The 230,686-nt window shown below is 39.1% G+C and carries 225 protein-coding genes, 4 tRNA genes and 1 riboswitch (1 of these 230 cut by a window edge); of the genes, 125 read left to right on the forward strand and 104 right to left on the reverse strand.

The window, feature by feature from the left end; all coding sequences use genetic code 11:
* Together ABJG98_RS06425 and ABJG98_RS06430 are read left to right on the forward strand one after the other, a co-directional pair.
* On the forward strand, positions 1-3,591 hold a 3,591-nt coding region (locus tag ABJG98_RS06425; protein WP_348278665.1), incomplete at its 5' end, for a gliding motility-associated C-terminal domain-containing protein.
* Between the two features lie 11 nt (positions 3,592-3,602).
* A complete protein-coding gene (locus ABJG98_RS06430; protein WP_348278666.1) occupies positions 3,603-4,526 on the forward strand; it encodes a type IX secretion system membrane protein PorP/SprF in 924 nt (307 codons plus the stop codon).
* On the opposite strand, the gene ABJG98_RS06435 is transcribed toward ABJG98_RS06430, so the two are convergent.
* Positions 4,517-4,864: a phage holin family protein gene (locus ABJG98_RS06435; RefSeq protein WP_348278667.1), complete on the reverse strand. Its 348-nt coding sequence runs from the start codon at positions 4,862-4,864 to the stop codon at positions 4,517-4,519. The genes ABJG98_RS06430 and ABJG98_RS06435 overlap by 10 nt on opposite strands.
* Positions 4,865-4,867: 3 nt before the next feature.
* Positions 4,868-5,383 (reverse strand): gamma carbonic anhydrase family protein, encoded by a 516-nt coding sequence (locus ABJG98_RS06440; RefSeq protein WP_348278668.1) that lies wholly within the window; start codon positions 5,381-5,383, stop codon positions 4,868-4,870.
* A gap of 76 nt (positions 5,384-5,459) precedes the next feature.
* Between ABJG98_RS06440 and miaB the strand changes: the two genes are divergently transcribed.
* From miaB to secG, 5 genes are read left to right on the forward strand one after another with little or no spacing between them, the layout of a single operon-like run.
* Positions 5,460-6,917 (forward strand): tRNA (N6-isopentenyl adenosine(37)-C2)-methylthiotransferase MiaB, encoded by a 1,458-nt coding sequence (miaB, locus tag ABJG98_RS06445; RefSeq protein ID WP_348278669.1) that lies wholly within the window; start codon positions 5,460-5,462, stop codon positions 6,915-6,917.
* The gene (locus tag ABJG98_RS06450; RefSeq protein WP_348278670.1) at positions 6,914-8,197 is read left to right on the forward strand and encodes a sigma-54 dependent transcriptional regulator; all 1,284 of its coding nucleotides are present in this window, start codon (positions 6,914-6,916) and stop codon (positions 8,195-8,197) included. Before miaB ends, ABJG98_RS06450 begins: the two co-directional genes overlap by 4 nt.
* Positions 8,178-8,702 (forward strand): LptE family protein, encoded by a 525-nt coding sequence (locus ABJG98_RS06455; protein WP_348278671.1) that lies wholly within the window; start codon positions 8,178-8,180, stop codon positions 8,700-8,702. Before ABJG98_RS06450 ends, ABJG98_RS06455 begins: the two co-directional genes overlap by 20 nt.
* Positions 8,703-8,740: 38 nt before the next feature.
* Positions 8,741-10,699: a hypothetical protein gene (locus ABJG98_RS06460; RefSeq protein WP_348278672.1), complete on the forward strand. Its 1,959-nt coding sequence runs from the start codon at positions 8,741-8,743 to the stop codon at positions 10,697-10,699.
* Complete coding sequence (secG, locus tag ABJG98_RS06465) at positions 10,700-11,077, forward strand: preprotein translocase subunit SecG (RefSeq protein ID WP_348278673.1); 378 nt, start codon at positions 10,700-10,702, stop codon at positions 11,075-11,077.
* On the opposite strand, the gene ABJG98_RS06470 is transcribed toward secG, so the two are convergent.
* Positions 11,074-11,787 carry a hypothetical protein gene (locus tag ABJG98_RS06470; protein WP_348278674.1) on the reverse strand — a complete coding sequence of 238 codons (714 nt, stop codon included), beginning with the start codon at positions 11,785-11,787 and terminating at the stop codon, positions 11,074-11,076. The two genes, secG and ABJG98_RS06470, sit on opposite strands and share 4 nt — an antisense overlap.
* Positions 11,788-11,988: 201 nt before the next feature.
* Here ABJG98_RS06470 and ABJG98_RS06475 point away from each other — a divergent pair, with 201 nt between their 5' ends.
* Both ABJG98_RS06475 and groL read left to right on the forward strand, forming a co-directional pair.
* Positions 11,989-12,267 (forward strand): co-chaperone GroES, encoded by a 279-nt coding sequence (locus ABJG98_RS06475; protein WP_348278675.1) that lies wholly within the window; start codon positions 11,989-11,991, stop codon positions 12,265-12,267.
* A 30-nt stretch (positions 12,268-12,297) separates the two neighbouring features.
* Entirely contained in the window at positions 12,298-13,932 is a 1,635-nt protein-coding gene (gene groL, locus ABJG98_RS06480) for a chaperonin GroEL (RefSeq protein WP_348278676.1), read from the forward strand.
* A gap of 48 nt (positions 13,933-13,980) precedes the next feature.
* On the opposite strand, the gene thrC is transcribed toward groL, so the two are convergent.
* Genes thrC through thrA form a run of 3 tightly spaced genes read right to left on the reverse strand, consistent with a single transcriptional unit; the run spans position 13,981 to position 18,615 of the window.
* Positions 13,981-15,264 carry a threonine synthase gene (thrC, locus tag ABJG98_RS06485; RefSeq protein ID WP_348278677.1) on the reverse strand — a complete coding sequence of 428 codons (1,284 nt, stop codon included), beginning with the start codon at positions 15,262-15,264 and terminating at the stop codon, positions 13,981-13,983.
* The gene (locus ABJG98_RS06490; RefSeq protein WP_348278678.1) at positions 15,261-16,178 is read right to left on the reverse strand and encodes a homoserine kinase; all 918 of its coding nucleotides are present in this window, start codon (positions 16,176-16,178) and stop codon (positions 15,261-15,263) included. The genes thrC and ABJG98_RS06490 overlap by 4 nt, the downstream gene beginning before the upstream one ends.
* A 7-nt stretch (positions 16,179-16,185) precedes the next feature.
* On the reverse strand, positions 16,186-18,615 hold the full coding sequence (gene thrA / locus ABJG98_RS06495) for a bifunctional aspartate kinase/homoserine dehydrogenase I (protein WP_348278679.1): 2,430 nt from the start codon (positions 18,613-18,615) through the stop codon (positions 16,186-16,188).
* 223 nt (positions 18,616-18,838) lie between these two features.
* On the opposite strand from thrA, the gene ABJG98_RS06500 reads away from it, so the two are divergent.
* From ABJG98_RS06500 to ABJG98_RS06525, 6 genes are all read left to right on the forward strand, one after another.
* Positions 18,839-19,414 carry a hypothetical protein gene (locus tag ABJG98_RS06500; RefSeq protein WP_348278680.1) on the forward strand — a complete coding sequence of 192 codons (576 nt, stop codon included), beginning with the start codon at positions 18,839-18,841 and terminating at the stop codon, positions 19,412-19,414.
* A gap of 44 nt (positions 19,415-19,458) precedes the next feature.
* Entirely contained in the window at positions 19,459-20,952 is a 1,494-nt protein-coding gene (locus tag ABJG98_RS06505; RefSeq protein ID WP_348278681.1) for a sodium:solute symporter family protein, read from the forward strand.
* Positions 20,953-21,061: 109 nt separating this feature from the next.
* Positions 21,062-22,678, forward strand: a complete 1,617-nt coding sequence (gene pckA / locus ABJG98_RS06510; protein WP_348278682.1) for a phosphoenolpyruvate carboxykinase (ATP) — start codon at positions 21,062-21,064, stop codon at positions 22,676-22,678.
* A gap of 125 nt (positions 22,679-22,803) precedes the next feature.
* Positions 22,804-23,334: a sigma-70 family RNA polymerase sigma factor gene (locus tag ABJG98_RS06515; protein WP_348278683.1), complete on the forward strand. Its 531-nt coding sequence runs from the start codon at positions 22,804-22,806 to the stop codon at positions 23,332-23,334.
* Positions 23,324-23,857, forward strand: a complete 534-nt coding sequence (locus ABJG98_RS06520) for a hypothetical protein (protein ID WP_348278684.1) — start codon at positions 23,324-23,326, stop codon at positions 23,855-23,857. Before ABJG98_RS06515 ends, ABJG98_RS06520 begins: the two co-directional genes overlap by 11 nt.
* Complete coding sequence (locus ABJG98_RS06525) at positions 23,823-25,118, forward strand: hypothetical protein (RefSeq protein ID WP_348278685.1); 1,296 nt, start codon at positions 23,823-23,825, stop codon at positions 25,116-25,118. The genes ABJG98_RS06520 and ABJG98_RS06525 overlap by 35 nt, the downstream gene beginning before the upstream one ends.
* Here the strand turns inward: ABJG98_RS06525 and ABJG98_RS06530 are convergent, their stop codons facing one another.
* From ABJG98_RS06530 to ABJG98_RS06550, 5 genes are read right to left on the reverse strand one after another with little or no spacing between them, the layout of a single operon-like run.
* A complete protein-coding gene (locus ABJG98_RS06530) occupies positions 25,119-25,985 on the reverse strand; it encodes an FKBP-type peptidyl-prolyl cis-trans isomerase (protein WP_348278686.1) in 867 nt (288 codons plus the stop codon). It lies immediately after the preceding gene.
* A 4-nt stretch (positions 25,986-25,989) separates the two neighbouring features.
* The gene (locus ABJG98_RS06535; protein WP_348278687.1) at positions 25,990-27,300 is read right to left on the reverse strand and encodes a nucleoside transporter C-terminal domain-containing protein; all 1,311 of its coding nucleotides are present in this window, start codon (positions 27,298-27,300) and stop codon (positions 25,990-25,992) included.
* A gap of 1 nt (position 27,301) precedes the next feature.
* Complete coding sequence (locus ABJG98_RS06540) at positions 27,302-27,883, reverse strand: bifunctional nuclease family protein (RefSeq protein WP_348278688.1); 582 nt, start codon at positions 27,881-27,883, stop codon at positions 27,302-27,304.
* Positions 27,883-28,833, reverse strand: coding sequence for an electron transfer flavoprotein subunit alpha/FixB family protein (locus tag ABJG98_RS06545; RefSeq protein WP_348278689.1), 951 nt, complete (start codon positions 28,831-28,833; stop codon positions 27,883-27,885). Before ABJG98_RS06545 ends, ABJG98_RS06540 begins: the two co-directional genes overlap by 1 nt.
* Before the next feature lies 1 nt (position 28,834).
* Positions 28,835-29,572 carry an electron transfer flavoprotein subunit beta/FixA family protein gene (locus tag ABJG98_RS06550; RefSeq protein WP_348278690.1) on the reverse strand — a complete coding sequence of 246 codons (738 nt, stop codon included), beginning with the start codon at positions 29,570-29,572 and terminating at the stop codon, positions 28,835-28,837.
* Positions 29,573-29,880: 308 nt separating this feature from the next.
* Between ABJG98_RS06550 and ABJG98_RS06555 the strand changes: the two genes are divergently transcribed.
* The 4 genes from ABJG98_RS06555 (at position 29,881) to ABJG98_RS06570 (ending at position 33,101) form a co-directional block, all read left to right on the forward strand.
* Entirely contained in the window at positions 29,881-30,633 is a 753-nt protein-coding gene (locus ABJG98_RS06555) for a M57 family metalloprotease (protein ID WP_348278691.1), read from the forward strand.
* Between the two features lie 238 nt (positions 30,634-30,871).
* Positions 30,872-31,675, forward strand: coding sequence for a helix-turn-helix transcriptional regulator (locus ABJG98_RS06560; protein WP_348278692.1), 804 nt, complete (start codon positions 30,872-30,874; stop codon positions 31,673-31,675).
* A 206-nt stretch (positions 31,676-31,881) separates the two neighbouring features.
* The gene (locus tag ABJG98_RS06565) at positions 31,882-32,853 is read left to right on the forward strand and encodes a YpdA family putative bacillithiol disulfide reductase (RefSeq protein ID WP_348278693.1); all 972 of its coding nucleotides are present in this window, start codon (positions 31,882-31,884) and stop codon (positions 32,851-32,853) included.
* Positions 32,853-33,101: a SemiSWEET transporter gene (locus ABJG98_RS06570; RefSeq protein ID WP_348278694.1), complete on the forward strand. Its 249-nt coding sequence runs from the start codon at positions 32,853-32,855 to the stop codon at positions 33,099-33,101. Before ABJG98_RS06565 ends, ABJG98_RS06570 begins: the two co-directional genes overlap by 1 nt.
* Here the strand turns inward: ABJG98_RS06570 and ABJG98_RS06575 are convergent, their stop codons facing one another.
* Positions 33,102-33,683: a hypothetical protein gene (locus ABJG98_RS06575; protein ID WP_348278695.1), complete on the reverse strand. Its 582-nt coding sequence runs from the start codon at positions 33,681-33,683 to the stop codon at positions 33,102-33,104.
* Positions 33,684-33,794: 111 nt separating this feature from the next.
* Between ABJG98_RS06575 and ABJG98_RS06580 the strand changes: the two genes are divergently transcribed.
* Together ABJG98_RS06580 and ABJG98_RS06585 are read left to right on the forward strand one after the other, a co-directional pair.
* Positions 33,795-34,118: a tetratricopeptide repeat protein gene (locus tag ABJG98_RS06580; RefSeq protein ID WP_348278696.1), complete on the forward strand. Its 324-nt coding sequence runs from the start codon at positions 33,795-33,797 to the stop codon at positions 34,116-34,118.
* A gap of 15 nt (positions 34,119-34,133) precedes the next feature.
* On the forward strand, positions 34,134-34,715 hold the full coding sequence (locus ABJG98_RS06585; RefSeq protein WP_348278697.1) for a DUF1801 domain-containing protein: 582 nt from the start codon (positions 34,134-34,136) through the stop codon (positions 34,713-34,715).
* A gap of 61 nt (positions 34,716-34,776) precedes the next feature.
* Here the strand turns inward: ABJG98_RS06585 and ABJG98_RS06590 are convergent, their stop codons facing one another.
* Positions 34,777-35,760, reverse strand: a complete 984-nt coding sequence (locus tag ABJG98_RS06590; protein ID WP_348278698.1) for a zinc-binding dehydrogenase — start codon at positions 35,758-35,760, stop codon at positions 34,777-34,779.
* Between the two features lie 47 nt (positions 35,761-35,807).
* Positions 35,808-37,331, reverse strand: coding sequence for a replicative DNA helicase (gene dnaB, locus ABJG98_RS06595; RefSeq protein WP_348278699.1), 1,524 nt, complete (start codon positions 37,329-37,331; stop codon positions 35,808-35,810).
* Positions 37,332-37,497: 166 nt separating this feature from the next.
* Here dnaB and ABJG98_RS06600 point away from each other — a divergent pair, with 166 nt between their 5' ends.
* The 5 genes from ABJG98_RS06600 (at position 37,498) to ABJG98_RS06620 (ending at position 42,330) form a co-directional block, all read left to right on the forward strand.
* Entirely contained in the window at positions 37,498-38,301 is an 804-nt protein-coding gene (locus ABJG98_RS06600; protein WP_348278700.1) for a 3'-5' exonuclease, read from the forward strand.
* A 98-nt stretch (positions 38,302-38,399) separates the two neighbouring features.
* Positions 38,400-39,182, forward strand: a complete 783-nt coding sequence (locus ABJG98_RS06605; protein WP_348278954.1) for an ATP-binding cassette domain-containing protein — start codon at positions 38,400-38,402, stop codon at positions 39,180-39,182.
* Entirely contained in the window at positions 39,179-40,735 is a 1,557-nt protein-coding gene (locus ABJG98_RS06610) for an ABC transporter permease/substrate-binding protein (RefSeq protein ID WP_348278701.1), read from the forward strand. Before ABJG98_RS06605 ends, ABJG98_RS06610 begins: the two co-directional genes overlap by 4 nt.
* Positions 40,736-40,807: 72 nt before the next feature.
* On the forward strand, positions 40,808-41,896 hold the full coding sequence (locus ABJG98_RS06615; protein WP_348278702.1) for an ion channel: 1,089 nt from the start codon (positions 40,808-40,810) through the stop codon (positions 41,894-41,896).
* Positions 41,893-42,330, forward strand: coding sequence for a hypothetical protein (locus tag ABJG98_RS06620; protein ID WP_348278703.1), 438 nt, complete (start codon positions 41,893-41,895; stop codon positions 42,328-42,330). The genes ABJG98_RS06615 and ABJG98_RS06620 overlap by 4 nt, the downstream gene beginning before the upstream one ends.
* 28 nt (positions 42,331-42,358) lie before the next feature.
* Here ABJG98_RS06620 and ABJG98_RS06625 read toward each other — a convergent pair whose 3' ends face one another.
* Positions 42,359-42,985, reverse strand: a complete 627-nt coding sequence (locus ABJG98_RS06625; RefSeq protein WP_348278704.1) for a GPP34 family phosphoprotein — start codon at positions 42,983-42,985, stop codon at positions 42,359-42,361.
* A gap of 80 nt (positions 42,986-43,065) precedes the next feature.
* Positions 43,066-44,349: a sodium:proton antiporter gene (locus ABJG98_RS06630; protein ID WP_348278705.1), complete on the reverse strand. Its 1,284-nt coding sequence runs from the start codon at positions 44,347-44,349 to the stop codon at positions 43,066-43,068.
* A 132-nt stretch (positions 44,350-44,481) separates the two neighbouring features.
* Between ABJG98_RS06630 and ABJG98_RS06635 the strand changes: the two genes are divergently transcribed.
* Complete coding sequence (locus ABJG98_RS06635; protein WP_348278706.1) at positions 44,482-45,816, forward strand: D-alanyl-D-alanine carboxypeptidase; 1,335 nt, start codon at positions 44,482-44,484, stop codon at positions 45,814-45,816.
* On the opposite strand, the gene ABJG98_RS06640 is transcribed toward ABJG98_RS06635, so the two are convergent.
* The 3 genes from ABJG98_RS06640 to ABJG98_RS06650 are packed head-to-tail and all read right to left on the reverse strand — an operon-like array spanning position 45,810 to position 51,628.
* A complete protein-coding gene (locus ABJG98_RS06640; RefSeq protein ID WP_348278707.1) occupies positions 45,810-47,165 on the reverse strand; it encodes a TolC family protein in 1,356 nt (451 codons plus the stop codon). The genes ABJG98_RS06635 and ABJG98_RS06640 overlap by 7 nt on opposite strands.
* 24 nt (positions 47,166-47,189) lie before the next feature.
* Positions 47,190-50,399, reverse strand: coding sequence for an efflux RND transporter permease subunit (locus ABJG98_RS06645; RefSeq protein WP_348278708.1), 3,210 nt, complete (start codon positions 50,397-50,399; stop codon positions 47,190-47,192).
* A gap of 11 nt (positions 50,400-50,410) precedes the next feature.
* Positions 50,411-51,628, reverse strand: a complete 1,218-nt coding sequence (locus tag ABJG98_RS06650; protein ID WP_348278709.1) for an efflux RND transporter periplasmic adaptor subunit — start codon at positions 51,626-51,628, stop codon at positions 50,411-50,413.
* Positions 51,629-51,759: 131 nt separating this feature from the next.
* Here ABJG98_RS06650 and msrB (ABJG98_RS06655) point away from each other — a divergent pair, with 131 nt between their 5' ends.
* Positions 51,760-52,152 carry a peptide-methionine (R)-S-oxide reductase MsrB gene (gene msrB / locus ABJG98_RS06655; RefSeq protein ID WP_348278710.1) on the forward strand — a complete coding sequence of 131 codons (393 nt, stop codon included), beginning with the start codon at positions 51,760-51,762 and terminating at the stop codon, positions 52,150-52,152.
* A gap of 1 nt (position 52,153) precedes the next feature.
* Here msrB (ABJG98_RS06655) and ABJG98_RS06660 read toward each other — a convergent pair whose 3' ends face one another.
* Both ABJG98_RS06660 and ABJG98_RS06665 read right to left on the reverse strand, forming a co-directional pair.
* Positions 52,154-53,035, reverse strand: a complete 882-nt coding sequence (locus ABJG98_RS06660; protein ID WP_348278711.1) for a hypothetical protein — start codon at positions 53,033-53,035, stop codon at positions 52,154-52,156.
* A 30-nt stretch (positions 53,036-53,065) separates the two neighbouring features.
* Entirely contained in the window at positions 53,066-53,677 is a 612-nt protein-coding gene (locus tag ABJG98_RS06665; protein ID WP_348278712.1) for a hypothetical protein, read from the reverse strand.
* A 165-nt stretch (positions 53,678-53,842) separates the two neighbouring features.
* On the opposite strand from ABJG98_RS06665, the gene ABJG98_RS06670 reads away from it, so the two are divergent.
* Complete coding sequence (locus ABJG98_RS06670) at positions 53,843-56,956, forward strand: glycosyl hydrolase (protein WP_348278713.1); 3,114 nt, start codon at positions 53,843-53,845, stop codon at positions 56,954-56,956.
* 79 nt (positions 56,957-57,035) lie between these two features.
* Complete coding sequence (locus ABJG98_RS06675; protein ID WP_348278714.1) at positions 57,036-58,037, forward strand: hypothetical protein; 1,002 nt, start codon at positions 57,036-57,038, stop codon at positions 58,035-58,037.
* Between the two features lie 152 nt (positions 58,038-58,189).
* Here ABJG98_RS06675 and ABJG98_RS06680 read toward each other — a convergent pair whose 3' ends face one another.
* Together ABJG98_RS06680 and ABJG98_RS06685 are read right to left on the reverse strand one after the other, a co-directional pair.
* A complete protein-coding gene (locus tag ABJG98_RS06680) occupies positions 58,190-59,233 on the reverse strand; it encodes an SO2930 family diheme c-type cytochrome (RefSeq protein ID WP_348278715.1) in 1,044 nt (347 codons plus the stop codon).
* Positions 59,230-60,450 (reverse strand): parallel beta-helix domain-containing protein, encoded by a 1,221-nt coding sequence (locus ABJG98_RS06685; protein WP_348278716.1) that lies wholly within the window; start codon positions 60,448-60,450, stop codon positions 59,230-59,232. Before ABJG98_RS06685 ends, ABJG98_RS06680 begins: the two co-directional genes overlap by 4 nt.
* On the opposite strand from ABJG98_RS06685, the gene ABJG98_RS06690 reads away from it, so the two are divergent.
* The 11 genes from ABJG98_RS06690 (at position 60,383) to arsM (ending at position 70,292) form a co-directional block, all read left to right on the forward strand.
* Positions 60,383-60,985 (forward strand): YIP1 family protein, encoded by a 603-nt coding sequence (locus ABJG98_RS06690; RefSeq protein ID WP_348278717.1) that lies wholly within the window; start codon positions 60,383-60,385, stop codon positions 60,983-60,985. The two genes, ABJG98_RS06685 and ABJG98_RS06690, sit on opposite strands and share 68 nt — an antisense overlap.
* Positions 60,986-61,130: 145 nt before the next feature.
* On the forward strand, positions 61,131-61,508 hold the full coding sequence (locus ABJG98_RS06695) for a DUF2200 domain-containing protein (RefSeq protein WP_348278718.1): 378 nt from the start codon (positions 61,131-61,133) through the stop codon (positions 61,506-61,508).
* Between the two features lie 244 nt (positions 61,509-61,752).
* Positions 61,753-62,592 carry a methylated-DNA--[protein]-cysteine S-methyltransferase gene (locus ABJG98_RS06700; protein WP_348278719.1) on the forward strand — a complete coding sequence of 280 codons (840 nt, stop codon included), beginning with the start codon at positions 61,753-61,755 and terminating at the stop codon, positions 62,590-62,592.
* Positions 62,593-62,715: 123 nt separating this feature from the next.
* A complete protein-coding gene (locus tag ABJG98_RS06705) occupies positions 62,716-63,444 on the forward strand; it encodes an alpha/beta fold hydrolase (RefSeq protein ID WP_348278720.1) in 729 nt (242 codons plus the stop codon).
* A 13-nt stretch (positions 63,445-63,457) separates the two neighbouring features.
* Positions 63,458-64,156: a 2OG-Fe(II) oxygenase gene (locus tag ABJG98_RS06710; RefSeq protein WP_348278721.1), complete on the forward strand. Its 699-nt coding sequence runs from the start codon at positions 63,458-63,460 to the stop codon at positions 64,154-64,156.
* Positions 64,143-64,409 carry an Ada metal-binding domain-containing protein gene (locus tag ABJG98_RS06715; RefSeq protein ID WP_348278722.1) on the forward strand — a complete coding sequence of 89 codons (267 nt, stop codon included), beginning with the start codon at positions 64,143-64,145 and terminating at the stop codon, positions 64,407-64,409. The genes ABJG98_RS06710 and ABJG98_RS06715 overlap by 14 nt, the downstream gene beginning before the upstream one ends.
* 1 nt (position 64,410) lies before the next feature.
* Entirely contained in the window at positions 64,411-65,028 is a 618-nt protein-coding gene (locus tag ABJG98_RS06720) for an alpha-ketoglutarate-dependent dioxygenase AlkB (RefSeq protein WP_348278723.1), read from the forward strand.
* 246 nt (positions 65,029-65,274) lie between these two features.
* Positions 65,275-67,350: a hypothetical protein gene (locus ABJG98_RS06725; protein ID WP_348278724.1), complete on the forward strand. Its 2,076-nt coding sequence runs from the start codon at positions 65,275-65,277 to the stop codon at positions 67,348-67,350.
* 226 nt (positions 67,351-67,576) lie between these two features.
* Positions 67,577-68,617 (forward strand): adenylate/guanylate cyclase domain-containing protein, encoded by a 1,041-nt coding sequence (locus ABJG98_RS06730; RefSeq protein ID WP_348278725.1) that lies wholly within the window; start codon positions 67,577-67,579, stop codon positions 68,615-68,617.
* 194 nt (positions 68,618-68,811) lie between these two features.
* The gene (locus ABJG98_RS06735) at positions 68,812-69,384 is read left to right on the forward strand and encodes a Crp/Fnr family transcriptional regulator (RefSeq protein ID WP_348278726.1); all 573 of its coding nucleotides are present in this window, start codon (positions 68,812-68,814) and stop codon (positions 69,382-69,384) included.
* A 71-nt stretch (positions 69,385-69,455) separates the two neighbouring features.
* Complete coding sequence (gene arsM / locus ABJG98_RS06740; RefSeq protein ID WP_348278727.1) at positions 69,456-70,292, forward strand: arsenite methyltransferase; 837 nt, start codon at positions 69,456-69,458, stop codon at positions 70,290-70,292.
* A 112-nt stretch (positions 70,293-70,404) separates the two neighbouring features.
* Here the strand turns inward: arsM and ABJG98_RS06745 are convergent, their stop codons facing one another.
* A complete protein-coding gene (locus ABJG98_RS06745) occupies positions 70,405-70,581 on the reverse strand; it encodes a hypothetical protein (RefSeq protein WP_348278728.1) in 177 nt (58 codons plus the stop codon).
* A gap of 218 nt (positions 70,582-70,799) precedes the next feature.
* Here ABJG98_RS06745 and ABJG98_RS06750 point away from each other — a divergent pair, with 218 nt between their 5' ends.
* Positions 70,800-71,276 (forward strand): hypothetical protein, encoded by a 477-nt coding sequence (locus tag ABJG98_RS06750; RefSeq protein ID WP_348278729.1) that lies wholly within the window; start codon positions 70,800-70,802, stop codon positions 71,274-71,276.
* Between the two features lie 60 nt (positions 71,277-71,336).
* Here the strand turns inward: ABJG98_RS06750 and ABJG98_RS06755 are convergent, their stop codons facing one another.
* Together ABJG98_RS06755 and ABJG98_RS06760 are read right to left on the reverse strand one after the other, a co-directional pair.
* Positions 71,337-71,834 (reverse strand): hypothetical protein, encoded by a 498-nt coding sequence (locus tag ABJG98_RS06755; RefSeq protein WP_348278730.1) that lies wholly within the window; start codon positions 71,832-71,834, stop codon positions 71,337-71,339.
* 103 nt (positions 71,835-71,937) lie between these two features.
* Positions 71,938-74,748, reverse strand: a complete 2,811-nt coding sequence (locus ABJG98_RS06760) for a PAS domain S-box protein (RefSeq protein ID WP_348278731.1) — start codon at positions 74,746-74,748, stop codon at positions 71,938-71,940.
* 224 nt (positions 74,749-74,972) lie between these two features.
* Here ABJG98_RS06760 and lhgO point away from each other — a divergent pair, with 224 nt between their 5' ends.
* The 4 genes from lhgO (at position 74,973) to msrB (ABJG98_RS06780) (ending at position 77,735) form a co-directional block, all read left to right on the forward strand.
* Complete coding sequence (lhgO, locus tag ABJG98_RS06765) at positions 74,973-76,169, forward strand: L-2-hydroxyglutarate oxidase (RefSeq protein WP_348278955.1); 1,197 nt, start codon at positions 74,973-74,975, stop codon at positions 76,167-76,169.
* Complete coding sequence (locus ABJG98_RS06770) at positions 76,169-76,633, forward strand: GNAT family N-acetyltransferase (RefSeq protein WP_348278732.1); 465 nt, start codon at positions 76,169-76,171, stop codon at positions 76,631-76,633. The genes lhgO and ABJG98_RS06770 overlap by 1 nt, the downstream gene beginning before the upstream one ends.
* A 24-nt stretch (positions 76,634-76,657) precedes the next feature.
* A complete protein-coding gene (locus ABJG98_RS06775) occupies positions 76,658-77,176 on the forward strand; it encodes a DinB family protein (protein WP_348278733.1) in 519 nt (172 codons plus the stop codon).
* Positions 77,177-77,240: 64 nt separating this feature from the next.
* Entirely contained in the window at positions 77,241-77,735 is a 495-nt protein-coding gene (gene msrB / locus ABJG98_RS06780) for a peptide-methionine (R)-S-oxide reductase MsrB (RefSeq protein ID WP_348278734.1), read from the forward strand.
* Here the strand turns inward: msrB (ABJG98_RS06780) and ABJG98_RS06785 are convergent.
* The gene (locus ABJG98_RS06785; protein ID WP_348278735.1) at positions 77,698-78,687 is read right to left on the reverse strand and encodes an alpha/beta fold hydrolase; all 990 of its coding nucleotides are present in this window, start codon (positions 78,685-78,687) and stop codon (positions 77,698-77,700) included. The two genes, msrB (ABJG98_RS06780) and ABJG98_RS06785, sit on opposite strands and share 38 nt — an antisense overlap.
* Before the next feature lie 56 nt (positions 78,688-78,743).
* Here ABJG98_RS06785 and ABJG98_RS06790 point away from each other — a divergent pair, with 56 nt between their 5' ends.
* A complete protein-coding gene (locus ABJG98_RS06790) occupies positions 78,744-81,140 on the forward strand; it encodes a TonB-dependent receptor (RefSeq protein WP_348278736.1) in 2,397 nt (798 codons plus the stop codon).
* Positions 81,141-81,163: 23 nt separating this feature from the next.
* On the opposite strand, the gene ABJG98_RS06795 is transcribed toward ABJG98_RS06790, so the two are convergent.
* The 6 genes from ABJG98_RS06795 to ABJG98_RS06820 form a co-directional block, all read right to left on the reverse strand.
* Complete coding sequence (locus ABJG98_RS06795) at positions 81,164-82,027, reverse strand: hypothetical protein (RefSeq protein ID WP_348278737.1); 864 nt, start codon at positions 82,025-82,027, stop codon at positions 81,164-81,166.
* A 40-nt stretch (positions 82,028-82,067) separates the two neighbouring features.
* Complete coding sequence (locus ABJG98_RS06800) at positions 82,068-82,937, reverse strand: DUF5777 family beta-barrel protein (RefSeq protein WP_348278738.1); 870 nt, start codon at positions 82,935-82,937, stop codon at positions 82,068-82,070.
* On the reverse strand, positions 82,915-83,454 hold the full coding sequence (locus ABJG98_RS06805; RefSeq protein ID WP_348278739.1) for a YceI family protein: 540 nt from the start codon (positions 83,452-83,454) through the stop codon (positions 82,915-82,917). The genes ABJG98_RS06800 and ABJG98_RS06805 overlap by 23 nt, the downstream gene beginning before the upstream one ends.
* Positions 83,455-83,458: 4 nt before the next feature.
* Positions 83,459-84,250: a hypothetical protein gene (locus tag ABJG98_RS06810; RefSeq protein ID WP_348278740.1), complete on the reverse strand. Its 792-nt coding sequence runs from the start codon at positions 84,248-84,250 to the stop codon at positions 83,459-83,461.
* Between the two features lie 86 nt (positions 84,251-84,336).
* Positions 84,337-85,122 carry a hypothetical protein gene (locus tag ABJG98_RS06815; protein ID WP_348278741.1) on the reverse strand — a complete coding sequence of 262 codons (786 nt, stop codon included), beginning with the start codon at positions 85,120-85,122 and terminating at the stop codon, positions 84,337-84,339.
* Positions 85,123-85,269: 147 nt separating this feature from the next.
* A complete protein-coding gene (locus tag ABJG98_RS06820) occupies positions 85,270-85,743 on the reverse strand; it encodes a DUF2452 domain-containing protein (RefSeq protein ID WP_348278742.1) in 474 nt (157 codons plus the stop codon).
* Between the two features lie 175 nt (positions 85,744-85,918).
* Between ABJG98_RS06820 and ABJG98_RS06825 the strand changes: the two genes are divergently transcribed.
* Positions 85,919-86,281 carry a DUF3127 domain-containing protein gene (locus ABJG98_RS06825; RefSeq protein WP_348278743.1) on the forward strand — a complete coding sequence of 121 codons (363 nt, stop codon included), beginning with the start codon at positions 85,919-85,921 and terminating at the stop codon, positions 86,279-86,281.
* Here ABJG98_RS06825 and ABJG98_RS06830 read toward each other — a convergent pair.
* Complete coding sequence (locus ABJG98_RS06830) at positions 86,278-86,535, reverse strand: hypothetical protein (protein ID WP_348278744.1); 258 nt, start codon at positions 86,533-86,535, stop codon at positions 86,278-86,280. The genes ABJG98_RS06825 and ABJG98_RS06830 overlap by 4 nt on opposite strands.
* 209 nt (positions 86,536-86,744) lie before the next feature.
* On the opposite strand from ABJG98_RS06830, the gene ABJG98_RS06835 reads away from it, so the two are divergent.
* Positions 86,745-87,182 carry a DUF2911 domain-containing protein gene (locus tag ABJG98_RS06835; protein WP_348278745.1) on the forward strand — a complete coding sequence of 146 codons (438 nt, stop codon included), beginning with the start codon at positions 86,745-86,747 and terminating at the stop codon, positions 87,180-87,182.
* Here ABJG98_RS06835 and ABJG98_RS06840 read toward each other — a convergent pair.
* Positions 87,169-87,612 (reverse strand): DUF302 domain-containing protein, encoded by a 444-nt coding sequence (locus ABJG98_RS06840; protein ID WP_348278746.1) that lies wholly within the window; start codon positions 87,610-87,612, stop codon positions 87,169-87,171. The genes ABJG98_RS06835 and ABJG98_RS06840 overlap by 14 nt on opposite strands.
* A 142-nt stretch (positions 87,613-87,754) precedes the next feature.
* On the opposite strand from ABJG98_RS06840, the gene ABJG98_RS06845 reads away from it, so the two are divergent.
* On the forward strand, positions 87,755-89,689 hold the full coding sequence (locus tag ABJG98_RS06845) for a SpoIIE family protein phosphatase (protein WP_348278747.1): 1,935 nt from the start codon (positions 87,755-87,757) through the stop codon (positions 89,687-89,689).
* Between the two features lie 13 nt (positions 89,690-89,702).
* Here the strand turns inward: ABJG98_RS06845 and ABJG98_RS06850 are convergent, their stop codons facing one another.
* From ABJG98_RS06850 to ABJG98_RS06860, 3 genes are read right to left on the reverse strand one after another with little or no spacing between them, the layout of a single operon-like run.
* Positions 89,703-89,942 carry a hypothetical protein gene (locus tag ABJG98_RS06850; protein ID WP_348278748.1) on the reverse strand — a complete coding sequence of 80 codons (240 nt, stop codon included), beginning with the start codon at positions 89,940-89,942 and terminating at the stop codon, positions 89,703-89,705.
* Between the two features lie 6 nt (positions 89,943-89,948).
* Positions 89,949-91,196 carry a response regulator gene (locus ABJG98_RS06855; protein WP_348278749.1) on the reverse strand — a complete coding sequence of 416 codons (1,248 nt, stop codon included), beginning with the start codon at positions 91,194-91,196 and terminating at the stop codon, positions 89,949-89,951.
* 31 nt (positions 91,197-91,227) lie between these two features.
* Positions 91,228-93,129 (reverse strand): ATP-binding protein, encoded by a 1,902-nt coding sequence (locus ABJG98_RS06860; protein ID WP_348278750.1) that lies wholly within the window; start codon positions 93,127-93,129, stop codon positions 91,228-91,230.
* Between the two features lie 413 nt (positions 93,130-93,542).
* Between ABJG98_RS06860 and ABJG98_RS06865 the strand changes: the two genes are divergently transcribed.
* From ABJG98_RS06865 to ABJG98_RS06880, 4 genes are read left to right on the forward strand one after another with little or no spacing between them, the layout of a single operon-like run.
* Positions 93,543-94,106 carry a SiaB family protein kinase gene (locus ABJG98_RS06865; protein ID WP_348278751.1) on the forward strand — a complete coding sequence of 188 codons (564 nt, stop codon included), beginning with the start codon at positions 93,543-93,545 and terminating at the stop codon, positions 94,104-94,106.
* A 36-nt stretch (positions 94,107-94,142) separates the two neighbouring features.
* A complete protein-coding gene (locus ABJG98_RS06870; RefSeq protein WP_348278752.1) occupies positions 94,143-94,532 on the forward strand; it encodes a DUF1987 domain-containing protein in 390 nt (129 codons plus the stop codon).
* Positions 94,533-94,546: 14 nt separating this feature from the next.
* Complete coding sequence (locus ABJG98_RS06875) at positions 94,547-95,050, forward strand: hypothetical protein (protein ID WP_348278753.1); 504 nt, start codon at positions 94,547-94,549, stop codon at positions 95,048-95,050.
* Between the two features lie 3 nt (positions 95,051-95,053).
* Positions 95,054-95,548: a thioesterase gene (locus tag ABJG98_RS06880; protein WP_348278754.1), complete on the forward strand. Its 495-nt coding sequence runs from the start codon at positions 95,054-95,056 to the stop codon at positions 95,546-95,548.
* Here the strand turns inward: ABJG98_RS06880 and ABJG98_RS06885 are convergent.
* From ABJG98_RS06885 to ABJG98_RS06910, 6 genes are all read right to left on the reverse strand, one after another.
* Positions 95,543-96,862 carry a YihY/virulence factor BrkB family protein gene (locus ABJG98_RS06885; RefSeq protein WP_348278755.1) on the reverse strand — a complete coding sequence of 440 codons (1,320 nt, stop codon included), beginning with the start codon at positions 96,860-96,862 and terminating at the stop codon, positions 95,543-95,545. The two genes, ABJG98_RS06880 and ABJG98_RS06885, sit on opposite strands and share 6 nt — an antisense overlap.
* Before the next feature lie 172 nt (positions 96,863-97,034).
* A complete protein-coding gene (locus ABJG98_RS06890; protein WP_348278756.1) occupies positions 97,035-98,267 on the reverse strand; it encodes a metallophosphoesterase in 1,233 nt (410 codons plus the stop codon).
* A 123-nt stretch (positions 98,268-98,390) separates the two neighbouring features.
* The gene (locus ABJG98_RS06895; RefSeq protein WP_348278757.1) at positions 98,391-101,903 is read right to left on the reverse strand and encodes an efflux RND transporter permease subunit; all 3,513 of its coding nucleotides are present in this window, start codon (positions 101,901-101,903) and stop codon (positions 98,391-98,393) included.
* A 5-nt stretch (positions 101,904-101,908) separates the two neighbouring features.
* On the reverse strand, positions 101,909-103,090 hold the full coding sequence (locus ABJG98_RS06900; protein ID WP_348278758.1) for an efflux RND transporter periplasmic adaptor subunit: 1,182 nt from the start codon (positions 103,088-103,090) through the stop codon (positions 101,909-101,911).
* Positions 103,091-103,094: 4 nt separating this feature from the next.
* Positions 103,095-104,456, reverse strand: coding sequence for a TolC family protein (locus ABJG98_RS06905; protein WP_348278759.1), 1,362 nt, complete (start codon positions 104,454-104,456; stop codon positions 103,095-103,097).
* 6 nt (positions 104,457-104,462) lie between these two features.
* Positions 104,463-105,086, reverse strand: a complete 624-nt coding sequence (locus ABJG98_RS06910; RefSeq protein WP_348278760.1) for a helix-turn-helix domain-containing protein — start codon at positions 105,084-105,086, stop codon at positions 104,463-104,465.
* 159 nt (positions 105,087-105,245) lie between these two features.
* On the opposite strand from ABJG98_RS06910, the gene ABJG98_RS06915 reads away from it, so the two are divergent.
* From ABJG98_RS06915 to purL, 3 genes are read left to right on the forward strand one after another with little or no spacing between them, the layout of a single operon-like run.
* Positions 105,246-106,040 (forward strand): alpha/beta hydrolase, encoded by a 795-nt coding sequence (locus ABJG98_RS06915; RefSeq protein WP_348278761.1) that lies wholly within the window; start codon positions 105,246-105,248, stop codon positions 106,038-106,040.
* On the forward strand, positions 106,041-106,574 hold the full coding sequence (locus ABJG98_RS06920) for a TlpA disulfide reductase family protein (RefSeq protein WP_348278762.1): 534 nt from the start codon (positions 106,041-106,043) through the stop codon (positions 106,572-106,574).
* Between the two features lie 53 nt (positions 106,575-106,627).
* Positions 106,628-110,308 (forward strand): phosphoribosylformylglycinamidine synthase, encoded by a 3,681-nt coding sequence (purL, locus tag ABJG98_RS06925; protein ID WP_348278763.1) that lies wholly within the window; start codon positions 106,628-106,630, stop codon positions 110,306-110,308.
* Here the strand turns inward: purL and ABJG98_RS06930 are convergent, their stop codons facing one another.
* A complete protein-coding gene (locus ABJG98_RS06930) occupies positions 110,309-111,235 on the reverse strand; it encodes a hypothetical protein (protein WP_348278764.1) in 927 nt (308 codons plus the stop codon).
* 187 nt (positions 111,236-111,422) lie between these two features.
* Positions 111,423-112,151 carry an alpha/beta fold hydrolase gene (locus ABJG98_RS06935; RefSeq protein ID WP_348278765.1) on the reverse strand — a complete coding sequence of 243 codons (729 nt, stop codon included), beginning with the start codon at positions 112,149-112,151 and terminating at the stop codon, positions 111,423-111,425.
* Positions 112,152-112,448: 297 nt separating this feature from the next.
* Here ABJG98_RS06935 and ABJG98_RS06940 point away from each other — a divergent pair.
* The 4 genes from ABJG98_RS06940 to pth all read left to right on the forward strand — a co-directional run bounded on the left by ABJG98_RS06940 (position 112,449) and on the right by pth (position 114,822).
* Positions 112,449-112,521, forward strand: a tRNA-Gln gene (locus ABJG98_RS06940).
* Between the two features lie 64 nt (positions 112,522-112,585).
* Entirely contained in the window at positions 112,586-113,515 is a 930-nt protein-coding gene (locus ABJG98_RS06945) for a ribose-phosphate pyrophosphokinase (protein ID WP_348278766.1), read from the forward strand.
* 24 nt (positions 113,516-113,539) lie between these two features.
* Positions 113,540-114,205, forward strand: coding sequence for a 50S ribosomal protein L25/general stress protein Ctc (locus ABJG98_RS06950; protein WP_348278767.1), 666 nt, complete (start codon positions 113,540-113,542; stop codon positions 114,203-114,205).
* A 59-nt stretch (positions 114,206-114,264) separates the two neighbouring features.
* Complete coding sequence (pth, locus tag ABJG98_RS06955) at positions 114,265-114,822, forward strand: aminoacyl-tRNA hydrolase (protein ID WP_348278768.1); 558 nt, start codon at positions 114,265-114,267, stop codon at positions 114,820-114,822.
* Positions 114,823-114,827: 5 nt separating this feature from the next.
* On the opposite strand, the gene ABJG98_RS06960 is transcribed toward pth, so the two are convergent.
* The 5 genes from ABJG98_RS06960 to ABJG98_RS06980 form a co-directional block, all read right to left on the reverse strand.
* Positions 114,828-115,499 carry a phosphoadenylyl-sulfate reductase gene (locus ABJG98_RS06960; protein WP_348278769.1) on the reverse strand — a complete coding sequence of 224 codons (672 nt, stop codon included), beginning with the start codon at positions 115,497-115,499 and terminating at the stop codon, positions 114,828-114,830.
* A complete protein-coding gene (locus ABJG98_RS06965; RefSeq protein WP_348278770.1) occupies positions 115,489-116,079 on the reverse strand; it encodes a bifunctional precorrin-2 dehydrogenase/sirohydrochlorin ferrochelatase in 591 nt (196 codons plus the stop codon). The genes ABJG98_RS06960 and ABJG98_RS06965 overlap by 11 nt, the downstream gene beginning before the upstream one ends.
* Positions 116,076-116,825 carry a uroporphyrinogen-III C-methyltransferase gene (gene cobA / locus ABJG98_RS06970; protein WP_348278771.1) on the reverse strand — a complete coding sequence of 250 codons (750 nt, stop codon included), beginning with the start codon at positions 116,823-116,825 and terminating at the stop codon, positions 116,076-116,078. The genes ABJG98_RS06965 and cobA overlap by 4 nt, the downstream gene beginning before the upstream one ends.
* 5 nt (positions 116,826-116,830) lie before the next feature.
* Positions 116,831-118,948 (reverse strand): nitrite/sulfite reductase, encoded by a 2,118-nt coding sequence (locus ABJG98_RS06975; RefSeq protein ID WP_348278772.1) that lies wholly within the window; start codon positions 118,946-118,948, stop codon positions 116,831-116,833.
* A gap of 164 nt (positions 118,949-119,112) precedes the next feature.
* Positions 119,113-120,321, reverse strand: coding sequence for an aminotransferase class I/II-fold pyridoxal phosphate-dependent enzyme (locus ABJG98_RS06980; protein ID WP_348278773.1), 1,209 nt, complete (start codon positions 120,319-120,321; stop codon positions 119,113-119,115).
* Between the two features lie 151 nt (positions 120,322-120,472).
* Positions 120,473-120,573, reverse strand: a riboswitch (SAM riboswitch).
* 177 nt (positions 120,574-120,750) lie between these two features.
* Between ABJG98_RS06980 and ABJG98_RS06985 the strand changes: the two genes are divergently transcribed.
* Positions 120,751-123,117: an ABC transporter permease gene (locus ABJG98_RS06985; RefSeq protein WP_348278774.1), complete on the forward strand. Its 2,367-nt coding sequence runs from the start codon at positions 120,751-120,753 to the stop codon at positions 123,115-123,117.
* A 3-nt stretch (positions 123,118-123,120) separates the two neighbouring features.
* Here ABJG98_RS06985 and ABJG98_RS06990 read toward each other — a convergent pair whose 3' ends face one another.
* From ABJG98_RS06990 to ABJG98_RS07000, 3 genes are read right to left on the reverse strand one after another with little or no spacing between them, the layout of a single operon-like run.
* Entirely contained in the window at positions 123,121-123,999 is an 879-nt protein-coding gene (locus ABJG98_RS06990; protein ID WP_348278775.1) for a VOC family protein, read from the reverse strand.
* 4 nt (positions 124,000-124,003) lie between these two features.
* Positions 124,004-124,558, reverse strand: a complete 555-nt coding sequence (locus tag ABJG98_RS06995) for a hypothetical protein (RefSeq protein ID WP_348278776.1) — start codon at positions 124,556-124,558, stop codon at positions 124,004-124,006.
* Positions 124,559-124,565: 7 nt separating this feature from the next.
* Positions 124,566-125,069 (reverse strand): RNA polymerase sigma factor, encoded by a 504-nt coding sequence (locus ABJG98_RS07000; RefSeq protein ID WP_348278777.1) that lies wholly within the window; start codon positions 125,067-125,069, stop codon positions 124,566-124,568.
* Between the two features lie 109 nt (positions 125,070-125,178).
* Here ABJG98_RS07000 and ABJG98_RS07005 point away from each other — a divergent pair, with 109 nt between their 5' ends.
* Both ABJG98_RS07005 and ABJG98_RS07010 read left to right on the forward strand, forming a co-directional pair.
* On the forward strand, positions 125,179-126,375 hold the full coding sequence (locus tag ABJG98_RS07005; protein WP_348278778.1) for an NAD(P)/FAD-dependent oxidoreductase: 1,197 nt from the start codon (positions 125,179-125,181) through the stop codon (positions 126,373-126,375).
* A gap of 99 nt (positions 126,376-126,474) precedes the next feature.
* Positions 126,475-126,840 carry a glyoxalase gene (locus tag ABJG98_RS07010; protein WP_348278779.1) on the forward strand — a complete coding sequence of 122 codons (366 nt, stop codon included), beginning with the start codon at positions 126,475-126,477 and terminating at the stop codon, positions 126,838-126,840.
* Here the strand turns inward: ABJG98_RS07010 and ABJG98_RS07015 are convergent, their stop codons facing one another.
* Positions 126,841-127,050 carry an RNA-binding S4 domain-containing protein gene (locus tag ABJG98_RS07015; RefSeq protein WP_348278780.1) on the reverse strand — a complete coding sequence of 70 codons (210 nt, stop codon included), beginning with the start codon at positions 127,048-127,050 and terminating at the stop codon, positions 126,841-126,843. It abuts the gene before it with no gap.
* Positions 127,051-127,235: 185 nt separating this feature from the next.
* On the opposite strand from ABJG98_RS07015, the gene ABJG98_RS07020 reads away from it, so the two are divergent.
* The 5 genes from ABJG98_RS07020 to ABJG98_RS07040 all read left to right on the forward strand — a co-directional run bounded on the left by ABJG98_RS07020 (position 127,236) and on the right by ABJG98_RS07040 (position 132,624).
* Positions 127,236-127,562 (forward strand): helix-turn-helix transcriptional regulator, encoded by a 327-nt coding sequence (locus ABJG98_RS07020; RefSeq protein WP_348278781.1) that lies wholly within the window; start codon positions 127,236-127,238, stop codon positions 127,560-127,562.
* Positions 127,559-130,171 (forward strand): FtsX-like permease family protein, encoded by a 2,613-nt coding sequence (locus tag ABJG98_RS07025; RefSeq protein WP_348278782.1) that lies wholly within the window; start codon positions 127,559-127,561, stop codon positions 130,169-130,171. Before ABJG98_RS07020 ends, ABJG98_RS07025 begins: the two co-directional genes overlap by 4 nt.
* Before the next feature lie 33 nt (positions 130,172-130,204).
* Complete coding sequence (locus ABJG98_RS07030; RefSeq protein ID WP_348278783.1) at positions 130,205-130,945, forward strand: methyltransferase; 741 nt, start codon at positions 130,205-130,207, stop codon at positions 130,943-130,945.
* 123 nt (positions 130,946-131,068) lie between these two features.
* The gene (locus ABJG98_RS07035; RefSeq protein WP_348278784.1) at positions 131,069-132,253 is read left to right on the forward strand and encodes a cytochrome c peroxidase; all 1,185 of its coding nucleotides are present in this window, start codon (positions 131,069-131,071) and stop codon (positions 132,251-132,253) included.
* Positions 132,254-132,327: 74 nt separating this feature from the next.
* Positions 132,328-132,624, forward strand: coding sequence for a rhodanese-like domain-containing protein (locus ABJG98_RS07040; RefSeq protein ID WP_348278785.1), 297 nt, complete (start codon positions 132,328-132,330; stop codon positions 132,622-132,624).
* Here the strand turns inward: ABJG98_RS07040 and ABJG98_RS07045 are convergent.
* The gene (locus ABJG98_RS07045) at positions 132,599-133,480 is read right to left on the reverse strand and encodes a sterol desaturase family protein (RefSeq protein WP_348278786.1); all 882 of its coding nucleotides are present in this window, start codon (positions 133,478-133,480) and stop codon (positions 132,599-132,601) included. The two genes, ABJG98_RS07040 and ABJG98_RS07045, sit on opposite strands and share 26 nt — an antisense overlap.
* A 100-nt stretch (positions 133,481-133,580) precedes the next feature.
* Between ABJG98_RS07045 and ABJG98_RS07050 the strand changes: the two genes are divergently transcribed.
* The gene (locus ABJG98_RS07050; RefSeq protein ID WP_348278787.1) at positions 133,581-134,153 is read left to right on the forward strand and encodes a redoxin domain-containing protein; all 573 of its coding nucleotides are present in this window, start codon (positions 133,581-133,583) and stop codon (positions 134,151-134,153) included.
* Here ABJG98_RS07050 and ABJG98_RS07055 read toward each other — a convergent pair.
* Both ABJG98_RS07055 and ABJG98_RS07060 read right to left on the reverse strand, forming a co-directional pair.
* Positions 134,143-135,174 (reverse strand): D-alanine--D-alanine ligase family protein, encoded by a 1,032-nt coding sequence (locus ABJG98_RS07055; RefSeq protein ID WP_348278788.1) that lies wholly within the window; start codon positions 135,172-135,174, stop codon positions 134,143-134,145. The genes ABJG98_RS07050 and ABJG98_RS07055 overlap by 11 nt on opposite strands.
* Before the next feature lie 33 nt (positions 135,175-135,207).
* Positions 135,208-135,417: a hypothetical protein gene (locus tag ABJG98_RS07060; RefSeq protein ID WP_348278789.1), complete on the reverse strand. Its 210-nt coding sequence runs from the start codon at positions 135,415-135,417 to the stop codon at positions 135,208-135,210.
* Between the two features lie 45 nt (positions 135,418-135,462).
* Here ABJG98_RS07060 and ABJG98_RS07065 point away from each other — a divergent pair, with 45 nt between their 5' ends.
* Positions 135,463-135,885 (forward strand): hypothetical protein, encoded by a 423-nt coding sequence (locus ABJG98_RS07065; RefSeq protein ID WP_348278790.1) that lies wholly within the window; start codon positions 135,463-135,465, stop codon positions 135,883-135,885.
* Positions 135,886-136,620: a VIT1/CCC1 transporter family protein gene (locus ABJG98_RS07070; protein ID WP_348278791.1), complete on the forward strand. Its 735-nt coding sequence runs from the start codon at positions 135,886-135,888 to the stop codon at positions 136,618-136,620.
* On the opposite strand, the gene ABJG98_RS07075 is transcribed toward ABJG98_RS07070, so the two are convergent.
* Together ABJG98_RS07075 and ABJG98_RS07080 are read right to left on the reverse strand one after the other, a co-directional pair.
* Complete coding sequence (locus ABJG98_RS07075; RefSeq protein WP_348278792.1) at positions 136,621-137,193, reverse strand: hypothetical protein; 573 nt, start codon at positions 137,191-137,193, stop codon at positions 136,621-136,623. It lies immediately after the preceding gene.
* Positions 137,190-137,591, reverse strand: a complete 402-nt coding sequence (locus tag ABJG98_RS07080; protein WP_348278793.1) for a DoxX family protein — start codon at positions 137,589-137,591, stop codon at positions 137,190-137,192. The genes ABJG98_RS07075 and ABJG98_RS07080 overlap by 4 nt, the downstream gene beginning before the upstream one ends.
* A 35-nt stretch (positions 137,592-137,626) precedes the next feature.
* Between ABJG98_RS07080 and ABJG98_RS07085 the strand changes: the two genes are divergently transcribed.
* The 4 genes from ABJG98_RS07085 to ABJG98_RS07100 all read left to right on the forward strand — a co-directional run bounded on the left by ABJG98_RS07085 (position 137,627) and on the right by ABJG98_RS07100 (position 140,925).
* On the forward strand, positions 137,627-138,055 hold the full coding sequence (locus tag ABJG98_RS07085; RefSeq protein WP_348278794.1) for a response regulator transcription factor: 429 nt from the start codon (positions 137,627-137,629) through the stop codon (positions 138,053-138,055).
* Positions 138,056-138,126: 71 nt separating this feature from the next.
* Positions 138,127-138,633, forward strand: coding sequence for a DUF4199 domain-containing protein (locus ABJG98_RS07090; protein ID WP_348278795.1), 507 nt, complete (start codon positions 138,127-138,129; stop codon positions 138,631-138,633).
* A 20-nt stretch (positions 138,634-138,653) separates the two neighbouring features.
* A complete protein-coding gene (locus ABJG98_RS07095; RefSeq protein ID WP_348278796.1) occupies positions 138,654-139,931 on the forward strand; it encodes a GH32 C-terminal domain-containing protein in 1,278 nt (425 codons plus the stop codon).
* A gap of 112 nt (positions 139,932-140,043) precedes the next feature.
* Positions 140,044-140,925: a hypothetical protein gene (locus ABJG98_RS07100; protein ID WP_348278797.1), complete on the forward strand. Its 882-nt coding sequence runs from the start codon at positions 140,044-140,046 to the stop codon at positions 140,923-140,925.
* Between the two features lie 111 nt (positions 140,926-141,036).
* Here the strand turns inward: ABJG98_RS07100 and ABJG98_RS07105 are convergent, their stop codons facing one another.
* On the reverse strand, positions 141,037-141,435 hold the full coding sequence (locus tag ABJG98_RS07105; protein ID WP_348278798.1) for a hypothetical protein: 399 nt from the start codon (positions 141,433-141,435) through the stop codon (positions 141,037-141,039).
* Positions 141,436-141,508: 73 nt separating this feature from the next.
* Here ABJG98_RS07105 and hisS point away from each other — a divergent pair, with 73 nt between their 5' ends.
* The 7 genes from hisS (at position 141,509) to ABJG98_RS07140 (ending at position 151,065) form a co-directional block, all read left to right on the forward strand.
* Entirely contained in the window at positions 141,509-142,864 is a 1,356-nt protein-coding gene (gene hisS, locus ABJG98_RS07110) for a histidine--tRNA ligase (RefSeq protein ID WP_348278799.1), read from the forward strand.
* Positions 142,865-142,893: 29 nt separating this feature from the next.
* Entirely contained in the window at positions 142,894-144,516 is a 1,623-nt protein-coding gene (locus tag ABJG98_RS07115) for a gliding motility-associated C-terminal domain-containing protein (protein ID WP_348278800.1), read from the forward strand.
* A gap of 6 nt (positions 144,517-144,522) precedes the next feature.
* Positions 144,523-144,855 carry a YbaB/EbfC family nucleoid-associated protein gene (locus ABJG98_RS07120; RefSeq protein WP_348278801.1) on the forward strand — a complete coding sequence of 111 codons (333 nt, stop codon included), beginning with the start codon at positions 144,523-144,525 and terminating at the stop codon, positions 144,853-144,855.
* Complete coding sequence (locus tag ABJG98_RS07125; protein ID WP_348278802.1) at positions 144,856-145,842, forward strand: glycosyltransferase family 2 protein; 987 nt, start codon at positions 144,856-144,858, stop codon at positions 145,840-145,842.
* A 361-nt stretch (positions 145,843-146,203) separates the two neighbouring features.
* Positions 146,204-147,967 carry a hypothetical protein gene (locus ABJG98_RS07130; protein WP_348278803.1) on the forward strand — a complete coding sequence of 588 codons (1,764 nt, stop codon included), beginning with the start codon at positions 146,204-146,206 and terminating at the stop codon, positions 147,965-147,967.
* 153 nt (positions 147,968-148,120) lie between these two features.
* A complete protein-coding gene (locus ABJG98_RS07135; RefSeq protein ID WP_348278804.1) occupies positions 148,121-149,101 on the forward strand; it encodes a pyruvate dehydrogenase complex E1 component subunit beta in 981 nt (326 codons plus the stop codon).
* Between the two features lie 122 nt (positions 149,102-149,223).
* A complete protein-coding gene (locus ABJG98_RS07140) occupies positions 149,224-151,065 on the forward strand; it encodes a cystathionine beta-synthase (RefSeq protein WP_348278805.1) in 1,842 nt (613 codons plus the stop codon).
* Positions 151,066-151,129: 64 nt separating this feature from the next.
* On the opposite strand, the gene ABJG98_RS07145 is transcribed toward ABJG98_RS07140, so the two are convergent.
* Complete coding sequence (locus ABJG98_RS07145; protein ID WP_348278806.1) at positions 151,130-151,981, reverse strand: universal stress protein; 852 nt, start codon at positions 151,979-151,981, stop codon at positions 151,130-151,132.
* A 150-nt stretch (positions 151,982-152,131) separates the two neighbouring features.
* Between ABJG98_RS07145 and ABJG98_RS07150 the strand changes: the two genes are divergently transcribed.
* A complete protein-coding gene (locus tag ABJG98_RS07150) occupies positions 152,132-153,346 on the forward strand; it encodes a M14 family zinc carboxypeptidase (protein WP_348278807.1) in 1,215 nt (404 codons plus the stop codon).
* 1 nt (position 153,347) lies between these two features.
* On the opposite strand, the gene ffh is transcribed toward ABJG98_RS07150, so the two are convergent.
* Positions 153,348-154,676: a signal recognition particle protein gene (gene ffh, locus ABJG98_RS07155; protein ID WP_348278808.1), complete on the reverse strand. Its 1,329-nt coding sequence runs from the start codon at positions 154,674-154,676 to the stop codon at positions 153,348-153,350.
* 135 nt (positions 154,677-154,811) lie between these two features.
* Between ffh and ABJG98_RS07160 the strand changes: the two genes are divergently transcribed.
* A complete protein-coding gene (locus tag ABJG98_RS07160; protein ID WP_348278809.1) occupies positions 154,812-155,276 on the forward strand; it encodes a hypothetical protein in 465 nt (154 codons plus the stop codon).
* 34 nt (positions 155,277-155,310) lie between these two features.
* On the opposite strand, the gene ABJG98_RS07165 is transcribed toward ABJG98_RS07160, so the two are convergent.
* From ABJG98_RS07165 to ABJG98_RS07205, 9 genes are all read right to left on the reverse strand, one after another.
* Positions 155,311-155,715, reverse strand: a complete 405-nt coding sequence (locus tag ABJG98_RS07165; protein ID WP_348278810.1) for a DoxX family protein — start codon at positions 155,713-155,715, stop codon at positions 155,311-155,313.
* Positions 155,708-156,304 (reverse strand): SGNH/GDSL hydrolase family protein, encoded by a 597-nt coding sequence (locus ABJG98_RS07170; protein WP_348278811.1) that lies wholly within the window; start codon positions 156,302-156,304, stop codon positions 155,708-155,710. Before ABJG98_RS07170 ends, ABJG98_RS07165 begins: the two co-directional genes overlap by 8 nt.
* Before the next feature lie 34 nt (positions 156,305-156,338).
* On the reverse strand, positions 156,339-156,809 hold the full coding sequence (locus ABJG98_RS07175; RefSeq protein WP_348278812.1) for a nucleoside triphosphate pyrophosphohydrolase family protein: 471 nt from the start codon (positions 156,807-156,809) through the stop codon (positions 156,339-156,341).
* Entirely contained in the window at positions 156,802-156,912 is a 111-nt protein-coding gene (locus ABJG98_RS07180) for a MetS family NSS transporter small subunit (protein WP_348278813.1), read from the reverse strand. The genes ABJG98_RS07175 and ABJG98_RS07180 overlap by 8 nt, the downstream gene beginning before the upstream one ends.
* Positions 156,909-158,393, reverse strand: a complete 1,485-nt coding sequence (locus ABJG98_RS07185; protein ID WP_348278814.1) for a sodium-dependent transporter — start codon at positions 158,391-158,393, stop codon at positions 156,909-156,911. The genes ABJG98_RS07180 and ABJG98_RS07185 overlap by 4 nt, the downstream gene beginning before the upstream one ends.
* Positions 158,394-158,517: 124 nt before the next feature.
* Positions 158,518-160,947, reverse strand: a complete 2,430-nt coding sequence (locus tag ABJG98_RS07190) for an ABC transporter permease (RefSeq protein ID WP_348278815.1) — start codon at positions 160,945-160,947, stop codon at positions 158,518-158,520.
* Positions 160,948-161,086: 139 nt separating this feature from the next.
* The gene (locus ABJG98_RS07195; RefSeq protein ID WP_348278816.1) at positions 161,087-163,066 is read right to left on the reverse strand and encodes an oligopeptide transporter, OPT family; all 1,980 of its coding nucleotides are present in this window, start codon (positions 163,064-163,066) and stop codon (positions 161,087-161,089) included.
* A 114-nt stretch (positions 163,067-163,180) separates the two neighbouring features.
* On the reverse strand, positions 163,181-164,089 hold the full coding sequence (locus ABJG98_RS07200; RefSeq protein WP_348278817.1) for a DUF4097 family beta strand repeat-containing protein: 909 nt from the start codon (positions 164,087-164,089) through the stop codon (positions 163,181-163,183).
* Positions 164,090-164,136: 47 nt separating this feature from the next.
* Complete coding sequence (locus ABJG98_RS07205) at positions 164,137-166,191, reverse strand: carboxy terminal-processing peptidase (RefSeq protein WP_348278818.1); 2,055 nt, start codon at positions 166,189-166,191, stop codon at positions 164,137-164,139.
* A gap of 117 nt (positions 166,192-166,308) precedes the next feature.
* Here ABJG98_RS07205 and ABJG98_RS07210 point away from each other — a divergent pair, with 117 nt between their 5' ends.
* From ABJG98_RS07210 to ABJG98_RS07230, 5 genes are all read left to right on the forward strand, one after another.
* Entirely contained in the window at positions 166,309-167,034 is a 726-nt protein-coding gene (locus ABJG98_RS07210; protein WP_348278819.1) for a hypothetical protein, read from the forward strand.
* A 6-nt stretch (positions 167,035-167,040) separates the two neighbouring features.
* On the forward strand, positions 167,041-167,289 hold the full coding sequence (locus ABJG98_RS07215) for a hypothetical protein (protein ID WP_348278820.1): 249 nt from the start codon (positions 167,041-167,043) through the stop codon (positions 167,287-167,289).
* Position 167,290: 1 nt separating this feature from the next.
* Entirely contained in the window at positions 167,291-167,533 is a 243-nt protein-coding gene (locus ABJG98_RS07220) for a hypothetical protein (RefSeq protein ID WP_348278821.1), read from the forward strand.
* A gap of 7 nt (positions 167,534-167,540) precedes the next feature.
* Complete coding sequence (locus ABJG98_RS07225; RefSeq protein WP_348278822.1) at positions 167,541-167,792, forward strand: hypothetical protein; 252 nt, start codon at positions 167,541-167,543, stop codon at positions 167,790-167,792.
* 80 nt (positions 167,793-167,872) lie between these two features.
* Positions 167,873-168,265, forward strand: a complete 393-nt coding sequence (locus ABJG98_RS07230; protein WP_348278823.1) for a VOC family protein — start codon at positions 167,873-167,875, stop codon at positions 168,263-168,265.
* A gap of 1 nt (position 168,266) precedes the next feature.
* Here the strand turns inward: ABJG98_RS07230 and ABJG98_RS07235 are convergent, their stop codons facing one another.
* Together ABJG98_RS07235 and ABJG98_RS07240 are read right to left on the reverse strand one after the other, a co-directional pair.
* Positions 168,267-168,608 (reverse strand): hypothetical protein, encoded by a 342-nt coding sequence (locus ABJG98_RS07235; protein WP_348278824.1) that lies wholly within the window; start codon positions 168,606-168,608, stop codon positions 168,267-168,269.
* The gene (locus tag ABJG98_RS07240) at positions 168,605-169,150 is read right to left on the reverse strand and encodes a sigma-70 family RNA polymerase sigma factor (RefSeq protein WP_348278825.1); all 546 of its coding nucleotides are present in this window, start codon (positions 169,148-169,150) and stop codon (positions 168,605-168,607) included. Before ABJG98_RS07240 ends, ABJG98_RS07235 begins: the two co-directional genes overlap by 4 nt.
* 126 nt (positions 169,151-169,276) lie before the next feature.
* Here ABJG98_RS07240 and ABJG98_RS07245 point away from each other — a divergent pair, with 126 nt between their 5' ends.
* The 4 genes from ABJG98_RS07245 (at position 169,277) to ABJG98_RS07260 (ending at position 171,944) form a co-directional block, all read left to right on the forward strand.
* Complete coding sequence (locus tag ABJG98_RS07245; protein ID WP_348278826.1) at positions 169,277-169,609, forward strand: DUF6249 domain-containing protein; 333 nt, start codon at positions 169,277-169,279, stop codon at positions 169,607-169,609.
* Positions 169,610-169,763: 154 nt separating this feature from the next.
* A complete protein-coding gene (locus ABJG98_RS07250; protein WP_348278827.1) occupies positions 169,764-169,910 on the forward strand; it encodes a hypothetical protein in 147 nt (48 codons plus the stop codon).
* A 76-nt stretch (positions 169,911-169,986) separates the two neighbouring features.
* Positions 169,987-171,051, forward strand: a complete 1,065-nt coding sequence (gene fbaA / locus ABJG98_RS07255) for a class II fructose-bisphosphate aldolase (protein ID WP_348278828.1) — start codon at positions 169,987-169,989, stop codon at positions 171,049-171,051.
* A 5-nt stretch (positions 171,052-171,056) separates the two neighbouring features.
* Positions 171,057-171,944: a 3-hydroxybutyryl-CoA dehydrogenase gene (locus ABJG98_RS07260; protein ID WP_348278829.1), complete on the forward strand. Its 888-nt coding sequence runs from the start codon at positions 171,057-171,059 to the stop codon at positions 171,942-171,944.
* Between the two features lie 63 nt (positions 171,945-172,007).
* On the opposite strand, the gene ABJG98_RS07265 is transcribed toward ABJG98_RS07260, so the two are convergent.
* From ABJG98_RS07265 to ABJG98_RS07275, 3 genes are all read right to left on the reverse strand, one after another.
* Complete coding sequence (locus ABJG98_RS07265; RefSeq protein ID WP_348278830.1) at positions 172,008-173,990, reverse strand: tail fiber domain-containing protein; 1,983 nt, start codon at positions 173,988-173,990, stop codon at positions 172,008-172,010.
* Between the two features lie 117 nt (positions 173,991-174,107).
* Complete coding sequence (locus tag ABJG98_RS07270; protein WP_348278831.1) at positions 174,108-174,824, reverse strand: response regulator; 717 nt, start codon at positions 174,822-174,824, stop codon at positions 174,108-174,110.
* On the reverse strand, positions 174,825-176,576 hold the full coding sequence (locus ABJG98_RS07275) for a histidine kinase dimerization/phosphoacceptor domain -containing protein (RefSeq protein WP_348278832.1): 1,752 nt from the start codon (positions 176,574-176,576) through the stop codon (positions 174,825-174,827).
* A 145-nt stretch (positions 176,577-176,721) separates the two neighbouring features.
* On the opposite strand from ABJG98_RS07275, the gene ABJG98_RS07280 reads away from it, so the two are divergent.
* The 7 genes from ABJG98_RS07280 to ABJG98_RS07310 all read left to right on the forward strand — a co-directional run bounded on the left by ABJG98_RS07280 (position 176,722) and on the right by ABJG98_RS07310 (position 185,060).
* Positions 176,722-178,890, forward strand: a complete 2,169-nt coding sequence (locus tag ABJG98_RS07280; RefSeq protein WP_348278833.1) for a S9 family peptidase — start codon at positions 176,722-176,724, stop codon at positions 178,888-178,890.
* Between the two features lie 71 nt (positions 178,891-178,961).
* The gene (locus tag ABJG98_RS07285; RefSeq protein ID WP_348278834.1) at positions 178,962-180,041 is read left to right on the forward strand and encodes a serine hydrolase; all 1,080 of its coding nucleotides are present in this window, start codon (positions 178,962-178,964) and stop codon (positions 180,039-180,041) included.
* Between the two features lie 54 nt (positions 180,042-180,095).
* On the forward strand, positions 180,096-180,344 hold the full coding sequence (locus ABJG98_RS07290; protein WP_348278835.1) for a hypothetical protein: 249 nt from the start codon (positions 180,096-180,098) through the stop codon (positions 180,342-180,344).
* A gap of 370 nt (positions 180,345-180,714) precedes the next feature.
* Positions 180,715-181,299 (forward strand): DUF4389 domain-containing protein, encoded by a 585-nt coding sequence (locus tag ABJG98_RS07295; protein ID WP_348278836.1) that lies wholly within the window; start codon positions 180,715-180,717, stop codon positions 181,297-181,299.
* Positions 181,296-181,781 carry a DUF4870 domain-containing protein gene (locus ABJG98_RS07300; RefSeq protein WP_348278837.1) on the forward strand — a complete coding sequence of 162 codons (486 nt, stop codon included), beginning with the start codon at positions 181,296-181,298 and terminating at the stop codon, positions 181,779-181,781. Before ABJG98_RS07295 ends, ABJG98_RS07300 begins: the two co-directional genes overlap by 4 nt.
* Positions 181,778-182,563, forward strand: a complete 786-nt coding sequence (locus tag ABJG98_RS07305) for a M48 family metallopeptidase (RefSeq protein ID WP_348278838.1) — start codon at positions 181,778-181,780, stop codon at positions 182,561-182,563. Before ABJG98_RS07300 ends, ABJG98_RS07305 begins: the two co-directional genes overlap by 4 nt.
* An 82-nt stretch (positions 182,564-182,645) precedes the next feature.
* On the forward strand, positions 182,646-185,060 hold the full coding sequence (locus tag ABJG98_RS07310; RefSeq protein WP_348278839.1) for an ABC transporter permease: 2,415 nt from the start codon (positions 182,646-182,648) through the stop codon (positions 185,058-185,060).
* Here the strand turns inward: ABJG98_RS07310 and ABJG98_RS07315 are convergent, their stop codons facing one another.
* From ABJG98_RS07315 to ABJG98_RS07340, 6 genes are all read right to left on the reverse strand, one after another.
* On the reverse strand, positions 185,061-185,576 hold the full coding sequence (locus tag ABJG98_RS07315) for a hypothetical protein (RefSeq protein ID WP_348278840.1): 516 nt from the start codon (positions 185,574-185,576) through the stop codon (positions 185,061-185,063).
* A gap of 235 nt (positions 185,577-185,811) precedes the next feature.
* Positions 185,812-186,048 (reverse strand): hypothetical protein, encoded by a 237-nt coding sequence (locus ABJG98_RS07320; RefSeq protein WP_348278841.1) that lies wholly within the window; start codon positions 186,046-186,048, stop codon positions 185,812-185,814.
* 34 nt (positions 186,049-186,082) lie between these two features.
* Positions 186,083-186,156: transfer RNA gene (locus tag ABJG98_RS07325), tRNA-Thr, on the reverse strand.
* 74 nt (positions 186,157-186,230) lie between these two features.
* Positions 186,231-188,369, reverse strand: coding sequence for a DUF349 domain-containing protein (locus tag ABJG98_RS07330; RefSeq protein ID WP_348278842.1), 2,139 nt, complete (start codon positions 188,367-188,369; stop codon positions 186,231-186,233).
* Between the two features lie 50 nt (positions 188,370-188,419).
* The gene (locus tag ABJG98_RS07335) at positions 188,420-188,998 is read right to left on the reverse strand and encodes a YqgE/AlgH family protein (protein WP_348278843.1); all 579 of its coding nucleotides are present in this window, start codon (positions 188,996-188,998) and stop codon (positions 188,420-188,422) included.
* Positions 188,999-189,583: a tRNA-(ms[2]io[6]A)-hydroxylase gene (locus ABJG98_RS07340; RefSeq protein WP_348278844.1), complete on the reverse strand. Its 585-nt coding sequence runs from the start codon at positions 189,581-189,583 to the stop codon at positions 188,999-189,001.
* 67 nt (positions 189,584-189,650) lie between these two features.
* Between ABJG98_RS07340 and pdxH the strand changes: the two genes are divergently transcribed.
* From pdxH to ABJG98_RS07355, 3 genes are read left to right on the forward strand one after another with little or no spacing between them, the layout of a single operon-like run.
* The gene (pdxH, locus tag ABJG98_RS07345; protein ID WP_348278845.1) at positions 189,651-190,292 is read left to right on the forward strand and encodes a pyridoxamine 5'-phosphate oxidase; all 642 of its coding nucleotides are present in this window, start codon (positions 189,651-189,653) and stop codon (positions 190,290-190,292) included.
* Positions 190,292-191,497: a hypothetical protein gene (locus tag ABJG98_RS07350; RefSeq protein ID WP_348278846.1), complete on the forward strand. Its 1,206-nt coding sequence runs from the start codon at positions 190,292-190,294 to the stop codon at positions 191,495-191,497. Before pdxH ends, ABJG98_RS07350 begins: the two co-directional genes overlap by 1 nt.
* Before the next feature lie 42 nt (positions 191,498-191,539).
* Entirely contained in the window at positions 191,540-191,902 is a 363-nt protein-coding gene (locus ABJG98_RS07355; RefSeq protein WP_348278847.1) for a glyoxalase/bleomycin resistance/extradiol dioxygenase family protein, read from the forward strand.
* Here the strand turns inward: ABJG98_RS07355 and bshB1 are convergent, their stop codons facing one another.
* Entirely contained in the window at positions 191,903-192,619 is a 717-nt protein-coding gene (gene bshB1, locus ABJG98_RS07360) for a bacillithiol biosynthesis deacetylase BshB1 (protein WP_348278848.1), read from the reverse strand. It lies immediately after the preceding gene.
* A gap of 174 nt (positions 192,620-192,793) precedes the next feature.
* Here bshB1 and ABJG98_RS07365 point away from each other — a divergent pair, with 174 nt between their 5' ends.
* From ABJG98_RS07365 to ABJG98_RS07385, 5 genes are all read left to right on the forward strand, one after another.
* Complete coding sequence (locus ABJG98_RS07365) at positions 192,794-194,497, forward strand: amidohydrolase family protein (protein ID WP_348278849.1); 1,704 nt, start codon at positions 192,794-192,796, stop codon at positions 194,495-194,497.
* Between the two features lie 8 nt (positions 194,498-194,505).
* On the forward strand, positions 194,506-195,858 hold the full coding sequence (locus ABJG98_RS07370; RefSeq protein ID WP_348278850.1) for an amidohydrolase family protein: 1,353 nt from the start codon (positions 194,506-194,508) through the stop codon (positions 195,856-195,858).
* A 6-nt stretch (positions 195,859-195,864) separates the two neighbouring features.
* Complete coding sequence (locus ABJG98_RS07375) at positions 195,865-197,160, forward strand: amidohydrolase family protein (RefSeq protein ID WP_348278851.1); 1,296 nt, start codon at positions 195,865-195,867, stop codon at positions 197,158-197,160.
* A gap of 106 nt (positions 197,161-197,266) precedes the next feature.
* A complete protein-coding gene (locus tag ABJG98_RS07380) occupies positions 197,267-198,016 on the forward strand; it encodes a patatin-like phospholipase family protein (protein ID WP_348278852.1) in 750 nt (249 codons plus the stop codon).
* Positions 198,017-198,019: 3 nt separating this feature from the next.
* Positions 198,020-198,400 carry an SdpI family protein gene (locus tag ABJG98_RS07385; protein WP_348278853.1) on the forward strand — a complete coding sequence of 127 codons (381 nt, stop codon included), beginning with the start codon at positions 198,020-198,022 and terminating at the stop codon, positions 198,398-198,400.
* 35 nt (positions 198,401-198,435) lie between these two features.
* Here the strand turns inward: ABJG98_RS07385 and ABJG98_RS07390 are convergent, their stop codons facing one another.
* The 7 genes from ABJG98_RS07390 to ABJG98_RS07420 all read right to left on the reverse strand — a co-directional run bounded on the left by ABJG98_RS07390 (position 198,436) and on the right by ABJG98_RS07420 (position 205,319).
* Positions 198,436-198,882, reverse strand: coding sequence for a globin domain-containing protein (locus ABJG98_RS07390; protein WP_348278854.1), 447 nt, complete (start codon positions 198,880-198,882; stop codon positions 198,436-198,438).
* Positions 198,883-198,893: 11 nt separating this feature from the next.
* Positions 198,894-199,244 (reverse strand): hypothetical protein, encoded by a 351-nt coding sequence (locus ABJG98_RS07395; protein WP_348278855.1) that lies wholly within the window; start codon positions 199,242-199,244, stop codon positions 198,894-198,896.
* 230 nt (positions 199,245-199,474) lie between these two features.
* A complete protein-coding gene (trxB, locus tag ABJG98_RS07400; protein ID WP_348278856.1) occupies positions 199,475-200,425 on the reverse strand; it encodes a thioredoxin-disulfide reductase in 951 nt (316 codons plus the stop codon).
* A 106-nt stretch (positions 200,426-200,531) separates the two neighbouring features.
* Positions 200,532-202,691 (reverse strand): polyribonucleotide nucleotidyltransferase, encoded by a 2,160-nt coding sequence (pnp, locus tag ABJG98_RS07405; RefSeq protein ID WP_348278857.1) that lies wholly within the window; start codon positions 202,689-202,691, stop codon positions 200,532-200,534.
* An 83-nt stretch (positions 202,692-202,774) separates the two neighbouring features.
* A complete protein-coding gene (gene rpsO, locus ABJG98_RS07410) occupies positions 202,775-203,044 on the reverse strand; it encodes a 30S ribosomal protein S15 (RefSeq protein WP_348278858.1) in 270 nt (89 codons plus the stop codon).
* A gap of 37 nt (positions 203,045-203,081) precedes the next feature.
* A complete protein-coding gene (locus tag ABJG98_RS07415; protein ID WP_348278859.1) occupies positions 203,082-204,776 on the reverse strand; it encodes an LptF/LptG family permease in 1,695 nt (564 codons plus the stop codon).
* Between the two features lie 156 nt (positions 204,777-204,932).
* Complete coding sequence (locus ABJG98_RS07420) at positions 204,933-205,319, reverse strand: START-like domain-containing protein (protein WP_348278860.1); 387 nt, start codon at positions 205,317-205,319, stop codon at positions 204,933-204,935.
* A gap of 235 nt (positions 205,320-205,554) precedes the next feature.
* Here ABJG98_RS07420 and ABJG98_RS07425 point away from each other — a divergent pair.
* Both ABJG98_RS07425 and ABJG98_RS07430 read left to right on the forward strand, forming a co-directional pair.
* A tRNA-Met gene (locus ABJG98_RS07425) sits at positions 205,555-205,628 on the forward strand.
* 169 nt (positions 205,629-205,797) lie between these two features.
* Complete coding sequence (locus tag ABJG98_RS07430; RefSeq protein WP_348278861.1) at positions 205,798-206,004, forward strand: hypothetical protein; 207 nt, start codon at positions 205,798-205,800, stop codon at positions 206,002-206,004.
* Between the two features lie 62 nt (positions 206,005-206,066).
* On the opposite strand, the gene ABJG98_RS07435 is transcribed toward ABJG98_RS07430, so the two are convergent.
* Genes ABJG98_RS07435 through ABJG98_RS07455 form a run of 5 tightly spaced genes read right to left on the reverse strand, consistent with a single transcriptional unit; the run spans position 206,067 to position 208,613 of the window.
* Positions 206,067-206,924 (reverse strand): putative phage abortive infection protein, encoded by an 858-nt coding sequence (locus ABJG98_RS07435; RefSeq protein WP_348278862.1) that lies wholly within the window; start codon positions 206,922-206,924, stop codon positions 206,067-206,069.
* Between the two features lie 31 nt (positions 206,925-206,955).
* The gene (locus ABJG98_RS07440) at positions 206,956-207,381 is read right to left on the reverse strand and encodes a (4Fe-4S)-binding protein (RefSeq protein ID WP_348278863.1); all 426 of its coding nucleotides are present in this window, start codon (positions 207,379-207,381) and stop codon (positions 206,956-206,958) included.
* A 1-nt stretch (position 207,382) separates the two neighbouring features.
* Positions 207,383-207,688 carry a GNAT family N-acetyltransferase gene (locus tag ABJG98_RS07445; protein ID WP_348278864.1) on the reverse strand — a complete coding sequence of 102 codons (306 nt, stop codon included), beginning with the start codon at positions 207,686-207,688 and terminating at the stop codon, positions 207,383-207,385.
* Entirely contained in the window at positions 207,669-208,307 is a 639-nt protein-coding gene (locus ABJG98_RS07450; protein ID WP_348278865.1) for a pyridoxamine 5'-phosphate oxidase family protein, read from the reverse strand. The genes ABJG98_RS07445 and ABJG98_RS07450 overlap by 20 nt, the downstream gene beginning before the upstream one ends.
* A 3-nt stretch (positions 208,308-208,310) precedes the next feature.
* A complete protein-coding gene (locus ABJG98_RS07455) occupies positions 208,311-208,613 on the reverse strand; it encodes a hypothetical protein (RefSeq protein ID WP_348278866.1) in 303 nt (100 codons plus the stop codon).
* Positions 208,614-208,833: 220 nt separating this feature from the next.
* Between ABJG98_RS07455 and ABJG98_RS07460 the strand changes: the two genes are divergently transcribed.
* Positions 208,834-208,908, forward strand: a tRNA-Pro gene (locus ABJG98_RS07460).
* Positions 208,909-209,091: 183 nt separating this feature from the next.
* On the opposite strand, the gene ABJG98_RS07465 is transcribed toward ABJG98_RS07460, so the two are convergent.
* Complete coding sequence (locus tag ABJG98_RS07465; RefSeq protein ID WP_348278867.1) at positions 209,092-209,637, reverse strand: hypothetical protein; 546 nt, start codon at positions 209,635-209,637, stop codon at positions 209,092-209,094.
* Between the two features lie 107 nt (positions 209,638-209,744).
* Between ABJG98_RS07465 and corA the strand changes: the two genes are divergently transcribed.
* Positions 209,745-210,899, forward strand: coding sequence for a magnesium/cobalt transporter CorA (gene corA / locus ABJG98_RS07470; protein WP_348278868.1), 1,155 nt, complete (start codon positions 209,745-209,747; stop codon positions 210,897-210,899).
* Here the strand turns inward: corA and ABJG98_RS07475 are convergent, their stop codons facing one another.
* On the reverse strand, positions 210,900-212,696 hold the full coding sequence (locus ABJG98_RS07475) for an ATP-binding protein (RefSeq protein ID WP_348278869.1): 1,797 nt from the start codon (positions 212,694-212,696) through the stop codon (positions 210,900-210,902).
* 139 nt (positions 212,697-212,835) lie between these two features.
* Here ABJG98_RS07475 and ABJG98_RS07480 point away from each other — a divergent pair, with 139 nt between their 5' ends.
* The 8 genes from ABJG98_RS07480 (at position 212,836) to ABJG98_RS07515 (ending at position 220,468) form a co-directional block, all read left to right on the forward strand.
* The gene (locus ABJG98_RS07480) at positions 212,836-213,492 is read left to right on the forward strand and encodes a hypothetical protein (RefSeq protein ID WP_348278870.1); all 657 of its coding nucleotides are present in this window, start codon (positions 212,836-212,838) and stop codon (positions 213,490-213,492) included.
* The gene (locus ABJG98_RS07485; protein ID WP_348278871.1) at positions 213,492-214,805 is read left to right on the forward strand and encodes an AarF/UbiB family protein; all 1,314 of its coding nucleotides are present in this window, start codon (positions 213,492-213,494) and stop codon (positions 214,803-214,805) included. The genes ABJG98_RS07480 and ABJG98_RS07485 overlap by 1 nt, the downstream gene beginning before the upstream one ends.
* 124 nt (positions 214,806-214,929) lie before the next feature.
* Entirely contained in the window at positions 214,930-216,420 is a 1,491-nt protein-coding gene (gene nhaC, locus ABJG98_RS07490; RefSeq protein WP_348278872.1) for a Na+/H+ antiporter NhaC, read from the forward strand.
* Entirely contained in the window at positions 216,413-217,003 is a 591-nt protein-coding gene (locus tag ABJG98_RS07495; protein ID WP_348278873.1) for a 3'-5' exonuclease, read from the forward strand. The genes nhaC and ABJG98_RS07495 overlap by 8 nt, the downstream gene beginning before the upstream one ends.
* Before the next feature lie 81 nt (positions 217,004-217,084).
* Positions 217,085-219,298: a DUF5916 domain-containing protein gene (locus ABJG98_RS07500; protein ID WP_348278874.1), complete on the forward strand. Its 2,214-nt coding sequence runs from the start codon at positions 217,085-217,087 to the stop codon at positions 219,296-219,298.
* Between the two features lie 20 nt (positions 219,299-219,318).
* Positions 219,319-219,669: a hypothetical protein gene (locus tag ABJG98_RS07505; RefSeq protein WP_348278875.1), complete on the forward strand. Its 351-nt coding sequence runs from the start codon at positions 219,319-219,321 to the stop codon at positions 219,667-219,669.
* The gene (locus ABJG98_RS07510; RefSeq protein WP_348278876.1) at positions 219,666-220,133 is read left to right on the forward strand and encodes a nuclear transport factor 2 family protein; all 468 of its coding nucleotides are present in this window, start codon (positions 219,666-219,668) and stop codon (positions 220,131-220,133) included. Before ABJG98_RS07505 ends, ABJG98_RS07510 begins: the two co-directional genes overlap by 4 nt.
* Positions 220,134-220,135: 2 nt before the next feature.
* Positions 220,136-220,468, forward strand: coding sequence for a cupin domain-containing protein (locus tag ABJG98_RS07515; RefSeq protein ID WP_348278877.1), 333 nt, complete (start codon positions 220,136-220,138; stop codon positions 220,466-220,468).
* A 45-nt stretch (positions 220,469-220,513) separates the two neighbouring features.
* On the opposite strand, the gene ABJG98_RS07520 is transcribed toward ABJG98_RS07515, so the two are convergent.
* Positions 220,514-221,278 carry a hypothetical protein gene (locus ABJG98_RS07520; protein WP_348278878.1) on the reverse strand — a complete coding sequence of 255 codons (765 nt, stop codon included), beginning with the start codon at positions 221,276-221,278 and terminating at the stop codon, positions 220,514-220,516.
* 94 nt (positions 221,279-221,372) lie between these two features.
* Between ABJG98_RS07520 and ABJG98_RS07525 the strand changes: the two genes are divergently transcribed.
* Both ABJG98_RS07525 and ABJG98_RS07530 read left to right on the forward strand, forming a co-directional pair.
* Complete coding sequence (locus ABJG98_RS07525) at positions 221,373-221,696, forward strand: TraR/DksA C4-type zinc finger protein (RefSeq protein WP_348278879.1); 324 nt, start codon at positions 221,373-221,375, stop codon at positions 221,694-221,696.
* A 76-nt stretch (positions 221,697-221,772) separates the two neighbouring features.
* Positions 221,773-223,512, forward strand: coding sequence for an ABC transporter ATP-binding protein (locus ABJG98_RS07530; RefSeq protein ID WP_348278880.1), 1,740 nt, complete (start codon positions 221,773-221,775; stop codon positions 223,510-223,512).
* A gap of 47 nt (positions 223,513-223,559) precedes the next feature.
* Here the strand turns inward: ABJG98_RS07530 and ABJG98_RS07535 are convergent, their stop codons facing one another.
* Together ABJG98_RS07535 and ABJG98_RS07540 are read right to left on the reverse strand one after the other, a co-directional pair.
* Positions 223,560-226,157: an ABC transporter permease gene (locus tag ABJG98_RS07535; RefSeq protein ID WP_348278881.1), complete on the reverse strand. Its 2,598-nt coding sequence runs from the start codon at positions 226,155-226,157 to the stop codon at positions 223,560-223,562.
* On the reverse strand, positions 226,150-226,488 hold the full coding sequence (locus ABJG98_RS07540) for a PadR family transcriptional regulator (RefSeq protein WP_348278882.1): 339 nt from the start codon (positions 226,486-226,488) through the stop codon (positions 226,150-226,152). The genes ABJG98_RS07535 and ABJG98_RS07540 overlap by 8 nt, the downstream gene beginning before the upstream one ends.
* A 132-nt stretch (positions 226,489-226,620) precedes the next feature.
* Here ABJG98_RS07540 and arfB point away from each other — a divergent pair, with 132 nt between their 5' ends.
* On the forward strand, positions 226,621-227,028 hold the full coding sequence (gene arfB, locus ABJG98_RS07545) for an alternative ribosome rescue aminoacyl-tRNA hydrolase ArfB (protein WP_348278883.1): 408 nt from the start codon (positions 226,621-226,623) through the stop codon (positions 227,026-227,028).
* 1 nt (position 227,029) lies between these two features.
* Here arfB and ABJG98_RS07550 read toward each other — a convergent pair whose 3' ends face one another.
* Entirely contained in the window at positions 227,030-227,257 is a 228-nt protein-coding gene (locus ABJG98_RS07550) for a hypothetical protein (protein ID WP_348278884.1), read from the reverse strand.
* A 122-nt stretch (positions 227,258-227,379) separates the two neighbouring features.
* Between ABJG98_RS07550 and ABJG98_RS07555 the strand changes: the two genes are divergently transcribed.
* On the forward strand, positions 227,380-227,748 hold the full coding sequence (locus tag ABJG98_RS07555; protein ID WP_348278885.1) for a DUF1801 domain-containing protein: 369 nt from the start codon (positions 227,380-227,382) through the stop codon (positions 227,746-227,748).
* 52 nt (positions 227,749-227,800) lie between these two features.
* Here ABJG98_RS07555 and ABJG98_RS07560 read toward each other — a convergent pair whose 3' ends face one another.
* Entirely contained in the window at positions 227,801-229,858 is a 2,058-nt protein-coding gene (locus ABJG98_RS07560; RefSeq protein ID WP_348278886.1) for a M13 family metallopeptidase, read from the reverse strand.
* Between the two features lie 146 nt (positions 229,859-230,004).
* On the reverse strand, positions 230,005-230,686 hold the 3' portion of the coding sequence (locus tag ABJG98_RS07565; RefSeq protein ID WP_348278887.1) for a TraB/GumN family protein. 212 nt of this gene lie beyond the right edge of the window; 682 of the gene's 894 nt are visible here — the last part of the coding sequence; its start codon lies beyond the right edge, outside the window — the gene reads right to left on this strand; the stop codon is at positions 230,005-230,007.

Below are 230,686 nucleotides of genomic sequence, written 5' to 3' on the forward strand. Positions count from 1 at the left end.
GCTGGAGCTAGCCAGGTTGCTGGACTTGCGCCAGATACCTACTATCTACAAATCACTAACGTGGCCGCTGCTAATGGCACGGGATGTGCTCAAGCCGCCAGTGACTTCATCGAGTTCATCATCGAAGATCAGACGGTAACGCCTACAATCAACCTTGCTAGCGCAATTGTTCAAGACACATATTGTGATAATGCTGGAAATGTTGGCGACGGGTCAATCGCGATTTCTATAACTGATGATGGTTTAGTAGCAACACCAACTGATTTCACAATCACCTGGTATAGAGGTACTATAGCTGCTGCAAATGAAATCTACCCTGCTGATGGAGGTACGAGGGGATCTGCAACAACAAATGGAACTTTTACAACCCTCTCAGATTTAGCATCAGGCAACTATACGGTAGTAATTAATAAAGACTTGGGAGATACTCCAGGTACGGGTAATGAGGGCTGTACTGCTACAGCAGTTTATAATGTCGGATCAATGGAAGATACACCAACACTTGATGTCTCTTCTATTCAAGCCAAAACAGAACCTGATTCAATGTGTGTTGGTAGTAGCGGAACATTGATTATTAATGATGCGGATATTAGTGGCATATTAGATGATTATGAGGTAATCATACGACAAGGGTCATCAGGTGGACCAATATCAGGAACATTTACCAATAATGGTTCACCGACCATTACATTGAACAATTTAGCAGCTGATGATTATTATGTTTTTGCTCAAAACACTACCACAGGTTGTTTTGCTGCAACTGCTGTAATTAATGTGAAAGACTCTGTTCGAAATCCACAAATATCATTAGTAAGCGTAACGCCAAATGAAGATTGTGGCGGTGGCATTCAAATTGGTGGACTGGAAGTAATCATTGATAACGTCTATGATGAAAATGATCATTTTAATGTTCAATGGTTTACCAATTCTGGAGCAATTCCAGGAAACGAAATTGGAGCAGCAAATAGCGTTGTTTTATCTGCAGTTTCTGGGGGCAATTATTCAGTGGAAATACAAAATACTAATACTGGATGTATATCCGTGAAAAATTTCACTATCCCTACTCAGGATGAGCTATTATTTATCACAGATTATTCGGTAGATAATGTGAGTTATTGTGTCGATAATGGAAGTTTTGCTGTTCGTAGAATTTCTTTCGGAGGTGTAAATATTGACTCAGCTCAAATGGTTGTTGATGGGGTTTATGACCTTGAAGTTTATACCACTCCTGGAGACGTTCTTTCAGGTACTCCAGCAACTAATCCAAATCAGTTTTTAATAGAAGATTTAGGTGTGGGCTCATACTATGCGCTAATTAGAAAGACTGATTCACAATGTGAGTCTGATCGCATTTTCTTCGATATCGAAGAGAATATAATTCTACCAGATGTTACTATCTCTATAGTTGCAGCGGACTCTACCTGCTCAGCCAGTGGAACACCGGCTGGCTCCCTTTCTGCTGAAGCAGATGGTAATGATGATACAAATACAGACTATACTTTTGAATGGTTCACAGGTTCGGGTGTGGGTTCACCAACAGGTATCACCACATCAACAATTTCAGGATTATCGTCAGGAACATATACTGTGAGAGTAACATATATCCCAAGCGGTTGTTCACAAACAACAGAGCTAAATGTACCTAGTGCACCAGCTGATTTAGAAATAGTTTCTGTAACTGCCACCGGAGCTACTACATGTGTTCCTCCAGATGGTACCATTACAGTGACATCAGTCAGTAGTGGACTAACTACAGATTATGATTTTGACTATTATGATACTGATCCTACTGTCGGTGGAGCTACACCAGTATTTACAGGCGTAGCAGGAGCAGCTTATACAACTGCACAAGCTGGAATTTATTGGATTATTGGAACACATTCCACATTGGATTGTGTAACAGAACCATTCCAGACTACAGTAAATGATAATACAGTGCTACCTGAAATAACACTTGATGATTTTGACTTCCAGACCAATTGCGATCCTAGTAATCCAAATGGCGAATTACTTGTTTTGGCAGACGGACAACCTGAAAACGCAACTTATGACTTTGAATGGTATTTCGGAACTGGAACTGGTAATCCACTAACCTCAGACGATTATACTGGTGGTGGCAATTTGATGGGAGAATCAACGAATGTAGTTTCTGGAATTGCAGCTGGCTTATATACAGTCGAAGTAACGAACACAATTACAGGCTGTATTATTACTGAGACGTATGAAATGGTAGACAATATTCCAAATCCAATTGCTATTTCAACTTCGTCTTCTGCAAACACAAGCTGTATAAACCCGAACGGTAAAGCTGCTGTATCGGTAATATCTCCGGCATTGGGCAGATCAATCAATGATTATAGTTACTATTGGTTTATTGGGGATCTGGCAACAGTTGGAACAAATCCAAACCCTGCAAATGCTGATTACACAGGAACTCTAATAGAAGGAATTGCTAACGGACAATATGTAGTATATGTCATCGATCAAATTGACAATTTCTGTCAATCTGAAGCAGTTGAGGTTACAGTTGAAGATGGAACTAGAAGACCTACATTTGAGCTGACGACTAATGATGTTACAGTTTGTTTTACTGAAAAAGATGGATTCGCATCTGTGAGCGTTCAAGATATATCTACGGTGGACATTGCATGGTATGATGACTCCAACGCGCTTATAGGGACTTCATTCTTTGTAGATAACTTAGATGCTGGAACATATAGATTAGTCTTAACACATGTGGTTACTGGCTGTACCGCTGAAACCAATTTTGATATCTTCAATAATGCAATTACACCAAGTGACCCGTTTGTTCTTGTCAATAATGGAAGAAATAACTGTCAATTTGCGAATGGTAGTGCAATTGCTAATGTAGATGGAGTTACTAATAACTATCTATTTGAATGGTTCGATCCTAGTGATATGACTACTCCATATACTACTGGTTCACAAGTGTTTAACCTTGACACAACAACCTATTTGGTTAGAGCTACCAATCTAGCTACTGGATGTGAATCTGCTTTTACTTCAGTAGAAATTGGCTATGAAGTAATAGACCCTGTTTATGAAGTGATTTTCAATAACTCAGTTTGTCTAAGAACGGAAGATGGTTCTACAAACCAATTTACCGGCACTGCGATAATAAGCTTCGAAGAATTCCAGCTTGCAGGTGATTATGAATGGAGAGATGCGAATGGCGATGTGGTCGGAAATGATTCAAGATTAATTGACGCTTATCCTGGGGATTACACTGTGACGTTTACAGCAGAAAATGGTTGTGATTACTCTGCTTCGTTCACAATTGAAACTTCATTAACAATCTACAATGGAATTTCTGCAAATGGAGACGGTAAGAATGATTTCTTCTTAGTTGACTGTATTGACTACTTCCCTAATAATAACCTGCAGGTATTCAATAGAGCTGGTCAGAAAGTTTACGATATAGATGGCTATAATAACACTTCAATTAGATTTGAAGGTATAAGTAATGTGGGTGGCGGAGGACTTCAATTACCAGTTGGAACATACTTCTACATTATTGATTTGGGCAATGGAGAAGATCCGGTACAAGGATATTTAGAATTAGTTAGGTAATTTTAGCAAGAATGAAAAAATCATTAGTTGCAATTATTCTCATGATTATGGTCAGCTGTGTCTTTTCACAGCAGAGACCAGTCATGTCAACATATATGTTTAATGGACTATCATTAAACCCAGCATATGCAGGGAGTTTAAATATCTTAAGTGCCAGCTTTCTACATCGTAAACAGTGGATAAATGTAGATGGAGCACCTGTTTCAAATATTGTTGCTGTTCATAGCTCATTCTATGGAAATCAAATTGGGTTAGGATTACAGGCATCTCAAGATGTAATTGGGGTTCATAAAGAATCAGCAGTTTATCTAAGTGGTGCTTATAAGATTAAAACAAGTGCCGGCATCCTTGCAATGGGACTATCAGGAGGCTTTGATAATCGACGCTCGGACTTTACTCAGCTCAATATTCTTAATCAAGAAGATGAGTTATTAACCGGAACACCCACCAGATTTACACCAAATTTTGGCACTGGTATTTATTTTGCAAATCCTAAAATGTATGTTGGCATCTCTGTGCCTTACATTCTTGAGAACAGTCTATACCAGGTACAAGCTGACGGAACTACCTCAGACGCAAAGGAAAGTCGCTATTATTATATAACTGGTGGACTTGTTTTAGATATCAATCAAAGTGTAAAATTTAGTCCCTCTGCCTTAATAAGATATCAGGAACAAAGTAGACTTGGATGGGATCTAAATGCAACCATCATCTTTGACGGAATAGCGTATGCGGGAGTATCCTATAGAAGTGGTGACGCATTAGTCTTTCTTACCCAACTAATTCTAAACGAAAACTTTAGACTAGGCTATGCATATGATGCCACCGTAAATGCCTTAAATAATCATTCACGTGGTACACATGAAATTATGCTCAACTACAGAGTTAAGTTGAGGAACTACAAGAAAGATCCTCAATGTCCAGTTTATTTCTGATTTTCTTTGCTTAAGTCCGATAAAAGAGAATTTATCAAGGACAGAACCAAACTGAAAATTAAAGCCCACCAAAAGCTGTGAACTTCAAATCCTGGTATGATGGCATCCGCCATCAAAATGATTAACGCATTAATTACCAGTAAAAACAACCCCAGAGTAAAGACAGTAAGTGGAATCGTTAATATAATTAACAAGGGTTTCACCGTTACATTTAACAGTGAAAGTAAAACCGCAATAATAACCGCAGTAAAAAAGCCATCTACAACAACTCCAGGAAGAAGGTATGAAGCAATTATTACAGCAATTGAGGATAGTAATATTTTTACAAGTATATTCATAAGCTATTTTTCTTTAAACCAACCAGCATACATAGAATAGTTTCCTGCAATTCTACCAAGCATTTCTTTATTTTCCTCATCCATACTTTTCAACTTCTTACCAGGAACACCACCGAAAACCGAATTCTCTTCCACTACAGTTCCTGCTAGCACTACAGTTCCTGCCCCAATAATCGAACCTGACTTTATAACCGCATTGTCAAGAATAATTGCACCAATCCCAATAAGTACATTGTCTTCGATGGTACAACCATGAATAACAGCATTATGACCCAGAGAGACATTATTTCCTATTGTTGTTCCTGATTTTTGATACGTGCCATGAATAGTTACATTGTCTTGAATATTTGTGTTATTCCCTATTCTTATAAAATTCACGTCTCCGCGTACTACTGCACCAAACCAAACAGTACAATTATCTCCCATTTCAACCTCACCAACAATTGTACTATTGGGAGCAAACCAGCAATCCTTACCATGTACTGGGGAAAATCCCCGAACCTCTTGAATGTGAGCCATTTTATTTTTAAAACTAGAGTAAAATTCTATACTTGAAGTGCTGACAAAATGTCACAGTAGTTTCTATCTTTGCGGCATGCGAGGATTGATAGCAGACATAGATATACTAGAGAAAAAGACGAATCAACCTGAATCGTGTGACTTTAAGACCACCGAAGATGACGGAAGCGAAGCTCAGAGGAAGCTTTACATTGAAAGTTATGGTTGTCAAATGAATTTTTCAGATAGTGAAATAGTCACGTCTATTCTACAAAAAGAAGGTTTTGGAACCACGTCCTCGCCAGAACATGCAGACGTGATACTAATTAATACTTGTTCAATTCGTGAGAAAGCGGAACAAACGGTAAGGAATAGACTGAATTTTTTCAACGGTGTAAAGAAAAAAAATCGTGATGTTACAGTTGGTGTACTTGGCTGCATGGCCGAAAGACTAAAATCACAGCTCTTAGAAGAAGAGAAAATCGTAGATCTGGTATTAGGACCAGACGCTTACAGGGATTTACCCAAGTTGGTAAAGCAGGCAGAAGAAGGCGAAAAAGGTATAAACACCTTTCTATCACGTGAAGAAACCTACGCTGATATTTCTCCAGTAAGACTAAATTCTAATGGAGTTACGGCACTGATTTCCATTATGCGAGGCTGCGACAATATGTGCTCTTTCTGCGTAGTACCATTTACCAGAGGGCGTGAAAGAAGCCGAGATCCTCATTCCATTGTTAAAGAAGCTCAAGATCTTTTTGATAAAGGCTATAGAGAAGTAACGCTTCTTGGTCAGAATGTAGATTCGTATAAATGGTCTGCAGAGGAAAATAACAAAGCCCGATTAGACAAAAAGGACGATGTGAGTGAAATTATCACCTTTGCCGATCTCATCGAACTGGTAGCCAGGATTCATCCTGATTTGAGAGTTAGATTCTCAACTTCGCACCCAAAAGACATTACGGACAAGGTGCTTCATACGATGAAACAATATGAAAACATCTGCAACTATATCCACTTACCTGCGCAAAGTGGTAGTACAAGAGTCCTTGAATTAATGAATCGTACCTACGGTCGTGAATGGTATATTAACAGGATTGACGCAATTAGGAATATCCTTGGTCAAGAATGTGGTATTAGTTCAGATATGATTTCCGGTTTTTGCACTGAAACTGAAGCCGAACACGAGGAAACTCTCACTTTGATGGATTATGTTAAGTATGACTTTTCATACATGTTCTTTTATTCAGAGCGACCTGGTACCCTTGCAGCTAAAAAGTATGAGGATGATATTCCTTTAGAAACGAAAAAAAGACGACTCCAGGAAATTATAGATAAGCAAAAAGAAATATCTCTTGAACGAAATAAACTGGATATTGGCAATGAATTTAAGGTTCTTGTAGAAGGTAAGAGCAAGCGATCAAACGACAGAATTCAAGGAAGAAATTCAGCGAATAAAGTAATAATCTTCGAGGGTGACATGCCTAAAGGAACATATGTGAAAGTAAAAGTTACCGATTGCACACCGGCAACACTTTTTGGTGAAATAGTATGAGTTTAAAGATCGATTCCGAGGTTCAAGCAATAAAACAGCGATTTGAGATTGTAGGCAATTCGAGCAAACTCAATAATGCAATTCGTGTGGCCATGCAGGTTGCACCAACAGATATGAGTGTTTTGATTACCGGCGAGAGTGGAGCCGGTAAGGAATCTTTTTCCAAAATCATTCACAGCCTCTCACACCGTAAGCATGGTCAATTTATAGCGATCAACTGTGGTGCAATACCTGAAGGAACAATTGATTCTGAACTTTTCGGACATGAAAAAGGTGCATTTACAGGGGCTACAGGAGATAGAAAGGGGTATTTTGAGGTAACCAACGGAGGTACTATTTTTCTTGATGAAATAGGAGAAATGCCACAAAACACTCAAGCTCGTTTGCTAAGAGTTCTAGAGAACGGTGAATTCATAAAAGTTGGATCATCGAAAGTTCAAAAAACTGATGTTAGAGTTATTGCAGCGACTAATGTCAATCTTCTGGAAGCTGTAAATAGAGGCAAATTTAGAGAAGATCTTTACTATCGCTTAAGCACTGTACCAATTTATGTACCTGCTTTACGAGAACGAGACGATGATATAGTTCTACTCTTTAAAAAATTCGCTTATGACTTTTCAGAGAATTATAAAACAGAGCCAATAAAGCTTTCTGATGACGCAAAAGATTATTTAAAATCCCATCGTTTTCCTGGTAATATTCGCCAGCTAAAAAACCTGGTTGAGCAAATTAGTGTGCTCAGCATCTCACGTGAGATAAATTTAGAACAACTACAGACTTATCTACCACGAACAGGCAATAATCTGCCAGCATTGGTTGACAAAGAAAATTCGAAAGATAACTTCACAGAAAGAGATATTTTGTATAAAGTACTTTTTGACATGAAGTCAGACATGGCTGAGTTAAAAAAACTTGTTTTTAAAATGCTAGATGGGGATGACAATGAAAAAGAAATTCTGGAAGATCATAAAACACTTTTTCAAAATATCGATTCTTCCCACAATAGATTGGACGAATACAAAGAAGAGAAGGAACCACAAAATGAAGAGCCTACTTTGATAATTTCATCTAACCAAGATGATTATGATTCGGAGGTTGAAGATATTACTCATGAGATGGAATTTGAAGATTCTCTATCTCTTGAAAAAAAAGAAAAAGAGCTCATCATTAGAGCTTTGAGGAAAAATAATAATAAACGAAAGTATGCAGCTGAAGATCTGGGTATTTCGGAACGAACTTTGTATAGGAAGATAAAGCAATATGAACTTGAGAACCTTTAGTCTATTACTTCTTCTCTTATCCTTAGGGCTTAGTTCGGGATGTGGTGTGTACAATTTCACCGGAGGTACATTATCTCCCGACATAAAGACAATCTCAATTCAACAATTTTACAACAACGCTCCTCTGGGACCATCCAATATGAGTGCATTATTTACTGAAACTATTAAAGATTACTTTCAGCAAAATTCTAGTTTAGAGCTTATTGAAAACAATGGAGACTTACAATTAGATGGCTTTATTTCAAACTATACTATTACCCCAGTTGCCGCGACAGCTGGTAGTCAAGGTCAAGCCGATTTTTCAGCACTTTCGCGAATCACAATTACTGTTTCTGCCACATATATCAATGTAAACGATCCCACCTTTGATTTTGATAGAAGCTTTTCATTTTTTAAAGACTTTGACAATTCTACCAATTTAGCATCCGATGAGGAGGCCTTTGTTGAAGAGATATTCGATCAAATAGTATTAGATATCTTCAATGCGTCAGTGGCAAATTGGTGATTTTGGTTAATTTTAGCTTAAACACCATCATCTGACCTGTGAATAAGACCGAATTAATCACATTCTTACGCGATCCTAATCGGCTTTCTTCAGAGCAACTGGAAGAGCTTGAAGCAGTTGTGGACGAACATCCGTACTTTTTGAGTGCCCGTTTACTCCTCGCTAAAGCCAGCAAAGAGCAGGGGCATCCAAAAACCAAAAAACGAATTTCCTCAGCAGCCATCTATTCTACAGATCGAGTTCTTCTAAAGAAATACCTAAATGGAAATCTATTCTTCTTAAGCGAGCCTGCTCAAGTAGAAGAAGAACCTCAAGAAAAGGATAAAAAGAAACCTGAACCCGATAAGCAAGAACAAAAAATACCAATTGTAAGTAAGCAAGATCAGGCACCTAAAGAATCCAGTGACCAGGTAAAAGAAAAACCAGAGGTTAAGGAAGTCGAAGAACCTTCCAAGCCCGAGCAAAAAATTGCTAAAGAAGCTTCTAAAGTACCTGATATACCCCCTACTGCAAAGGAAAAGCCAGAACCCAAACCGGAACGTACCGATAAACGGCCTTCCGCTCTTAAAGCCAAAGAAGAAAAACAGCTTCCTGAAGTTCCTGAATTACCCACTGGTGAACTTGATACAATTCTGGAAGAACTCCAAAGGGATATGGAGAATCTGAAAGCCTCTAGACACAAATTTGCTGAGGTTCAGCAAAAAATCGAAGAAGACGATGCGGTTTCTGAAGCACTGAAAAAAGCTTCTACTAAGGATGAATTGGAAGAGGTGCAATCTCAGGAACCCTCACCTGACGAAAGTCAATCAAAGTCTAAAGAAGAACCATCAGAGGAAGTCAAAAGATCCGCTTCCGAAATCACAATGCAAATTCTCGATGCTGCCAAAAAAGCTAAGGAAGAAGTAGCTAGAGAGGATGCTGCAGAAAAAGAACTTACTATTAAGGAAACCTCTGAATCTGATGATGAGACAGAATCTGACAAACAAGCAGATAAAGATGAAGGAATTACAATAAAAGGTGTAGATGAAAAAGATACTGAAGAAAAAGGTGTAGATAAGCCAGATAAAACCATAGAAGACGGAGATTCTGGTCGTGCTGAGCGTGTAATCCGCGAGCCTCGTTTCTCAAGATTCGCTACAAGAAGCTATTTAAAACCTCCAGAAGAAGTTGATCCTTCATCCTTGTTAGGTGATGATGAAAGCAAGCAAAAATCAGAATCCAAGGAAGAAAAGATAAAGAAAGAAGAACCTAATAAAGAAGGGGAATCTTCGAAAGAAGAAAGTCATGATGAAGGTTCTGATAAAATAAAACTCCCTGACCTATCCAAAGCCAAACCTGTTGCCCGCAAAAGTAAACGCAAAAAAAAGGAGGACCAACCTGAAAGTCTAGTTGAAAAACCTAAAACACCTGAAGCAATAAAAGAAGAAGTTAAATCTTCGAAAAAATCACTTGCTGAAGAAAAAGAAGTTGCTTCTGAAACTGAAAAATTGGATAGTAAAGTAAGTGAAGTAAAATCGCCAAAATCTAAGAAAACTGAATCTAAAGCTGTTAAAAAAGAAACAAATACAAAGAAAAAAACATCGACCAAAGCAGCTGTTAAGAAATCTTCTGAGAAGAAAACATCAAAGAAATCTGCGATAAAAAAAGAACCAGCAAAAAAGACATCAAAAGCTAAATCGCCGTCCAAATCTAAACCTGATAGCTCCAAAGAAGAAAAAGACGACGGCAAAGGTGAGCGCAAGTCTCACCAGGATATCATTGACAAATTCATAAAAGAGTCACCTACAATTAAATATCAGCGAAAAGAAGAAAGCACCGCGTCTGATTTGGCAGAGCAAAGTGCTGCCTGGGATCCTAACCTGGCTTCAGAATATCTTGCTGAAATCTATTTACATCAAGGAAATAAAAAGCGTGCGCTTGAAATCTATGAGGCACTAAGCTTGAAATATCCAGAAAAATCATCTTACTTTGCGGACTTAATTTCAAAAATTGAATAGATGTACGGAGTAATTGTAACCTTGATTGTCATAGTAGCTGTGTTGTTGATTCTTGTTGTATTAGCACAAAACCCGAAGGGAGGAGGACTTTCAAGCCAATTTGGAGGTTCTGGAACTTCTCAACTAATGGGAGTCAAAAAAACAGGCGACCTTCTAGAAAAGCTAACGTGGGGATTTGCTATTATCCTTCTTGTACTTTCTGTTTCCACAAACTTCATTCAACCTACTCAAGATCAGGATGTATTATCAAGTCCAAATATTGATAACGCACAGACTTCTCAACCAGCCATTCCACAAGGAATTCAGCCTGCAGATGCTAACTCGTCAGATTTAAATGATCTAACAGAAGGTTCTGCTACAGATAGCACGGATAATTAAGAAACAGATATTCTTCTAACCAGCATTCGCTTGGCTACAGGAAGAACCGTCTCATTTAATGGAAATTTCAGTCTGCTGCTAGCAAGGTAAGTAGCTGGATTAGGTAATTCAGTAAACCTTTTTGTTAAACCCACTTTAATATTCTCAAAGGTCGTACTTATCCCACGAATCTCGTTCATTAAAAACTCAGTAGTCATACTACGATACTTTTCTTCGGCATGCTCAAAAAATGTCATTTGATACCTAAAAATCGATACATCCATTGATGCGTCTTGATTAATAAACAAATAGCCCTCGTCTGAATAAATCGGAGAAACTCCTACTGGCTCCAGTTCGATATGCTCCTCTACAAACTCAAAAAGCTCTTTCCCTTCCTCTAGCATACCTTTCATTTTAGGTATTGCAAATGCGATGATCTCTTCAATCTGCTGCATCACCTCATCATCATTCACAATTTTATCATAGGTAAGTCTGAGCTTATTAAAATCAGCCTTGGTAAGTGTCTCTGGGAAATTGTCATACATCAATTTTTTACTTTCTTTCACTTTTATCAGATTCCGATAATGGAAAATTAAATCAGACATGAATGGGTATAGCTCCGACTGATTAAACCTACTTCCAATGTTCTTCAAATAAGCAAGCAAAATGTATTTCTTATATTCATAGTCAATCAGTCCTTCAGTTAGCCAATCATGTTTTAAGCTGTCCATATTGTATTCTTATTTTAGTAAAAAATTAAACACCAAATGTCAGTTTGTCAAGCAAGCCATGCGTATTTAGAGGAATCTTTCAATCAGTCCTGTAAAAATGTCATATCTACCCATGAAGAAACCTGACATACATGTCTTGGCACGCTAAATGATAATAGAAATGCCAAACAGAAAATCCTATAAACTTAAACGTTTAAAAACATGTCTAAAGTAAATTTCAAACCACTTGCTGACAGAGTTCTAGTAGAACCTGCTGCGGCCGAAGAGAAAACAGCGTCTGGAATTATCATTCCTGATACTGCTAAAGAAAAACCTCAGAAAGGACAAATCGTAGCTATCGGAACTGGTAAGAAAGATGAACCTATCAATGTAAAGGTTGGAGACCAGGTGCTTTATGGTAAGTATTCTGGAACAGAAATTACCATCGATGGTAAAGAGTTCTTGATTATGAAAGAAGCTGACATTTACGGTATAGTATAATTAATCACAAAACTGAAAAATCAATAAATCATGGCAAAAGATATATTCTTTAATACTGACGCAAGAGACAGCATCAAAAAAGGTGTTGACATTCTAGCAGACGCAGTTAAAGTAACATTAGGTCCTAAAGGACGAAATGTAATTCTAGACAAAAAATTTGGCGCTCCTAACGTAACTAAAGATGGAGTTTCTGTAGCAAAAGAAATTGAGCTGAGAGAACCAATCGAAAACATGGGTGCGCAATTAGTAAAAGAAGTAGCTTCTAAGACTGCAGATGACGCAGGAGATGGAACTACTACAGCAACGGTATTGACACAGGCGATTTTTGGTCACGGTATCAAAAACGTGGCAGCTGGTGCTAATCCAATGGATCTTAAAAGGGGCATTGATAAAGCAGTTGCTGCTGTTGTAGAGAACCTTAAGACACAGTCTAAAAACATCAAAACCAATGATGAAATTGCTCAAGTAGCATCTGTTTCTGCAAACAACGATCCTGAGATTGGTAAAATGATTGCTGATGCAATGGAAAAAGTAGGGAAAGATGGAGTAATCACTGTCGAGGAAGCTAAAGGAACTGAAACTGAAGTTAAAACTGTAGAAGGTATGCAGTTTGACAGAGGTTACCTTTCTCCTTATTTCGTAACCAACACTGACAAAATGGAAGCTGAGTTGGAAAGCCCATATATCTTGATTTATGACAAGAAGGTTTCCAATATGAAAGAGCTTCTTCCAATCCTAGAAGCTACAGCCCAAACAGGCAAACCATTGTTGATTATCGCAGAAGATGTAGAAGGTGAAGCTCTTGCTACACTTGTGGTAAATAAAATCAGAGGATCTCTGAAAATTGCTGCTGTAAAAGCTCCAGGTTTTGGTGATCGAAGAAAAGCAATGCTTGAGGATATTGCTATCCTAACTGGTGGAACAGTGATTTCTGAAGAAAGAGGTTATAAGCTAGAAAACGCTACCATCGATTACTTAGGAACTGCTGATAAAATCAACATCGACAAAGACAATACAACTATTGTAAACGGTGCTGGCAAGAAAGCAGATATTACTGCTCGAGTAAATCAAATAAAGCAGCAAATCGAAAACACAAGTTCTGATTACGACAAAGAGAAGCTTCAAGAACGACTTGCTAAGCTTTCTGGTGGTGTGGCTATCCTATACATAGGAGCCGCAACTGAAGTTGAAATGAAAGAAAAGAAAGATCGCGTGGATGATGCGCTTCATGCAACAAGAGCTGCTGTACAAGAAGGCATAGTAGCAGGTGGTGGAGTTGCTTTAATAAGAGCAATTAAGGCCCTTGATGGACTTACGCTTGAAAATGAAGATCAAAATACTGGTGTAACAATTGTTAGAAATGCAATTCAGTCTCCTTTAAGAACTATCGTTGAAAATGCTGGTGGTGAAGCTTCAGTAGTTGTTAATGAAGTTTTAGCAGGAAAAGCTGATTATGGATTCAATGCGGCAAACGGCGAATATGTAAACATGTTCAAAGCTGGTATCATTGATCCTACTAAGGTAACAAGGCTTGCACTTGAAAATGCCTCATCTATTGCTTCTCTTCTACTCACTACCGAATGTGTAGTCGCTGAAGAACCAGAGAAAGAAGGAGCAGCAGCAATGCCTCCAATGCCTGGTGGTGGTATGGGTGGAATGATGTAATCATTCATCAAAACAAATATCAAAGGCTGTTCATATGGACAGCCTTTTTTATGCCATCAATAAATCTTTGAATGCTTGATAGTCACTAGAAATGTTAGTTGATTCTTTATCCTTTTCGAATAAGTAGCTTGTCTTTTCTGGTAGATCTATCGTTGTACCTAGCGCACTATTAACAACGTCCAGAAACTTGCTATGGTGAGCCGTTCCAATAAAAAAGCCTTCCTCTGCCTCTTGCAAACCACTTTTCAATCCTGCGTAAGCAATCGCAGTATGTGGATCTAATACATATTTATTATGATCATAACACTGGCGCATGATCGTTCGAGTATCATGATCATTTAGTACAAAACCAGTTGTTTCTTTAGTTATTGACTCAAACGAATTACTGTGCAGTTCCTGCAGCCGAGAAATATTACTTGGTTTGCTAACATCCATGGCATTGGATATTGTGGTGATCGTTTCTCGTGGTTGATATTTACCATCTTTCAAATATCTAGGCACAACATCATTCACGTTCGTGGATGCAATAAACCTTCTAATAGGCAAGCCCATTGTCTTCGCCAACATTCCCGACGTGACATTTCCGAAATTACCGCTAGGCACGCTAAAAACCAGATTTTCAACAAATCCTCTGCTCATAAAAGGAACATAGTAATAGACAGACTGTGGCAACCACCTTGCGACATTGATTGAATTTGCTGATGAAAGGTTTTGATCCTTCAATTCCGTATCAAGAAATGCCTGTTTTACCATTGACTGGCAGTCGTCAAAATCGCCAGCTACCTCAAAGGCACGAATGTTACCACCTAATGTGGTCATTTGACGTTCTTGAAGAGGCGTTACTTTGCCTTTTGGATAGAGGATCACAACATTAATTCCGGGTTGATTATAAAACCCTGAGGCCACTGCTCCGCCTGTATCTCCCGAGGTGGCTACTAAGATAGTTGTCTCTTGATCATCATACTCTTTGAAAGATGAAAGTACTCTTGCTAAGAACCGAGCTCCTACATCTTTAAAGGCCATTGTAGGCCCATGAAAGAGCTCCAAGCAATTCACTTTATCTTCTACCTGAACTACTGGAATATCGAAAACAAACGTATCAGCTATGATTTGCTCCAGCATACCTCTAGGAATATCCAAAGTACAAAAAGGACTCAATACATGGAAGGCAATTTCATTGAGGCTTAAACTATTTATCTTTTTGATGAATGATTGATCAAACACGGGAATTTTTTCTGGAAAAAAAAGTCCGTTATCCTCAGGTAAGCTTTTCAAAACGGCTTCTCGAAAACTTACTTTTTCTAATTTGTTATTAGTACTATAAAACTTCATGATATCACTTTACAGCCGACCAAATCTATTTTTGAACGATAAATCTTACAATCGAAATCACAATCCTGATAAAGGCCAGAAATATCATCAATGGACTGTTCAATATCTCCGTCTAAATCGAAGAGCGCAAACATGCTAGGTCCAGATCCTGAGATATTAAAACCAACCGATCCATGCTGAAGGACAATTCTTTTGACCTCTTCATACTTAGGAATTGCACTCTTACGAACTGGCTCTGCAATCAAATCCATAATTGATGATCTTAATAGTTTATTATCACCGATATGAAATGCATGGATTAAACCCGCAACATTGCCCCATTGATTTCTGGCCGTCTGCATCGATATATTAGTTGGCAATAACTTCTTTGATTCAGCAGTTTTTACTTCTACATCTGGAAAAATCAGAAGCACCTCTAACTTTGATTTCATTTCCACTCGAAATACATCCAAAGGATTATAACTTCTAATCACTTGAACACCGCCCAATAAAGAAGGTGCTACATTATCTGCATGATAACTGCTAGATGCAAAAGCCTCTCCTTCCAGTGCAAATTGCAACAACTCTTCCCTCTTAAAAGGTCTATTTAGTAGCTCATTAACAGCAAAGACAGCTCCTGCAGCACTGCTTGCACTAGACCCTAACCCACTTCCTGGTTTGAAAAACTTATGAATGGAAATGTCGAAACCTTGAGTTGTCCTCAACGCATCCAGCAATGATTGAATAGCAATAGTGGCCACATTCTGCTCTGGATTATATGAGAGGTCAGCGCCAACAATTTCATTTATCACAAGCTTATCATCCGGCCTTTTAGTAACTTGAATCTCTTCTCCAATCTCGGTAACGGCAAACCCCATTGTATCATACCCACAACCTATGTTGGCAACTGAGGCTGGTGCAAAAACCTTTATCATCTCCATATCAATTATTCGATTGAGCTATTCTTAATACATCCGCAAAAATACCCGAGGCTGTTACCTCAGCTCCGGCTCCAGCACCTTTAATCACCAGCGGTTGTTCAGCATAACGAGTGGTGTAGAATAAGACCACATTATCTTTTCCCTCAAGCTGGTAGAAAGGATGAGTTTCAGGGATTTCCTCCAAAGCAACTCTTCCTTTTCCATTTTGGAACGAAGCAACTAACTTAAGCCTGCTATTACCTGCTTTTGCCTTTTCAAATATTGCCTTAAAATATGGCTCTTCTTGCTCAATTTTATGGTAGAAATCATCTAAGTCCACACTATCTGTGCATGACTTAGGAAGAAAAGAAGTGATTTCGATTTCATCCATTTCCATTTCGTAAGTGCTCTCTCGAATCAATATTAAGAGCTTTCGCATTACATCTTCTCCAGAAATGTCTAATCGAGGATCAGGTTCCGAGTAACCCAATTCCTTTGCTTTCTTTATCACATCGGCAAATGAAATAGTCCCATTGTATTCATTAAATAGGAAATTGAGCGTACCCGAAAGTACAGCTTCTAATTTATTTACCTGATCTCCGCTACGAATAAGATCATTGAGTGTCGAAAGGATCGGTAGCCCAGCGCAGACATTTGTTTCAATCAAAAACTGACTTCCATATCTCCTACTCGCAGCTTTCAGTTCAAGATAATTCTCAAAACTTCGGGTTGCTGCAATTTTGTTTGGAGTAACTACTGAAATGCTCTGAGATAAAATGCTAGCATATAATTCTGAAATATCCTCAGAAGCAGTAATATCAATGAAAATGCTATTTCTGAAATTTACATCATTCATCGTTTCAACAAACACCTCTTTACTAAATACTTCACCTTCATCGAGGTATTTTTGCCATTTAGAAAGTGGTATTCCATCTTTTTGAAAAGCCATCTTGCGTGAATTAGCAACGCCAATGACTTTCACGTTTAGGTGGTGATGCTTTTTTAGAAATAAGAATTGACCTGTGATCTGATCCAGAAAGGCCTTTCCAACGTTACCTGCGCCAATGATGAAAAGATTGAGTCTTCGCATCTCTGATAAAAAGAAACTCTCATGTAAAACATTTAGTGCCTTGCTCAAATCGGCTTTTGGTATGATCGCTGAGATATTTCGTTCAGAGGAACCTTGTGAAATCGCTTTTATACTGATTCCATTCTTGCCTAGAACGTTAAACATTTTCCCACTAACTCCGACCTGATCTTTCATCTTAGATCCAATCAAGGCTAGCAATGAATAGTCTTCCTCTAAAACCTCTGAGTGAATCACTTGGCTTTCATCCTTGTTTCGAAATTCCTTCTTAAGAAAGCTTAGTGCCTTCTTCGCTTCGGAAGCCTTGAAGCCCAATGTGACAGTGTATTCAGCATTACTGTGTGTCATGAATATAATTTCAACTTGATTATCAGCAAGAACCTTAAATAGTCGTGGAAAGAAGTCGATTTTATTCAGCGCTGCATTTCCACTTACCGACATCACAGATACTTCATCTATACTTGAAATTCCCTTGATAAGACTTCCATTGTTATTCTCATCACTAGTAATGAAAGTTCCTGTCATATCTGGCTCAAAAGTATTCTTCACAACCACTGAAATGCCCGCTTTAAAAACGGGGGCAATGCTTTGTGCATAAATCACCTTAGCACCAAAATGGGACAATTCTAGTGCTTCTTCATACGATACTTTATCCAAGGTATGAGAACGCTTAACCTTACTAGGGTCGGCGGTCATGATTCCATTTACATCCGTCCAAATCTCAACGATTTCCGCATTAAGGGAAGCTGCAAGTAACGAGGCAGTATAATCCGAACCTCCCCTACCTAGTGTAGTAATCTCATGGCTTTCAGTTCCGGCGATAAAACCTGCAAAAACATTAATAACCTCAAAGTCATGTTTGGCTTTTTTTATATTAGAATCAGTCTCAAATGAGTGTACATTAGCACTACCAAATTGATCATCGGTTAAGATTATCTTTCTGGAATCAAACCATTTTGCCGACAATCCTTCTGCCAAAAGAAAATTGGATATAATTAACGATGAAAGCAATTCACCGGAACCAAGAATAAAATCCAGACTCCTGTTAGTCAATTCCTTTAACAAAAAAACACCTTCTAACACCCTCAATAGTTTTTCAAACACCTCTTCGAGTTCGGGCAACACTTTTCCACATAACCTTTCAGAAAGTAGGACGTGTAGGTCATGAATTTGATTAAATGTATCAATGTATTTCGAATCTCCCATTTTAGCGAAATTCGCGGCCTCATTCAAATCATCGGTAGTCTTTCCTACGGCGGATACAACTACAACTAATATTGAATCATTTTTGAAAATAATGTCCTTAGCTTGTCTAATGGAAGCTTCATTGCCTAACGAAGTACCTCCAAATTTTAAAACCTTCATAGTTTAAGCATAAAAAAAACGCCATCCTTAATAATTAAGAATGGCGTTTCAGTTTTATTAATTAGCAGCAACTACCATTCTATCCAGCAGGTAATACCTGTGGTAATTGTAATGGTTGCTGTGCTTGAAATTCTCATTTGATTCTAAAAGTAATGGAGTGTTTCATCAATAAAAAACAACAAAGGAATTAATTCCATAATTATCAATTTCTTATTTTAGGAAGATGAAGAAAAAAGCCCTAACTCAAATTGCTTTTGAATTTGCCTCAATTGTTTTTGCTGTTCTACTTGCCTTGGGATTAAGCACATATAAGAATTCAATAGATCTGGAAAATGAGTCTTTGAATGTTCGCCAGAATATTATTAAAGAATTTAAAACCAATCTGCAGAAAATAGATTCTGTCCTCATCAAGAATGTGATATACACCAACTATCTAGATTCTATGGTTAGACTTCAACCTGAAGAGGTTAATTCATTCTATTTTGACTATGAATTTGAGTTGCTCACACACAGTGCTTGGGATATTGCTCAAAATAACAACTCAACCAATCTAATTGAAACTCAATTTTTACTCGATGCAGCAGATATTTACCACATGCAAAATTTTTTAGAGGGCTTTGCTGGCAAAGTATTTGAAAACATTGGAATGGCGTTAATGAGAGCAAATGAACTTCAGGATTTCAACATGGCATTGAGTATGTATTACAATGTAGATCTAATGAACAATGTATCTCAATCTTTGAAAGACTCATATGAAGATTTTCTTACAAAATATGATACATCCAACTCAGAAGATTGATCTGAATTAATCATTATCTTGGCACCCAATTTTAAAAAAGTACCATGACCTATCTTGTTGTAACCATTGGATACATCCTCATTCTTGCTGGAATTATCATCTACAAAAGTCGTTCGGTTAAAAGTGAAGAAGACTTTGTTGTAGCAGGTAGAAATGTGCCTGTTTACTTATTAGTTGGAACTTTGGTGACAACATGGATTGGATCAGGTAGTTTGTTTGGAACAGCAGGACTTACATTTCAAGTAGGCTTTTCAGAATTATGGTTTTCTCTTGGGGCGTGGATAGGAATTTTGGCTGTATATTTTATTGCAGCACGAGTTCGCAGAATTTCACAATATACGCTTACAGACATTCTAGAAAAGCGATACTCGCCTATTGCCAGGCTATTGGGTACCATCACCATCATTGTAGCTTATTTGATTATTGCAGGTTATCAATTTAAAGGAGGAGGTAGATTCCTCTCCATCCTTACTGAAGGTTCTATCTCCGTTGAGCAAGGCACTCTAATCACTTTTCTAATCATCATCTCTTTCACCGCATTGGCTGGAATGGTTTCCATTGTATCTATTGATATTTTCAATGGAATCATAATGATTACGGCCATCATCCTGGCAGTACCATTTGCGATAAATGGTTTTGGTGGCTGGGATAATGTCGTTAATACAATCAATGAAGTTAGTCCCAATCACTTGTCCATCACAGAAGGGCACGATCCGATGTGGTATGTTGGGATCATGTTACCAACACTCATTCTTTTATTAAGTGAGAGCAGTGTTTATCAAAAATTCTCGTCTGCTAAAGATGCTAAATCAGCAAAAAAAGCTGTGATGGGAATGTTTATTGGTGTTGTTGGAATTGAATTTTTGATGTGCTTGCTGGCAGTTGTTGGATTTGCAATTTATGCGCATGATCCACGATTTTTCATGCCAGATGGAACAATAAATGCTCCAATGTCAGAAGAAATTATTCTTCGAATTGGATTTGAAAAGCTCCCTTCATTTGTTGGCTCATTATTATTCGCTGGTGGTGCCGCCATTATACTCTCTACAGGAAATACGTTTCTGATGGTAACATCTACGAACTTCTCGAGGGATATTATGGAAAAATATTATATCAAGAATCCATCTGAAAAAACCAAACTAATTATTCAAAGAAGTGCAATCGTTATTCTAGGATTTATTGCTTATCTCATCATGACTCAATTTGAAGAGATATTATCCATGGCCTTTATTTCATACACGATGATTGGAGCAGCGTTAGCACCTCCTTTATTGGCAACCTTCTTCTGGAAACGTGTGACGAAACAGGGTGGCGTCGCTTCTATCCTATCAGGAATGCTTTCAGTTGTTGCAATAGAGATCTTTACAAGATCAACGGGAGAAAACCCAATGGATCTAGGTTGGTTTTCATTCATCTACGATTCCAAAATGATTGCCATTCCTGCATTGATTACCTCAATCCTTGCTTTGGTCATAGTAAGCCTACTAACTAAGCCAACACCAAAAGAAATAGTCGATCCTTTTTTCGAGAAAGACTGAGTTAAAGTAACTTCGCGCAAACGTTTGAGATGGTTCTTGAGTTCTAGATTAAAAGGTTTCACTTTAAGGACACTCTCACCGATAATATTTGTAACCTCACAAAATAAAAATGCAAGAATACGGCGTAAAATCCAGCAAAAGTGATCTTTCAGATTTAGGAATCAAAGTAAAAGAAGCTCATTGGAATCTGAGTCAATCAGAACTCATTGAAGAAACACTAAAAAGTGGCGAGGGTGTTCTTACCTCAACTGGTGCTCTGATGTGTGACACTGGGAAATTTACCGGACGTTCACCTAAAGACAGATTTGTAGTAAAAGATGCCAAAACCGAAGATTCAGTCTGGTGGGGTAATATAAATATTCCATTCTCTGAGGAAAATTTTGACAACCTTTACCAAAAAATGGTAAAGTTTGTTGAAGACAAAAAAGTTTATGTTCGGGAAGCATATGCAGGTGCAGACAAGACGCATAGATTAAGAGTACGTGTAATCAATACCATGGCATGGCACAACTTGTTTGCTTACAATATGTTCCTGAGACCAGAGGCATATAAAGTCAAAGACTTTGATCCGAATTTCACCATTCTTTGCGTACCTGAATTTCAAGCAGATCCTGAAGTAGATGGCACACGTCAATCAAACTTTGCGATCATCAATTTCACCAAAAGAATGATACTGATTGGTGGTACCGCTTATTCAGGTGAAATGAAAAAAGGTATATTTTCGGTTCTTAATTACCTCCTACCGCATGAACAAAGTGTTCTCAGCATGCACTGTTCGGCAAATATGGGCATTGAAGAAAGAGATACTGCAATTTTCTTTGGACTATCAGGTACTGGTAAAACAACACTTTCTGCTGATCCAAATAGACTTCTCATTGGGGATGACGAACATGGCTGGACGGAGAAAAACGTTTTCAACTTCGAAGGCGGTTGCTATGCGAAGGTGATTGACCTAACAGAAGAAAAAGAGCCAGATATTTACAAAGCCATCCAATATGGAGCAATACTTGAGAATACAAGATTCAAAGATGGCACTCGAGAGGTTGATTATGAAAATTCCACAGTTACGGAAAATACAAGAGCATCATATCCACTGCACCATATCAGAAATGCAATGGAGCCGTCAATTGGTGGAATTCCTAAAAACATTTTCTTTTTGACGTGTGATGCATTTGGTGTAATACCTCCAATTCAGCGACTGAGCAAAGGACAAGCGATGTATCACTTCATCTCCGGTTACACGTCTAAAGTAGCTGGAACAGAAGCTGGAGTAACTGAACCGGAACCTGTGTTCTCTGCATGTTTCGGTGCACCTTTCCTACCGCTGCATCCAACAAAGTATGCAGAAATGTTGGGTGCTAAGATGGATAAGCATGAAGTAAATGTGTGGTTAGTCAATACTGGCTGGACTGGTGGTCCTTATGGCGTTGGAAGCAGAATAAGTTTGAAGTACACCCGAGCAATGATTACTGCAGCGCTAGGTGGTAAACTCAATAATGTGGGATATAGGAAGCACTCGATTTTTGGAGCTGAAATTCCAACTACCTGCCCGGATGTGCCAAGCGAGATTCTTAGCCCAAGAGAAACATGGAGAGATGATAAAGCATTCTACAAGAAAGCTAATGACCTTGCTTTGCGCTTTGTTGAGAACTTTAAGAAGTTTGAAGATTTCGCTAATGATGAAATAATGGCAGGTGCACCCAAACAAAACGAAAACTACAAATAATTGAAACTCTATTTCGTTGAAAACCCTGACCAAACAGTCAGGGTTTTTTTATGCTTAAAAAAAATTAACTTCATACAACCTTTATCATCCTTCCACATCCTACCTATAGAAAACACCAATTAACCGTGGCAGAAACCCATATAGTTTGGATAAATCAATTGAAGAAGGGGAACGAATTGGCAGCTTTCAACTTGTACAATAGCTACTCAAAGGCCATGTATAGCACGCTTACCAGAATGACGAGTGACACAGAGATTGCTAAAGATCTTCTACAGGAGGCATTTATAAAGGCATTCAAGAAGATTAACGATTTAGATGATCCAAAAGCTTTTGGTGGGTGGCTGAAACGAATAGTTGTAAACTTGGGCTTAGAGCATATTCGAAAAAAGAAATACAATTTCGAAGCTATTGAAGACCAATCTGACATAGAAAGTACAGAAATTGATGAATCATTAATAGACAATAAAACCCTGCATGAAGCAATCAAAGAGCTGCCGGGTGGATGCAGAACTGTGCTTTGCTTGCATCTCATGGAAGGTTACAAGCATAAGGAAATTGCTGATAAGCTGGATATATCAGAATCCACTTCTAAAACCCAGTATCGGCATGCAAAGAAATTATTAAAAACTAAACTTCAACATCACTATGAATATTGAAGATCTGATAAAGCAAAGAAAAGAGCAGTTGGATGTAGAAACACCTCCTACTGAAATGTGGGATAAAATCAAAAAGGACTGGAAGTCAGAGAAAAATTTTTCGTGGTGGAAGGTAGCAGCAGTTATTTTTATAGCAACCTCGCTAGGCCTTCTTTTACATAATATTTCCTTGCAAAATCAAGTAGAAGAGCTGGCTACCCTCGGGGACATCTCAGAAGAATATCGCTCGATTGAAAATTCTTATCTAACTCAAATAATTGCCTTAGAGTCAAGCATTGAGATAAATCAAGCCAGATCTCAAGATGATTTTAAATGGATTTTTGAAGAGCTCAATACACTCGAAGAGATCAATAGATTATACAGGAATGACATTGGAAAAATCAATGAAGATCAACTTGTGGGAGTCTTAATTGACTGTTACGAAAAGAAAATTCGATTACTCAGAAAACTAGAATTAGAAATACAAAGGACAAACAAATTCAAAGACGATGAAGAAACTAATAATCATAGCATTCGCATGTAGTTTACCAATAATATTATATGCAAATAATGATGGCGAGACCCGAACAGCCACAGTAAAAACAACAGTATCCGCTTCGGATGTGATTAATATTCAAGCAAAATATACTGAACTACTTGTTGAAACTTGGAATAAAAATGAAGTTCTAATTGAAGCCTCCATACGATTCGACGGGAAAATGACCAGTAAAATGCAATCCTTCTTGGACGACTTTGAGCAAACAGTAAATGATAATATCACCAAAGGCGCAGGTGAACTAAAAATTGATACTGATCTTGATCTCCCAAATAGAATTCAGATTGGGAGTAAAAACATTGGAATAAATATTTCATACGGTGACAAAGACTTGAAAGTAGTTTATAAGATCAAAGCTCCAGGCACCAATAAATACATCATTTCCAACTCATATGAAGATGTTCGCTTGGTAGGCAATTATGACAAAATGGAGTTCACTCAATACTCTGGAGAACTGGAGGCCGGGACTATCAAATCTGCTAAGATGAATATGAAATATGGATCTGCAAACATTGAAAGTTTAGGAAACGCAGACATGGAAATCTATGAACAAAAATTGGATATTAAGAACCTTGGGACCTTGGATCTAAACGCTAAATATTCAGATCTTGAATTAGAGAAGGTTGAAAAAATAGATGCGGTTTCATACGAATCAGATTTTGAGATTGGCTCCATTTACGAATTAAATGGAAACTTTAAATATGGAAAAATCAATATTTCAGGAAAACTGCAAAAGGCAAAATATGAGTTTTATGAAATGGATATTGAAGCTGATGAGATTGGAACTATGGTATCAGAGAATAGCAAATACAGCAAATTCGAATTTGGTAAAGCTGGCTCAATTGCATTTGATCAGTCCTATGAAGATGAGACAACTATTGGGAATTTAGGGACTTTCAGAAGTAAAAATTCTAAGTATGGAAAACATAAAATTGAACTTTTAGAGGGGAGCTTTGAGCTAAATGCATATGAAGATGACGTGGATATTGAAAAAATGGGAACCAATGTCACGGAAATTTCAGTAGATGGAAAGTACCTCAACACAACAATAGGTATAGGAAACGCATCTTTTATTCTAACGACCAATGTAAAATACGGGAAAGCTGAGTATGATGAATCGGAAGTTGATGTGAAACGCTACATCAAAGACAATGATCAACTAGAAGTAGAGGTGCACTCTAAGCGTAAATCTACAAATCCAATTCGCATATCGGTAAAAGGTTATGAGGTGGATGTAGTTTTAAACTAACTACTGAATAGCGTCTAATTCAATTTCGAAAGCAAGAATTGTATTTGGAGGTATTATGTTGCTTCCAGTCGTTCCATAACAATAACCGGAGGGTGAGTAAAATTTAATTTTACCACCTTCTTTCATTACAGGAATTATGATTTGCCATGCCCTGATAAGTCTTTGCAATTCAAAGGAAATTGGCTCACTGTTGCTATCAAACACTTCACCGTTTAGAAAATATCCTTTGTATGTAACGGATACGATATCATTGATGGTTGGAGAATCTCCACTGCCTTCCTCAATAATTGTATATCTAATTCCAGATTCGTGCGTCTGAAAATCGATGCTATTCTCAGTTAAATATTCATCAATAATTGATTCCTCAATGGCTTGCTGATCTGCTGCTGTTTTAATAATTGCCAGTAATTCAATTTCAAAAACTACAACTTCGTTGGGATCAACCAATGAATTACCTGATGCACCATACGCGTAGCCCGATGGTGAATAAATTGTGATCATACCATCTTCTTTAATTTCCGGAAGCATTAAAGCCCATGATCGTATAATGAATTGATCTAATTCAACGGTAAGACCTAGCGTGTCAAATAAGAATACATTTCCCTGCAAATCATAGCCAGTAAATTTCACTACAATGCGATCTCCTACAATCGGACTATCTCCAGAACCTTCATTATTAATGGCGTACCGAATGCCCGATTCATGTACTTCGGCCACAATGTTGTTATCTTCTAGATAATCATCAATAATCTGTATATCCAGTGCAAGTTGCTCTTCGTTAATCAAAGATGGATCAGGGTTATCTCCCAGGCATCCGCTCAACATTAGTGTGAATAAAATCGAAATTAGTAACAGTATATTTTTCATATTCTTATCCAAATAAAGCTCCTGCAATTGTTGCAGTCATCATAGTCGCCAAAGTTGCAGCCACTAAGGCTCTTAATCCTAATCTAGAGAGGTCTGCCTGTCTGGTAGGTGCCATGCCTCCTATACCACCAATCTGAATCGCTATTGAACTAAAGTTAGCAAAACCACATAGGGCATAGGTAGAGATGATAATTGATTTGTTAGAAAGTAGACCAGAAGATTTCATATCTGCAAGGCTTAAGTAAGCAACAAATTCATTTATCACTGTTTTCTGTCCAAGTAAGCTTCCAACTTTGATTGTTTCAGACCACTCAACTCCCATAATAAAGGCAAAAACTCTGAAAATCTGTCCTAAAATATATTGAAGTGAAAATCCATCAAACGCACCATCTGTGGATTGAATAACAAACTCATTAAGTCCTGTCCACTCACCAATTCCATCAACAAGTATCCAATTGATTGCAAAGATTACTGCGATAAATGCCAATAACATCCCTGCAATATTTAACGCAAGTTTAACTCCATCAGATGCTCCTCTAGCTAGTGCATCTACAAGGTTTACGCCAATATTTTCTTTGTTTACTTTCAGACTACTATCAATTTTCTCAGGCTCATTTTCCGGAAGGAATATTTTAGCCATGACAATTGCTGCTGGAGCATTCATAATAGAAGCACTCAAAAGATACGTAGCGAATATTTGTTGCTGCTCTGGATCTCCGCCTCCCAGGAATGAGACATAAGCCCCCAAAACGCTTCCGGCAATGGTTGCCATGCCTCCAGTCATCAAGCAATTCAGCTCTGAGTTGGTCATTTTTCCAATAAACGGACGAACTAAAAGTGGAGCTTCTGTTTGACCTAAAAAAATGTTACCTGCTGCCGATAGGCTTTCTGCTCCAGATAATCTCATTGTTTTAGCCATCAACCAGGCAAATCCATAAACAATCTTTTGAAGTAAACCGAGGTAATACAATCCCGCTGTAACTGCCGAAAAGAAAATAACTGTAGGAAGTGCTTGAAATACAAACAAGAATCCAAGACTATGTTTGGCATCTACTGCATCACTATTTTTTGCTAAGTCACCATAAAGAAACTCCGCTCCTTTAAGACCAAAGTTCAAAAACTTAACAAATCCGGCACTCATCCAGGAAAATAGTTGGTTGATAAAATCAACATTGGCAATCATCAAACCTATGGCTACTTGAATAGCAATTCCGATTCCAACGAGCCTAAAATCAATTTGCTTTCTGTTGCCAGATAGAGCCCAGGCAATGGCCACCAGTCCTATCAATCCAGCAATTCCTCTGATGTACTCCATGTTAGTTGCGCTTGTTTAGCACGTCCCTGATACGGGCAGCTTTCTCATAGTCTTCATTATCCAAAGCATCTGTTAGTAGCTTTTCCAGCTCACTAGATGAAAGATCATCAATGCTTTTGTTTTCTGACTTTGCCGGCTCTGCTTTTGCAATCTCTTCCTCATACTCATCTGTAAGCACAATACCCGCTTCTGTCATTATGCTTTCATTGGTATAAAAATCTACATTGAAGCGAAGACCAATTGCAATTGCATCTGAAGGTCTTGAATCGATCTCGAAGATTTTTCCATTCTGCTCACAGATTATGCGAGCAAAGAAAACTCCCTCTTTAAGATCAGAGATATAAACTTCTTTTATTTCAATATCAAAGTTATGCGAAAAGGCCTTGAAGAGATCATGAGTCATGGGACGATTCGGAACAATTTTCTCAATCTCAATGGCTATTGCCTGAGCTTCGAACATACCAATAATGATCGGTAGTCGTCTATTCCCACCGGATTCCCCTAAGACAAGTGCAAAAGAGCCTGACTGGGACTGACTTGAAGACAGTCCCAATATCTCTAGCTTTATTTTATCATCGGCCATTAACCCTGTGCCTTCTTAATTGCTTCAGTAAGTTTAGGAACCACGTCAAACGCATCCCCAACTACACCATAATCAGCTGCTTTGAAGAAAGGAGCCTCCGGATCTTTGTTGATCACCAAGATGTATTTTGAGGAGTTTACTCCAGCTAAATGCTGAATTGCTCCTGAGATTCCAATAGCAATATACAGAGATGGACTTACTTTAATGCCTGTTTGGCCCACGTGCTCGTGGTGAGGCCGCCAGTCCATATCTGATACCGGCTTGCTACAACCTGTGGCAGCTCCAAGTGTTTTTGCTAAATCCTCAATCATTCCCCAGTTTTCTGGCCCTTTCAAGCCCCTACCACCTGAAACTACAAGATCAGCTTCTGGTAATAGGATATCTCCTTCAGCCTTTTCGACTTTAGTTGTCTTTACACTGAAATCTGCATCATTGGTATTCGGTGAAAAAGCCACCACTTCAGCTGCACCACCGTCTTCTTTAATGGCTATTGCATTTTTCTTTATAATGATAATCTTCTTATCACCTTCCAGATTTGTGTTTGCAAATGCTTTTCCTGTATAGATGCTTTTCTTCACTGAATACCCTCCAGTCATATCAGGAAGGTCAGTGACGTTTGATGCAAGAGCTGCATCTACTTTAATAGATACTCTGGCAGATACTGGATCACCTAATGAGCTTTTTGCCATTACCAAAAGGTCAGCGCCTTCTTGGTTCATTGCTTCAGCAATTGCTGATGCGTATGCCATGATATTTGGAGAAGTTAATTTATCATCGGTGACATGAAGCACTTTATTTGCGCCTGCTTTTCCAATTTCATCTATATCTGACACCTGGCCAAATACAAGTGCAGTCACTTCGCCACCAGCAGCGTGTGCATAGCTGACAGCTTCAAGCGATGATTTCTTAATTTTTCCTTCGTCGGTTTCTACAAATGCTAATGCTGCCATGTTAAATAACTTTTGCTTCGTTTTTCAATAAATTAACTAGTTCGTCCATATTGTCTGGGTCTACCAACTTCACATCTCCTTTGGCTGGTGGCAACTCAAACTTACTTACCTTGGTTTTTGGTGTATCTCCTGTTGGATCCTTTACTTCCAAAGGTTTTGTCCGCGCACTCATAATACCCCTCATATTTGGTATCTTCCACTCAGCAATTGGTTCCTGACACCCGGCAACAAAAGGAAGTGGCAGTTCCATATACTCTTTGCCTCCTTCTATCTCCCGTGAAATTTTTGCTGTACTTCCTTCAATATCCAACGTCATCACTGGAGAAATAGAAGGCATCCCTAGTAGTTCTCCTACCATTCCATGAACCTGCCCCCCATTAAAGTCAATGGATTCGCGTCCCATTAGAATAAGGTCGTATCCTCCGTCCTTGGCAACAGCAGCAATCTGCTTAGAAACAAAAAGAGCATCTTCAGGAAATGCATTGATACGAATTGCGTCATCAGCTCCAATTGCTAATGCTTTTCGAATGGTCGGTTCAGTTTCAGCTTCACCAACATTTAAGACAGTGATGCTACCACTAGATTGTTCCTTCAATTCCACAGCTCTAGCTAATGCATAGTCATCATAAGGACCAATGATGAATTGAACGCCATTCTTATCGAATTTTGTTTCACCATCTGTGAATGCTATGCGCGAGGTGGTATCCGGCACATGCGTAATACAAACTAAAATTTTCATTTATCTATAGAGTGTTTTATAAGAAACAAGCGAGAAGCGAATCGGTTCAGCCCCTCATTTTTTCGAACCTCGAAGTTAGCAATTATGGTGAATTTGGGAAGCCTCAAAACGGGCCTTTTATTGAATTTAAATAATGAAAAAGATCAGAGCAATTCTTTACTTGACAAAACCAGTATATAGAAATATTTTCTTTCATAATGGTTTTATCTCTCGAAACAATTTTTTAAATTGGTTTTAAGAACCAAATATTATTTAATTATGAGAAGATTAAACATGATGGGCGTATTCGCCCTATTGGTAGGATTGCTATGGTCTTCCAAGAAAATTCCGAAAACCAAACACCTGAGCTTGAAGAAATCCCATCTGGGGTATTAGCAAAGATTGCGGATTTAGGCTTCAATGCAACTGAAGTTAAAATGTACAAAGGAGAACTGATTATTGAAGGTGATATTCGTATCACTTTAGATGAGTTAGATCAAATGTCTCCTGGTAACAGCCTACCTGTTGAAGAACATTATCACACGGACAACCTTGTAACCGGAACACCTCGAACAATCAATGTTTATGTGAATATGCCTCAGAAGTATCGAGATGCTACGGACATTGCTATTACTCGTTACAATACTGAGGGTTTGAATCTTACTTTTAATCGAGTAGGCAGTTCAGGTCAAGCTGATATTATAATACGAGCTTCGCCTTGGTATTACTATTTCTTTGGTATTCTTGGGTCAGCAGGTTTTCCATCCAGCGGCAATCCACATGGAACCATACTTATGACAAGGGCATATTATGACAATGTCTCTAACATCAATGGACTTGCTACTACAATCGCTCATGAAATGGGCCATTGTATAGGATTCCGACATACGGACTACATGGATAGAAGCTATAGCTGTGGAGGCTCCTCAGATAATGAGGGTGATGGAGGTGTTGGAGCCAATCATATTCCTGGCACACCAACTGGACCTAGTGCTAGCAGTTGGATGCTAGCATGTGGTAGCCCAGAGGGCGATCGACCATTTACAGCTGATGATAAAACTGCTTTAGGCTATGTCTACTAATCTGAAATATTCACACTCGGTTAGTTAATTGTTGAGGTGCGGAGAAATTCGCACCTTTTTTATATAGAAATCTAAATTCTCAAATAGGAAATCAAAATAGATCTGATGTGATGGTTTTTTCTTGGTAGGAACAGTTCAGTTTAATATGACGGGTAAATGACGGGTATATTGTGATTAGTTTTCTTGTAGAGCATTTACCATTGTGCATAGAATTGCTTCAAAAAAACGAATGGAAGACATGAGACAACCCGAACTCGGAAAAAGACTAACAGAACTACGGCAGCAAAAAAGCTTGACGCAGGAAGAACTTGTAGAAGCATGCAATGTGAGTGTTCGAACAATTCAGCGCATAGAATCTGGTGAAGTGACTCCAAGGACTTCAACAATAAAAATACTATTGACAGCACTGAACGAGGATTTTGAGAATTTTAAAAATTCAGTTGAAGTCAACAAATCTGAAGACTATTTAAGATCAACAGAAACATGGCTTCAAGTGGCCTGGATATGTGGAATTGCTTATTTTGTCTTGGGATTTCTTGATGCTATTCTGGAATACGAGCGTTTTGAAAACCTGTATGAAGTTGAATCTGTACCGTTCTATATTACAGTCAAAATCTTTTACTTTATTTTCTATGCTCTATTCATTTATGGATTTGTTAAACTAGGAGACTATTTTTTAAATTATTTGCTCAAGATTACAGCCTTTATGCTCATAGGCTTATTTTCGATCTGGACCTTCTTCGATATTTTCACTATCTATTATAGCATGAGCGATGAAAATTTGATCTCATTAGGAGCTGGTGAATCCATTTGCTATGGCGCGCTAACCATTGTTTTTGGAATCGGGCTGATGAGACTTCAGGATGGCATGGGCCAATTAGCTAAAATTGCCGGTTTGCTCGAAATAGTTGCAGGATCTTTTTTCGCAATCGTAATACTATTCTTTCTTGGATATCTAATGCTAGTTCCTGCTACAATCATAGAGATCATCCTACTCTATAAAGGCTTTGAGTTTATCAAATCCGAACGTCTAAAAGGCTGAGTCACATGAAAATATCAAGTTTTTTACCTGGCCTAATCGACATGAATTTTTGGTTGGGATACAATTCCAAAGGTTGTGCTAAATGCCAAATTCGAGGGGGTTGAAAAACCCAAACTGCAGCTGAGAGATTAGCTTCATAACTCCAATTGCAAATGCTTTTTAAAAAATCAATCGATGAAAACAACTCTTAGATTTACCTTCGCAGAATGAGCGAAAAAGTAGATGTTATGATTGTTGGTGCAGGTCCAATTGGACTTGCGTGTGGCATCAAAGCAGAAAAGACCGGTTTATCTTACGTCATTGTTGATAAAGGTTGTCTTGTAAATTCACTTTACAATTATCCAAGCAATATGACTTTCTTTTCCACTTCTGATCGACTGGAGATCGGTGGTGTTCCTTTCATTTCGCATAACCCTAAGCCAACCAGACCAGAAGCATTGGAGTATTACCGGAGAGTAGCCTCCTCCTGGAATCTTAATACCAGACTTTATGAACAGATAGAGCTTGTGAATAAACAACAGGAGAGTTTTAACATAAAGTCAAGTAAACAAACCTACTCGGCTAAAAGCATAATCATTGCAACAGGATTTTATGATCTCCCCTACTTACTTAATGTTCCAGGAGAAGATTTATCAAAGGTGAAACACTACTATGATGAGCCTCATCCGTACTTCGATATGAATGTAGTTGTCGTTGGAGCTGCCAACTCATCAGTAGACGTGGCGCTTGAGGTCTATAGAAAAGGGGCAAAAAGTGTAACCATGGTTATCAGGGAGGAAGAAATTAGCCCCAGAGTGAAGTATTGGGTGCGACCAGACATAGATAATAGAATCAAAGAAGGTTCCATAAAAGCCTACTTTGAAAGCAACATTACCAAGATCACCGAGCAATCGGTCGATGTGATGACGCCAGATGGAGGTATTACCATTCCCAACGATTTTGTATTAGCTATGACCGGTTACCAACCAAATTTTTCATTTCTTGAGCGCATAGGAATTGAAATTGGTGATGATGAATTCAAAACTCCTGTATATGACGAAACTACTATGGAAACGAATGTATCCGGCGTTTATTTGGCTGGAGTAATCTGTGGTGGTTTAAAAACGAATGCCTGGTTTATTGAAAACTCACGCGAACATGCAGAGTTAATTATTAATCACATTTCTAAAAGACCGTGATGGAACAATATATAGGCTTCATTGCAGCTTTTCTCACAACTATTTCTTTTGCACCTCAGGCACTCAAAACAATTCGAACAAAAAATACAGAAGGAATCTCTCTTGTGATGTACATATTGTTTACTTCAGGAATATTCTGTTGGCTGATTTATGGTTTATATCTTGATGATTTACCAATTATTCTAGCAAATTCAATCACACTCATACTCTCAGCTACTATTTTGATTATGAAAGTCAAATACCGCTAACTATCCCCTCACTGTTCCTCTTAATACACTGATGTTCTGGTTATATGGATTTCCGTTGGTTCGCCTAATCGAGATAATTTGTCCTACATGATTAATGGCATCTGCTACAGGTCCATTGAGTAAATTCCAAAACGGAAACTCACCACCAGAACCAAATATCATATCATACTTAGCAAGATCAGCGCCTGATGACGTTTTGAGTTTTTCACTAGCCATTCTGATATTCTCCAATGTTAAATTTCTTTTCTCCTGGTAAGACATTCCTTCTATATCCACACCTTCAAACGATTTTTCATTCACCGCATTTAAAAGAATCTGAGTCAATGAAACAATATGATCAATTGTCTCTTCGATGGTTCGAGCCTCTTCACTCGGTTTAAAGGCTAAATCTCCAGAATTCAAACCTTCTGTGGCCCAATAATATCGAAAGCCCAATCCATCCACTACCCTGGCTGCAACATTGCCCGCAGTATATTCTTTTGGATTATCAGGGATTTCATAATAGTAATCTTCTTTATTGCCCTGACCCAAAGCTGACTCCAAAAAGATCAAAAGTAGCGTGCAGATAAATATTGATTTCATTTGATAAACTTAACTCATGTCAATCAATATGTTATTCAATGAACATGTTTGAATGAAAATGAACTTTTAAATCTTCAAGCGGAGCTCTTTTGTATTTATTAGATTCGTATCATGAATAATGAGCGAATAAAATTGCTTGAAGAATACATTTCAGAGGAGCCATCCAATCCATTCAATAAGTATGCGCTTGCAATGGAATTTTACGAAAGTCAGCCAGAGAAATCACTCGATATTCTTAAGCTTCTTCTCACAGAACATCCCACCTATCTTCCATCCTACTTTAAGGCTGCTCATTTACTGTGGGATAATGAGTGTTGGGACGATGCAGATTCAGTATTTCGAAAGGGTATTGATTTAGCGGCAGAGCTAGAGGATAAAAAAGCTTTACATGAATTGAAATCTACATACCAGAATTTTCAACTTGAGAGAGATTAAATTTAAGCTATGAAAATGGCCAAATCTCCTGAGGAATACTTCGCGTCTGTACCCGAACATCAAGCTATCCTTGAAAAACTCCGATCAATCCTTCTTTCTTCAGAGCTGGAGGAGAAAATGAAATGGGGTATACCTACCTATTGCTTAGAAAATAAAAATGTAGCTGGGATTGGTGCATTTAAGACGTACGCTGGAATTTGGTTTTTCAATGGTGTGTTTCTTAAAGATGAAACGAACGTTCTCATCAATGCACAGGAAGGCAAAACAAAAGGAATGCGTCAGTGGCGATTTGAATCACTAAAAGACATAGATGAACAATTGGTCAAGTCTTACATAGAAGAAGCCATTCAAAACCAAAAGGAGGGTAAGGAAATTAAGCCAGAGAAAAAGTCATTAGTCATACCTGATGAATTGAAAGAGGCACTAGCTTCGAATAGTCATCTTTCAGAAACGTTTGAATCGCTTTCTCTCTCTTGCAAGCGCGAATACGCTGAATACATCGAAGAAGCAAAACGTGAAGAAACTAAGCAAAAACGCTTAGTGAAAATAATCCCGATGATCATGGAAAAGGTTGGGTTAAATGATAAGTACAAGTAGCCTTCCTAATAGAATTTGAACCCCCTTCTCGTTCTAATCACATGTAAGTGTAGCTTTATAACTAACCAAACTTTACTACTATCTTCCCAAATGAATCTGGCTCCTTGAATCTATCAAAGGCGAGTAGGTAATTATCCAGATCAAATACCTTATCTACTGTTGGTCTTATTTGATATTTAGTGATCCATTCCAGCATTTCTGTAAACTCATCGTCACTGCCCATAGTAGACCCCATGATTTGAGCTTGTGACCAGAATAATCGGAATACATCTAATTTCTCAGGGTGACCAGTTGTACTCCCATACATCACAATACGACCTGAAGGTTTGATGATTTTCAAGTAGTTGTTTAATTGATTCCCCCCGGCACTATCGATAATGGAGTCAAATCCTCCCAAAGCTACAGCGGCCTTATACCATTTCTCATCACGATAGTTGAATCCGCCTTTGACTCCCATTTCTTTCACTCGCTCAATCTTGTCTTCATTCCCACTTGTTACATAAACTTCTGCTCCTGATGCGACAGCAAAAGCAATCGCAAATTGACTTACTCCACCCCCAGCACCCGTAACAAGTACCCTTTTTTGGGCATTTACAGCTCCTTTATTTATAGTAGCTCTAAAAGCTGTAAGTCCAGCAAGTGGCAATGCGGCTGCCTCGTTATTAGTTAGATGAACAGGTTTTTTGTGCAAGCGGTGTGTTGGTACCTTGATGTATTCAGCTAGTGTTCCATTGGTCGGCATTCCCAAAACACTGTACTTATCTGACTGAACTTCCGGGTTGTCTCCCCACGCTACATTTGGGTTAATAATCACTTCTTTTCCCTTCCACTCAACAGGTCCTTCCTCTACCACGCCGCAACCATCGGAACCAAGCACTGTTCCAAATTGAATGCCTGGATACATACCTTCTCTGATCCATTGATCTCTACGGTTAAGAGCCGCCGCTGAAAGTTTTACCAGGCACTCATCTCCAGAAATTTCAGGTTTTGATATATCTGCTAATTGTATCGGTTCCGATTCTTGTGTAATCGTGATTGCTTTCATTAATCTAGAAGGGTATAAATCTCGAATTGTGAGTACAGAACTTAATTCTAAAAAGGAGTTTCATCGTCACCTTCTTCATTAGCCTTGCTTGGCAAAGTGATTGTGAAGTCTGAATTAGAAGGACCAGAAGTCGGGAAAGAACCAAATCCATTTCCTTGATCTCCATCCCAGTCTGTAAACTTGGTGAATTTTCCAATGAACTTGAGATTGACTGTATCCAGGGATCCATTTCTATGTTTCGCAATGATCACTTCTCCCAGGCCTTGCAGTGGCATCCCTGACTCGTCAGTATCTAAACCATAGTATTCTGGTCGGTAAAGGAACATTACCATATCTGCATCTTGCTCAATCGATCCTGATTCCCTCAAATCCGAAAGCTGTGGTCGCTTATCTCCTCCTCTGGTTTCTACTGCTCTACTCAACTGTGACAGAGCCAATACTGGCACATTAAGCTCTTTGGCTATTCCCTTCAAGGCTCTTGAGATTGAAGCAATTTCCTGCTCTCTATTTCCGCCGCCCTTGCTACTGTCTCCGCTCATTAGCTGGAGGTAGTCTATGATGATTAGTTTCACCCCATGCTGCGCTGCAAGTCTTCGACACTTGGCCCTTAGTTCCAGAATACTAAGTGCTGGTGTATCATCGATGAAGATCGGAGCCTCTGAGAGTTTGCGGGTTTTGTGAATCATTTGTTCCCACTCATAGTCAGCCAAATCACCTTTTTTAATTTTTTCACTCGGCAGCTCTGCTTCTGAAGAAATTAAACGATTGACCAACTGAACGGACGACATTTCAAGCGAGAAAATGGCTACAGGTGTATTGAAGTCTATGGCAGCATTTCTTAAAGCTGAAACCACAAAAGCTGTTTTACCCATACCTGGACGAGCGGCGATAATGACAAGGTCTGAAGGCTGCCAACCTGAGGTTACTCGATCCAAGGCAGAGAATCCACTTGGTACTCCAGTAAGACCATCCTTTCGATCTTTTCTTATCTGAATTTCATCAATGGCTTGATGCATCAGAGAACTCATCTTATCATAGTTCTTTCGGATATGAGATTCTGATACATCAAATAGTGATTGTTCTGCACGATCCAATAACTTAAATACATCGATAGTGTCTTCGTAAGCATCTTTCTGAATCTCCGATGAGATACGTATAAGCTCGCGCTTGATGGACTGCTCAGCAATAATCCTGGCATGATACTCGATGTTTGCAGCAGAGTTTACCTTGGTGGTTAGTTCTGCAACAAAGTGAGCTCCGCCCACTACTTCTAGCTTGGCCACCTTTCTCAGCTCATGCGTTACCGTTTTTATATCTATCGGCTGACTATCATTGAATAGCGTAACAATTGCGGCGTAGATTTCCTGATGTGCATCTTTGTAAAAACTCTCAGGATGTAAAATATCAATGACATTGGAAAGGGCATCTCTTTCAAGCATCAAAGCTCCGAGAACCGCTTCTTCTATTTCCACAGCTTGCGGTGGAAGTTTTCCTAAATGTTCGGTAACTGTGGAAAGACCTATTCGTCGGCTTTTAACGGATGTAGTAGATGATTGCTTGGCTCCTTCCATTCAGGGTGTGATTATAGCGTTTGATTGGCAACACAAACTTAGCTTGACATTGTCCGTCAAGCCTAGAAGTATTCCACAATTTTCTCTCCACTTATCCACAACGAATATTCAGTCCCTTTGGTGCTTTATACTATCTTTGATCGCTCACCATTTTAAACTCAACATTTTGTTTAAACTCAATCTTAAAAATCCTTTGGTAGTCTTCGATTTAGAAACTACCGGAACAACTATTTCTCAAGACCGAATCGTCGAAATGGCTATGGTCAAAATCATGCCTGATGGTACCGTCGATGAAAAGTGCAGAAAGATCAATCCAACGATTCCAATACCACTTGAAACCAGCCTGATTCACGGCATTTATGATGAAGATGTAAAAGACGAGCCTACGTTTGCACAAGTTGCTAAATCGCTAGCTCAATACCTGGAGGGTTGCGATTTGTCCGGCTTCAATGTGCTTGGTTTTGACGTTCCTATGCTAGTAGAAGAGTTTCTCCGAGCAAACGTTGATTTTGATACAGAGAACCGCAAGATCGTAGATGCACAAAAGATTTTTCACCTGATGGAAAAACGAAATCTTACAGCTGCGTACAAATTCTACTGCGGTAAAGATTTAGAAAATGCTCACTCTGCCTTAGCCGATACAAAAGCGACTCATGAAGTACTTGTATCTCAGATTGAAAGGTATGAGGGTCAGGATGCTTTTGACACTTTAGGAAAAAAACTTGCTACTATTGAGAATGACATGGGTGCATTGCATGAACTCACAACCTCTTCTCGCGTGGATTTCGCAGGACGCATGATCTATAAGGATGGGATCGAAGTGTTCAATTTCGGGAAGCATCGAGGGAAACCTGTCAGGGAAATTCTAAAGAAAGAGCCCAGTTTTTATGATTGGATAATGAAAGGAGACTTCCCATTAGACACAAAAAGAAAGCTTACCAAGATAAAGTTGAGTGGGTTTAATCAATAGAATGATTAAGTTTAGATAGTTCTAAAGCTAATCTTATCGAATCACTCAGACTCCAAAATATTTATAAATCGTATGGAGATAAACCTGTTTTAAAAGGTATTTCACTAGCGATCAGCCCATCCGAAACCATCGCACTACTTGGTCCAAGTGGATGTGGTAAAACAACGCTACTGAAGTTAATTAACCGGTTGATAGAACCTGATTCTGGTGACATTGAGATTGGTGAAAAATCAAACCAGCTCATTGAAAAACACATTCTGCGACGAAACATTGGCTACGTCATTCAAGACGTTGGATTATTGCCTCACTTAACGATTGAACAAAACATATCGTTGGTAAATCGCATTGACCGAAAGGTATTGACACATGAAAAACTTAACGAGTTGATTGAGCTGACAGGCCTCTCCACTGATTTACTCGAAAAATATCCCTCTCAACTTAGCGGAGGTCAGCAACAGCGAGTTGGAATTGCAAGAGCCCTGGCCAATGACCCAAATCTTATTTTGATGGATGAGCCATTTAGTGCTCTTGACAACATCACTAGAAACGAGCTTCAGGATGATTTTCTCAATATTCCACTCTTGAAGGAAAAAACAATTGTTATGGTCACCCATGATGTTCAAGAAGCATTTAAACTTGGTGATCGAATCGCATTATTGGATCAAGGTGAAATTCAGCATTTTGGAACTCCCGCTGAATTCCTCACCAATCCTGCGAATGATTTCGTTAGCTCTTTTCTTAGCAAAGACCGATTGATCTTATTCTTACAAAACCAGAAGATTGGTAATAAAACAGCCGCAGAATTTCTTAAAGATGACACCATTGAGACTGATGAAAAGCGGAACAGATTAGCGGAAATTTTAAGTAACTATCAACCGTGAGCTTTTGGGAGTTTGTCATATCGCACTGGGACGAAGTAGTAGATCAAACAGCTCAGCATTTGAAGTTGACTATGATCTCCATGATGATTGCATCGCTTGTGGGAATATTGATTGGTGTGCTGATCACCCGAATTGAAAAGGTAGCTTCTATAACGCTTGGGTTTGTTGGCGTGATTCAGACAATACCCAGTTTGGCCTTATTAGGATTCCTGCTACCTATTGTAGGAATAGGAACCACTCCTGCAATTATTGCGCTGTTTCTATATGCTTTGCTTCCAATAGTGCGCAATACTTATACGGGCATCAAAGGAATTGAGCCATCCATTAAGGAAGCCTCTGCGGGTATGGGAATGACTCAGCGACAGCTATTGAGATATGTAGAATTACCGCTTGCTTTTCCTGTCATTCTTGCTGGCATACGAACATCAGCGGTGATTAATGTCGGGGTAGCCACGCTATGCGCCTTGATAGCAGCAGGTGGACTAGGTGAATTTATCTTCAGGGGCATATCATTAAACAATACACAAATGATTCTTGCCGGTGCGATTCCTGCATCTATCCTTGCTATTCTACTTGATGGTACACTTGGGTTGATTCAACGCTTTTATAGAAGCAAAGCACTTTGGCTAACGTTCTTCAGTTTGACTTTAATTCTGTTTGGTTTAAATATTTTCAGCAAGGCGGATAAAGAGTCAAAACTAGTTGCTGGTTTTAATTCTGAGTTTATCGAGCGCGCAGATGGTTATATGGGTCTACACTCAATGTACAATCTTCCTTTTGAAATTAAGGAAATGGAGATTGCACTCATGTATCGGGCACTTTACAATGGAGACGTAGATGTCATTGACGGTTTCAGCACTGACGGACGCATCAAGGAGTTCAATTTGAAATCTTTAATAGATGACAAAGGCTACTTCCCTCCATACTATGCAGTTCCATTACTCAACATAAATACATTAAATAAGTATCCTGAACTATCCCAATGTTTTCAAATACTGGCTGGTCAAATGAGTGATTCATTAATGGCGGCACTTAATTTTGAAATAGACGGCAATAAGCGATCTTTAAATGCTGTAGCCAATGAATACTTAAGGTCCATCAACATTTTTGCTAACAAGAATGCGGGATCATCAGATGTTCCTGACCTTGTCATTGGATCAAAGGCATTTACCGAAAACTTTCTACTCGCACATATATTCGCACAGCTGATAGAAAATAAAACGAAACTGAAGACAAAACTTCAAATTGGCTTTGGAGGTACTAAACTGGTGTTCGATGCATTGAGATTTGGCGAAATAGACATTTATCCGGAATATACAGGAACTGCATACTTGGTTCTTTTGAACAAGCAACCAGGAGACATTGAGAATTTCAATGACCCACAAAGTTTATTAAGTATTGTCAGCGAGGATCTAGCCAATCTACATGACATTGAAGTAATGCCGCCGCTTGGATTTAACAATACCTTTGCACTAATGATGCGGCAAGAACACTCAGATTCTCTTAAAATTTCTACAATCAGTGAATTATCTGATTATCTTAGAAGAGATTAATGTTTGTATATCACCGTAATTTCTAAGTCAAAAAACATCTTTAATATGTTATATTTGATTTTTACCTAACCTATGTCTACTACCTTTAAAAAGAACGCAAGCCTCCGCCTATTCCTACTTGTTACACTCGTCATTATTATCTATTTGACGTTAGTATGGCTTCTTGTTTATGTAGAGAAGGATAGTGATCAATCAGCACTCAACAATTATTCTAATGCTTTCTGGTATTCATTGGTGACGCTAACTACTGTTGGTTATGGTGATATTTTCCCAGCCACTGTATATGGACGTTACATATCACTCATATTTATACTTACTAGTATTGGTATTTTCGGTATTTTAATTGGACAACTTACTACGCTTATGACAACAATAAAGGAAAACAAAAAGCTTGGCTATTCCGGAACCAACTTCTCTAACCATGCAGTCATTATAGGCTGGAATGAATTCGGATGGCATGTGGTAGACCAGCTAGTAGGTGTCGGCAGGCGAGTAGCCGTAGTTACCAATAAAAAAGATGACGTAGATCTGATTCGTGAAAAGTATAATTCAAAAAATGTATTTGTGCTTTTTAGTGATTATAACAATCATGAAATGATTAAGAAGTCAAATGTTGAAGAAGCTACAATTGTTTTTGTCAATATGATGGACGACACGGATAAGCTCGTTTATGTCCTGAATTTGAAAAAAGTATTCCCAGAAACAGAATTTGTGGTGACATTAGAAAATGGCGATTTGAAGAATACCTTCCTGGCAGCTGGTGTCAGCAATACCATTTCCACCCAAGAAATTTCATCTAAACTTTTAGCATCATACATGTTTGAGCCAGATGTTGCTACCTATAGCGAATCGATACTATCCTATGCTAAATCTGATAGCGATTACGATATAAAGCAATTATTAATCACCCCAAACAATCCATACAATGGGAAGGCTTATCAAGATGTTTTCTTTGACCTAAAGAAGCGATACAACTCTGTTTTGATAGGAATTACAAAGAGAGACAAGTTTGGTCAAAAGAAGCTCATCAAAAACCCGCTTGGAGATCTGAAGATCCACTCTGGTGACTACCTAATTATCATTCTTAATGGCAAAGCATTTAAACTACTGAGACGAGTATTTGGCGTTGAAGAGGGTACTGTAAAAGACAGGAATAAATGAAAAAGCTAACATTCATCAGTTTGTTTATTATACTTCTTGGCTGTGATAACCGGGACATCAATGAAGGTGAGGAATTTCGCCCCAGAGCTGTAAAAGATAGTTTTGAGGATACACATTTCACTAAGGTTGTTGTTGATGGTGTGGAATACATTTTGACAGAGAGGGATAATAACAACCCACATGAAGGATTTGGATTCATGGCATTTCGTGCCAACAAACTGATGGAAAAACAAGATACGATCATTTCGTACTTGAAAACCATGTCATATTATCAAAGTAAGATGTATGCGCGGATGTATGGTATATCCGAAGATTCAGCGCGAGCCGAATACAATACTATGTTTTTGGAATTTCTGGCTTCAGAAACAAAAGAGTTGGAAGAACTCGAGCGGGAAGATTTAGTGAACACTAAACGCTCAAATGAAGAAGAGTAAGATTACTCTTCTTTATTTGAAAAGTATCTTATCCGAAATATGTCTTTAATTCACGAAGAGCATTCGCTAGTTCAGGTTCAACACCAGATCTGTCAACGACCTCTTTCCCAACTTTTTCAGCGTCGATCAATTCATCTTTATCTTTAAACACTTCACTAAGTATGTTACAATCATCGATAAGTGAATATAATACTGTAAAGGCAGGTGATGGCTTAGCGCTCTTAAATACGATTGCTTTCAGGTTATTTCTAATTTCTTGTTCAAACGCATAATTGGCATTGTCCATTCGATCAGAAAGTGGAATCCAAAGTAGTTTAGTCTCTTCTTTCTTAAGAATGCCTCTCTGTGCAAGTAACGCATTCAAGTCTTCCTGGATATCCTTAAACTTACCTGAAAGAGATTTGATTTGATCAATTAGCGATGGTCCTGTCTGTAGCTTCTTAAGGACATTGTCCAAGATTCCATTACCCGTACCAATTGTGTCTATTACTGAAATATTACCGCCATCCAGCTTAATTTTCTTCAGAAGATAGAGCTCAAGAATACATGCTGATATTACACCAGGAACAACAGTTTTCTCAGCTGCTGCCAAAATCCGTCCTTCTTCGTCATCTAAAGCGATTAGATAAAATCCTTCAGCGATACTTAATTTCATAGTTGGTTATTTTTAAAAAATGCAAAGTTCTCAATCAGCGAATTTCATAAATTTTACTGAAAAGAGAACAGCCCGAAAGATTATTTTTTCAGTAGAGCTCCTATTGTTAATCCTTGTACCAAAATTGAGAAGACCACCACACAGTAGGTTGTGAATAGTATGGTATCCTTAATAGTTCCATCAATCCACTCTAAATCAGTCAAAGAAAGTGCCAGAGCAACCGATATTCCGCCACGAAGACCTCCCCAAGTTAAAATGATAATTGTTTTCGGCTCAAACGTTCTGAACGGACGCATGGCAGTGATCGGAATACTAACACCCAAGAACCTGGCTGTCAACACGATTAAAATACCTATGCCTCCAATCGCTAGATTACTCATTGTAAACGACTCGGCAATCACCATCATTTCCAAACCTACGAGAATGAACAATATTGCGTTGAGCGCTTCATCCAGCAAATGCCAAAATTTAAATACGTATTCCCCTGTCGCGTTGGCAAGTTTTTCATCTCGCCCCTGGTTTCCGATAAACAGTCCTAATACCACCATCGCCAGCGGAGCTGAAACATGTAACATTTCAGAAACTCTACCACCAATCATTACAAGTGTTAACGTCACAAGAACTTCGAGTTCCACATGATCATTATCAATGAAGTCGAGCAACTTAAAGCCTACAAACCCCAATACCGATCCTAAAAGCAACCCTCCAAACACTTCTTTACTGAAGAGAAGAGCAACATTTGCTGCCGTTATTTCACCCGCACCGTGGCCTCCTACTTCATGAATACCTGCTTGAGATTTAGCAATCCCTAAAATCGTTAAGAATACAACTACTCCTACTCCATCATTGAATAAAGACTCACCAGCAATCTTAATTTCCAGCTTTTTGGATAGTCCTGCTTTCTTAGTCAATGCAAGTACCGCAATTGGATCTGTAGGTGAAATCAATGCGCCAAAGAGTAGGCAATAGATTAAATCAATCTCATACCCTACCATTGGAAATATTTTGTATACAAGGAAACCTACTATGAAAGTAGACATCAAGGTACCAAGAGTAGCAAGCACCAAAACAGGCACGCGCTCTTCCATCAGCTTATTTAGGTTGATGGATAATGCACCTGCAAATAGTAGGAAGTTAAGCATGACATTCATCAGCACTTCCTCAAAGTCAAATTCAGCAATAATATGTTCCGCTCCTTCGGTGATTGATGGGACGAAGTATCCCAAAATCAGGATAGTAACTGACATGATCAATGCGATGAACATCAGTCCAATGGTTGAAGGAAGCTTAAGTACCGTTATGTTAATCAGTGTAAACGCGGCGGCAAGAAAAATGAGAAGCGTGATTAGTTCTAAAATACTCATTGGTTCAGCGGGTAGAAGTTTCTTTTGGTTTAGATTAGTGAGAGCAAAATAAATAAATTAAGAGTACGAAAAAAATAGTGCTCTGAGAGCGGAAAAATAGCTCTAAAAAAGCTTAAGTCACCCATTTAACCTATGAATCAGTATTATTTTCCTGTAAATAATCTTAACAGATCATGTGTAAAATTAGTATTACTTATACTGGTTTTATTTCTATCTGGATGTGCAAGCGTAAAGCAGTTGGCTGTTGAGAATGATGCCGAAAGGTTATTGAAACAATCAGAGGTATTTTCCAGTCAGTTTACCGGGTTTAGTTTGTTCGATATCGAAACCAATGCGTATGTCGCAGGGTACAACTCGACACTCAAGTTTACTCCAGCTTCAAATACCAAACTATTAACGATGTATGCGGTAATGAAATCATTTTCAGATAGCATCCCGTCATTGGTTTATCAAGTATTAGATTCTTCTGTTTTAGTTTCACCTACTGGCGAGCCTACATTTCTGTATGAGCCACTTAAAAGTCAAAAAACATTAGATTTTTTAAATCGATTCCCACTCGTTGAAATCTCCTGGCCTGATAAAGAGCCTGAAGCCTTTGGCCCAGGGTGGGCTTGGGATGATTACATCTACGATTTTCAGCCACAACGCTCCTGGTGGCCTATTTATGGCAATACTGTCAGTATAAAAAAATCAAGTGATACACTTGTTGTGACACCTACATTTTTTCATGAATATGTTGAAGTTTTAAATCAAACCGATCCGGGTGAACGAGTCGATCGTGAATTGAAGTTTAATGTATTCAAGGCCTATTTGGATAATGACACTTCAAATTTTGAGCGAATTATTCCATTTGAATATTCAAGAGAACTATTTGCCCAATTGCTTCAGGATACCCTGAACTCTAAAATTATATTTACCGATAAATCAGCAGTTGATCCCGACACGCTTTACACCCAGCTCACCGATACTGTCTTATTCAAAATGCTAAAGCCCAGTGACAATTTCCTTGCGGAACAGTTATTATTGATGGCAGCTAGGCAGCATGGTTTTGACGAAGTAAAGCCATTTATTAAACAAATAAAGGACACCTGGCTCATAAGCCTCAATGAGATGATTTGGGTAGATGGCTCAGGATTGTCCCGCTACAACCTAATAGCTCCTGTGGATCAGGTCCGCCTACTCAGGATGTGTCTGGATGAGTTCGGGTGGGAAAGAATGATCACAATCCTTCCTACTGGAGGAGAGGGAACGCTTGAAGAAAGATTTCTTCCCGATGAAGATCAGCCTCCATACATATTTGCAAAGACGGGCACATTAAGTAATAATCATAATCTCAGTGGCTATTTAATCACACGTTCTGGTAAGCGTATGATCTTTTCTTTCATGAGCAATCATTACACGCGACCAACTGACGAGGTGAAGAAAGCTATGGAGCAATTCATTCTTGAAATTAGAAATGCTTACTGATTATATTCTCTGATCAACCCTCCTGTCAACCTCATCAACTCAATTTTGGAATTGACCAAATTATAGGTAGCCTGAAGCTTTAAAATTGAAGAGGACAAATAATTGTTTTGCACGTCTCGATAATCGAATGAATTGATACTTCCGTTTTTAAACTTCTCTTCAGATAGGTCCAGATTTGTTTTTGATGATGCTTCGCGTCGAACATTGATTGCGTATAGTTGTCGTCTGATATTGTATCTATCCAGGGCAGTAAGTAAGTCTCTATCTAGTGAATTCTCCAGTTGATCTACTCTCAACTCTCCTATTCGTTCGTTTACAATGGCATTTTTAATGGCTCTTTTTATGCGTCCTCCATTAAATAAAGTGTACGATAGCGAGAAGGCTGCTGTATAATTATCCGTGACACTATTCAATCGCGTATCAGGACCACTGGAAAAACCACTTCCTGTAAAGAAAATAGCTTCAGATAAATCTAAACTATTTCGACTTTCTGAAAATGAAGCATTCAATGACAATGTAGGATATCGATCTGCTGTGCTCAGTTTTGTAGCCTGGCCAAGTAGCGTTTGTGTGATATACTGTTTTTGCAAATCCACATTTTCTGTCATCATCTGTCCGCGCAAATCTTCATAAGTATACTGCTCATCTGGAATGATCAATGAATCAGTAAATGTGTATGTTTTGGTTACGTTCTCCTCTGCGAGCACCACATTTAAATCTCGAATAGCATTTCTAAAAACCAGCTGTTGATTGATGAAGTTAATAGAGTCGGTCAGGTAATTACCTTCTTCCAGCAATACGTCTGTCGTAACAGCTCCACCCAAATCGGATTTAATCTTGATGTATTGAAATTTATCTCTAGACAATCCAAGCTGCTTTTCAAACTCCTCCAGTCGTTCTTGCTCCAATACGGCTAGGTAATATCCAAGAATAATACTCTGAAGGGTATTGGCAACTACTATCGATGCATTTCCTTCAGTTTCTGCCTGAAGTAGTTCAAGTCTTTTCTTACTGATTTTTACGCGGAATCCATCGAAAATAGTCCAGTTAACGTTGATGGCAGGATTCAAAGAATTGGATAGTGTCTGCCCTTGGGTTGCCGTTGGGAAGGCTACTTTCACATTGTCTGTCAGGTTGTTATTTTGATTAACATTCAGAGTGATTGTAGGCCACCTGCCGGCTTCACCCCAGTTGTTATTGTTCTGAGCAACCTCTACATTCCCTTTCTCTATTTGAATGCCGTAGTTGCGCTGTAGCCCTACTTGAATCGCATCAGATAGCGAAAGTGATTCCTGGCTGTTTGCCTGAAAAAGGCATAGTATTCCAAGTGAAAAAATTAGTTTCTTCATGTTGAGTTGTAGTCTAGGTGATGATTAAGCTGATTCCTTGTATTTTTCTATTCTTCGCTCGTCGATAAGTACTCGTTCGACATCTTCTCGAGTAGGTTTTTTGCCAGTCCAAAGCCACTTAGCCGCTCGCCTAATATCATTAAACATGACTATGAACACTGGAAAATAGAGAAGAATAATGAACGTTCCTATCAATACTCCATACGCCACTGAGATGGCCATTGGAATAAGGAACTGAGCCTGAAAACTTGTTTCTTTTATCAGTGGATACAAACCTAAAACAGTGGTTAAAGACGTGAGCATGATCGGACGAAACCTAGATAGTCCAGCGTTGTATGCCGCCTGGTACACCGTCATTCCCTCATTTTTTACCATTGAATTAAACTTGGATAGAAACACAACTGCATCATTAATGATCACTCCTGAAAGGGCTACCATTCCCCAGGCACTCAACAGTGACACCGGCAGTTCTTTAGCAGGTGATATCCAGTCTTCAATTCCATGACCTAATATCGCACCAAACCAGCCCAATGGAATCATCATAATGATTAACACGGCCTGATAGTACGACCGGAACGTAATCATAAGGATGAAGAAAATAAGCAGGAAAGCGCCTCCAAAATACAATCCAATCTCCTGCCCAGCTCTCGCGCTTTGCTGAGATTGGCCTCCATAATCAACAATCACAGAAGGATACTTTGCGTTGAGCGCGGGTACAATTTCTTCTTTGATCTTCTTCAAAATGGGCGGCACTTCACCAAATGGATCGATCATCTCAGCCTCTACAGTAATAGCTCTCGACGTGTTGTAATGCTTGATGCCTGACACACCTCTTTCAATCTTATAATCCGCCAATTGAGTCAGCGGGAATTCCTGGCCTGTAGGCGTCTTAATCTTGATATCCTCCAGCTGATTAATGCTCCTTCTACCTGATTCAGGATAGCGAACCCACACTCTGATCTCATCATTACCTTTCATGAATCGCTGAACTTCCTCACCAAAGAAACCCTGACGCATTTGCTTGGTTATGTCATTGTGATTAAGCCCCAGGAAGTATGCTTCCGGTCTCAAATCAAATAACATCTCTCGCCTACCCACCGGCACATTATCTTCGATTTCTTTTAGATCGGCAATACCAGCCAACTCATCCTTAAGGAACTGTTTCGCTTCACCTAGTTCTTCATAGTTTTTGCCCATCAGCCTCATAGAAACTGGCTTACCAAACCGATTGCCTCCACCAATGGCAAACTTCTCAGCTTCAGTAATCGGACCAATTTCTGCCGTTATTTTGTTGATCAAATCAAATTGATTGATTCCATAATCATCAAGCTCCTTATAGAAGATATTAATTGAGCCCGCATGTGACCCTGATTCCCACTGAGAGAATCCAACATTTGTAAATGTGTTGTTAACTATGTCTTCATCAATGCCCAGCTCGGCTTTTAGGTCATCGTTCACTTTCCAAATGGCATCTTCAAATTTGCTAAGGTACTTCTCAACTTTTTGCTCTCGCTCTCCAGGTTTAAATGCGATGTTAACATTGAAGCTGTTGAAGGGTATCTGTGGAAAAAAAGTCGCTTTAATCTGTCCTCCTGCAAGCAGTCCCATAATGATAATAAGAAATCCAGCAAGCATTGATAGGGAAACCCATCGGTTTTGCATGGTAAATCTCAACCCTCTGCCGTAGACATTGTCCCGTATGTAGTCAATGACACCATTCAGCGTTTTTCTCACCTTATAGCTTCTGGTATTTTCTTTCTTGACCTTCAACACACGCTTGCTTGCTAAGTGAGCGGGCAGCACAAAGAAGGCTTCGAGTAATGAGAAACCCAGACTGAAACACACAACAAACGCCATATCTCTGAGGAATTCAAAACCTCCCGTGAGAAGCAATAGCGGTGTAAATGCAACGATAGTTGTGGTAACAGAGGTAAATACAGCAGGTAGCACCTCGATGGTACCATTCACGGCAGCCTTGATCGGGTTGCCATGCTTCTCAAAATGTGAATAGATGTTTTCTGCAATTACTATCCCATCATCAACAAGAATTCCGATTACCAGAATCATTCCGAACAATGAAATCATGTTGATGGTAAGGCCTACAAAAGTTCCAATGATGAACATTCCTAGAAAGGATGACGGTATACCCCAGGCTACCCAAAATGAGAGTCTCAAGCTTAAGAACAACCCCAGTGATATCAATACAAGAAATAATCCAAGAATGCCATTATTCGTAAGTAGATCAAGTCGTTGGTTGAGCATGCTCATAAAGTCCCATGTCATGTGCAACTCTACCGAATTGTTCTTGGCATTGAAGTCATCTACATAAGCATTGACAACTTCGGAAATTTCTTCTAAATCTTCTGTTTCAAGTTTTCTAACCTCAATAAATACGGCTTCTTTTCCACTCAACATTGCTTTAGATGGAACGTCCGCAAATTGTTCTTTAATAACCGCGATATCTTTTAACAGAACTTCGCTACCGTCTTGATTGCTTCTAACTACAATATTTGAAATATCGGAGGCTTCCGTTTCTTTGGCTTTCGATCGAATCAAAATCTCCTCTTTAGAGGATTTTACGGATCCCGCGGAAATGTCCCGGTTGTTTTGCCGTACCGCGTTGGCAACCTGATCAAAAGTCAGGTTATATCTCAAAAGATCCTGCTCGCTTACCTCGATGGAAACTTCCAATGCAGGGAACCCAGTGACATTTACCTGCGAAATTGCTTCCATAGCAAGCAAATCATCTTCTATTTCTTCTGCAAATCTCTTAAGTGTCTTTAGGTCAACATCACCTGTGAGCCCTAGCCACTGTGCTGTGGAACGTTGTTTCTGTTTGAATACAATAGGTTTTTCTGCACCAACCGGAAAAGAATTAATGCCATCGACCGCATTCTTTACTTCCGTATAGATGTCATCTATATCGTAGTTATCAAATGTGACCAGGGTAATATTGGCTGAATTCTCGGATGAGGTAGACATGATCTCATCAATACCCGGAATCGAGTTGATCGCTTCTTCGATCTTTAGTGTCACGCCCTCCTCCATTTCTTCAGGAGAAGCTCCCGGATACGTAACAGTAATATTGATGTTACGATCACTTCTGGTAGGAAAAAAGGATTTCTTGGTATTGACAATTGATACCACTCCACCTATGAGCGTAAGCGCAATAATGATATTCGCCAGGATCGGAAACTTGACAAAATACTCTACTAGATTTTTTATAAACGTCATCTCTATTCAGTTTAGTTTGATGAAGCAGGTGATTGACCTGTGCTAGCTGTTTCGTTTGCATCACCTAATTCAAGATCAATATCTTTTACCTCTTGCTTCTCCACTACCATGTTATTGAATCCACCAATAAGCGGTTCTATCACTAAGTCTTGGCCACGATCGAGTCCGCTTATTATGGCTTCTTCATCGGCCAATCGTATAACGTTGATCTTCCTTACTTTTAAAAGTGTGTCTTCTACAACAAACACTTCATTACCATTAAAGATGGCATTCCGCGGCATGATCATGCCGTCTTTCACTGTTCTGGCTGGAATCGCCGCCTGAAAGAATTGCCCATCGTAAATTTTCTTATCTGACGAAGATTGAATAGCTATAAACACATCTACTGATTGTGTATTTTGATTGACAAAATCACTGATTCGCGTTACTCTTCCTTCCCAATACTGATCCATTTCGTCCGAGTAGATTTTAACTGGAGAATCGGATTTGATCCATGGAATGTCTCTGGTCTCTATTGCAATTTTTAGCTCATGGACACCCCGACGCATTATTTTCCCAATACTCACTCCGGGATTGATGAATGAACCTGATTGAAGGTTTACTTGCATAATACTGCCATCAAATGGCGCATAATATCTATGCTTGTCAAGTCTCGCTTCTACACTCTTGATGGTGTAGTATGCACTATAGATTCCTTTTGTCGCAAGAAATATTTTTTCCTTCTCCGACCCAGCTTCAGGGAATGGTCCAAATTTCTTATCAATATCAAGTGAGTTAAAGTAAGAATTCCACGCATTGAAATTGCCAGTAAAATCAACCTTCAAATCAGGCAGAATACCTGCCAGATCTCTTAAAAAATTGCTTTTTTGTGACTTCAGATTTAATGCGGGTTCCTTATCGTCAATGTAAAAAAGAAGGTCTCCTTTTTTGAACTTCTCTCCTTCTTTCAACCTCACACGGCCTTGATACATCCGACCAGAAACTTCTGAAAGCAAGTCAAGTGTTTGCGCGGTTTGAACGCGTCCATATGAAATCACGTCTGTTTGAATGGTTTGATAACTAACCTTTTTCGTCTGAACAGTCTTTACAACTGCTACCGGTCGTTTATCCTTAGGGTCTTCTTTTTGATCCGCGAAAATCCCGGCAAGTAGGAAGGCCAATAATAAAATGCCGATGGATGAGACAATGATGATAAGTTTTCTCTTCATGATAAGTAGTGTCGTGTCCATTACTTAATGCTGAAAGTGTCCTTTTAGTTACACGAATTAATACATATATGATAAGTGGACAATTCAGCCCTTGAACTGTTTTATCTTTGTATTAGTTGGTATTACCCAGAACGCCTTAAAAGTCTTATAAAATGGAAAAAATCAATAAGAGTGAAGAAGAATGGAAGAAAGAGCTTTCAGACGAACAGTACAACATTTTAAGAGAAAAGGGTACGGAGCGACCGTGGACGGGAGCTCTTTTGGAGAATAAAGAAACAGGTGTATATGAATGTGCCGCATGTGGAAACGAGCTGTATTCATCCGAGACAAAATATGATTCCGGATCCGGATGGCCCAGTTTCACTGATCCAATTACAGCAGAAGCCATAGATCTAGAAAAAGACAAATCCTTTGGCATGATACGGACAGAAGTGAAATGTGGAAGATGTAGCAGCCACTTAGGACATATTTTCCCAGATGGTCCACAACCAAGTGGTCAGCGATATTGCATGAACTCTGGAGCTTTAACGTTCAAGAAAACCTAAGCTAATTGCATCCATAATACCTCCTGCCACTGTAATGTTCTGCTTCTTGCTCGAAGAAATTGCAGTTGTGTCTATTATCCTGAAACTTGTATGCAAAAAAGAAGATGGGCCCATTCAAATCGAAGTAGATATATTTCGATAGCTTATGGTAAATAGTAAATTTTTCCTTGGCTTTTTTATCCACTCTGATCATGAAAGCATTGCCAGCTACTTTTCTATCGAATTGCATTATGTGTGCCATTTCATGGGCAAAGACATCATAATATTCCTGATCTGAAGTAAAAATATCTGATCGCATTCCAACGGAACTAACCTGACCTGTAGCAGCTCCTTCTACAAGTGAGGAGCGAAAATTTTGATTTGAATCGAAATAAATTATTCCGGACTGCAAAGATTTCATCAAATCAAGTTTCGCGTCCCTTGATGTCACGATGATACCATAAATAGAAGAAGTGAACAGTCTTGCTTGAAATTTCTTTGAATAAGGATAATAATCAAGTCTTGACACAAAAAGATTAAAGTGTAAATTTTCCAGCATTCTATTATTAGATGCAGCATTCTGCACAATTGAAGCTCCGAATGAATTGACTAATCGCGCAGGCCAGGCGTAGGCAATATTCCTTTTTGTTCTAATCTGGCTTGTTAAAGAAAAGCCAACATGACTAACCGCTCCACCAATAGCTCCTTTGTAGAAGCCTTTTGCAAACGCATTCCAAAAGTCTTGATTCTCACTTTTATTTATCCAACTTCCGACTCCTCCCACTAGCCCATTAAAACCAACATTAAAAGCAATAAACTGCGCACGTTGTTTTTCAAAACTCTGTCCAGATATAACAAGACAAATTGAAAGTAAAAGAGAGAAAACAATGACTCTATACTTCATGCAGGTAGGTTTGACCCAAAAATGCAAATATTAAGCCACAGTATTTAACTTGGTGATACGGATGAAGTTTCCGTCTATCATCCATAGAAAGTGAGGCGCAATGTTTACAACCGTTCCATCAAGCGTAGAATTAACAAAAAAACTGGTTTGGTTGAGCTCATTTTCATTCTCTAAATAAGGGTTTACCAATTCGCCTTTCATGTTTCTAACAATCGGTACCTCTCCAGTTACTTGTACGCCAAGAAATTCGGAAAGTGCCGCAATTGACATGTTAGCGATAAGGTTCTCTATCTCAGACATGAAATCGTGTTTCATCATCTTGGTGTGACTGTTACGTGAACCTGTGATATCATCTGGAAGGCAAACGCTATTGATGAGGTCCATTTCATGATTGTTAATGATAAAATAGAAGGCCCCATTGATCTCCCCATGAAAAGCCACCTTCATCAAATTGACCTTGAATCTCCCTAAATCATCAAACTCTTTTAGACTTCTTAATTGTCCTTCTCCGTATTGAATGAGTTTTGGCTTTACGCGAATTCTCAACATCTGTTCCATGGATTGTGCGGCTTTACTCAGCGATTCAGCGATCATTTCCTCAATGATTTCCAGATGTATTTCAGACAAATTCCCTTTACTCACAACTTATTTGATGATGTAATTACTTCAAAACTAGGGAACATAAAATTAATTATCCCAGAAAAGTTCCTCACTCCATCCAAATGAATAAATAACCTCTAGTGTAGGTTACTATAAATTTTCTATCGCCTAAATCATTAACTTGAAATCAAACTAAAACCTATACTTATGAAGAAGATACTTGTAGTTCTATTGCTGGTGACTTTTGTCGCTATCGATGGAACGGCGCAACGCAGGAAAAGTAAATCCTCAAGCAACACTCCAAGCTATGACAGCAAACTCTATGATGGAATACAATGGAGAAACATTGGTCCCTTTAGAGGTGGACGTTCCGCAGCAGTAACTGGTGTTCCTGGCAAACCTAATCTCTATTACATGGGTGCTACAGGAGGTGGTGTGTGGCGCACCAATGATGCAGGAAGCACGTGGGAGAATATATCCGACGGATTCTTTGGAGGATCCATTGGAGCTGTCGCAGTAAGTGAATGGGATAATAATGTCATCTACGCTGGTGGAGGTGAAGTAACGGTAAGAGGAAACGTGTCTTCTGGCTGGGGAATGTGGAAGTCCGTAGATGCAGGTACAACCTGGCAGGAAATAGGCTTGAAAAATTCACGACACATTCCGCGTATTCGCGTTCATCCAAAGAACCCGGATTTGGTATATGCTGCTGTTATGGGCGATTTGTATAAGTCGTCAACTGAAAGAGGCGTATATCGCAGTAAGGATGGCGGAAAGTCCTGGGAGCGCATTCTATATGCCAATGCAGATGCAGGTGCCGTAGACCTTACATTCGATCCAAACAATCCTCGCATTCTCTATGCATCAACCTGGAGAATAAGACGCACGCCTTATAGTCTGGAGAGTGGTGGTGACGGATCAGCACTTTGGAAAAGTACAGATGGTGGCGATACATGGACCAATATTTCCAAGAATGAAGGACTACCTGGTGGACTCTGGGGCATCTCCGGTGTCACCGTTTCACCAGTGAATTCAAATCGCGTATGGGCGATCATAGAAAACAAAGCAGGCGGAGTTTACAGATCGGATGATGCTGGCAAAACCTGGAGACTTATCAATAAGGAACGAAAATTGAGACAAAGAGCGTGGTACTACACCAGAATCTATGCAGACACGCAGGATGAAGATGGCGTGTATGTAATGAACGTTCGGTACCATAAATCAACAGATGGTGGAAGAACCTATGAAACATACAACGCACCTCATGGCGATCATCATGATTTTTGGATTGCTCCAGAAGACAATCAACGCATGGTTATCGGTGACGATGGTGGCGCTCAGGTAAGCTTCGATGCTGGTGAAAATTGGTCGACGTATCAAAATCAGCCGACCGCTCAATTTTATCGGGTAACTACAGACGACTCATTCCCCTATCGAATATATGGAGCACAGCAAGACAACTCTACTGTGAGAATAGATCACCGCTCCGGCGGACGGTACATTGGTGATGACGATTGGGAGTCTACCGCAGGTGGAGAAAGTGCGCACATTGCACCCAAGCCTGACAATAATGACATTGTATATGGAGGTAGCTACGACGGATTTTTAACCCGCGTTGATCATTCGAAAGATCAAGTGAGAGCGGTGAATGTATGGCCAGACAACCCGATGGGACATGGAGCCGAAGGATTTGAGTACCGTTTCCAGTGGAACTTTCCTATTTTCTTCTCTCCGCACAATCCTAATAAGTTGTACACAGCATCCAATCAGCTTCATGTAACAACCAATGAAGGACAAACCTGGGAAATCATAAGCCCGGATTTAACACGCAATGATCCAAGTAAGCTTGGCTCTTCCGGTGGGCCGATCACTAAAGACAACACGAGCGTAGAGTACTATTGTACCATTTTCGCTGCGACAGAGTCGTACCATGAAGAAGGTGTAATTTGGATAGGATCTGATGACGGGTTGGTTCATATCACCAAAGATGGTGGTGACAACTGGACCAACGTCACTCCTGCTGGCATGCCTGAGTGGATGATGATCAACAGCGTGGAAATCGATCCTTTCAACAAAGGAGGGCTGTACATTGCAGGAACACGCTATAAACTGGGCGACTACACTCCTTACCTGTATAAAACGGAGGATTACGGTCAAACCTGGAAAAAGATTACCAACGGAATTCCTGCGGAACACTTTACGCGGGTAGTAAGAGCAGATCCAAATCAAAAAGGCTTATTGTATGCCGGGACAGAAGCTGGAATGTATGTTTCATTCGACGATGGAGCCAGCTGGAAACCATTCCAGATGAATCTACCTATCGTACCTATCACGGACCTTGCAGTTAAAAACAACAACCTGATAGCGGCTACTCAGGGAAGAAGTTTTTGGATGATTGATGATTTAACGCCTCTTCATCAGCTCTCAGCAGCCAACGGGAAGTCTCATTATCTGTACAAGCCGATGGACAGCTATCGCATGGGTGGAGGAAATGGCCGAACGTCTAAAACCGCAGGTACCGATCATCCGGGAGGTGTATTGGTCAATTACTTTGTAAGAGATACGTCTAAAACAGACACTATCTCAATCAGCTTTCTCGAAAGTGATGGTGATGTAATCAAGCGATATTCCACGCATCCTGATAAGGATGAAAATGAAGAGAAGCTAGATGTAAAGCAAGGCTATAACACCATGAACTGGGGCATGCGCTACAATGGAGCCAAAACATTCGATGGCATGATCTTGTGGTGGGCCACCACGGGTGGACCGATAGCAATACCAGGAGCTTATGCAGTAAAAATGGAAGTCAATGGCGCCGAAAGCACGCAAGACTTCAACATTCTTGCCGACCCTCGGGCGGAAGCAACTCAATCGGACTATCAGGCTCAGTTTGATTTTCTGATCAAGGTGCGAGATAAGCTGACTGAGACACATGAAGGAATCATCAACATTCGCAAGGCGAAAAGCCAGATCAGTGATGTAATGAAAAAGGCAGAGAATGATGAAATATCCGAGCTCGGAAAAGCCATCATCAAGGACATGTCTGAAATTGAAAAAGCGCTGTATCAGACACAGAATGAAAGCGGACAAGATCCACTCAACTTCCCGATCCGATTGAACAATAAGCTGGGACACCTGGCGTCATTGTCAGGCGTAGGAAGCTACAAGCCAACGGATTCTGCTTTGGCATTCTATGATCAGGTGACGGCCAAAATTGATGAGCAACTCAAAATGTTGAATGCGATTCTAGATACAAGAATCGATGAATTCAATCAAAAGGTGAAAGAAGCAGAAGTTGATGCTGTGAAGCTGGGTAAATAGTTAATTGTACAAAAAAGTGAAAGGGGGTGTAATAAACACCCCTTTTTTGTTACCTACTCTTTAAACAACAATTAAGGAGATGGTACATTTAATCAATTTAAGAAACCTGCTATTCCTCATCCCTGTTGCGATCATACTCGGATGCATATTCGTAGCAAAGTCACCTCTATTTGCTGAAAACCCCCACCAACTTTCGCTGGCAATCACGTTCGACCTGCTGATCAGCACACCTGTGATCTACTTGTTGATTATACGAAAAAGAGACCTCCCGAAAACAACCGTTGTTCCGATCTTCATCCTGGGAATTGTGGTCGCCTCCCTCATTCTACCTGCGGAACACCAGTTTTATCTTTCCCTGGTAAAGACCTGGATTCTCCCCTTTCTTGAGATCGCCATCATTACTTACCTGGTAGTCACTATTCGGAAAGCCTTCAAAAAAATAAAGCAAAGCCAGACGGCCACTCCTGACTTCTTTTCGGCAGCAAGGACCGCAGCAGCGGATATTTTACCCAAAAAAGTAAGTACGGCATTTGCTACAGAGCTCTCCCTCTTCTACTATGGTTTCTTTCACTGGAAAAAGCACAAGCTTAGAGCAGGTGAGTTCACCTATCACCAGACAACAAGCACACGCATGGTATTGGGTGTATTTGTCTTCCTCATTATCATAGAAGCCTTTGCGGTACACTTATTGGTCCGAAACTACAGCACGATAGCGGCCTGGATTCTGACTATTCTCAGCATGTATGCATGTTTTCAGATTTATGGAATCTTGCGTTCACTCAGCAAGCGGCCTGTTGCGATAGAAGATGACAACCTTGTGCTTAAATACGGGGTAATGGCAGAAACGCGCATTCCACTCAACCAAATACAAGCCATCAAAGAACAAACGACTTCTTTAGAAAAGGAAGAGGGCCTTGTTTACCTGTCGCCGTTCAAAGACATGGAAGGCCACAACGTGCTAATCGAGGTGAATGAACCCATGAAGCTAACCGGATTCTACGGATTCAAAAAAGAGTTCACCAGCATCGCCATCTATGTAGACGCGCCAAAACAATTCGTTGCTGAATTAAAAGTAGGTTGATCTATCAAACCGATGAATATTTATCCGTGGATATCCTATCGATGCGCAGCATCACACTGTCAAAATCACGTGTAGGGATTGCGGGCAAACTGGATTGATTTTTGGCAAAGACTTTTTGTTTCGTTTTTGGTCTTTCAAAAATGAAAGAAAATTTATTCCATCTCCAACACCCAGTCCCTAATCAGCTGAATACCCTCTTGATGAGTCAAACTCCTCCCCAACTCCGGCATCATCTCACCGGGCTCCAGTGAAGTGATGCGGTGCACCAAAATGGATTGGTCCGGACTGCCGGGCACGATGCTATACTTAAGACCGCCAGACCCTTTGCCTGCTGCTATGGGGGGTTTGTTTACTCCCAGACGATACGGATCGGTTTGCGATGCCAACAGGTACAATCCGGAGTTCTTTGCCGGGCCTTCCCTCCTGTGACAATGCGCACAGTTGACCTCCAACCATGCGCGTGCGCGCAGGTCAAGTGACTCTGAGGTGTCTTCGTAATCCACAAGTGTCGGAAACGCTGCATTCGCATCGGCTTTGAGCCAGCCCTTGCTGATCCATTCACTGAGCTGACCCTCCCGATTCAGCTGGCGAGCAGAAGGGCCAATGGGCATCAGCTCCCCTCCCAGATCGTGGCAGCTCTTGCACTGAGGTTGTGAGGGAATGTGGTACTTGATTCGCTGCAGTGTGGCATTCTTATCTTTCCATTCCACGGGCACTTTCTTTCCGAGCAGCACTCGTTTAGCCCCTGTCTGTTCCTCGTTCCATTGATAGACAATCGCCTTCCACCCTTTTGCCTCATGGATCAGCAATCGCGTTTCCATGATGCGTCGTTCTCCCTCCGGCTGATTAAAATCCAGTGGATAAAAGAAGTTTTTAATCAATATGGTTTGCTTGGGGAAGTTCAATACTTCCGTATCATGATACTCAATTTTACCTTGAGCCGGCAGCTGTATGAAACGAGCTTTGAATGCATAGTCCGAGAAGAGTGCTGCGTTGATTTCGTAGGGAAACATCCGATCACCTTTAGGTATGAGTTCCTTCATCGGTTCCTTAAAAAAATTCCATTCGCTCAGCTGCTTTGGATAGTCCGAGGCTTCCTTTACCCCCAGACTCACTTGCTGGATGACAGGTTGCTTCTTCTCCGGCTGTGCGCATGCAATGAGCGTTGCGATCCATATGAAAGCAATCGTTCTCATTGAAAAATGGGATCGATGGTTCCGAAATCACAAGCATAGGCACTCCAATCGGTAGACCTGTTTTCAAAGTCGTTTTCCGCATCTATGTTGGCAAAGTTGAACTCTCCGTTGTTGCTCAGGCACAGCACAAAGTCTTTGTCTGGAGGAAGTATCCCATCCATGGCGAAATCAGGAAGGCTGAAGGTGAAGTACGTCAAAAAGAGTAGCCCAAAATCATTTTTGAGGGTTGGGAGCACGTGTTTGTTTTTAAATTCATTGTGATGAAAGTAGACCTGATTGGGATACGGATCATAGTCTTCGTTAATCGTTTGATTGACCTCTTCCAATTGTGACCCTTCTTCCGCACCCAGTGCCTCTACCAGCACGTAGCTGGCAAGCGCGGTTCCTATGGTCCTGTTGTGGTGGATGCGGTTATTGAACACCTCGATGTTCCGGGTGGCCATCATCATGATGCCCGTGCCGGGAGGTACGACCGCCACCACGTTGCCTTCCGGCGCGAAGTTGTCGTGATTGTTGGAGATCACATCGTTATCATACACGCGTGTGGTATGCCCGCTTTGCGTAAGACCCGGCATGTCGAAGATGAGGATGCCTCCGGTGTTGTCGTGCGCGTTGTTGCCATAGATCTCCACCCATCGGCTGTTCTCACTTTCGATGCCCGCCACGTTGTGGTAGACCTCATTGTTGCGGATGATCACACGGTCCGACTGCCCCACATAAATACCTGCATCCGACGAGCCGATGGCCAGACAGTTCTCCACGATCACGCGTTTGCACAGTACCGGATAGAATGCATAAGCACCGTTCTCTTCGCTGGGCTCACCACTCCATTTTGAGGTGACCCGGGCAAAGCGAACACCATCCGTATCCGTCACCTTAATGTTATCGCCGGGTGCGTCCTGAATGGTGAAGTCCCGGAAGGTGAGGTTGGTACAGTTAGCTGCGCGTATGCCCTCCGCTCCGCTCTCCTGCATCTCAAAAGACAAGATGGTTTCATCCATGCCTTGCCCTTGAAACACCAGGTTGGATATGCCATCCAGGATGAGCGGGTTGGTAAACATGTAATAGCCTGCAGGAATATTGATGGTATCTCCGTCTTGCGCCTGGATCAGGAGCGTTTGCAGATCGTCTTCGATGGACTGCCAGTAGATGGTCTCTTCCCGTTGCGGACCGCATGCAAAAGCAAGCACGAGGAGTAAAATTGGTGCGTATTTCATAGCTGATAATGTCTATATCAAAGATAAGGGATTTGCCAATATTGCGCTAAAAGATGAACAGCCACTATTTGCTTGGCCAATTGTAATATTGGGCTTAAGTCTCAGCTTGGACATGGCTCCTGATATAAGTGCCTTAATCGATGTAGGATTCGTCTGGTGGAGCTTGTTAATTGCACTACCAATTGGAATTGGGGCTGCATTCTTGATTCTTGGCTTAATTATGCCGGGTCTTGTCAGGCTGTTTGGTCGTATGTGGGCTGGCCAGGCAACAATGCGTCAGATGGTTAACGTTTACTCAATTTCGTCTGCTCCTTTTTGCATTACGATCATTTACCAACTTTTCCAATTCTTTTTTTTAGAAGATCCATCGCTAGAAAATGTAAATCAAGGATTGAGCTATATTATATGGTTATGGGGATTCGGATTATTGATAATTGGAGTTTCTAAGGTTCAGAAGTTCAGCTACGGAATGGCATTGCTTAACATCATGCTTAGCTATTTACCAATTCTAGTGCTTGGACTGATCAGGAACTAACAACAGACCCGCGCTGGGGCAAGTTTGCAACTTGTGCCTATACATAAATGAAGATACCGGATCAAGTCCGGTAGGACACCTCCAGCTAGTAAAGTATTATTTTTATATTGAGGTTTATATAATTGCTAGCGATAATCAAGTAAAAATGAAAGTTACGGCCGAAAAAAACGAAAAGGTTGCCAATATGATATTTGCATCCATTTATCCACTTTACCTGGATAGATTGGAGAAAAATGGTAGAACAAAAGAAGAACTCAACCAAGTAATCAATTGGTTCACTGGTTTTGATCAAGATTCTTTACAAGCACTTATTGATGAGAAAGCTACTTTTAGAACATTTTTTCAAAAAGCTAAAATAAATCCAAACGCTCACTTGATTAAAGGAGTCGTTTGTGGTTATCGAATCGAAGAAATAGAGGATGAATTTGAATTGTATAAACAATGCCGACGTATGGAAAAGCTGATTGATGAATTGGCAAAAGGTCGTAAAATGGAGAAAATTTTGCGTGAAGAAAATAAGTAGAAACTCCCCCGCTGGCGCAAGTTTGTAAGTTGTGCCTTTACTTAAGGATCAAGCCCGGCATGACACTTCCAACTACTCTACTGAGTTATTTAAAACCGTACAAAACAGATACTTTAGTAGCTATTGAAAAATCCAGATACGTACCATATTTGGATCGTTATAAGCTATGCAACTCCGCAAGAATCGGGTATTTTTAGCCTGAGTACCGTTGTAGTTTTACATCAAGAGACACCGCAATAACAAGATGAAAACACAAAACAACGTCAATTTTCAACGAATAGAAGAGGCAATAGGATACCTCCGAAACAACTTCAGGCAACAGCCCAATCTGGATGAGGTAGCTGAACATGTACATCTGAGTCCGTATCATTTCCAGCGAATGTTTACTGATTGGGCGGGTGTGAGTCCGAAAAAATTTCTGCAGTACATCAGTACAGCTTATGCGAAGAAGCTGTTGAAAGAAGAGCAGGCCACTTTGTCTGAAGTTGCGTACGAAACAGGACTTTCAGGGACCAGTCGATTACATGATCTCTTCATGAACATTGAAGGAATGACGCCAGCAGAGTATAAAAATGGAGGCAAGAGCCTGGTCATCAACTACAGCTTCGCTGACAGTCCTTTTGGAGAGATCATGGTGGCATCTACTAAAAAGGGGATCTGTCATTTGGCCTTCTCAGTCGACGAGGAGCGATCTCTTAATGGATTAAGAAATCAATTTCCAAATGCCCAATTCAATCAGCATTTAGATATGATCCAGCAGAATGCACTGTTCCTCTTCACACATGACTGGAGTAAACTGAACGAAATAAAACTGCACCTAAAAGGCACGGACTTTCAATTAAAAGTCTGGGAGACATTAATCAAAATCCCCTCAGGTGGACTCTCAACTTATGGACAGATTGCCAGGCAAATCAGCAATCCCAAAGCATCGCGAGCAGTCGGGTCTGCCGTGGGTGACAATCCAGTAGCTTATCTTATTCCTTGCCATAGAGTGATTCAGTCTACTGGGCAAATTGGTGAATACCATTGGGGTAGCAATCGGAAAACCGCAATGATTGGCTGGGAAGCCGTACAAACGAACTAACAATCATTTATAACTTGACAATTTTCAAGGATGTGAACAATCCCTAAACAGGTAAGGTACGTCCTCACGACAATCTCAATTTTTTTCTTAACACAATCATCTCAAAAAAAAGCAAACAATCCTATGCAAAGCAAAACATTCATTTTGATTCACGGCTCTTGGCATAGTGCCTGGAACTGGCATAAAGTTACTCCACTACTAGAAGCGCAAGGACATACGGTTCATGCCATTGACCTACCGGGAATGGGGAGAGATAAGACTCCTATTCAGGAGGTCACATTCGAAAAAACGGTACAAGGAATTTGCGAGCTCATTGACCGTATAGAAGGGGAAGTTATTCTGGTGGGGCATAGCAAAAATGGCATCATGATCTCACAAGCGGCTGAATACCGACCGGGGAAGATTGAGAAGCTCATATACCTGGCTGCCTATCTCATTCCTAGCGGAAAGACACAAAAAGATTATTCTGCTCAAGACTCTGAGGGTTGGCTTAAAGGGTACGTTGACGTTCATGTGAAATCCAAGTCTCACACACTCCAACCTGAAATTTTTAAGGAAGGACTATATCATGATTGCCAGGAGGATATAATAGAAATGGCGAAGGTTATCCTGAATCACGAACCAATTGAATCTGGCATGGCCAAGCTTCATCTGACCAATGAAAATTTTGGGAGAGTCCCCAGGTACTACATTGAATGCACAGAAGATAGAGCAGTCACTCCATTTATTCAGCAGAAAATGTATGAGGAAACACCTTGCGAAGAAGTCTACATGATGGCAGCCAGTCACTCTCCATTTTTTAGTAAATCCGCTGAGCTAGTCGACATTTTTCTTGAAATAGCAAACCGTTAATCTTCTTTCTACTATGAAAATAGAATCTTTACCATGGGAACTGATTCGTGATGAACTGAATGAAAAGGGTTTCGCTACTATTCCCGGATTGTTAGATGTTACGGCATGTGATCAATTGATTGCGAGCTATGCGAAGAAAAATCTTTACCGAAAAACAGTCGTGATGGAGCGTCATCGATTTGGATTTGGTGAATATAAGTATTTCAATTACCCCCTACCCACAATCATCCAGGAACTACGTACAAAGCTGTATCCTAATCTGGTGAGCATCGCCAATCAGTGGATGAGGGTATTTAATATTGACAGGCAATACCCTTATGATCATGAAACGTTTCTTTCATCCTGCCATAAGCATGGACAGCAAAAGCCCACTCCCCTGATTTTGAAATATGGAAGCGGCGGATACAACACCTTACATCAAGATCTATATGGGTCGGAGTACTTCCCGCTCCAATTGGTAGTCTTTCTTTCCCAACAAGGAACAGACTATGAAGGAGGGGAATTTGTGATCACCGAGCAGGTGCCCCGATCGCAATCAAAAGCCACTGTGATCAACCTGCAAAAAGGGGATGCACTTTTATTCGCTACCTCCTATCGGCCGGTCAAAGGGACACGGGGTTATTACCGTGCAAATCTCCGCCATGGAGTGAGCGAAGTATCTTCAGGAAATAGATACGCAATGGGAATTATCTTTCACGATGCAACAAGTTAATGTGATAGCTCAAAGCTCCCTATCTGACCGATCCCTCTTTCGGTTAATCCGATCCGGCAAAATTAAATTTGGAGGTAACCGGAAGTTGAAAATCTATGGTAACTTAAATTGCAAGTCTGGCAAACGAATGACAAAACAAAACAGAGTGCTCTTTGCTACCGAAAAAGCGGCGATTGCTTCTGGTTATCGACCATGTGGTCACTGCATGCGCTTGCAATATGCTGCATGGAAAGCTTCGTTTAATAAAGTATAATATGGAATTGTTTGAGCGAGAAATAGATTCGAATAAGAACTGGCTTCCGTACGATGGCGAGGTTAATTACCATGGCAAAATATACGATTCGTCTGAAGCTGATAGGTTACTTCATATTCTGCTTAGCACCATCGAATGGCAACCAGATCAAGCTGTGATTTTTGGGAAGATCATCGAAACAAAAAGGAATGTAGCCTGGTATGCAGAAAGACCATTCCCTTATCGTTACTCCGGCACTACTAAAGTAGCACTCCCTTGGACAGAAGAACTTCAAACCATTAAGGAGTTGGCAGAAAACCATTCAGGAGAACGATATAATTCATGCCTGCTAAATATGTACCATACAGGCAGTGAAGGCATGGCCTGGCATAGTGATGGAGAATCGGAATTGAGGAAAAACGGAGCAATTGCTTCACTTAGTTTTGGTGCTGAACGTAAGTTTTCTTTCAAACATAAACGGACAAAAGAGCGTCTAGACCTAAAACTTGAAAACGGAAGTCTTATGATAATGAAAGGTAGCACACAAAGCAACTGGTTTCACCGCTTACCTCCCACAAAAAAAGTTAATCAACCAAGAGTAAATCTTACATTTCGGCAAATGAGACAAATGAAAGAGTAAAATACGCTGATAACAAACTCTATCATCGATAAGCTAACTGAGCTACTACCGCCGGGCGCGTTTGCTACGCACGCCAAATTCATTCCAACAACCGCATCCCCCTAGCCACTCATTTATCATCCAATTGGAGATTAAAACTGCATTGGACGATAAAAAAAGGTTGAGGTATGTGCAAAGCATTTTTTCTATATTGCGTTTTAATATAGTTGTTCTATGCCATTACTCCTTCTATAAAACTATTCTCATATGAAAAAAATATTCTCCATATCAATTCTTGCAATTTGCATTTCCTGCTCTGAGGAAAATCTTAAACTTAACAAAAACCCAGAAATTTCACCAAATGCTCCAGCGTCCGCTACAATCAGTGATATCGACGCAGGATATAATTCCGCGTTGAACATTGGGCAACTGATGACAAACACAAGTATGACTGCAACAGACGCAATAAAATATGCAATTGCCTCTGATAGCTCTATTTTTTTTCCTAATGGAGAATATATTATTGATGAAAGAATTAGTTTTTCGTCCGCCAATTCTCATTACCTAGGGGAATCGAAATCTGGAGTGATATTAAAATATAATATTCCTAAAGACAATTCCATGTGGGATAACTATCTTGGAGTGATAACTGCCCACAACGTCAAATTTGAAAACATTACATTTTCAGGGAATAACTTAGATGTAAATGTTGCCCTATTGGAGGTAGGCAACCCCGACGTGACATTAACCTATAAAACCTCCAATACTCAATTCGATAATTGTGTAATAAAAGATATTAAAGGCACAGACACAGAAAGTACTGGAAGTATTCCAGGTTCTGAGAACATCTATGGTGTTCGTGTTTGGCTTACAAAAGCAAGAAATTTTTCCTTCAACAATGTCACCTTTGAAAACATTAGTGCCTATGGAGATGATGAACCTGTTAAAGCAGGATTTGCAGGTGGAGTCCTCTTATGGTCAAATCTACCTGGTGAAAATATTGGCGAATCAATAAATGGTAGTATCATAGATTGTCATTTCAAGAACATTTTTACCGAGAATAATAATGGGGATATAAATCTTTCTGATGCGGACGGAATTAGATTATTTGCAGACGGTTCAGATAACACATCAATAATTGTCCCATTTAACTTAACCATTAAAGATAATGTATTTGAAGGGGTTGAGAAGTCTGCGGTTAAGATAGCAGCTGGCAAAGGAATTGTTATTGAAAATACAACCGTTAGGAGTACTGAACCTGCAGGTATCGCAGACATGATGGCTGCTATCAGAGTTCAACCTGCAATTGATGTTACAATTGATAATACTACCGTCGAAGGTCACTTCAAATATATTATGAACCTAGTAGGTCAAAATATAGAAGTTGATGGTATTCAAAAAGGCATCAATGATTATACGGTGGACGATGGTTTTGCTGGTGGCAGTTCAATAATACAGATTCAACAACTTTGTAATATTCAAAATGATAGTATTTCAATCAGGAATATTGAAGATGGGAATCAAATTAGAAAAGTATTGAAGCTATCTCCCAATAATTCATGTCAGCAGACTAATCTTAATATTTCACTAGAAAATGTGAATCTTAATCTCAATATGACTTACAATTCTGAAAATCTTGGTGGTGGAGATGGCCGAATTTCAATCAAAAACGTTGATGGATTAATAATCGATAATGTTAAGATTTTAGATTGGGGCACTAATACAATTTGTGTCTCTCTAACTGACTCGAAGAACATTACCATTTTAAATTCTAACTTCTATGCAAGAGAGGTCGGACTTGAGACTCGTTACACAACAGATTCTGACATTTTCGACAATGTAACTATCGATGGAACCACTTTTAAGCGATCAAATTATACCGCATCTACTTTAGGTTTTGCATACCTGAGACCTCTAAAAATTGGAGCAGTCGAATGGGGGAAAATTGGAAAGGTAAGTATTACCAATTCAAAGTTTTATTCACATGGATTTGACACCAAATCCAATCAGGAACCTGTTTTAATTGGTGCTGATGAAGTTGAGTTGGATAGTGTTGACGTCTATTTCACTCCAGATCCAAATGATTTCTTGCCTAATTCAGGTGTTCAAATCAGGAATGCCTCCAAAATATCTATCCAAAATGTAGAACTTCATGCAGATCCTCATTTTAGCAGTCTCTGGACAGTTTTAGCAGTTGGGTCGTCCGATTCAGATTCTTCCATCGACATTCTAGACATAGCATCAGATAATAATGACGGAATATGGTTATTGTCTTGCACAGATATTGACGTTGATGAAACGAGCATATTTTGTGACAATGGAGTGAAACTAAAAGAAAACTAAAAACAGCAAGAACAAATGCTAAAATGAACCCCCGCTGGTGCAAGTTTGCAACTTGTGCCTACCTAACTGAAGATACCGGATCAGGTCCGGTATGACACCCCAAACATTGGTTTGCAACTTATATTTCTATAACATCCCAAATTTTTAACTTGCTTTAATATAAATGTGTGTGATTAATACAGATTCACAGCTAAATGGCATTTATAAGTAACACAGCAAAGTAAAAATGACCGTTAAAAACAAGCGCAGATGGCTTATCATTCTGCAATACTGTATCGGCTGGACCATAGCGTTTCTGTTCCTCAGTATTGTGAGAGGAGAAGGCACCATTGAGCAAGGTTCCGTTCAGTTTGAATTTTGGGATTCGGTAATCACTTCTATGGTCATGGGGCCTTTTTTTGGCAGCATCTCAGGAGCCGCCCTTATCCTGACCGAAGAATATGGATACAAGCATGTCTCCTTTCCAAAGCTACTTGTGCTACGAGTCGTTTACTGTATCTTATTTGTGACACTGATGGTGCTCGTAGCCTATTGGGTTTATGGTGAAAATTTGACACTGATTGAATTTGCCTTCGAACCCGGAAGCTTTGCTATTTATTTCTACATCGTAACTGTGGATATTTTCATGTTTGGACTCAGACAAGTCAGCCTACATTTTGGAAGCAATAATCTTTCAAAACTAATGTTTGGCAAGTTTTACAATCCGAGAGAAGAAGAACGGATATTCATGTTTCTGGATCTGCAATCTTCAACTACACATGCTGAAAGATTGGGTCACATCAAATACAGTAAAATGATTCAGGATTGCTTCAATGACCTTGGGGTAGTCGTAGAAAATGAGTCGGAAATTTATCAATATGTAGGCGACGAAGTGGTCCTGACATGGAAGCTTCAGGATGGTCTGAGGAACCAAAATTGCTTGAAGGCTTATTTTAATTTCAAAGGGCAGCTGGACAAAAGATCTCAGCATTACCTGGATCAATACAATTGTCAGCCTCATTTTAAGGCAGGCATTAACCATGGTCTTGTCACAGTTGCAGAAATAGGTAAATACAAAAAAGAGATTGCTTATCACGGAGACGCAATAAATACTGCAGCCAGAATACAGGCAAAGTGCAATGAATTTAAGCAGGCTTTATTAATATCAGAAAGCCTGAAGGAAAAACTGAATCTATCGGGTTTTTCATGTGAAGAGCTGGGTAGCATCCCATTGAAAGGGAAAAAAGAGAAGGTGCTTATCTATTCTGTTCATCAATTGAACGCTTAGCAATTCTTCGTTGCATTTACTTATCACTTATCCACCGCTGGCACAAGTTTATAACTTTGTGCCTTTGCATAAATGAAGCTATCGGATCAGGTCCGGCATTCAAGCTGCATTGGACAATAAAACAAGGCTGAATGTGTGCACAAAGCATTTTCTATATTGCGCATATGTAATTATCATCAGCAAGCTGCAAATTCATGGAAGCATTCAATAAATATTTACAGCAATTCCCTCATTATACACCCAATGTTTACAAAAATGCCTATCCATTTCTTTCTAAAAAGGTGTTAGGGCCTGGTGACTATTTGTTGCATCTGGGTAAAATTTGCAAAAACATTGCATTTATTGAAAGTGGCTTATTAAGGCAGTACTACCTCAATGATGGCAAAGAAATTATCAATTGTTTTTGTAGGGAAAACTCTCTCACCACTTCATACAAGAGTTTGATAATTCAACAAAAAAGTGATATTGCAATTCAGGCAGTTGAGGAATCGGAATTGATTATCCTTTCCTATGATTCTCTTCAAAAGTTATTCAACCAAGACCCGTTTTGGCAACAAGTTGGCAGGTTGGCAGCAGAAAATGAGTTTGTTACTTCTGAATCACATAATCGATTTCTTAGAGACTTATCAGCAACCGACAGGTACCTACATATAATGAAAAATGATAAAGAGCTTCTGCAAAGAGTTCCCTTGACCGATTTAGCATCCTACTTACAAATTGCTCCAGAAACTTTAAGTAGAATTAGAAACAAAATAACACGAACTTGACCTAGATCAATTGATAGGACCTATCATAAACTGAAATTTGGATCATCTATTAAATCTAAAAAAAGATAAAGATGAATACAGAATCAGTAAAGCAATCAGTTGTAGATAGCTATGGAAAACTTGCTAAATCTACCCAAAGTGGACTATTCTCAAAATTATTTGCATGTTGCGACTTATCGGATAATGCCAATCAAGTAGGTGAAACAATAGGCTATTCGAAGGAAGAATTGAGTGCCGTACCGGAAGGCTCAAATCTAGGTGTTGGATGCGGAAATCCATCAGCATTAGCCAAAATCAAAAAAGGCCAAACAGTACTGGATTTAGGATCAGGAGCAGGTTTTGACGCCTTTTTAGCATCCCCACTTGTAGGAGATCATGGAAAAGTAATTGGTGTGGATTTATCGGAGGATATGCTTTCCCTGGCAACAAGGAATGCTAAAAAAGGGAAATATGCGAATGTGGAATTTATAAATGGAGATATTGAAGACTTACCGATTGATGACGCTACTGTTGATCACATCATTTCAAATTGTGTCATCAACCTTTCCTTAAACAAGGGAGATGTTTATAAAGAAGCATTTAGAGTCTTAAAAAAAGGAGGCAAATTGTCGATCAGTGATATTGTTTTGGAAAAGGAGCTTCCTGAAGTGATAAAAAATTCACTGGCAGGTCATATCGCTTGTGTGTCAGGTGCAGAGAAGTTGGAGACTTATCTTCAATATGTCGAACAAGCCGGATTTAAAGACATTAGGATTGATGCGAAAGCAAACTTCCCACTTGAATTGATGCTGACCGACCCTCAGGTAATGAAAATAGCAAAAGAAATGAATTTCAATCTGAATAGTGAAGAAGCTAAAGATATAGCTTCAAGAGTAAGTAGTATTTCAATTAGTGCCAACAAGTACTGAAAAAGAAGTGGAAAGCAGCTGATATTTGTGAAACCACAGAAAGCCAAAAAAACCCGGCAAACGCAGGGTCTTTATGCTTAACTAGATTTAACTAACTACTTAATAATAATTTCTACTTACAAGTTTCTTCAAAGGCCACTTCCTCCACTTTCCATGTATCATTGAGGTAATCATGGCTGGAGTCATACTGTGAAATATCGCTGAATGATTTTTCGATTTGTAGCACCTGATCGTAGTAATGATCAGTTAAAATCTGAGCCTCTTGTGATTGTTGAATTGCCGTTTCCATGATTCTGTCGTTTAATTGTGTGAGATGTTTCTTTGAATGATGGGATAAAGTTAGAGAGGGGTAACAGGTGAATTATACGTAAAATACGTATTGTGAAAAATGCGTAAATCTACACGGCATGATACATCCCTCCCCTCCACCGACAGTAGTTTGCAACTACACTTCCTATTCCCAAAAAGCGTATTATATCTATACCTACATTTGCTTAAAATTCAGCAATGGAAAAAGAGCACATAGAGATCATACCTGGAGTGGGGCTAGGCAAACTAAAGTTTGGGATGAGTCGAGAAGACGTGAAGGCGATCTTGGGAGATCCCGACCATCAGGATATCACGCACTATGGAGAAGATGCCGCTGACAAAAGTGATGCGTGGGAATATCATCCGCTACGACTGGACTTGAGTTTTGAAGAAGCAGAGGACTGGAGACTTGTAATCATTTCTGTTTCGTCCGAAGATTATCACCTGAAAGGCTCATCACTGATGGGATTGGATACAGATGAATTGATGGAAGAACTCGACATGCTGGGGGTGAAAGATTTGGAAATTGAAGATTTATCTTCAGAAGATCATCCGGACCAAAAACTGATCTCCTCAGAAGAGCTGGCACTAAACTTTTGGTTGCATCAGGATATACTCGAAGAAATCCAATGGGGACCACAGTTTATTGATGATGAAACCATTCAGTGGCCTTAAAGTCATTGTTCTAAATTAAGCCACTATTGAAATGGGGTGTTCTAACTCCGAATTGGCGTCCTAAGCTGCCTCCCTACCTGAATTGGCAATTACGATCTTAAGTTGGCTATTTATATACTTAGCTCTGTTCCTCACTCTTAAGATTTTGGATTGCTGAAACTCTCCCGCCTGCCACTCATTTTGAATCAAATTAAGGTCATTTAATAGTGCATAGTCTCCTACCATCTCAATGGTTGGTTTTAGCATGTGTTTCAACCTTTTAAAGGCTTCCAGATTTCTAGCAAAGTAAAGATCCGGAAGTTGATTCTCGAGGTTTTCCATGTTTATAGAAATGTATCTGGCAAATTCAGCAATGAATTCTGTGTCTCCTTCCATAAATTCCTCAAGCTGAGCTCGCATGTTCGATGCATTCCTTTCTTCGATGTACCAAGTGTCGTTGATATAATCCAAGCTCGTATCGTACTGTGAAATATCAAAGCATGATGTTTCCGTGCTTAGTGCCTGATCATAATAATCAGAAACCTGAGTGTCTTTCGATTTTTGATCGCCTGTTTTCATTTTTTGTAACGTTTATTCCCGGCATAATTGTCTTTGGATCATACGGCTACTCCCCTGCTTTTCCGGTAATCCAATTTGTCTTTTCTATGTGAACTCTCATGCTTTAGGCGACTTGATTGAGCAGGGAAGACTGCTCGTCAAGAATCACATTGAGTTCTTCTTCTATTTGGTCTACTTCTTTTAAAACATTAACTACCTGTAACTCTTGATACTCTTCTGAAGCCCATTCACCTTTCATTGAATAGAGTTTTTCCACCAGTTCATTCTTTGCCAGAATCTCAAGAGTAGGCTTTATCATATGCAATAACTCTCCAAATTCATCCACATTCTGCGATTGAAAATGCTTCGGTAGATCGGTCTTTATTGTATCAAGGTTCCCCAATATGTTCTTGATAAATTCAATCATAAAGTCAGGATCTCCTTCGGTATATTCATTCAATTGCGACCTAATATCTGTCCCTACGGAATCTGATATGGCTACATCTTTTACAGAATCAAAAGCAATCGTTCCGTCGTTTGTTGGGCTTATGGATGCATATTTGGACAAAATCTTCAGGAAATCTTTGGGATTGAATGGCTTTCCGAGATAGTCATCGAACAGGTATCCTGTTCCCTCTTTTCTTAAATCGAGTATGGCGGAGGCGGTCAAAGCCACAATAGGAAGGTTTTTGAAATACTCATCCTCCTTTTCTCTAATAGCAGCTGCAGCAGTTGGCCCATCCATTATTGGCATTCGTATGTCCATCAATACGACATCAAATGCCTTGTCTTCCAAATATTGAAGGGCCTCTTTACCATTATTGGCTATTTTAAAAGACACGCCCCACTTCTCCATGAAGCTTGCAGCTATGAATTGGTTCGCAGCATTGTCTTCTACCAACAATACATTCAGATTGAGACTGGCATTGCTTATGTCTTCTGTTGCAGCGTCGGAATTGTTGATGTCTCCCTGCTCCATCTTCACGGAGAAAAAGAACCTTGAACCAAACCCTTCACTACTTTCCAACTCAAGTCCCGATCCCATCAGTTGCAGTAGTTTCTCACATATAGGCAGTCCCAATCCAGTACCTCCTTTGTCAAGAGTATCTTCACTATTTACTTGTTGGAAGCTTTGGAAAACCACTTCATGCATATGTTTGGGAATGCCGATCCCAGTGTCTTTGATTTCAAACTTGATCTGATTTGTTGATTCGTCAGGCGAAACCTTCAAGTGCACAAACCCTTCTTCCGTAAACTTCAGGGCATTGTTTATGAGGTTGTTTAGTATTTGCGAAAGTCTCACCCTATCTCCGATCACTACTTCCGGCAGGTGTTCATCCCATTTCAGTGAAAGCTCCACATTTTTTCGTTCCGCAGTTGGCTTCCAGGAATTCACCAGATTGCAGCATAGGTCACGGAGGTCAAAATCCTTTTCTTCAATTAAAATATTGCCTGAGTCAATCTTACTGAAGTCCAATACATTGTTAATCAATGACAACAGATTATTACTACTAAACTTCAGAAGTTTAAATTGTTCATTTTCTTTCAAGGACGGATTTTCATCCAGCATAAGATTGGTTGTACCTATTATGGCATTGAGGGGCGTTCTTATTTCATGACTCATGTTGGATAGAAACTCCTCTTTGATCTTGCCTAGCTCTAAGGCTTCTTCCTTAGCTCGCTTCAGTTCACCTTCATGTTCTACGATTTGGGTGACATCATCTGCGTAGACAATAATCCCCCCGATTGATCCGTCAGTCGTATTATTCCATGGCGTTGCCACCCATTTGACCCACTTTTTATTTCCTTCTTCATCAACAATCAGGTCGCTTTCACTGCTGACAGATTCACCATCCAGTACCTTCTTTTTCAGAGCCAACAAAAGTTCTTTTCTTTCAGGGCTTGGCTCAGAATCACCCACACCGATGGTTTGCTCATTCACACTCTTGCCTGACATCCACTTTTCGCTAAATGCCAGGTAGTTCAATTCCTTTCCAAACATCGCAATGGCTGCTGGTGAAGAAAACACCATTGTTCTAAGCAGGGTCTTTTCTGCTAGAATCTGCTCTTCGGTTTCCTTGAGTCTTAACCTGGTGTCTATAAGCTCAGTGATGTCTTTCGCAATAACGTAGGCTCGCTTAGCCGTACCATTCACGTAAGTATAATCTACGCTCTGTCCTAACCAGATGATCTTTCCTTTCTTACTCGCAATTGGAAATTCATAATAGATAGAGGTTTCTCTCTTTTTAATTCTATCCTGATAGTATGCTTTTACTTGCTCTTTTTCAGTTTCTATCACCAGGTCCCAGCAAGTCCTGGACTTCAACTCTTCAAATGTGTAACCAGTCTTACTAATCAAGGAAGTATTGGCGAAAAGGAATCTGCCATGCTCATCCAATTCATAAATCATATCCTGACTGGATTCTATCAGTGTTTCGTAGCTAAGGCTGTTTTTTCTTAAATTGAGAATTTCAATGGTCTGAAAGGCTAGTGCCTTCAGTCCTTCTTTTTGTTTTTTACTCAATCGAATGGATTCAGCATTCATAATGCACAGTGTGCCCAATATATGACCCTCACCTGAAGTCAGCGGAACTGCAGCGAAGTATTTTTTATCACCTTTACTACATGCAGGGAGCTGCTTTAATCTTTGATCTGAAGTGATATCATCAACCTCAATAAATTCACCCTTCTCTAATACAAATTGGCATAATGCCTGAGTCTGTTGCTCTTCCTGTCTTTTTGCATCTGCTCCAGATTTTATCCAAACCCGATTATGATCTACAAACGTGATAAACGCGGTATCAACCTGGCAGAGGTCCTTCGCCATGGTCGATATGTTATCATAAATAGCTTCTGGCTCTGTATCTAGAATTTGATAACCATACAACGCTGAGAGCCTTTGCTTTTCATTTTCAGTAATTTGTGAATCCTTCATGACATGGTTTCAATGTATTGAGTTGGTTTCTTTTGTAAAACTAGAAGACCAAAACCATGTATTTATGCGTGAATAACGTAATGAAAAAAATACGTAAAATCCCTTCACTATGCCTTTAATAGAACAAATCTTTACTCATTACAGCAAACCAAACTTGATTTTCAAATATTCTTTCGCTATCCAAAATGAAGCACCGATATTTGCGATTGATATTCATCAGGTATATGTATAATGTTGTTGTGATCGGTGGTGGCATCGTTGGGCTTGCCTCCGCACTTAAGATCAAAGAAAAGAATCCCAACTATAAAGTAGCTGTCGTTGAGAAAGAGCGTACCATAGCGCAGCATCAGACAGGGCACAACAGCGGAGTGATCCATTCAGGGTTATACTATAAACCGGGAAGTTTCAAGGCCCAAAATTGTGTAGACGGCTATCAAATGTTGATAGACTTCTGCAATGAAGAAGAAATACCGTACGAGCTGTGTGGCAAGGTGGTGGTAGCTACAAGAGAATCTCAGCTGGATGCACTGAATACACTCTATGAGCGAGGCAATGCAAATGGCTTGCGAAACATTAAAAAACTGAATGCCGGGGAACTGAAGGAATATGAGCCAAATATTGCCGGAGTAAGTGGATTGTACGTACCACAAACAGGAATCATTGATTACAAAGTAGTAGCTGATAAGTACGCTGAAAAGTTTAAACACTTCGGCGGTGAGATCTTTTCTTCAAATAAGTTCATGAGTTTTAAGGAAGAACGAGGTTTTATTCACGTACATACCGAAAATGAGCGGTTGACTACCCGAGTTGTTGTCAACTGTTCAGGCCTTTACACCGATAAAATTGCCAAGCTGACGGGAGCTAAAATTGATTTTAAGATAGTCCCATTCAGAGGTGAGTATTACAAGATCAAACCGGAGAAAGAACACCTGGTAAAAAATCTGATCTATCCTGTTCCAGATCCAAATTTTCCTTTTCTGGGAGTTCACTTCACTCGTCACATAGACGGTGGCATAGAGGCAGGGCCAAATGCGGTACTGGCTTTCGCCAGAGAAGGCTACAAAAAAAGCCAGGTAAATATGAAGGAATTGCTAGGGACTCTTTTATATCCAGGCTTCATGCGGGTGGCATACAAATATTGGAAAACCGGATTTGGTGAAATGTATCGCTCGTATTCCAAGGGTGCTTTCACCAAGGCCTTGCAAGAACTGATCCCTGAAATACAGAAGAGAGACCTAATCAAAGGTGGTGCCGGAGTACGAGCTCAGGCTTGTGACAGGAAAGGTGGACTTATAGATGATTTTCTGGTCGTGGAACATGACAAATTTATTAATGTAGGAAATGCCCCTTCCCCAGCGGCTACATCTTCTTTAGCCATTGGTGATCGAGTAGCTCAGATGGCAATTGATCGGTTAAAGTAGTGGATATCAGAGCAGCCAAATCGGATGACCTGGACCAAATTCTGGAATTATTCCGGGATACCATTCAGCATGTAAATTCACAAGACTATTCTCCTGAACAAATTGAGGTCTGGCAACATGCTACCGACAGAAAAGTTTGGCTAAACAAGATTAAGGAACAATCATTCTTTGTGGCGCTCATGTCCAACCAGATTGTTGGTTTCAGCTCTGTTGATGCTGATGGCTACGTTGACTTTATGTATACGCACCGGGATCATCAGGGTGAAGGTATCGCCAAAGCACTTCTGGAGGCGGTGGAAAAACGTACCCTTGAAAATAAATTGGACAGGATATGGGCATCTGTAAGCATTACTGCACAGCCATTTTTTAAGAAGAATGGTTACAACCACTATGAAAATGAGCACAAAATGATTTCCGGTGTCCATTTCAAAAATGCCTTAATGGAGAAAATGCTCATTCAATAAGACAGGTTTTGATAACTTTATTCTATGCAATATGATAAGGATAAAGCCATTGAAATACTTGAACGTACCCCGAAAGTTTTAAACGAATTACTTCGCAGCATCTCTGATAAATGGACGTTAAACAACGAAGGTGAAAACACCTGGAGTCCCTTTGATGTCGTCGGGCATTTGATTCACGGCGAAAAGACCGATTGGGTACCACGCGCAAAAATCATTCTTGAATATGGTGCTGAAAAACCATTCGAACCCTTCGATCGCTTTGCACAAAATGAAATAAGCAAAGGCCAATCGATGAATGAATTGCTCTCTGAGTTTGAAAAGCTTAGAACTGAAAATCTGAAAGCATTCAAATCACTTAGCATTCGTGATAATTTGGATAAGAAAGGCAAACATCCTGAATTGGGAGATGTTACACTTAGGAATTTACTTTCAAGTTGGGTAGTGCATGACCTGGGGCACATCTCCCAGATTGCCCGCGTAATGGCCAAACAATACACGGAAGAAGTTGGTATTTGGACCAGATACATGGGCATATTGAAATAGTCTCTTTCAAGACGTTTTGTTTGAGTAGCGAAACTGATTGTATCACCAAAATCGTTTATTAAATATGAAAAATGTAATCGTCCTATTATCCATCACCTTTTCATTCATTTCTTGCGCACAGCAGCAGAATACAGAAAAGAAGACCAAAGCTGAAAATTTACCCTTTGATAAGGTAGAAAAACCAGAATCCGAATGGAAGGCACAGCTCTCAGATTTTGAATACTATGTATTGAGAGAAAAAGGTACAGAAAGAGCCTTTACCAGTGACCTTTTGAATAATAAGAAAGAAGGTACTTATGTGTGTACTGCATGCGCTCTTCCATTATTCACTTCTACTACCAAGTTTAAATCTGGAACCGGATGGCCTTCTTTTTATGAGCCTATCAATGAAGTCAACGTAGCTGAAGAAGACGACGTATCCTACGGCATGGTACGAACGGAGGTATTATGTGCTAGATGTGATGGCCACCTGGGGCATGTGTTTGCGGACGGCCCGGCTCCTACAGGACTCAGGTATTGCATCAATGGGGCAGCCTTGAAGTTTGCTGAGAAAGAATAACCTCATCAATGAATCCATCTGCCGCAAATTCCATATAGCTCCACGAGCTTCCTGGAATAGTAAAACCGACATGTCCGCCCTTTTTAGGCATTTCAAGGTAGATGTTTTTACTTTTTTGGGCTAACTCTATTGGATAGCATGGATCGCCAAGCATTGGGTCATTGATGGCATTTACTATTAACAGAGGGATTTTGATATTTGGTAAAAACTGATCGCTGGTTATCCGGGTGTAAAAATCATTCGCATTTTTATATTCCGGATGAACCTTGAGCGTAAAAGCTTCGTCAAGCTCTTTAAAGCTGCGAACCTTTTTTATTACTTCAAGATCCACCGGCATTTCAACATGCTCCGATTTTTCTAAGACCTTTTGTTTGAGTTTAGAAATGAATCGATTTTCATAAATTCTATTCGCACCAATCTTCAGCATCTCCGCGCTGTTCTGCACATTGCATGGTACAGAAAATGAAACAGCCCCAATAATTCTTTGATCAGGGATTCGCTCGCCAAGATACTTTTGTTGCATCCCGGCTCCCATAGAAAAACCTATCAAAATGACTTCTTCATATTTGGCAGCCAACCCTTGATCAATTACCGCAGCGATATCTTCCGTAGCACCATGATGATAAAAACGCGGCAATCGATTCATCTCTCCACTACAGCTTCGATTATTCCAAGCCAGGATATCCCAACCTTTCTGAGAAAAATAATGTGCGGGTCGTTTAATATAATGTCTATCTGCGCTTCCCTCCAGTCCATGACTTAAAACGATCAAACGCTTATTTCCACCACGTACCCAGTCCAAATCCAAGAAATCACCATCCGGTAATTCCAATCGTTCACGTTCATAATTCACTCCTCCCACCTCATAAAAAAGAGAAGGAATAATGGTTTCAAAATGACCGTTGAAAAAATACCATGGCCTCCTGTTATATTTTGACTTTATTAATGGCATGAACGGCTCAATTTTTGCTTAATTGTTTGAAATTCAAAACCGAAATTAACGACTGAATGAGACTTAATCATAAGATTACCTTTCTTCTTCTTTTTGCCAGTACTTTCTCCTATTCTCAAAATGCACTTATTGTTGATGAAGCTACAGGCAAACCAGTCGTTGATGTATTCATTTACCATGAAAATAAGGAAGATGTCACTTATACCAATGAAAAAGGGATCGCTGACATTTCGACCTTTCCAAAAGGACTGATATTCTTTCAACATCCGTCTTTTCACCAACAATCAATAGCATATTTGGGAAATGATCTCAAGGTCTCATTGAAAGAAAAAATCATGTCCTTCAATGAAGTAGTGATCTCCGCCAACAAATGGGAGCAAGAAGAAGAAAGCGTTTCCCAAAAGATCATGACTGTCAATAAGAAAACGATTCAGTTTCAAAATCCACAAACATCAGCAGATCTTCTGGCCAATACTGGCCAAGTCTTTGTCCAAAAAAGTCAATTGGGTGGTGGTTCTCCAAAAATCAGAGGTTTTGCAGCAAATTCTGTTTTGCTTGTCGTAGATGGAGTTCGGATGAATAATGCCATTTTCCGCAGTGGAAATCTTCAAAATGTGATTAACATCGATCCAAATGCTTTGGAAAGCTCCGAGGTAATCTTTGGCCCAGGGTCTGTTATTTATGGAAGCGATGCATTGGGTGGCGTCATGGACTTTCATACCATCGAGCCTAAATGGTCTTCCGATGATATAACTGATATTTCAGCAAATGGACTTGCCAGATATGGCACAGCCGCTAATGAGCGAACCGGTCATATCGATGTTTCGGTTGCGCAAGAAAAGTTTACATTTTTTCACTCGTCATCCTACACCAAATTTGGTGATTTACGTGCAGGTGGTAGACGTACCGGAGACTATGAAGGCGAATTTGAACGGAAGTTTTATGTTCAGCGAATTGATGGTCAAGATCAGCTTATTAGAAATGAGGATGTGAATGTTCAGAAGTTTTCAGGTTATGATTTGTTCAACACCATTTCGAAAGTAAAGTATCGGTTAGGCCCCGACTCGGAAGTCAGTTATGGTTTTTACTTTAGCACAACTTCAGATATTCCCAGATATGACAACCTGTCTGAAACCCTAGGACCTAATACGGACTCATTAAGCGCTGCAGAATGGTACTATGGTCCCCAGAAGTGGCAGATGCATAACTTAAAGTTCAGCATCTATGAAAGTAACGCGCTATTTGATCAGGCCCGCGTGACACTAGCATATCAAAAATTTGAAGAAAGTAGAAATGATCGTGATTTTGCAGATGATCGCTTACGCACACGATCAGAATTTGTAGATATGTATTCAGTCTCTATTGATTTTGACAAAGACTACTCTAGATCGAACTTATATTACGGTATTGACTTTTACTACAATGATGTCAAGTCAGAAGGGTACAGAAGGAATCTTGAAACGAACGAAATAACTGAGACAAGTAGCAGGTACCCGAATGGCGGAAGTGACTTTAAATCATTCGCTGTTTATGGTAGTTACGTATACCAACTATCAGACGAAGTGACAATTAATAGTGGACTTAGATTCAATACAATCGGATTGAATGCAACCACTACTGATGCTCAAGCCTTATCTACTAATTCAGCGGAGCTGGATCTTCAAAATTCAGCCCTAAACGGTTCGTTGGGGTTAGCTATCAATCTCAACACTAACAACAAGATTAGCTACAATATTTCAACAGGCTTTAGATCACCGAACGTAGATGATGTAGGAAAGGTATTTGATGTTGGGAACAGTATAGTGGTGCCTAACCCCGAGCTTAATCCAGAGTATTCGGTCAGCAACGAAATAGCTTACCAGCGCAAAACAGATCGCGCGTTATTTAAGGTTGTTGCATTCCATAGCCGATTATTTGACGCCATTGTGGATGGCCCATTTATGCTGGATGGAAACAGTACAGCTACTATTGATGGTGAGACTTTGGAGGTCTTCTCAAAAGTAAACGCCGGAGATGCGGAGATATACGGTGGGAGCTTGATTGTAACAGCGGAGATTGCAGATAATTGGGCTTTTTCGAAAATGATCAGCTATACTGGAGGTAAGGATATCACTAATGATGAACCTCTTAGGCATACCACTCCTATTTTTGGAAAAGCCACACTTACCTATCAACATAAAAAGTTGAGATCAGAATTTTACATTGATTATAATGGTGAGAGAAGTCGGGAAGACATTCCTTCCTCTGAGATTGACAGAAAACCCTATCTATACACAGCATCGGGCTCACCAGCATGGTATACCCTGAATTTGAAATCAAGCTATCAGGTGAATGAATATATAAACGTAAATGCTGGTGTAGAAAATATTTTAGATAAACACTATCGACCGTATTCTTCTGGTATTAGTGCTCCAGGAAGGAATTTTATTGTAGCTGTTCGAGCAAGTATTTGATAGCTTCACTGCTTGGAAAGCTTTTATTGAAATAGTCGGATACCAATAGTTAGATCCAATCTGGTAAGGCTAAAATCGGAAATGACTATTGTTCCATTATTATCAAATTCAGACAATCGGGCAAAATTAATTTCTGCTCCAAAACCTAATCCGAAATTTTTAACCAGGATAAAATCATAGCTCACTCCCAAAACCAATCCAAATGTGTCTCCCTTCTGATAAAATGGGATACCGTCCCCAAATCCATCCGTTCGATACCTGATCATACCACCCGAAATAAAATAGTTCATCACCTGATCGTCATAATAAAAATTACGAAATAGAAGTGATAGACCAACGTAACTGAATCTTATTCGCTCATCTCTTAAGCTGGAAAAACCAAATGCTGTGCTAAATGGTGGTACAAAATCTTCGTTAGCTTTTGTCTGAATTCGATTGTACTTAACTCCAACTCCGATCTTTTCAGATAAGAAATAGTTAAACTCCCCTCCAAAATTCCAGAGGGATTGCACCTGTTTTTTATATGTATCAGGCATCCCTTCATAACCTCCCAATTGATACGTATATCCTGTATTCAGTGACAACCTGAACGTGGCAGGCTCAGATTCGTCCACATATACCTCTGGCTCTCTTGATTCAGACTCGGTTTTCAAATTACCCTTGTCATTAGGATCTGATTGCTCGTAATGAGTCACTTTTGATAACGGTAACCTCGATCTCATAAGGAGAACTCCACTCTTATCAATTACGGAAAAGTGAATGAATTCGCTTGTAATTCGAGTGATTTTGCAATCAATCGTATCTCCTTCACTCGTAACAATTATATCCTGAGCAGTTGCACAATGAAAAACCAGTAAGAGTACGAATAAAAACAGATATCGCTTCATTTATCAGGATTCAACCCTGAATATAACAATAAAGCTTCCTTTAACGCTTATTTGGACGAAGATCAAATACTCTGGTAATATTAAACCCGTAATGGATATCACCATCCCAGAAACTATCTGTTGTCTCCCCAATAAAACCCTTTTCGTTCATCTGTATTGCATTGGTAAAATGCAACTGAAAGACATGACCTCCAGTTTCAATATCTACACCTACAGCAAAAGAATCTTCAAATTCTGTAGACTTATTTGAGAACTGTGGATAATACTCTGTTACAATTGCTATTCTATTTGATAGCTTATATCTAGCGCCTAGTCCAACCGCAATCAATAAATTATCATCCTGAAGAGTAGGCACCAAATTTCGCTGGATAATGGTTGGAGAAATCTGAAAGCTGAAATTTGAATTGAACTTACGAGCTATCAACAGCTGAGCTGTATAAGTATTGCGATCAATACCATCCAGTCCGAGCTGTTCTACTGTTTTCCTGGTAATAGAAGCAAATGCTGTCGCTGTAAATGGAAAATCTTTGGATTGCCTAAGCAATCGATATTTTACAAATGCATCCACAACCTTATCAAAAGAAGCTCGGCCCACTCCAATATTTAAATCATCAGTAATTCCATATTCAAGACCCAATCGAATGGTAGAAAAATCTAATCCATAAAATTCATCATATCCAGAATTTATCTTTCCGAAACGATGACTAATAATAAACTCAAGCACGCCATTTGAGCGAGTTTCTATGGAATGACCATTTATCACTCTAGTACTCTTAAATGTAGCTGAAACATAACCTTTATCGTCAGCTTCATCTGATGAGAGAAGTTCCAATAATTCTTGATCTTGCCCAGCTGCATTCAGGCAAATAATGAGTAATAATAGTGAGCTAATTCTTTGTATAAGGTGCATATGCTAATTTGGCTGTTACTTCTACCTCTTCAGCTATTTTATAAAAAACAGCTTTTGGTATTTTAATATTATAATCTTCAAGACTAATGCTGAAGACAGTTGATAATTTTAAGGAATTCTTACTGTAATCTAAATCTCCGGAAATTGTCACATCCTTGATCACTCCGTGAAGTTCAAGTGTGCCTTCAGCTAATGCTGTTGAAGAGCCTTCTGAACCATTCCAATCTATTAGTTTTCCTTTAAAAATAGCATTAGGGAAATCATCAGACTCCAGATAGTTTTCATTGAAGTGCTCCTGCATTAGTTTCTTCTTAAAGCTGAATGATTTGATCGGAACGACAATTACAATTGTCTTGCTACCAATATCCACAATACTCGTTGCGGATTCATTGATAGCTTCGATATCTTCCATCGGCGCATCAGAATAGAACCTGATGGACGTATCGTTGGTCTTAAATTTTTGAGAATACCCTGCCAAGCAGGACATCAAAATTGATAGAAATATTAATTTTCTCATTGTATTAGTTATCCTTTGCTCCATCGTCTACCCAGCAGGCAATAAGGTCAATTTCAGCCTGGGTTAAAACGCCTGGCGACCGTGGCATGGACCCACTCTGAGTTCTGGATTTTATGTTAGCTGCTTTGGCAAGAACATCCTCCTTTTCAGTCCAATTTCTACTTGATCCATTATCACCATTGTGACAACCTGAAAATGTGCATTGTGCTAACAAGAGAGGCATAATGTCTGAACTTAAGCTTACGTCCGAACTAACATAAACATCTGTGGTAGCCGAACATCCGGTGCCGTCAACAACCGTTATTTCATGATCTCCTGCAGAAACAGATGAAAAGGAATTTTCAGTTTGAGCCGTACCACCATCCAAAGAATAAGTATATGTGCCATCACCATCAGAAGCTGTTACTTCAATTGTTCCTGTTGCATTCAGGCACTCAGAGTTAGTTGTAAGAGCATCAATCGAGATGCCACCATCAGAGTTCAGAACAGAACTTAATCTGGCTGTGCATCCATCATCATCCATTACGGTAATGGATAGATTACCAGCTACCAAATCAGTAAATGATCCTGAGGTTTGAAAGTTAGTCCCGTCTAAGCTAAATGAGTAAGGTGCCGTTCCACCTGATCCTTGAACCACAATGCTTCCTGCTACCTCACAAGTAGGAAGAACTGATGAGGTAATTGAGACATCTAAATCTGATTGACTGCAATCCAAACCTGGATCTTCGCTGTTGCTTGAGCATCCCATATATATGATAAAGGATGCTAATAATGAGTATAGGGTAATTCGTTTCATATTCGTTAGATAGAGTTGTATATAGAAAGTTACATATTAAATGTAACAACATTTAAAGTACATACCTTTAGTTTAAGTTTTGTCAGCTAGTTGTCTTCTGCACCATCATCTACCCAGCAGGCAATTAGATCTATTTCTGTTTGAGTCAAAGTCCGATCTCTAGGCATACTGCCAGCTTGCGTTTCTGCTTTTATTCTAGACGCATTTGCAATTACTTCTGATTTTGAAATTAATCTTGGAGACTGACTTCCATTGTGACATCCAGATATTGCACAATCTTTTATGACGATTGGCATTATGTCATTTGAAAGCCTCGTCATTGTTTTAATTTGAATGGTCTTTGAAACCCCACATTCTTCATCGTCCTTCACAGTAACTGTATGAATTCCTGGACTAACACTTAGGAATTCATTGATTTCGCTAAAATCACCTCCATCAAGTGCAAATCGAAGAACACCTACTCCACCTGATGCCTCTGCGGATATAGTACCGGTATTACTAGTACAATTAGATTGACTTCCACTTAAATCCATTGTGATACCTGTTGGCTCTGATTCAAGTGTAAAGCGAAGATTCGCTGTACAACCAATGTCATCTTTTACAGAAAAAGTAAAATTACCAGCAAAGAGATTCTCAAAAATCGATGAACTCTGGAAATCATCATTGTCAATTGAATAGGTATAATCACCCTCACCTCCAGACGCAGAAATCGAAACTGATCCAGGTACATCACAATCTGATTTAATAAAATCAATAACTTCTAAGGACAAATCTGATCCCGAGCAATCGATCCCCGGTGTATCAGAATTGCTATTGCAATTGATTAAAGTAGACAAACATGTAATTATCATAAGTGCTGAGAACCTGTTCATTAGTTATATATCCGATAGTTATTTCTATAACCAATATAACAAACGAAAAATTTTATGGTTTTAGATTCAGCAAATCTTATAAATGATTGAAATAAGAGAATTTTTATCGATAGACATAAAGTAGACGAGCGAGGAACAATAGGTTACTCAATATTGGTAATCCTTATTATTTGTCTGAACAATCTCCCATGTATGATCTGACAACAATCTAACTTCAGCTTCAAATATTTCGTATGGAAAGCCTTTACCCCACTCTTCAGGACTTACCATAGACAAGAGATCTGTTCCGTCCTTCTTCTTATATAAAAAATAGATTTTGCCAATAACTGGTTGAAAAGGAACCGTAGCTTGGTAAATCCTTTCCGAAACTTCAACTCTGCTTTTCAGGTATTTCGCTTGTTCAATTAAAGTTTGCATTTGTTCATAAAGCTGATGAAACTGCCGATCGGTTTGATCATGCATCGCTGCCACTGCGTTGCCTTTTATTCTTCCTTTATCCTCAGGTTTTATTATTGCACTTCCGGCATGATGTGCATACTCAATCAATCCTGGTATGTCTGTAATCTTCTCCTTCTCTTTTTCAAGATCTATAAGTGATATATCAACCTTATTTTTGCTCATCCTTTTGTTCGACTTTATTTCTTTCCCAAGGAGCAATGGTTCTACTGCTAATATCAATTACGATTATTATCATGATTATAACGAAAATGATTGCTCCAATCAGGAAATATTTCCTAGACTTTGTCATACTTGCAGATTGAACCATCAAATTTGTACAATAGTTTAGAAAATTCACATGATAGTAGAAGGTAAGATCGTTGAGAAATACGATACACAAACAATTAAAGACACTTTTAAAAAAAGAGAATTTGTACTCGAGTACGCTGAAAATCCTCAGTATCCAGAGTATGTGAAGTTTGAATTGATTCAAAGTAATTGCGATCAACTCGACGCACTGGAAATTGGAGATGAGGTTACAGTGAACTTTAACTTAAAAGGTAGAAAGTGGACAGACCCTCAAGGTGAGGTTAAATACTTCAACAGCCTGCAGGCCTGGAGAGTTGATAAAAAATCAGGAGCAACTCAAGACACTCCCCCTACGCCAACTCAAGAATGGACCAAGGAGGATTTTTCTCAAGATGACGACCTTCCGTTCTAGCGTCTCTTTCTAAAAGTAATAGGAATGTAATCGTCAGTTGGTAGTCCGATATGAGCAAGGTCCCACTTGTCGTCATATCCATTTACGAGCTGACGAATACATTCTACTCTATCTTCTGTTGGATACGGACAATCATCCCAGTGAAAGATTTCAACCCTGTATTGATATTGTTTTTTTATTCCGTTTACACGTACTTCAACTTCAATATCCTGTTCTTCGTTAAGTTGGGGTATTTCAATGCCTATAATTCCCATATGATTAATAATTTTTATATTCAGAACGCAAATAATATACCCAAATCTGTAACCTACTATTTTTCAGCGCGTTATCGTCTATCCTAATGAAATTACATTTTCAATTTCGGACATATTTACGTTCAAAATCAATCAACGCATCAATTATACCATTGTGCTGCCTAATTGCGCTCAGCTGTTCGACAGATCCTCAAAAAAGGCCTTCTCCCTTGCGATCAGATAGTACAACAGTACATGGTACAACTGCATATATTGAGTTTAGTAGTCCTGGAGTAAAAGACAGAAAAATATTTGGAGATGGTCCTGATTACCTTGTTCCCTTTGGAGAAATGTGGAGAACTGGGGCAAATCATGCAACCTATATAAGCATAGCAGGTGATTTAGAAATAGATACCTTCAAGATAGATAGTGGTAGCTATTCAATTTTTACAATTCCCAATCAAGATGAATGGGTTGTAATCTTCAATAGAGAGTGGGATCAATGGGGGTCCTATAGTTATAAAGACTCTCTGGAGTCTTTTAGACTAAATGTGACTCCTAAATATGCAGATCAATCACAAGAGCGAATGCTCTTCTACTTTGCAGATGACTCATTAAAGTTTAGATGGGATAAGGTAAGATGGGCAATACCAATCAACCGTCCCTAAGTGCTTCATTAACCACTCTGATTTTTAGTCTTGACATACTGGAAATAATGTCATCACATTCCTGAAGCATAAACCGCTTTTTCATCACTTTCGGATCAAAGAATCCGATGTAAACATCCTCATTCTCTTCCCAAACCAAAATTTTCATTGGCAAGTCAAGAGCTGTCGTTTGTCGACATGAAACTAGCTCAATCATTAGGTTTGGATCCTCGAACAAGATCATTCTTGTAGGTGGAATGTCCACACCATATTCTTTTGCTACTTTATCATGTGCAACAGTTTCAAAGTAGGCAAGCTTCTTATTCTTTATTATCTGAACCAACCGCTCAACAGTTTCATCTACTGTTCTGGAGCTTCTATAGATGGTCATGTTCTGCGCATCTATACTGGAAGAGACAAGTATTACTAGGGCGAAAATGTAAATTCTCATTGGCGGTGTTTTCTTTACTTCGCTAAGATAATATGCCTAAATGTAAGAAACGGAATATTGCTAGCTCGACTTTCAATCATATCAAATAGATTAGCAAATTGAAAAGATTTATTTTTACTGCGTCAACGGTTAAACACAATCTATGAACATATACGCCAAACTCACTATCCTTTGTCTATTTCTTGTTTTGTTCACTGCAGGTGTATTGTCATTCTTCGCGGATCAAAAAGTAGAACAGACGCTAAAAGAGGAAATTGTGAGTAGTATGACTCAACAATCTAAAGGTATAAGCTCTGATATTGGCAGATTTATGTTCTCCCGTTTAAATGATATAAGGATGGCTTCAAAAAATCCTTTTTTCAGAAACCTAAATACAAATCCTGAACAGTTGACATTGAGGCTACAAGAGCTTGAAAACCTAAACGACCTCTACTATTCATTTTCTCTATTTGATAAGAATAGGGTAAGAATTGCTGATAGCAAAAGAATTTCTATCGGAAAACAACATACTAACGACTTATATTGGACCAAATTGAATGAGGGTCAAACTATGGCTGTTGATGTTTCAAAGTCAGAGTCTGTTGGCCGAGTTGTCATGCATTTTGCGGCAAAAGTGAACAGCTTCTCAGATAATTCAGAAGTAGGTGTCCTTGTCGGCAGAATCCTTGTAGATGAACTGTTCAAAATTGTTGGCGAATATTCGCTTAGTTCAGACACTTCTAGAAATCTAGATATCAATCTAATTGATAGCGAAGGCACTGTCCTTTATTCCAATACGGACCCTTCCAATATATTGAACTCAACGTACAGAAATTATAATTTAGTTTCCAGTCTAAATGAGCCAGGGGTAAACTTCCTTGAAACGCAGGATGCGATTTACTTTATTTCAAGAGAGATGAACTACCTATCCTTTAATGGAAATGATTGGACTCTCATTCTAAGTATTCCAAAGGACAAAGCATTTTCACCGCTTACACAGATTCGTGAACAGATACTTCTCGCGGTGCTCCCAGTATTAATATTGACAATTGTCCTCGCGTTAGTAGCAGCCAATATATTTGTAAAACCTATTGTGAAATTGAGCCAAGCTGCTGAAGAACTGAGCAAAGGAAATTTAGACATTGAATTACCAACTGGGTCTAAAGACGAAATTGGAAAGCTGGCCAAGCAAATGGCACAAACGTCACAAAGTCTTATTGGTCAGATCGAAGAACAAAGACAAACGAATAAGCAGCTAATCGATCAGAAAACGCAAATTGAAATGCAAAAGAATCAGCTAGTATCAGTTTCTTCTCAAATAAGAGACAGTATTAGCTATGCAGAACGAATCCAACGATCTACGCTCCCACCAATCAGTACACTTCAGTCTGTATTTCCTGAATCTTTCGTCACCTACAAACCTAAGGACATTATAGGTGGAGACTTCTATTGGTTTGAGCGAGTAAGGAGAGGCAATAATGAATATATGATTGTAGCATGTGGTGACTGTACCGGACATGGAGTACCAGGAGCCATTATGTCGATTATGGGAAGCAATCAGCTAACTAATATTATCTATTATCAAAATTATCTCGATCCTAAGAAGATTATTTCACGACTCGATAAGGTAATTAAATTTGAACTTCAGCGTGATACAGATGAAGTGAACCGCGATGGTATGGAAATTGGCATCTGCGTTATAGATCTAGATACCTTAAAAATGGAATATGCAGGTGCTGGCATCCCACTTAGAATAATGAAGCACGGTAGCGAAGAACTCACAATATACAAAAGCCCCAGACAAATGGTTGGTGGAATAGAAGGTGATGAACAAGAAGTTCACGCTCAGCTTACCAAAGAGACAATTCAACTTGATGTGAAAGATCGAATCTTTCTATCTTCAGATGGTTTTCAAGATCAGTTTGGTGGTGAATTTGATAAGAAATACATGTCAAAAAATTTCAATAGATTAATTGAAAAGTCATCTGCTCATCCCATTGAAGAACAGAAAAAGATAATTGAGAAAACATTCAGTGAATGGTCTAAAAATACAAGTCAGACTGATGATGTCTGTGTATTAGGATTCGAAATTAAATAAGTATTTGGAAGGTCTAATGAGTAGCAAGTAATGCTTCGTCGACAGTCATTTCATAAAGCTCAGATAATGCTTCATTAAGCGAATCTAATAGCTCGCCATCCATTTCAATATCAGGAGTCAAGTCCTCCATCTCCTTCAATGTGTATCCCTTCCCCCGGATATCATCTACTCGTTTAAGGCAAATTCTAGTCCATGATTGCGGACTAATATTTTCCGTACACCAATTCTTAAAACTGCTAGCTTTTGCTGCCATCAAATATTATAGTTTAAAGCCTATGATAGATATATCATCATTTAAACTTGATCCCGCCTTCCATGTTTGTAAATTACTCATCAAGAATTCACGTTGTTCTCCCATGGACTTACCTTGTACTGACTTTAGCATTTCTTCAAATTTTTCGTAAGAAAATTTAACACCGTCTTCGTTCATTTGATTGTAGTATCCATTCGAATACATATAATAAGAAGCATCTGGTTCTATTCCAATCTTATCGGCAATTGCATCTTCAAAATGATCACCTTCATCACCTTTAAGAAGTATGGTTTTCTGTCCATTCAAGACAATCATATCTTGATTGACACCACTAAACTGGAGTGTCCCAGCGTTGTGATCAAATACGGCAACAGAAACCTTCAAGTCACACTGCAATTCATCAGAACCTGCAGCATCAAGCTCGTATTTCAACTCATTTATAATTTCTCCAGAATGAAAAATCTTCCTATCATGTGTCAAGTAATTAAGTACCGAATCAGCTATCAAAGTTTTAAGTGACCCCACGATCCCTTTGCCATCAAATTCTATCAATGATACTACCGTATAGTCTTCCGATCTAAAGTTTAGGCGAGTTGTCCAAACGAACTCTTCACTAAATAGATACTTAGTTTCAAAAATTACAAAATGGTCTTTGAATTGTCTACTTAAATACCTGTCATTTGGAAGCATGGACTGTTGTAACAATCCTGCATATCTAATGCTGTCGATGAGACGTTTATTGATTTTATTTAGTTCCTGTGTCCGCTCTTTTACTCTACTCTCAAGCTCTACATTGCTATCCTCCAGCTCCTTAATATGCTCCTCACTCTCTGCTGCTTGTTGATAAGTATCTATTGCTCGTTCAAGCACGCCTTTCATCTCATCGAAATTCCAGGGCTTGGTGATGTACTTAAATATTCCACACCTATTTATTCCGTCCTTAATCGCTTCAATATCAGTGAATCCTGTAAGAATAATTTTAATCACATCGGGGTGATCAGGGAGTATTTTTTCCAAGAATTGGGTACCTGTCATCTCAGGCATTCGCTGATCTGTTACAATCACTTGAATATCTTCTTGGTTTAGGATGTCTATTGCCTCAATCGGGTTTGTTGATGTATGTACATTAAAGAACTTTCTGAAGTTGGCTTTAAATACTCTCAGGTTAGTTGCTTCATCATCTACATAGAGTAACGAGAACTTCTTCTTTTTAACTGAGTTGTCTAACTGTTGCTGGTCATGAATCTCTTCCATCCTTCTTCCCTTAGTATAATGTTGTTAATGATTAATTACTTTCGGCTACCTCTTTATCCTCTTTCTTCTTAATCGGGGTGATTTTCTTTGGTAATGTTATTACAAATTCAGTTCCTTTTCCTACTTCACTAGATAGATCGATTTTTCCACCATGTTTTTCGATAATACCATATGTAATCGACATTCCTAAACCTGTACCTACACCAACTTCTTTGGTGGTAAAGAAAGGTTCCCAAATTCTATTTTTAAGTTCATCTGGAATCCCAACTCCATTATCTTTTATTCTAACGAATACTTCGTTATCTGCCTCTTCGGTGTAGATGGTAATTTCTGCATCTTTCTTCTCTTCAGGCATGGCTTGAACAGCGTTGTTCAATATGTTCATGAATACCTGATTTAACTGACCAGGATAGCATTCAATATCATGCATGCTCTCATCGTAATGTTTGGTAATCTCGATTTTACCTTTTGTTTTATTTCTTAGAAGTGTAAGCGTTGCATCAATGTTCTCATTGACATTTGCATTCTTAGCTTCCTCTTCATCAAGTCTTGAGAAAACACGGAGACCTTTAACAATTTCAATTGTTCTTGTTACCCCGTAGTTGATATCGTTGATCAAGTCGTCAAGCTCATCTACGATCTCATCATACTCATGCTCTTCTTTTAATTCTTTCACAGACTCCAGAACCTCATTAGGATCATCTCCATCATCAATTCTAGTATACTCTTCAGCAATTTCCCGCATCGCTTCAATTGACATTTTAAGTGATACCATGCCACTAGATATGAAGTTAATCGGATTGTTAATCTCATGTGCAATACCTGCAGTCAACTGCCCCAATGATGCCATCTTTTCAGAGTGTACAAGCTGTGACTGTGCGCCTTTAAGTGAATCGAGGGCATTGGATAATTCTTCCCTTGATTTTTGCTCATTTTCAAGTAATGATTGAAGTTTCTTCTCAGCAAGGAATAGTTTTTCATTATCCTGCAACTGTTTATCCGCAAGTTCTCTGATTTCAACCTCAGAATCCTGAAGCTTCTTATATGCCAGATTCAATTCGTCCTGAGCAGAGATCAATCTTTCGTTAATCTTAATCTGTTCTTCAGAAGATTTCAGCAACTTAGACTCGGACTCCTCCAACTTAAGGTTTTTCTCCTCAAGTTCTTTCCGAGAAAGGTAAAGTTTCTTGTTAATTAGTTTTTGCTTCTGGAAGTTAATTTTTAATTGCTGCTCTGATTTCTTAACCTTAATGAAGGCCTTGTTTGCTGACAAGTAGTTATCACTTGCGAGTTTTACAAGCGGTCTAAAAATGAAGAATCCTTGAACAAGGAAAATACCAACGAATATTGAGAATCCCACATATTCAGCCAGCCCAAGACTTGCTCCCCTATTCTGAGCATTGTCAACAAAATAGTTCGTTACATCTTCTGTAGCTGTATCATATCTCCTTATGGTATTAACCAATGCTTCAAATGATCGCTGCAAAGACAAGAAGTTTACATCAGATTTACTATCGGTATACTTAACCTCCAGAATATTGGAGGTATTTGTATTCATATCAAAATACAAGAACTTCAGAGCTTCTTGCAGAGCCAAATACTCATCGGTTTGTATGGGCTGTGAAAGGCTTAAATCAGCATCACCATTAATAAGTGCCTGATGGCCTTTTTGCCATTGTGGATATACCCTTCTTAGTTCATTTCTAAAGAAATCAAAATTACCCTGACTTTCCGCATACCTCATTCCCATTGCAGCTTTAACCATCTGTTGCCCCATAGTTGTCTGTTTAGCAGACACCTGAACAACTTTTGGGTCTTGGTTGAATGAGTTAGTTATTTCTTTCTGTAGGACGAAAACATAGTAAGCTACAGCCCCTATCAAGACCAATGCAGTTAAAATATAGACATTGGCATATAAATCCTTCTTTAACATACCTTAAACATAGTTGGTTTAAACTCTTAACTAGTTAATCTCTTCATTGCCGTTCGAATTGAAAAAATCCTATTGGCAAGTCCCTCAAATCTATACTAAAAATACAATTATTGGAAATATCACATTTTTATACCGATTTTCCTCTAGGAACAGCTAACAATAATACCTACCTCCTTTTCGGCATTCGCCTCCTATACTAAAGTAATAAAGAAAACCATAATTTGCCTTTTGATAAAGTTTTAATCTTTTAAGTCTAGGACATAACATAATTTTACATTCAGAATAATTTAGGGTTGGAATGCTGGCGACCTTAATCGATTGATAATCACCGTCAAGTTTTAGGTGCTTAAACATTTGGTTTAATTAGTCATAAGTTCTTACTTTTCCAGCCCAAAGAAAATTACCCCCATTATATGGATTATCTGAGGAGCTATAAAAATATTTATGACCAAAACATTATTCTGATGTTCAAGGGTGAACTCACCTTTGATCTGGTGACGGCCATGATTGGAACATTGGAGGAAAGACTAGAGGAGCTGGAAGAAAATAGGAAGGTGAAGAAGAAGTTTTATAATGTAGCTACCGAATGTATTCAGAACCTGTATTATCATCTGGATGAAATAAACGCAGATGACATGAAGGTGAGCAGTTATGACTCTAACTCGGCACTCATTATGATTGCTGCAAGAAAGAGATTTTATAGTTTACAAACGGGTAATTACATTCCAGCAGATAAAACAAAAGAGATTCAAAAAAGACTTGACGATATCAACGCCGTTGACGCTGATGAATTAAGAGCTCTATATAAGAAGGTGCTCGCTGAGCAGGAATTTTCTGATAAGGGAACTGGCGGACTTGGCTTTATTGATATTGCAAGAAAGACAGGTGGGCAAAAACTTAGATATAAGTTTCAGCCAGTAACTGATAAGGTGAGTTATTTCACTTTTCAAATACGATTACCAAGAATTGAAGGATAGTACCAAAAGATTAACATCCAAACCGTAGAGAGATTTATGGAAAAAGTATTCATCGAACCAACACGCACAACACCCCTGATCAATTTTGATCCGGATGAAGGAATACTGGAAATGAAAGGGAGATCCAGTCCGGAAAACTCTATCCAGTTTTATCAGCGAGTGCTGGATAACCTTGATGAATTTATTGCTTCCGGAGGCCCAGAATTTACAACCAACATTGCGTTTGAATATTTCAACACAAGCTCATCTAAATGCCTATTTGACATATTCAAACGATTAAGCAAAATTGAGAATAGTGGAAAAAAAATTACCATCAATTGGTACTATGAAGAAGGTGATGATGATATGATGGAAGCTGGCGAGGATTACAGTGATTTACTAGATTTGGATTTTAACTTCTTCGAAATAGAAGAAGACGATTTGTGATCGCGAACAGTTAGATGGAGAAAAACCACGAGCTTTACTACGATGAGATAGATAGTCTCAGAAAATTTCGAGCCAAGATTGAGACTCATGCGATCTATAAAGAAGACCTTGATTCATTCTCAGATGAGTATGAAGAACTTGTTGCACAGGCTAAAGTAATTACTCGGGTATCTGACAGACTTCAGAAAAAACTCGATAATGCTAACCTCCAGATTAGAGAGCAGAACGAAGAAATCAAAGATAAGAATGTTGAACTTGGAAAAACGATAGATCAACTTGCAGTCGCGAAGGTTGGCAGAAAAGCTTCTACCATTATGTTGACTGTAGCTCTCGTCTTATTCATGCTAGAGCAGATTTTTATTGAACCAATCATTGAGCAAAATATTGATATTCCATATGTTGGACTAGGTATCTTAGCCATATTATTCTTCATTATTAAATTTTTTGAAGGTGGGTTAGAAAAATACTTTCTCAATCAGGAGAAGAAGAAAATACTCGAAAAGGAAGAAAAAAAATAGGTGATGAATCTAAACCCTAAACAGCAAAAGTTGGCCAGTCAGGTCACGAGTGGCTTTAAATTCCCTTTTTATTTGATGAAGAGCTTGCCGATGGGCTGGATTGCAGGTTTGAGAGTAAGAGAACTAACTCCTGAAAGATGTACAACGTCTGTTCCTTTCAAAAATCTGAATAAGAATCCATTTAAATCTATATACTTCGCTGTACAAAGCATGGCTGCTGAGCTATCAACTGCCTCTCCTTGCCTTCTGGCAATCACAGGTAAAAAGCCTTCAGTAGCCTTCATTATTGTTGATCTTAAAGCAAATTTCACCAAAAAAGCTTCCGACCGTGTTTACTTCACGTGCGAAGATGGTGCAAAAGCTTTTGAAGCTGTTGATCAATGTATCTCCTCCGGAGAGGCTACAGAATCAACTTTTAAAACGGTTGGTAAAATGAAAGACGGGACAATTGTCTCTGAGTTTGAATTCACCTGGTCGTTCAAACAACGAAAATCATAGGTCCTTAATCAGCACGTTACTTTCGCTATTTTTCCATCTTGCCTGAATATCCTCTAAGGCTTTTTCGATACTTTGAAACGCTTTAGTTTTTCTAGGATCAAAATCTCGCATGCCTTCTGTTTCATATTTCTTCAGCACCGTATACAAATCCATTTTGTTGATATCAAAACTAGGCTGGTAGGCAACATCATCTCCATCAACTCGAGTTATTAACTTCGATTTTTCCAATTCGTAGCAAATATCAACGACATACCTTCTCGGAATATTTACACTGCTGGCCAAGTCGTTCAAAGAGTATGGACCCTCTCCCATTTCAAAGTTTTTCACTACTCTGTATAATAGTAAAAGCATCAGTTTACGTCGATGTGTTAAACTAATTTTAAGCTTCTCAGAATTCAATTCCCATTGATTTATATACTGAACTCCATAGCAAACTTCAGCTCCAAATAATACAATTAACCAACTGATTTGTAGCCAGATTAAGAATAATGGAAGAAATGCTATACTACCGTAGATGGCATCATATCGTGCAAAAGCGAACTGCAAGGAAATAAATGCTTGTTGGTTTAGCTGGTACAATGTTCCCGCAACAATTCCTGCAAATAAAGCAGGCCAAAACTTCACACGTGTGTTTGGAAAGATCAAGTACAATCCGAACAGTAACAACCAAAGTATCGTGTATGGTAAAAGTTTTAATAGAAATACAATCCCTGAACGAAATTGACCCAGAAACTCAAAACCTGTAATGAATTCCTGAATGGCGTCCTTTACAAAAATGGTTGCGCTACTTGCCACAATGAGTAAAACAGGTCCAAGCAAAATGACAGCTACGTAATCAGATATTTTCCTCTCCCATCTTCTGTTTTGTTTAATATCCCACATATCGTTAAATGCAGCTTCTATATTCATTAAAAGCCGGATGACCGTGAATATCAAAAACACAATTGAAACTCCTGTGACAATTCCTCCACTAGAGCCACTTAGCATCTTATCTGCAAAGGGCATCACATTCTCCAGTACTGCTTCCTGACCACTAAAGTATTTCGCCAACTCTTTTTCCATGAGTGCTCTTACCCCAAAAGCATTGGCTATCGCGACAACCATTGCTATTACAGGGACAAGGGAAAGCATTGAGAAATAGGTTAAAGCAGAAGCCTTCTCGGCACATTTATCATGATTGAATTCTTTAATGGCAATCACCCATACTCGAATAAAGCCAAAGAATATTCTCTTTCTTTTTGGAAGAGATTTAAGTCGAATTCGCCATAAATCCACCTCAATAAATTGGCGTACCTGATTCAGCTTTTTAGTCATAGGTATTGATTTGGGCGAAAAGATAAAAAGGAAAGTTAACGAATCAACTGAATTCTCAATAAACACAGAAAGAGGGACGTGTGTCCCTCTTTCGCCTAATCACCTGTAAAATCACCTATTGTCCTATGACATGAAGATGTAGTTATAACACCTTCAGGTTGTCAACCCCTATTTAGGATTTCTTTAACTCTAAGATTGTGATCTCCGGCAAAATACCAATACGACCAGGATAGCCTATAAAGCCATACCCACGATTGACATAAAGCGACTGATTACCTTCTTGATAGAGATCGGCCCATTGTTTATACCTGTATTTCGCAGGGCTCCATCGGAAGTTACCTATCTCTATTCCAAATTGCATCCCATGGGTATGTCCTGCAAGCATTAAATCAATTTCTGGATATTCTACTCTAATTTGTGCATCCCAGTGACTGGGGTCATGTGACAACAATAGTTTGAAAGGCTTTTCATCAGTACCTACTACCGTTTGCTTCATATCACCATATTTTGAAAATCTACCTTCTCCCCAGTTTTCACATCCTAGAATGGCAATTTCCTCTCCGTCTACTTTGAGTGTTCTGTTTTCATTGAGCAATAGATCATAGCCCATATATCGATGCATTTCATGCAAATTATTGATATCAGTCTGTTTGGCTTGAGGTGAAGACCAACTCGTGTAGTCTCCGTAATCGTGATTGCCCATTACAGAAAAGACTCCTAATGGAGCTGAGACTTTCTTGAAGATATCTAAATAGTCTTTGGCCTCCTCGCTTCGATTATTTACCAAATCCCCAGTGAAAAAGGCTATATCTGGCTTTTGAGCATTCAATAAATCCACACCACCAGCTACCGCTATCTTATTAAAGAAACTACCCGTGTGAATATCTGAAATTTGAGCTATTCGAATTCCGTCAAACGCCTTGGGCAAGTTTGGAGAATGAATTGTTCGTTTTCTAACCCTATAGTCATGTGCGCCAGAGATAATCCCGAATGACATAGTGGCGACTGGAATTGCTCCGGCAATTAATGCCGTTTTCTGCATGAAGTCCGATCTTGAAGTTGAATGCTTTTCTTCTACAAATGGAAATAAATTTGCCAGCCATGTGACACCCCGTCTGATGTCCTCCAATAGGAGAAAAACAGTAGAAAATAGCTTTCCTATAAAAAGGACAAAAAAGAACGTTGTAATGTAAAGACGAAGATTACCCAGCAGCTTAGGATCAATCTGTCGGTACAACAAAACGCCAGTCAATGAAACTATACTCACAACCCAGTAACCTATTAGAATCGCTCGTCTCCAAATTGGGTTCATTCCTTCAGTGATGGACCGAAGCGCCAGAAAGACATAAACATCCAATACAAGGTAAATGGATATTAGAAATACAACGAAATAAATGCGACTCATACCTACAAAAAATCCCCCCGAGAACCGGGGGGAATTACTATTAACTTAAACCTAACCGATGATATTCTTTAATAGAAGAATATTAAATATGTGTAACGAACAAACTAGCGAAAGGTTGATCATTTAGGCTGCTTCCTTACTATACGTCATTTCCGCCTCCGCTTCTTTATTTGCTTTTTTGGCAAACAATTTGTACTTCATTCTATATGAGATTGTAAACAGAACAGGGACAATTATCAACGTTAAGAAGGTTGCTACAATTAAGCCGAAGATCACTGTCCAAGCAAGGGGTCCCCAGAAAATTACATTATCACCTCCAACATATATTTTCGGATCAAATTCTGTGAATAAAGAGAAAAAGTCAATGTTCAAGCCAATGGCTAATGGTATTAAGCCAAGCACAGTTGTGATGGCTGTCAGAATCACAGGTCTTAACCTTGCCTTACCACTTTGAACAGTCAATCTCATCACTTCATCTTTATCTAAAAACCCTGTCTCATCCATTCCTAGTTCTTCTTTCTTTCTATCAATGAGTATTTGAGTATAATCGAGTAACACCACTCCATTATTCACCACAATTCCAGCTAGTGAAATGATTCCCATCATAGTCATCATAATTACAAATGGCCAGCCAGTAATCATAAGCCCGCCAAACACACCAATCAAACTCAGGAAGATTGCAATCATGATAATCATTGGTTTGGATAACCCACCAAACTGAAATACTAGCAATAAAGCGATGAGTCCCAAACCCGCGAAGAACGCACCCATCAAGAATGCCATCTGCTTGTTTTGCTCTTCTATTTGCCCTGTATAGTCAATACTGACACCTCTTGGCAAACCATCAAAATTCTCCATGACCTCTTCAATTTGAGCCACAATGGCGGATGGATCAGTAAAACCTGGTTTAAGGCCTGAATAAACAGTCACTACTCGTTTGGTATCTCTATGTTTGATAGCACTGAAACCCGAGGTATTCTTTTGTGAAGCCACAGCAGAAACCGGAATCTCCTTAATCTTACCGGTAGACTGATCTCTGAAAGTTATGTTTTGATTGAATAGTGCACTTGTATTATATCGCAGGTCTTCATTGAAACGAACATTGATATCATAGTCCTCACCGTCCTTCTTATAAACTCCCGCCTTTTCACCAAATATGGCTCTTCGCAATTGATTACCCACCTGACCCACTGCTACGCCAAGTTCGCCAGCCTTCTCACGATCCACAACTACCTGCATGGTAGGCTTGCCTTTGTTTACGTCGATCTTAAGCTCTTCGATTCCTCCAATGTTCTTGCTGTTAATGAAGTTTCTCATTCGCTCAGCCGTTTGAATCAGCTCATCATAGTCCCTTCCCTCAAGCTCTATGTTTATCGGATATCCAGCCGGAGGTCCTACCGGATCCTTCTCTACGGAAATAGCAACTCCGGGATAGATACCAGTTAATGTTTCCTGAACCTTACCCCTGAGCTTTTCCGAATCCAAACCTTGTCGATATTTGAACTCTCGCATTGATGCTGTGATCTTGCCTCGATGTGGCATCTCGGCTGCAGAACCACCATCTGTAAATGGATTGCCTGCACCTTCACCGACCTGCGATACTGCAGACTCTACAAGTATGTTTCTACCGTCCTGAACATATACTTCGTTTTGGATGATATTATAAACTCGACCTTCAATTTCTTTGGTAATGGCATTGGTCTTGTTAATTGCGGTTCCTTCCGGATACTCGATATAAACAATTATCTGATTCGGAGTATTGTCCGGGAAGAACTCGACTTTAGTGTCACCTTCTATCATAGATCTTATGAACAGTCCGAAAACTAAGATTAGAAGGAAAAAAGTTGATCCAAAATACCAATACACATTGCTACCTCTAATGGCATGCTTGATTCTTCGCTCATACATGTTTTCAAATCGAGTCAGTATTCTTTTCTGGAATCCCAAGGCCATGCCTTTGATCACGTACTTGTAGAGCCAAAACATGATATTGGTGAATATCAAAAGTGTTCCTAAGCCTCTCATGGCACCGCCGAATATCATTATAAGTATTCCGAAACCTGAAAGTATGATAGTCATTCTCCACAAGGCTTTTCGAGATAGCTCGCGTTCACTGGTCTCCATGAATTGGGAAACCAGCATAGAGTTCATGAAAATTGCCACAAACAAGGATGATCCTAATACAATCGATAAGGTGATAGGGAAGTATTTCATAAACTCTCCCATGACACCTGGCCACATTCCCAGCGGTACGAAAGCCGCCACTGTGGTAGCAGTAGAAATCATAATTGGATATGCAATTTCTCCGATTCCTTTTTTGGCAGCCTGTAGTCGAGACATGCCTTCTTGATCCATGAGCCTATAAACATTCTCAACCACTACAATACCATTATCTACCAGCATACCAAGACCCATGATCAGCCCGAAAAGAATCATTGTATTCATGGTATAGCCAAGAGCATTGATGATCATGAAAGACATGAACATAGACATTGGAATCGCAAATCCAACGAACAATGCATTCCTGAATCCAAGGAAAAACATCAGTACTGTAACAACCAGAATAATACCAAATATGATGTTATTGATCAGGTCGCTTACTTGATTTAATGTACGCTCTGATGAATCATTGGAAATGGAAATTTTAAGATCTGATGGGAAATAATCAGCTTCAGCTACAGTGATTATATTCTTAATCTTGTTTACAGCTTCGATCATATTTTTTCCTGATCGTTTCTTGATATCCAACATCACTACGCTTGAGCCGAATTCTCTTGCGTAAGTAGTTTTATCTTCCGGACGGAAACTCACCGTTGCGATATCTTTGAGATAGACTGGTGAATTATTTTCCGATTTCACGACAAAGTTTTCCAGCTCTGAAGGCTTCTGAATTTCACCGAGAATTCGAATTGTGCGACGCTGACCACTAGCCTTTAGATTACCAGCAGACATTGTCATGTTACCATTTGCAATGGCTCCAAGGATATCATCGAAGCTGACTTTGGCTGCCATCATCTTATAAATGTCGACGGCAACTTCAACTTCTTTTTCCTGAGCACCACGGATATCAGCTGCTTTAATTTCCGGCAAATCTTCAATTTCATCCTGGAGGTATTCTGCGTATTCTTTGAGCTTGTCAACCGGATAGTCCCCTGTAATATTGATATTCATAATCGGAAACTCTTCCGACATTTTGAGATCAAAGACATTGGGCTCAACCTTAGCGCCATTAAACAATGGCCAATCTTCGCCTGAAGTTTCACTGTCTACCTCATCTTTTGCTCGCTGCTTTGCTTCCTCTACTGAAATATTTTCATCAAACTCCACGGTGATCATTGAGTAATCTTCCTGAGAGGTAGATATTATTTCAACAACGTTCGTCACGTTCTTAAGCTTATCTTCTAGTGGATCGGTAATCAACCGCTCCATATCCTCAGCTGTATTGCCTGGAAAAGGTGTACTTATATAAATCTTTGTTTCCTTGATCTCTGGGAAGTCTTCTCTGGGCATAGCAAAATATGCAGAGAGCCCCATAATCAAGAAAAGGCCAATGATCAGATATATAACCGAAGGATTTCTAATGGCCCAGGATGAAGGCTTGAATTCCTTATCTACTTTACTGTTTTTAGTAGCCATCTATTTTAATAGTTTAAAATTTTAACTCCTTGACCGTCTTTAACACTTCGTGCTCCCTCGATAATGATACTCTGACCATCACTTATTCCTGACAAAACTTCAATTATATCACCTTGAGTTTTACCGGTTGTTATGATGGTTTTCTTAGCAACAGCCACATTGTCTTTGTTGATGTTGGTCACTACATATGCATATTGCTCGCCTTCGGAATTCTCCGAAATTGCGCTTTGCGGAATCAAGAGTGCAGCATCTTTTCTATAATCGTTGATATGTACTCTTGCTGTAAGATTTGGCTTAACATTGCCGCTTTTATTAGGAACTGGAATTTGTACTGCAAATGACCTGTTATTGGGATTGATGTAGTTGCCTGTTTCCCGAACGAATGACTCTATTGTCTCATTGAGTATTGGGAAGAAGACTTTTACTTTTTTCCCTTTGGTCACAGATGTGATGTAAGTTTCTGGAACTAAAGTCTCAATGTACATTTTGGAAAGGTTTACTACACGAAAAACTTCTGACCCAGGTCCGCCAGGTGCAACTACAGTACCCTGATCCTTGATAACATCGTCTACTATACCATCAAATGGTGCGCGCATTGAAAATTTCCGAAGCTGAGACTCCATCTGGTCTACAGCAGCTTTCTGAGATTCATAACTGGCTTTTGCTTGTAAATACTGAATTTCAGAACCAATTTTCTGATCCCATAGCCTCTTTTGACGTTCATATGTTGTTTCAGCCAAAGAGAGTTGGGTTTTCATTTGTATGAGTTGATTGCTGAGGCCACCATCATCGATTGTTGCTAACAACTGTCCCTTCTTCACTTTGTCACCCTCTTCTACGTATGTTTTTATCATTACACCAGCAACCTCTGGGTAGATCAGCACATTCTGTCTGGTAGTTACATCTCCTTGCAACTCTACGTAATGAACAAATTCCTGTGCTTTTACTTCTAGAGCAGTAATTAAAGGGATATTACTATCACCACTATTAGCTTCGATGGCTGAATCCAGTAAAGCGATATCCACCTCTACTTTTTTTAGTTGTGTAGTCAGTTCCTTTTTCTTAGCTCGAATGCTTTCCATATCTCCATCAGCAAGAATTGTACTGATGGTAGAAGATTCATTTCCTCCGCATGCTACTATTGCAAACGCGAGGAATATATTTAGTATATGATTGATCTTACGCATGATCTTAGTTATTATAAAGAGTTCCAAGTGCTTTCTTAAGTTCGATTTGTGATGTGATCGCCTGAAATAGCGAATTCAAATAATTTGTTTGTGATTCTTTGAGTGAGGTGTCGGCATTGATTACCTCAATATTTGAGCCTACACCTTCTTGATATTTAATTTTTGAAATGTCATAAACTTCTTGTGCCAGCTCCATATTTTGCTTCTGTACCTCAAGTGTTTCGATCTGACTGTTTAAACTAATTTGAGATTGTTCTATTTCCAGATCAATACTTTTTTTCACATATGACATCTGATTTTCAATTTGTTTTACCTGTAGTTTATTTTGTTGGATTTTATTGCTCTTAAGGAACCCGTCAAATATTGGAATAGAGGCTGTAATGCCAACTGCTCCATTGTCCAGCCACCTTCTTGACACAAACAAATCTCCGCCATTAGAGGCTGCAGTATTCCACCCATAGCCTAATCTGGCATATAGTTTTGGTAAATATTGAACTCGATTATTTTTCATATCCAGATGTGCCAGGCTTCTATTAGTCTCTAGCTGAGAAAACTCAATTCGCTGATTGTAATCAAAAGATTCTGAGGGGATTACAGGTACATCTACATTTACCTCTTCCAGGCTCTCTTCTAACTCAATCGGCTGATTTAAATCCATACCCATCTGAAACTTGAGAAGCTTTCGACTAATATTTCTTAATTGGTTGGTTCTGCTATACTCAACCTTCAGGTTGTTATAGTTTACTCGTATTCTGTCTACATCAACTTTTTCTGCAAAACCTGCCAGATACATTTGATCTGTTTCTCTCAAAAGCGTGTCTAATCTTGACATGTTTTTTTCCAACAATTCCAGTTGTTCTTCAGCAATTAATGCATTGTAATATGCCTTACTTACAGCCTCTACAATATCAATTTGAGATTTGACATGCTCTTTAGTGGACAATTCTCTATATGTTCTGGCTGCTTGTAAACCCACGAAATATGATCCGTCAAATATTAGTTGATTTACAACCAGGCCAATATTTCCGTCATATTTTTGCTGGAATGAAAGTTCAATATCTTCCTGCACCATTCCCGGCATAGCGGAGGAGTCTCCTCCAGGAAAACTACTAGGGTCAAGTAAACTTCTTTGTGGCTCAAAATTGTAATTCAACCCAGCATTTACGTTTGCCTGAGGCAAGCCCATTGAAATGGTCTTTCTAACTTCAGCTTCAGCAATCTCCTTGTCGAGTTGCTTGATTTTCAATTGTTCATTATTGCCCAACGCAAAGTTGATGCAATCCTCCAGGGAAAGGATGACCTTCTCCTGTGCATGCACTCCAATCGAAGTGCCAATAATCATTATTAGTATAAATATGCCTCTCATAAAGTATTAGAGTATGTGATTGGTTGATTCTAGATTTATATATTCTTCGTATTTCTTTCGTCCTTCATCCGTCAACAGACCATGAACGAAATGATCAAGTATTTGTAACTGGACTGTAGGAAAATCGAATTCATCACGTGGAAATATCTTCGTATTGAATACGAGCTGAACACCTTCTACTCTGAGTATTGATAATACTTTCGCGTCCAATTCCTCTCTGAAGTAACCTTCCTTTTTGCCTCGCTCAATATTTCTTTCGATATGTCCTCGGATCGTTGAGTGTTTAAACTCCAGATATTTGTCCCATGCCTGCCCATGATACTTCTGCATATCATATAGCAATGACGGATTCATTCGAAATACATGCTTTCTCAAACATTGAGAAACCAGTAAAATCTCATGGATCGAATCTTTCGACTGGCTGTACATTTCCTCAAACTCCTTCGTTTCCTTTTCAAAATGATTCAATGCAACTTCTGATACCAAGCCATCTTTATTATCGAAGTATTGGTAAAGTGTTTTTTTAGACATGGATGCATCCCTGGCCACGTCATCCATTGTCACACTTCGAATTCCGTATTGGATAAAAAGCTCCTCCGCACTGTTCAATATCTTTTCCTTTGCTTTCAAATCTTCTCTTTACATTGTTTAATCGTTACTAAAACACCAAGGAAACTTTAAGCTTACCAAAAGTTTCCATCGTGCAAAACAACGTATTGAAAATGTATTTGTTCCCTATTTCATTGATTTTTTTTTACAGAACGGAATATTGTCCGATTTATCAAGCAAATGACGAGTATTCAAACAGATAATGGACAGCTATTTTATTTCAAGTTTGGAGATGGAGATAAAATATTATTAGCCTTTCATGGCTTTGGACAAGACAATAAAATATTTCAAGATTGGACCAAAGAATTAGGCAAAGAGTATACTATTTACTCCTTTGATCTTTTCTATCATGGCAAGAGTACCAGAGTATACAATAGCCTTTCTAAAAATGACTGGAAGTTTTATTTAGAGCAATTTTTAGCAACCGAAAAGATCACTGAATTTTCAGTAATCGGATTTAGTCTTGGAGGTAGGTTTGCAATAGCTTCAGCCTTGACTTTTCCAAAAAAAACGAAAGAAATCACCCTTATAGCTCCCGATGGGGTTTTCTTAACCATTTGGTTTAAACTGGCTACTACACCTATTATTCGATTACTTTTTAAGCACCTATTGTTAAATCCATCAGCATTAGATGGATTGATTGCCTTTAATGACAAGTATCGTATTGTAAGTCCATATTTAGGCAATTTCGTGCGGAAGGAATTAGGTGATGCTGCTAATAGAAAGCGTGTCTACATATCATGGAATCATTTTAAACCACTAGGCTACTCAAAAAAACAGCTTGCGTCGTTATTCAATCAGGCTGAATTTAAACGAAGAATAATTCTGGGAAGTAAAGACCATATCATTAAACCTGAGAAGATATTACCGATAATCAGAAAGATGGGTGGTTTTGAGGTAGACGTTTTACCATTGAAACATCATCAGCTTATTAAGCAAGAAGTGGCTAAATTGATTCGGGATAAACACTCTTGAATGCAAAAACTAGGTATACTTATTTTCTTGATCGCTCCATTCCTTTCATTCTCTCAACCAACAGAAGAGCAAATCCAACAAGTAGCAGAAGCTAAAAAGGAGGTGAAAAAAATGAAAGGTAAATCGTTCCCAGATTTTACACTAACCACGTTAGATGGTACATCTTACACAAAGGAGGAACTCAAAGGGAAGATACTATTAGTTAATTTCTGGTTTTCACGGTGTACGCCTTGTATCATGGAAATGCCAGAGATGAATGAGATGGTTTCCGAATTTAAAAATGAAAATATTGTTTTTCTAGCGCCTACTTTCGATGATTTAGAGAAAGTAAATAAGTTTTTAGGGAAGCGAGAATTTCTCTATGAAATCGTTCCAGACGTAAAGGACTTTTGCTTAGCCTTAAATGTAAGGTCTTACCCAACACACTTTGTAGTGAATAGAGATGGAGTTATTGAAAAAGTGATCATTGGTTACTCATCTGTAACAGTTGGAGCTCTTCGCAAATCCATTAGGAAATTGTTGAAATCCGAGTGAGTCAAAGCAGACAAAAAGGTTAATTTTGCGGACTTCAAAAAGAGGTTCCTTCAATGATTCAATTCTTCCAAAATTCTGAAGACGCAATTATCGCCGTAGGCGTTTCCACTCCGCTTACATCTGATGAAATCAACAAACTCGAATGGCTTTTTTCCGGAGCAAAGCCTGTTAGCCACAAAACCATAACCGGCAAATTTATTGGCCCGCGAAAAGAGATGATCTCTCCATGGAGCACCAATGCTACAGATATTGCTCATAATGCGGCAATTCATTCCATCACTAGAATTGAAACTTACCTTACTGATTCATCTGTTGGAGCCTTTGATCCCATGCTGCAGCAGGTCTATGAAAATTTGGATCAATCTATTTTTACTCTGGATCGCACTTCAGAGCCCATCAAACACATTGATGATATTTCTTCCTATAACAAGCAAGAAGGATTGGCACTTAGCAGTGAAGAAATTGACTACTTAGAAGGAGTTTCTAAGGAAATTGGAAGGCCACTTACAGATTCTGAAGTATTCGGATTTTCACAGATTAACTCAGAACACTGTCGTCATAAAATCTTCAATGGAACATTTATTATTGATGGCAAAGAGCAAGAGCTATCTCTGTTCCAGTGGATTAAGAAGACGTCTAAAGAAAATCCTAATTATCTGGTTTCGGCATACAAGGATAATGTTGCTTTCATTCAAGGTCCTAGTGTTCAGCAATTTGCACCAGCAACGCAAGACAAGCCAGACTGGTTTGACACAAAGGAATTTGAGTCTGTAATTTCACTCAAAGCAGAAACACACAACTTCCCAACTACCGTAGAACCATTCAATGGAGCGGCTACCGGATCGGGTGGAGAAATTAGAGATCGTATGGCTGGCGGTCAGGGCAGCATTCCTCTTGCAGGAACTGCAGTATATATGACTTCTTATTCCCGATTGGAAGATCCTCAAACCTGGGAAAAACCTGCACGAAAATGGCTTTATCAAACACCTCAAGAGATTCTAACGAAAGCTTCTAATGGGGCAAGTGATTATGGGAACAAATTTGGACAACCACTAATCTGTGGCAGTGTGCTCACTTTTGAGCATGAAGAAAGTGGAAAAAAATATGGCTATGACAAAGTAATCATGCAGGCAGGTGGTGTTGGCTATGGTAAGCAAAAGGATGCACAGAAAAAGCCAGTAAGTCCCGGAGAAAAGATAGTGGTAATGGGTGGTGATAACTACCGGATTGGAATGGGTGGTAGCGCTGTGTCTTCGGTGGATACCGGGGCATTCAATCAGTCGCTTGAACTTAACGCTGTTCAACGATCCAACCCAGAAATGCAGAAACGTGTTGCGAATGCGGTGAGAGCAATGGTAGAGTTGGATGACAACACAATTACTTCCATTCACGATCATGGTGCCGGCGGTCACTTAAACTGTCTATCAGAACTGGTGGAAGAAACTGGTGGAGTTATTAATCTGAAGAAACTTCCTGTAGGTGATGAAACACTTTCGGCGAAGGAAGTGCTAGGTAATGAATCTCAGGAACGCATGGGATTAGTCATCAATGAGCAAGATGCAGAGTATCTAAAAAAAGTATCTGAGCGGGAACGAGCGCCCTATTACGAAGTAGGAGAAGCTGGCTCCAACAATGAATTGAGATTTGTAAACGACGGAGAATCCTCTCCTTTTGATTTAAAACTTCATCATCTTTTTGGGTCATCACCAAAAACCATTCTTGAAGACAAGAGTCAAAATTCAAACTTTGAAGACCTTAGTTATTCAGAAGAAAAAGTGGATACATACCTGAATGCAGTACTTCAATTGGAAGCAGTGGCTTGTAAGGATTGGCTCACTAACAAAGTGGATCGATGTGTCTCAGGGAGAGTTGCAACACAGCAGACTTGCGGTGAACTTCAACTGCCACTCAACAATGTAGGCGTAATGGCATTGGACTTTAAAACGAACAAAGGAATTGCCACATCGATAGGTCACTCACCTGTCCCAGGCTTGATTGACTCTGGAGCCGGCTCTAGATTATCTATTACAGAATCCTTAACCAATTTGGTATGGGCACCTCTCTCCTATGGACTGAAAGGTGTGTCACTAAGTGCTAACTGGATGTGGCCAGCCAAAAATGAAGGAGAAAATGCTCGATTGTATAGAGGAGTTAAGGCCATTAGTGACTTTGCTTGTGAACTTGGCATCAATGTGCCGACGGGAAAAGACTCCATGTCTATGACACAAAAGTACCCTGATGGTGAAAAAGTATATGCTCCAGGAACCGTCATCATCAGCTCCGTAGCTGAGGTTTCTGATGTTAATAAGACGGTAAGTCCTGTAATTGACTTTTCACAAAAAGGTTCGAAGCTTCTCTATATTGATTTCTCTGGTAGTGATTTTGAATTAGGAGGTTCCTCCTTCGCGCAGACGCAATCAAAGATTGGTAGTAAAACACCGGAAGCGAGTGCTCAGACTGTTGCGAGTGCTTTCAATACAGTACAAAAGCTGATTAATAAGGGGCTTATCATAGCTGGTCATGACATTTCTGCTGGTGGTCTGATTACTGCTTTACTAGAAATGAACTTTGCCAATACTCAAGGAGGCTTGCAAGTTGATCTATCAGGGTTAAATGAAACTGACAGTATCAGGGTGCTTTTTTCTGAAAAGCCAGCATTGTTAATTCAGTTTACAGATTCAAGTGTGACTGAAATTTTGACTGAAAACGGTGTTGGTTTTCATGAAATTGGAGAACTGACAAATGCGCGTAAAGTAGACGTTAAGAATGGAAGCTTTTCTCATTCGTTTGATATAGATCAAGCTCGTCAACTCTGGTTCAAAACATCGGCGTTGCTTGATTTAAAGCAAACAGAAACAACTGTCTCAAAAACTAGAACTGCTAACCGATTTAATCAACCACTCTCCTACTCCTATCCAAAACGATACGACGGTAAAGCCTCTACACTAAATTTAGACTTTAACCGAAAAGGTAAATCTGGCGTCAAAGCAGCTATCATTCGAGAACAAGGCGTCAACAGTGACAGGGAAATGGCTTATGCACTCTGGCTAGCCGGCTTTGATGTGAAAGACGTTCACATGACTGACCTTATCACAGGAAGAGAAGACTTGAGTGAAGTCAATGTAATTGTCTTTGTGGGTGGTTTTTCCAATTCGGATGTACTTGGGTCTGCCAAAGGATGGGCAGGTTCTTTTCTATTTAATGAGAAAGCCAAAGCAGCACTAGATAGTTTCTATGCTCGCACGGATACATTGAGTTTAGGTGTTTGTAATGGTTGTCAACTGATGATGGAGCTGGGGCTTATCTATCCGGAATTGGGCGATAGCCATCCAAGGATGCATCACAATTCTTCAGAAAAGTTTGAATGTGGATTTGTAAATGTTGACATCCAGGAGACTAATTCCATAATGCTTCAATCCATGATCGGATCGAAATTAGGAATCTGGCTTGCTCATGGTGAAGGTAAGTTTGAATTGCCGGGCAACGAGACTGATTACTTAATTCCGGTTAAATATTCATATTCAGAATTTCCTGGCAATACCAACGGAAGTGATTTCAACACAGCTGCGTTAGCATCAAAAGATGGAAGACACTTAGCAATTATGCCACACCTTGAGCGCTCGCTTTTCCAATGGAACTGGCCATATAAAGCCGGTCTAGAAAGTGCAGAAGTATCTCCGTGGATGGAGCCATTTGTAAATGCATTTGATTGGGTGAAGGAGCACGCCAAGTAATCAATCAAGGTTTTGATTGAGCCATTTCATGAACTTTACCTCACTCCCAACTTTTCTAAGTTTAGGATAATTATCAAATTGAGAAGCGTAAAATGCTTTTTTGATCGAAGCTTTATTGAAAAGGAATTCGGTAAGTATCTTTTTATTGCTTGCAATGTAATAGTCCTTTTCGTCAAACATGAAAATACTCTTGTGCTGACTGAGCGATACCGATCCTATTTGTGCTACTTTTTTAAAGTGGTGTTTTACAACAGTGAAAGATTCATGCTCAAATAGCACCTCAACATAGGTGTTTTCATTGAGCTCTGGAATCAAATATTCTGAATCCACATTGGCAATAGCATCATGCTTAATCAGATAGTTTTTTAGCTTAAAAATGGCTTGACTAGACTTTGTTTCCAGCTCGATTGATAACTTATGATTACGAGCCCTTTTTTCAATACTTAAAAGTCGAATGCTTATTGACTCAAAGTCTGGGTAATCTTTCAAATAAGTCAGAATTTCTTGATGCCTGAGTGAAGTTGTTACTTCGACAATGCCCTCATAAGGCAATCCAAATCCTTTTCTGAATTGCAATTCGCCATCTGCTCCATCGATAATGAATCCACTTATGGTCGAATTTGATGCTTTAAAGTGTTTATTGTTGGCCTTTAGATATACACTGTTATCAAACACATTAAACTTGAGTTTAATACCATTTAGCTGATAACCAGATTTTAAAACGATACTTCCATCAAACCATTTAGGTACACCATTGTCAGAGTTTAAATAAAGGAATTGTCTGATATTTTGTGTCAATGTAGCTGAATCAACCTCCGTTACACTTCTCTGAAGAAAAGACTCCATTTCTTGCACGTTGGTCTGCGCAAACATTTGATGGAATGCTAAGAATAGAAGCGCTACATTAAAGTATTTTGCAGGGTTCATGCTATGTGATATCATTCACTTTTTTATCATCAAAAGGCAAATTATATGAAACACAACATAAAAATATCATTGCTTCAGATGCATTGTAAGAAAGAAGATGTGTCGTTAAAATAATGAAGTCCTTAGGCAACAAGCGCGGTATAATCACTACAAACGGATATAAACAGTAGTTATTAAAATATTGCTATTATTCATTGTATTCCAATAGAAATCGAAATGCTACTTCCAAGCTGGCTTCTTTGGCGGCCTCATCATAATTCCCACCCGCATTAAATAGCTTTTGCGCAAAGGCATGACGCGCATTTGGATATATGAAGAGTCTAGCTGTCCCTGATGCCTTATTCACATTGTTGAAGAAGTTGATCGCTCCATCAGGGTTATCCTTGGCACCCATAACCATCAATGTAGGAAAGGTGATCTTGGCTATTTGCTCCTGATCTTGGGTGACATTGCCATAAAACAGAATCATCCCATCCACAATCTCGTTATTCTTAATTGCCGTTTGGGAAGCTGGAATGGTTCCTAGGCTAAATCCCCAAATGAAAATATTCTCATGTTTTTTACCTGCGATTTTTAATACCTCATCAATGTATTCCCACATGTTAGCCTGGTCAATGGAGTTCATAAGTCCTCCTGCTTCTTGATTTGTTTTAGCCGATTTTCCTTTATATAAATCCATTATTACTACATCCATTCCTGCTTCACTTATTCTATCTGCCATTTCATAGCTCAAGTCCGATACCCCAAACCAATCATGAAAAAGCAGAACTACAGCATCAGACTTTTCTTCTGAGGTGTAATAATAGAAAGATGTATTGCCAGTTTTGACTTCTTTTTTTTCAAGAGTTATGCCTTGAGCCACTCCAGAATTGAGTGCCAAAACGAAATATAAGAGCACTACTATTATTCTTTTCATTTTGATGTTGTTTTTGATTCGCATTATAATGTATACTGTGCACCAGCCAATATGGTTAGAAAGAGTAATATTAATTCCAACTAAACCTTAATTTAATGTTGGCCAGCCATGTAGCTTTTGTTTGTAATTTTAAGAATTCATATCAATCCATTCAACTTTTTTTCACGAACATATTTCTCATAAGTTTAAACAGCCAAAATCCAAAGTTTAGTCTTTTGTTTTAACAATTAATAAACTAATTTTGCCGTCCGATAAAACGGAAGTGAGGGATTGACACTTTAAAAAATATTCCGGTATTGGCCTATGGTGTAACTGGCAACACGTCTGTTTTTGGTACAGAAGAGTCTAGGTTCGAGCCCTAGTAGGCCAACTTGTTCCAAATGGAACTCCAAACTAAAATCCCGCTAACAAAGGCGGGATTTATTTTAAGTAAGATGTCATCAGTAAAGATATTCTCAGGCTCAGCGAATCCAGAACTAGCAAATGCAATTGCTAATAATTACGGTAAGCCTCTGGGTCTTAGCGAAAAGCAAACCTTTAGTGATGGCGAAATGGGCGTTTACTTTACCGAATCGGTGAGAGGCTCAGATGTCTTCCTCATCCAATCTACCGTTCCCCCTGCCGACAATATTTGGGAACTCCTTTTACTAATTGACGCTGCAAGAAGAGCAAGTGCAAAATACGTAACTGTCGTTGTTCCATACTTCGGATATGCAAGGCAGGACAGAAAAGACAAACCAAGAGTTTCGATAGCTGCTAAGCTTGCTGCTAATGTATTAACATCAGCTGGAGCAGACAGAATCATGACGTGTGACCTACACGCTGGTCAAATACAAGGATTTTTCGATATCCCGGTTGACCATTTGGACGCATCTGCAATCTTCTATCCATATTTGAAAAATCTGAAGCTTGACAATATGATCATTGCTTCTCCTGATGTAGGAGGAACAGCTCGTGCACGATCATACGCGAAGCTTTTCGAAGTAGATATGGTGATTTGTGACAAGCATAGAAAACGCGCAAATGAAGTAGCATCCATGCAAGTAATTGGAGATGTAGAAGGCAAAGACGTAGTTCTGGTTGATGACATGGTAGATACTGCCGGAACCATTAGTAAAGCTGGAACTCTATTAAAAGAAAAAGGTGCCAACTCTGTAAGAGCCATCGCAACACATGGAGTACTTTCAGGAAATGCACATAAGAATATTGAAGAATCTGCTCTGGAAGAATTGATCATCACCGATACAATTCCTCAAAAGCAAGAAACTTCAAAAATCAAAGTACTGACCGTGGCAGAGCTTTTTGCAAAAGCAATTCGTAAGATCCACGATCACGAATCCATTAGTTCATTATTTATTAAATAATCATATTTTAAATCAAATTCAATTATGAAAACTGTTGAGATTATAGGGTATAAAAGAGCAAATCTCGGCAAGACAGAAGCGAAGCGCTTAAGAGAAGAAGGAATGGTACCATGCGTAGTATACGGTGGTGATCATCAGATTCATTTCTACGCTCCAATGATCTTGTTTAGAGACCTAGTATACACTGACGAAGCGCACTTTGCTTTATTGACAATTGAAGGAGAACCAGAACCATTCGAAGCTATCATTCAGGATGTTCAGTTCCACCCAGTAAGTGAAATCATCATGCATGCTGATTTCCTTCAGCTATTTAGAGGAACGCCTATTAAGATGAACATTCCTGTTCACCCAGTAGGAACAGCACCTGGAATCCAGCAAGGTGGTAAGCTGATCAGAAAGGTAAAATACTTGCAGATCAAAGCATTGCCTAAAAATATGCCTGAATACATCGAAGTAGATGTGTCCAAGCTAGGTTTAGGAAAGTCTATTAAAGTTGGTGAACTTGAAGTAGGAGAATATGAAATTTTAAACAGCCCACTAGTGACTCTTGCAGGTATCGAAGTACCACGAGCTCTTAGAGGTAAAGATGCGGAGGACGAAGAAGGTGAAGAAGAAGAAGGTGAAGAAGGAGCAACTGAAGGAGCTGAAGGCGGAGATGCACCAGCTGCAGAGGAGTCTTCTGAATCATAAAGATTTCAAAACTATAATTTTAATCCCGACCTTCGCGTCGGGATTTTTTTTGTTCAAAAATGAAATACTTAATCGTTGGTCTTGGTAATATCGGAGCTGAATATGAGCTGACAAGACATAACATTGGCTTTCTAGTACTTGATCGAATGGCCGATGAACAAGGTGTAAAGTTCGAGATGAACAAGTTGGCCTTTACTACTGAACTCAAGCACAAAGGACGAACACTTCATCTTGTGAAACCTACCACCTACATGAATCTCAGCGGCAAAGCTGTAAATCACTATTTACAACAACACAAAATACCCAAGGAAAACCTTCTTGTAATCACGGATGACATTGCCTTGCCTTATGGTAAAATTAGATTGAAGCCTCGTGGTTCTGCTGGTGGACACAATGGACTAAAAAACATTGAACAGTTAAACGGTGGTCAGAACTATCCACGGCTCAGATTTGGAGTTGGAGATGCTTTTCATAAAGGGCAGCAGGTCGATTATGTACTTAGTCCTTTTTCTCAGCAAGAGCTTGATGAGCTTGTACTCAACATGGACAGAGCTATAGAAGCGATTCATTCTTTCTGCACCATTGGTTTGGAAAGAACCATGAATCACTTCAACTAAGCATTTTATAAATGTAAGCCACATTCTGTTTTTTTATTGTTTAGCCACCTACCCTCACGTTGATCTCCTTTTTCCGTACAATGTGTACATCCCACAGAGCCAAATCCTTGATAATAGAGTTTGTTTTGAGGAAGCTCATATATTGTAGTATATAAACTCACTTCTTCGGGCGTCATATCAATGATTGGATGAAACTTAAGCAGTTCATTTCTAGGCTCAAATATTCTTAAGTGTTGCCTGTTTTCATTTTGAAACCGAAGCAACCCCGAAATCCAGACATCCTTTCCTTTTTTTAATTGATTGGTAGGGTCCACTTTATTGATAAAACAGCAGAGATCATTCTGATATTTCCATGTTTGGTTTTCTCTGGTGAATCGATGTTTATTCTCACTTGCTCCCACTTCAATAATATTCAGCCCTAATCGCTTCTCAATCTCATTTTTATATTGCAGGGTTTCTTCAAACAAGAATCCTGTATTTACTAGATGTACTGGTTGTTCAGGTGCAACCTTGCTAATCATATGAAGAATAATTGCTGAAGTGGTGCCGAAAGAGGAAGTGACCAATATTCGATCAGATTCAAAATCTTGAAAGAGTAGTCCCATTCTATCCAGGGGGCTTAGTGACTTATAGCTCTCATTTAATTGAATCAAATTTTCTTTTCTCTCAGATTTCATTGCGATCAATTAAAGATTTTGTTATTCCATTTAAGGCTTTCACTTTGTAGGAAAAATCACCTTTTAACCGATCACGTATCTCGCTCAAGTTTTGAAGCAAAGCATTCGTTTCATCCGGAATGGTCTCATTCAATACTTCTTTCAATCGCTTAGCAAAAGTTGGTGATTTACCATTGGTACTAATGCCAATCTTTAGATCACCTTTCTTTAATGTGGAACCGAGATAGAAATCACATAAGTGTGGTGTATCTGCGACATTTACCAATAACCGATATTTTCGAGCTAGAGACCTGATCTTTAAATTGAGTAACTGATCGTTGGTGGCTAAAATCACCAGGTCAACATCTTGAAGGTCTTCTTTTCTAAACTTTCTTCTTTTTACCTTCACTCCACAAGAAAGCTCTTCTCGAATGTAAATTTCAGACTTGACCTTTGGCGCCACCAGCGTCACTTTTGCTTCATGATCATTTCTAAGCAATGCGTCAAGTTTTTCTAAGCCCACGTTACCACCTCCTACTACGAGCACATGGATTTGATCCAGTTTTAAAAAAACTGGAAACAATGAATTACCTATTGTCATATAATTCCTGCTTTCTGTTTTAAATTATTTAATCGAATTGCATTGGATGCACCTTCTCCAAAAATTAAGAGTGCCGGGGAAGCTGGCCTTTGATCTCCGATTTCATCAAGTATTGAATCCACCGTACCAGCCACTACCTGTGCGTGAGTATGCGAGCCATTGCTAACTATCGCCACAGGAAGATCACCCCGACCCTCTTTTAAATAGTGAGCAATCACCTCTCCCAACTTTGACAGACCCATAAATATCAAAGCTGTAGAAGCATGCCTCGCGGCTTTGCTCACTTCCTTTGTAACCGAACCGTCAGCAGCAGTTGCTGTCAGGACGGAAAACCCTTGATTGACACCTCTACACGTCAGTGGAATACCGTAAAGTCCTGGTAGCATGATGCTACTGATACCAATCACTACCTCCGTTTCAATTCCATGACTTTGAGCATATATGAGCTCTTCAAAGCCTCTTCCGAAAACAAAAGGATCACCTCCTTTTAGTCGGACTACATGCCCTTTACTGATCGCCTTTTGTACGATCAATTGATTAATTGTTTTTTGAGTTACGCTTGCCTTTCCGGCGCGTTTACCTACTGAAATATGTTCAGCGCATGGCGCAAATCGCAATAATTCCTCAGACACAAGCGCGTCGTAAAGCACGACATCTGCCTGCTCCAATGCTTTCACACCCTTTACTGTTATTAAATCAGGATCGCCAGGACCAGCGCCTACTAATGTTAATTTTTGCTCACCCATTCCACTTATGCTTTATAGTAATCACTAACAACCAGTTTCTCTTTCAAGTCAGCATCATTCGTACGAGTAAGACTGATACTTCCAATGAACTGAGTCGCCTCAGTCAAGTATGATTTTGCAAAAGCAGCATTCGGAGCGTACCGATTTATTTTCAATACTTCATTGGAAAAAGAGGCAGCAATAGGAAATGATGGATCATCAGCAAAAGCAGACTCAAAATCATCAATAATTCCCTTGTGGGTATTGCATTGATTATCCTTACTCAGCAATAGAGCCTTCGCTCCAATCACAAATGCATTGTAACTGTGATAAATAGTATTGGCCCATTTCTGTTTGTCAAAGTCCTCTACCGCGCAGCCAATTCGCTCTTTGGCATCTGCAAGGATCGTATCCACCAGGTCAAACACAACGCCAGCACACTCTCCCACTCCCACCTCTGGCACAAATGCCTGTTCACTTCCCCAATCAAGAAATTCTGAATCCTGGAGGTTTGATAAGTCTGCAAGCGGTTTGAGCAATTCGTAGAAGTATTTCTTTCCTTCTCTTCGATAATATTGATTGAAATAATCTGTTTCCTCTGCATTGGATTCATAGTCATCAAGAAGAAGTCTCACTGCATCTGGTATCCGCTTGGTTGGGATTTTGATCACTTTTTCAGCTATGTGTCCTTTAAGATCCGGCTCTATACCTCCACCAATCACAACTTGCATGGCAGGAAGAGTTAGGTCTCCACTTTTAATGCTACTCCCATGAAATCCTATATTGGCTATCATATGCTGCCCACACGAATTCATGCAACCGCTGATCTTTATTTTAATCTGCGACTCGTCTATCAAGTGTGGGTATTCTTCCCGAATGACCTTTTCAAGCTCGTTGGCCAATTTCGTACTACTTGTTACACCTAAAGCGCATGTATCTGTGCCTGGGCAAGAAGTCACATCAGCAAGGGTGTCAAACCCTGGACTGGCTAATCCAAGCTCATTTAATGATGCATATAATGCCCCGAGACTTTCCTTATTTACATATCTGAAAAGAAGTCCCTGATTGATGCTCAATCTAATATCTGAAGCTGCGTAGGATTCTACAATCAAAGCAATCTTTCTGGCTACCTTCGATGAAACATTACCCAGGGGAACTTTTACTTTTACTGCGTAGAACCCGGTTTGTTTTTGCTCCAACACATTCATCCGTTTCCATTTTTCAAAAGAAGCTTTATCCTTAATTTGATAATTTGCGTAGGGTCTTTTACGCTGATTGGTAGTTTTCTCTGAGTACTCAATTGGATAGATCTGATCTGGCAACGCTTTATATTCTTCGTCGACTAGCTTTAGGAAACCTCCGAGTCCCAACCCCTTTTTAGAATCCAAAAGATATTTCAGTCTCGCCTTATGTCTCCGCTCCCTTTCTCCATGTCTATCAAACACTCTCAAGGCTGCTTCGAGGAATGGGATTACTTTTTCTTCTGGCAAGAAATTAAATGCTTCCTGACCAAAAAATGTTTGCGCTCCAAGCCCACCTCCAATCAAAACTTTAAATCCCCGAATACCGCTCTTTACTTTTGGAATAAATCCAAAATCATGAATATAAGTAAGGGCATCATCCTTATCACTCGACGAAAAGGCTATCTTGATTTTTCTTCCCATATCCTGGCAGATCGGATTTCTCAGAAAGTATTGAAAGACAGCATCCGCATGTGGAGTAACATCAAAGGGTTCGTCTGGATCGACTCCTGCCAATGCTGATGCTGTAACGTTTCGTACGGTATTGCCGCATGATTCTCGCAAAGTAACTTTTACCTGCTCTAACTTAGCCCATATTTCGGGCGTTTCATCAAGAGGAATGTGATGCAGTTGGATGTTTTGTCTGGTTGTTAAATGAAGATTACCGTTGGTATAATCTTCAGCTATATCTGCAATCACCCTGAGTTGATTTGGTGTCACTTTTCCATAAGGAAGTTTGATACGGAGCATTTGCACTCCTTGCTGACGCTGCCCATAGACCCCACGTGTAAGTCTGAATGCTTTGAATCTTTCCTCCGGAATATCTCCCGTGTGAAAGTTGTCTATTTTATTGGTTAGCTCACTAATATCGAGTTGAGCTTCTTTTGATATTGATATTGACATTTTCTTATTTTTTTTGGTATAAAAAAACCCTGATGTCCTTGGCCATCAGGGTTTGTATTTGTTTTCATATGTATTTTACAAATACCTCTTTTTTGATGGCTGAAATATACTTTTCCACTGCATATGCATTAAACAACAGACTTTTAAACTCAATTTTGACATTCTCATGATGTTACAAGTTTTTTAATCCTGGCATTCAATTCATTCAGTTTACTGGCCTGTAACGCTTGTTCAATGTCATTGAGGATATCGTTCACGTTTTCCAATCCAACCGAAATTCTTACTAGTCCAGGAGCAATCCCAACGCTTGCACGTTCCTCTTCTGTCAGCTTGCTGTGAGTAGTGCTTGCGGGGTGTGTTACAGTGGTTCGGGTATCACCTAAGTTTGGTGTTAGACTTAGCATTTGCAGGTTATCTAAAAATTCAACTCCTCTTTCCAAGCCTCCTTTTACTATGAAAGTAACAATGGCGCCGCCGTGCTTCATTTGCTTTTTTGCAAGCACATGCTGTGGGTGACTTTCTAAAAATGGATATTTCACCAGTTCAAGTTCTTCGTGCCCCTCGAGGTAAGAAGCAATTTTCGCTGCGTTCTCACAATGTTTTTCCATCCTCACTGCTAATGTCTCCAGGCTCTTGCTCAATACCCATGCATTGAATGGAGATAAACTTGGACCTGTATGGCGTGCAAAAAACCGAAGCTCTTCTATCAACTCTTTTTTACCGACAATGGCTCCTCCCAACGTGCGTCCCTGTCCATCGATAAATTTGGTGGCAGAATGAGTGACGATGTGAGCACCCCATTCAATTGGATTTTGTAGGTATGGTGTTGCAAAGCAATTGTCCACATTTAAAATAAGGTTATGTTTTTCTGCCAGCTGACCTAAATATTCTAAATCCACAATATCCAATCCGGGATTCGAAGGAGTTTCCACGAAAATCATTTTGGTATTGGGGGTAATAAGACTTTCCCATTTTTCCGGACGGTGGATGTTGAAGTACGAATGTTCGATTCCCCATTTCGGTAAAATTTTTGTGAAAAGTTGGTGCGTAGACCCAAACAGTGCACGAGAGGCTAATACATGGTCTCCGTGCTGAAGCAAACCTGCCAGACTTGTAAACATAGCAGACATACCAGTGGCAGTGGCCAGCCCATCATCTGCTCCTTCCAGCAGACAGAGTTTTTCAATAAACTCATCTGTGTTAGGATTGGAATAACGGGAATAGATATTCCCTGGAATTTCATCATTGAACTTAGCCCTTGCCTCTTCCGCATTTTGGAAGGTGAAAGAGCTGGTAAGATAGATTGGTGCTGAATGCTCGCTCTGAGATGCATTCGATAATTGCGTACGAATTGCTTGCGTTTCAAAATTCATTTTGAAAGAAAGATTAAGAAATTGGAAAAAGGAAAAAGTACAGACAGATCTCTTTTTTGAGATCAGAAAATTAACTGCAACAACAGCACATGGATCTGGCGTGCGTGTTCAGCAATTGGATGTACGGAATGTGTTTGTGTGCTTTTTTCATAATTTATATTCACTTTAAAAGTTCAGGAATTAGCACCTTGGTTTGGTTACCAGGTTGCTAGCACTTCGACGAGCCTGTCTCTCCGTGCTTCTTTATAAATTTTACCTCTTCATTTCTGAAAAGATGTGCCAAAGCTGAAACAAAGTTTTTGAACTTCCAAAAACTTTTTTAGAAAAAAATTCATCAACGAATTGTAACTCTTGCAAAATGTGAGAGTATTTCAAAGGCCAATGCATCCTTTTGGAAATGCATATGTCTTTACACAAAACACACTGACCATGAACCTTAAATACCACCTTAAAATTACGCTACGCAACTTTTTCCGTCACAAAGTCTCTTCCATTGTCAACCTGATCGGGCTCACGACAGGCCTTACGTGTGCCTTCTTTATTTACCTGTGGGTACAGGATGAATTGAGCGTAAATAAATTTCACGAAAAGGATGACCGACTCTTTCGTGTCATGGAATTTCAGACATATTCTAACGAAATGTTTGCAACTAATTCCACTCCTGGGATACTCGCTGAAAATATAAAAATTGACTTCCCTGATATCAAATACGCAGCAACTACTACCTGGATAGGAAAGAATCTACTTTCATACAACAACGACAAGAATTTTAAGGAAGACGGTTTTCATGTAGGTGAGGATTATTTCAACATTTTTACCTATCCGCTTTTAGCTGGCAATCCGGATGAAGTGCTTAAAGACAAGTCATCGATTTGCATTTCCAGAAATCTAGCAGAAAAATTCTTCGGCGCTGTAGAAAGTGCGGTTGGTAAAACTCTTCGCTATGAAAACGATCGAGACTTTATCGTCACCGGAGTATTTGAAAACATCCCCAAAAACTCTACCTATCGCTTCGATTTTGTCTTACCATTTGAAGACTTCAAAGATGATAATGACTGGGTGAAAAGTTGGGGGAACAATGGTCCTCACACGTATGTGATTTTGGAAGAAGGAGCTGAACAGCAGGCGGTTACAGAAAAAATTTCAGGCTATGTAAAAAGTAAAAATGAAGACGGTGATAGTAATGTCGATTTGTTCTTAAAAAAGTATTCTGAGCAATATTTATATGGTAAGTATACAAATGGTGTTCAGGATGGAGGTAGAATTGAATACGTCAGACTGTTCACTATAATTGCAATTTTTATTTTGATCATTGCCTGTATCAATTTCATGAATTTGTCCACCGCTCGTGCTTCAAAACGAGCTCATGAGGTAGGTGTGCGAAAGGCAATTGGTGCCGATAGGCAAACGTTGATCAGACAGTTCATTGGAGAATCGCTCTTGATCACGTTCTTTTCAATGATTTTGGCATACATGCTAGTCCTGTTTTTGGTACCTCAATTCAATTTCATTACAGATAAAGAAATTTCACTGGAACTGACTCAAGAAATCATCACATTTTCTATTGCCACAGTGATCTTAACTGGATTTTTGGCAGGGAGTTATCCAGCTTTATACCTCACCCATTTCAATCCTGTCAAAGTTCTTAAAGGTGAAATTAAAAGTTCTGGCGGCGAAATTTGGGCTCGAAAAGGGTTGGTAATCTTTCAGTTTACCATTACAATCATTCTGATTGTAGGTGTTATTGTAATACACAGACAAACCAATTATGCACTAACAAAAAATCTTGGATATGACAGGGATAATGTCGTCTTCTTCAGTCAGGAGGGGACAATTCAAGACCGAAGAGATGCTTTTTTTGCAGAGTTAAGAAAAATCCCCGGAGTAGTCTCTGCCGCTGGAACCAGCCACACCTTGTTGCATCAAATGAATAACACCAGCGGTTTAGATTGGCGGACAAAACTGCCAGAAGAACGCATCCTTTTTGAGAACATTCGGGTGGATCATGAATTCCAAAAAACGATGGGAATGGAGCTGGTTGCAGGGCGTTGGTTTGATAAGCAATTTGGAGCTGATAGTAGTAAAATTGTGATGAACGAAGCAGCAGTAAAGGTGATGGGATTCACACCGGAGGAAGCCATTGGTGAAACCATAAAACTTTGGGATGAGTATGACTTACAAATAGTCGGAGTGTTGAAAGATTTTCATTATCAGTCTATCCACCGAGAAGTTGATCCTGCTTTCTTTTGGCTGGGTGGTACCTGGAATGCTGCTGTGCGTTTGGAAGCAGGGAAAGAAGTGCTTGCCATGGCCAAAGTGCAGGAATTGTATGAAACCTTTTGCCCAGGATTCATTTTCGATTATGAGTTTTTGGACCAAAGCTATCAGGAACTATACGAGTCAGAAACACGAATTGGGACGCTCTCCTCCTACTTTGCAGGGTTTGCAATCCTTATTTCATGTCTTGGTTTATTTGGGCTTGCTACTTTTACAGCCGAACGTCGACTGAAGGAAATTGGAATTAGAAAAGTGCTTGGTGCCTCTGTAACCAACATTGTTATGATGCTTTCCAAAGACTTCACACGGTTAGTTGGTATTTCAATCATAATTGCGATCCCGATTTCATACTATTTCATGAATAAGTGGCTCGAGAGCTTTGCCTATAAAATCGAATTGAGCTTTTGGATTTTCATCAGTACTGCGGCTATCTCTTTACTAATTGCCTGGTTGACCGTAAGTTCACAGGCAATGAGAGCCGCACACATTAATCCATCCAAATGCTTGAAAGACGAATAGCAGTTATCGCATTTCTACCACTTCAATTGTGTTTTCATTGGTGTCTCTAACTAGGATTCTACCTTCCTTCATAAGGTATTTTCTATCGATCGAATTAAGGAATTTGGCATATGCTGATATATCAACTGTTTGGAGCATAAGAACTACTCCAGGGGATGTACCAAACTCTAAAGTGGATGGCAAAAGATTGTTGTCTTGATGAAGCATAAATGCAAAGCTTCCGTCCGAATGTTTAAGCGGGAGAGCATCTGGAAGGTAATCGCGTGACCAATCTAAAAGCCCGAATTGTTGCTTGTAAAACCCTTCAGCTTCTTTCATATTATTGATCGTCATACCCGAATTGTAGAGCCTGAAACCATTAAAGTTTGGTTGCTTTCCAATTTGCACTTCCATCAGATGCAGCAAATTGCCGGAAGGATCCGTGATTGGAATGTGTATTCCTATTCCATTACGTGACAGCAACGTATCGTATATTTTTACTTTCGACTCTCTGGCTTTATCGATGGAAGGCAAAAGCTTGCTTGTCAAAAATGAAATACCATAATGCGATTCAACTAGCAAATCCCTTTCAACATGCCTGCCTGATTGAATAAGATAAATGGGATATTGGCCAGTATTTAATTCAACAACGTTGGCTTTCCTATTTTCAATTTCTAATCCTAAAAATGAAGTATAAAAGTCTTCTGCTTCTTCTAAATCTTTTACAAAAACTTTCACACCATGTATCTGTACCTTTGGCGTTTCTTGATGGATTTCAATGGAATTAGTTAAATAGCTCTTTTCATTTTTATCACAAGTTCCTTCCAGTGAAAAGGACAATACCAGCATCATGCATGCAAGCATTACAATTTGAGCACTTCGTTTTTGGTTAATAATTTTCATGCTGTTATCTTTTTCTAAAGCGTTTCAGTTGAATCTTTCCGCCATATTTCAGATGAGGATTTTCCCTCGCAATTGCTAAAGCCTCATCATCAGATTTTGCTTCTAATACAAAATACCCGGTTATCCTATTTGCATGATCGGCCTCTAAAAGTGTAACCTCTCCATTGGATATTTCATGGCCGATATTTCTTAGCTCCTGACCATGCAGTTTTATGCCCGACTGTTTAACCAATTGGCTCCATTGCCCATATTCTTTGGCTGCTTCCGCGGAATTACCTACGTAAAAGTTTTCATCCTCAAAAAGGATCATCATATAGGTGGAATCCTCATTTAGCGAAGAGTTCATGTAATTGGCGCTGATGAAACCCAATGAAAAAATTAAGCTAGCGGCCACTGGATACGCGATCCAGCTTAGCTTTTTTCGCTCCTTCTGTTGAATTATATTCTTGGACTTTAATTCTTTAATAATCTCTTTTTCTAAATTCTGCGGTGGCATCGCTTGCCTTGGAAGCGAATCGAACGCCTTTCTTTCCTCTGGTAATAAATCATCATTTTCCATTGTCTTCTTATTTTAAAAATTCCCTCATGGATTTACGGGCATGAGACAGCTGGCTCTTACTTGTCCCTTCGGTTATATCAAGTATTTCAGCTATTTCTCTATGTTTGTATCCTTCAATATCATGTAGAATAAGTATCTGTCGATAGCCAGGAGGTAGCTGAGCAATTGCCTCTTCTAAATCAATTTTATCATTGATGACTGGGTAAGCAGTTGAGTTTGTTGTTGTTTCAGTCAGTTTAATTTCACGCTCTTGTTTCTTTCGCAAAGCACGATAGAGATTGAATAAAATTCCGATGAGCCATGTTTTCAATTCGGACCTCCATTCAAAGCCATCTATTTTTGAAATTGCGATGATCCACATTTGCTGCACCAATTCCCGGGCAATGACATCATCTTGTGATAGCCTGAGAGCCACTTGATAGATTTGGGGAGTCTTAGCTCTATAAAGAGCCTGAAATGATTTCTCACTTCTGTTTTTTAAGAAATTTGAAACAAGTAATTGATCTTTCAATGCAATTCAATTTACTATGAGTGGACGCAAGTACTAAAAAGGTTGGTTTGCTATCATAAATAAGTCTGCGCATACAGCCAGTCTCTTACATTTTCATTTACTTGGCAAGGTGAAAGTTATTGTCATCGGAGGTGGTGCTGCGGGCTTCTTTACCGCCATAAATATTGCAGAGAAGCATCCCGACTATCAGGTTACTATTTTGGAAAAGACCAGTAAACTGCTCCAAAAGGTGAAAGTATCCGGAGGTGGTAGATGTAATGTAACCAATGAAAGAAATAAACCTTCCGAGCTTGTTCAGTATTATCCCAGAGGATCTAAAAAACTACACCAGTTATTTCGACAATTTACTACTTCCGATATGGTTGATTGGTTGGCAAAGCGTGAAGTACAAACAAAAGCTGAAGTCGATAAAAGGATGTTTCCTGTTAGTGATTCTTCGCAAACAATTATAGACTGCTTCATTGACCAAGCTCGACGATATAAGGTAGAAGTGATTCAAAATCAATCGCTAATGACACTGAATCATAATAATGGCAAATGGGAGTTAACCACACCGTCACAAAAATTCAAGGCAGACAAGGTTGTTGTTGCAACAGGCTCTTCGCCATTGACATGGAAAGTTCTTGAACAGACAGGACTAGAAATTACTCCGGGTGTTCCTTCTCTCTTTACCTTCAATATCAAAGACGATAGGTTGAAAGATCTTCAAGGAATCTCATTTGAGGAGACACAAATTAAAATCGTAGGTAGCAAACTCTCAGAAAGTGGACCCCTTCTCATTACTCATTGGGGCCTGAGCGGTCCAGCTGTATTAAAGCTGTCAGCTTGGGGTGCATACGAGTTGGCTGACAAAAACTATAAGTTTCAGGTCCTTATTAATTTCACCAACCTCAAACCGGATGAAATACGATCAAATCTTATCAATTATAAGACAGCTAATCCGAAACGGAAAATAGTTAATTATCCTCTGTTCGATTTACCTAAGCGGTTCTGGGAACGAATGGTAAACTATTGTGATATCACCAATGAAACTCCATTTGGAGAGCTGTCTAAAAAACATATCAATAAACTAGTAGAGGAACTCGGTCAGGGGAAATATACTGTCAATGGTAAAAGTACTTTTAAAGAGGAATTCGTAACTGCAGGTGGCATTAAACTATCCGAAGTAAATCTGGAAACCTTCGAATGTAGAAGATTCCCCAATCTTTACATCGCAGGAGAAGCCTTAGATATAGATGCATTAACCGGCGGATTCAACTTTCAAGCGTGCTGGTCTGCAGGATGGGTGATTTCTGAATGTATTTGAACATACCATAAATCGGCTTTTAGCAATTCTTATGACAAAAAATTCACAATTGAGAAAAAGGAACGAAATTACAAGCTGTCACCATCTCTTTTTACCAATATGAAACCAGCTATAGAATCAATTCGGGCATTTGTTGGAGCTAAGAATTACCAGCAATCAAGAGAGTTTTATGAGACTTGGGGTTTTAGCGAGGTTGTCACGTCCCCAAAGATGTCATATTTCTCAATTGAGAATTTTGGTTTTTATCTGCAAGACTTTTACGTAAAAGATTGGGTTGAAAACACCATGTTGTTTCTTGAGGTAGAAAACCTTTCCGACTATTGGGAAATACTGAAAGGAAAAAATCTTGATAAAAAATTTAAAGGAGTAAAACTTGTTGAGCCTACTACATTTGATTGGGGCAATGAAGGATTTGTCTACGATCCTTCTGGCGTTCTCTGGCACATTGGTGAATTTACTCGATAGCTATTTAATAGCTACTTCATTTCCTTCGAATAATACCTTATCACCAGATCTCAATTTCTTTCTTCGCTGTGTTTCTACCTGACCGTTTACCTGAACTAAACCTTCATCAATAAACTGCTTAGCCTCGCCCCCAGATCCAACTAACTGCATGATTTTCATAAGCTTATTTAGCTCAATAAAGTCGTGTCCTTCCAGCTTAAAAATATTCATCTTGTAAATTTACTCTAACTGAATTCAATATTATTTCTTAAAAATAGAAACATATTGAATAAACTTGTCGTATTATTAATTCTTAAAAGTAGAAAGTAATGATCGACCATGTCATAGTGAATTACTATAGCATCTACTTAGACCTTGAAACAGGTTCAGGGTGAAAACCTAAAAAAGAGAAAACAATGAAAGGATATATTGGAGAATTTGAAGAGCTCGTGCTCCTGACTATCGCCAACCTGGCGAAAAATGCATACGGTGTTGGTATATTAAACGACATCACTGAACGTGCCAACAGAAAACTGAGTATTGGAGCTTTACATTCTACACTTACACGTCTGGAAGAAAAAGGCTACATCTCTTCCTATCTGGGAGAACCTACTAATGAACGGGGTGGACGCAGAAAACGCTACTTCGAACTAACAGATAGTGCAGTCACAGAACTGAATAACATGAAAGCACTCAGAGATCAACTGTGGGCTGGCTCAAAGGTTAACCTTTCTCTTAAATGAAAACCCAACCTCCAATTCTTGCCCAGCGATTACTGAAATGGTATGCTGGTAAAGCCGAATTAGAAGATATTCAAGGCGACCTTGATGAGGTCTATGGACTAAACCTTGAAGATACTGGTAAGCTTAAAAGTGACCTTAAATACTGGTCTCAGGTGCTATCTCTCCTTTTTTCTTATGGACTAAAAAAGCGGAAATCAAAAGCCGCTTATTCACCTTTTTATCACAAAAACTCATTTGCTATGTTCAAAAACTACTTCAAGATTGCCATTCGTAATTTCTCCAAACACAAACTATTCACATCCCTCAACATCCTCGGATTAGCACTTGGCATGTCCATCTGTCTTTTGGCACTTTCCATCTCTGTCTCCATTTATCAGTCAGATGGCTGGCAGGAGCATAAGGATCGGATCTTTCAGATTAACACGCACATTGCCGACCAAGAGAGTGACCGAACATTTGGGTCCACATTTAACGCCATGGGTAATCACCTCAAGGAGCAATACCCATTTGTTGAAAATGCCGTTACCATTAAGGCTAATTTTAGACCTGAGGTAAACCATCATGGCAACCTGATGAATTTTCAAGGTTACTTCACTGATCAGTCATTTCTGGATATCTTCAGCTTCAAGCTGGTAAAGGGTGATCAAAAAACTGCGCTCACCTCCCCTTCGAGCATTGTCATTACTGAGAAAGTAGCACAGAAACTCTTTAGAGATGAGGATCCAATTGGCAAAACTTTGGATACTGATTACGGAGTACTGAACGTCACTGGAGTGATGGAAAATTTAAAGCAAACACACTTTTATTTTGAAATGCTCACCTCTCTTGAAAATCATCCGCAGGCGAACGCCACTAATTTTGAGGATGATTGGGTTAATCATAGTAGAAACTATGTCTATGCATTGCTGGATAATCCAGATTCAGAACCACTTCTGGATGAAGCGCTGGATCAGATCACAGCTCGAGCTGCCTCATTCAACCCGGACAAAGAAATAGCATTGAAATACATTAACCTCGATGGTGTAGTTCCGCGCTGGAATATCAGTCAGGCAATTGGCATAGGATGGGCTGAGCCTGATATACTCTTTTTTCTTTTCGTAGGCATGTTAGTCTTGCTGCCGGCTGTTTTCAACTACACAAATATGTCTGTTGCTCGTGCGTTAAAACGTGCGAAAGAAATAGGCATACGTAAGGTTGTTGGAGCAGAAAAGCACCAAATCAAAGCCCAGTTTATCATCGAGACCATCATCCTCTCTGTCTTGGCTCTTCTTGGCTCATTGATCATCCTATATCCCATGAAACGAGAGTTTTTATCCATGATCGTTGCAGCTGAGGTATTGGATACTAGCCCAAGTATCGTTCAGATATTAACCTTTCTAATCTTTTCTATTCTCGTTGGCTTATTTGCGGGCATCTTCCCCGCCCAGTACTTCTCGAGATTGAATCCGATTCAGACCATGAAAGGAGAAATAAAAAATGGAAAAAGTAACGTTTCTGGTTTCAAAAAAGGCTTATTTGTTTTTCAATTTTTCCTATCCTTAGTCTTCGTTATTGGAGTTGTAGCAATTGCTCGTCAGCATGCCTACGTACTAAACAACAATCATGGTTTTGAATCACAAAATATCTTATCCGTTCCATTTGAAGGAATTGACAAACAAATAGCTATCAATGAACTAATAGGACATCCGGACGTGAAGGCAATTACAACTTCTTCCAATCTACCCGGACTTTTTCTTGGAGCACAAGTAGAAGCTACCTCCAACATGCTTGATACGATCCCTGTCAATGAGGTTTTCATTGGCGACAACTTTATTGAGAATATGAAAATGGAGTTGGCATGGGGAGAAAGCAAATCCCTTAATCAATCTACCCAGAATGAAGAATTGGTGTTGGTAAACGAGCAATTCATTCAATCCATGAAAGTGTTTAATGTCCAAAAAGATACGCTAAGATTTACGCTCTCAGATGGCACCAACTGCCGAATCATTGGCATTTTAGAGGACTTCAACTTTGAGCCCTTAAGCGAAACGATTAATCCGCTACTTTTTAGGTATTCATTTGATGAAAGTCAGTACGCACTCCTGACAGTTAGTTCAACAAATATCAAAAGGACCATCAATGAACTCGATGGTATATGGCAAGGAATCGATCAGGGAATTTCATTTCAAGCTACATTCCTTGATGATGAAATTGCTGACGCATACTACTTTCTACGTGTGCAGATCAAATTCTTTAGCGTATTGAGTGCCCTGGCTATAACCATTTCTTGCCTGGGGCTTTTGGGAATGGTCTCATACACCACTGAAAACCGAACCAAGGAAATAGCCATTCGAAAGATTATGGGAGCAACAAACAGGAGTCTCTACTACCTGCTTACTAAGGATTTTATCAAACTCATATTGATATCCGCCTTGATTGCCATACCAATCTCTTACGTATTTTACGATAAGTTATTTCTGTATTTTCTAATTAGATACGGAACAGGGCTTGGTATCATTGAAATCTTCGTGAGTATTGCTTTTCTATTTCTGGTTGGTCTTTCCTCAATATACTGGCAGGCATCCAGAGTAACGAAGGCTAATCCAGCTACCAAACTGAGATATGAATAAATAACGTTAGGCATCTGAGTTATCTTCGCTTGCATGCCTAACTCCTATTTTCAATTCAAACGATTTCGTGTTGATCAGGCACTGTCAGGAATGAAGGTGACCACCGATGCATCTTTGTTTGGTGCATGGGTTGCAAGTGAAATTAGCAGGTGTGAACAAAAACCCAAACGAATTCTAGACATAGGAACCGGAACTGGGCTGCTTGCTTTGATGATAGCTCAAATACTGAGAGAGAGTCAAATTGATGGAATAGAAGTCAACAAAGAAGCGTACTGTGAAGCCATTGTTAACTTTCAAAAATCACCTTGGAACAGTCAGTTGACATGTATACATACCTCCATTCAAGATTTCCGAGCGGACACGTATGACATCATCCTTTGCAACCCGCCGTTCTTCAAAGGAAGCCCTTTAGGTAAGGTCATTAATAAAAACGAGGCAGTACATTCAACCCTATTGCCTGCTGAGGATTTATTGAATTCTGTCTCAAGATTGCTTTCTGAAAACGGAACCTTTTTCCTCCTTTACCCAGATCATGAAATGAATAAGTTTATTACTCTCGCCGAAAAATTGGAATTATCCACTGCTCAATTGGTGACGGTGAGAAACAAAGAGGGAGCGTCTGTTTTTCGAAAGATGGCAAAGTTTGAATTTCAACCGATTAAATGTAATTCTTCTGAACTTATCATTCGAAAAAAAAATCGAAAATATACAGATGACTTTTGGGCTCTTCTGAAGGAGTATTATCTCGAATACAACAATCCTTCACTTTTGTGAATTAGACCGTTCCTCATCAATCCATGAGTTTAGTCTAGACAGAAGTCTTATTGGTCGAAGGCTATATACGATATCGCTAGTTTGAATATTAACATATCATCTAAAAGCAAAACTCAAGATGGTATGATAAATAAATGGTTCCTACTTCTCTCGTTGGTTTACTTCTTTTCTGCATGTAGTTCTACTGAAATAGAAGAAACGGTAGTGGTCTCCGATCAGGATGCTGTGTTAGAACAATTCAATGGGAAAATTGACCTGAATGATCTTCCTAATTATGCCAATCAGGAAATACCGGATTATATATCCAAAGACAATACCGCTGACAATCCAATCACTAACAAAGGAGCCATATTGGGTCGAATTTTATTTTACGACAAAAACTTATCTAGTAGCAACACGATAGCTTGTGCTAGCTGTCACAAGCAGGCATTTGCTTTTGGAGATAATGATATTGCATCAACTGGCGTAAATGGCACCACAGGACGTCATTCCATGCGATTGATCAATGCACGGTTTGCTGAGGAGGATAACTTCTTTTGGGACGAACGAGCAGCTACATTGGAAGTGCAAACAACCCAGCCTATTCAAGATCATATAGAAATGGGCTTTAGCGGAGACGATGGTGATGATGACATTAATAGCTTGTTTGAAAAATTAGAGTCTTTTGAATATTACAATGAACTTTTCACTTTCGCCTATGGAGACACTCAAGTAACAGAAGAGCGAATGCAGAATGCATTGGCCCAATTCATTAGAAGTATTCAATCGTTTGATTCAAAATACGATGAAGGCAGAGTCTTGGCGGGAAATAACAACTTGGATTTCTCAAACTTCACTGATGAGGAAAATGAAGGCAAAGCTCTGTTCATGAGACGGCCAGATTTCAACAATAACGGCGTCCGAATTGGAGGAGGACTGGGTTGTAATATCTGCCATCGCGCACCCGAATTTGACATTGACCCGAACAGTAGAAACAATGGAATTATAGCTGCATTAGCTAGTTCCAACGAGCTGGATACAGATGTAACACGCTCTCCAACATTGAGAGATTTATTTAATACTGATGCGAATCTGAACGGACCAATGATGCACACTGGATTTACGGAAGACTTTGGAGAGGTTCTGGAACATTACAATAACATTCCTGATAATGGTAATGGACTCGACAATCGATTAAGCCCGCAAGGAAATCCACAAAAACTTTCTCTTACGGCTAGTGAAAAGGAAGCTGTCATTGCATTTATCATGACATTAAGTGGGTCAGATGTATACAACAACGAAAAATGGAGTGATCCTTTTAGTGAATAGAGCACTTTTGAACTATATGAATCACCTCACAGTTTGAGTCATCAAATTGCTTTTATAGCTTTAAAGAAAAAAACATGCTAGGAATACTCACAGGAAAAACGAAAAAATTAAAGCAGTATATAAACGCTGGTGCCACAATAGTAGATGTGCGTACCAAAACAGAATATGAAGGAGGTCATCTCAGAAATTCAATCAATATCCCCTTAGATAGCTTACCAAAGCACTTAGGTGATTTAGACAAAAATAAGCCTGTAATTACTTGCTGTGCTTCAGGAATTAGAAGTGGATCGGCCAAACGCATGCTAAAGGCTCGGGGATTTGAAGTTGTTAACGGTGGAGGCTGGGCTAGTCTTCAGAAGTATGAGGTATAATTCCGTGCGTAATCTGTCCAGTAAAATTTTGTGGAAATTCTTCATCTCCCGGAAAGCCTAATTCTATATCTCTTCCACTTTTCGGAATGTAATTTGTCTTAAAAAGGTAATCCCAAATACTGAGCGTCAATCCAAAATTGACACCATAACTACGGTTTTCAGGCAAGGCTTTGGCATGATGCCATATGTGCATCTGCGGATTATTGAAGATATACCTGAGCACACCTAAATTCAACTTGAAATTGGAATGATTGAAGTGACCAACACCCAACGTGAAAATATGAATGATAAAAAAATCCCGAAGCCCAATTCCAATGAGCGCCAGAGGGAGGTACTCTATAGTTCGATAAACTACGGTTTCCATCCAATGATAGCGAAGATGGGCAGCGAAACCCATTTCCTTTACACTGTGATGAACTTTATGAAATTCCCAAAGAAATGGCACTCGATGCAATAAACGATGCGTCCACCATTGCACAAAATCCCGAACCACAAATCCTAAAATTAAATGCGCCCATGTTGGCCATCTCATCACTTCAAAGGCCAAAAGGTTAGTAATGCCCATAGATGCCAATACGTTATTGAAAAAATGAACAACAACATCTGAGGCCGCATTAAAAACAATGAGCGAGAATATGAAGAAGTTGAAAAACATATAGAAAAAATCCAGCCAAAAGTCTTTTCGAAACCTAGCCTGCTCCTTCCTCCAAGGTCTCAACCACTCCAAAATCAAAAAAAACAGCGACACACCAATAAGCCAATAGAAATAGCTGTGCCATTGCGGTTGGGAGATTTCGCGCCACAAATAACCTGCATACCCCGCATATGCATCTCTAATAAGCTGCCAATATTCCATAAAAGGTAAAGCTAAAAAGGGTTGACATAGTTCGAAAGTCAATAAAGAAGCCTAACCATTAGAAACTTCGTATGTTAGTACACTATCAATCCACCAACTTATGACTAATACACCTGAGGGTAGAATTACTCTGGATCTCAATGCTCCAGCACCAATTTTCAAACTGGATGACATTTTCAATCGTGAAATAAATTTAGAAAAATACAAAGGAAAAAAAGTATTAATAGCCTTTTTCAGGCATGCTGGATGCCCATTTTGTAATACAAGGGTGCACAATTTGCAAAAACATCACGAAGAATTAAAGCACAATGGTCTTGAAATGATATTCTTTTTTGAGTCCAAAAAAGAACTCTTACTTTCAAGCAATTTTCATCAAAGCATCTCCCCTATTCCGTTGATTTCAGATCCTGATAAGATTTGGTATGACGCCTACGGAGTAGAAAGTTCAGCACTAAAATCAGCAAAAAGTCACTTTACATCTTTTTTCCAACAAGTTTTTGAAGCAAAGAAAAAGAAGCTGCCAGTTCATTGGATGGCTGGTAATGAATCCATTAAAACGATACCTGCAGAATTTTTAATGGATGAGCGAGGGATCATCCGAAAGGTCCACTATGCCAAAGGTCTGAGAGATCGTATGGCAGTGGACGATATTTTAACTTTTGTCAAGAGTTAATATGAGCACTTTGCATGGCTAACTCAATCAATTCATCAAGTAAATCAGGATAACTTAGTCCGGCCTCCTCCCATAGTTTAGGATACATGCTGATGCTTGTGAAGCCTGGAATGGTATTAACCTCATTGACAAATATTTCTCCTTCCAGTGTCAAAAACATATCTACACGAGACATCCCTTTACAGTCAAGTGACTTGTATGCTAGAATTGCCGTTTGCTTTAAATCCGGCAAATACCTCTCATCAATCTTAGCAGGTATATCTATTTCAGCTCCTGAACTTGCATCATATTTTTCATCAAACGAATAAAAATTACCGGAGCGAACCTCTCCCACACCACTTGCTTTTGGTGAATCATTGCCCAATACAGCACATTCCAGCTCCCTACCTGCTACAGATCTCTCTACCAATACCTTACGATCATATTTTAAGGCATCAAGCACCGCTAACTCCCATTCCTCTATACCTGAAACACGATGCACACCAACCGAGGAACCCATATTTGCCGGTTTCACAAATACCACATCGCCTAACCGATTTTGAACATCATTGTATAGTGGAAGCTTTTCCCCTTTACTAATCAAAATCCAATCCGCTACTTTAATCCCAGAATCTCTAAGCAACCTCTTTGTCATATCTTTATCCATAGACACAGCAGAACCCAACACATCTGGACCTACAAATGGGATTTTAAGCAACCGAAACAAACCTTGAACCGTGCCATCTTCCCCATTTGGTCCATGAAGGATTGGAAATATCACATCAAACTTCCCAAGGGAATTTTCGCCGCTGTAAAAACAGTCTGTACCTCCTGGGAGAATAGTTACGATCTCGCCTTGTGATTCTATCCGCTCTCCCATGTCCTCCAGACTTATCAATCTCCAGGAGCCTGATTTTGAGATACCTATTATTGTCACATTATATTTTGAATAATTGAGTGCTTTCAAAATATTTCGAGCTGACCGGATCGAAATCTCATGCTCAGGAGACTGACCACCACAAAGGACAAGTAGGTTTTTCATTCGATATTCTAATTAAGACGAACTTAATACATTTCACTCATGTATTTCGCGTAGCTCAAAATCTTCTCCCTTCCCATACTGAATCAGATCGCTCATGAGGTAGTTTTCCATGGAGGCAAGATCTTTTAGTTTGTAATCATTTCTTCCAATTACTTCCATTAGGGTAAAATCATTCCTCTCTCCATAGTTAACCAGACGATACTTTTTTCCTACACGCATACTTGAAAATGCCATTCCACTCATAATTACAGCAATATTATTGAGGTGATTTTGATTTATTTTTACATTATGAAAAAAATTATTCCATTTCTTCTAATATCATGCATTTGGTTTATCGGATGCGGAGATGATGACTCCTCAGGCAATTTGATTGGAACCTGGGTTGCAACAAGTATTCTAGTTTCTGATTGTCAGGATGGTAATAGAAACGGAGCAAATGATGTTTCGTGTGATGAAGTGTCTTGCTACAGATTAGCACTTAATGGGGATGATACTTATTCATTTCAAAGAGGTCTGGGAACTGATAATGGAACTTGGGATGTTGGTGATTTTCTGCGCTTATGTATGACAGAAGAAGGCGAAACCTCCTGTGAACAATTTGCAGTCCAATTTAGTGGAATTAGCATGATTTTAATCGCTGATTCAACTTCAGCTGGGTGTGTATCTACTTATTTTTTCAATCCCGAAACTCAAGCGGATACCATACAATAGATGAGCCATCAAACTCAGGAAGCTAAGATTCATGGAGAAAATAGCATTTTCAGCAGAATTCAAAATTATCTGGGTGAATTCGTATACGGAGGCATTGATGGGAGCATTACCACCTTTGCTGTAGTAGCAGGGGCTGCCGGTGCAAACCTCGAAAGCTCCATCGTAATTATACTAGGCTTTGCTAACCTGATTGCTGATGGTTTCGCCATGTCTGTTGGAAGCTATTTATCAACTAAATCTGAAAAAGAAACCTATCAGAAACACAAGGAAATAGAATATTGGGAAGTAGATAACCTTCCCGAAAAAGAGCGCGAGGAAGTTCGTGAAATATATGCGGCCAAAGGATTTGATGGTGAGCTACTCGAAAAAGTCGTTGATGTAATCACAGCCGATAAGGATAGGTGGGTAGATCTGATGATGAAAGAAGAATTGGAAATGGCAGAAGAGACAAAATCACCAATCAAAATGGGAGCCATCACGTTCCTTAGCTTTATACTTTTTGGATTTATCCCGCTTGTGATTTATGTAATAGACTATTTTAATCCTTTGGGTTACAATCTTTTTCTTATTTCTTCAACCCTTACCGGACTCTGTTTTGTTGGAATTGGCTTTCTCAAAAGTCTGGCGACAAACACCAAACGATTGAAGAGCGTAATGGAAACACTCCTTCTGGGTGGAGCAGCAGCCACATTATCCTACTTTGTTGGAGATTTTTTGGAAAAACTAGTTAGGTAGTTACTTATCAACTAATTCTCCCATATCATACTCATATTCTATGGTGAGATTACCCTCTTCATCATACCACCTCGCAACACCGTCTATTTTTCCACTTACGAAATTCTTCTCCTCCATCTTGGTGCCGTCAACATAAAAACGCTCCTGCAGACCATGCAATGCTCCACTTGCATAATTCCTACGTTCTACAATCTTACGACGATTATACACAAGGTATTCGCCGCTGAGCTGATCATTGTGATAAGATGCTTTTGTTTGTACATACCCTGTATTATCAAAAAGTAACTGAACACCTTGTTTCTTTCCTTCGAAGTAGGTGGTTAGAGATTGAAGCCTGCCATCCACTCCGTAACTTGTCCAGGTTCCATGATACATCCCGTTTAAAAAATCGCCCTCGCCAATGGTGATATCTTCAGCTTTGATGATTGCTTTCTGAAGGCCAGGTATTGCTTCATAATCCTGCAGGATGGCTCCTCCTGGAATTTGGCTCACATTAGCTGATGAGGATGAGGTACTATTTGAATCTCCGCAAGCGCCGATTATAAATGCTAAAACCCAAATGTATTTTTTCATTTTTTGTTCAAAATTTTAGGTAAAACGTCAGTCAAAATCTTGTCTTTATTATGGAACACAACATACAATCCACTAAGGAAAACGATAAGTGCATAATAAAACAATTGGCCCTTATCATCCATCACCTCAATACCGAGTATGGTGAGATGCATCCCGATCGCTCCAACCATAAGTCCTACGGCTAAGAGACCTCCTGTCCATGCTGTTTTGGGGATTAACAGTAAGACTGACGCTACCAATTCCAACATTCCTATTAACCATCTTCCCCAAGGTTCCATGTCGACCATTTTAAAAATGTAAATGGACTCAGGAGAACCTGTAAATTTGAAATAAAGGGTTTGTCCCATTATAAATGCTGCAGCAAGTCGTGCAACGATGTAAGCGATTTTTCTTAACATAGGAGTGATTTTAGAATGCAAAAATTATAAAAATTTTGAAAAGGCTTCAAAAGTTAAATAGAATCTATTGGATTTACGGAGGGGTGATGGGACTATTAATGATCACTCTTCAGGTGATTCATTACAAAACCATGATTCGTGATATTGAGATCGAACTGTATGGGGGTATCATCGGACTACTCTTTTTACTCTTTGGTATCTGGCTCGGCACAAGTCTTTATCGTAAAAAAAGTGCAGACAAATACGATCGAAATAAACTTGGCTTAAGTAAAAGAGAATTAGAGGTATTGGAGTTGCTTGCTCAAGGGTTATCCAATCAGGAAATTGCGGACAAACTGTTTGTGTCATTAAACACAGCCAAAACACACATTTCTAGTATTTATTCCAAATTGAACGTAAAACGCAGAACTCAAGCAATTCAGAAAGCCCGCGATATGGCTTTGATTCTTCCTCAGAAAGAGTGATATTTTGTAAATCACCCAAAAGGATGAACAGAAATCCTCTGGTTTGATCGTGCTTTGAAAGCAAAAAAGATATGAAAACAAAAATTGCATTAAAATACGGATTGATTAGCGGAGGCTTGATCGTAGCTTCTTGGTTTATAACAATAGGATTCGGCGAAAAACCTGATTTTGTTTTAGGCGAAATACTTGGCTACGCAATCATGATAGCTGCACTTTCCGCTGTTTTCCTAGGCATAAAACGAATTCGAGATGAGAACGGATCCTTGTCATTTAAAGACGCGTTTTTTAATGGCTTAGGAATCACTCTGGTAGCATCTTTGATTTATGTAATTGGCTGGATGATCTACATGCCTAATTTTGCACCAGACTTTGCAGATAAATACAGTGCAGCTCAAGTAGAATTGATCCAACAAATGGATATCGAAGAAGAAGAAAAACAAAAGCAAATTAAAGACATCAATGAGTGGAATGAGAGCTACAAACAGCCCCATGTGATGGCCGCCATGACTTTTACCGAAATCTTCCCGATCGGACTACTTGTAACACTAATTTCTTCGCTGATTTTGAAACGGAAATAGATTCTATCTAACTTTCCTGCATGATCAGACAACTAGTTATTATTTGCTCAGCACTAATCATTTTTAGCTGCAGCACTTCCGAAAAAGAACAACGTCAACGAATACCTGATGGTACGTATAGACCATCAGGTTTTCATGCTTTTATCAGTCATGGTGAAGGAAACACACCCATTAGCCTAATCAAAGTTGATTCCATATATCATTTGTTTTACACCACCGGTACAGACGAGTGGGGACACCTATCAAGCAATGATTTACTAAACTGGAAAGCTGATATTTCTTTTCCTATCGCTGCACATGGAAATGGAGCAGTCATTTGGGATGACAAAAACTTCACAGGCTTTAATTCACCATGGAATATAATAGTAAGTGATGGCGATCAACTTTCATTAAGCTATAGCCAAGACGGAGTTGATTGGATTGAATTTGAAGACAACCCCATTCTTACCACAAAGGGTAATCCTTCAGTAAGCTGGAGCTCAGATCTAGAAGAATGGATTCTTACAATCACGAAAGAAAATGAAGTTTCCTTTTATTCATCACAGAACTTGATAGAATGGAAAAAGTACTCATCGGTTTCACTAAACGATTTAGCGAGCAAATCTTCACTTTTGAATCTTGAAGGACAATGGATTCTATTATCTCAAAAAGAAAAACTTAACTATCAGATGATATCTTTTGATGGATCAACTTTTCAAACTGTAGGTGACCCTGTCTACTTAGATGGATGCAATACAGACTTTGGTGCATTATTAATTACGGAAGAAAATACTGCATTTATTTCAAAAAATAGAACCACTAATCCACAGTTGCCTACTTTTTCAACTCCACTATCAATCTCTTTGTCTGACGGTAGACTAAATCTCAACCCAAGCATAACTTTTCAAAGCCAGATTATTGGGAAGAGAAGAGCTAAGTTGAGCAAATTATTGACTGATGGTCCATCTTGGTACAACTTTACTATTGAAGAAAGTTTTGAAGAATTAGAGATTGTCTTATCTGATAACACCTCTGAAGTGCGGATATTATGGAATGTAACGAGCCAAAAGATGATCATTACTGGTTCAGCGTTACCATCAAATGAAATCATAGAACTTAATCTTCAATCGGAAATTTCTCCAGAAAACTTAATGACTGATATTCTGATTGATCACGCCAGCGTAGATCTGTTTTTTAACAAAGGAGCTTTTGCAACCAGTATTTTGACTTTACCAGATTCATTCTTCTCTAAGGTTGAAGTCTATCTGGATAAAGAAAATTATGATGCCAAGGCAGTTTTATATGATATTGGCATCTAAGAGAGAAAGTACACTTTTAGATTACTTAACTATTAGATTTTAATCGCTTGTAAACGCCTCTTTTAGCTCAAAAAAGATTAAACTTGAATTAAGAACCGAGAAAAAATAGCCTATGAAGTCACTAAGCAAAGTCCTAACCTTTTTATCCTTGGCAGCATTCATTGCAAGTTGCAGCGGATCCTCATCAAGCGGGAACGAAAAGTCTAAAGAAGAGATCGCAGAAGAAAAAACCATTCATGACTTAGAAAAGCTAATGGAAGACCTTCCCGATCCATCTCTAGTACCGTTCACCTTGAAGTCTATCGGTGCTGATTTCGATAAGGCCCATATCAATTCAATTGACAATATCGAGTCATACAAGAGCAACAGAGATAAGATGGCTTTAAATATGGGTGTTTATGCTTCAGACATCAGCTATCTGGCAGCATACGGTCACGAAGATGATTGTATTGATTATCTAAGAGCTTCGCATGGCATGGCTGAATTCCTGGGTGATTCGGCAATTTATAATGAAAGTGATCTCGAGGAATTTCGAGGACACATTACATCACAAAATGAACAAGAGATCTCTCGCATCCTTGGCAGACTTTTTCTTGAAACCAGCGTGAAAATGGAGGAAGATCACCATTTAACAATGGCAGGACTTGCACTAACGGGAAGTTTCGTTGAGGGTCTTTATCAAGCGGTTCTTACCATTGAAAGCTACCCGGATACAGAAGAAAATCAACTGCTGCTTGAGCCGCTTGTCAAGATTGTACTTGGTGAAGAACAAGCGCTTTTGGATATCATAGAAGTTTTGAACGACCTTCCTTTCGATGATACCATTGCTGAAATGATTACAGAGCTATCAATACTCGATCGACTTTATAAAGGAGATTTAAAGGAAATCGAAGAAAAAATGGAGAATGATCCTGATTTTGTTTTAACAAAATCAGCAATGAGAGACATCACCTTAGAGGTAAAAGGCATTAGAAAAAGAATTACGAAGATGTAATACACTTAATCTACCTAATCACTAAGCACTGACTCGTCAGTGCTTTTTTTATGCCACAAAAAAACCTTCCGAATATCGGAAGGTTCTGTTTGGCTTGATAAATAAGGATAATTACTTATCCTCAGTTTTCTTTGGAGCAGCTTTCTTCTTAGGAGCAGCCTTCTTTGTTTCTTTCTTCTCTGCCTTTGGAGCCACTTCTGTCTTTTCAGCTTTTACTTTCGGAGCTGCTTTTTTTGTTTCCTTCTTAGGAGAAGCCTTCTTACTTTCTTTCTTAGGGGCTTCTGCTACTTCTACCTTCTCAGCTTTCGGAGCAGCCTCCTTAGGAGCAGCTTTCTCAGCTTTTGGCTCTTCCTTCTTAGACTTGGATTTCTTAGCAAATTCAGCCTTTATCTCTTCAATGTCTACATTTACAATAGAAGGAACAGCGTTTAGACGCTTCATTGTGTTCACTCTATTCTTTGCGACATTCTTATTTTTTCTTCCTTTTCTTTCTAATCTTGTTACGGCCATTTTCTTGGTCTTCTTACGTGAAATGAGCCGCAAATTTAGGTTATTATGTAGTTTTGTCCAAAACGAATTCTCAATGTCGAAAAGTAAGCCATCACTTCCACGTGGTACAAGGGACTTTGGTCCTGAAATTTCTGCTAAAAGGAGCTTCATTATTGATCAAATAAAGCAGAACTTTATCAAATATGGCTTCAGTCAGCTACAGACTCCAGCTATGGAAAATCTCTCCACACTTACAGGAAAATACGGCGATGAAGGCGATCAACTTCTTTTCAAAATCCTGAATTCAGGTGATTATTTGAATAAAGCTACTGCAGAAGACTATTCAGCAGGAAGCAAGCAGCTGACCCCAAAAATTGCAGACAAAGGGTTACGCTATGACTTGACTGTCCCCTTTGCTCGTTTTGTAGTTATGAATCAAAACGAAATCTCTTTCCCTTTTAAGAGGTTTCAAATACAGCCAGTTTGGAGAGCGGATCGTCCACAAAAAGGACGCTACCGAGAATTCTATCAATGTGATGCTGACATTGTTGGCAGTAAGGCGATATGGAATGAAGCAGAGCTTACCCTCCTAATCAACGATGTATTCAATGATCTTAACCTAGATGATTATATCATCAAAGTCAATCATAGAGATATCCTGTTTATGCTTGCTGCACATGTAGGCTTAAGCGAAAAAACGATTGCTTTCTGCGCGGAGATAGATAAGCTTGATAAAATTGGTAAAGAGAAAGTAATAGAAAATGTTATTTCATTAGGCGGAGACAATGACAAGGTGAGCGAAGTAATGGAATTAATATCAATCACCAATAGACAAGAGCTCATACAAAAAGTAAAGTCTATAGATTCTGAAAACCAGGGGGTAAAGGAAATCATTTCTTATTTCGAAACTTTGGATCGGTTCAAAGAAAAAATAATCAAGGTGGAGCTAGACCTCTCACTCGCAAGAGGACTTTCATACTACACAGGTGTTATTTACGAAGTAAAGCCAACAAGCGTAAGCATGGGAAGTATTTGTGGCGGCGGGCGATATGATAACCTTACTGGCTTTTTCGGCCTTAATGGGATTTCAGGGATCGGCATCTCCTTTGGCCTTGATCGAATCTATGATGTGCTGGAAGAGCTAAAGCTGTTTCCAGAGGATATCACCAAACCACTCGATGTGCTAATTGTTCATTTTAGCGAAGAAAATTTAAAACATGGTCAAGAAGTAGTGATGAAGTTGAGAGCTGATGGAATAAAAGCTGATCTATATCCTGATTCAGATAAGATGAAGAAGCAATTCAACTACGCCGATAAGATTAAGACACCATATACCTTGGTAATTGGCGACAATGAAATGGATTCAGGTCAGTATATGCTCAAAAACATGCAGTCAGGAGAACAAAAACCAATGAATCTGGATAAAATAATCCAGCATTTTAAAGGTTAACTTTACGATACTTGTTCGTATACTGATAGATGTACCGCTGGAAACATATCCTCATTATTATTCTACTGCCTTTTCTTGCAGAGGCACAGGTGTTTAGCAGTAAAGGTCGCTTTTCAGTGGCTTTCGATCGTGGATGTAATCCGATGACTGTAAATATTACTGAGCAAGACACCTTTGGAGTTGTCACTCGACAATATTATTATTTTGAAGGTGCGGGCATTACAAATAATCAGACATTTACCTATCAGGATGCAGGGGTTTATCAGATTGTACAAGTTGTAGGCGTCGATGGAATCGACGACAAAACCGATACACTCTTTGTCGAAGCTTTGGAGCCTTTCAAACCCCAGGTACAAATTCAAAAATGTAATGGACTACAAGTGGCCGTTACATCACAGGACACCTATTACGATAGCATACGTGTTTATTTCAGCATGACTGACTCCGCTACCCTTCTTACTGGGGAAACTGCGGAGTTTACTTATTTGACTGGGCAGAGTGAGGTGGTCTCCTTGAAAGGATTTTTTGATAATGCAGATGAAGTATGTTCCACATACTTCGAAGAAATCGTTCCAATTTCCACCCTCCAAACACCAACTATAGTAGAAGCCTCAATTAAAGAAGCATGTAAAGACCTCTTTAGCTTATACCTAGAATTAGATGCCGTCGATACACTCATAAACTATCGAATCAACCTCATTCAGGGAGTTTCCACAAAAATATTTGATGGATTTATAAAGCAAACATCAATCATATTATCTGACATTTCATTTGCCAGAGAAGATTACTGTCTAAACATAGAAGCCTACGATCCGTGCAATGGTACATCTGCATTTAGTACTGATTTTTGTGCTGAATCATCAGACCTTTCCCTATCACCTTTTGAATCTCTATACTCGACATATGGCTCATCAGGCATTTACATTAATCTGGACTCTGTCACAAGTGGCACCTTTAATATTTACAGAAAATTAGATGGTGAAGATTTTCAATTAAGATCAGAGCAATTCGAATCATTTACCGATCCAATAGGTTCAAAAGGGAGAAAATATTTCTATAAAATAGATTACGTTGATAGTTGTGGACAGCTTCTATACGCAGCTGAAACAAATCCTCCTTTGGTAGAAGCCTTCGAAGAAGGTACGAATCAATATCAAGTAGTTTTTATCTCACCGGTTAATTCTTTGTTGGACATTCCAGAAAATGCATATCAATCTGGTAACGATTTCTCACAAACTGAAAATCCAATCACATCTTCTGAGTTTTCAATTCAATTAGACGCTAAAGATGGTAGTCCACGACAGTTTATTACTGCAAGTTCAACATACGCAAATGGTACAGTATTAAATTCAAATGCAGTAACTGTACGATATGAACTGGTCATTTATGTACCAACAGCTTTCACTCCCAATGGTGACGGCCTTAATGACACACTTGTATTATTTGGATTACCAACAGAGGTAGCCACTACCAACATATATACACGTTGGGGACAATTGATCTATACATCTGACCAACCCACCACAGGTTGGGATGGAACCATTAATGGATCAATTGCAGCTGAAGGAACTTATCTCTACGAAATAATCTTTGAAACAGCAGACGGTGATAAACGAATGCAAAAAGGTACTTTTGCACTGATCAAAAAATAGAAGGATATGTTCGATATGATGAAAATGATGGGCAAAGTGAAGGAAATGCAATCCAAAATGAAAGAAGCCCAGGATCAACTCAAAGACATCACAGCTGATGGAGAATCTGGTGGCGGATTGGTGAAAGCACGAGCTAACGGCAATAAAGAATTAATCGGACTTGAAATAGATGAAAGCCTTGTAAATGTCACTGATAAAGACATGATGCGAGATTTGATTATCGCCGCTGTAAACAAGGCCGTGAACGAAGCGGACATGAAAGCGAAAGAGCATATAAAAAAATCCACGGATGGATTGATGCCAAATATTCCAGGAATGGATCTGTCAGGAATGATGTAAATGGCAAAAACTGCAGTAGTTATACTTAATTACAATGGCCGAGCTTACCTGGAGAAGTTCCTGCCATCTGTGCTTTCACATACTGCAAATGCTGATATTATAGTAGCAGATAATGCCTCCACAGATGATTCTGTTGAAATACTTAAAACAAAATTCCCGGAGATAAAACTCATTATCCTTAATAGGAATCATGGCTATGCAGGAGGTTACAACGAAGCTTTGAAGCATGTGGATGCAGAGTACTTCTTGTTGCTCAATTCAGATGTAGAGGTGACTAATAAATGGCTTTTACCAATGGAAAATTTCCTGGACAGCCATCCAAATTACGCTGCGTGTCAGCCCAAGATTAAAGATTACAGCCACAAAACATTGTTTGAATATGCTGGCGCATGTGGTGGCTTTGTTGATTTTTTAGGCTACCCTTTTTGTCGGGGAAGAATTTTCAACCAAATAGAATCTGATTCTGGACAATACAACAAAAAAATTGATATTTTCTGGTCTTCTGGAGCGTGTATGATGATTCGTTCAGAAGTATTCTTTAAAGCAGGCGGTTTCGATGAGGGCTTTTTTGCACACATGGAAGAAATTGACTTATGCTGGAGAATACACAGTTTAGGATATCAAATAAAGTGTATCCCAGAATCTTCGGTATATCATGTTGGTGGTGGTACCCTCGCCAAATCAAGTCCTTTTAAGACTTATCTCAATTTTCGCAATGGACAGTACCTCTTACTTAAGAACCTTCCTATCAGCAAGTTAGTAGTGAAGTTTCCGGTCAGAATCCTTTTAGATTGGGTTGCTGCAGTGAAATTTCTTTTCGAGGGGAATCTCTATCATGGCCTTGCGGTATTTAAGGCACACTTTGCGGTCTTTGTAAACATGGCTAAAACTTTGAAAAAGAGAGATTTAACTTCATCACCTCCAAAATCGAAGCTTATGATCTACGAGTATTACGTGAAAGGGAATAAAAAATTCAGTGATTTATAATTAATAATACCAAAGTGTATTATTTCTTCTTCTGAGAAGCTTTCGAAAATTCATCACAAAAGCGAGTCCTAAATAAATGATCACCGGTGACCCAAACGTCAAAAATGAAGTGTAGATGAAGAATAGTCGAATACTTGACGTAGGTATACGGAGCTTTTCCCCTAAACGAGTACAAACTCCAAACGCATATTTTTCAAAATAATCTTGCATATCCAATTGTATCAAGGCAAAGATAAACAATACATCTTTTAGATAGTTGGTTTAATAGTATACGAAAATCATAAATTCGATTAATTTTGCGTGCACTATAAACTAAGAATTATACTATTTATTGTTTGTACAATTAAAAAAACTGAATCAAATGAAAAAATTTAACCTAGCCATGGCTTTTGCAGCAGGAGCAATTTTGCTTTCTGGTTGTAAGCTTGATAAGATGATAAAATTGGCTCAGGAGAATGACCTTCAAGTAAACCCTAACCCGCTTGAAGTACATGGTGGAAACGTTCCTTTCGAAATGAGCGCAGTTCTTCCTCCAAAAATTCTTCCTTCTAACACAAGCTTCACATTGAATACAATTTATGTATATGGTGATCAGGAAGTTGCTGTTGGATCGGTAGAATTCCAAGCTTCTGATTTTCCAAACAGCTCAACTACTACTTCAAGAAAAGCTGCAAACTTTACATTCCCATACCAAGAGGGAATGAATCCAGGAACACTATATGTCCAGGGAGTTGCAACTGACCTCAAAAATGGTAAAACAGCTGAAACCGATCGTTTAGCAGTAGCACAAGGTCTTATTATGACTTCTGCTTGGGTTAAGGATGTTGCTTTAACATCTTACGCTGCTCACGGATACAATGACAAAGAGGAGCTTATCCCAACAAATGTTAACTTCTATTTCGATCAAGGAAGATCAAATTTGAGAACGTCTTTATCTTATGATGGCAAAACCAATGCTTCTCAAAGAGATATGTTAAGTGGCTTCATTGCGGAGAAAAACGTAACGAGAACTGTTACTATCACTGGTACTCACTCACCAGAAGGTACTGAAACTATAAATAGTGATCTATCTAAAGACAGAGCTGCTACTATTGAGAAATACTATAGAAATAGAATGGATCGATATGATTACAAAGGAGCTGCTGATTCAATTGACTTCATACTTAAGCCAATTGTTCAGGACTGGAGCGCTTTCAAAGCTGCTTTAGCTTCTTATGAAGGTATTAGCGCTGATGAAAAGTCTAAGTATACAAACATCATCAATGGTTCTGGATCTTTCGTTGAGAAAGAAAAAGAAATGAAAAAGCTTTCTACTTACAAGAAAGTATTCAATGATGTGTACCCTGGTTTGAGATCAGCTAAAACAGAAGTATTGACTGTTAAGCCTAAGAAATCAAATGCACAAATTGCTGTTCTTGCTAAAGCTATCGTAGGCGGTGAGGCAGATGCAGATACGTTGACTACAGAAGAATTGATGTTTAGCGCTACTCTTACACCTTCTCTTGAAGAAAAAGCGGGTATCTACAAAGCTGCTGCTGATAAGTCCGGCATGTGGCAAGCACACAACAACCTTGCTGCTACTCATATCGAGATGGCTAAAAGAGGTGATGCATCTAAGCTAGATGGTGCTGCTACTCAGTTGGAAATCGCTATGAACAAAATGTCTAGTTCTGCTGAAGTACAGTCTAACATGGCTGCATTACAAGTTCTTCAAGGAGAATATGATGCTGCTTACGAAACACTTAATGGTGTAAGCTCATCTTCTAATGACATTAACGGTAAAGTAAGTGCCATGAAAGGTGCTGTTGAAGTTAGGATGTCTGAGTATGACAAAGCCAAAGCTTCTTTCGCTTCAGCAACTAACAATGAAAACGTAATGGTTGACAGAGGACTTGCTCACCTGCTAAGCGGTGACTACTCTATGGCCGACGCAGAATTCAAGCAAGTAGAAAGAGCTGATGCTTACTACCTACTCGCTGTTTCAGCTGCAAGACAAAACAATGCTTCAGGTGTTGGTTCTAATCTTAAGAAAGCGGTAGATGCTGAGCCTTCTTACAAGGACATGGCATTGAACGATCTTGAGTTCACCAACTTTGCCGACGCTGTAAATGAGGCAGTGAAATAATTTACGATTCAGAATAAAATTGAAGCCCTGCCTTTTCGGCAGGGCTTTTTTTTATTTTCTGTCCCAGAAGAACCATTTTAAAAAGCGGTCATAAAAGCTCAATAATCACGCATTCATCATTAATTTAGCACACCGAAAAATACTTAGCGAACAATGAGAGAAATTCAATTCAGAGAAGCCCTTGGTGAAGCAATGAGTGAAGAAATGAGAAGAGACGAAAATGTCTTTCTTATGGGAGAAGAAGTAGCCGAATACAATGGAGCTTATAAAGTAAGCCAGGGCATGCTGGATGAGTTTGGAGCTAAACGTATAATTGATACACCAATTACAGAGTTAGGATTTGCTGGCGTTGGCGTTGGTGCAGCAATGAACGGCCTCCGTCCCATTATTGAATTCATGACGTTTAACTTTTCGCTGGTAGCAATTGATCAAGTAATCAACAGTGCTGCAAAGATGCTTTCCATGTCTGGCGGCCAATATAATATTCCTATTGTATTTAGAGGTCCTACAGGAAATGCTGGCCAACTCAGTCAACAACACTCTCAAAATTTTGAAAATTGGTATGCCAACACTGCTGGCTTGAAAGTGGTGGTTCCATCCAATCCTTATGACGCAAAAGGGCTTTTAAAGACAGCCATAAGGGATGATAATCCAGTTATTTTCATGGAGTCTGAGTTGATGTATGGAGATAAAGGTGAAGTGCCAGAGGAAGAATATCTACTTGAAATTGGTCAGGCTAACGTGGTGAGAGAGGGCTCTGATGTGACGCTATTATCCTTTGGCAAAATGATGAAGGTAGCAAATCAAGCGGCCGATGAATTAGCTAAGGAAGGAACTGAAGCAGAAGTGATAGACCTGAGATCTGTAAGACCCATAGACTATCACACTATTGTTGAATCTGTAAAGAAAACCAATAGACTTGTTATCCTTGAAGAAGCATGGCCTTTGGCATCAATCTCTTCTGAAATAAGTCATCATGTACAGCGTAATGCATTTGATTGGCTAGATGCTCCTATACATAGGATCACAAACAAAGACGTTTCACTTCCTTACGCACCGACGCTTATCGAGGAGATTTTACCAAATGTATCTCGAACTGTGGAGGCCATTAAGGCTGTGACCTATCAGTCGTAAAGGGAACTATATTCATTGTTAAAGGCTTTCGTATTGAAAGCCTTTTTCATTCCTCACACCTAATAAAATTGGTTGAGTTTTAAAATGCACCTATTTCAAGACCTATCCTATTCAACTAGATTATGAAAGCAAACAATACGCTAAATTATCTTGCAGATGTCTTAGAAAATATGCCGATGGACTGGTTAAAACTAACTACCCATCGACTAGACATTTATAATGAGGAGCTGGCTAAAACTGAATTCTTGAATGAATTTGAAGCTCTTTACCAAGACAATAATGCTGAAACATCCGCGCTTACTGAATTACCAACATCATATGACTATATTCGATTAGGTCATCCTTTATCATCCACACTCGAATGGGCAATTGCCAAACTGAACGACCTCCACCCTGATAATGTAATTAGTTTTTCATCAAAGATGGCTCCTATTCTAGCCATTCTTCGCATGAATTTATTCGATAAAAAGAATACGCTAATCACATACTCAGGTCAACTTCCCCTCAATTTTGATACTGACCTGGTTCGAAAGGTATACGGATACACATTTGATTTAAAAGAGGTGAAAAATGCCGATGAAATTCCTGAGGTTGCCGACAGTGTCATTTTCATCTCACAGCAGGATTTAAAAGAGCCAATCAGCTTTCCATCTAGTGCTGACTTCATGATAAATCTGCATGATTCCCTTGGAAGTATCGTAATGGTCAAGGGAAAGGAGAATAAAAAGTATATCTCTGAAATTCAGCATGTTCGCAGACGAGAGACCATTGCAATGACTCCTGCTGATTGCCTTAAGGCAATCCAGCTCCTCTTAGGAACGGGCTCCAATCACAACGAGAAAAGTCAGGGTGATAGTAAGAAGATTGTTATCGATACAATTCAAGAAATAACTGGCACAAAAACAAAACCCCTTCTTGGTTCGAGCGGATTATCTGTTCAATACGCAATCATGATGGGGCTAATAGATGATGCGTTGGAAAAGCATCCCGGAAAGGAGGTTAAAATTGTTGTCCCGCCAAACTGTTATGGGGGAACCAACGATCAGGCAAGAAGAGTAGCCGCATGTATAGATAATGTTGAAGTGGTAGACCTTCTTGTCGACGGGGACAATGATATGGTTCGAAGTATCAATACCGTCTTGGATAAAGTGGCCAATGAAGATGCTGTCCCGTTCATTATCGCAGAAATTCCAACAAACCCAAGGGTAGAAGTGCCGAATCTAAAAGAACTGAAAGAAGTTTTGGACATGAAGCGTAGGACGAAAAATGATGAAATGGCAATTGATCCGGTATTTATTTTAGATCAAACATTTTGTCCTAATATTCAATTCTTATCGGTAGGAGGAATACTTTCATCGATCCGATCCATTTCCTACGTCAGCGGTTCTAAATTTCCAAGTGGAGGAAAGTGCACAGCAGGTTACTGTGTGGCTAATCAAAAAGCTGAGGTATTAATGAAAAAAATTGACCAGCATCTTCAGCTTTGTGACAACGAAGCAACCGACCTTCAAGTTGAAATACTGGCGGAGCAACTACCTTCGATGAATCAGCGCATTCACGATGCTTATAAGAACACTCGCCAATTTGTAAATTATATCAAAGAGAAGTTACCAGCAGCTAAAATCAATTTTGTATCAGAGGAATTGGCTCAGGAAGGATTTACGCCTTCTGTATTTTCATTGGATCTTCCCACCAAAGGAAGTACGGATAAAGAACGAGAATCTTACAAAAGAGCATTGAATGATCAGCTAATAAACTTGATGATTTCAGAAATTCCGAGTGAGAGCAAATACTGTGTGAGCTATGGTCAATTAAAAGGATGCTACTGGACGATACCCGCCACTTCTACTCAAGGGACAACTAAAGAGGACGACAAAGATTATATCGCTCGTGTGGCAGTTTCACCTAATATGGATATACAGCGGCATAAAGAGGTCTTTTCGAAATTCGTCAAAAACATTTGACTCTGATCTGAGTGTGTCTAAAATGAACAAAGGATCATTAGGTGAGCCTTTGTTCATTGCGCATCTATAGATGCGCTTTATTAACAGTGAGAATGGGTATCGTTGACTTCTTAGTCAATCGCGTAGCAAAAGAGTGTTGAATAAATCTATTCAAACCTCCTTTGGCTTCTGAAAGAATAATAATGAGTCCTGCACCCGTACCTTCTGCATAATCAAGCAGTGCAGTATTAGAGTCTTTATCTTCAATCACATCTACAAGGTAATTTGTAAGACCGGCAATTTTTGCAATCTTATCAAGCATACCCATCATCTTTTCATCATCCTTTGATTTGGTAACATCAATGACGTGCAGTGTTGATCCTAAAGCATCACATATCACTTTTACTTTTTCAAAAGCTTTTCGTGTATATTTTTCATCTTCAATATCAAGACCAAGAACTATATCTTCTATTGGGTGAAATTGTTGATCTTGAATTGAAACAACCGGAACATTTAAGTGTTCGATTAATTGTTCTGTATGATTACCACTAAAGAATTCTTGAATACTCTCCTCTCCTGTTGTGCCAATAACAACTAAATCAACATCATTTTCTGACGTATAATGTTGCATTCCTTTCAGGAATCCGCCTCCGATTTGAAACGCTTTCACCGCGACTTCATCCGTACTGTATTCTTCTTTCAATGTATTCAGTTTTTGCTTGTTTGCTCTGAGCAATTGTGCAGCATAAAGTGAGTCGTGGGAGACCGTACTACCTCCGGCTTCACCGGAAAGATGTAGTGACAAGTCACCCAGAGGAACCTCTTCTAAATGTATTACCTCTATACTTGCTTTGAGAGGCTTGGCTAGTTGAATAGCAAAATCCAATGCATGCTCTGACAGGCTGGAAAAATCGGTAGGAACTAATATTTTTTTCATGGCATTTATCTATTGGTTAGAAACCTCAAAATAGGTATCAAAAGCAGACTACAATAGGATATATATCAGAACTACATGTGTTTTTGGTCAGATTTAAAAATGCATTTCAGTGTAAAAAGCTACCTTTAACTAAAGGCATTTATTCCAAGTATGATAAGAAGTACAATTGCTTTCTTGATTGTCGTAATGATTTCAAGTTGCGGAATTAAGCTAAAGCAACACGATTTTCCCAATCCGGTTGACACTAACTCTAAGCTGATATCTCCACAGCCAAAAGTCAGCTATCAAATTGGTAAGCATCTGACTATAGATAATCAATTTAAGGGTGCTCGACTTAATGATTTGGTATTGCAGAATGATTCAGTCATTTCCATAACAACAAAACCAGAAAATGAACCAATAAACTCAAGTCCGTGGTATGCATTTCGAATCGTTGCTAGAGACAGTCTGACCATTCAAAACCTAACCATTGACATCAGATATCCAAAGGACCACAAACACAGGTATTGGCCAAACGTAAGCTTGGATATGAAAAAATGGGCACGCATGGATTCCGTCGATACCCAGGTCGCTGATGATACATTATCGGTATCTGTTCGGCTGAAATTAATATCCGATACTATATGGATCGCAGCACAGCCGGTCATCTCATCTGAGCATGTCCAATTATGGTGTGATAGTTTGTCGAAACATGTAGCTGTACGCTCAACTTCGGCTGGAATCAGTAAAGAAGGAAGATCACTGCCCTTTCTTAAAATAGGTCAAGGCAAGAAAGCAATCATCATATTTAGTAGACAGCATCCCCCAGAGGTTACGGGGTTTCTAGCACTTCAGTTTTTCCTTAATGAATTATTAACAAATGATCTAAGTAGTACATTTCTTAATGAATACTGTCTATTAGTGTATCCGCTTATGAATCCAGACGGTGTTGACCTGGGGCACTGGAGGCACAATGCGGCAGGAGTAGATTTGAATAGAGATTGGGCATACTATAGACAGCCAGAAGTAAAAGCTGTTGCTGATCATATTGTCAATACCATTAATACAGCCAAACTTGATGTGGTGCTGGGGCTTGATTTTCATAGCACATGGCATGATGTTTACTATACAACAGACAGATCGCTAAAAACCAAAAATCCTACATTTACTGACAAATGGTTTCAATACCTTGAAGCAAATATCGCGGGCTATAAGGTTAAGGATGCACCCTCTGGTTTGAGGGCGCCAGTGTCAAAAGGGTGGTTTGTTTCTCAGTTTAATATTCCTGGAATCACTTATGAGATTGGAGATAACACCTCGCTTGAGTTCAATAAGAAAAAATCTTCCGTTGCCGCTGAAGGGTTGATGAAAATCTTGCTGAAATAGTTTATTTCATTCCTCCGAGCATGCTTGCCAACGCTCGCTTACCGCCAGATTTATTCATCATCTTCATCATCTTACGCATCTGCTCAAATTGTTTCAATAGCTGGTTTACTTCCTGAATAGATGTTCCACTTCCTTTAGCTATACGTTGTTTTCTGGCACCATTAAGTATTTCTGGCTGTGTGCGTTCAGAAGGGGTCATTGACTTAATAATCGCTTCTATTGGTTTTAGTGAATCATCGTCTATGTCAATATCCTTTATGGCTTTCCCCATTCCTGGAATCATGCCTAAAAGATCTTTCATACTACCCATTTTCTTCATCTGCTCCATCTGAGCAAGGAAGTCATCGAATCCAAATTGATTTTTACGAATTTTCTTGTTGATCCGTCGTGCTTCCTCCTCGTCATAGTTCTCTTGTGCACGCTCCACCAAGCTGATCACATCACCCATACCAAGAATTCTACTGGCCATCCTGTCCGGATGAAATAGATCAATGGCGTCCATTTTCTCTCCTGTAGAAATGTATTTGATTGGCTTCTCTACTTCTTTTCGAATAGAAAGCGCTGCACCTCCTCTTGTATCACCATCTAATTTGGTAAGAACAACACCATCAAAGTCCAATCGTTCATTGAAGGTCGCTGCTGTATTGACCGCATCCTGACCGGTCATTGAGTCAACAACAAATAGAGTTTCTGCGGGATTTACTGCCTTTTTTAAGTCAGAAATTTCATTCATCATCTGCTCATCTACGGCCAATCGGCCAGCTGTATCTATGATAAGCGTCTTTTTCCCATTAGCCTTGGCGTGCTTTATTGCATTCTTAGCTATCTGAACAGCATCTTTATTCTCCGGTTCAGCATATACTTCTACTCCTACTTGTTCGCCAAGCACTTTTAGCTGATCTATCGCTGCTGGACGATAAATATCGCATGCCGCAAGTAACACTGTACGACCCTGCTTCTTCATTAAGTGCGCAAGCTTTCCTGTAAAAGTTGTCTTACCAGAACCCTGAAGACCAGAGATTAAAATAATATTAGGATTACCCTCTAGACTAACGGGCACGTTGGTATCGCCCATAAGCTTGGTCAGCTCTTCGGAAACAATTTTCGTAAGTAATTGCCCCGGCGAAACCGATATAAGAACATCACGACCAAGTGCCTCTTCTTTAATTTTATCAGTTACATCCTTGGCTACTTTATAGTTCACATCAGCATCAACCAATGCCCTTCTGATCTCCTTCACTGTCGCAGCGATATTGATCTCTGTGATCTGTCCTTGTCCTTTTAGCGTCTTAAACGCCCTATCCAGCTTTACACTTAAACTATCAAACATAATTCTCTCTAAAAAATGTACTCGCAAAGGTATAAAATAGTGCGTAGTGAAACGATAGTTTGAACCAAATGAAACCTTTCGTCCGGAATTCTAGTATATCTAGTACCTTGCATAACAAAATACAATCAAAATAAAATGAAAAGGACACTCGCACTATTCACTACAGCACTATGTCTAGCTATGGTAGTTCAGGCTCAAAAAGTGCAGGAAAAAGATATTATTGGTACTTGGAAACTTGTCATAGACATTGAAGAGGAAATGGATGAAGAAGCTGAAGAAGCTGACACCATGCTTGAAGAAGTCTTTATTAAAGCTATATCGGGATTTGTCGGCGGTATCATGGAAGACATTGAAATTTATTTTGAATTTCGACGTGCTAACGAAGTAAGGATCACCGTTAATGCATACGATGAGACAGAAACAGAAAAAGGCACCTGGTATATCAATAAAAGAGGTTATCTAGTCATTGAAGATATTGAAGACGACGATGATGATTTCAGCATAAGTACAGACGATGACGAATGGAAATTAATTGACGGCATTCTTGTCAGTGATGAACACGAAAAAAATAGATCTGTCTATATGACTAAAGTAGATTAAGGATTTAATCCTTCAATTCATATATAAAAGCGACTTAACTGTCGCTTTTTTTTATTCCAAACTTAGCATCCAGGCTTATCGAACCAGATCCATTTAGCATCATAAAGATTGCTCCGGCAAGCATTGATATTGCAGGATAGATGTTAGGGTAAGGATCATTTAAGTGAACGAGCAAAATAGCAACGATGAAATTAAAGATCATAACAGCTCCAGCATAACGAACCTTCCAACCAAGAATAAATAGAATGCCGCAGGTAAATTGTGCATAAACCGAGACGATTGCAGACATCAAAGGAAAAGGTGCACCGTATACCTCTAGAAAATCTCTAAACTCCAGCATTCGTCCCCAAGAGAAAACATTGTCCTGGGTCCCATAAATCAAATGGAAACCAACGGCCAGCCTTATCGGAAGGTCTGCATACTTTTTTAGGTTATTCATTTTTAAAAAGGGTATCTACAATAACTTCCGCCGCGAGTCTACTTCCTTTGGGAGACGGATGAAAACCATCAGTTCCGTATAAAGAATAGTCATCTGTACTTTCGAAATAAACCTTCCATGCTTCACCAACAGGGCATAAGATTGCTCCATTTTGTTTAGCCGCATCACGGTGGTTTTTAATTACACCTTCAAAAGTATGATAATAGGTTTGTGAAGGCCATACCATAAAATAGACCAGCTTAGATCCGCTCTGATCACAAAGCTTTTGAAATAGACTTCCATCTTCGATTAGCATCCTCCTACCTTCACTTTGTGAAGAAGGTCCTTGCTGTATTACAACAAAATCGTATTTTTCACTCTTAATATATTTCTGAACCTCACCATCATTCCAATGATCAATTATGGCATAATTAGGGAAGGCAATGGTCAATGTTTTTACTTTCACTCCCCTACTCTTTGCCTCCTCCTCTACTAATGAGGGAAGGTTATTAGTATATGTGAGGCTATTGCCTACAAATAAAACTTTGGTAGTTTGAGCTGTAAGGGATATTGCGAACCCTATAAAAATTACAAAAAGTGTATATCGCATTATGGTTCTAAAACAACACACACTATTTTTATCCTTATCGCTCAATGATAGACTTTAAATCGGCTGGGGAATAATTTATTGACTTGAGTGTTTTATTATCCCCTTTGCGATACACTAACCACTTACCATCTCGTTGTTCGTAGTAAGCCTCCGTATCTTTTTTAGTTTTATAATGTGCCACTGTCTGCTGAGCTTCATTCTCTGTGTCACACGCTTTGCTCATGTTGGAGCGTTGCACTTCTTCAAAGAGTTCCTTAAATTTTTCTCCCATCCCAAATTCAAGAATTGCACCTGATAAAACATATTGAATATCACAAAGAGCATCGGCTATTTCAACGATATCTTTATCATCAATAGCTTCCTGGAGTTCTTTCAATTCTTCAGCAATCAGCGATACTCTGAGTTTGCATCTATCCTCTGAAGGTATCTGTGGAGTACTTAGAATAGGGTGTTTGAAGGTTTTATGAAATTCTGCTACCTGATTTAGTGGGTCGATTTTATCCATTGATATTTCGTTCTTTTTTAATTGCTTTAGTTAAAAAATAAATGAAGCCTCCCACCACTATTGTGAGAATGACAATCATACTTATGACAGCTCCTGTGCTCATTGTTTTACAAATTTCTTAAATAAATATCCATTCAATATCAGACCTGCAATAATTACTATTCCCCACTGGGTAATGGTTGATGCATTGCTATAAACTCCAAATAGGTCCCATTGTCCTGCTTCATTGAACCATGTGGAGCTGTAATCTTGAGAAAGCCACCAATAGATCAAGAAGAATCCAATTACGATATTAGCAAAGATGGCAAATTTGAAAAATCCAGAAGGAAGGATCATATCAGATCCGACATCAATTGTAGACTCTTTAAACTTTATTGGATTATTCATTGCAACTCCTATTAGGATGAATAGACCAGTAACAATCAAACCCACTCCCCAGACCCAATCCTGATTAGAAAAATAATCAAGTGACCAAGCTGATGGGAATCCAAATGCAATGAAACAGACTATGACAAATACCAATGTTTTCCTTTTAGAAATGTTGAGATCAGCTACATTCTGCATAAATAACTCAATCATTGGTAGCAGCGAACTAAATGCCGCAACAAACAGTGCTAAAAAGAAAAGTACTGAGAGGTAATCCCCGCCTGGGACATTTGCAAAAAGCATAGGAATTATTGTGAATGTCAGCGCTTGATTTCCAGATTGCAAATAAGATATCGCTTCTGCATCAGATGCTGCAAGAGCGAAGACTGCTGGAAGAATGGCCATGCCTGACAATAAGGACGCCGTATTGTTTCCAAACGCACCAATGAATGTATTGAGTGTCACATCTTCATTGTCTCTAGAAAAAGCAGAGAGAGTCATCATTAAGCCCCAACCAGCTCCTGTACTCCAGGCAGATTGTGATAAGGCTTCTATCCAAATAGTAGAATCGCTAAATAAAGTCCAGTCTATTGCAAACATGTACTCCAACCCTCTTACACCACCCTCCATATTAAGTGAGACAGCTACAATGACTAAAAGCAATACAAAAAGACTGGGGATAAGTAGCTTATTTGCTTTCTCAAGGCCATTTTTAACACCGCGAATTAAAATAAAAGCAGCAAGAAAAATAACACAGATATAAACGATGACTGTGACCCAATCTCCATTTGAAATTCCATTCCAGAAATTGGTAAGGTAATCTGGATCAGACTGCATTGTTTCAAGGAGTGTAGCTTCACTGAAGATATTACCCAGGGAGAATGTGAGGTATCGAAATGACCATGCAGTCACGATGGAATAATAGAAAGCAATCCCCAACGTACACATAGTAATGAAGAAACCCATCCATGCATATTTCTTACCCGCAAATAGGGCAAAACTTCCTATGACTCCCTTTTTGAATTTCTTACCGATTGCGAACTCTGAAAGTAAAAGTGGGATGGACCAGATAAAAAGAAATAATATCCATAGGAGAATAAATGAGCCACCATATTGGCCAGCTAATCGAGGAAACCTCCATAAGTTTCCAGCTCCTATAGCCATACCTAGAGCGGCCAGTACAATACCCCATCTATTGCTAAATTGTTCTTTACTCATAAGCGACTTGTTGCAAAATGCGAATCCGTCAAATATATGTAAAGTTTAGCAGGCCTGATGCTCCATTTTTTATAAAGGGTTAGGGCTCAGAAATTTCTATCAGGGACTTGCCCAAAGACCTGAATCATTCGTCTTTAAGTGTAGTTGCTGGATTAATCAATGCGGTACTTATTGTTCTATGGCTTACAGTAATCGCAGCGATAACCAGTGTTACTAAAAACGCCAATAAAAAGAATCCGACTCCAATATCTATTCGAAACTCATAGTCATTTAACCATTGATTAAGAATGTAATATGCGACTGGTGCAGCAATTAGAAAGGCCACAATAACCAGTATGAATACTTCTTTTGTAAACTTCCCAATGATGCTTAATATGGATGCACCCAATACTTTTCGAATACCAACTTCCTTTGTTCTATTGGCAGAAATAAAGGCGATCAACCCATAAAGGCCAAGGCATCCAATTATGATTGAAACTGCTGAAAACGTACTCATTAGTGTAGCTACACTCTGCTCTTGTTCGTAGTTGTTTGCCAACTCTTCATCATAGAATTCCCAATCCAATACAAACTCTGGATATACTTTCTCCCAGGTATTCTCAAAATGTGTGATCGCTGAATTAACGTTAGCGCCATCTTTTGTTTTGAATGCAACTTCATAGTATATACGTGGATCTCTAAGTAGCAAGACATACTGAAACCCTTCACTCAGATCCCTTGAATGAAAGTCCTTCATTACTCCTATAACGGTAAGATCTGACCTGGTCCATCCAGAAGTTAAGCGTTCACCAATTGCACCAGCATAGTTGTCTTTAAAACCCATTAAGTCTGCAATCTGCTGGTTAATTACAACATGATTTGAACTATCATTTTTTCTAATGTCTCTTCCTGCTAATATCTCCAACCCATACAGTTTCATATATTCTTCATCTGCAGGTTTATAGCTCGCATTAAAGTCTTCTTCAATATCCAGCGGTGGGTAGTTAAAATTTGAATGGGAATTGGAATTACCCGTTGGAGAGCTCAGCGAAAATGTAACGTTTTCGATTGCTGGATCTTCAAGCATCATTGATTTAAATCGAGCATTCTTCACATCATCTCTCTCTGGAAGATAACTTTTAACTATTGCTTCTTTATCAAAACCCAAGTCCTTCTCCATGAAGTACCTCATTTGAGCAGCAATAATTACTGTTCCAATAATCAAAAATTGTGAAATAGTAAACTGAGCAATAACCAGCGTCTTTCTTAGATTGAGGCCTCCAGAATGATCTTTAGCTGTAATTTTACTCTTTAAGGCCTTCACTGTGTTCATTCCACTTAATAAAATGGATGGATAAAATCCCGACAAGAAGCTTACCAAGACAAGAAGGATAAATAAGAAGCTGATTGTCTCAAGACTTGAAAACAGATCTAAGCTTAATCGGGTACTAATTACATCCTCAAGCTGCACAAATAGAAACTCAGCAATTGCTAATGAGCAAAACAATGACACAAGAGTAATTAATGTTATTTCTGTGAAAAATTGGAATACTAACTGGCCTGAATAACCCCCAATCGCTTTTCTTATACCAATTTCTTTGGAGCGATTGGCTGCCTGTGCTGTCGCAAGGTTGATGAAATTAATACAAGCAGTAAGTACCAGAAAGATGGCGATAACGGTCAGTGCATTGATCAATGCAGGTGAAGTTGAATAAATATAATTTCCGTATTCATCATCAAAGTGGATTTCTGATAATCGTTGAGTGACGTATCTTCTTCTTTCAGAAGCACCTTCTTCGTAGTGCTTATCGACAAAATCAATCAGCTTAGAGTTAAAAGCCTCCTGATTAAAACCTTTGTTGACTAGAATGTAGGCATTTGTACTAGAACTGGTTGAATTCCATCTTTTCCCTTCGTCGTAATAAGGGTTGCTTGCTGCCTGGGAATCGTAATCCAATAAAATGGAAAATGGAAAATTGGTAGATTCTGGAGGATCCGAAATGACGCCCACAATTTTATAATCCTGAAGATTCCCGACATTGATGGTTTTACCAACTGCCTTTATTTCTTCGCCCACATTAAAGCCAAAAAGTTTTGTGCTTTGTGAAGCAGAAATAACAGCAGTATTGGGTTCTGTCAATGCTGAAGTTGGATCTCCAGCAAGAAATTTTATCGTAAATATTTTAAAAAAAGAATTGTCTAAATAAGCTATGCCATCATCTAAAAGAAATTTCTTTATTTCATTGCCTTCTTTGACATTGACTTGATCGCCCCATACATAATGTGTTCGTACCACCTCGCCAACATCCGGGTAATCTTCACTTAGGGTAGGTCCTACAGGATGTGGTACGCCCGCTCCCTTACTTACCTCTCCAGCACGTATAGAGTGTGATACTACTCTGTAAATATTGTCATAGTTTTTCTGGTGCTTATCAAAGCTATTTTCAAAGACGATTACCTTATAAATAACCAATGCGCATCCAATGCCTAATGCAAGACCTAGCACATTGAGAATGCTATAAACCTTATTTCTGACAAGGTTTCTAAGGGCAGTTTTGAGATAATTCTTTAGCATGGGTTCATGGTTTTCATATTATTAGTAAATCAAAACCATGCCAGATTGGTTAACTCACTGATACACAAAAAAATACACCTGAATCGATATTCAAAAATGGATTCAGGTGTACACTGTTTACGTTCGTTTTCGAACAAAGCTATTCTTCTTCTTTAGAAACTTTAATGACTGATTTATAAATAAAATATATGATTGCGCAGAAGATGATCAAGCCTGGCCAACTCGAAGCTTCTTGCAATATTTTCATAGAATTAGGATCGCCGCCCGACTTCATTATCCCTACTGTAAGCCCTGCACCTAGAATTCCCATTAAGGCTTCTCCAGTTATTAATCCTGAGGCTAATAACAAGCCTGCGTTATTTCCTCTTTCTATATTCTTATTGCCCTTCGTTGCCTTAGTAAGGAAATAGGCTAAAACTCCACCAACAAAAATTGATGAGTCTAATTCGAATGGGAGATAAAGACCGACGGCTACTGCCAAAACTGGCATTCTAAATCCGGACCCCTTAGATTTCAAGTATTGATCGATTATAATAATCGCTATGGCAATTCCAGCTCCAACATATATGATGTTCCATGGTAATCCCCCACTGAATATACCTTGAGCAACACTCATCATTAATGTGGCTTGTGGTGCCGCCAATGAATCTGGTTGTTCTGGTGTGGGTGCGCCAATACCATTACCAATCAATAAGATATTTAATATAATCGGTATTACTAATGCTCCTGCAACAACTCCAACAACTTGCATGATTTGCTGCTTATATGGTGTTGCGCCTAGGATATGCCCAGCTTTCAGATCCTGCATATTGTCACCAGCAATAGCTGCTGCACAACAGACTACAGCTCCAATTAGAATTGCACCTGCAGCACCTGCCAGCTCATTGCCTGTACCCATCAAAGTCAATAATAAAATTGAGGCAAATAGTATAGTTGCTATCGTTACACCGGATATTGGATTGTTAGAACTACCAACCAGTCCAGCCATGTATCCAGCAACAGCTGCAAATAGAAAACCTGCAACAACCATAATTAAGGTCATTGTAATGGTCACAGTCACATCATTGATCGCCGATAAGTAAATCAAGAAAATAGGAACAACAAGTGCGCCGATACCAATAAGCACCCAAGACATTGGCGTATCCATTTCCGTCCTGATTTGATCTTTAATGGAAGTCCCTCCTGCCTTAAATGCTTGTACTCCTGCTTTAAAAGCTGTGCCTAAAGAGTTTGCTAAGCTCATCAATGCCCAAAGTCCTCCTACAACCATCGCTCCAACACCCAAATACCTCATTTTAGCACTCCAAAGAGCTCCTCCAATATTATCTGCATTTACATCACCAACACTTGTGAATTTTCCTAACTCTACAAGCTCGGCCGCAACTACTTCAAATCCATTTGATCCAATGTAAATGGGCATTCCAATCCACCAGGTTATTACACCTCCCAGAAATACCAAAAAGGCAATATTAAGTCCTACAATGTATCCTACTGCTACCAGAGCCGGAGATAGATTTAAACTAAAATACCCGTAGAATTTTTGACCAATTAGAGTTGCTTTTTCAAATAATCCACTCCATAAATTGAGTGTAGAATCGGCCAATTTAAAAATAGCTCCTATGACAGAACCCCACACTAGATACTTTACTGACTTACCTCCCTCTTCTCCAGTTTTTAATACCTCGGCTGTTGCAACGCCTTCTGGAAACTTCAAGTTTTCTTCCACTATTAATGCTCTCCGAAGGGGTATGGTGAATAAAATTCCAAGTACACCACCACATAGAGCAATTGCCATTGTTTCAAAGTAATTAAACTCTTCCCAATATCCCATGATGACAAGTGCAGGTATGGTGAAAATAACACCTGCAGCTAATGACTCGCCCGCCGAAGCAGCGGTTTGTACCAAGTTATTTTCTAGGATATTGGAGTTTTTGAAAACTTTCAATAACGCCATTGAAATAACAGCTGCTGGGATCGAAGCAGAGACTGTAAGCCCGGCAAAGAGTCCGAAATAGGCATTTGCAGCTGAAAGCACCACCGAAAGTAAGGCTCCAAGAACTACCGCTTTTACCGTAATTTCTGGCAAGCTGGTATTAGAATCAATATAAGGTTTTTCCATTCTGTTGGTTTGGGTTAGGTTTTAGTTGATCACCGACAAAAATGTCTATTTGTATGGATAAAACAAAAAAAGGGTAACCAATGGTTACCCTTACTTCTTAATAAGAATCTTATCTTATTCGTATTCCTGTCCTCCGCTTGATGTGGTCCCTGTTATTTTGATACCTCCTCTATCAATAACTAGCCTCTTTTCTCCTGAGCGATTACCTACTTCTAAATCTCCCGACGTGGCAGTAAGATCAAAACTGAGGTCATCTAAATCATTAACAAAATCAATTTCAATATCACCAGAGGTGGCATCAAAGTAGCAATTATCATTTACTTCAATTCCATAACCATCAATGTTACCGGAAGACGTGCGGGCTTTTATGGCTCCTACTCCCTTCCTAATTTCAACATCTCCTGATGTAGCTTGAACTTCAATTTTTCCACTGAATCCGGAAATGGTAATATCACCAGAGCTGGCTCGTGTTTCAATGTTTCCTTTGGTATTAAATATATCCTGATCTCCGCTTGTCGACTCAATTTCAGAGTCTCCTGTAAGTCCGTCAATATCGATATCACCACTTGAGGTTTCTACATCTAGATTTGCAACGATGCTTCTCAGCCTGATGTCTCCGCTCGAAGCTTCAATCTTAGAAGATGAAGCTCTAAGATTGGCAACGTTTACATCTCCAGACGAGTTATCGATATCTAATTTAACTCCATCTACTATTGTGAGGTCAATTCGAGATTCGTTTATTCGATAATTTCTCCAGCTCTTATCTCTTTGCCTATCTACACGGATTACCAAGGTTTTACCCACAATCTCTGTTTCAAAACGATAATCTCCCTTGTCTCCACTTCCTGTAATTATGCCTTTAAAATAAACCTTTTCCCCTCTGTTGACATAAACATCTACAAAGGATCCTTCAATTCGAACTTCATCTACATTTTCCGCTTCTAGCTCAGCTTTAGCTAATGTGTTTTGAGCAAAAATGGGCACGGATGTAATTAGTACGAAAGCAAATATTAATTTCTTCATTACTTATCTAGTTTATTATAAAGATGAAGATTTATTCAAATGGTTGCTCAACCAACCTTGAATTTTTTTATGGCAGCAAGTAGCCTGAGTCCTTCTTTTAAATAAGGATCTTTCTTCAACTTCTCATTAATCTCATCCCTTTCTAAAACTTCTCCATTGTCCACTGGAGTTGCTAGGTCATCTTCACCATTATTTGTATTCGCCCGTCTTATTTCCAGGTTAAGCGAAACCGACTTTCTATTTCTATTTCCTTTAGCATCTTCTATATCACGTACAAGTTTTTGAAGATCTGGATCATTGTTAAGGTCTTCTCGATACAAGGAATTTAGATAATCCAAGAGTTCTTCTGAAATCGTATTTGTCGGCTTAAAGTTTGCGCTTGCTATTTCATCCCATGGTAAGGCATTTTCCCGACTTGCTTCGCCAAAATCCTCTTGAGAGTAAATCGATGGAAAGTGTACATCAGGAGCAATTCCAACCCGCTGATTACTACTTCCAGTGACTCTATAAAACTTAGCTAATGTCATTTTAATTTGACCGAGGTTCAATTCAGGGTTTCTAATATATCTACTCAGGTCAATTACATTTTGTACAGTACCTTTTCCAAAAGTGCTTTCACCAATAATTACACCTCGTCTATAGTCTTGAATAGCTCCTGAAAAAATTTCCGACGCTGAGGCACTGCCTCTATTTACTAAAACTGCCAATGGGCCGTCATAAAAGACCTCACCACCATCTTCGTCATCCATTTTATCTACTGACTGATCATAGTTACGCACCTGAACTACCGGACCATCTGGAATAAATAAACCACTCAGATCAATGGCTTCTTTCAGAGAACCCCCTCCGTTAAATCGCAAATCGATCATCAGGCCGTCCATCCCTTGCTCTTGAAGTTCGGTTATTAATTTTTTAACATCTCGGGTCGTGCTTCTATAGTCTTCTTTACCTGAACTAAGCTCTTCAAAATTCAGGTAAAAACTTGGAACCGTAATTACTCCAAGATTATAAGTTGTATTTCCTTCTGTAATTGGAATCATTTCTGCTTTTGCAGCCTGTTGTTCCAGATTAATTTTATCTCGAACTAAACGTAGCGTATCAGGAAGTGCATTGATGCCTTCGCTTGATTTAAGAATTTGTAATCTTACAATCGATCCTTTAGGGCCACGTATTTTAGATACTACATCATCCAGCCTCCAGCCTATGACATCTAAAAATTCACCATCGTCTCCTTGTGCTACTCCTATAATTCGATCGTCTTTTTGCAGTTGTTTACTCTTGTAAGCAGGACCGCCTGGAATAATTTCTGCCACTTGCGTATAGTCTAGGTTCTGCATCAAACGAGCACCTATTCCTTCAAGCGAAAGACTCATGTCTATTTGGAAGTTTTCTGCATCAGGTGGTGAAAAATAATCTGTATGCGGATCGTACGCGTTTGTGTATGCATTCATATAGCTCTGGAATACATCTTCGCTATTGTATTGGTAAATGGCTTTTTGAATACGTTGGTATCTCTTTTTTAAACTTGAAGAAATGTCTTCCCAATCTCTACCAGCCAGCTTATAGCTCAATGCTGCGTTCTTAATGATTTTTCTCCAAACTTCATTTTGTTCTTCTTGGCTGGTTGGCCAGCTTGCATCTTCTCTATCAAACACATAAATCTCTTCCTTGGTAAAATCAAATTCAGTTTCAAGGAGTGTAAACACATAATCAATTTGACTTAGGGCACGTCTACGATACACATCAAACACATCGAATGCAAATTGTAATTCTCCAGCTGGAATCTGATCATCAAGTTCAAATCTCATCTGTTCAAACTTGGCTACATCTGATGCAAAGAAATATGCTTTGTTAGGATCTAACGATTCAAAGTAATTATTGAAAATAACGGACGAAATAGAATCTGATAATGCAAGTTTGCGGTAATGTATCCGCTTCAATAGATTCGTAATAACATAGGCTTCACTTGGATGTTCTTCCTTTGGCTTAAGTACTTTAAGAGAATCACTATCGAGATATGATCTTAAATCATTTCCATACTCAGTGGATACTCCAAATGAGGTGAGAATAACAAACCCGGCAATCAACAACAACTTATTCATATAGATAATTTTTAGACGTACTCTTTCAACGCAATGTTGAAAAAATTGATTTTAAAAATAGCTGATTTTTTGTGAGCGGTATAGTCACAAAGATTAAACCACTATTTTTATAGTCGAATGAAAGATTTCATTAGATATGGGCTGCCACTGATATTTTTAATTTTAGTGTCATTGATTAATAATGTCTTAGAATTGGGTTTATCGGATTATTTGTTTCCAATAGTGATCGGCGTAATTGTAGCCTATTATTTCAACCTGGATAATCTACATCTTCCTTATATTAAACATGTGACTATCGCTTTGTTAATATGGTGGTTGTCATTTCAAGCTAAAACAGTATTCTATCCATTTATTGATACGTGGCTTCTGGCGCTTACCGCAGCCATCTTCAGCTATGTCTATTTTCAACGATTTAAGGCAAGAAACGAAAAGCATTGGATTGATTATTTAAAGCTGACAGGGGTGATTATCTTAGTACCAAGTACCTATTTAGATACCTTAATTGCCCCAGTAATTACACCGCTAGCATGTTTGTTTCTTACTTTAATTTTTCTCTTTGACCGGCTTATAATCAGACGAAACATGAATAAAACAACCCAAATAATCACTTTTAGCATCATGGTGCTGGTGTGTTTATCATTTCTTATCTACTCTTTTATTAAGGCTGATGAAGCCAATAAAGCGAGAGTAATGGCAGAAGAGCAGAGACTAGAGGCTGTGAGATTACAAGAAATGGCCGTGGAACTGCAAATGAGAGCACAAGAGGCGGCAGCAGAAGCTAAGCGTCAGGAAGCAATCAGCCTGGAATTGAAAGATGCATTAGAGCTTTGTAAATCCAGATAAATTAACATGAAGAAAAATGTCTTAATCATCATTTTACTTCTGATTTCTTCATTCTCACTTTTTTATGCGTATGCAAAAACTAGTGAAGCAAATTTTGCCCGTAATCAAGCGAATCAATTACAAGAGCACGTAGAAACTCTCCGTGATGAGGCCAAACAGATGCAAGCCATGGCACAAGAAGCATCTAAGGAAGCTAGGAGACAAGTAGGACTCACACTTGAAGCAATGGATAATTGTCAATCAAAAAAACAATAATATGGCAAAGAATGTAATAATCGTAATTTTGATTTTGATAACCGCTTTCTCAATGATATATGCTTTTATAAAAGCTGATGAAGCTGGGAAATCAAGAATAATAGCAGAACAACAGCGATTGGAGGCTGAAAAATTAAGAGATGAGGCAGTCATATTGCAGCTAAGAGCCCAAGAGTCTGCTGCCGAGGCTCTTCGACAGCACCAGCTTGCTGAGGAAGCTTTGCGTGATTGTCAATCAAAATAAAATAACGATGAAAAAAAATATTCTAATAATCATTTTGTTCCTGACAACGAGCATCAGCACATTTTACTCGTACATTAAAGCAAATGAAGCTGAAAAGCTAGCGTTAGAAATTGACAAGTATAAAACCATCGCAGATCAGCAGAAGATGGAGGCTGAGAGACAAGCAGAGTTAGCTGTGATGACTGCCGCAGAAGCAAAACGTCAGGAGGCTTTAGCACTTCAACTTGAAGATCGACTTACAAAATGTCAATCTAAATGACTCACCCTTTCAGGTGATTTTCATTTTTCTTTTTTGAGACCCGGTATTTCTCACTTTATTTGGATCAAAACACATCCGATATGAAAAAAAGAGTAACAGGAATCGGAGGTATTTTCTTTAAGACGGAAGATCCTCAAAAAATGAAAGATTGGTATCGATCACATCTGGGTATTGAATCTGATCAATATGGTGGTCTATTTAAGTGGAGAGATCATGATGATAAGGAGCAAGTATGTACCACAGCCTGGAGTCCATTCGACAAAGACACTACTTACTTTGGTCCGAGTAAAAAAGAATACATGTTCAACTATCGGGTAGAAAACCTTGTTGAATTGCTTGATCAATTGAAGAAAGAAGGTGTAGAAGTGGTAGGCGAGATTGAGGAATTTGAATATGGAAAGTTTGGTTGGATAATGGATCCTGAAGGTAGAAAAATAGAGCTGTGGGAACCGATAGATGCACCCTTTCTCTAGATCATATATTCATTATTATCTTATTCTTCACCAATCGCTTGTCCAGGTATTGAACAACTGTAATTAATAAGCCAATTAATACTGCCAGCGGGATTATACCTGAAACACCATCATTGAAGGTCTTTAAACTATCCAGTGTACCTGGTAAGAAATATGCGATAGTTCCGTAACCGAAACCAAAAATTATCAGAGTTCCTAAAGCCATCCAGATGTACAATTTTCTCTGGCTGGCTTTTTCTTGTTTCCTGATGGCCTGAACTACTCGATCCTTAAAGTCTTTCCTTAGCTGGAAATCAGGTTCGGTTTTTAAAACCTCATCAATTAAATCTTCAATTTTTTTCATATCAATGCTACCTCCTTTCGTGCGTGTTCTTCAATGATTTTTTTAAGCTTTGATTTAGCTCTATGAATGTAATTTTTGACTGTCCCTTCAGGCATACCTGTAATCTTCACAATCTCTGGATAGCTAAATCCATCCAAATAAAACAAGGTAAGCACAGTCTTATAACTAACTGGCAATTGGTCAATCAACCCATGAATAAATAGCTTCATATCTTCTTTCTCTGTCACTTGAAATTCTCCACCTACTTTGAATTCAATATGATCCAAATCCACCTGATCTAGTTTTTTCTTTTTGGCAAAATTAACTGCCATACGATATGCAATAGTTGCAATCCAGGTCGACAACTTAGCGTCAAAATTGAATCCATTTAATTTGTTAATGACCTTGACAAATACGTCCTGACATAACTCCTCTCGATCCATATTATCAGAAACTACACGAGCAACCATGTGGATCACCAATCTCTCATACTTAGAGATAAGTAATCTTATCGCCGAATCGCTCCCGCTTAAAACCTGCCTTACAAGCTGCTTTTCATCCATGGATATTTATTAGTCAGTTTCCCGAACTAAAATGTTGCACAGAAAAATATTTTTTCTCAACCTGCAACATTTTGAATCCACCTACTTGTCAAAAGGAAAAATGTTCAACTTAAAAATTAGACAATTATGAACGACTTAATACCAATAGTAGCTATTATATCCGTTTTTGGATCAGTAATACTTTTTGTTACCATTTTGACGAATTACGCATTGAAAAAGAAACTAATAGACAAAGACATGGTAAACAATGAAACAACAAATCTTTTCAGTAAGAAAGAAAGTAGACAAAACGCTTTAAAATGGGGGCTTATCATATTTTTTGGAGGTTTAGGCTTAATTGTGATTGATTCTATGAATCTAGACAATGATGAAGCCATGCCATATGGAATTGAGGCCGTAAGCATCGCACTCGGATTTCTGGTTTACTACTTTATGATAAAGAAAGAAATAGAGGACTAACGTAGATAATGGCGCAGCTCAAAGGTCAAAAGCTTAAAATACTGCGTTGCGCCATATCGAATTTCGTCTAAGAAAACTGGTCATTCATCTATAATACCACTTATTCTAAAACCTTTTTAAACCATTGGCACACAGGTTGGGTCTAAAGAATCCTATGAAGTGGAGAATCCTAATCAAGCTACTTTATTTAATTACCTTATTTGGCCTTGCTGCCTATAAGTGGGACAAGGAATCACAACTTATCGATTCTGATCCAAATGTTGACCCTTCATCTATACAGCAAGCTTATAACGAAGCTTAAGTTCGTTTTCATTCCATTGGCTAGAAGTTATATTTGCAGAACAAAATTCTGTTTATAACTCTCAAAAATCTACACAATGAAATTTAGACCTGGTGTACTGACCGGACAGGAAGTCACAGACCTTCTCAACTATGCCAATGAAAATGACTTTGCATTACCTGCCGTAAACGTTACAAGCTCTAGCACGGTAAATGCAGTTCTTGAATCAGCAAAAGACATCAATTCACCTGTAATGATCCAATTTTCCAATGGTGGAGCAGCATTTATGGCTGGTAAGGGTCTTTCCAACGACGGACAAGCTGCGGCAATTGCTGGTGGTGTAGCGGGTGCTCATCATGTTCATCAATTAGCAGAAGCTTATGGTGTAACTGTTGTACTTCATACTGATCACGCAGCTAGAAAACTATTACCTTGGATTGATGGGCTTTTAGACGCTGGCGAAAAGCATTTTGAGCAAACTGGAAAAGCATTATACTCCTCGCATATGTTGGATCTTTCAGAAGAGCCGATCGAGGAAAACATCGACACATGTGTAGAATATTTCAAACGAATGGCCAAAATGGGCATGACGCTTGAAATAGAGCTTGGTGTAACTGGCGGTGAGGAAGATGGAGTGGATAATTCAGACGTAGATAACTCCATGCTATATACCCAACCTGAAGAAGTGGCATATGCTTACGAGAAGCTCAAAGAAGTTAGCGATAACTTCACAATAGCAGCTGCCTTTGGGAATGTTCATGGAGTTTATAAGCCTGGAAACGTAAAGCTGACACCAATCATACTTAAGAACTCTCAAGATCATATCCAGCAAAAACACAACACTTCAACCAACCCGGTAAATTTTGTATTTCATGGTGGATCAGGTTCTTCAAGAGCTGAAATTAGAGAAGCCATATCTTATGGAGCTATCAAAATGAATATCGATACGGACCTCCAATGGGCTTATTGGGATGGTGTTAGAGGTTACTATCAGGATAAGGAAGGTTATTTACAAGCACAAATTGGAAACCCGGAAGGAGATGATAAGCCTAACAAGAAATTTTATGATCCACGAGTTTGGGTTCGTGAGGCAGAAAAATCGTTTGCTGAGCGCTTAAAGCTCGCTTTTGAAGACTTGAATTGTGTAGGAAAGAACGCTTAAATCAAATGAAGAATATTTCAGTAATTGGTAGTGGGACAATGGGTAATGGTATTGCTCATGTTTTTGCACAAAGTGGATTCAAAGTTTCGTTAATTGATATCAATGAAGCTGCACTCGAAAAAGCCATAGCTACAATATCAAAAAACCTGGACCGCATGGTTCAAAAAGAGAAGATTAGCGAAGGTGAAAAAAATGATGCGCTAAAAAATATAGCCACCTATACTTCAACGGAAGAAGGTGTGAAAAATGCAGATCTAGTAGTAGAAGCAGCAACAGAAAACTTCGAGATAAAAAAGAAGATTTTCGAAACCATGGACACATTTGCTCCAGAAGGAGCAATTCTTTCCACCAATACATCATCTATTTCAATTACCCAAATTGCCGCTTCGACAAAGCGTCCAAACAAGGTAATAGGCATGCACTTTATGAATCCTGTTCCGGTCATGAAGCTCATTGAAGTAATTCGTGGATATGCAACATCTAACGAAACCACTTCCACGATCATGGAGATGAGCAAGAAGTTGGGCAAAGTACCTGTAGAAGTTAATGACTATCCAGGATTTGTTGCTAATCGTATCTTGATGCCAATGATCAATGAGGCTATCATAACTTTACATGAAGGTGTAGCTGGTGTTGAGGAAATAGACACAGTAATGAAGCTGGGAATGGCGCATCCAATGGGTCCTTTGCATCTGGCTGATTTTATTGGACTGGATGTTTGTCTATCGATCATGAATGTACTTTATGATGGATTTGGTAATCCAAAATATGCACCTTGTCCTTTATTGGTAAACATGGTAACAGCAGGGTATCTTGGAGCCAAGACACGAGAAGGATTTTATAAGTACACGCCTGGTTCAAAAGACCTGGTGGTCAGCGAAATGTTCAAATAAAAGAATTAAAGCCCCTTGAGAACCAAGGGGCTTTTTACTACTCGGACGGTATAATCGACCATACTATTCCAAGAGCATCTTTTTTGTTTCCACAATCTGATTGTCTACAACTAAACTGTAATGGAATAGTCCGGTTCCAATTTCGGACTTACTAAGATTCAATTCATTTCTACCAGGAAGCAGACCTTCAATCTCAGTAACTTTTTTCCCTTGTAAGTCGAATACAACCAGTCGTGCTTTGCCAATGAATTCAGATGGAATTTGATATACAATTGTTGTCTGACCATCGGCAGGATTTGGGTAGTTCTGTTCTATACCAAATCCACGCAAATCATTCAAGACACCATTGTTATTTATTGATTCTATCTCTTCGGAATTGGAATGAGCTGCTGATTTCATATTCTCAATCTCACCTGACAGCTCCTTTATTGCCTCAACTAGTAGCGGTACAACCTTAGAATAATCAACAGCAAGTGATCCGTCTTTGAGCTCTGCAACCGCCTCTGGCAATACTTCTTTCAGCTCTTGAGCCATAAACCCCACCTGCTTTCCTTTCGGAAGATTGATCTTCTGATCTGACTTGTAAGTGTAGGTAACGCCCTTAATTTTTCTTACTTTGTCAAGTGCACCGGTAATGACTTGTCTGTTCTTTTTGAGACGAGCATCTGAAGACTGCCAAAAACCTGTTGCATATGCATCGCCATCTACATATAAAGTGTACTTATCCTGATAAGCTGTAGGTGGAATAGTACCAATGGCGACATGATTTTTGCTGAAATCTCCATAGATCAGGTTAGAGAATCTATCATTGGCGATGTGGAGTTTATTTGACTCCTCTTCAAAATACCCTGCTTCGTACCCAAGAAATACATTTCTAAATGCTCTTTGCCCTTTGTTTCCTGCATTGTACCCCACGTATACATTGTCTTCTCCTACCACATTATGATAACCGGAATACACGCCTAGGTAGGTGTTGCGACTGCCATCCAAGTTTTTGTTTCCAGAATATTTTCCGAGAAAAGTGTTTTGCTCACCACGCTCGTTAAATGTTCCAGATAGCCCACCGACAAAAGTGTTATCGTGTGCTGTTTTATTGGAATTACCAGCCCATGTTCCAATAAATACATTGTCAACTCCAGTTTCATTCAAATTACCTGCTAGATGACCAATGAAGGTGTTTTGAGATCCTACTGTGGTTTTATGACCGGCCTGATGTCCGACGAAAGTATTGCCATCTGCAGTGGTCAAATTACCAGTTTTAAACCCTACAAATGTGTTTGCATTTCCGCTTGCATTGGCCTCTCCAGAGGCATAGCCGATATATGTATTGGCTCCTGTCTCATTATTGTATCCTGCGTGATATCCAACAAACGTATTGTTTTCTCCTTCCCTATTTTTATATCCACTCTCCTTGCCAATAAAAGTATTTGATGAACCGAATGTATTATTGATGCCCGTGGACTGTCCCACAAATACATTATTTGCTCCTGCTGTATTGTTGCGTCCCGCCGTATGACCAATAAATGTATTTGCGTCGGCTGAATTGTTTTCACCAGCATAACCTCCAAAAAAGGTGTTGTAGCTCCCGGTAGCCTGATATCCGGCATATGCACCAGTATACGTATTACCGCCTCCGGTACCGTTATTTGCTCCGGTTCCGGTTCCTAAAAATGTATTATGAGTTCCTGAAGTGCTGAATTGACCAGCTCCATTCCCGATGAAGGTATTCCATTTTCCGGTCGTATGATATCGTCCAGACGAAATACCAAAAAAGGCATTCCCCGCTCCTGTTGTATTTGATTGACCAGAGAAACTGCCGACGAATGTATTGGAACTACCGAAGGTATTGAAGCCTGCATTGAAGCCAATGAGCGTGTTGTTGGTGCTTACAATAGATAGACTATTTCCGGCGGCAATACCTACCGAAGTATTCTGCATTCCACTATCTCCATTTCCAGCGCTGGCCGTTGGATAGCTTGCATTTGTTTGCGCAAAGAGCGCCATCGATATGCAAGTGGAGATTAGGGTGAGTATTAATTTTTTCATGTGAATAGGATTTTGATTCTCACATGAAGCTAGGTTCTAATCAAATGTGTATTGAACAAAAACAAGTGAACTCATAGATCTAACAAGTGAACCTCAGAAATTTATAAGTGAAGGTTCTTAGACATTAAGGAAATCCAGCAGTTTTTGCTTGTATGCTTTTCCAATTGGAATTTCATCGTCTCCAATATGGATCGTATCGGATGAAATCTTGCGAATATGGGTAGCTGACACTAAAAATGATCGGTGTACTCTTATGAAATAATCCGGAAGCTTTTCATTAAATTCTTTTAAAAGTAAGTTCACCAGATAATACTCATCAGTGAGATGAACTTTACAGTAACTATCATAGGCTTGGATCCACAGAATGTCATCAAATTTTAGCTGAACCAACCCAGATCCATCCTTTACAAAAATGGAATCGGTAGGTCTATCAGAATCCTTTTTAGGAAGAATGATTGCGTTTGCATGATTGTGTATAGCCAGCTGGATGGCATTTCTCAAATCTGCATCTTTAAAAGGTTTGGAAACGTATCCAAAGGGATTGATGGATACTGCTTTATTAAATGTTTGTGAATCTGTATGCGCAGAAAGAAATACAACTGGTATTTGCCAATTGATCATTACTTCTTCAGCCAGACCAATTCCTTCATCTCCTCCTTTTAAGTTGATGTCCATCAAAACCAAGTCCGGTTTTTCAGTTTGTAAATGAGTAATGGCTTCTGAAGGGCTACCCACGGCGGCTTGGACCAAAAAGTCCATTGCTATTAGGCGCATCTCAATATCCATGGCAATGGCTGCCTCATCCTCAACAATTAAAATGGTGCGTTTTTCCATCTATGGTGTAAATGAAATTTGATAAGCTGTTCCCTTCATACTCAACCGTTCGATAGATCCGTTGATTTGACGAACCAAAGACTTAACGAGCCTTAGTCCAATCGACTGGCTATTGCCTTGTTCATCAAATCCACATCCATTATCAGCTATTCTAAGGTGATACATACCCTCTGCCTTCTCTCCCTTTATATCAATGGTCGGATTTTCAGATTTTTCGAAGGCGTATTTAATACTATTTGTAACTAACTCATTGACAATCAATCCGCAGGGTATAAGCTGATCTAGATCTAAGTCTACTTCTTCTACATTTGTTTGAAAACGTAGGTTTTCTACGGAGTAAGAAGTGGAAAAATGTTCGATTAAATCGACTATGTAAGACTTAAAATTGATCTCTTTCAAATTGCTGGATTGATACAACTTGTCATGGATTGCTGAAATGGCATGGATTCTATCCTGACTTACCTTCAAGAGTTCCTCTGGCTTTCTATTCCCCTTGGTTTGTTCCTGTAGACTCAATAAACTCTCGATAATTTGAAGGTTATTCTTTACCCGGTGATGAATCTCTTTCAACAAAACCTCTTTCTCCTCTGCACTCCGCTTTTTCAGCTTATATCTATTAAATAAAATAAGAACCAAGACGAGAAAGATGACTGAGCCCCCGATTAGTACTATCAAAAATATTCTTTGTTGACCAAGACGTGCATCCTTTAGTTCATTCGAAGCATTAAGAAGTGCAATATCATCTTCTCTTTGTTTGGTTTCGTAAGCAACTTTTAGCTCTTCTATCTGACTGAGTTTCTCTTCTTTGAAGATACTGTCTTTGAGAAGTTGAAATTCCTTGAGTGTCAATAAGGCTTTCTCAAAATCTCCTTGATTTTGGTAGATCCTACTAAGTATCTCAATCGTATACTTCTTCTCATTGGCTAATAGAAGTTCATCTGCGATTGCAATAGATATGAGTGCATTTTCTTCAGCTTCATTTAGCCTACCTAAAATCAAATTAGTCTCTGCAAGATTTGTATGAATGACACATAGTGCGGCTTTATGTCCTAGCTTTTCAAAAACGACCTGAGCTTCTTCAAAAGCTTTCAACCCCTCAGAAAATTTCTCCAGCGATATATAAGCTGTGCCAATATTCATATCAATATTGGCAACTCCTTCTTCAAAATCCAACCTGCGCATGACCTCTTTGGCTTTCTGATAGTTTGCTATCTCAGACTCTACGTCACCTAAAATTCCTTTTACAAGTCCAATATTCTGAAGTGCATTGGCGGCCTCTAGCTCATTATTTTCCTTCAGCGCAACCTTATAGCAACGGTCAAAATACTCAGCTGCCTTTATCAAATCATCCAGGTAATAAAAATTTATTGCCTGGGCATTAAGTGCCTTCATCAAGGCTCCCTTGTCTTCAAGCTTTTCTCCTTCTTCAATAGCTCGATAACCAATCACTACGGCGGTATCAAACTTTCCAAGGAAATTGTAAGCCGTTACAATTCTATGCAGTGCGGAAGCCTTTTGGTCTTCCATGGATTTTTCCAATGTTATGTTAAAAGCTAATTGTGCCGTCTTTAACGAACTATCCGGATCTACCTGGCGTAATTCATCAGCTAAACTGAACAATAGTTCAACATGCTTATCAGATTTTTTCTTCGCATTATTAAGCAGCATAACTAATGAGTCAATACTACTTGTCTGACTAGTGGCTAGTTTGGCAACAGCAAAAAAGAATATGCAGAAGATAAATCTCTTCATACGTTTGGTGAGTAAGAATTCTTAAATGTAGAAACATTCGATGTGATCATAAACTATCTGCTTGTTTCAATACCAATTATATAAACGGATTAGGAATATTTTGATTGAATGGGGAACTTACCGCCTTTAAATCCACTTCAACAAAATGAACAAGTTCAAATCACTTGCATTACTTGCCGGAATCATTACTCTGGGAGCATGTACAAACCAAACAACAGAAAAGAAACCTATGAGACCTGATGCACCTGTTGCAGCTAAGGCTGATACTATACTCAAAGAGCATGGACAAACCAGAGTCGATCCATATTTCTGGATGCGTCTAACAGATGAGCAAAAAAGAGCTGAAAAGGCAGATGATCATACCAAGGAAGTTTTGGCCTACCTCAATGCCGAAAATGGCTATACCAAAACAGTAATGTCTCATACAGCGACATTACAAGAAAAGCTATATGATGAAATCGTAGGACGAATAAAACAGACTGATGAGTCTGTCCCTTACTTATCCAACGGATACTGGTATTATGCACGATATGAAGAAGGTGGTGAATATCCAATTTATTGTCGCAAAAAAGGATCATTAGAAGCAGCAGAGGAAGTATTAATCAATGTAAATGAGCTAGCTGAAGAATATGATTTCTATACAGCTGGAGGATTAATTGTAAGCCCTGATAACAAAATCCTCGCTTTTGCAGAAGACACACTAAGCAGGAGAATCTATACGATTCGCTTCAAAAATCTCGAGACCGGTGAAATGATCGAGGACCAGATTGCAAACACAACTGGAGGAGGTGCATGGGCGAATGATAACAAAACATTCTTTTACACTTCTAAGAATAAGGTTTCCTTACTTTCCGAAAAAATTTACCGGCATGAACTTGGTACGCAACCAGAAACAGATGTCATGGTTTACCATGAAAAAGATCCATCATTCTACATTGGTGTATATAAATCTAAATCAGATGATTATGTAATAATCTGGAACAGTAGCACCCTGGTTAGCGATTATCATATTTTGGATGCAAACAATCCCCGTGGTGATTTTCAGCAATTTATCCCTAGAGATGAAAAGGCACATGAATACAGCATCGCACACTTTGAAGATAAGTTCTACATTGTAACTAATTGGGATGCAACCAACTTCCGACTAATGGAGACTCCTACCAGCTCCACGGGGAAAGAAAATTGGAAAGAAGTGATCGCTCATCGAGAAGATGTACTATTGGAAGGTATCGAACTCTTTAATGATTATATGGTAGTAGAAGAGCGTAATAATGGCTTAAGTAATCTCAGAATCATCAATCAAACTTCAGGTGATGAACATTATCTAGATTTTGGTGAACCTGCATACAATGCTTACACTTCAGTAAATGCAGAATTCAATACTAACATTCTTAGATTTGGATATACCTCGATGACTACTCCCAACTCCACATTTGATTACAATATGGAGACTCGTGAGAAAACACTTAAAAAGCAACAAGAAGTAGTCGGTGGACATAATCCTGAAGATTACGTGACAGAAAGGCTTTGGGCAACTGTGCGAGATGGCGAGAAAGTTCCAATTTCTATTGTTTACAAAAAGGGATTTGAGAAGGACGGTTCAGGACCACTTCTTCAATACGGCTATGGCTCATATGGTGCAACAATTGATGCAAGTTTCAGTTCTGATCGATTAAGTCTGCTGGATCGGGGTTTTGCATTTGCCATCGCTCATATACGTGGTGGTCAATTGATGGGGAGACAATGGTATGAAGACGGCAAAATGTTTAAGAAAATGAACACATTCAATGATTTTATTGATTGCTCAAAATTCTTAATTGAAGAAAAGTACACTTCTTCAGAGCATCTTTATGCACAAGGTGGAAGTGCCGGTGGATTGCTTATGGGTGCAGTTGTAAATCTAGCTCCAGAACTATACAATGGTGTGCTGGCAGCGGTTCCATTTGTGGATGTGGTTTCTACAATGTGGGATGAATCCATTCCACTAACCACCAATGAATTTGATGAGTGGGGCAACCCTAAAAATCTAGAATCATACGAGTATATGATGTCTTATTCTCCATATGATCAAGTTTCTGCCCAAGCCTATCCAAACATGCTTGTTACTACTGGCTTGTTTGATTCACAGGTACAATATTGGGAGCCTGCGAAGTGGGTGGCAAAGTTGCGTGACATGAAGACTGATGACAACACTCTCCTTCTTGACACAGACATGGAGGCCGGTCATGGAGGTGCATCAGGAAGGTTTAAAAGATATAAAACCACGTCACTACAATACGCCTTCTTACTTGATCTGGAAGGCTTAAAAGAATAGGCATTAAATAAGTTCTTAGAAATAGCCTCGGAGAGATTCGAGGCTTTTTTAATATCATTAACTTACAAACCATGCCCCGTTTACAGATTTGGCTATCCTTTGTTATTCTTCTTTTCATTTCCTGCAACCAGGAAAATGAAATCGAGGTAATTGAAAACAAGGTAATTGACTTGAGTTTTACTTGGGAAGCAACTTCACCATTGGCTGTTGGTGTGGATTTGGGATCAATTGAAAGGGCGGTGAATCATGCAAGTGAAATAGATCTCATTAGAAGTTTAATCATTGTGAAAAATGGTCGTCTAATTAGTGAAAACTATTTTAAAGATACCGACCATTCCACCTTGTTTGACACACGATCCATTACAAAAAGCATCGTATCAACACTTACATTAATAGCTCTAGATAAAGGAGACCTAACTACTTTAGATCAAAAAATCGATTTAGGTTCCTCATACACTTTAAACCAGCAACAAAAACAAATCTCATACGCACACCTTTTGTCCATGACATCCGGCTTTGCCTGGGACGAATGGACAAACACCTCATATATCGACTGGTTAGGTAGTGCTGATCAAATAGAATTTCTTTTAGCGCTTGAACTTCTTAATGAGCCAGGAACACAATTCACATACAATTCAGGTGCCGTGCATTTGCTTGGAAGGGCATTGGCTAATGAATTAGGGATTTCACTTGAAGATTATGCAAAAATCACACTATTCAACCCTATAGGAATAGATATTGTCGCATGGGAACAATTATCAAGTGGACCAAATGGTGGTGCTGGGATTGATCTTCGAGCAAGAGATTTAGCTAAAGTTGGTCAACTATTCCTCCAGAATGGTGTATCAGGAGAGAAAAGAATTATCTCAAAGGAATCCATTGAACAGCTAACTACGACTAAGATAGCCTTGAATTGGACTTTCGGTCAAATTTCATCACTATCATATGGATATCTTTGGTGGATAGTAGAAGCCCCTGTAAAGGCGTTCATGGCCTGGGGCTATGGCGGTCAATTTATTGTCGTTATTCCGGAAAAAAATATGGTAATTGTTGCAACTACTGATTGGCAATCCCTCGCTGGAGGTCAAGACGCAACCGAGCTTGAGCAAGAAGTTCTAGATTTGATAATCAGCGAACTAACCATCCTGTAAGGTTATCGTGAATGTTAATAATCAAATAAACTTCAAGTTCTTTAAAATGGAAGTATGCCCAAAATAATTGGAACTCGTTATGTATTAGCTGTTAAGGATCTCAAAAAATCTGCTGCGTATTACTGTAATCAATTGAAATTTTCAACAGTCTGGGATAGTGAAGATTGGGTATTCCTAAAAAGAGATTCATGCTTTTTGATGCTTGGCGAATGTAAGAACGATATCTCGGCCCATGAGACCAACAATCATTCGTACTTCGCTTATATTGAAATGAAGACATTGACACCTTTTACAAAGAATTGAAAAAAAATAAGGTTGAGATCATAAGTGAGATAGAAAGTAAACCCTGGAGCCAGCGTGAATTCGCTATCAGAACGATAGATGGTCATCGAATTATGTTTGGCGAAGAATTGTAGATATCGAATGAATTATATTAAGCACAACCAATCAAAACAAAACTCGTCTATTATTATTGAAAAGATTAAATTATTGCAATTACGGCACCTTTTTTGCTGTTTCAAAAGCACATCTATCACCACTCATAATACGATTAGGTTAAGCTATTAAGAGCTGATAGATTTAGCCCTGAAGTGATTCAGGGCTTTTTTTGTTTCAATTTTCAGATATTTCTCAGCTTATTTATCTTACCAGTCTAAACCTAACCTTATCCACAATGAAAATTGACATTAAGTATCAGGAAGAATACTCTAGATTAGAGTTATTGCTTCGATCCCTCTTTGGTGCTATTTATATAGCACTTCCTCATTTATTTCTTCTCATTTTTGTTTCTCTCTGGGGCGCTATCCTATCGTTTATTTCGTGGTGGATTGTTCTATTTACAGGAAAATACCCTCAAAGCTTCTTCGAATTTCAAGAAGGTCTTTTACGATGGAACTTGAGGCTAAATGCAAGGCTCAACAACTTGTGTGACGGATATCCTCCTTTCGGAATTAATGCAAAGGACGATTTTGTTACACTTGAGATACCGTATCCTGAAAAACTGAGTCGTGGAGTTCTTTTACTACGTTTGCTTTTTGGTGGTATTTATGTAATCCTTCCGCATGGTTTCCTTCTTATATTTAGAACGATTGCCTCACTTGTATTGCAATTTCTTGCTTGGTGGGCCGTGCTATTCACAGGAAACTATCCTCAAAGCTGGCATGAGTTCAACGTTGGAACCATCAGATGGAGCATGAGAGTGAATATCTATATGTCATTCATGACAGACGATTATCCGCCATTTTCAGGAAAACCATGAACGAAGCATATCATCCAATTCCACAACCAAGTGAATTAAGTGATAGAGAGAAAGATGATGCAATGGGCTCTTACCTTATGATGTTTGCATCAGTTGCGGTAGGTCTGCCACTTCCCATCATCAATCTTATCGCTGCAATAGTCTATTATTATACAAACAGATCGAAAGGTCTGTTTGTACATTTTCATTCACTACAATCATTGATCAGCCAGCTTCCTACCACCATCATTAACGCGATTGGTGTTTTTTGGGCAGTAAGAATCTACTTTTTCGATTGGGAGCTCACAGATAACTTTAAAGGCTACCTAATCATGGCGCTGATCTTTAACCTTGCTTATTTTATTTTCAGTATCGTTGGAGCTGTGAAAGCTCGAAAAGGTCGTATGTACTACTTTCTATTCTTTGGCAGACTTTCATACGAAGCTGTTTTCAAAAAGAAAGATTCTACCACTATTGTTATTCAAAATCTACCTCCTAAATGAAAATTTGGCGCGAGCTACTCATTCTTGTTTTAATTTTTGGTTTGATTTGGCTTGCCTTTACGTGGAGACCATTGAGTCTCCCTGGCACCGAGTTAAAGTTGAGCAAAGAGCGTGAAAAAGATCTTGCCGAGCTCATAATGGATAACCTGGAAGATGAATATGAATTCTACGATGACTCAGTAGTAAATAAGGTTTTGAAGCCCGTTACCACAAGGCTTCTGGATTCATTGAAGCCTCAGAAATATGAATATAAATTTTACTTACTCGACGATAGTAATGAAATCAATGCTTTTGCTACACTAGATGGAAACATCTATGTCTTTTCCGGTCTACTCAAATTTGTAGATAATCCTGAGCAGCTTGCCGGCATATTGGCTCATGAGATAGGGCACCATGAAAATGGTGATCTGGTGGATAGGCTTATGAAAGAATTGGGTTTAAGCGTCTTGGCTGCTGTACTTACTGGAGGTGATGCAGTAATGATTTCGGAAATTTCTAATCTTCTGCTTTCCACTGGATTTGACCGCAAACAAGAGCGTGAAGCTGATGAATTTGCTTACGATTTGATGGTGAAATCTCAGGTAAATCCAGCTCGGCTTGCTCATTTCTTCACTAAGTTAAAAGCGGAAGAAAAATCTTATCCAGATGATCTTGAAATTATCATGACTCATCCAAACTCAAAAAACAGAATTGAAGGTGCGCTTTCATATCCACTGCCGAAAGACTTTCAAGAAAAAGAATTCACTTTGCAATGGGAAATGTTGATAGAGACTAACTTATAGATCAACACCCTACAACTATTCTAATTTTGTAACATCCTTTTATGGGTGGTTGTCTAACAACCAGAACCCAAAACTTAAAAGGATGCTAAAGAATTACTTAACCATTGCTTTCAGGAATTTATGGAAGCATAAACTATTTACTGGACTAAATATCTTTGGATTGTCACTTAGCATGTCTATCTGCTTGGTCCTTATCTTACTTGTATATGACCATTTTCAGTATGATAAATTTCACCCTGAGGTAGACAAGACGTATCGGATCACATCCCTCTATAAAGGTCAAGAAGGAGCTTTTGACGAAGCTTACGCTACTTCCTCACTCCTTTTCAAAAAACACCTGATTGACAACTATTCATTTGTCAAAACAGCTACGAATCTCAATAGCAGCTTTAGAGGTGAGATTAGATCTCCTCATAAAATACTAGACATTAACTCACTTTATGCAGATGAACATTTTTTCAATGTATTTGGATTTCAATTATTTGAGGGGGATCCTGTAACTGCATTAAAAAATCCATTTAGTGTGGTGCTGAGTCATGATTTAGCTAATAAACTATTTCCTGATCAATCTGCAATTGGCCAAACAGTTGATTTTGAAGATCATGGTAGCTATCAGGTTACTGGAGTACTTAATAAAGTAACGTCCAATACTCATCTTGAATTTGAGGCACTTGGGTCTTTCAGCACCATTCCTATCCTTGTCGAGAAAGAGGTCTTTAGCGATTCATATGATTCTTGGCGGAATATTTGGGATAATTACAATTACCTCGTGCTAAATAGCTCATCTGACAGAGCTAAAACTGAACGCATAATCAATGAATTGGCTGAAGCCAACCTGGAGGTATCTGAAAAGCATCCTGGTTGGATTTTTCGCCTGCAGGCATTGGATGAAATTGTTCCTGGTAGATCAATGTCTAATGAAATAGGTTTTTCTCTCCCATGGTTTGTATTAGCATTTTTTGGCTTGCTGGGATTGATTGTATTGATTACTGCATCAATCAATTACACCAATCTTTCAATTGCTAAATCATTAAGTCGGGCAAAAGAGATTGGCATACGAAAAGTCAATGGTGCCAGTAAGAGTCAAATAATTTCCCAATTTTTAACCGAATCTGTTCTTACCGCTCTCATCTCATTGGTTCTTTCTGTATTTATATATCGCTATCTCATTCTGGTATTCAATGAAATATGGATATTCAATCAGGTCGGTGTTTCGCTTGAAGATTCACTTGGGACCTACGGCTATTTCATTCTTTTCACAATTATTATTGGACTGTTTACTGGAATTGGGCCGGCATTGTTTTTATCTCGCTTAAAAGCGATCAATACCTTGAAAGGTTCTGTTTCCTTGTCCAAATCTCACAGACGTTCCATTTTATCATACATTACTGGTAAACGAACACTGATTAGCATACAATTCTGTCTTTCTATTCTGATGTTGGTCACGATATTAATTTTGCACAAGCAGGCCAACTATCTGACTGGAGCTACTTATGGATTCAATGAAACGGAAGTTTTCTATGTGAATACGCGTGATCATGATCCTGAATTATTAAAGCAGCATTATGGTACGATGGCGGGTGTTGAAAATGTAACATTCACCTCACATCATCCAGCAATTGGTCGCTCGCATGGCAATGGTGCCAAATGGAAAAAAGATCAAGAGCCGATTACGCTATATCATTTTTCGGTTGATCATAATTATCTAAACGTGATGGATTTGGAGTTAATTGCAGGAAATGACTTTCCTAAAGAAGCGCCTGACACAAACGAGAAGTTCTTGATTATCAACGAAACTGCCGTTGCTACCTACGGATTTGAATCTATAAACCAAGCATTGGGTGAGACTTTAACAGTAGACACATTGGCAATGACAATCATAGGTGTTGTGAAAGATTACCACTGGGAGCCGTTAATGAAATCAATCCGCCCTCTTGGATTGAGAATTCAACCAGAAAGATATGAATACGTGTATTTAAAAATCAAAAGTGATAACCTAATTAAAGAAGGTGATCGGTTCGAAGAAGCGTGGACTGAGTTTGATCCGGCACGTGAGTTTGAAGGGGGATTTCTAAACAAACAGCTTGATGAGTTTTATCAGTTTTTTTATGACCTTGGTAACATTCTCACATACATAGCAATGATTGCCTTGTCTATTACAGGGCTTGGATTTTTAGGCATGGTTAGTTTCGAACTTAAGACCAAAATAAAAGAGATTGGCATCCGTAAAGTGTTAGGTGCTTCTTTTAGATCGTTAACATTTTCAATGTCGAAGGGTTTTATCATCATGATCATGGTTACTTCCATTTTGACGATTCCACTTGGGATATGGATCAATAGTTTATGGGTAAATCTTATGGCTTTTCATGCTCCATTGGATGTAACCATCATCATTCCAACTGTATTAATAGTACTTGGCATTGCAGGAGCTACGATAATTTCTCAGGTGTGGATTAATGCCAATAAGAACCCTACTGAAACCCTCAGGGCAGAATGATTATTTAAAAATACATTCAGCGTTAGCTTTAGAAATTTCAACTACCGCTTCTGGCACGACTTGATCGCTGAATGTATTTTTCATTTCCATGATTCGAATGAAGACAATTCCCGATTCAGTAATATCCTTCATGTCTTGCTCAGTCATTTGAAAAGTAATGTCATAACGTGAAATTTTAGTACCAAAATCATTAATAATCTCTGGGACTGAACGCTCAATGGATTGCATCTTGAGGACTGCTCCATTTCCAGCTCTCATTACCAATTCACTACCTTTTGGAATCACTGTATCCAATTCGCCATAATCCCCTACTTCAACATTAAATTTAAAATCGCTTCCATTGCGGATATAGGAGAAAAAGTAAAATGGTGTGGGGCCTGTGAGTCTTGTGCGAACTGTACGAATGATATCATCCGTTATTGGATCTTTCTCGTTCACGATATATTTACATATCTGTGCATTAGCAGCAAATCCCAAAAATATTAGCCCTACAATTAATGATGCTTTCAGTTTCATGAGTGATTACTTGTGAGTCTAAACTAAAACAATTCAGAATGAGAGATCAAGTATTTCTCAACAAAAAACGTATTTTAAAATAAATCTGAGACGTAAAAAAACTCTGACAAGCCTATATCAAACCTCTTATTAGAAGGATTATGAGCCAGTCTACGCGTTCAATGATCCCAAAAAGGGCGTGATTTAGCGCGCAGAACAAACCCATTTATTGTTACATTCTCAGATTTGTATATTGCTATGTCAGAGTAATTTCAAAGGTAATATGAATGACAGAATTCATTGCATAAAAAACATTCATATGGATGAAGAATTCTTGCATGATCATCGCGATGGACATAAAAAAAACCCTGACATTTCTGTCAGGGTTTTGAGAGCCTCCAGTCGGATTACTCATACGCTTTGCCATGCACACACTCCCTCGTGAAGCTTCGCTTTCAAACCAACTTCGTTGATTCTCATCCGTGATGGACATAAAAAAACCCTGACATTTCTGTCAGGGTTTTGAGAGCCTCCAGTCGGATTCGAACCAACGACCCGCGCATTACAAGTGCGCTGCTCTGGCCAACTGAGCTATGGAGGCCTTTCATCCTTTTAGCAAGGCTGAAAATCGGTTTGCAAAAATAGCAGTGTGTAGCTATTTCGCAAACCTATTTATCAATTTTGTGAATAAATTATTGCAAGTTGTGATTTAAGATCTTCTAACTCCTCAGCTGCCATGTCTATCTTTTTCTGCATATCTGCTTTTAGCTTATCTGCTGTAGGTGAATTGGCAAAAAATTCCATATTAGTATTCCAGGTAGATATGTCATTTTCAAGAGAAGAAATCTTGCGTTTTATCGAATGTTCCTTGCGATTGAGTTTTTGAGCTCCGCCAGGCGTATTCTTTAATCTACCCATTGAAATGTGATTTCGTAAATCTGTTCGATCTCCCTCATTAATTGCATCGTTAGATAGCACCTTTTCCTTCACTTCGTCAAATCTATTTCTAATCTTCTTGATTGCATTTTTTGGTACAAACCCAACTGCCGTAAAGTTATCTATCAGGTCATATAGATCATCTAGATTGGCATTATCTCCTGTCCCTGCTGCTTCTATTTGATCGCAAATCTGAAGTTTCAGTTGAAGGTTATCTTCATAAGCTTTAAACTGTTCCTTATTTTGATCTCTTCTATTATTAAAGAAATGATCGCAAGCTGCTTTGAATTGCTTATAAGTTTCGCTTCTGACTTTCTCAGGTACAGGCCCTATATCTTTCCATTGTGACTGCAGGTGCTTTAATTTGTCGGCTGTAGAGTTCCAATCTTCACTATCTTTCAGTTCTTCTGCTTTCGTGATTAGCTCTTTTTTCTTGGCGAGGTTTTCCTCTCTCTTTGATTCTAGATCTTTGAAAAACTGATTCTTATTGGCAAAAAAAGCTTTGAATGAATTCCAAAATGCTTTATTGGTTTCTTTTGCCTTTTCTCTGGGTACTCCGCCGATAGCTTCCCATTGTTTCTGAACTTCTAGAAGTTCTTTTGTTTTACCATTCCAATCAGTAATTCTATCTGAACTGAATTTAGTAAACTCTTCAATCTTATTTATAAGCTCTTGCTTCTTGATAAGGTTGACTTCAAATTCAGCTTTTAGTTCTTCGAAGTAGTCTTTTCTCTTTGCATAAATTGCGTCAGAAGCAGCTTTAAATCTTTGCCAAAGAGGCTCTTGATCTTCCTTTGATACTGGCCCAATGTGTTTATACTCTTCATGTAGCTCATTTAACTGAATAATAGCAGACTTCATGTCTTCCATATCATTCAGCGCCTCAGCCTTTTCACAAAGTTCTTCTTTGAGCTTGAGGTTCTTCTTTCTATCAAGATCTTTGAGCTCAAAGTAGATACTACGATTGTCGTAGTATCGATCAAGCAGCGCGTTGTAGTTTGCCCACAGCGTCTTATTTTGTGCACCGGGAACCGGACCAACTTTCTTCCACTCTGTTTGAAGGTCTCGAACTGAGTTTATACTATTTGCAGATTCTTCACCATCCACAATCTCTCGAAGTTGTTCAAGTAGGTTTTCTTTCTTCTTAAGATTACTTTCTTTTTGACTTTCTAAATCCTTATAGTGCTTATTTCGCTTAGTTCTAAGCTGCCCATGAAGGGTGAAAAACTCTTTGTCTAATTCATCTCCATGAAACTCGAATGAGTCCGCTTCATTTCCCTCTGAAACAAATTTTTGCAATGCTTCATTTTTGGAGATTTCATATAGCTCATCAAACCTAGGCTTGATCGCTTTTAATACTCGATCGAGCAACCGAATATCGTCTTCATTTTTGACTTCCCGAATTTTGACCAGAATTTCCTCTTTTGAGGCTTGGTCAAAGTCCAGTTCTTCCTCTTGATTCTCCTCGTCTTCTGATTCAGAAGAATCATCTTCTTCCTTATCAACAACCTTTGAGTCATCTGCTCCTTGAGCCTTATCCAACACTTCCTCTTGAGATACCACCGGATCTATGTCTTCGGTTTGTGCTTCCGATTCGACATTCTCAGAAGAATCATCTTCTTCCTTATCAACATCCTTTGAATCATCAACTACTTCAGTCTCATTCAACACTTCCACTTCAGATACATCCGAATCCGTGTCTTCGGTTTGTACTTCTGCTTCAACTTCTTTTGCCACTTCAACTAACTCCTCATCCTTCGCTTCTTTGCTCATCTCAGATTGACTTTCGTTATTTAATTCAGCTTCATTCTGAACTTCTTCAGGCGTTTCATTCGTGACATTATCCGAAACGTCCTGCAATTTCTCTGCATTATCCATTCTTGGAACCGGTTACTTTTATCTCTATGACACAAAGCTAACCAAATACCCTAATTCATTCGGGGATCTTTTGGATAGTTTGATATGAGTCGGTATTTCCCACCCATGGTTTTTAGACACGCTTTCCATAGGTCTTGGTTGTCCCAATCAAAAATCATTTCTGGTGTGGTACCTTTAAGGACAATCCATGATTTAGCTTTCATTTCATCTATCAATTGACCTGCTGCCCATCCAGAATAGCCAACATAGAATCTGACATCTTTTGATGGAATAGCTCTGGTGTTCATCATTTCTGTCAACTGGTTAAAGTCTCCTCCCCAAAAAACGCCCGGAACTACTTCACGTGAAGAATTGGCCAGTGCTGGCTCTCTATGTAAGAAATGTAAAGTATCATGCTCCACAGGTCCTCCCACAAAAAGTTTGGCTGGATAATTACCCACTTCGTCTACAAGCTCCTTTAATTCCACATGTGCCTTATTATTCAGAACAAAACCAAATGTTCCATTCTCATCATGCTCGCATAAAAACACAACCGTACGATCAAAATTTGGATCTGGCAAGTATGGCTCCGAAATAAGGAGATCTCCCTTTTCCGGCAAAATCAATTGATCTGATGAGAAAAAATCCATTTAATGTAATGCGGGTCTTATAGGGAGTGCGTTCAATATGACTCCCTCTTTTTGTTTCATTTCTTCCAATCTATCGTATACCTCTTGTTCATCAAAATAATTCAATGCCATCCGTACAAATACTTCTCCATGACGTGCTTCTGAGGCCCATAGCCTATGATAAAACTGTTTCATCTCGTCATCCCCCAATGCCTCATATACTAACCTGAATCTCTCTGCTCCTCTTGTTTCGACGAGAGATGCCAATAATAATCGATCCATGAAGCGTTCATTTCTTCCATCACGGCAAATCTTTAGTAATTGCTTGATGTACATATCCTGAGGGATTTCATGACTTAATTGAATACCACGTTCTTGCATAATTGCATATACATCCCGAAAGTGCTCAAGCTCCTCAACAGATGTCTCAATCAATTCAGGAATAATTTCCGTTCTGTTTGGATACTTGGCTACCAGGCTTAATGCCATCGCTGATGCCTTTCGCTCACAGTCTGCATGATCTTGAAGGAACGCATCGAAATCGTCAATAACAGCTTCCACCCATTCCCTTTTTGTGTCTACCGTTAAGTCAATTCTAAACTTCATCGCTTTTTGATTTTAACCTTTTTACCTTCGCTACAGTTGAGTTTCAAAAGTAAACGGAAAGCTGAACATGAGAGAAGATATTGCTTCTATTCGCAAAGAATATACACAAGCAGAGTTAGATGAAAAATCTGTGCTTAAAAATCCATTTGAGCAATTTGAAAAATGGTTTCAGGAAGCATTAGATAGTCACATAGTGGAACCTACAGCCATGATACTTTCAACTGTAAATCCTGACGGGCAACCATTTCAACGGACTGTACTCTTGAAGACGTTTAATAAAGATGGATTTGTTTTTTATACCAATTATGAAAGTAGAAAAGCGGGTCATTTGAAAAATAATCCTAGAGTATCTCTCTTGTTTCCATGGTATTCACTTGAGCGTCAGGTTGCAATTACTGGGAAGGCAGAAAAAATATCAACTAAAGAATCTCTTAAATATTTTCTATCCAGACCACAAGGAAGCCAGCTAGGTGCATGGGTTTCCAATCAAAGCGAGATAATCACCTCCAGAAATATTCTTGAGACTAAACTTTCTCAAATGAAGCAGAAATTTAAAGATGGAAAAATTCCTCTTCCTGATCATTGGGGTGGCTATCGGGTCATTCCAGACTCTATTGAATTTTGGCAAGGAAGAAAAAGTCGATTGCATGATCGCATTTTCTTTCAAAAGCAAACCGAGGACTGGGATATAAGTAGACTATCTCCCTGATGTCATTATACCTGGAGCGGTACGCTTGGCAACACGAGCTATTTCCAGACTATCAACCTCCTGATAACTTATCGATGGTGGTGGTAATTCCCTGCTTTAAAGAGCCTGACATAAAAGGTGCGCTTGATTCATTGAATGCCTGTAAACCACCTTCAAATCAGATTTTAATTATTGTAATTGTAAATGAATCTGAAAAAGCCACAAAGGAGACAAAAAAAGAAACCCTAAATACATTGTCGCAACTTGAGAGATACAACAGTAATTATTCAATGTTGGTGTCTCATCAAATACTGCCGGATAAAAAGGCCGGCGTAGGGTTGGCTCGAAAAATTGGAATGGATGAGGCGGTTAGAATACTTAGAAAAGTAGGTAATGATGGGGCCATTGTTTGTTATGATGCGGATTGTCGCTGTGACACTAATTATCTCGACGAAATAGAATTGGCATATTCAATACCTGAAACACAATCAGGTATTGTTTTTTACGAGCATCAGTTACATCGTGAAAATCATCAAGCCATCATTGATTATGAGTTATACCTCAGGTATTACATTGCATCACTCAGACATGCTAAATTTCCTTACGCTCATCAAACACTTGGGTCTTGTATTACTGTACGAGCTTCCATGTATGAAAAGGTAGGTGGGATGAATACTCGAAAAGCTGGTGAAGATTTCTATTTCCTCAATAAAACAATTCCTCATGGAGGATTTGTGGAGATAAATTCCACAACCATTCGACCTTCGGATCGTGTGTCTGACCGAGTTCCATTTGGCACGGGGAAAGCTGTTAACGCACTATTGAATTCACGTGAGGTCTATGAAGTCTATCATCCGAATACTTTCGAGGATCTTAGACTATTTTTCAGTAAGATCGATTTATTTTGGAATGAGGAAGACTGGAAACTTCCTATGACATTATCAACATTTTTGGGTGATGATTGGAAAGAAAAGATAAATGAAATAAAAAATCAGGTGAGCTCATTTGAAGCTTTCAAAAAGCGATTTTTCCATTGGTTCGATGCATTCAAGGTTTTAAAGTTCGTACACTTCTGTAGAGATGAGTTTTATCAAAATGTAGAGCTAGAAGAAGCACTAGATTGGCTCAGAACTAAGCATTTTTTTCTGAAGGGGTCTAAAGAGTCGTATTTGGTGCAGCTGAGATATTTGGATCGTAATACTAAATGGAATTTAGCCAAGATGTGATAGAAACATATCCATGCTAGCCATAATCCGTACACTCATGATATGATTACACCTTCCCCCCTTTACATCATCCCTGTTCTTTCATCGGCAAATATTGAGCGAGATATTGATTGGTATGAAAAGAATGTTGGTTTTAAATATGTCTTTGGAGATGATGGATATGTTGGTCTTCAGCGAGATGGGTATGAATTTCACCTACAATTCCACCATGATAATGAAGACGATCCAGTATTTCCCTCAGTGATTAAAATCTTTGTTCCGGACATTCAACCCTACTTTGAAGAATTTCTAAAAAGAGGCTCAATAAAAAAGGAAAGACTACGAATGAACACGCCATGGGGAACCCATGAGTTTGGATTTTATGATCTAAACAAGAATGCTATTTTCATAGTCCAGGATGCCTAGTTAGAGAAGATCATATAAGCTTTTCACTCCTAGAGAGTGTTTGACTTTAAAGCCTTCGGCATGTTCCACTCCAATTCGCTGACCCCATTCGCGTGTGCGTGATTCTAGCATTGTCATAAATCCCTTGGAGCTAATAAATGTATTTGGCTCTTTACTGTTTGGATCGTAGAATTGAGATTTGAACGCCTGAATTGCTTCTCTTCTTTCTTGAACCACATCCGAAATGTCGACCAAAATGTCTGGCTCATGTGCTGTACTTTGAATCGAGAAGTACAAGCGCTCTGGCCTGGCAGCCATTTGTCTCTTACCCTCCCATTCTGTTTTCACGGCCTTCAGTCCTGCAATGAAACAGGCAGTTTCAACCAATTGAGAGCCTCGGGTGTGATCGGGATGACGATCATAGATTGCGTTAGTAATCACAATTTTGGGTTCAAACCTTCTGATTTGTTGTGCCACCTTTAATTGGTTCGTTTTGCTATTTTCAAAAAAAACATCTTCTAGTCCCAAATTTTCGCGTACTGATAGCTTTAATATTTTGCTTGCTGCAATGGCCTCTTTCGCCCTTATCTCTGGTGTACCTCTGGTACCCAACTCGCCCTGAGTCAGATCCAAAATTCCTGTCTTATAACCCATCCTTTGATGAGCAAGTAGTGTTCCTCCAAAAGATAGCTCTACATCATCAGGATGAGCAACAATAGCTAATATGTCCAGTTTCATTGAGGTCGTGTTTAATATTGATGGTACAAAGAAATACTATTGAAGTTTAATTGCTGATTGAAGTTTAAAAGCTAACAAAATACTTCTAACACCACTTATATAATAATGGTTTTCAAGCAATGAGAATTTCCTAACTTCAATCTCCATTATTAAAAAACCTAAAGTAAATAACCTATGCGAAAACGTGACAGCTTATTCAGAAGCGTCATCCTGACTTTGCTAATCGGCCTAGTGCCTTTCATTGGCTGGTCTCAGGATAGCGATCTGAAGCCTGTAACTAACAAGTATGCGATTAAAAATGCGACAATTGTGCAGGCACCGGGAAAAACCATTCAAAATGGTACAATCCTGATCGAAAACGGAATTATTAAAGCAGTGGGATCAAGTGTAACTATACCAGCAGATGCTTGGGTAGTCGATGCTGATTCCATGTTTGTTTATGCCGGTTTCATTAGTGGTTTATCAAACATTGGAGTAAAAAAACCTGAAGATAAAGACGGAGGAGATGACCGTAAGTTAACTGGCACTCCCACTGACGAACGTGCAGGAATCACGCCAGGAAACTCTGCAAGAGAAATGCTAAACGTAAGTGACAAGTCAGTTGACGATTTCAGGAAACTTGGATTTACAGCTTCACACAGCGTACCTCATAATGGCATGCTGCCAGGAACTGGAACCATCATCATCCTTGGTGGCGACAATGATCAAGACATGGTTGTAAAGGATCAAGTCACTATGTATTCTCAATTTTCGGGTGCTGGTGGTGTTTATCCCAACACAGTGATTGGAGTTATGGCCAAATATCGGGATCTATACAGAAAAGCATCTCAAGCTAGTGACTATCAAAACAAATACAATGCGAGTCCAAATGGAATGGAGCGACCCGCTCCAAATGCAACACTAGAAGCATTGTATCCTATAGTATCGAAACAAATGACTGTTGCCTTCAAGGCAGAAGGCATAAAAGATGTTATGCGTGCCATTGTCTTGCAGCGAGATCTTGGATTCAAAATGATGCTTGGGGAAGTAAAACAAGGATGGGATGCAATCCCTGCAATTAAAGCGACTGGCGCTCCAGTCTTTCTATCGTTGGATCTTCCTGAGTGGAAAGAACAAGAAAAGAAAGAAGATAAAGATGATGAAGAAAAAGAAGAAAAAGAGCCCACAGAATCTGAACTTGAAGAAAAGGCATTACAAGAAAGGCAATATGCCATGATAAAGAATTACTACACCCAAGCTGGAAAATTCAGCTCTAATGGTGTGAAATTCGGTTTCTCTACAATGGAAGTAAAATCAAAAGACTTCCGAACAAACCTATTAAAAGTCATTGAGAATGGTTTGTCAGAAGACAAAGCTCTTGCCGCTCTAACAACTGAGCCTGCAAGCATCTTAGGCTTATCAAGCTTGATGGGTACAATAGAGACAGGTAAGATGGCCAACTTGGTAGTTTCTGATACCGCATATTTCACAAAAGATGCCAACGTTCGGTACGTTTTTGTAGATGGCATCAAATATGATTTTGAAGCGAAAAAGAAGAAAAAGAAGAAAAGTAGTGATGGCGAAGGCGTTGACGCAGCCGGCGTTTGGAACTATACGACCGAAACTCCACAAGGAAACGGTAGCGGAGTGATCACGCTAAAAGGAACTCCTGGTGATTACAGTGGAACAATCTCGGTAAGTTTCAATGGTAGTACCAATGAAATAGAAAATGTAGAGGTGGACGGGAATAATGTTTCCTTCTCATTTAAACTGAATATGGGTGAAGAAATTACGGTCGATATTAGTATGGATATTGATGGTGATACATTCGAAGGAACCTTATCTGTTGCAGCTTTTGGTAGCTTCCCAATGGAAGGATCTAAAGAACCAAATAATTAAGATTTAACATGAAGAAAATAAATATAATCATAGCCTTAATGCTGACTGTCACTTTTGTGATGGCACAGAAAAAAGGTAGTGTGCTCATTAAAAGCGGAACGGTATTGACTGTAACCAACGGCACACTTGAGAACACGGATGTTCTAATCAGAGATGGTAAAATATCGAAGATTGGAAAAGGGTTGAGCGCACCAAGTGGCTCGAAAATAATTGATGCCAGCGGGATGTTTGTCATGCCTGGCATTATTGATGCTCACTCTCATCTTGCATTAGATGCGGTGAATGAGGCAACCAGCCCTGTCACGGCAGAAGTTTGGGTAGGTGATGCGTTGGATCCATTAGACGTTGGCATCTACCAAGCACTGGCCGGGGGTGTAACCTCCGCTCATTCTATGCATGGCTCAGCCAATGCCATCGGTGGCCAATGTGAAACGGTGAAGTTTAGATATGGAGAAATCGAACCCGATAAATTACGAATGGCAGGAGCTCCGCGTACAATCAAATTTGCACTCGGAGAAAATCCAACTCGCGTACATGGTAGTGGAAATGGCATTCAGCCACGCACAAGAATGGGCGTAGAGCATGTTATCAGGAGCTCATTTCAGCAGGCCAAGGAATACAAGGCAGCATGGGATGAATACAATGCAAAAAAGAAAGACAAACGATATAAGGGTAAAGCGCCAGCCTATGATTTGAGGCTTGAGACTTTAGCAGATATCTTAAGAGGAGATATCATCATCCATTGTCACTCTTATCGTGCAGACGAAATCTATATGCTGATGCAGGTTTGCAAGGATTATGGAATAAAACGACTAGTCTTTCAACATGTGAATGAAGGCTTTAAAGTGGCTCCCGAACTAGCCAAGTTTGGTGCAGGTGCATCAGTCTTTGCAGATTGGTGGGCATATAAATTCGAGGTGTATTACAGTACAGCATACAATGCTGCGATCCTAACAAAAAATGGAGTTACCACATCAATTAATTCTGATTCAGGAGAGCTAATTCGACATTTGTATCATGAAGCCGCTAAATCACAAAAGTATGGCGGATTGACAGATGATCAAGCATTGTCGTTAATTACTATCAATCCTGCTAAACAACTCGGCATTGCTGATCGAGTAGGTTCATTGGAAGAAGGCAAAGAAGGTGATGTGGCGATTTTCAAGAATCATCCACTTTCAATCTATGCAATTCCAACAGTCACAATTGTAGACGGAATTGTTCGATTTGATCGGGAAAATGACCCAGCAGACATGCGTCTCTATCCAGATCCGGAAGAGAAGATTGATGTAACTCTTTGGGAAGCTGAAGATCATGACCGGTGCATGGCCAATACAGAATTTTTGTTCACTGATAAATAAGATATCATGATAAAGAACATAAAAAACATATTAACATTAGTACTTGCCTTAACTACTGGATTGGCCTTTGGCCAAATTCCAAGTGCTGAGACTGGTACTTTTGCTTTGACAAATGCAAAAATAGAAACCGTAACAAACGGTACCATTCAAAACGGAATTGTTATCATTTCCGATGGAAAAATAGCTGAAGTAGGATCGAATGTAACCATCCCGCAAGGAGCTAAAACAATTGATTGCTCTGGAATGACGATTTACCCTGGAATGATTGATGGCGGAACACAGGTTGGTCTTGTTGAAGTTAGCTCTGATCCAAGGACAAGAGATAATAATGAGATTGGAGACGTAATTCCACATATTCAAGCACTGACAGCTGTAAACCCTAGTTCCGTCATTCACCCAGTCACAAGAGTGAACGGAGTAACTACGGTTCTTACTATGCCTTCAGGGGGGTTATTTCCAGGAACTGCAGCATTGATCAATTTGCATGGTTATACACCAGATCAAATGTATGCAGGATTTAAAGGTGTGGTTTTGAATTTCCCAACAACTGGTAGAAGAGGACGATGGGACCGAAGATCTGATGATGACATCAAGAAGGCTGCTGAGAAAGCACTGAAACAATTGAACGATGTTTGGGCCAAGGCGACCCAATATCACAAGATAGATTCTGCTACGAATGGAAAAGATCAACCATATTACCCGGAAATGAAGGCTTTACTCCCAGTGGTTAGAGGTGAAATGAAATTATTAGTAAACGTAAATTCTGCTAATGATATCAAGGAAGCTTTAAAATGGATTGAAAAGAACGGCGCAGACGCTGTTCTCTGTGGGGTGTCCGAAGGCTGGAGAGCAGCAGAAGATATTGCAAAAGCCGGTGTTCCTGTCATTACAGGTCCAGTATTAAGTAATCCAACGAGAGGTTACGATCGATACGATCGGCCATACGCCAATGCTGGAGCAATGCAAAAAGCCGGAGTTAAGGTTGCGATTCGTACAAATGAAGTTGAAAATGCAAGAAACCTCCCCTATCATGCCGGATTCGCTGCTACATATGGAATGGGAAAAGAAGAAGCGTTGAAAGCGGTAACTATTGTACCAGCTGAAATCTTTGGAGTTTCAGATATGTATGGTTCTATTGAGAAAGGAAAGGTGGCCAACTTGTTTGTAACTTCAGGTGACCCTTTCGAAACCAAAACTCAGATAAAATATGTCTTTATTGATGGTTGGAATATTCCTATGATTAGCAGACATACACAGCTTTATGAAGAATATCTAAATAGAGCTCCAGGAGTAGAGAAATAAGTTTAACGATACCCATTTTTTATGAACCCCTTAGAATTCTTTTCTAAGGGGTTTTTTTATCACGTAGTTGGATTGTTACTTTAGAAGTTTAAATGATGAAGAAGGAATGAAATATAAATTAGGAATTGCGCTTGGTGGTGGTGGTGCAAGAGGTTTTGCACACTTAGGAATTCTTGAGGCATTAAATGAAAAAGGAATTAAACCAGATATTATATCAGGTGTAAGTGCAGGTGCCATTGCTGGTGCATTTATCGCTTCAGGCCATACACCTAGGGAAGCATTTGAAATAATAAAAAAATACAAATTCACCGGTATTTCTGAATTTAACATTCCCAAAACCGGACTTTTGAGTTCAGATAAAATGAAGTCTGGCTTACTTAAAAAAATACCTACTGAGAAGCTTGAAGATTTAGATATCCCTTTAATCATTTGTGTGAGTAATATGCTTGATGGGAAGCCAGAATACATGAGTGAGGGTCCAATAGCCGATATAGTCCAAGCGTCTGCTTCCATACCTGTTTTATTCAGTCCTGTGAAGCTTAATGGAAAACTCTATTCAGATGGTGGAATATTCGACAATGTACCAATAAAAGTACTTAAGGATAAGTGTGAGAAAGTTATCGGAGTAAGTATCAGTCCTATTCAAGAAATCGAAGAACTCACAAGTTTGATACAGGTTTCATCGCGCATGTTTCAGCTAGCAGTAAACCGCAGTAGAAGTGAGCTACAAAGCCAATGTGACATTTTTATTGAGCCTCTGGATCTCTGTAATTATGACATTATGGACACCAAACATGCTCAAGAAATTTTTGACATTGGATACAGCTATACCAAGGAGTTAGATATAAAATTGTAGAATATGAACACCACTCTCATTTTAAGCAATCTGGCAATAGGACCCCTATTATTGATTTTAGCTTTCATTATTAAAACTTATCCACCAAAAAATATCAATTGGGCATATGGCTATCGTACCACTAGGTCAAAAAAGACTCAAGAAACATGGGATGCTGCAAATAAGTATGCGAATGAGTTAATGGTCTGGGTTGCAATTCTTACTACTATGGCTCAAACCATCTTGTACTTCCTTTTCTCTCCTACAACAGCACTATTGATCGCTTGTGCGGTGATTTCTATTCTTCTAATTCTAATGATAATAATGGTCGAAAAGTATTTGAAAGAGACTTTTGATGATGAAGGTCAAAGGAAAATGAGCCAACATAAAAAAAGGAGTGAATAAACCATCACTCCTTCTCTATCAAATTCGAAATTCTACTATTTACTAAATAACCTCTTAAACAAGGATTTCCTTTGAGGTTTCCTTTCTCCCGGAGCATTTATCATTAGCCCAGCTATATAACTTAATGCTGCATCCCATGCTTGGATAGTGGTTGTATTATCACCGACAATAGCCTCATCAATTGTAATCAAAAGCGCATCTTTGACATACCCATATTCCTCATCCTTAATCTTCAACTTCCGATGCGTTCGCCCAAGTTCTTCTACTGCCTCTTGGATGTCTTCAAGTCGATCCAGGTTGCCAACCACAAAGCCGAGCGTGTACGCTAGTTTTTCACTTTGCTTAGTAAGGTCGCTTGGAAAATAATGTTTAGTCTGTGGCGCTATTTCGAAAAGCTTACCATAGAAGTTCTGAATCAAGTTGGGATCTTGTGATACTTTTTCCCATGAGGTAGTAATGGCCTCAATTTGTTGTGGTGTCATTTAGACTGTATTTAATATTTAAAAAGATTTTTTAATTGGGTTCTAATGCTTTTAAAGTTTTTTTGAGCTCCCTCTAGGAAGGAAAAGCCTTCTAGTTCCCAAAGGTTTACTTGAACTGATGTAGCATCATCCAGAACTTTCTCCGGCATATCAAGCTTATACAACTTCAATAGGTACCACCTGAGAACAAATATTTCATCAGAGCCCCATTTGGTGTTTTTACCGACATAGAATGCACTAAATCGTGGATTTACTTCAAGAAGTTCAGGCATTGCCCTTGCAACCAACGTACTCCAACCTATAGGTGAAATAGTTTGAATTAACCACCCCTTAATTAAAAATGCATTGTATTTAATTTCCATACACTAACTGCGATTAATTCAGATTTAAAAAGAATTATGAATTAGTTTCTAATTGATAAGCAAGGTGCTTTTAGAAGCTTAGGAGCGCAATTATGTGAGGTGTACAAATGGTTTACTTACTGAAACATCTGGCTTAAAAATTATCTTTTCGGATTATAAATCGATTTAATAGGGCATAAAAAAACCTCAGATCGCTCTGAGGTTTTTTATTTCTATGGCCTATTAAAAACTTACGCTTCCTGCATCTCAACTTCTTTTTCTGCAATCCATTTTTCTGCATCTAAAGCTCCCATACAACCACTTCCTGCAGCTGTTACCGCTTGCCTATATATTTTATCTTGTGCATCTCCAGTCGCAAATACACCCGGAATATTTGTTTTCGAAGTTCCCGGAATGGTTTTGATATAGCCCTGCTCATCCATATCAAGCCAATCTTTGAAAATATCAGTATTTGGTTTATGGCCGATAGCTACAAAGAATCCTTGAGCGTTCAATACCCTTTCTTCACCCGTTTCACGGTTTACAACTTTCACACCATCTACTTCTTCATCTCCAAGAACTTCTTTGGTCTCTGTATTCCAAAGTATTTCAATGTTTGGTGCATTCTTTACACGCTGTTGCATGATCTTAGATGCCCGCATCTCGCCTCGTCTAACAAGCATGTACACTTTGTTTACAATCTTAGATAGGTAGCTTGCCTCCTCAGCAGCAGTATCTCCAGCACCAACAATTACTACATCTTGTCCTCTAAAGAAAAATCCATCGCAAACAGCGCATGCAGATACTCCTTTGCCATTTAATCTTTGCTCACTTTCTAAACCAAGCCATTTGGCCGAAGCTCCTGTAGAGATGATTACGGATTCAGCTTCAATTTCTGTTTTCTCATCCACGATTACTTTATGTGGCCATCCACTGAAATCGACAGAAGTGATCATTCCACTTCGTACGTCAGTTCCGAACCTTTCCGCTTGCTTTTGAAAATCGATCATCATCTGAGGTCCCACTACTCCTTCAGGATATCCAGGATAGTTTTCTACATCATTGGTGATGGTGAGTTGACCTCCGGGCTGACCTCCTTGATATAAAACCGGTTTCATTCCTGCCCTTGCTGCATAAACTGCTGCGGTAAATCCTGCAGGACCAGAACCTATAATTAATACTTTTACTTTTTCTGTAGGCATATTTCTATTAATATCTTCTTATAAAAAAATGGTGTCCTGATCAGAACACCATCATATTATCTTTCGTGCCACAAGGGCTAATAAAAATTCTAAAGTGTCCTTCAGCTTACTCTTCAGCCTTCTCAACCTCTTTCTCCTCTCTTGGAGGACGAGGTAAAAGAACCTTTCGTGAGAGCTTGAATTTACCAGTTCGTTTATCGATATCGATAAGTTTTACTTTGATCTCTTCTCCTTCTTCCATCACATCAGCAACGTTTTCTACACGCTCCCATTTGATTTCTGAGATATGAAGTAAACCATCTTTGCCAGGAAGGAATTCAACAAATGCCCCGAAAGGCATAATTGATTTCACTTTTCCATCGTAAACTTCTCCAACTTCTGGTTGTTGAACAATCGCCTTAATACGAGCCATTGCATTATCCAACGATTCTCCGTCCACTGCAAATATGCTTACTTTTCCACCCTTTTCATCTTCCTCGATGTTCACAGTAGCTCCAGATTCTTTCTGGATTTCTTGAATGATTTTCCCTCCAGGTCCAATTACTGCACCGATCAATTCTCTATCAATTCTCAATTGTTCCATTCGTGGTGCATGCGACTTGAGCTGAGTACGTGGCTCTGTGATTGTCTTAGCCATTTCACCTAAAATATGAAGTCTTCCTTTCTTTGCTTGCTCCAATGCCTGTGCAAGCACATCATATGACAAGCCGTCCACTTTGATATCCATTTGACAAGCAGTGATTCCTTCAGAAGTACCTGTTACTTTGAAGTCCATATCACCCAGATGATCTTCATCACCCAGAATATCAGACAAGATTGCATACTTTCCGCTTTCACTATCAGAGATCATTCCCATTGCGATACCAGAAACCGGGCGTTTCAATTTGATTCCTGCATCCATTAATGCTAGAGTTCCAGCACAAACAGTAGCCATTGAAGACGAACCATTTGACTCAAGAATATCTGATACTACACGGATGGTGTAGGGGTTTCCTTCGTCTTCGGTTGGAATCATAGGCTTAAGGGCCCGCATTGCCAGATTTCCGTGACCTACTTCTCTACGCCCTGGACCTCTATTCGGTCTAACTTCGCCAGTTGAGAAGCCAGGAAAATTATAATGTAAAATGAATTTGTTATATCCAGAGAACATAGCTCCATCAATCATTTGCTCATCCAGCTTGGTTCCAAGTGTTACAGATGTCAACGATTGGGTTTCACCTCTTGTAAATACCGCAGATCCGTGAGCTGAAGGAAGGTAATCTGCCTCTGACCAAATTGGCCTAATTTCATCAGGTTTTCTACCATCTATACGTTCTTGTGAATCAAGAACAAAGTTTCTTACTGCTTCTTTCTCTATATCGTGGAAATACTTTCCAAGTAAGAAGTCGTTCATCTCTTCCAATTGTTCTTCAGAGAATTGACTAATATACTCTTCATATACTGCTTTGAAGTCAACTTTTCTCTCTGACTTACTTGGATTCTTTTTCGCAGCTACATCGTATAGCTTTTGATAAACGGCTTTATGCATGGATGCTTTTAGCTCTTCGTCTTTTGGCTCATGATCGTACTCACGCTTTTCAGTAGCTCCAACTTCTTCTGCTAGTTCCTTCTGGATTGCACATTGTACTTTAATTTCCTCATGTGCTTTCTTGATACCTTCAAGCATTTCAGACTCGTCTACTTCTTTAGATTCTCCCTCCACCATCATAATGTTGTCAGAGGTTCCAGCAACTATTAAGTCTAATGTTGCATTTTGCAATGCTTCAGGAGAAGGGTTTACCTTGTATTCTCCATCTATTTTAGCCACTCTTACTTCTGATATTGGTCCGCCAAATGGGATGTCAGAAACAGAAATAGCTGCTGATGCCGCTAGTGCTGCAAGTGCATCTGGCATAATATCTTTGTCTGCAGAAATCAGTTGTATAAATACCTGAGTGTCTGCATGGTAATCAGACGGAAACAAGGGTCGCAGTGCTCGATCTACCAATCGGCATATTAATACTTCATAATCTGAGAGCCTTGACTCTCTTTTCAAAAAGCCACCTGGTATTTTACCAGCAGCAGCAAATTTTTCCTGATAGTCAACAGAAAGCGGCAAGAAATCCACTCCCTCTTTGGCTTCTTTCGAAGAAACCACGGTTGCCAAGATTTTGGCATTTCCCATACTAACAACAACAGATCCATTTGCTTGCTTTGCAAGCTTTCCTGTCTCAATGGATACTTCCCTGCCGTCCGATAGTTGAAAGGTTTTTGTAATTACGTTCATAATAAATTGATAATAAGGACACGTTTTGTCCTTAGATGTTTACAATCAAAAAAGGGAATCAGAAATATGATCCCCTTTAATTTTTATTTTCTGATGTTAAGCTTCGCAATGATGCTACGATATCTTTCGATATCATTCTTGTGTAGATAGTCAAGAAGTCTTCTTCGCTTACCTACCAATCTTAAAAGACCTAATCGTGATGCATGGTCTTTTTTCTGTGTTTTCAAGTGGTCAGTCAAATGGTTGATTCGGGTTGTGAATAACGCGATTTGGGACTCAGGCGATCCTGTGTCTTTAGCTGACTTTCCGTGCTCTTTAAAAATTTCTTCCTTTTTTTCTTTTGCTAGATACATTCTAAAATCGTCTACCTCTTTTAATTAAAGCGCAAATTTACGCTTTGTTCTTATTCCGAGCAAATCTACGCCTAAGCTTTTCGATACCTATCCGATATGCGTCCATCTCGAATAGTCTAGCATCTACTCTTGCTTGCCTAAGGAAGAACAGTCCAAATGGTAATAAAATCGCATCAGACATCCATGCTGCTACAATAGGATCCATAGCTCCTTCTTTAGCCTGCTTCTCTCCAATGCTTGAAAAAACATAATAAACAATGAAAAAGAAGATGGCAATTATTGTAGGCACTCCCAATCCTCCCTTTTTAATAATGGCACCCAGAGGTGCTCCTACCAAAAACATAAGAATGCAAGCTAATGCTTGGGCATATTTCTTCTGCATTTCGATGGTGTAAAGGTTTGCGTCTTTTTGATATTGATAAAGTCGAGTTTTAGCAGAGTTCAAATTCACTTTTACATTTCGTGCTTTATTCAAAGCTTCAGAAATAACAGGTTTTCTGTTTCTGTATTTTTCATCCAGGTAACCATCGATATCTGACCATTCTAATGTATCTACAATGCCAACCTGTAGTTCATTTTTTCTAAGCACTTTCGAAATAATTTTTTTTCCTTTTAAGGTTGGTCTTTCCCTTTGCTTCTCATTCTTAAGATCTAGTTTTTTCTCATCAGCTAGCGTGTCTTGCTCAATCTGCTTCACTCGTGGTATTTTCTTTTCTTGTCTATTCTTAATCATACTGATCAAGAATGTTGGCACAACGGAAGCCTCAATGACTTTAGATTGAGTAGATGGCTTATCTGCCTTGATGATTTCACCTTTCTTTATGATTTCCTTTTTATTGCTAAAATGAAAATCAAAATAACGTTCAGTTGTCTGAATGAAACTAGCCTTTTGCTTAATGATCATGTGTTGAAAAGAATCAATATCCAAGGCAAGCTCACTGATATTTTTCATTTGTCTGTTATTCTGAAAAAGTTCTTCCTTTCTTCTCTTAAGGTCAAAGGATGCCAGGCTAAAGACCATATCCATTTTGTCGTATTCAGTACGGTAAAATCTATCAATTGAAGTTTTAGAACTTGCCTCTTCTGAATAGTAGTGCCCATTATATAACTCAAGTTTTAAGTATCTATCATCCATTATGGTATACATCAAACTTGAATCTGCCATTATTACGGCCTTATTCCCCCTACCAGCCGTATGATCGTAGATGATCACATCAAGCAACGTTTTGCCATCTGGCAATTTATCCTTCGCTTTTATGCTATAATTCGGGATTCCACCATAAAATGCTCCAGACTTGATGTCTAGTGCTGGTTTTGTGTGCTTGATGTCATATAATAAACTATATGCTTTAAGATTGGCTGCAGGGATGGTGTAGTTATTAAAGAAATATGCCCCTATGGAAAGGACAACAACAAAAAGAAAAATTGGCCTCAATGTTCGAAGCAAAGAAATACCTGAGCTTTTAATTGCTGTTAGCTCAAATTGTTCTCCGAGGTTTCCAAAAGTCATAAGTGATGCTACGAGAACTCCGAGAGGGAGTGCTATTTGAAGCATGTTGAGAGAAAAGTAAAAAAGAAGTTCTGCAAAAACTGTAAAGCCTAGATTTTTACCAACAAAATCATCGAAGTATTTTAATAGGTACTGAATCAATAAGATAAAGTTGGAAACTGCTGTCGTAAGCAGAAAGGGTCCAATAAAGGATCTGAGCATTAGTACATCCAACTTTTTCATGTGCAGGTAAGTAATTTTCAATGGCACACATGGAATTCACATGAATTAAACTCAACTTTTTTTAATGTCAAGTATATCACTCATGCTCATTTCATAGAATGGCAAAATTAGAAAATTGGAAGGTAGCAAGAAAGGTACCAAACTGGCTTTCAAAAATTATCCACCAACAATCTCTTTCAAATCATGAATCAAGGATCCCCAAAGTTCGTTTGCTTCTTCATCATCCATGTCTGAATAATCCGTAATGCGGACATAAACAGATTGCGTTAATTCGTTCATGTCAATTTTGAATTCGAAATAGTTGTTGTCATCATCATCCTCATCTACAACATCAAACCGTACATGATGATTGGTGCGATTCGAGGTTAGTTTGGCCTTTGTCTCGTCTCCGTCCCAGATAAATGTGTATACTTTATCTTCATTGTTGATGTTCACGTCATCAGCAAACCACTGGGCCAAGCCTGATGCAGTGCTGAAATATGGATATAGCATCTTCTTAGATGCATTGAACTCAAACTCTCCTACATATTTATGCTTAGCCATACGCTGTGAAATTTTTGATAAGGTAAAAAAAAAATCTATTTCAACAAGCCCATGTCAGAAAGAAATCTTTTATAGATTTGCGTTCCTTTTTGAGGCGAGTATCTGAAAAGTAGTTAAAGTGCCTTCAAAAAAACATAACAGCGAGGTGGCTCAGGCTACTCGCCCGGTTGATCAGAACGGCGGATTTATAATCCGGAGGCCAGAAAGGATTCAACCGAAAGAGTGACAACATAATGGCGAGGTAGCTCAGTTGGTTAGAGCGTCGGATTCATAACCCGGAGGTCAGGGGTTCAACTCCCCTCCTCGCTACTTAATTCAGACCACATTAATCTCCGTTTTATTCTTTAAAAATTTACTACTTAAACACCTACATAAGTAGTGTCTCCTTGTGTCCACCTTATGTACACCAAGGAATTTTTCATTCCATTTTCCTAATCTCTAAACTTGTCTCCATTATTCAACTTAGAACACGTAAAAGATGGATATCCAAAAAAGACAACAGCTAAATAAAGTAGAAAATGTGCTGTATATAATTATAGTCAGTGCAATTGTAACAGACATTTTAAGTGGCCAAACTCACGCTTTAATTTTTCTTTTTTCAACAATTATTCTTGTTACAGGGATTTTAGGAATTATCTCCATAGAGCTTATCAAACTTCAATGGAAGTTAAAGCAGCGTAATTAACTCATTTGTATCAGCTTGGATTTAAGAGCCTGATGGAAGGGATTTGCTCACCACTTTTTAGCTTAATATTCCTTCCTGAAGGCTTCTTTATCTACCTTTTGAAGGTGGTATGGGTCCACTTCAGAAACTGCCCGTTCATTTATTTTCTCAAACAAGTGATGATCTTCAATGATCTTAATTAATTCCGGATTTTTGGACACAAGGATAATGTAGTAAAAGTGAACTTGAACTTCTTGTTCAGTAAAGTGCGACTTTACAATATTGTAATAGAAGGATGGATCATGGCTTTTGTTTTTTATAAATAGCAAAAGTGCCTTGTAGTTTTCCAGGTAATGTTGAAAAGTATTTTTATAACCTTCAAAGACCGCAATGAAGGTATTTTCGAATGACTCATCTGAAAGACTTAATGACCCCGCATCAGCTTTTCTTCGTTTTTTGAGTTTAGTTGTCTCCTTTCTAAATTCAATGTATAACTCATCGAATGCATTCTGAGATTTGGAATTGGTACTGATCTTGGTGTTTCGAATGTGATTAGCTGCATTGATATGAAAATTAAGGAGCTGGAAGAAGGTGTTCTCAAATTGTTGAATAGCAATGGTTCTTGACTGATCTTCCATAATCTTCCTGCTCTCGTGGAGTTCCATCCGCTGAAGAACAAGTTCTCTTTTTTGATAGATCAGAGCCAGAAAAAATAGTATCACTCCGGCTAATGCCCAAATGGAGCCTACAGTTCCGCCCAGAAACTCACCTGCCATCCCGAGCAACGTTCTATCTTGCCATACCTCGGGACTGAAACCATTCATTTTGACAATGAATATATAGCATAGCCATAATCCAAGTCCAATAGCAATAAATGCACAGAGGGCTAGCAGATTGGCAAAAATATCCCCCCAGTTTAGGTTAGGTTTTGAGATTTTCATACGTATTTGCTGGTTTTATAAAGAAAGGTATTTAACCTTCAAATTCTATCGATTTATGACTTCCGTCACAATATGGCTTGTTTGATGAGTCGCCACATCGACAGAAGGCAGTAACACGGTGTTTGGATGTTTCTGCACCGTCGTGATGTTTTACTTTAATATTTCCATAAACCATCAGAGGACCACCTTTCACAACTTCCACAAGTTGTTCATCTTCTATTACATTTTCAGCATGAGGTTCACCTTTTAATTTATAGGACAGTGCTCCAGATGGACACTTATCAATCTGATCTTTGATCGTTGAATCGGAAGCTCCATTGACATTCACCCAAGGTCTTGCTTTCGGATCGAACACATCAGGTAATCCTTTAAAGCAAATTTCTGAATGAATACATTTCTCTGCCTTCCATACGACTGTAAGGTCTTCGCTTTCGTATTCTTTTATTTTTTCTGCCATATTACAATTTAACTCCTTCTGCCAATAATAGCTGATAATCCTCCTGATGATTTTTAATAAATGACCTAACGAATGGGCATAATGGGATGATCTTAGTATTTGCTTTTTCTATGATTTCCAAAGACTCTCGCACAAGTTTATGTCCAACTCCCTGCCCTTCCATCACCTCAGGCACTTCAGTATGAACCAAATACATCGCCCCACTTTTACCCATTTTATAAACAATGAATGCTTTAGCACCTTCCAGATTTAATTCGAAGCGTTTTTTTTCGATGTTGTTTTGCGTTTTAAGACTTGCGAGATCCATCGATTAACTGTTTAATGTAGTCTGGGGTCACCTTGTTAGGGTCTAATTGATCATCAAGCTGTGGTGGTCCATAACATCGTTCAACAGGTATGATGCCACACCATGAAGCATCTTTCGATAAATTAACGTTTACATCTCCTGACCTAACTTTCGCTGCGGCATTCTCCAGAGATAATCGGGCAATTTTAGTAATGCTAACCTGCTCATCGGTAGGCTCTCCAATGTCTGCTATCCGCCCTGGAATGTATCTGTCTGTAAACAGGTTAAAAAAATTTCTCTTCTCATCAAGGTCTGTTATTTCTTCAACTTCGGAAAAACCAATAACCGAACGATAGTTAAACGAATGATCAAATGCTGTTGGTGCTAACACTAACGCATCTAAATGCGTAATTGAAAAACTAACTTGCTCACCAATGATGTTATCTATGAATTTACTCTTTGCTGAAGCATGTATGTAGATGTGGTTGTCAACACGAGCAAATCCTGTAGGTATCTGATGTGCGATCCCGTCTCGAATGAATGCTACGTTGCAAAAAAGACCTTCATCAATGATCTGATGCAAGGCCTTTTTATCTTGTGTTCCCCTACTTGGGTATCTGGATGGAGTCGTATTCGCCATCTATTATGTTAAAAGGATGAGTAGCAATAATATGATAATGATTGCTCCTATAGAAATAGATACTTTGTTATCAAGGCCTGTCTGCTTGAGTTCTTTTTTTATTTCTTTTACTTCAATTTTTAGTGCAGCCTTTTCTTCCTTATCCATATCAGAGAAATCCATTTCCCATATTTCGTGAACTCTATTTTGTAGTTTTTCAACTCTTTCTTGAGGATCGATCTCCTTTTTTGAATTTATCTCAGAAGCTGAAGCAAATGAGGCTAATAAAAATGCGCAGACGAATGATAAGTATTTGATCTTTTTCATAGACTATTATTTAATGATTGAATCTGACTTAAATCTAATGAAATCAACATTATCTCGTTGATTATGTTTCGAATTATTGACCCTTAAAATGCGAGCTCATTTTATGTAGAAAAAATTTGAGTTCAATGCTGAATTTTAATGATTGAATTTCTACATTTGCGTTCCGTTTTTAAGAACGGACTTCTATCTAGTCTTTGGGCGACGATGGATTTGTATTGATCGGGGTATAGCGCAGTCCGGTTAGCGTACCTGCTTTGGGAGCAGGGGGTCGTAGGTTCGAATCCTACTACCCCGACAAAATAAAGCCTTCATGCAATGTGTATGGAGGCTTTTTTTAATACCTTTTAATTAATGGACCTAGTACATGTAACAGGACCTTCTCATATCGTAGTTTGCAACTACGATTCTCTATGTTGTTGGTTGAAAACACAAATATGTGGGCTAGCTGACAGAGCGAATATGAGGTGATACGCTGTGGTTAAGCCACTCCGATGAAGAGTAACCAAACTGCTCCAAGAAAATGCCAAAACATAAAAACATTGTAGGCGTATTGCCTCGATCGGGAGTGAACGCGGTATTCTCTGATTTTTCTGAAGACAGAAATTAATAGGGTCAACCCCACTGATACATGGATAAAATGAATGAGCGAAAATGGGAAAAGAATGTTTCTGAACGATAAATTCGTACTCAGGAGTTCATACCATCCAACTACTTGAAGGGTACAGAAGAGCAAGCCGAAAAACAGACCTAAGCCTGTAAAACGAAATGCTTTTTCAATATCATCTTCTCGTATTTTCAATTGTCCCATCACTATCAGAGCACTACTAACTAACATAAACAAGGTTGCCACTTCATATATAGTAGGAATCGAAATGGATGGAAGGTTTTGAAAAATCCATACGACAATCAATGTGAAAAAGATCAGAGAACTTGTGACAATAAACAGTCTTGTCATATGCTTTCCAGCACTGATCAACTTTTGTTTCTCCTGTAACCTTTCCTGGATAATTTCTTTTTCGCTCATACTTCTCTTATGCCATTTCTTTAACTGTCGATTATTAAACAATGTTTCATGGACAAACCATGATTTTTAACTTTTCTTTTTCATTTCCAATGGACTAATTTGGAGGTATGGGAAAGAAAAGAAAGAAGATTAACCCAATCGATTTAGTGAGGCCAGATAAACTACTTATCACCGGCTTGAAGACACTCACTGAGTTAACACTTACTCCGTTAAATATGTATGCAGACCTGAAGGCTCAAGCCAAAGGAAAGGCCGAAATCACTTTTATTGGAGAGAAGAAACTTGAGGAAGCTAAAGTCCAGCTTTTCACCTTTAATGAGAACGAAGCTGTGGAATCTGATGAAAAGGATTTTAACCCAATGACTGATCCTAAAGATTCTCATATCTACTGGCTCAATATCCATGGCTTACATGAGGTTGACCTGATTCAAGACCTAGCTACTGTGATGAATTTGGATCGATTGGCCGTACGCCAGTTACTGGATACAACGCAACGACCTAAAGTTGAGGAATTTGATGATTATCTTTTTTTCAACGTAAAATCCATTCTACTGGATGAAGATGATCAGCTTGATGTGGAGCAACTTTCATTCTTTCTGGGGAAAAACTATGTGGTTTCGTTTCAAGAGAAGGAAAGTGATCACTTTGACGACATCAGATATAAGATTAGAGAAGGTATAGGTTTTGTAAGAAAACGTACCTCAGATTATTTATTGATACAATTGTTGGATGCCATTCTCGACAATTACTTTGAGACCATAGAAGATATCAATGAAGACATTGCTGAACTCGAAAATGATGTATATAAAGACCCGAAACAAGAAACCTTGTTCGATCTTGAAAAGAGTAAGAAAAGAGCTGACTTAATAAAAAAGTCGCTTACCCCAATGGCAGAAGCCATCAACTATATTCTTAATAATCGAACCTCCTTCTTTCAGAAGCCTAATATCAAGTATATCAATGACTTGCGCATGAGTTGTACCAATGCTTTGGAAGAAGTAGAGTCTACTTCCAGGTCCCTGGAAAGTCTTACCAATATCTATTATGCTTCGCTCAGTCAGAAAATGAATGAGACCATGAAGGTGCTGACAACAGTAGCTACTATATTCATTCCATTGACTTTCATTGCAGGTATCTATGGAATGAATTTCGAATACATGCCAGAACTTCAATACAGGAATGGATACTTTATTATCTGGGGCATTATGGGAGCGGTGTTTATCGGAATGGTGATCTACTTCAAAAGAAAAAAGTGGTTGTAGCTATGCTGTTAGTTTGACAAAAAAAGTGCTTCCTTTTCCTTCTTCTGACTCAACCCACACTTTACCTCCAAGGTCCTGAACATACTTTTTCACTATCGAGAGTCCCAAACCAGTAGACACCTCACCTCCCGTCGGCCTAGCGCTGAGCTTTTGAAAACGATTGAATACTTTCTTTTTATCCTCCTCAGAAAATCCTGGACCTTCGTCACATACTTTAAATAGCACACTGTCATATGAACAGTCGACTCTGAGCTCCACAGTAGAGTCTGGATCTGAAAACTTCACTGCATTTGAAACAAGGTTTTCAAGGACAAGCAGCAGCAACAAGTGATCCGTACGAATCATATTATGCTCTTCGCAAAACTCTACTGCCAGGTCAATATTTTTCTTTGCTGCGATTGGTCGATATCGTTGTGCTACGTCTCGCATTATTATACGGATATCCACACGCTCTTGAAGAACCTTAATTCTGTTGCCTTCCAGTCCATCTATATCCAGAATTTTGGTCACCATCTTATTGATTCGCTCCGCGCTGGCAGTTACCTGATTCAATAATTTTGTTTCACTCTCAGAAAGGCTACCAGTCGTTTTCTGATTCACTATGTCTGTCACCATAATGATTTGACTCAATGGAGAGCGAATATCGTGAGCTAAAATCCTCACCAAATTATTTTTTTCCTCATTTAACGCTACCAGCTGAGCGTTTCTATTCATCAACTGCTCATTCTTTTGGCGTATATCTTCCTGCTGATCCTCTATCTGGTCTTTCTGACCAACCAATAGTGTAGTCGTTTTTTGGTTTTTATAAAACAAAAAACCAATGGCAAATAAAAAGACAGAGACAACACCTATACCTATAATTAGAATTCTCTTCATTGATGCCTCTTGCTCAAGCTGTAAATTGGCATTTTTAATTAGAGCCAGTTGCATCTCCTTTTCTTTAGTCAGAATAGAAGTACCCAGCTCCTCACCCGAGTATATCTCATCAATAAACCGGTACAACTCTTCGCCTAAATAACTTGAAATAATATCTGAAACTTGTTGTTGATATTCGTTTGTAGAAAGGAACTCATCAAAATGATTCTTCCATTCGCTATCCTTCGGCATAAGATAGGAATAGCCCTGACCCTTGACTGTAAAAAAGTTTTGCCGAGTCACTTCACTACCACTTTCAACCTGCATCAAATAAACAGGCAAGTCTATGAATCCAAAGCTGTTATTGGATTCGCTAACGCCATCTAGGACATTACTTTCACTCTCAATATATTTAATCTTAAAGCTAGCCCCCAACTGCTCTCGCAAGTTCAAAAGCAGAGATTCGTACTTTGTGTCTTTGATAGTGACAGCACTCATCACGCTCATCATCTCATTCATCTCTTCATAAGATCGTACAATCGGTGTTCCATCACTAGAAATAAGTACTGTTATATCTGGAAGGTATGGGATAGGGAAATCAGCATATTGTTTTCGATTATCTGTAATAGAAAGAGCGGATACACCAACAGCATTGGGGTTGTCAGATTCCCTAATTGTTTCAAGGATGTTTGAAAAACTTGTTGCCTTTACCCAATTCAGTTTGACATCAATATTCTTTTCATTCTTTAAAAAAACTTGAAAAGCACGAAACATTTCAGGCTCAATTCCTTCGAGTTTACCATCAACATTCTCGTATATGAATGGTTTCGAAGTAAACCAATAAAGATCCAATTCATCTTGTGATACAGTCTTTGCTTGTATCACAAATACTGGCATTATAGAAAGTAGAAAAAACAAGAAACTAGAAAAGCGGTGGTGCATTGAATAAATATGGTGAATTTATCGCTTTAGTAAAATTTACTTACAATGGTTTTAAAAATAAGGAAAAGAAAATAAAGTTGAGAAATTCTAAACCTTATTATGAATTAACTGGTTTTATAATTGGATCAAACTAAAGACCATGGCAAAGAAATCTGTCACTAAACAATCCATACAAAAAGGATATCAAAACTACTTACTAGAGGAAGGTAAAAAACCAGAAACTGTTCGGATATTCACCAAACATCAACAAATCTCTGACGATGAATTTTACAAATACTTCGGTTCATTAAAGAATATTGAGGCTTCTATCTGGGAAGGATATTTCACCAAAACCTTGAGCGTTGTACAAAAGGACCCAGACTTTGAAGAAATGAGTGGTAGAGAAAAGCATTTGTCCTTTTTATATACCCTACTGGAGGTGATGAAATCTGATCGTTCGTACATCCTGTATAAATTGGAAAATATAAAACCACACGAATTGCCGAATGAACTTAATCAAACACGAAGTATTATTACTCAATCTGATATTGATTGGGCAAAGACGTTTGAATTTCTTCCTGAGAAAGCCCAAAATATTACTCATTCCGCTTACAAAAAAATGTTGTGGTCTCACTGCATGGCTGTGTTGATGTTTTGGGTGAAGGATGATTCCGGTGATGCCACTGATACAGATGTGTTCATAGAAAAATCCACACGTACGGCATTTGATATTGGGGAGCTACCAGCTCTTGATTCCATTATTGACTTAAGTAAATTTTTCTTACAAAAAATGGGCTTCTCCAAAGCCCCCGCCTAATGTCCAAAGAACTTGATCGAATTCCCATTGGGAAAGTGAAACGCGCCAGCAAATTTGTGAGCACTGGTGCGAAAGTTGGTGTAAACTATGTGAAAGCCTACAGTAAAGCAGCCATCAACGGGAAGCTTGACAAAGAGGAGTTAGATAGTGACAATGCTCGTGATATCTACGACTCCTTGAGTGAGCTGAAAGGAAGTGCTCTCAAAATGGCACAACTGCTCAGCATGGACCAAAACGTATTACCCAAGGCATACTCCGACAAGTTTTCGATGGCCCAATACAGCGCCCCACCACTCTCCTACCCGCTTGTCAAAAAGACATTCAAAGCTAATTTTGGTAAGGATCCCAATGAAATCTTTGACACTTTCGGAAGAAATGCAAGCAATGCTGCCTCGATGGGCCAGGTTCATAAGGCAGAGCTCGATGGTACCAGACTAGCGGTAAAAGTTCAATATCCTGGAGTAGCAGATAGTATCAAGAGTGATCTGAAACTTGCAAAACCTTTTGCGCTCAAACTTATGAATGTAAAAGGAAAAGACGTGGAACCTTATATGCAAGAAGTAGAAGGTAAACTCCTTGAAGAGGCTGACTATAATCTTGAATTGAAGCAATCCATGGATTTTGCCGACAAGTGCAAAAAATTGGAAGGCTTATTCTTTCCAAAATATTATCCAGAGTTATCTGCGGCTCAAATACTAACCATGAGCTGGCTGGAAGGTGAACCCATCGGTGCTTGGATGAAGCGAGAACAAAGCCAGGAAAATCGTGATCAGCTTGGGCAGATTCTTTGGGACTTCTACATGTTTCAAATGCATGAACTGCGGATGATGCATGCGGATCCACACCCTGGCAATTTTATCATCAACGAAGACATTGACCTTGGAGTTATCGACTTTGGATGTATCAAGCATATTCCTGATGATTTCTATGAAGCATATTTTGAACTGGCTAGCTATGAAGTTTTGGATAATCCCAAACGAGTGGATGAATTGTTCAGACAGCTTGAAATCATCCGTCCGACCGATCCGGAGAAAGATGTGAAAATAGTTACAGCCATGTTTACTGACCTGATTCGATTATTGAGTCGACCATTCAATGAAAGTGATTTCGACTTTAGTGATGAAGCTTTCTTCAGAGAAATCTATCTGAAGGGTGAACAGATTTCGAAAGATCCAGAAATGAATCGTTTGCAAGCCAGAGGTTCACGGCACTTCATTTATTTCAATCGCACTTTTTTTGGATTGTATAACATTTTGCATTCATTGAAATCGAAAGTGGATTGCTCTAAGGTTGAATTCCTATATAAAGTATAGTCTTTAGGTACCTCGTAATGAAATATTGAAAGACTCTGACAAAATGAAGTTAGGATATTGCTAAGAATAGTTGTCCTTATATTGTGAAAAGCCCTATTTTCGAGGGTTCGTGAAATAACACACTATGACAACAAAGCGAGAACCCACGTTATTTGAATCTTTAATCCCTATCATCTTCTTAATACTCATCCTGGTTGTCAATGTAGGCATCTTTGGCAGTGCTGCATTGGATGGTTCTAATCAGATCGTTTTGATACTATCCGCAGGTGTTGCGGCAATTGTCGCCATTCGGATCGGATTTAAATGGCAAGAAATTCAGGACGGTATTGTAAAGAGTATCAGCTCAGCAATGGCTTCTATTCTTATCCTTCTTTTGATAGGAGCGCTTGCAGGTACCTGGATGCTCAGCGGAGTAGTTCCTGCAATGATCTATTATGGTTTGCAGATCTTAAATCCAACCATCTTCCTGGTTGCAGCTTGCATAGTTTGTTCCATTGTTTCAATTGCCACAGGTAGCTCATGGACGACAGCAGCAACTGTTGGCATCGCATTAATAGGTATTGGTCAGGCCCTTGGAATCTCGGAAGGTTTGGTAGCCGGAGCTATTCTCTCTGGAGCATATTTCGGAGATAAGATGTCCCCACTTTCTGATACGACGAATTTGGCGCCAGCAATGGCAGGAACGGACTTATTTACGCACATACGTTACATGACCATCACGACCGTACCATCCATCATTTTAGCACTTCTTATCTTTCTGATTATCGGCTTTGCAAATTCCGGAGAAGGAGCCATCGAAGGAAAAGACTCAATACTTGCAGCTATAGACAGTACTTTCAATATCACAGGTTGGTTATTCATTGTGCCAATAGTAGTTGTTGTGTTGATTGTGAAGAAAATGCCAGCACTTCCGGCATTGTTGATCGGCACGTTATTGGCTTCCATTTTTGCGCTGATCTTTCAACCAAACTTAGTCAATGAAGTAGCGGCTACAGCATCGTTTGACGGTATCCTATATAAATCATTCTATGGCAATGCTCCCGGGCTTACAAATTCATTCATTGGTTCAATGCAGGCCATGTTTGGTGACATCTCATTCACTACAGGAAATCAAATATTAGATGAGCAAGGTTTACTAAGTGCTTCAGGCATGTCTGGAATGTTGGGTACAATCTGGCTCATCTTGTCAGCCATGATATTTGGTGGAGTAATGGAAGGGGCAGGAATGCTTAAACGAATTGCTACTGCAATCATTTCAAAAGTAAAATCTACAGGATCACTCATCACGTCGACCGTTGGAACGTGTATCTTTTTCAATGGAACTGCATCGGATCAATACCTTGCAATCGTAGTTCCGGGCCGAATGTACGCGGACACGTACAGGGAAAAAGGTCTGGCTCCCGAAAACCTGAGTCGAACGCTCGAAGATTCAGGAACGGTAACATCAGTGCTTATTCCCTGGAATACCTGCGGAGCTTATCATGCAAGCGTATTGGGGGTTTCCACAGGCACTTACCTACCCTACTGTTTCTTCAACATTATCAGTCCGTTTATGACCATTCTTGTCGCATACACAGGATATAAGATTAAAAAAATAGCTGGGAAAGGTGAATAATCGCTTCGCTGAACATATTACAAAAGAAGACCTTCGCTCACTTCCCCTTCTTGCGTTTGAAGGTGATATTCATATAGTTGACACAGAAGAAGAATGTAACAATGCGGTTAAAGAACTGTGCAAGTTTGACGCCATAGGTTTTGATACCGAAAAGAAGCCTACGTTTAATAAAGGTGAATACAACCACACCGCAATGGTTCAGCTTTCTACCATGGAAGATGCATACCTCTTCCGCTTAAATAACATGGGCTATCCGACATCACTATTCGAACTAATGGCTGATGCAGCCATTTTAAAGCTCGGCATTAGTATTGACGATGATCTTAAAGATTTGAACAAAGCCAGAAAATTTAAACCAAAAAACTTCACTGACCTGAATGATGTAGTTCGCGAACTAGGTGTGAAACACATGGGTGTGAAGAAGTTGGCTGCCGTGTTTCTAGAGTCTCGAATTTCAAAAAATCAGCAGGTATCGAACTGGGAAAACAACACCCTTTCACCTGCTCAACTAAAATACGCTGCCACCGATGCCTGGATTTGTTTGGCTATTCATGAAAAACTGATCGAACAGGGATACATTTAATTTTTGGAGCTTAATCCCAAGTCACGTCCGTTTATAAAAAAACGATTTTTTGAATAAACCATCGAAATATCTTTGCGGACAATGAAGAGGTTTATCTATCTAATGTTTCTTGGGCCAACTCTACTTGTTGCTCAAGAAGACGCCTATCATATTGTAAGAACAGCAGAACCAATCAAAATTGATGGAATCATTGATGAACAAACCTGGGAGAATGTACAGGTAGTACAAAACTTTCATCAATACTTCCCTGGCGACTCATCGCTTGCTGATTCCAAGGTAGAAATACGATTGACTTATGATGATACATACCTTTACTTCAGCGCTAAAATGTACAACCTCACAGAGGATAGGACTTATGCTGTTCCATCATTGAGGAGAGACTACCGTGGAAATTTTGATGGGATAACAATCGAGATCGATCCTTTTCAGGACAATACAAATGCCTTTCAATTTGGAATAAATCCATATGGAGTTCAGCGAGAAGGATTGATCAGCAATGGTGGTATCAGAGGGAATGACCTATCCTTATCATGGGACAATAAATGGTTGGCCGATGCGAAACAATATCCGGGCTATTGGATAGCAGAAGCTGCGATCCCTTTTAAAACGATACGATTCAAACCTGGAAATGATAAATGGAACATCAACTTTTATCGAATAGATACAGAAGAAGGTGAAAGGTCTACCTGGACCAGAATTCCCAGAAACTTCCTGATACTCTCGCTCGCATTTATGAAAGAATTGGTATGGGACGAAGCCCCAAGCAAATCTGGCCCTAACATATCACTCATTCCTTACATTTCTACCAGCACGCAACGTGATCATGAGGACACAAGTACTGGCCGATTGGATGATTTTTCATACGGAGGCGATGCGAAAATTGCTGTAAGTCCATCGCTCAATCTGGATCTTACTTTCAATCCTGATTTCTCCCAAGTAGAGTTAGATGAGCAAGTAACAGATCTTAACAGATTCGAACTATTCTTTCCTGAACGACGGCAATTCTTTTTGGAGAATGCTGATTTGTTTGAAAGTTTTGGTCATCCCTTCTACTCGCGTCCATTTTTCTCCAGACGTATTGGATTGGCACGAGATGAGTCTACAGGTCAAAATGTTCAAAATCAGATTTACGCTGGTGCACGATTGAGTGGCAAGTTGGACAAGAATTGGCGAATCGGCATTCTAAATATGCAAGCTGCTGAAGACAATTCAATCAATCTCCCTAGCATCAATTATTCTGTAGGGGCAGTACAGCGAAAAATCTTTGGTAGATCTAATATCGGCGCCATTTTCATCAATAAGCAAACATTTGAAAGTTACGCAGAGAATGATACTACTCCATATACCGGCTGGAATCGGCTTGCTGGTATAGACTACAATCTGGCTTCAAGTGACGGGAAGTGGAATGGTAAGGTCATGTATCATCACTCCTTTGATGAGAGTGGTCAAAAATCAGGTCAAGGCTCACATACTGGATTTATTGCATATGATTCAAAATCCTGGACATGGAGTTATGTACATGTCTATGTCGGAGAAAATCACAATGCGGAAGTTGGGTTTGTGCCACGACCTGGGATTGTGAGAATAAATCCAGATTTCGGTCGGAATTTCTTTCCTTCAACAGGCATTTTCAATTCCATTAAGCTTATCGGGGAAGCCGAATATATATGGACAGTAGATGGAGAAAAAACGGATCATAAATACGCCGTTAATTTTGAATCTGGACTATCAAACACTGGTCGTTTGAGTGCTTCGGTTGAACAGATCTATACCTTTTTACTAGATCCATTTGACCCCACCCAGACAGAAGGAAGAGAACTGCTGCCGATGACAGGATACACCTACCACAATTTCAACTTTTCATACATCTCTGATCAGAGAAGAATCTTTAGTTACCAGCTCAATGGATATGTTGGTGAGTATTTCAATGGCATGAGACAAAGTTTAGGAACCACACTTGGGTATCGATTTCAACCGATTCTGGATGTCAAGTTAAATATGGTCTATAATCGCATTAGGCTACCAGAAGACTATAACGACGCAGATCTATGGCTCATTGGTCCAAGGTTTGATCTCACCCTATCTAAATCCGTATTCTTCACCAACTTCTTTCAATACAATAGTCAGATTGATAATGTCAACATCAATTCCAGATTCCAATGGCGGTTCGCTCCTGTATCTGACCTGTTTATCGTTTATACAGACAACTATGGAACCGGTATGATCTCTGATGCGGGCTTGACAAGAAAAAATCACGCACTCATTCTAAAAATGACGTATTGGATTAACTTGTAGTAGCATCTAATTACAAGCTTATGGCTAAGAACGAAGCATCTGACGAAACCATTCAACTGTACTCTGATTTACTGGCAACCATTGGTTTGGAACAAAAAGGGAAAAACATGCCTTATACATCAATGAATGGAAACATGTATTCTTTTGTGGCTAAAGAAGGATATGTAGCAATCCGCCTTTCAGAAGAAGATAAAGAAGAATTTATGGAGAAGTACAATGCCGGACCTGCCATTTCGTATGGAGCTACCATGCGAGGTTACGTCCATGTCCCAGATGAGGTTTTGAAAAATACGACAGAGCTTTCAGTGTATATGAAAAAAAGCCATGCGTTTGCCCAAACGCTCAAACCTAAACCAACCAAGAAGAAATGAGAGTAGTGCTATTGATATTAATTGTAGGCTTGGTTGCTTCTTGCACCGTAGATAATTCATTCACACAAAGTGATACGCAAGAGATTAATCGTATTCGAAGAGATTACGTAAATGGCTGGCTTGCAAATGATCGCGAAACAGTCCTGGGTCTTTTTACAGCAGACGCTACGATTATTCCAAGTGGTCAATATCCCTTGACTGGGCAAGAAGAAATCGAAAAATATTGGTTTCCTAATGACAATTCAGAAACTACGATTCATTCCTATGCAGTAGAGTTGATTGAGCTTCAGGGTACGGATTCGATGGCCTATACGATAGAAAAAGGTGTACTAAATTTTACATATACTAATGGTGACTTCACAATGACCAAAGAATCAACCTCCCATGCGACAAGTGTATACCGAAAAAGTAAAGAAGGAAGCTGGAAGATCGTTTCCAGAATGTGGACCAGTTTAAATGAATAACAATGGCATTTGAAAAATTAGAAGACATAAAACCCAGAGAAATCCTACCTGGATATACCGTTCGTTTCGTTCATACCGATCGCATGACATTCGCATTCTGGGATGTAGCAAAAGACAGCCCATTGCCCGAACATGCACATCATCATGAACAAGTTGCTCAGGTGATGGAAGGTGAGTATGAACTAACCATAGGAGGTGAAACCAAGCGATTGGGACCGGGAGATGTCGCAATCATTCCATCAAATGTTCCTCACTCAGGTATGGCAATAACAGCCTGTAAATTAATGGACGTTTTTTGTCCAGTAAGAGAGGATTACCTGGGAACCAATAAATAAAAAAAGCGATCCGTCTTTCGAATCGCTTTTCTCCAGAGTTATTAATTAGCTTGGCCAGCTTCCTGATTCAGTAATTTCTCCATTGGAGTAATATGCATACGTACCAGAGGTACCAGTGGCATCCCAGGTAGCTGAATAGTACAATGATCCTCCGATGGTGTATGATAGTGTTCCCGAATTATCTGCATTAACAGATATCTCAATCAAAAATCCTTGCTCATCATCGGACACTGTGTAATCAAATGAACCATCCGAGCTTTCTTCCCAGGCATATTCTAGTACTACTGTACTGCCGATCTCTGCATTGGGATTGGTCCCAAACAATTGCATAAACCCACTCCTAAGTTCTCCTTTGGATTCTTCTGCGTAAATAATTTGGTCAAAGTCTCCGCCATTTATAGACCAGAAAACCTGGAAAATATATTTATCACTCGACTCACAGATTTGATAAGCAACCGTAAATGTTTCTGAACCAGCAGTGGTAGTCCAGGTGTAAGTCACAGAATTAGTTCCACATGCTCCGCCAATTGGAGCGTCCGTTTGCACTGCATTGGAAGGTTGATTGAAATACGCCAACCAAATGGTCATCAAATTAGCCGAAGAGAGGTAAGTACCTGCGAGTGCTGCATTTGGATCATCAGACCCAACTAAATTGTTGATTACACCTTGGTCGATAGGTGGATTTGACTGATCAAATGCGAACTGAACAGAAGCCAGATCTACAGATGTATCATCATCTTTACTACATGATATGCTAAATAGCAAAGCAAAAGTTGCTAAAAGCAGGGTGATTCTTCTAAGGTGATTCATTATGGTAGTTCTTTTTAAAAGATAAAATTTTCTAAAATAAGTACAAAAATAAAACGATTATTTAGTTAACAGCTCTTTTTGATACTTTTAGTGAATGGAAGTCGATGAAATAAAGAAAAAGATTGAAGAAGAAATAAGTAAAACCGAATGGTTAATCGCCGACTACAAGGAGCAAAGCAAGCCAGTGACCCTGGATAATTCAATTGGTCGGATTTCTCGTATGGATGCAATCAATAATAAAAGCATCACCGAATCAGCATTGAGACAGGCTGAGCTCAAGCTGTCCAAATTGCACCAGGCATTAGATACTATCGACACGCCCGATTTTGGCTTATGTATCAAGTGCAAGCAGTCTATTCCTCTTGGCAGAATTTTGCTGATGCCCGAAAGTAATAAGTGTGTAAAATGTGCTAGATAGCAAGAAACCCATTTTTCATTGATTACCCTATAATTGATTAGAACCATTTTAAAAAAAACAAGGTTACATCTTCTTTATGAGTAAAAACAAAAACGTCACCTTCGCCTGGGCAGTCAGAAACATTATCTGGCCGAGAAGAAAAACCATACTAATCGGACTCCTTCTCATCATCATAAGCAGGCCTGCTGGATTGGTACTACCAGTAGCAACAAAATATCTTTTGGACGATGCAGTGCCAAACAAAGACTTTGGGATGCTCAAGCTCATCGTGATTGTCATCGTGATATCTCTTGCGGTTCAGGCTGTTTCCTCCTTTCTATTGACACGCATATTAAGTGTAGAGGCACAATTCTTGATTTCAGAATTGAGAGTGAAAGTGCAGAAAAAGATCCTTTCACTTCCAATCAATTTTTTTGATAATAATAAGTCAGGTGCGCTTGTCTCTCGAATTATGACAGATGTTGAAGGTGTAAGAAATCTAGTTGGAACTGGCTTGGTTCAGCTCATTGGCGGCACTATCACTTCTGTTTTAGCTTTGATTCTATTGATCAACATAAGTCCATCAATGACCATCTTCACACTGGTTCCTGTTGGGTTGTTTGCGGTCATTGCTTTAAAAGCCTTTGGAAGGATCAGACCTATTTTCAGAGAGCGTGGCAAGCTAAACGCAGAGGTCACCGGACGTTTGACTGAAACTCTTAACGGAGTGCGAGTCATTAAAGGATTTAATGCGGAAGAATCAGAAAACAAAACTTTCGAAGATGGAGCCAGGCGACTCTATGAAAACGTAAAATCCAGCTTGACTGCTACAGCAGTGGTGACAAGTTCAGGGACATTTCTGATTGGATTTGCTAGCGCAGGAATACTGGCAATGGGTGGTTATTTCATGATAGAAAATGAACTAACGTCAGGTGAACTGATTTCATTCATTTCCCTTCTCGCCTTTATGATCGCTCCAATCGTCCAGATGAGTAATATCGGGAGTCAGCTTACTGAGGCTTTTGCTGGACTTGATCGTACAGAGGAGATCATGAAAATGGATCCTGAAGATATGACTGAAGATCGTCCGATCATTTTGAAAGAAGTCAAAGGAGATGTCGCTTTTAAGAATGTTTCATTTGCCTACGAAGAAGGTAAAGAAGTCTTAAAGGACATCTCATTCAATGCGCCACCAGGATCTGTCACTGCATTAGTAGGAAGCTCAGGTTCAGGTAAATCAACAACTGCCAGCCTTGCCGCCACCTTCTTAAGTGCAAAGAAAGGGATGGTTACGATTGATGGCCACGACATCACAAAAGTGAATCTATCCAGCTATAGAAAACACTTGGGTGTAGTGCTACAAGATGATTTTTTATTTGAAGGAACAATCAGAGAAAACATTCTTTTCCCAAGGCCAGATGCAACTGAAGACGAATTGCTTGATGCTGTCAAAGGAGCGTATGTCAACGAGTTTACTGACCGATTTGAAGATGGTTTGAACACGGTGATAGGTGAAAGAGGTGTTAAACTTTCTGGAGGTCAAAAGCAGCGGATATCCATTGCACGAGCTTTACTGGCCAATCCTAAAGTGATCATTTTAGATGAAGCCACTTCAAATTTGGATACAGAGAGTGAAACCTACATTCAAAAGAGTTTGGATGGCTTGATGAAAGATCGAACCACATTCGTTATTGCACACCGGTTAAGTACTATTCGAAAGGCTAACCAGATACTGGTAATTGAGAACGGTGAGATTGTAGAGCGAGGTACGCACGATGAACTGATTGCTAAGGAAGGTCGCTACTTCGAGCTGTACACGTACCAGAGCAGGATATAAAAAGGCAGCATCTTAAAAAAATGCTACCTGCTATGATTGAAACTAAATTACTCGTTTCTAATACTCTCAGTAGGATCGGAAATTGCAGCTCGATAGGTTTTAACTGAAACGGTAATTAATGCTATGAGCACTGTTGTCATTCCACCGATCGCAAATACGTACCAATGATCAATTACCTCGATTCTATAAGCATATCCGCCTAGCCATTTTTGCATAAAATACCAGACAACAGGAATTGCAATACAAGATGCGACTAACACGAGCCACACAAACTCTCTCGAAATTAAACTGATGATTTGTTGAGCTGTAGCTCCCAACACTTTTCGAATACCGAGTTCCTTTTGCCGCTGTTGCGAGGCATAAGCTGCCAGCCCGAAAATTCCAAGGCAGGCGAGAAAAATGGAAAGTGCAGAAAATGCGCTGAATACTTTGGCTTGCTGCTGCTCCCTCTCATAAAGGTCACTTAGACTATCATCCAAAAATTCATAAGACATTGGAAAACCTGGTGCGAGTTCCTCAAAAGTCTTGTCAATGAATAGCAGTCCATCTTTCATATTAGCCATATTGATCTTAATTGCGAGCCTTCGGTGAAAACCGCCTGTAAGAATAGCTAAAGGTTCTATTTCATCTTTCAAGGTACTAAAGTGATAATCTGAAGCAACACCTATCACCGGCACATCTTGAATGTCCCAGCCAGGCATAGAAACCTTACGGCCGATAACCTCTTCAGGATCTAATCCAAGCTCCAAAACCGATCGTTCATTAAGGATCATAGTAAATTCTTCATCGGAACTAAGTTCACTTGAAAAGTTTCTACCTGCTATAATATCTATCCCCAAAACATTAAAAAACTCAATATCCGTGAAGAGTGTACGCATGCGATGTGTTTCTGAAACACCTGTTACAATAAAACTGGAGGCGTCATGAAACCCGCCAGGCTCACCTGAAACCATCGTTACTCCTTGCACATTAGAATTTACCAGCAATCGATCTTTGAACTGATCGCGTTGAGTTCGAATTTCTGAGTTGTCTAAATCTACCAATACGATAGCTTCCTTATCAAAACCTAAGTCTTTGGAATTCAAATAATTCGTTTGAACAGAAATCAGCATTGAGGAGACTATCAAAAAAATCGAGATGGCAAACTGAGTTACCACAAGAGCTTTGCGTAAGCCTACATTTTTCCCGGAAGTAAGCTTGCTACCTTTCAAAATGGAAACCGATTTAAACGAAGATAGTAGCACCGCTGGATACACTCCAGAACTAAGTAAGATGACGATAACCAATGAAAGAAAGAAGGTCAGCACATTGCTGTCCATCCAATTAAGTGTCACCTCAAGGCCAAAAAATGAATTGAAGGTCGGTGTTAAGAGCTCACATATTCCTATGGAAATCAGAATTGAAAAAAATAAGATCATCATTGATTCACTGAGGAATTGCAAAATCAATCGCGATTTTGATCCACCTAGTACTTTCCGTACGCCTACTTCTTTGGCTCTCATGAAGGACTGAGCAATTGATAAATTCACATAGTTAAAGCATGCAATAAAAAGGATTGCAATAGCAACCGCACCAAGTGTTAGACTGGATGCAAAACTGCCGTGCCTTGCAAAGTCGTAACGCGTTTCATTATTAAAGTAGATGTCAACCAAAGGCTCGAGTTCAAGTCCGATTTTGCTGCCTGATTTTTCAAAGTCTTTCCCCATGTACTTTTCCATAAACTGATCAAGCTTTCCGTCCAGGTTGTTTGCCTGTGCTAATGTTGGAACCTTCACATATGTATTGAGACTGTTGTTCCACCACCCGTTAAACCAATCGAAACTTTCAAGCAAATCAATGGAAAGTACCATGCTAAAATCCAGATGCGAATGACCAGGAATGTCCGCCATCACGCCAGAAACGATAAATTCATATGCATTATCTACTTCAATAATCTTTCCGATCGGGTTTTCATCACCGAAGTATTTCCTAGCTGCTTCCTGCGTTAAAACAGCTGAATTGGCTGTTGCTAATACCGATTGTTTATTCCCAGAGGCAAGTGGATACGAAAAGAATTCAAAGAAATTTTCATCAGCAAAAAGGAGGTCATCTTCCATGAAACGCTTTTCTCCAACAGCTACCAGACCATTTTCAGGTACTGCCCTCGTAGTTGCAGTTACATCCGATGGATAATCAGTGAGGAGCGCATTGGCATATGGAACTGAAGTTACGCCTATTCGATAGGGTGTTCCATTCATTTCTGATACTCGAAGGACACGATAAATCTGATTTGCGTCCTCATGAAAGCGATCTGTATTTACTTCAGAATAAATATAGAAGTAAAGGAATATTGTTGCCACCAATCCCATTGTAAACCCGAATAAGCTAATCAGTGAAGTGGATAGTTGGCGATACAAATTTCTAAGCGTAAGTATTGGATTAAAAATAAACATAGGCCGTGCATTTGAGTTTTTGAAAGATTTAAGTGTGGATGGTCTTAGGTAATTGAAAACCTGATACCAATATTTTAGTCCTTTGAAGGTGTTCTTTTTTGAATCTGAATAATATTCTTCCAAGTCGCCTTGTAGTTCTTCTACCAGCTCATCCTTACAAAACCAGCTGATGAGTTTGAGGGAAAACTTCGGTGGCTGTGAAGCACTAGGCATTGCTGAATTTCAATTCAAATGATGGAACTTGATTCCAAAGATTGGCACGAAGCTTTTTTACATCATTCAATGCAGACTTACCATCAGCAGTCAATTCATAGATACGTTTTCTTCGCCCGCCTCGCTCCTTTGTTGCTCCTCCCATCTCGGACTTCAAAAAATCCTTTTGCTCCAGTCTGCTAAGTGTAGTATGCAAAGCTCCCATAGAAATGGATCGATTCACTTGATTTTTTATTTCATCCTTGATCCGAAGCATGTATGCCTCCTCTTGTAAAATGAGTACAACAAGAAGTAAAAGTTCTTCAAACTCTCCCAGATTGGTTCCTTTCATAAGTATATTGTTTATGATAGAAAGTATTAGTTTCTATTTTGCAGATACTATACGAATGTATTAATCGATTTGTTTCGATAAAATAGAAAGTAATCGATTTGAGTAGAAAAATGTAACTTTTATCGTTCAAATATGAAACGTATTTCAGTCAGTCAAATACGAAAAGAGGTAGAGCTAAAGACTGCTCGAAGTGGTGGTCCAGGAGGTCAACATGTTAATAAAGTTGAGACAAAGGTTACTCTTCGGTTTAATGTTTTTAAATCTCATATTTTAACTGATTCAGAAAAGGAATTGCTTAAAGCTACGTTTGGACTTAAGCTGACCAAAGATGGTGAACTAATTGTGACTGTGGATAGCAAGAGGTCTCAATTAAAAAACAAAGAAATTGCTTTCAAGAAATTAGATCGGATGCTGGCTAAAGCCTTTACTGTAAAGAAAAAGCGAAAATTAACACAGCCAACTAAAGCAGCAAAGCGTAAGCGATTGGACGAAAAGAAGAAACATGGAGAAAAGAAAAAATGGAGACAAAAGCCTATTTAGATCAGTCTGAGGTCTCTTTGAAAATGGAAACACCAAGTAGATATGAATTTACAATCAGGTTTTTATTGTTTTTAATGGTGTTTTTAATCGAATCAAGTGATCCTTCCTTAGCAGCTAAATCATCTTTACCATGACCAAACCCTTGTGCCAGTACGATACCACTTACAAATAGTCCAAGTGCTAATGCAATAATTTGGATGCTTTTAGATTTCTTGATGTACTGTCTCATTGTTTAGATGTTTGGGTAATTAGTACCTAGAACAACAAATTTATTACACTAACGGTTAAAAAAAATTTAAGATTCGTGAAAGTTGGTTAAGATTATAACTTTAAATCAGCACAAAAACTGATATGGCTGTCGACCTGAATGCATTTTACCTTACCAAAGTAGAGCCTAATAAGGGCTGTTTACTTGCTTTGCGAAGCATTATCTTAAAGCAAGATTCTGAAGTATCAGAAACCCGAAAATATGGAATGCCATGCTTCTGCTATAAGAAAAAGATGTTTTGCTATTTGTGGGTGGATAAGAAAAGCCAAGAACCCTATATACTTTTTGTGGAGGGGAAGCATCTTAGTCATCCTGATCTTGAAATTGGAACCAGAGCTCGCATGAAAATCTTACGAGTAAACCCTGGTTCAGACTTTCCCATCAAAACCATAAATCTTCTCCTCAGTCAAGCAGTGGATTTATACCGTAGCGGCACGATTAAAATCAAATAAAAAAAGCCACACACCAAAAGGCATGTGACTTAATCTTTTTTAAATTATTGCTTTACCAGATGATTACTCGCTCTTCTTCAGGTCTCCAAAGCTCATCTCCTTCTTTTAGCTCAAAAGCTGCGTAGAACGTTTCCATGTTAGTCAAAGGACCAATAGCTCTGAACATTCCTGGAGAATGTGGATCAGTTAAAACCTGCGTTCTAAGTGTTTCATCTCTATACTTGGTTCTCCAAATGGTCGCCCACGAAATAAATAAGCGCTGCTCAGGTGTAAATCCATCAATCAAGCCTGGATTTCCTTTCTTATTGAGATGAATCTGTAATGCATCATAAGCCGCATTTAATCCTCCTAAGTCTCCAATGTTTTCGCCAAGAGTCAGTTTACCCTGAACATAAACACTATCTAAAGCCTTGTAAGCATCAAACTGAGCGACTAACTTCTCACTTCTCTCCTCAAAACGTTTCTTATCTTCTTCGGTCCACCAGTTTACCATATTGCCCTGGAAATCAAATCGGCTTCCCTGATCATCAAATCCATGAGAGATTTCATGACCGATAACTGCGCCCATGCCTCCATAATTTACTGCTGCATCAGCAGTGTAGTTGTAAAACGGTGGCTGTAGAATTGCAGCAGGAAATACAATTTCATTATTCAACGGATTGAAATAGGCATTTACCGTTTGTGGATTCATACCCCATCTTTCCTTATCCACGGGTTCTCCAATCTCTTTAATGTTTTCTTGAAACTGCCATTTCCAGGCATTTTCCATATTGTCCATATAGCTATATGATTCACCACTTTTCTTTACTTCCAACGTGGAGTAATCTCTCCACTTATCAGGATAACCAATTTTTACCGTCAGGTTGTTTAGCTTTTTCAATGCTTGTTCCTTTGTTTCCTCCGACATCCACTCCAGATTTTTGATTCTGTTGTCAAAGGCCACCATTAAGTTCCCAACCATTTCTTCAGCACTTGCTTTCGCCTCAGGAGGAAAAGTTTCAGCCACATAAACTTTACCTATCGCTTCACCTATTACTCCATTGGTGGTAGCCAGAACTCTTTCAGATCTCGGTCGCATTTGCTCAGTACCTCGAATGGTTTTTCCATAGAAATCAAAGTTTGCAGCCACCATGTTATTATTAAGGAAATTGGCTGCTTGATTTACAACATTCCATGTCATGTAGCTTTTAATTTTGTCCATCTCTACTTCATTCAAAGTAGCTGTCACTTCTTTCATGAATTTTGGCTGAAGGACTATCAAAGTGTCAACTTTAGTCATATCTACCCCAACAGCATTCAAATAAGTATTCCAATCAATTGCTGGTGATATATCTTGTAACCCATCCACTGTCATCGGATTGTATAAGGCAGGAATATTTCGAGATTCAATTGGCGTTAAGGATGCTAATGCCAGCCTGGTCTCTATTTCCATAACATCTTTGGCCATGGCATCTGCGTCCCCAGCAACAGCAGCTAAATCCATCATTCTTGAAACATGAGCTACATATTTTTCTCTGATTTCCTTTGACTTAGCATCTTCTTTTGTATAATAATCCCTATTTGGCAGTCCCAATCCTCCGGCAGTGATGTATAGTGAATTGATCTTGCTATCCATCAGATTTGCAAAGGATGCTACTCCATGAAATGGACCGTATCCGGTGCTGTGCATATCTGCCAACAAGCTTTGAACGTCCTGAGTTGTTTCGAGTGTGTTGATCTGATCCATCCATTTAGTCAATGGTCTGGTGCCTACACGCTCAGCAAGTGTAGAATCCATTCCTACGGCAAAAAAGTCGATGGCCTTACGCTCATCTGTGCCATCTCCAAAGTCAGGATTCTGTGCAGAACGATCCATTATATCCAGCATGATTTTGTCATTCTTTTCTCTGAGTTCAGGGAATCCGCCCCATCTTCCTTCATCTGCAGGAATTTCAGTTTTGTCAAGCCAATTTCCATTGGCGAATCGATAAAAGTCCTTTTTAGGATCCGCTCCATCTCCCATCATAGTGAGGTCGAGGCCTGGAGGCATTTCTTTAGCTGCATCTTCTTTTGGTGCTGTACAAGCACTCATAATTGCCAATGCCATTAAAGTAAAAATTGAGTTTCTCATAATTAGATTGATTTTTAGATCTTAAATGTATGAAAATGAAATAGTTAACCATTCACTTCTTGAGTTGAGTGGTGAATTTTTAAGATAAGTGAGCGATATAATTGAATTAGGGCAAGTTTTTATACAAGAGTCTCTTCGCCCAATTGCTAATTCAATATAGGTGTTACCTTATAACCCGCTTCTTTTAATAACCTGATCATGCCAAAATCACCTCCTAAATGCCCAGCTCCTACCGCATAAAAGGTAGATTTTTGCATAGAAAAAGTAGCGATCTTAGGCAACCAATTAATATTTCTATCAATCAATAAAAACTTCTCCTGATTTTTATCGGACATATTTTCTAAGATCAATTCGTACATCCGGTCAATATTTTCCTTTTTATAGGTTTTGATCATTTGCTCAAACAGATCAGCCATTTCCTTCTTCTCTGTTACAACCTTCATTAATTCTTCAGCCTGTGTCTCATACGGAATATTGTCAAACATACCAGCTTGCTCGGTTGCCGTTTCCAGACCAAATATTTCTTTTTCTCTGCTCATCGCCCGTTGTACAAATGTCATTTCATAACTAGCCGGAGTCCCTTCCATTAGACTGGGAATGAGCATCGCAGATACAAAAAAGGGTTTGAAGCGGTTGACTTGAACTAATCCAATACCAGTAGTCTCTTTCATGTATACATCGAGTGTCTGGTAATCTTCCTCGGAAAGAAGTTTGTCCAAGGTTTGTCCGTCCTTCATAAACGCATTCTGCATAAGTTCCGATTGCATCGCTGGATTATCCATATCCAGTTCCATCACAATTTGTTCAGATGCATCAAAAGCCTGCTCC

The sequence above is a fragment of the Ekhidna sp. genome (assembly GCF_039960695.1).
In the GTDB taxonomy this organism is placed as follows: Bacteria; Bacteroidota; Bacteroidia; order Cytophagales; family Cyclobacteriaceae; genus Ekhidna.

Bases quoted from the DNA above. Each gene is read 5' to 3' on its own strand.
- ABJG98_RS06430 (WP_348278666.1), top strand. From the start codon at position 3,603: ATGAAAAAATCATTAGTTGCAATTATTCTCATGATTATGGTCAGCTGT.
- ABJG98_RS06435 (WP_348278667.1), bottom strand. From the start codon at position 4,864: ATGAATATACTTGTAAAAATATTACTATCCTCAATTGCTGTAATAATT.
- ABJG98_RS06440 (WP_348278668.1), bottom strand. From the start codon at position 5,383: ATGGCTCACATTCAAGAGGTTCGGGGATTTTCCCCAGTACATGGTAAG.
- miaB (WP_348278669.1), top strand. From the start codon at position 5,460: ATGCGAGGATTGATAGCAGACATAGATATACTAGAGAAAAAGACGAAT.
- ABJG98_RS06450 (WP_348278670.1), top strand. From the start codon at position 6,914: ATGAGTTTAAAGATCGATTCCGAGGTTCAAGCAATAAAACAGCGATTT.
- ABJG98_RS06455 (WP_348278671.1), top strand. From the start codon at position 8,178: ATGAACTTGAGAACCTTTAGTCTATTACTTCTTCTCTTATCCTTAGGG.
- secG (WP_348278673.1), top strand. From the start codon at position 10,700: ATGTACGGAGTAATTGTAACCTTGATTGTCATAGTAGCTGTGTTGTTG.
- ABJG98_RS06470 (WP_348278674.1), bottom strand. From the start codon at position 11,787: ATGGACAGCTTAAAACATGATTGGCTAACTGAAGGACTGATTGACTAT.
- ABJG98_RS06475 (WP_348278675.1), top strand. From the start codon at position 11,989: ATGTCTAAAGTAAATTTCAAACCACTTGCTGACAGAGTTCTAGTAGAA.
- groL (WP_348278676.1), top strand. From the start codon at position 12,298: ATGGCAAAAGATATATTCTTTAATACTGACGCAAGAGACAGCATCAAA.
- thrC (WP_348278677.1), bottom strand. From the start codon at position 15,264: ATGAAGTTTTATAGTACTAATAACAAATTAGAAAAAGTAAGTTTTCGA.
- ABJG98_RS06490 (WP_348278678.1), bottom strand. From the start codon at position 16,178: ATGATAAAGGTTTTTGCACCAGCCTCAGTTGCCAACATAGGTTGTGGG.
- thrA (WP_348278679.1), bottom strand. From the start codon at position 18,615: ATGAAGGTTTTAAAATTTGGAGGTACTTCGTTAGGCAATGAAGCTTCC.
- ABJG98_RS06500 (WP_348278680.1), top strand. From the start codon at position 18,839: ATGAAGAAAAAAGCCCTAACTCAAATTGCTTTTGAATTTGCCTCAATT.
- ABJG98_RS06505 (WP_348278681.1), top strand. From the start codon at position 19,459: ATGACCTATCTTGTTGTAACCATTGGATACATCCTCATTCTTGCTGGA.
- pckA (WP_348278682.1), top strand. From the start codon at position 21,062: ATGCAAGAATACGGCGTAAAATCCAGCAAAAGTGATCTTTCAGATTTA.
- ABJG98_RS06520 (WP_348278684.1), top strand. From the start codon at position 23,324: ATGAATATTGAAGATCTGATAAAGCAAAGAAAAGAGCAGTTGGATGTA.
- ABJG98_RS06525 (WP_348278685.1), top strand. From the start codon at position 23,823: ATGAAGAAACTAATAATCATAGCATTCGCATGTAGTTTACCAATAATA.
- ABJG98_RS06530 (WP_348278686.1), bottom strand. From the start codon at position 25,985: ATGAAAAATATACTGTTACTAATTTCGATTTTATTCACACTAATGTTG.
- ABJG98_RS06535 (WP_348278687.1), bottom strand. From the start codon at position 27,300: ATGGAGTACATCAGAGGAATTGCTGGATTGATAGGACTGGTGGCCATT.
- ABJG98_RS06540 (WP_348278688.1), bottom strand. From the start codon at position 27,883: ATGGCCGATGATAAAATAAAGCTAGAGATATTGGGACTGTCTTCAAGT.
- ABJG98_RS06545 (WP_348278689.1), bottom strand. From the start codon at position 28,833: ATGGCAGCATTAGCATTTGTAGAAACCGACGAAGGAAAAATTAAGAAA.
- ABJG98_RS06550 (WP_348278690.1), bottom strand. From the start codon at position 29,572: ATGAAAATTTTAGTTTGTATTACGCATGTGCCGGATACCACCTCGCGC.
- ABJG98_RS06555 (WP_348278691.1), top strand. From the start codon at position 29,881: ATGGTCTTCCAAGAAAATTCCGAAAACCAAACACCTGAGCTTGAAGAA.
- ABJG98_RS06560 (WP_348278692.1), top strand. From the start codon at position 30,872: ATGAGACAACCCGAACTCGGAAAAAGACTAACAGAACTACGGCAGCAA.
- ABJG98_RS06565 (WP_348278693.1), top strand. From the start codon at position 31,882: ATGAGCGAAAAAGTAGATGTTATGATTGTTGGTGCAGGTCCAATTGGA.
- ABJG98_RS06570 (WP_348278694.1), top strand. From the start codon at position 32,853: ATGGAACAATATATAGGCTTCATTGCAGCTTTTCTCACAACTATTTCT.
- ABJG98_RS06575 (WP_348278695.1), bottom strand. From the start codon at position 33,683: ATGAAATCAATATTTATCTGCACGCTACTTTTGATCTTTTTGGAGTCA.
- ABJG98_RS06580 (WP_348278696.1), top strand. From the start codon at position 33,795: ATGAATAATGAGCGAATAAAATTGCTTGAAGAATACATTTCAGAGGAG.
- ABJG98_RS06585 (WP_348278697.1), top strand. From the start codon at position 34,134: ATGGCCAAATCTCCTGAGGAATACTTCGCGTCTGTACCCGAACATCAA.
- ABJG98_RS06590 (WP_348278698.1), bottom strand. From the start codon at position 35,760: ATGAAAGCAATCACGATTACACAAGAATCGGAACCGATACAATTAGCA.
- dnaB (WP_348278699.1), bottom strand. From the start codon at position 37,331: ATGGAAGGAGCCAAGCAATCATCTACTACATCCGTTAAAAGCCGACGA.
- ABJG98_RS06615 (WP_348278702.1), top strand. From the start codon at position 40,808: ATGTCTACTACCTTTAAAAAGAACGCAAGCCTCCGCCTATTCCTACTT.
- ABJG98_RS06620 (WP_348278703.1), top strand. From the start codon at position 41,893: ATGAAAAAGCTAACATTCATCAGTTTGTTTATTATACTTCTTGGCTGT.
- ABJG98_RS06625 (WP_348278704.1), bottom strand. From the start codon at position 42,985: ATGAAATTAAGTATCGCTGAAGGATTTTATCTAATCGCTTTAGATGAC.
- ABJG98_RS06630 (WP_348278705.1), bottom strand. From the start codon at position 44,349: ATGAGTATTTTAGAACTAATCACGCTTCTCATTTTTCTTGCCGCCGCG.
- ABJG98_RS06635 (WP_348278706.1), top strand. From the start codon at position 44,482: ATGAATCAGTATTATTTTCCTGTAAATAATCTTAACAGATCATGTGTA.
- ABJG98_RS06640 (WP_348278707.1), bottom strand. From the start codon at position 47,165: ATGAAGAAACTAATTTTTTCACTTGGAATACTATGCCTTTTTCAGGCA.
- ABJG98_RS06645 (WP_348278708.1), bottom strand. From the start codon at position 50,399: ATGACGTTTATAAAAAATCTAGTAGAGTATTTTGTCAAGTTTCCGATC.
- ABJG98_RS06650 (WP_348278709.1), bottom strand. From the start codon at position 51,628: ATGGACACGACACTACTTATCATGAAGAGAAAACTTATCATCATTGTC.
- msrB (WP_348278710.1), top strand. From the start codon at position 51,760: ATGGAAAAAATCAATAAGAGTGAAGAAGAATGGAAGAAAGAGCTTTCA.
- ABJG98_RS06660 (WP_348278711.1), bottom strand. From the start codon at position 53,035: ATGAAGTATAGAGTCATTGTTTTCTCTCTTTTACTTTCAATTTGTCTT.
- ABJG98_RS06670 (WP_348278713.1), top strand. From the start codon at position 53,843: ATGAAGAAGATACTTGTAGTTCTATTGCTGGTGACTTTTGTCGCTATC.
- ABJG98_RS06675 (WP_348278714.1), top strand. From the start codon at position 57,036: ATGGTACATTTAATCAATTTAAGAAACCTGCTATTCCTCATCCCTGTT.
- ABJG98_RS06680 (WP_348278715.1), bottom strand. From the start codon at position 59,233: ATGAGAACGATTGCTTTCATATGGATCGCAACGCTCATTGCATGCGCA.
- ABJG98_RS06690 (WP_348278717.1), top strand. From the start codon at position 60,383: ATGGTCTCTTCCCGTTGCGGACCGCATGCAAAAGCAAGCACGAGGAGT.
- ABJG98_RS06685 (WP_348278716.1), bottom strand. From the start codon at position 60,450: ATGAAATACGCACCAATTTTACTCCTCGTGCTTGCTTTTGCATGCGGT.
- ABJG98_RS06695 (WP_348278718.1), top strand. From the start codon at position 61,131: ATGAAAGTTACGGCCGAAAAAAACGAAAAGGTTGCCAATATGATATTT.
- ABJG98_RS06700 (WP_348278719.1), top strand. From the start codon at position 61,753: ATGAAAACACAAAACAACGTCAATTTTCAACGAATAGAAGAGGCAATA.
- ABJG98_RS06705 (WP_348278720.1), top strand. From the start codon at position 62,716: ATGCAAAGCAAAACATTCATTTTGATTCACGGCTCTTGGCATAGTGCC.
- ABJG98_RS06710 (WP_348278721.1), top strand. From the start codon at position 63,458: ATGAAAATAGAATCTTTACCATGGGAACTGATTCGTGATGAACTGAAT.
- ABJG98_RS06715 (WP_348278722.1), top strand. From the start codon at position 64,143: ATGCAACAAGTTAATGTGATAGCTCAAAGCTCCCTATCTGACCGATCC.
- ABJG98_RS06720 (WP_348278723.1), top strand. From the start codon at position 64,411: ATGGAATTGTTTGAGCGAGAAATAGATTCGAATAAGAACTGGCTTCCG.
- ABJG98_RS06725 (WP_348278724.1), top strand. From the start codon at position 65,275: ATGAAAAAAATATTCTCCATATCAATTCTTGCAATTTGCATTTCCTGC.
- ABJG98_RS06730 (WP_348278725.1), top strand. From the start codon at position 67,577: ATGACCGTTAAAAACAAGCGCAGATGGCTTATCATTCTGCAATACTGT.
- ABJG98_RS06735 (WP_348278726.1), top strand. From the start codon at position 68,812: ATGGAAGCATTCAATAAATATTTACAGCAATTCCCTCATTATACACCC.
- arsM (WP_348278727.1), top strand. From the start codon at position 69,456: ATGAATACAGAATCAGTAAAGCAATCAGTTGTAGATAGCTATGGAAAA.
- ABJG98_RS06745 (WP_348278728.1), bottom strand. From the start codon at position 70,581: ATGGAAACGGCAATTCAACAATCACAAGAGGCTCAGATTTTAACTGAT.
- ABJG98_RS06750 (WP_348278729.1), top strand. From the start codon at position 70,800: ATGGAAAAAGAGCACATAGAGATCATACCTGGAGTGGGGCTAGGCAAA.
- ABJG98_RS06755 (WP_348278730.1), bottom strand. From the start codon at position 71,834: ATGAAAACAGGCGATCAAAAATCGAAAGACACTCAGGTTTCTGATTAT.
- ABJG98_RS06760 (WP_348278731.1), bottom strand. From the start codon at position 74,748: ATGAAGGATTCACAAATTACTGAAAATGAAAAGCAAAGGCTCTCAGCG.
- lhgO (WP_348278955.1), top strand. From the start codon at position 74,973: ATGTATAATGTTGTTGTGATCGGTGGTGGCATCGTTGGGCTTGCCTCC.
- ABJG98_RS06775 (WP_348278733.1), top strand. From the start codon at position 76,658: ATGCAATATGATAAGGATAAAGCCATTGAAATACTTGAACGTACCCCG.
- msrB (WP_348278734.1), top strand. From the start codon at position 77,241: ATGAAAAATGTAATCGTCCTATTATCCATCACCTTTTCATTCATTTCT.
- ABJG98_RS06785 (WP_348278735.1), bottom strand. From the start codon at position 78,687: ATGCCATTAATAAAGTCAAAATATAACAGGAGGCCATGGTATTTTTTC.
- ABJG98_RS06790 (WP_348278736.1), top strand. From the start codon at position 78,744: ATGAGACTTAATCATAAGATTACCTTTCTTCTTCTTTTTGCCAGTACT.
- ABJG98_RS06795 (WP_348278737.1), bottom strand. From the start codon at position 82,027: ATGAAGCGATATCTGTTTTTATTCGTACTCTTACTGGTTTTTCATTGT.
- ABJG98_RS06800 (WP_348278738.1), bottom strand. From the start codon at position 82,937: ATGCACCTTATACAAAGAATTAGCTCACTATTATTACTCATTATTTGC.
- ABJG98_RS06805 (WP_348278739.1), bottom strand. From the start codon at position 83,454: ATGAGAAAATTAATATTTCTATCAATTTTGATGTCCTGCTTGGCAGGG.
- ABJG98_RS06810 (WP_348278740.1), bottom strand. From the start codon at position 84,250: ATGAAACGAATTACCCTATACTCATTATTAGCATCCTTTATCATATAT.
- ABJG98_RS06815 (WP_348278741.1), bottom strand. From the start codon at position 85,122: ATGAACAGGTTCTCAGCACTTATGATAATTACATGTTTGTCTACTTTA.
- ABJG98_RS06820 (WP_348278742.1), bottom strand. From the start codon at position 85,743: ATGAGCAAAAATAAGGTTGATATATCACTTATAGATCTTGAAAAAGAG.
- ABJG98_RS06825 (WP_348278743.1), top strand. From the start codon at position 85,919: ATGATAGTAGAAGGTAAGATCGTTGAGAAATACGATACACAAACAATT.
- ABJG98_RS06830 (WP_348278744.1), bottom strand. From the start codon at position 86,535: ATGGGAATTATAGGCATTGAAATACCCCAACTTAACGAAGAACAGGAT.
- ABJG98_RS06840 (WP_348278746.1), bottom strand. From the start codon at position 87,612: ATGAGAATTTACATTTTCGCCCTAGTAATACTTGTCTCTTCCAGTATA.
- ABJG98_RS06845 (WP_348278747.1), top strand. From the start codon at position 87,755: ATGAACATATACGCCAAACTCACTATCCTTTGTCTATTTCTTGTTTTG.
- ABJG98_RS06850 (WP_348278748.1), bottom strand. From the start codon at position 89,942: ATGGCAGCAAAAGCTAGCAGTTTTAAGAATTGGTGTACGGAAAATATT.
- ABJG98_RS06855 (WP_348278749.1), bottom strand. From the start codon at position 91,196: ATGGAAGAGATTCATGACCAGCAACAGTTAGACAACTCAGTTAAAAAG.
- ABJG98_RS06860 (WP_348278750.1), bottom strand. From the start codon at position 93,129: ATGTTAAAGAAGGATTTATATGCCAATGTCTATATTTTAACTGCATTG.
- ABJG98_RS06865 (WP_348278751.1), top strand. From the start codon at position 93,543: ATGGATTATCTGAGGAGCTATAAAAATATTTATGACCAAAACATTATT.
- ABJG98_RS06870 (WP_348278752.1), top strand. From the start codon at position 94,143: ATGGAAAAAGTATTCATCGAACCAACACGCACAACACCCCTGATCAAT.
- ABJG98_RS06875 (WP_348278753.1), top strand. From the start codon at position 94,547: ATGGAGAAAAACCACGAGCTTTACTACGATGAGATAGATAGTCTCAGA.
- ABJG98_RS06880 (WP_348278754.1), top strand. From the start codon at position 95,054: ATGAATCTAAACCCTAAACAGCAAAAGTTGGCCAGTCAGGTCACGAGT.
- ABJG98_RS06885 (WP_348278755.1), bottom strand. From the start codon at position 96,862: ATGACTAAAAAGCTGAATCAGGTACGCCAATTTATTGAGGTGGATTTA.
- ABJG98_RS06890 (WP_348278756.1), bottom strand. From the start codon at position 98,267: ATGAGTCGCATTTATTTCGTTGTATTTCTAATATCCATTTACCTTGTA.
- ABJG98_RS06895 (WP_348278757.1), bottom strand. From the start codon at position 101,903: ATGGCTACTAAAAACAGTAAAGTAGATAAGGAATTCAAGCCTTCATCC.
- ABJG98_RS06900 (WP_348278758.1), bottom strand. From the start codon at position 103,090: ATGCGTAAGATCAATCATATACTAAATATATTCCTCGCGTTTGCAATA.
- ABJG98_RS06905 (WP_348278759.1), bottom strand. From the start codon at position 104,456: ATGAGAGGCATATTTATACTAATAATGATTATTGGCACTTCGATTGGA.
- ABJG98_RS06915 (WP_348278761.1), top strand. From the start codon at position 105,246: ATGACGAGTATTCAAACAGATAATGGACAGCTATTTTATTTCAAGTTT.
- ABJG98_RS06920 (WP_348278762.1), top strand. From the start codon at position 106,041: ATGCAAAAACTAGGTATACTTATTTTCTTGATCGCTCCATTCCTTTCA.
- purL (WP_348278763.1), top strand. From the start codon at position 106,628: ATGATTCAATTCTTCCAAAATTCTGAAGACGCAATTATCGCCGTAGGC.
- ABJG98_RS06930 (WP_348278764.1), bottom strand. From the start codon at position 111,235: ATGAACCCTGCAAAATACTTTAATGTAGCGCTTCTATTCTTAGCATTC.
- ABJG98_RS06935 (WP_348278765.1), bottom strand. From the start codon at position 112,151: ATGAAAAGAATAATAGTAGTGCTCTTATATTTCGTTTTGGCACTCAAT.
- ABJG98_RS06945 (WP_348278766.1), top strand. From the start codon at position 112,586: ATGTCATCAGTAAAGATATTCTCAGGCTCAGCGAATCCAGAACTAGCA.
- ABJG98_RS06950 (WP_348278767.1), top strand. From the start codon at position 113,540: ATGAAAACTGTTGAGATTATAGGGTATAAAAGAGCAAATCTCGGCAAG.
- pth (WP_348278768.1), top strand. From the start codon at position 114,265: ATGAAATACTTAATCGTTGGTCTTGGTAATATCGGAGCTGAATATGAG.
- ABJG98_RS06960 (WP_348278769.1), bottom strand. From the start codon at position 115,499: ATGAAATCTGAGAGAAAAGAAAATTTGATTCAATTAAATGAGAGCTAT.
- ABJG98_RS06965 (WP_348278770.1), bottom strand. From the start codon at position 116,079: ATGACAATAGGTAATTCATTGTTTCCAGTTTTTTTAAAACTGGATCAA.
- cobA (WP_348278771.1), bottom strand. From the start codon at position 116,825: ATGGGTGAGCAAAAATTAACATTAGTAGGCGCTGGTCCTGGCGATCCT.
- ABJG98_RS06975 (WP_348278772.1), bottom strand. From the start codon at position 118,948: ATGTCAATATCAATATCAAAAGAAGCTCAACTCGATATTAGTGAGCTA.
- ABJG98_RS06980 (WP_348278773.1), bottom strand. From the start codon at position 120,321: ATGAATTTTGAAACGCAAGCAATTCGTACGCAATTATCGAATGCATCT.
- ABJG98_RS06985 (WP_348278774.1), top strand. From the start codon at position 120,751: ATGAACCTTAAATACCACCTTAAAATTACGCTACGCAACTTTTTCCGT.
- ABJG98_RS06990 (WP_348278775.1), bottom strand. From the start codon at position 123,999: ATGAAAATTATTAACCAAAAACGAAGTGCTCAAATTGTAATGCTTGCA.
- ABJG98_RS06995 (WP_348278776.1), bottom strand. From the start codon at position 124,558: ATGGAAAATGATGATTTATTACCAGAGGAAAGAAAGGCGTTCGATTCG.
- ABJG98_RS07010 (WP_348278779.1), top strand. From the start codon at position 126,475: ATGAAACCAGCTATAGAATCAATTCGGGCATTTGTTGGAGCTAAGAAT.
- ABJG98_RS07015 (WP_348278780.1), bottom strand. From the start codon at position 127,050: ATGAATATTTTTAAGCTGGAAGGACACGACTTTATTGAGCTAAATAAG.
- ABJG98_RS07020 (WP_348278781.1), top strand. From the start codon at position 127,236: ATGAAAGGATATATTGGAGAATTTGAAGAGCTCGTGCTCCTGACTATC.
- ABJG98_RS07025 (WP_348278782.1), top strand. From the start codon at position 127,559: ATGAAAACCCAACCTCCAATTCTTGCCCAGCGATTACTGAAATGGTAT.
- ABJG98_RS07030 (WP_348278783.1), top strand. From the start codon at position 130,205: ATGCCTAACTCCTATTTTCAATTCAAACGATTTCGTGTTGATCAGGCA.
- ABJG98_RS07035 (WP_348278784.1), top strand. From the start codon at position 131,069: ATGATAAATAAATGGTTCCTACTTCTCTCGTTGGTTTACTTCTTTTCT.
- ABJG98_RS07040 (WP_348278785.1), top strand. From the start codon at position 132,328: ATGCTAGGAATACTCACAGGAAAAACGAAAAAATTAAAGCAGTATATA.
- ABJG98_RS07045 (WP_348278786.1), bottom strand. From the start codon at position 133,480: ATGGAATATTGGCAGCTTATTAGAGATGCATATGCGGGGTATGCAGGT.
- ABJG98_RS07050 (WP_348278787.1), top strand. From the start codon at position 133,581: ATGACTAATACACCTGAGGGTAGAATTACTCTGGATCTCAATGCTCCA.
- ABJG98_RS07055 (WP_348278788.1), bottom strand. From the start codon at position 135,174: ATGAAAAACCTACTTGTCCTTTGTGGTGGTCAGTCTCCTGAGCATGAG.
- ABJG98_RS07060 (WP_348278789.1), bottom strand. From the start codon at position 135,417: ATGAGTGGAATGGCATTTTCAAGTATGCGTGTAGGAAAAAAGTATCGT.
- ABJG98_RS07065 (WP_348278790.1), top strand. From the start codon at position 135,463: ATGAAAAAAATTATTCCATTTCTTCTAATATCATGCATTTGGTTTATC.
- ABJG98_RS07070 (WP_348278791.1), top strand. From the start codon at position 135,886: ATGAGCCATCAAACTCAGGAAGCTAAGATTCATGGAGAAAATAGCATT.
- ABJG98_RS07075 (WP_348278792.1), bottom strand. From the start codon at position 137,193: ATGAAAAAATACATTTGGGTTTTAGCATTTATAATCGGCGCTTGCGGA.
- ABJG98_RS07080 (WP_348278793.1), bottom strand. From the start codon at position 137,591: ATGTTAAGAAAAATCGCTTACATCGTTGCACGACTTGCTGCAGCATTT.
- ABJG98_RS07090 (WP_348278795.1), top strand. From the start codon at position 138,127: ATGAAAACAAAAATTGCATTAAAATACGGATTGATTAGCGGAGGCTTG.
- ABJG98_RS07095 (WP_348278796.1), top strand. From the start codon at position 138,654: ATGATCAGACAACTAGTTATTATTTGCTCAGCACTAATCATTTTTAGC.
- ABJG98_RS07100 (WP_348278797.1), top strand. From the start codon at position 140,044: ATGAAGTCACTAAGCAAAGTCCTAACCTTTTTATCCTTGGCAGCATTC.
- ABJG98_RS07105 (WP_348278798.1), bottom strand. From the start codon at position 141,435: ATGGCCGTAACAAGATTAGAAAGAAAAGGAAGAAAAAATAAGAATGTC.
- hisS (WP_348278799.1), top strand. From the start codon at position 141,509: ATGTCGAAAAGTAAGCCATCACTTCCACGTGGTACAAGGGACTTTGGT.
- ABJG98_RS07115 (WP_348278800.1), top strand. From the start codon at position 142,894: ATGTACCGCTGGAAACATATCCTCATTATTATTCTACTGCCTTTTCTT.
- ABJG98_RS07120 (WP_348278801.1), top strand. From the start codon at position 144,523: ATGTTCGATATGATGAAAATGATGGGCAAAGTGAAGGAAATGCAATCC.
- ABJG98_RS07125 (WP_348278802.1), top strand. From the start codon at position 144,856: ATGGCAAAAACTGCAGTAGTTATACTTAATTACAATGGCCGAGCTTAC.
- ABJG98_RS07130 (WP_348278803.1), top strand. From the start codon at position 146,204: ATGAAAAAATTTAACCTAGCCATGGCTTTTGCAGCAGGAGCAATTTTG.
- ABJG98_RS07135 (WP_348278804.1), top strand. From the start codon at position 148,121: ATGAGAGAAATTCAATTCAGAGAAGCCCTTGGTGAAGCAATGAGTGAA.
- ABJG98_RS07140 (WP_348278805.1), top strand. From the start codon at position 149,224: ATGAAAGCAAACAATACGCTAAATTATCTTGCAGATGTCTTAGAAAAT.
- ABJG98_RS07145 (WP_348278806.1), bottom strand. From the start codon at position 151,981: ATGAAAAAAATATTAGTTCCTACCGATTTTTCCAGCCTGTCAGAGCAT.
- ABJG98_RS07150 (WP_348278807.1), top strand. From the start codon at position 152,132: ATGATAAGAAGTACAATTGCTTTCTTGATTGTCGTAATGATTTCAAGT.
- ffh (WP_348278808.1), bottom strand. From the start codon at position 154,676: ATGTTTGATAGTTTAAGTGTAAAGCTGGATAGGGCGTTTAAGACGCTA.
- ABJG98_RS07160 (WP_348278809.1), top strand. From the start codon at position 154,812: ATGAAAAGGACACTCGCACTATTCACTACAGCACTATGTCTAGCTATG.
- ABJG98_RS07165 (WP_348278810.1), bottom strand. From the start codon at position 155,715: ATGAATAACCTAAAAAAGTATGCAGACCTTCCGATAAGGCTGGCCGTT.
- ABJG98_RS07170 (WP_348278811.1), bottom strand. From the start codon at position 156,304: ATGCGATATACACTTTTTGTAATTTTTATAGGGTTCGCAATATCCCTT.
- ABJG98_RS07175 (WP_348278812.1), bottom strand. From the start codon at position 156,809: ATGGATAAAATCGACCCACTAAATCAGGTAGCAGAATTTCATAAAACC.
- ABJG98_RS07180 (WP_348278813.1), bottom strand. From the start codon at position 156,912: ATGAGCACAGGAGCTGTCATAAGTATGATTGTCATTCTCACAATAGTG.
- ABJG98_RS07185 (WP_348278814.1), bottom strand. From the start codon at position 158,393: ATGAGTAAAGAACAATTTAGCAATAGATGGGGTATTGTACTGGCCGCT.
- ABJG98_RS07190 (WP_348278815.1), bottom strand. From the start codon at position 160,947: ATGCTAAAGAATTATCTCAAAACTGCCCTTAGAAACCTTGTCAGAAAT.
- ABJG98_RS07195 (WP_348278816.1), bottom strand. From the start codon at position 163,066: ATGGAAAAACCTTATATTGATTCTAATACCAGCTTGCCAGAAATTACG.
- ABJG98_RS07200 (WP_348278817.1), bottom strand. From the start codon at position 164,089: ATGAAGAAATTAATATTTGCTTTCGTACTAATTACATCCGTGCCCATT.
- ABJG98_RS07205 (WP_348278818.1), bottom strand. From the start codon at position 166,191: ATGAATAAGTTGTTGTTGATTGCCGGGTTTGTTATTCTCACCTCATTT.
- ABJG98_RS07210 (WP_348278819.1), top strand. From the start codon at position 166,309: ATGAAAGATTTCATTAGATATGGGCTGCCACTGATATTTTTAATTTTA.
- ABJG98_RS07215 (WP_348278820.1), top strand. From the start codon at position 167,041: ATGAAGAAAAATGTCTTAATCATCATTTTACTTCTGATTTCTTCATTC.
- ABJG98_RS07220 (WP_348278821.1), top strand. From the start codon at position 167,291: ATGGCAAAGAATGTAATAATCGTAATTTTGATTTTGATAACCGCTTTC.
- ABJG98_RS07225 (WP_348278822.1), top strand. From the start codon at position 167,541: ATGAAAAAAAATATTCTAATAATCATTTTGTTCCTGACAACGAGCATC.
- ABJG98_RS07230 (WP_348278823.1), top strand. From the start codon at position 167,873: ATGAAAAAAAGAGTAACAGGAATCGGAGGTATTTTCTTTAAGACGGAA.
- ABJG98_RS07235 (WP_348278824.1), bottom strand. From the start codon at position 168,608: ATGAAAAAAATTGAAGATTTAATTGATGAGGTTTTAAAAACCGAACCT.
- ABJG98_RS07240 (WP_348278825.1), bottom strand. From the start codon at position 169,150: ATGGATGAAAAGCAGCTTGTAAGGCAGGTTTTAAGCGGGAGCGATTCG.
- ABJG98_RS07245 (WP_348278826.1), top strand. From the start codon at position 169,277: ATGAACGACTTAATACCAATAGTAGCTATTATATCCGTTTTTGGATCA.
- ABJG98_RS07250 (WP_348278827.1), top strand. From the start codon at position 169,764: ATGAAGTGGAGAATCCTAATCAAGCTACTTTATTTAATTACCTTATTT.
- fbaA (WP_348278828.1), top strand. From the start codon at position 169,987: ATGAAATTTAGACCTGGTGTACTGACCGGACAGGAAGTCACAGACCTT.
- ABJG98_RS07260 (WP_348278829.1), top strand. From the start codon at position 171,057: ATGAAGAATATTTCAGTAATTGGTAGTGGGACAATGGGTAATGGTATT.
- ABJG98_RS07265 (WP_348278830.1), bottom strand. From the start codon at position 173,990: ATGAAAAAATTAATACTCACCCTAATCTCCACTTGCATATCGATGGCG.
- ABJG98_RS07270 (WP_348278831.1), bottom strand. From the start codon at position 174,824: ATGGAAAAACGCACCATTTTAATTGTTGAGGATGAGGCAGCCATTGCC.
- ABJG98_RS07275 (WP_348278832.1), bottom strand. From the start codon at position 176,576: ATGAAGAGATTTATCTTCTGCATATTCTTTTTTGCTGTTGCCAAACTA.
- ABJG98_RS07280 (WP_348278833.1), top strand. From the start codon at position 176,722: ATGAACAAGTTCAAATCACTTGCATTACTTGCCGGAATCATTACTCTG.
- ABJG98_RS07285 (WP_348278834.1), top strand. From the start codon at position 178,962: ATGCCCCGTTTACAGATTTGGCTATCCTTTGTTATTCTTCTTTTCATT.
- ABJG98_RS07290 (WP_348278835.1), top strand. From the start codon at position 180,096: ATGCCCAAAATAATTGGAACTCGTTATGTATTAGCTGTTAAGGATCTC.
- ABJG98_RS07295 (WP_348278836.1), top strand. From the start codon at position 180,715: ATGAAAATTGACATTAAGTATCAGGAAGAATACTCTAGATTAGAGTTA.
- ABJG98_RS07300 (WP_348278837.1), top strand. From the start codon at position 181,296: ATGAACGAAGCATATCATCCAATTCCACAACCAAGTGAATTAAGTGAT.
- ABJG98_RS07305 (WP_348278838.1), top strand. From the start codon at position 181,778: ATGAAAATTTGGCGCGAGCTACTCATTCTTGTTTTAATTTTTGGTTTG.
- ABJG98_RS07310 (WP_348278839.1), top strand. From the start codon at position 182,646: ATGCTAAAGAATTACTTAACCATTGCTTTCAGGAATTTATGGAAGCAT.
- ABJG98_RS07315 (WP_348278840.1), bottom strand. From the start codon at position 185,576: ATGAAACTGAAAGCATCATTAATTGTAGGGCTAATATTTTTGGGATTT.
- ABJG98_RS07320 (WP_348278841.1), bottom strand. From the start codon at position 186,048: ATGTCCATCACGGATGAGAATCAACGAAGTTGGTTTGAAAGCGAAGCT.
- ABJG98_RS07330 (WP_348278842.1), bottom strand. From the start codon at position 188,369: ATGGATAATGCAGAGAAATTGCAGGACGTTTCGGATAATGTCACGAAT.
- ABJG98_RS07335 (WP_348278843.1), bottom strand. From the start codon at position 188,998: ATGGATTTTTTCTCATCAGATCAATTGATTTTGCCGGAAAAGGGAGAT.
- ABJG98_RS07340 (WP_348278844.1), bottom strand. From the start codon at position 189,583: ATGAAGTTTAGAATTGACTTAACGGTAGACACAAAAAGGGAATGGGTG.
- pdxH (WP_348278845.1), top strand. From the start codon at position 189,651: ATGAGAGAAGATATTGCTTCTATTCGCAAAGAATATACACAAGCAGAG.
- ABJG98_RS07350 (WP_348278846.1), top strand. From the start codon at position 190,292: ATGTCATTATACCTGGAGCGGTACGCTTGGCAACACGAGCTATTTCCA.
- ABJG98_RS07355 (WP_348278847.1), top strand. From the start codon at position 191,540: ATGATTACACCTTCCCCCCTTTACATCATCCCTGTTCTTTCATCGGCA.
- bshB1 (WP_348278848.1), bottom strand. From the start codon at position 192,619: ATGAAACTGGACATATTAGCTATTGTTGCTCATCCTGATGATGTAGAG.
- ABJG98_RS07365 (WP_348278849.1), top strand. From the start codon at position 192,794: ATGCGAAAACGTGACAGCTTATTCAGAAGCGTCATCCTGACTTTGCTA.
- ABJG98_RS07370 (WP_348278850.1), top strand. From the start codon at position 194,506: ATGAAGAAAATAAATATAATCATAGCCTTAATGCTGACTGTCACTTTT.
- ABJG98_RS07375 (WP_348278851.1), top strand. From the start codon at position 195,865: ATGATAAAGAACATAAAAAACATATTAACATTAGTACTTGCCTTAACT.
- ABJG98_RS07380 (WP_348278852.1), top strand. From the start codon at position 197,267: ATGAAATATAAATTAGGAATTGCGCTTGGTGGTGGTGGTGCAAGAGGT.
- ABJG98_RS07385 (WP_348278853.1), top strand. From the start codon at position 198,020: ATGAACACCACTCTCATTTTAAGCAATCTGGCAATAGGACCCCTATTA.
- ABJG98_RS07390 (WP_348278854.1), bottom strand. From the start codon at position 198,882: ATGACACCACAACAAATTGAGGCCATTACTACCTCATGGGAAAAAGTA.
- ABJG98_RS07395 (WP_348278855.1), bottom strand. From the start codon at position 199,244: ATGGAAATTAAATACAATGCATTTTTAATTAAGGGGTGGTTAATTCAA.
- trxB (WP_348278856.1), bottom strand. From the start codon at position 200,425: ATGCCTACAGAAAAAGTAAAAGTATTAATTATAGGTTCTGGTCCTGCA.
- pnp (WP_348278857.1), bottom strand. From the start codon at position 202,691: ATGAACGTAATTACAAAAACCTTTCAACTATCGGACGGCAGGGAAGTA.
- rpsO (WP_348278858.1), bottom strand. From the start codon at position 203,044: ATGTATCTAGCAAAAGAAAAAAAGGAAGAAATTTTTAAAGAGCACGGA.
- ABJG98_RS07415 (WP_348278859.1), bottom strand. From the start codon at position 204,776: ATGAAAAAGTTGGATGTACTAATGCTCAGATCCTTTATTGGACCCTTT.
- ABJG98_RS07420 (WP_348278860.1), bottom strand. From the start codon at position 205,319: ATGGCTAAGCATAAATATGTAGGAGAGTTTGAGTTCAATGCATCTAAG.
- ABJG98_RS07430 (WP_348278861.1), top strand. From the start codon at position 205,798: ATGGATATCCAAAAAAGACAACAGCTAAATAAAGTAGAAAATGTGCTG.
- ABJG98_RS07435 (WP_348278862.1), bottom strand. From the start codon at position 206,924: ATGAAAATCTCAAAACCTAACCTAAACTGGGGGGATATTTTTGCCAAT.
- ABJG98_RS07440 (WP_348278863.1), bottom strand. From the start codon at position 207,381: ATGGCAGAAAAAATAAAAGAATACGAAAGCGAAGACCTTACAGTCGTA.
- ABJG98_RS07445 (WP_348278864.1), bottom strand. From the start codon at position 207,688: ATGGATCTCGCAAGTCTTAAAACGCAAAACAACATCGAAAAAAAACGC.
- ABJG98_RS07450 (WP_348278865.1), bottom strand. From the start codon at position 208,307: ATGGCGAATACGACTCCATCCAGATACCCAAGTAGGGGAACACAAGAT.
- ABJG98_RS07455 (WP_348278866.1), bottom strand. From the start codon at position 208,613: ATGAAAAAGATCAAATACTTATCATTCGTCTGCGCATTTTTATTAGCC.
- ABJG98_RS07465 (WP_348278867.1), bottom strand. From the start codon at position 209,637: ATGAGCGAAAAAGAAATTATCCAGGAAAGGTTACAGGAGAAACAAAAG.
- corA (WP_348278868.1), top strand. From the start codon at position 209,745: ATGGGAAAGAAAAGAAAGAAGATTAACCCAATCGATTTAGTGAGGCCA.
- ABJG98_RS07475 (WP_348278869.1), bottom strand. From the start codon at position 212,696: ATGCACCACCGCTTTTCTAGTTTCTTGTTTTTTCTACTTTCTATAATG.
- ABJG98_RS07480 (WP_348278870.1), top strand. From the start codon at position 212,836: ATGGCAAAGAAATCTGTCACTAAACAATCCATACAAAAAGGATATCAA.
- ABJG98_RS07485 (WP_348278871.1), top strand. From the start codon at position 213,492: ATGTCCAAAGAACTTGATCGAATTCCCATTGGGAAAGTGAAACGCGCC.
- nhaC (WP_348278872.1), top strand. From the start codon at position 214,930: ATGACAACAAAGCGAGAACCCACGTTATTTGAATCTTTAATCCCTATC.
- ABJG98_RS07500 (WP_348278874.1), top strand. From the start codon at position 217,085: ATGAAGAGGTTTATCTATCTAATGTTTCTTGGGCCAACTCTACTTGTT.
- ABJG98_RS07505 (WP_348278875.1), top strand. From the start codon at position 219,319: ATGGCTAAGAACGAAGCATCTGACGAAACCATTCAACTGTACTCTGAT.
- ABJG98_RS07510 (WP_348278876.1), top strand. From the start codon at position 219,666: ATGAGAGTAGTGCTATTGATATTAATTGTAGGCTTGGTTGCTTCTTGC.
- ABJG98_RS07515 (WP_348278877.1), top strand. From the start codon at position 220,136: ATGGCATTTGAAAAATTAGAAGACATAAAACCCAGAGAAATCCTACCT.
- ABJG98_RS07520 (WP_348278878.1), bottom strand. From the start codon at position 221,278: ATGAATCACCTTAGAAGAATCACCCTGCTTTTAGCAACTTTTGCTTTG.
- ABJG98_RS07525 (WP_348278879.1), top strand. From the start codon at position 221,373: ATGGAAGTCGATGAAATAAAGAAAAAGATTGAAGAAGAAATAAGTAAA.
- ABJG98_RS07530 (WP_348278880.1), top strand. From the start codon at position 221,773: ATGAGTAAAAACAAAAACGTCACCTTCGCCTGGGCAGTCAGAAACATT.
- ABJG98_RS07535 (WP_348278881.1), bottom strand. From the start codon at position 226,157: ATGCCTAGTGCTTCACAGCCACCGAAGTTTTCCCTCAAACTCATCAGC.
- ABJG98_RS07540 (WP_348278882.1), bottom strand. From the start codon at position 226,488: ATGAAAGGAACCAATCTGGGAGAGTTTGAAGAACTTTTACTTCTTGTT.
- arfB (WP_348278883.1), top strand. From the start codon at position 226,621: ATGAAACGTATTTCAGTCAGTCAAATACGAAAAGAGGTAGAGCTAAAG.
- ABJG98_RS07550 (WP_348278884.1), bottom strand. From the start codon at position 227,257: ATGAGACAGTACATCAAGAAATCTAAAAGCATCCAAATTATTGCATTA.
- ABJG98_RS07555 (WP_348278885.1), top strand. From the start codon at position 227,380: ATGGCTGTCGACCTGAATGCATTTTACCTTACCAAAGTAGAGCCTAAT.
- ABJG98_RS07560 (WP_348278886.1), bottom strand. From the start codon at position 229,858: ATGAGAAACTCAATTTTTACTTTAATGGCATTGGCAATTATGAGTGCT.